This window comes from Shimia sp., assembly GCF_022448905.1.
In the GTDB taxonomy this organism is placed as follows: Bacteria; Pseudomonadota; Alphaproteobacteria; order Rhodobacterales; family Rhodobacteraceae; genus Shimia.
On the sequence record NZ_JAKVCW010000001.1, the window covers coordinates 106691 to 303995 of the forward strand.

General features: G+C 58.5%; 207 protein-coding genes, 3 tRNA genes and 1 pseudogene (1 of these 211 only partly in view). 113 read left to right on the forward strand and 98 right to left on the reverse strand.

All coding sequences use genetic code 11. From position 1 onward, the window contains the following. The 9 genes and pseudogenes from ccoN to ccoS all read left to right on the forward strand — a co-directional run. Window positions 1-338: pseudogene (ccoN, locus tag MK208_RS00630) on the forward strand (cytochrome-c oxidase, cbb3-type subunit I) (it extends 1264 nt beyond the left edge of the window). A gap of 15 nt (window positions 339-353) precedes the next feature. Continuing rightward, the gene (gene ccoO, locus MK208_RS00635) at window positions 354-1085 is read left to right on the forward strand and encodes a cytochrome-c oxidase, cbb3-type subunit II (protein WP_294112901.1); all 732 of its coding nucleotides are present in this window, start codon (window positions 354-356) and stop codon (window positions 1083-1085) included. Window positions 1086-1097: 12 nt separating this feature from the next. Continuing rightward, window positions 1098-1283, forward strand: a complete 186-nt coding sequence (locus tag MK208_RS00640) for a cbb3-type cytochrome c oxidase subunit 3 (protein ID WP_294112905.1) — start codon at window positions 1098-1100, stop codon at window positions 1281-1283. Further along, complete coding sequence (ccoP, locus tag MK208_RS00645) at window positions 1280-2146, forward strand: cytochrome-c oxidase, cbb3-type subunit III (RefSeq protein WP_294112907.1); 867 nt, start codon at window positions 1280-1282, stop codon at window positions 2144-2146. Before MK208_RS00640 ends, ccoP begins: the two co-directional genes overlap by 4 nt. A 308-nt stretch (window positions 2147-2454) precedes the next feature. Beyond that, window positions 2455-3450: an AraC family transcriptional regulator gene (locus MK208_RS00650; RefSeq protein WP_294112909.1), complete on the forward strand. Its 996-nt coding sequence runs from the start codon at window positions 2455-2457 to the stop codon at window positions 3448-3450. Window positions 3451-3570: 120 nt separating this feature from the next. After that, complete coding sequence (gene ccoG / locus MK208_RS00655; protein ID WP_294112910.1) at window positions 3571-5010, forward strand: cytochrome c oxidase accessory protein CcoG; 1440 nt, start codon at window positions 3571-3573, stop codon at window positions 5008-5010. Continuing rightward, window positions 5010-5471 (forward strand): FixH family protein, encoded by a 462-nt coding sequence (locus tag MK208_RS00660; protein WP_294112912.1) that lies wholly within the window; start codon window positions 5010-5012, stop codon window positions 5469-5471. Before ccoG ends, MK208_RS00660 begins: the two co-directional genes overlap by 1 nt. A gap of 3 nt (window positions 5472-5474) precedes the next feature. Beyond that, complete coding sequence (locus tag MK208_RS00665) at window positions 5475-7664, forward strand: heavy metal translocating P-type ATPase (RefSeq protein WP_294112913.1); 2190 nt, start codon at window positions 5475-5477, stop codon at window positions 7662-7664. Window position 7665: 1 nt separating this feature from the next. Continuing rightward, window positions 7666-7824 (forward strand): cbb3-type cytochrome oxidase assembly protein CcoS, encoded by a 159-nt coding sequence (gene ccoS / locus MK208_RS00670; RefSeq protein ID WP_294112915.1) that lies wholly within the window; start codon window positions 7666-7668, stop codon window positions 7822-7824. Window positions 7825-7903: 79 nt separating this feature from the next. On the opposite strand, the gene MK208_RS00675 is transcribed toward ccoS, so the two are convergent. Further along, on the reverse strand, window positions 7904-9232 hold the full coding sequence (locus MK208_RS00675; RefSeq protein WP_294112917.1) for a D-alanyl-D-alanine carboxypeptidase family protein: 1329 nt from the start codon (window positions 9230-9232) through the stop codon (window positions 7904-7906). 268 nt (window positions 9233-9500) lie between these two features. Further along, window positions 9501-10202, reverse strand: coding sequence for an HAD family hydrolase (locus MK208_RS00680; protein WP_294112918.1), 702 nt, complete (start codon window positions 10200-10202; stop codon window positions 9501-9503). Between the two features lie 87 nt (window positions 10203-10289). Between MK208_RS00680 and clpS the strand changes: the two genes are divergently transcribed. The 4 genes from clpS (at window position 10290) to hemF (ending at window position 13450) form a co-directional block, all read left to right on the forward strand. Further along, a complete protein-coding gene (gene clpS / locus MK208_RS00685; protein WP_294112920.1) occupies window positions 10290-10628 on the forward strand; it encodes an ATP-dependent Clp protease adapter ClpS in 339 nt (112 codons plus the stop codon). A gap of 27 nt (window positions 10629-10655) precedes the next feature. Beyond that, window positions 10656-11639, forward strand: coding sequence for a class I SAM-dependent methyltransferase (locus MK208_RS00690; RefSeq protein ID WP_294112922.1), 984 nt, complete (start codon window positions 10656-10658; stop codon window positions 11637-11639). Window positions 11640-11682: 43 nt separating this feature from the next. Then, window positions 11683-12483 (forward strand): SDR family oxidoreductase, encoded by an 801-nt coding sequence (locus MK208_RS00695; protein ID WP_294112924.1) that lies wholly within the window; start codon window positions 11683-11685, stop codon window positions 12481-12483. A 73-nt stretch (window positions 12484-12556) separates the two neighbouring features. Beyond that, complete coding sequence (hemF, locus tag MK208_RS00700) at window positions 12557-13450, forward strand: oxygen-dependent coproporphyrinogen oxidase (protein WP_294112925.1); 894 nt, start codon at window positions 12557-12559, stop codon at window positions 13448-13450. Window positions 13451-13460: 10 nt separating this feature from the next. Here the strand turns inward: hemF and MK208_RS00705 are convergent, their stop codons facing one another. Both MK208_RS00705 and hemC read right to left on the reverse strand, forming a co-directional pair. Next, window positions 13461-14027: a hypothetical protein gene (locus MK208_RS00705; protein ID WP_294112926.1), complete on the reverse strand. Its 567-nt coding sequence runs from the start codon at window positions 14025-14027 to the stop codon at window positions 13461-13463. 105 nt (window positions 14028-14132) lie between these two features. Continuing rightward, window positions 14133-15092, reverse strand: a complete 960-nt coding sequence (gene hemC / locus MK208_RS00710) for a hydroxymethylbilane synthase (RefSeq protein WP_294112928.1) — start codon at window positions 15090-15092, stop codon at window positions 14133-14135. 103 nt (window positions 15093-15195) lie between these two features. On the opposite strand from hemC, the gene hemE reads away from it, so the two are divergent. Beyond that, a complete protein-coding gene (hemE, locus tag MK208_RS00715) occupies window positions 15196-16227 on the forward strand; it encodes a uroporphyrinogen decarboxylase (RefSeq protein ID WP_294112930.1) in 1032 nt (343 codons plus the stop codon). Between the two features lie 156 nt (window positions 16228-16383). On the opposite strand, the gene MK208_RS00720 is transcribed toward hemE, so the two are convergent. The 6 genes from MK208_RS00720 to MK208_RS00745 form a co-directional block, all read right to left on the reverse strand. Then, entirely contained in the window at window positions 16384-17460 is a 1077-nt protein-coding gene (locus MK208_RS00720) for a CaiB/BaiF CoA-transferase family protein (protein ID WP_294113253.1), read from the reverse strand. A gap of 138 nt (window positions 17461-17598) precedes the next feature. Continuing rightward, window positions 17599-18426 (reverse strand): SDR family NAD(P)-dependent oxidoreductase, encoded by an 828-nt coding sequence (locus MK208_RS00725; RefSeq protein ID WP_294112932.1) that lies wholly within the window; start codon window positions 18424-18426, stop codon window positions 17599-17601. Between the two features lie 188 nt (window positions 18427-18614). After that, window positions 18615-19763, reverse strand: a complete 1149-nt coding sequence (locus tag MK208_RS00730) for an acyl-CoA dehydrogenase family protein (protein ID WP_294112934.1) — start codon at window positions 19761-19763, stop codon at window positions 18615-18617. Window positions 19764-19881: 118 nt separating this feature from the next. Then, window positions 19882-20301 carry a MaoC family dehydratase gene (locus MK208_RS00735; protein WP_294112936.1) on the reverse strand — a complete coding sequence of 140 codons (420 nt, stop codon included), beginning with the start codon at window positions 20299-20301 and terminating at the stop codon, window positions 19882-19884. Window positions 20302-20313: 12 nt separating this feature from the next. After that, window positions 20314-20781 carry a MaoC family dehydratase N-terminal domain-containing protein gene (locus MK208_RS00740; RefSeq protein ID WP_294112938.1) on the reverse strand — a complete coding sequence of 156 codons (468 nt, stop codon included), beginning with the start codon at window positions 20779-20781 and terminating at the stop codon, window positions 20314-20316. Between the two features lie 4 nt (window positions 20782-20785). Beyond that, window positions 20786-21970: a lipid-transfer protein gene (locus MK208_RS00745; protein ID WP_294112940.1), complete on the reverse strand. Its 1185-nt coding sequence runs from the start codon at window positions 21968-21970 to the stop codon at window positions 20786-20788. Window positions 21971-22061: 91 nt separating this feature from the next. On the opposite strand from MK208_RS00745, the gene MK208_RS00750 reads away from it, so the two are divergent. Then, window positions 22062-22970, forward strand: coding sequence for a LysR family transcriptional regulator (locus MK208_RS00750; protein WP_294112942.1), 909 nt, complete (start codon window positions 22062-22064; stop codon window positions 22968-22970). Window positions 22971-22973: 3 nt separating this feature from the next. On the opposite strand, the gene MK208_RS00755 is transcribed toward MK208_RS00750, so the two are convergent. Together MK208_RS00755 and MK208_RS00760 are read right to left on the reverse strand one after the other, a co-directional pair. Next, the gene (locus tag MK208_RS00755) at window positions 22974-25523 is read right to left on the reverse strand and encodes a PAS domain-containing hybrid sensor histidine kinase/response regulator (RefSeq protein ID WP_294112944.1); all 2550 of its coding nucleotides are present in this window, start codon (window positions 25521-25523) and stop codon (window positions 22974-22976) included. A 99-nt stretch (window positions 25524-25622) separates the two neighbouring features. After that, window positions 25623-26144: a molybdopterin-dependent oxidoreductase gene (locus tag MK208_RS00760; RefSeq protein WP_294112946.1), complete on the reverse strand. Its 522-nt coding sequence runs from the start codon at window positions 26142-26144 to the stop codon at window positions 25623-25625. 273 nt (window positions 26145-26417) lie between these two features. On the opposite strand from MK208_RS00760, the gene MK208_RS00765 reads away from it, so the two are divergent. The 3 genes from MK208_RS00765 to MK208_RS00775 all read left to right on the forward strand — a co-directional run bounded on the left by MK208_RS00765 (window position 26418) and on the right by MK208_RS00775 (window position 29363). Beyond that, on the forward strand, window positions 26418-27032 hold the full coding sequence (locus tag MK208_RS00765) for a response regulator transcription factor (RefSeq protein ID WP_294112948.1): 615 nt from the start codon (window positions 26418-26420) through the stop codon (window positions 27030-27032). 187 nt (window positions 27033-27219) lie between these two features. Next, window positions 27220-28164 (forward strand): lipid A-modifier LpxR family protein, encoded by a 945-nt coding sequence (locus tag MK208_RS00770; protein ID WP_294112950.1) that lies wholly within the window; start codon window positions 27220-27222, stop codon window positions 28162-28164. A 128-nt stretch (window positions 28165-28292) separates the two neighbouring features. Next, entirely contained in the window at window positions 28293-29363 is a 1071-nt protein-coding gene (locus tag MK208_RS00775) for a Hint domain-containing protein (RefSeq protein ID WP_294112952.1), read from the forward strand. A 54-nt stretch (window positions 29364-29417) separates the two neighbouring features. Here MK208_RS00775 and MK208_RS00780 read toward each other — a convergent pair whose 3' ends face one another. Beyond that, a complete protein-coding gene (locus tag MK208_RS00780; protein WP_294112954.1) occupies window positions 29418-29789 on the reverse strand; it encodes a VOC family protein in 372 nt (123 codons plus the stop codon). 51 nt (window positions 29790-29840) lie between these two features. Between MK208_RS00780 and MK208_RS00785 the strand changes: the two genes are divergently transcribed. Continuing rightward, complete coding sequence (locus MK208_RS00785; RefSeq protein ID WP_294112956.1) at window positions 29841-30374, forward strand: winged helix-turn-helix transcriptional regulator; 534 nt, start codon at window positions 29841-29843, stop codon at window positions 30372-30374. On the opposite strand, the gene MK208_RS00790 is transcribed toward MK208_RS00785, so the two are convergent. Continuing rightward, window positions 30346-31017: a hypothetical protein gene (locus MK208_RS00790; protein WP_294112958.1), complete on the reverse strand. Its 672-nt coding sequence runs from the start codon at window positions 31015-31017 to the stop codon at window positions 30346-30348. The genes MK208_RS00785 and MK208_RS00790 overlap by 29 nt on opposite strands. A 13-nt stretch (window positions 31018-31030) precedes the next feature. Between MK208_RS00790 and MK208_RS00795 the strand changes: the two genes are divergently transcribed. Beyond that, window positions 31031-31666: a hypothetical protein gene (locus MK208_RS00795; RefSeq protein ID WP_294112960.1), complete on the forward strand. Its 636-nt coding sequence runs from the start codon at window positions 31031-31033 to the stop codon at window positions 31664-31666. Between the two features lie 236 nt (window positions 31667-31902). Next, entirely contained in the window at window positions 31903-32523 is a 621-nt protein-coding gene (rpsD, locus tag MK208_RS00800) for a 30S ribosomal protein S4 (RefSeq protein ID WP_168591919.1), read from the forward strand. Between the two features lie 101 nt (window positions 32524-32624). On the opposite strand, the gene argE is transcribed toward rpsD, so the two are convergent. From argE to MK208_RS00815, 3 genes are read right to left on the reverse strand one after another with little or no spacing between them, the layout of a single operon-like run. Then, window positions 32625-33782, reverse strand: coding sequence for an acetylornithine deacetylase (gene argE / locus MK208_RS00805; protein ID WP_294112967.1), 1158 nt, complete (start codon window positions 33780-33782; stop codon window positions 32625-32627). A gap of 3 nt (window positions 33783-33785) precedes the next feature. After that, window positions 33786-34970 carry a M24 family metallopeptidase gene (locus tag MK208_RS00810; RefSeq protein WP_294112969.1) on the reverse strand — a complete coding sequence of 395 codons (1185 nt, stop codon included), beginning with the start codon at window positions 34968-34970 and terminating at the stop codon, window positions 33786-33788. Between the two features lie 20 nt (window positions 34971-34990). Further along, window positions 34991-36364 carry an aspartate aminotransferase family protein gene (locus MK208_RS00815; RefSeq protein WP_294112970.1) on the reverse strand — a complete coding sequence of 458 codons (1374 nt, stop codon included), beginning with the start codon at window positions 36362-36364 and terminating at the stop codon, window positions 34991-34993. Between the two features lie 421 nt (window positions 36365-36785). Here MK208_RS00815 and MK208_RS00820 point away from each other — a divergent pair, with 421 nt between their 5' ends. From MK208_RS00820 to MK208_RS00835, 4 genes are all read left to right on the forward strand, one after another. Beyond that, window positions 36786-37142: a hypothetical protein gene (locus tag MK208_RS00820; protein WP_294112972.1), complete on the forward strand. Its 357-nt coding sequence runs from the start codon at window positions 36786-36788 to the stop codon at window positions 37140-37142. A gap of 326 nt (window positions 37143-37468) precedes the next feature. Then, the gene (gene hisC / locus MK208_RS00825; RefSeq protein ID WP_294112975.1) at window positions 37469-38554 is read left to right on the forward strand and encodes a histidinol-phosphate transaminase; all 1086 of its coding nucleotides are present in this window, start codon (window positions 37469-37471) and stop codon (window positions 38552-38554) included. After that, window positions 38551-39474: a prephenate/arogenate dehydrogenase family protein gene (locus MK208_RS00830; RefSeq protein WP_294112977.1), complete on the forward strand. Its 924-nt coding sequence runs from the start codon at window positions 38551-38553 to the stop codon at window positions 39472-39474. The genes hisC and MK208_RS00830 overlap by 4 nt, the downstream gene beginning before the upstream one ends. Then, a complete protein-coding gene (locus MK208_RS00835; protein WP_294112979.1) occupies window positions 39471-40310 on the forward strand; it encodes an extensin family protein in 840 nt (279 codons plus the stop codon). Before MK208_RS00830 ends, MK208_RS00835 begins: the two co-directional genes overlap by 4 nt. Before the next feature lie 9 nt (window positions 40311-40319). Here the strand turns inward: MK208_RS00835 and MK208_RS00840 are convergent, their stop codons facing one another. Further along, a complete protein-coding gene (locus MK208_RS00840; RefSeq protein ID WP_294112980.1) occupies window positions 40320-41318 on the reverse strand; it encodes a DUF2125 domain-containing protein in 999 nt (332 codons plus the stop codon). 70 nt (window positions 41319-41388) lie between these two features. On the opposite strand from MK208_RS00840, the gene MK208_RS00845 reads away from it, so the two are divergent. The 3 genes from MK208_RS00845 (at window position 41389) to MK208_RS00855 (ending at window position 45460) form a co-directional block, all read left to right on the forward strand. Beyond that, window positions 41389-41913, forward strand: coding sequence for a gamma-glutamylcyclotransferase (locus MK208_RS00845; protein WP_294112981.1), 525 nt, complete (start codon window positions 41389-41391; stop codon window positions 41911-41913). Window positions 41914-42007: 94 nt separating this feature from the next. Beyond that, window positions 42008-43240 carry a biopolymer transporter ExbB gene (locus MK208_RS00850; protein WP_294112982.1) on the forward strand — a complete coding sequence of 411 codons (1233 nt, stop codon included), beginning with the start codon at window positions 42008-42010 and terminating at the stop codon, window positions 43238-43240. 3 nt (window positions 43241-43243) lie between these two features. Then, window positions 43244-45460, forward strand: a complete 2217-nt coding sequence (locus MK208_RS00855) for a peptidoglycan -binding protein (protein WP_294112983.1) — start codon at window positions 43244-43246, stop codon at window positions 45458-45460. A 5-nt stretch (window positions 45461-45465) separates the two neighbouring features. On the opposite strand, the gene MK208_RS00860 is transcribed toward MK208_RS00855, so the two are convergent. The 3 genes from MK208_RS00860 to gloB all read right to left on the reverse strand — a co-directional run bounded on the left by MK208_RS00860 (window position 45466) and on the right by gloB (window position 49746). Beyond that, a complete protein-coding gene (locus MK208_RS00860; protein WP_294112984.1) occupies window positions 45466-46428 on the reverse strand; it encodes a M23 family metallopeptidase in 963 nt (320 codons plus the stop codon). Next, a complete protein-coding gene (gene clpA, locus MK208_RS00865; protein WP_294112985.1) occupies window positions 46428-48755 on the reverse strand; it encodes an ATP-dependent Clp protease ATP-binding subunit ClpA in 2328 nt (775 codons plus the stop codon). The genes MK208_RS00860 and clpA overlap by 1 nt, the downstream gene beginning before the upstream one ends. A 223-nt stretch (window positions 48756-48978) precedes the next feature. Beyond that, window positions 48979-49746, reverse strand: a complete 768-nt coding sequence (gene gloB / locus MK208_RS00870; protein WP_294112986.1) for a hydroxyacylglutathione hydrolase — start codon at window positions 49744-49746, stop codon at window positions 48979-48981. Window positions 49747-49807: 61 nt separating this feature from the next. On the opposite strand from gloB, the gene MK208_RS00875 reads away from it, so the two are divergent. After that, window positions 49808-50554 carry a methyltransferase domain-containing protein gene (locus MK208_RS00875; RefSeq protein ID WP_294112987.1) on the forward strand — a complete coding sequence of 249 codons (747 nt, stop codon included), beginning with the start codon at window positions 49808-49810 and terminating at the stop codon, window positions 50552-50554. An 8-nt stretch (window positions 50555-50562) separates the two neighbouring features. Here MK208_RS00875 and MK208_RS00880 read toward each other — a convergent pair whose 3' ends face one another. Next, window positions 50563-52161 (reverse strand): hypothetical protein, encoded by a 1599-nt coding sequence (locus tag MK208_RS00880; RefSeq protein WP_294112988.1) that lies wholly within the window; start codon window positions 52159-52161, stop codon window positions 50563-50565. A 433-nt stretch (window positions 52162-52594) separates the two neighbouring features. Between MK208_RS00880 and MK208_RS00885 the strand changes: the two genes are divergently transcribed. The 6 genes from MK208_RS00885 to MK208_RS00910 all read left to right on the forward strand — a co-directional run bounded on the left by MK208_RS00885 (window position 52595) and on the right by MK208_RS00910 (window position 57993). Next, on the forward strand, window positions 52595-53155 hold the full coding sequence (locus tag MK208_RS00885; protein WP_294112989.1) for a F0F1 ATP synthase subunit delta: 561 nt from the start codon (window positions 52595-52597) through the stop codon (window positions 53153-53155). Next, complete coding sequence (atpA, locus tag MK208_RS00890) at window positions 53155-54693, forward strand: F0F1 ATP synthase subunit alpha (RefSeq protein ID WP_294112990.1); 1539 nt, start codon at window positions 53155-53157, stop codon at window positions 54691-54693. The genes MK208_RS00885 and atpA overlap by 1 nt, the downstream gene beginning before the upstream one ends. Window positions 54694-54705: 12 nt before the next feature. Further along, entirely contained in the window at window positions 54706-55578 is an 873-nt protein-coding gene (locus MK208_RS00895; RefSeq protein WP_294112991.1) for a F0F1 ATP synthase subunit gamma, read from the forward strand. 16 nt (window positions 55579-55594) lie between these two features. Beyond that, window positions 55595-57019 (forward strand): F0F1 ATP synthase subunit beta, encoded by a 1425-nt coding sequence (gene atpD / locus MK208_RS00900; RefSeq protein WP_168591619.1) that lies wholly within the window; start codon window positions 55595-55597, stop codon window positions 57017-57019. 110 nt (window positions 57020-57129) lie between these two features. Then, entirely contained in the window at window positions 57130-57525 is a 396-nt protein-coding gene (locus tag MK208_RS00905) for a F0F1 ATP synthase subunit epsilon (RefSeq protein WP_168591620.1), read from the forward strand. Window positions 57526-57639: 114 nt separating this feature from the next. Then, on the forward strand, window positions 57640-57993 hold the full coding sequence (locus tag MK208_RS00910; protein WP_294112992.1) for an H-type lectin domain-containing protein: 354 nt from the start codon (window positions 57640-57642) through the stop codon (window positions 57991-57993). An 87-nt stretch (window positions 57994-58080) separates the two neighbouring features. Here the strand turns inward: MK208_RS00910 and ugpC are convergent, their stop codons facing one another. After that, window positions 58081-59139 carry a sn-glycerol-3-phosphate ABC transporter ATP-binding protein UgpC gene (gene ugpC / locus MK208_RS00915; protein WP_294112993.1) on the reverse strand — a complete coding sequence of 353 codons (1059 nt, stop codon included), beginning with the start codon at window positions 59137-59139 and terminating at the stop codon, window positions 58081-58083. Further along, the gene (locus MK208_RS00920) at window positions 59136-59930 is read right to left on the reverse strand and encodes an IclR family transcriptional regulator (protein WP_294112994.1); all 795 of its coding nucleotides are present in this window, start codon (window positions 59928-59930) and stop codon (window positions 59136-59138) included. The genes ugpC and MK208_RS00920 overlap by 4 nt, the downstream gene beginning before the upstream one ends. A 159-nt stretch (window positions 59931-60089) precedes the next feature. Here MK208_RS00920 and MK208_RS00925 point away from each other — a divergent pair, with 159 nt between their 5' ends. The 12 genes from MK208_RS00925 to MK208_RS00980 all read left to right on the forward strand — a co-directional run bounded on the left by MK208_RS00925 (window position 60090) and on the right by MK208_RS00980 (window position 73543). After that, on the forward strand, window positions 60090-61334 hold the full coding sequence (locus MK208_RS00925) for an ABC transporter substrate-binding protein (RefSeq protein WP_294112995.1): 1245 nt from the start codon (window positions 60090-60092) through the stop codon (window positions 61332-61334). A gap of 98 nt (window positions 61335-61432) precedes the next feature. After that, complete coding sequence (locus MK208_RS00930) at window positions 61433-62359, forward strand: sugar ABC transporter permease (protein ID WP_168591625.1); 927 nt, start codon at window positions 61433-61435, stop codon at window positions 62357-62359. Window position 62360: 1 nt separating this feature from the next. Continuing rightward, window positions 62361-63209 (forward strand): carbohydrate ABC transporter permease, encoded by an 849-nt coding sequence (locus MK208_RS00935; protein ID WP_168591626.1) that lies wholly within the window; start codon window positions 62361-62363, stop codon window positions 63207-63209. Next, complete coding sequence (locus tag MK208_RS00940; RefSeq protein ID WP_294112997.1) at window positions 63206-65272, forward strand: alpha-galactosidase; 2067 nt, start codon at window positions 63206-63208, stop codon at window positions 65270-65272. Before MK208_RS00935 ends, MK208_RS00940 begins: the two co-directional genes overlap by 4 nt. Beyond that, window positions 65269-66978, forward strand: coding sequence for an IlvD/Edd family dehydratase (locus tag MK208_RS00945; protein WP_294112998.1), 1710 nt, complete (start codon window positions 65269-65271; stop codon window positions 66976-66978). The genes MK208_RS00940 and MK208_RS00945 overlap by 4 nt, the downstream gene beginning before the upstream one ends. Continuing rightward, window positions 66978-67739: an SDR family oxidoreductase gene (locus MK208_RS00950; protein WP_294112999.1), complete on the forward strand. Its 762-nt coding sequence runs from the start codon at window positions 66978-66980 to the stop codon at window positions 67737-67739. The genes MK208_RS00945 and MK208_RS00950 overlap by 1 nt, the downstream gene beginning before the upstream one ends. A 3-nt stretch (window positions 67740-67742) precedes the next feature. Continuing rightward, window positions 67743-68633 carry a 2-dehydro-3-deoxygalactonokinase gene (locus tag MK208_RS00955; RefSeq protein ID WP_294113000.1) on the forward strand — a complete coding sequence of 297 codons (891 nt, stop codon included), beginning with the start codon at window positions 67743-67745 and terminating at the stop codon, window positions 68631-68633. A 4-nt stretch (window positions 68634-68637) separates the two neighbouring features. Beyond that, window positions 68638-69243: a 2-dehydro-3-deoxy-6-phosphogalactonate aldolase gene (locus MK208_RS00960; RefSeq protein ID WP_294113002.1), complete on the forward strand. Its 606-nt coding sequence runs from the start codon at window positions 68638-68640 to the stop codon at window positions 69241-69243. Beyond that, entirely contained in the window at window positions 69240-70100 is an 861-nt protein-coding gene (locus tag MK208_RS00965) for an SMP-30/gluconolactonase/LRE family protein (protein WP_294113003.1), read from the forward strand. The genes MK208_RS00960 and MK208_RS00965 overlap by 4 nt, the downstream gene beginning before the upstream one ends. Continuing rightward, complete coding sequence (locus tag MK208_RS00970) at window positions 70097-72034, forward strand: beta-galactosidase (protein ID WP_294113005.1); 1938 nt, start codon at window positions 70097-70099, stop codon at window positions 72032-72034. The genes MK208_RS00965 and MK208_RS00970 overlap by 4 nt, the downstream gene beginning before the upstream one ends. A gap of 151 nt (window positions 72035-72185) precedes the next feature. Continuing rightward, window positions 72186-72647, forward strand: coding sequence for a MarR family transcriptional regulator (locus MK208_RS00975; RefSeq protein ID WP_294113006.1), 462 nt, complete (start codon window positions 72186-72188; stop codon window positions 72645-72647). After that, complete coding sequence (locus MK208_RS00980) at window positions 72647-73543, forward strand: alpha/beta hydrolase (protein ID WP_294113007.1); 897 nt, start codon at window positions 72647-72649, stop codon at window positions 73541-73543. The genes MK208_RS00975 and MK208_RS00980 overlap by 1 nt, the downstream gene beginning before the upstream one ends. 69 nt (window positions 73544-73612) lie before the next feature. Here the strand turns inward: MK208_RS00980 and MK208_RS00985 are convergent, their stop codons facing one another. Next, entirely contained in the window at window positions 73613-74527 is a 915-nt protein-coding gene (locus MK208_RS00985) for a manganese-dependent inorganic pyrophosphatase (protein WP_294113008.1), read from the reverse strand. Between the two features lie 119 nt (window positions 74528-74646). Next, window positions 74647-75657, reverse strand: coding sequence for a TraB/GumN family protein (locus tag MK208_RS00990; RefSeq protein ID WP_294113010.1), 1011 nt, complete (start codon window positions 75655-75657; stop codon window positions 74647-74649). Window positions 75658-75785: 128 nt separating this feature from the next. Here MK208_RS00990 and MK208_RS00995 point away from each other — a divergent pair, with 128 nt between their 5' ends. Together MK208_RS00995 and MK208_RS01000 are read left to right on the forward strand one after the other, a co-directional pair. Beyond that, entirely contained in the window at window positions 75786-76439 is a 654-nt protein-coding gene (locus MK208_RS00995) for a DUF2161 family putative PD-(D/E)XK-type phosphodiesterase (RefSeq protein ID WP_294113254.1), read from the forward strand. 173 nt (window positions 76440-76612) lie between these two features. Beyond that, on the forward strand, window positions 76613-77362 hold the full coding sequence (locus MK208_RS01000) for an NAD(P)H-dependent oxidoreductase (protein WP_294113011.1): 750 nt from the start codon (window positions 76613-76615) through the stop codon (window positions 77360-77362). Window positions 77363-77403: 41 nt separating this feature from the next. Here MK208_RS01000 and MK208_RS01005 read toward each other — a convergent pair whose 3' ends face one another. Further along, window positions 77404-77715, reverse strand: a complete 312-nt coding sequence (locus MK208_RS01005; protein WP_294113013.1) for a tail fiber protein — start codon at window positions 77713-77715, stop codon at window positions 77404-77406. A 251-nt stretch (window positions 77716-77966) separates the two neighbouring features. Here MK208_RS01005 and MK208_RS01010 point away from each other — a divergent pair, with 251 nt between their 5' ends. Together MK208_RS01010 and MK208_RS01015 are read left to right on the forward strand one after the other, a co-directional pair. Next, on the forward strand, window positions 77967-78530 hold the full coding sequence (locus MK208_RS01010) for a hypothetical protein (protein ID WP_294113015.1): 564 nt from the start codon (window positions 77967-77969) through the stop codon (window positions 78528-78530). 132 nt (window positions 78531-78662) lie between these two features. Continuing rightward, window positions 78663-78920, forward strand: a complete 258-nt coding sequence (locus MK208_RS01015) for a hypothetical protein (protein ID WP_294113020.1) — start codon at window positions 78663-78665, stop codon at window positions 78918-78920. Window positions 78921-79066: 146 nt separating this feature from the next. Here the strand turns inward: MK208_RS01015 and groL are convergent, their stop codons facing one another. Both groL and MK208_RS01025 read right to left on the reverse strand, forming a co-directional pair. Continuing rightward, window positions 79067-80710, reverse strand: a complete 1644-nt coding sequence (gene groL / locus MK208_RS01020) for a chaperonin GroEL (protein ID WP_294113022.1) — start codon at window positions 80708-80710, stop codon at window positions 79067-79069. Between the two features lie 38 nt (window positions 80711-80748). Beyond that, window positions 80749-81036, reverse strand: a complete 288-nt coding sequence (locus tag MK208_RS01025; RefSeq protein ID WP_294113024.1) for a co-chaperone GroES — start codon at window positions 81034-81036, stop codon at window positions 80749-80751. A 346-nt stretch (window positions 81037-81382) separates the two neighbouring features. Between MK208_RS01025 and MK208_RS01030 the strand changes: the two genes are divergently transcribed. The 5 genes from MK208_RS01030 (at window position 81383) to MK208_RS01050 (ending at window position 86989) form a co-directional block, all read left to right on the forward strand. After that, complete coding sequence (locus MK208_RS01030; protein WP_294113028.1) at window positions 81383-82885, forward strand: diguanylate cyclase; 1503 nt, start codon at window positions 81383-81385, stop codon at window positions 82883-82885. A 192-nt stretch (window positions 82886-83077) separates the two neighbouring features. After that, entirely contained in the window at window positions 83078-83962 is an 885-nt protein-coding gene (locus MK208_RS01035) for an alpha/beta hydrolase (RefSeq protein WP_294113029.1), read from the forward strand. Between the two features lie 239 nt (window positions 83963-84201). Continuing rightward, complete coding sequence (gene rsgA / locus MK208_RS01040; RefSeq protein ID WP_294113031.1) at window positions 84202-85293, forward strand: ribosome small subunit-dependent GTPase A; 1092 nt, start codon at window positions 84202-84204, stop codon at window positions 85291-85293. 121 nt (window positions 85294-85414) lie between these two features. Then, window positions 85415-85972, forward strand: coding sequence for a chalcone isomerase family protein (locus MK208_RS01045; RefSeq protein ID WP_294113033.1), 558 nt, complete (start codon window positions 85415-85417; stop codon window positions 85970-85972). Between the two features lie 183 nt (window positions 85973-86155). Continuing rightward, the gene (locus tag MK208_RS01050; RefSeq protein WP_294113036.1) at window positions 86156-86989 is read left to right on the forward strand and encodes a DMT family transporter; all 834 of its coding nucleotides are present in this window, start codon (window positions 86156-86158) and stop codon (window positions 86987-86989) included. Between the two features lie 95 nt (window positions 86990-87084). On the opposite strand, the gene MK208_RS01055 is transcribed toward MK208_RS01050, so the two are convergent. After that, window positions 87085-87552, reverse strand: coding sequence for an NUDIX hydrolase (locus MK208_RS01055; protein WP_294113038.1), 468 nt, complete (start codon window positions 87550-87552; stop codon window positions 87085-87087). Between the two features lie 61 nt (window positions 87553-87613). Between MK208_RS01055 and MK208_RS01060 the strand changes: the two genes are divergently transcribed. The 3 genes from MK208_RS01060 (at window position 87614) to MK208_RS01070 (ending at window position 90170) form a co-directional block, all read left to right on the forward strand. Then, window positions 87614-88498: an alpha/beta fold hydrolase gene (locus MK208_RS01060; RefSeq protein ID WP_294113040.1), complete on the forward strand. Its 885-nt coding sequence runs from the start codon at window positions 87614-87616 to the stop codon at window positions 88496-88498. Then, window positions 88495-89634: an alpha-D-ribose 1-methylphosphonate 5-triphosphate diphosphatase gene (locus MK208_RS01065; RefSeq protein ID WP_294113041.1), complete on the forward strand. Its 1140-nt coding sequence runs from the start codon at window positions 88495-88497 to the stop codon at window positions 89632-89634. Before MK208_RS01060 ends, MK208_RS01065 begins: the two co-directional genes overlap by 4 nt. A 71-nt stretch (window positions 89635-89705) precedes the next feature. After that, window positions 89706-90170 (forward strand): GNAT family protein, encoded by a 465-nt coding sequence (locus MK208_RS01070; RefSeq protein ID WP_294113042.1) that lies wholly within the window; start codon window positions 89706-89708, stop codon window positions 90168-90170. On the opposite strand, the gene MK208_RS01075 is transcribed toward MK208_RS01070, so the two are convergent. From MK208_RS01075 to lgt, 6 genes are all read right to left on the reverse strand, one after another. After that, window positions 90167-91240 carry a 5-(carboxyamino)imidazole ribonucleotide synthase gene (locus tag MK208_RS01075; protein WP_294113044.1) on the reverse strand — a complete coding sequence of 358 codons (1074 nt, stop codon included), beginning with the start codon at window positions 91238-91240 and terminating at the stop codon, window positions 90167-90169. The genes MK208_RS01070 and MK208_RS01075 overlap by 4 nt on opposite strands. Next, entirely contained in the window at window positions 91233-91724 is a 492-nt protein-coding gene (purE, locus tag MK208_RS01080) for a 5-(carboxyamino)imidazole ribonucleotide mutase (protein ID WP_294113046.1), read from the reverse strand. Before purE ends, MK208_RS01075 begins: the two co-directional genes overlap by 8 nt. Window positions 91725-91934: 210 nt before the next feature. Then, window positions 91935-92075 (reverse strand): hypothetical protein, encoded by a 141-nt coding sequence (locus MK208_RS01085; RefSeq protein WP_294113047.1) that lies wholly within the window; start codon window positions 92073-92075, stop codon window positions 91935-91937. A gap of 153 nt (window positions 92076-92228) precedes the next feature. After that, window positions 92229-92987, reverse strand: coding sequence for a peptidoglycan editing factor PgeF (gene pgeF, locus MK208_RS01090; protein ID WP_294113049.1), 759 nt, complete (start codon window positions 92985-92987; stop codon window positions 92229-92231). Beyond that, on the reverse strand, window positions 92984-94042 hold the full coding sequence (locus tag MK208_RS01095) for an SAM-dependent methyltransferase (RefSeq protein ID WP_294113052.1): 1059 nt from the start codon (window positions 94040-94042) through the stop codon (window positions 92984-92986). The genes pgeF and MK208_RS01095 overlap by 4 nt, the downstream gene beginning before the upstream one ends. Further along, a complete protein-coding gene (lgt, locus tag MK208_RS01100; RefSeq protein ID WP_294113054.1) occupies window positions 94039-94860 on the reverse strand; it encodes a prolipoprotein diacylglyceryl transferase in 822 nt (273 codons plus the stop codon). Before lgt ends, MK208_RS01095 begins: the two co-directional genes overlap by 4 nt. 185 nt (window positions 94861-95045) lie before the next feature. On the opposite strand from lgt, the gene MK208_RS01105 reads away from it, so the two are divergent. Then, window positions 95046-95291 carry an accessory factor UbiK family protein gene (locus tag MK208_RS01105; RefSeq protein ID WP_168591864.1) on the forward strand — a complete coding sequence of 82 codons (246 nt, stop codon included), beginning with the start codon at window positions 95046-95048 and terminating at the stop codon, window positions 95289-95291. A 71-nt stretch (window positions 95292-95362) separates the two neighbouring features. Here the strand turns inward: MK208_RS01105 and MK208_RS01110 are convergent, their stop codons facing one another. Beyond that, entirely contained in the window at window positions 95363-96196 is an 834-nt protein-coding gene (locus MK208_RS01110) for a PhzF family phenazine biosynthesis protein (RefSeq protein WP_294113058.1), read from the reverse strand. A 253-nt stretch (window positions 96197-96449) separates the two neighbouring features. Between MK208_RS01110 and MK208_RS01115 the strand changes: the two genes are divergently transcribed. Genes MK208_RS01115 through MK208_RS01130 form a run of 4 tightly spaced genes read left to right on the forward strand, consistent with a single transcriptional unit; the run spans window position 96450 to window position 99083 of the window. Continuing rightward, on the forward strand, window positions 96450-96950 hold the full coding sequence (locus tag MK208_RS01115; RefSeq protein ID WP_294113059.1) for a YbjN domain-containing protein: 501 nt from the start codon (window positions 96450-96452) through the stop codon (window positions 96948-96950). A gap of 33 nt (window positions 96951-96983) precedes the next feature. Beyond that, window positions 96984-97799: a pyrroline-5-carboxylate reductase gene (proC, locus tag MK208_RS01120; protein WP_294113061.1), complete on the forward strand. Its 816-nt coding sequence runs from the start codon at window positions 96984-96986 to the stop codon at window positions 97797-97799. Further along, the gene (locus MK208_RS01125; RefSeq protein ID WP_294113062.1) at window positions 97792-98133 is read left to right on the forward strand and encodes a tRNA-binding protein; all 342 of its coding nucleotides are present in this window, start codon (window positions 97792-97794) and stop codon (window positions 98131-98133) included. The genes proC and MK208_RS01125 overlap by 8 nt, the downstream gene beginning before the upstream one ends. Next, window positions 98130-99083: a D-glycerate dehydrogenase gene (locus MK208_RS01130; protein ID WP_294113064.1), complete on the forward strand. Its 954-nt coding sequence runs from the start codon at window positions 98130-98132 to the stop codon at window positions 99081-99083. Before MK208_RS01125 ends, MK208_RS01130 begins: the two co-directional genes overlap by 4 nt. Before the next feature lie 7 nt (window positions 99084-99090). On the opposite strand, the gene MK208_RS01135 is transcribed toward MK208_RS01130, so the two are convergent. Continuing rightward, complete coding sequence (locus tag MK208_RS01135) at window positions 99091-99681, reverse strand: thymidine kinase (protein ID WP_294113255.1); 591 nt, start codon at window positions 99679-99681, stop codon at window positions 99091-99093. Between the two features lie 420 nt (window positions 99682-100101). Between MK208_RS01135 and MK208_RS01140 the strand changes: the two genes are divergently transcribed. Together MK208_RS01140 and MK208_RS01145 are read left to right on the forward strand one after the other, a co-directional pair. Further along, window positions 100102-100560, forward strand: a complete 459-nt coding sequence (locus MK208_RS01140) for a hypothetical protein (protein WP_294113065.1) — start codon at window positions 100102-100104, stop codon at window positions 100558-100560. A gap of 3 nt (window positions 100561-100563) precedes the next feature. Then, the gene (locus MK208_RS01145) at window positions 100564-101439 is read left to right on the forward strand and encodes an autoinducer binding domain-containing protein (protein WP_294113066.1); all 876 of its coding nucleotides are present in this window, start codon (window positions 100564-100566) and stop codon (window positions 101437-101439) included. Window positions 101440-101806: 367 nt separating this feature from the next. Here MK208_RS01145 and MK208_RS01150 read toward each other — a convergent pair whose 3' ends face one another. Continuing rightward, the gene (locus MK208_RS01150) at window positions 101807-102928 is read right to left on the reverse strand and encodes a beta-ketoacyl-ACP synthase III (RefSeq protein ID WP_294113069.1); all 1122 of its coding nucleotides are present in this window, start codon (window positions 102926-102928) and stop codon (window positions 101807-101809) included. 187 nt (window positions 102929-103115) lie between these two features. Beyond that, window positions 103116-103661: a TetR/AcrR family transcriptional regulator gene (locus MK208_RS01155; RefSeq protein WP_294113071.1), complete on the reverse strand. Its 546-nt coding sequence runs from the start codon at window positions 103659-103661 to the stop codon at window positions 103116-103118. Window positions 103662-103822: 161 nt separating this feature from the next. Here MK208_RS01155 and MK208_RS01160 point away from each other — a divergent pair, with 161 nt between their 5' ends. Then, window positions 103823-104236: a hypothetical protein gene (locus tag MK208_RS01160; protein WP_294113074.1), complete on the forward strand. Its 414-nt coding sequence runs from the start codon at window positions 103823-103825 to the stop codon at window positions 104234-104236. Here MK208_RS01160 and truA read toward each other — a convergent pair. Next, complete coding sequence (gene truA, locus MK208_RS01165) at window positions 104233-104997, reverse strand: tRNA pseudouridine(38-40) synthase TruA (protein ID WP_294113076.1); 765 nt, start codon at window positions 104995-104997, stop codon at window positions 104233-104235. The genes MK208_RS01160 and truA overlap by 4 nt on opposite strands. A gap of 109 nt (window positions 104998-105106) precedes the next feature. Here truA and MK208_RS01170 point away from each other — a divergent pair, with 109 nt between their 5' ends. The 4 genes from MK208_RS01170 to MK208_RS01185 are packed head-to-tail and all read left to right on the forward strand — an operon-like array spanning window position 105107 to window position 108748. Further along, window positions 105107-106519, forward strand: a complete 1413-nt coding sequence (locus MK208_RS01170; RefSeq protein ID WP_294113078.1) for a YcjX family protein — start codon at window positions 105107-105109, stop codon at window positions 106517-106519. A gap of 8 nt (window positions 106520-106527) precedes the next feature. Then, window positions 106528-106971 carry a GNAT family N-acetyltransferase gene (locus tag MK208_RS01175; protein ID WP_294113080.1) on the forward strand — a complete coding sequence of 148 codons (444 nt, stop codon included), beginning with the start codon at window positions 106528-106530 and terminating at the stop codon, window positions 106969-106971. Next, window positions 106968-107972, forward strand: a complete 1005-nt coding sequence (locus MK208_RS01180) for a TIGR01620 family protein (protein ID WP_294113082.1) — start codon at window positions 106968-106970, stop codon at window positions 107970-107972. The genes MK208_RS01175 and MK208_RS01180 overlap by 4 nt, the downstream gene beginning before the upstream one ends. Before the next feature lie 59 nt (window positions 107973-108031). Further along, on the forward strand, window positions 108032-108748 hold the full coding sequence (locus MK208_RS01185) for a VIT1/CCC1 transporter family protein (protein WP_294113083.1): 717 nt from the start codon (window positions 108032-108034) through the stop codon (window positions 108746-108748). A 97-nt stretch (window positions 108749-108845) separates the two neighbouring features. Here the strand turns inward: MK208_RS01185 and MK208_RS01190 are convergent, their stop codons facing one another. Continuing rightward, window positions 108846-109253 (reverse strand): group III truncated hemoglobin, encoded by a 408-nt coding sequence (locus tag MK208_RS01190; protein ID WP_294113085.1) that lies wholly within the window; start codon window positions 109251-109253, stop codon window positions 108846-108848. A 314-nt stretch (window positions 109254-109567) separates the two neighbouring features. Here MK208_RS01190 and MK208_RS01195 point away from each other — a divergent pair, with 314 nt between their 5' ends. The 3 genes from MK208_RS01195 (at window position 109568) to MK208_RS01205 (ending at window position 113538) form a co-directional block, all read left to right on the forward strand. Further along, complete coding sequence (locus tag MK208_RS01195) at window positions 109568-109765, forward strand: hypothetical protein (protein ID WP_294113086.1); 198 nt, start codon at window positions 109568-109570, stop codon at window positions 109763-109765. Window positions 109766-110081: 316 nt separating this feature from the next. After that, a complete protein-coding gene (gene ileS / locus MK208_RS01200; RefSeq protein WP_294113087.1) occupies window positions 110082-113012 on the forward strand; it encodes an isoleucine--tRNA ligase in 2931 nt (976 codons plus the stop codon). A gap of 73 nt (window positions 113013-113085) precedes the next feature. After that, complete coding sequence (locus MK208_RS01205) at window positions 113086-113538, forward strand: methylated-DNA--[protein]-cysteine S-methyltransferase (RefSeq protein ID WP_294113090.1); 453 nt, start codon at window positions 113086-113088, stop codon at window positions 113536-113538. On the opposite strand, the gene MK208_RS01210 is transcribed toward MK208_RS01205, so the two are convergent. From MK208_RS01210 to MK208_RS01335, 26 genes are all read right to left on the reverse strand, one after another. Then, window positions 113539-114234, reverse strand: a complete 696-nt coding sequence (locus MK208_RS01210; protein WP_294113092.1) for a CDP-alcohol phosphatidyltransferase family protein — start codon at window positions 114232-114234, stop codon at window positions 113539-113541. A 63-nt stretch (window positions 114235-114297) separates the two neighbouring features. Then, a complete protein-coding gene (locus tag MK208_RS01215) occupies window positions 114298-115110 on the reverse strand; it encodes an NAD(P)-binding domain-containing protein (protein ID WP_294113095.1) in 813 nt (270 codons plus the stop codon). A 49-nt stretch (window positions 115111-115159) separates the two neighbouring features. Next, the gene (locus tag MK208_RS01220; protein WP_294113098.1) at window positions 115160-116572 is read right to left on the reverse strand and encodes a PepSY domain-containing protein; all 1413 of its coding nucleotides are present in this window, start codon (window positions 116570-116572) and stop codon (window positions 115160-115162) included. A 74-nt stretch (window positions 116573-116646) separates the two neighbouring features. Next, complete coding sequence (locus MK208_RS01225; protein ID WP_294113099.1) at window positions 116647-117012, reverse strand: DUF2946 family protein; 366 nt, start codon at window positions 117010-117012, stop codon at window positions 116647-116649. Window positions 117013-117015: 3 nt separating this feature from the next. Further along, window positions 117016-117669 (reverse strand): ribosome biogenesis GTP-binding protein YihA/YsxC, encoded by a 654-nt coding sequence (yihA, locus tag MK208_RS01230; protein ID WP_294113100.1) that lies wholly within the window; start codon window positions 117667-117669, stop codon window positions 117016-117018. Further along, entirely contained in the window at window positions 117669-118415 is a 747-nt protein-coding gene (locus MK208_RS01235; RefSeq protein WP_294113256.1) for an MOSC domain-containing protein, read from the reverse strand. Before MK208_RS01235 ends, yihA begins: the two co-directional genes overlap by 1 nt. After that, complete coding sequence (gene yidC / locus MK208_RS01240; protein ID WP_294113101.1) at window positions 118412-120229, reverse strand: membrane protein insertase YidC; 1818 nt, start codon at window positions 120227-120229, stop codon at window positions 118412-118414. The genes MK208_RS01235 and yidC overlap by 4 nt, the downstream gene beginning before the upstream one ends. 143 nt (window positions 120230-120372) lie before the next feature. Then, window positions 120373-121860: a bifunctional diguanylate cyclase/phosphodiesterase gene (locus tag MK208_RS01245; RefSeq protein ID WP_294113103.1), complete on the reverse strand. Its 1488-nt coding sequence runs from the start codon at window positions 121858-121860 to the stop codon at window positions 120373-120375. 124 nt (window positions 121861-121984) lie between these two features. Then, complete coding sequence (gene ttcA / locus MK208_RS01250; RefSeq protein ID WP_294113104.1) at window positions 121985-122854, reverse strand: tRNA 2-thiocytidine(32) synthetase TtcA; 870 nt, start codon at window positions 122852-122854, stop codon at window positions 121985-121987. A 348-nt stretch (window positions 122855-123202) separates the two neighbouring features. Further along, window positions 123203-123706: a hypothetical protein gene (locus MK208_RS01255; RefSeq protein WP_294113105.1), complete on the reverse strand. Its 504-nt coding sequence runs from the start codon at window positions 123704-123706 to the stop codon at window positions 123203-123205. Window positions 123707-123769: 63 nt separating this feature from the next. Then, window positions 123770-124042 (reverse strand): membrane protein insertion efficiency factor YidD, encoded by a 273-nt coding sequence (yidD, locus tag MK208_RS01260; protein WP_294113107.1) that lies wholly within the window; start codon window positions 124040-124042, stop codon window positions 123770-123772. A gap of 59 nt (window positions 124043-124101) precedes the next feature. After that, complete coding sequence (locus MK208_RS01265) at window positions 124102-125409, reverse strand: ATPase (RefSeq protein ID WP_294113108.1); 1308 nt, start codon at window positions 125407-125409, stop codon at window positions 124102-124104. A 115-nt stretch (window positions 125410-125524) separates the two neighbouring features. Further along, window positions 125525-126058 (reverse strand): prepilin peptidase, encoded by a 534-nt coding sequence (locus MK208_RS01270; protein WP_294113110.1) that lies wholly within the window; start codon window positions 126056-126058, stop codon window positions 125525-125527. A 9-nt stretch (window positions 126059-126067) separates the two neighbouring features. After that, window positions 126068-126916: a tetratricopeptide repeat protein gene (locus MK208_RS01275; protein ID WP_294113111.1), complete on the reverse strand. Its 849-nt coding sequence runs from the start codon at window positions 126914-126916 to the stop codon at window positions 126068-126070. A 32-nt stretch (window positions 126917-126948) separates the two neighbouring features. Continuing rightward, a complete protein-coding gene (locus tag MK208_RS01280) occupies window positions 126949-127512 on the reverse strand; it encodes a tetratricopeptide repeat protein (RefSeq protein WP_294113112.1) in 564 nt (187 codons plus the stop codon). Between the two features lie 27 nt (window positions 127513-127539). Further along, the gene (locus MK208_RS01285; RefSeq protein WP_294113114.1) at window positions 127540-128511 is read right to left on the reverse strand and encodes a type II secretion system F family protein; all 972 of its coding nucleotides are present in this window, start codon (window positions 128509-128511) and stop codon (window positions 127540-127542) included. Window positions 128512-128523: 12 nt separating this feature from the next. Further along, complete coding sequence (locus MK208_RS01290) at window positions 128524-129492, reverse strand: type II secretion system F family protein (protein ID WP_294113116.1); 969 nt, start codon at window positions 129490-129492, stop codon at window positions 128524-128526. Window positions 129493-129498: 6 nt separating this feature from the next. Continuing rightward, on the reverse strand, window positions 129499-130974 hold the full coding sequence (locus MK208_RS01295; RefSeq protein WP_294113117.1) for a CpaF family protein: 1476 nt from the start codon (window positions 130972-130974) through the stop codon (window positions 129499-129501). Between the two features lie 15 nt (window positions 130975-130989). After that, on the reverse strand, window positions 130990-132228 hold the full coding sequence (locus MK208_RS01300; RefSeq protein WP_294113119.1) for an AAA family ATPase: 1239 nt from the start codon (window positions 132226-132228) through the stop codon (window positions 130990-130992). A 287-nt stretch (window positions 132229-132515) separates the two neighbouring features. Continuing rightward, a complete protein-coding gene (locus MK208_RS01305) occupies window positions 132516-133169 on the reverse strand; it encodes an OmpA family protein (protein ID WP_294113122.1) in 654 nt (217 codons plus the stop codon). A gap of 14 nt (window positions 133170-133183) precedes the next feature. After that, window positions 133184-134584, reverse strand: coding sequence for a type II and III secretion system protein family protein (locus tag MK208_RS01310; protein ID WP_294113124.1), 1401 nt, complete (start codon window positions 134582-134584; stop codon window positions 133184-133186). Between the two features lie 243 nt (window positions 134585-134827). Continuing rightward, on the reverse strand, window positions 134828-135697 hold the full coding sequence (cpaB, locus tag MK208_RS01315; RefSeq protein WP_294113126.1) for a Flp pilus assembly protein CpaB: 870 nt from the start codon (window positions 135695-135697) through the stop codon (window positions 134828-134830). Window positions 135698-135896: 199 nt separating this feature from the next. Next, on the reverse strand, window positions 135897-136097 hold the full coding sequence (locus tag MK208_RS01320; RefSeq protein WP_294113128.1) for a hypothetical protein: 201 nt from the start codon (window positions 136095-136097) through the stop codon (window positions 135897-135899). A gap of 80 nt (window positions 136098-136177) precedes the next feature. Further along, the gene (locus MK208_RS01325; protein WP_294113129.1) at window positions 136178-136390 is read right to left on the reverse strand and encodes a hypothetical protein; all 213 of its coding nucleotides are present in this window, start codon (window positions 136388-136390) and stop codon (window positions 136178-136180) included. Window positions 136391-136470: 80 nt separating this feature from the next. Continuing rightward, on the reverse strand, window positions 136471-136683 hold the full coding sequence (locus MK208_RS01330) for a hypothetical protein (RefSeq protein ID WP_294113129.1): 213 nt from the start codon (window positions 136681-136683) through the stop codon (window positions 136471-136473). Between the two features lie 80 nt (window positions 136684-136763). Then, a complete protein-coding gene (locus MK208_RS01335) occupies window positions 136764-136976 on the reverse strand; it encodes a hypothetical protein (RefSeq protein WP_294113129.1) in 213 nt (70 codons plus the stop codon). Window positions 136977-137321: 345 nt separating this feature from the next. Here MK208_RS01335 and MK208_RS01340 point away from each other — a divergent pair, with 345 nt between their 5' ends. Continuing rightward, window positions 137322-138143, forward strand: coding sequence for a lytic transglycosylase domain-containing protein (locus tag MK208_RS01340; RefSeq protein ID WP_294113130.1), 822 nt, complete (start codon window positions 137322-137324; stop codon window positions 138141-138143). Between the two features lie 3 nt (window positions 138144-138146). Here MK208_RS01340 and MK208_RS01345 read toward each other — a convergent pair whose 3' ends face one another. Both MK208_RS01345 and MK208_RS01350 read right to left on the reverse strand, forming a co-directional pair. Beyond that, a complete protein-coding gene (locus MK208_RS01345; protein ID WP_294113131.1) occupies window positions 138147-139520 on the reverse strand; it encodes an L-serine ammonia-lyase in 1374 nt (457 codons plus the stop codon). A gap of 2 nt (window positions 139521-139522) precedes the next feature. After that, the gene (locus MK208_RS01350) at window positions 139523-140227 is read right to left on the reverse strand and encodes a glutathione S-transferase family protein (protein WP_294113133.1); all 705 of its coding nucleotides are present in this window, start codon (window positions 140225-140227) and stop codon (window positions 139523-139525) included. Window positions 140228-140446: 219 nt separating this feature from the next. Here MK208_RS01350 and rpiA point away from each other — a divergent pair, with 219 nt between their 5' ends. The 5 genes from rpiA to MK208_RS01375 all read left to right on the forward strand — a co-directional run bounded on the left by rpiA (window position 140447) and on the right by MK208_RS01375 (window position 144906). Beyond that, entirely contained in the window at window positions 140447-141235 is a 789-nt protein-coding gene (gene rpiA / locus MK208_RS01355) for a ribose-5-phosphate isomerase RpiA (protein ID WP_294113136.1), read from the forward strand. A 14-nt stretch (window positions 141236-141249) separates the two neighbouring features. After that, complete coding sequence (gene gor / locus MK208_RS01360) at window positions 141250-142605, forward strand: glutathione-disulfide reductase (RefSeq protein WP_294113138.1); 1356 nt, start codon at window positions 141250-141252, stop codon at window positions 142603-142605. Window positions 142606-142686: 81 nt separating this feature from the next. Continuing rightward, window positions 142687-143838, forward strand: a complete 1152-nt coding sequence (hflK, locus tag MK208_RS01365) for an FtsH protease activity modulator HflK (protein WP_294113139.1) — start codon at window positions 142687-142689, stop codon at window positions 143836-143838. Window position 143839: 1 nt separating this feature from the next. After that, window positions 143840-144709 (forward strand): protease modulator HflC, encoded by an 870-nt coding sequence (hflC, locus tag MK208_RS01370; RefSeq protein WP_294113140.1) that lies wholly within the window; start codon window positions 143840-143842, stop codon window positions 144707-144709. Continuing rightward, window positions 144709-144906: a DUF2065 family protein gene (locus MK208_RS01375; RefSeq protein ID WP_168591422.1), complete on the forward strand. Its 198-nt coding sequence runs from the start codon at window positions 144709-144711 to the stop codon at window positions 144904-144906. The genes hflC and MK208_RS01375 overlap by 1 nt, the downstream gene beginning before the upstream one ends. A 231-nt stretch (window positions 144907-145137) precedes the next feature. On the opposite strand, the gene MK208_RS01380 is transcribed toward MK208_RS01375, so the two are convergent. Next, window positions 145138-146310, reverse strand: a complete 1173-nt coding sequence (locus MK208_RS01380; RefSeq protein WP_294113142.1) for an acetyl-CoA C-acyltransferase — start codon at window positions 146308-146310, stop codon at window positions 145138-145140. Window positions 146311-146506: 196 nt separating this feature from the next. Between MK208_RS01380 and MK208_RS01385 the strand changes: the two genes are divergently transcribed. From MK208_RS01385 to MK208_RS01400, 4 genes are all read left to right on the forward strand, one after another. Continuing rightward, window positions 146507-146836 carry an STAS domain-containing protein gene (locus MK208_RS01385; protein WP_294113144.1) on the forward strand — a complete coding sequence of 110 codons (330 nt, stop codon included), beginning with the start codon at window positions 146507-146509 and terminating at the stop codon, window positions 146834-146836. A gap of 33 nt (window positions 146837-146869) precedes the next feature. Beyond that, entirely contained in the window at window positions 146870-147304 is a 435-nt protein-coding gene (locus MK208_RS01390; protein WP_294113146.1) for an ATP-binding protein, read from the forward strand. An 85-nt stretch (window positions 147305-147389) separates the two neighbouring features. Beyond that, window positions 147390-148967, forward strand: coding sequence for a gamma-glutamyltransferase (ggt, locus tag MK208_RS01395; RefSeq protein ID WP_294113148.1), 1578 nt, complete (start codon window positions 147390-147392; stop codon window positions 148965-148967). A gap of 3 nt (window positions 148968-148970) precedes the next feature. Beyond that, on the forward strand, window positions 148971-149357 hold the full coding sequence (locus MK208_RS01400; protein WP_294113150.1) for a rhodanese-like domain-containing protein: 387 nt from the start codon (window positions 148971-148973) through the stop codon (window positions 149355-149357). Between the two features lie 55 nt (window positions 149358-149412). Here MK208_RS01400 and hspQ read toward each other — a convergent pair whose 3' ends face one another. Next, window positions 149413-149739, reverse strand: coding sequence for a heat shock protein HspQ (hspQ, locus tag MK208_RS01405; protein ID WP_168591416.1), 327 nt, complete (start codon window positions 149737-149739; stop codon window positions 149413-149415). An 83-nt stretch (window positions 149740-149822) separates the two neighbouring features. On the opposite strand from hspQ, the gene MK208_RS01410 reads away from it, so the two are divergent. Beyond that, the gene (locus tag MK208_RS01410) at window positions 149823-150704 is read left to right on the forward strand and encodes an AEC family transporter (RefSeq protein WP_294113154.1); all 882 of its coding nucleotides are present in this window, start codon (window positions 149823-149825) and stop codon (window positions 150702-150704) included. A gap of 75 nt (window positions 150705-150779) precedes the next feature. Beyond that, window positions 150780-151367 carry a lytic transglycosylase gene (locus MK208_RS01415; RefSeq protein WP_294113157.1) on the forward strand — a complete coding sequence of 196 codons (588 nt, stop codon included), beginning with the start codon at window positions 150780-150782 and terminating at the stop codon, window positions 151365-151367. A gap of 58 nt (window positions 151368-151425) precedes the next feature. Here MK208_RS01415 and MK208_RS01420 read toward each other — a convergent pair whose 3' ends face one another. Then, the gene (locus MK208_RS01420) at window positions 151426-151740 is read right to left on the reverse strand and encodes a DnaJ family domain-containing protein (RefSeq protein ID WP_294113160.1); all 315 of its coding nucleotides are present in this window, start codon (window positions 151738-151740) and stop codon (window positions 151426-151428) included. Between the two features lie 196 nt (window positions 151741-151936). Between MK208_RS01420 and MK208_RS01425 the strand changes: the two genes are divergently transcribed. The 3 genes from MK208_RS01425 (at window position 151937) to MK208_RS01435 (ending at window position 154473) form a co-directional block, all read left to right on the forward strand. Then, a complete protein-coding gene (locus MK208_RS01425) occupies window positions 151937-152095 on the forward strand; it encodes a hemin uptake protein HemP (protein WP_168591412.1) in 159 nt (52 codons plus the stop codon). Continuing rightward, window positions 152092-152568, forward strand: coding sequence for a hypothetical protein (locus tag MK208_RS01430; RefSeq protein ID WP_294113162.1), 477 nt, complete (start codon window positions 152092-152094; stop codon window positions 152566-152568). Before MK208_RS01425 ends, MK208_RS01430 begins: the two co-directional genes overlap by 4 nt. Window positions 152569-153090: 522 nt before the next feature. Further along, entirely contained in the window at window positions 153091-154473 is a 1383-nt protein-coding gene (locus MK208_RS01435) for a Do family serine endopeptidase (RefSeq protein WP_294113257.1), read from the forward strand. A gap of 70 nt (window positions 154474-154543) precedes the next feature. Here the strand turns inward: MK208_RS01435 and MK208_RS01440 are convergent, their stop codons facing one another. Then, window positions 154544-155104 carry a peptidoglycan-binding domain-containing protein gene (locus MK208_RS01440; RefSeq protein ID WP_294113164.1) on the reverse strand — a complete coding sequence of 187 codons (561 nt, stop codon included), beginning with the start codon at window positions 155102-155104 and terminating at the stop codon, window positions 154544-154546. Window positions 155105-155162: 58 nt separating this feature from the next. After that, the gene (locus MK208_RS01445; RefSeq protein WP_294113258.1) at window positions 155163-155555 is read right to left on the reverse strand and encodes an OB-fold nucleic acid binding domain-containing protein; all 393 of its coding nucleotides are present in this window, start codon (window positions 155553-155555) and stop codon (window positions 155163-155165) included. A gap of 135 nt (window positions 155556-155690) precedes the next feature. Between MK208_RS01445 and MK208_RS01450 the strand changes: the two genes are divergently transcribed. Both MK208_RS01450 and MK208_RS01455 read left to right on the forward strand, forming a co-directional pair. Further along, window positions 155691-156014 carry a 2Fe-2S iron-sulfur cluster-binding protein gene (locus MK208_RS01450; RefSeq protein WP_294113167.1) on the forward strand — a complete coding sequence of 108 codons (324 nt, stop codon included), beginning with the start codon at window positions 155691-155693 and terminating at the stop codon, window positions 156012-156014. A gap of 44 nt (window positions 156015-156058) precedes the next feature. Further along, window positions 156059-156748, forward strand: coding sequence for a VCBS repeat-containing protein (locus MK208_RS01455; protein WP_294113170.1), 690 nt, complete (start codon window positions 156059-156061; stop codon window positions 156746-156748). Between the two features lie 72 nt (window positions 156749-156820). Here MK208_RS01455 and MK208_RS01460 read toward each other — a convergent pair whose 3' ends face one another. The 4 genes from MK208_RS01460 to purD form a co-directional block, all read right to left on the reverse strand. After that, window positions 156821-157432 carry a LuxR C-terminal-related transcriptional regulator gene (locus tag MK208_RS01460; RefSeq protein ID WP_294113173.1) on the reverse strand — a complete coding sequence of 204 codons (612 nt, stop codon included), beginning with the start codon at window positions 157430-157432 and terminating at the stop codon, window positions 156821-156823. A gap of 87 nt (window positions 157433-157519) precedes the next feature. Next, window positions 157520-158311: a Sua5/YciO/YrdC/YwlC family protein gene (locus MK208_RS01465; RefSeq protein ID WP_294113175.1), complete on the reverse strand. Its 792-nt coding sequence runs from the start codon at window positions 158309-158311 to the stop codon at window positions 157520-157522. 4 nt (window positions 158312-158315) lie between these two features. After that, on the reverse strand, window positions 158316-158948 hold the full coding sequence (leuD, locus tag MK208_RS01470) for a 3-isopropylmalate dehydratase small subunit (RefSeq protein WP_294113177.1): 633 nt from the start codon (window positions 158946-158948) through the stop codon (window positions 158316-158318). A gap of 207 nt (window positions 158949-159155) precedes the next feature. Continuing rightward, the gene (gene purD, locus MK208_RS01475; protein WP_294113178.1) at window positions 159156-160418 is read right to left on the reverse strand and encodes a phosphoribosylamine--glycine ligase; all 1263 of its coding nucleotides are present in this window, start codon (window positions 160416-160418) and stop codon (window positions 159156-159158) included. Window positions 160419-160501: 83 nt separating this feature from the next. On the opposite strand from purD, the gene xseA reads away from it, so the two are divergent. After that, window positions 160502-162037 (forward strand): exodeoxyribonuclease VII large subunit, encoded by a 1536-nt coding sequence (gene xseA / locus MK208_RS01480; protein ID WP_294113180.1) that lies wholly within the window; start codon window positions 160502-160504, stop codon window positions 162035-162037. Between the two features lie 9 nt (window positions 162038-162046). Here the strand turns inward: xseA and MK208_RS01485 are convergent, their stop codons facing one another. Both MK208_RS01485 and MK208_RS01490 read right to left on the reverse strand, forming a co-directional pair. After that, window positions 162047-162445: a hypothetical protein gene (locus MK208_RS01485; RefSeq protein ID WP_294113181.1), complete on the reverse strand. Its 399-nt coding sequence runs from the start codon at window positions 162443-162445 to the stop codon at window positions 162047-162049. A 38-nt stretch (window positions 162446-162483) separates the two neighbouring features. Then, complete coding sequence (locus MK208_RS01490; protein ID WP_294113184.1) at window positions 162484-163530, reverse strand: alkane 1-monooxygenase; 1047 nt, start codon at window positions 163528-163530, stop codon at window positions 162484-162486. Between the two features lie 218 nt (window positions 163531-163748). Here MK208_RS01490 and rpmG point away from each other — a divergent pair, with 218 nt between their 5' ends. Both rpmG and MK208_RS01500 read left to right on the forward strand, forming a co-directional pair. After that, window positions 163749-163916, forward strand: a complete 168-nt coding sequence (gene rpmG, locus MK208_RS01495) for a 50S ribosomal protein L33 (RefSeq protein ID WP_007814563.1) — start codon at window positions 163749-163751, stop codon at window positions 163914-163916. Window positions 163917-164030: 114 nt separating this feature from the next. Continuing rightward, a complete protein-coding gene (locus tag MK208_RS01500; RefSeq protein ID WP_294113187.1) occupies window positions 164031-164558 on the forward strand; it encodes a GNAT family N-acetyltransferase in 528 nt (175 codons plus the stop codon). 177 nt (window positions 164559-164735) lie between these two features. On the opposite strand, the gene MK208_RS01505 is transcribed toward MK208_RS01500, so the two are convergent. Together MK208_RS01505 and MK208_RS01510 are read right to left on the reverse strand one after the other, a co-directional pair. Further along, the gene (locus MK208_RS01505) at window positions 164736-165485 is read right to left on the reverse strand and encodes a Bax inhibitor-1/YccA family protein (RefSeq protein ID WP_294113189.1); all 750 of its coding nucleotides are present in this window, start codon (window positions 165483-165485) and stop codon (window positions 164736-164738) included. A gap of 141 nt (window positions 165486-165626) precedes the next feature. Further along, window positions 165627-165833: a DUF1127 domain-containing protein gene (locus MK208_RS01510; protein ID WP_294113192.1), complete on the reverse strand. Its 207-nt coding sequence runs from the start codon at window positions 165831-165833 to the stop codon at window positions 165627-165629. Between the two features lie 160 nt (window positions 165834-165993). Between MK208_RS01510 and MK208_RS01515 the strand changes: the two genes are divergently transcribed. Next, window positions 165994-166887, forward strand: a complete 894-nt coding sequence (locus MK208_RS01515) for a LysR family transcriptional regulator (protein WP_294113194.1) — start codon at window positions 165994-165996, stop codon at window positions 166885-166887. A 3-nt stretch (window positions 166888-166890) separates the two neighbouring features. Here the strand turns inward: MK208_RS01515 and MK208_RS01520 are convergent, their stop codons facing one another. Next, window positions 166891-167853 (reverse strand): NADPH:quinone oxidoreductase family protein, encoded by a 963-nt coding sequence (locus MK208_RS01520; RefSeq protein WP_294113196.1) that lies wholly within the window; start codon window positions 167851-167853, stop codon window positions 166891-166893. A 333-nt stretch (window positions 167854-168186) separates the two neighbouring features. Here MK208_RS01520 and MK208_RS01525 point away from each other — a divergent pair, with 333 nt between their 5' ends. The 3 genes from MK208_RS01525 (at window position 168187) to MK208_RS01535 (ending at window position 170889) form a co-directional block, all read left to right on the forward strand. Continuing rightward, entirely contained in the window at window positions 168187-168555 is a 369-nt protein-coding gene (locus MK208_RS01525) for a helix-turn-helix transcriptional regulator (RefSeq protein WP_168591397.1), read from the forward strand. Between the two features lie 57 nt (window positions 168556-168612). Next, window positions 168613-169404 (forward strand): histidinol-phosphatase, encoded by a 792-nt coding sequence (gene hisN / locus MK208_RS01530; protein ID WP_294113198.1) that lies wholly within the window; start codon window positions 168613-168615, stop codon window positions 169402-169404. A gap of 135 nt (window positions 169405-169539) precedes the next feature. Further along, a complete protein-coding gene (locus MK208_RS01535) occupies window positions 169540-170889 on the forward strand; it encodes an 8-oxoguanine deaminase (protein WP_294113200.1) in 1350 nt (449 codons plus the stop codon). A 112-nt stretch (window positions 170890-171001) separates the two neighbouring features. Here MK208_RS01535 and MK208_RS01540 read toward each other — a convergent pair. Both MK208_RS01540 and MK208_RS01545 read right to left on the reverse strand, forming a co-directional pair. Then, window positions 171002-171076 (reverse strand) — tRNA-Gly (locus MK208_RS01540). Between the two features lie 170 nt (window positions 171077-171246). Continuing rightward, window positions 171247-171321, reverse strand: a tRNA-Gly gene (locus tag MK208_RS01545). Window positions 171322-171450: 129 nt separating this feature from the next. Between MK208_RS01545 and MK208_RS01550 the strand changes: the two genes are divergently transcribed. Then, on the forward strand, window positions 171451-171825 hold the full coding sequence (locus MK208_RS01550; protein WP_294113202.1) for a hypothetical protein: 375 nt from the start codon (window positions 171451-171453) through the stop codon (window positions 171823-171825). 21 nt (window positions 171826-171846) lie between these two features. Continuing rightward, window positions 171847-172746 carry a YHYH protein gene (locus tag MK208_RS01555; protein WP_294113203.1) on the forward strand — a complete coding sequence of 300 codons (900 nt, stop codon included), beginning with the start codon at window positions 171847-171849 and terminating at the stop codon, window positions 172744-172746. 101 nt (window positions 172747-172847) lie between these two features. Here the strand turns inward: MK208_RS01555 and MK208_RS01560 are convergent, their stop codons facing one another. Beyond that, window positions 172848-173684, reverse strand: a complete 837-nt coding sequence (locus MK208_RS01560) for an isocitrate lyase/phosphoenolpyruvate mutase family protein (RefSeq protein WP_294113205.1) — start codon at window positions 173682-173684, stop codon at window positions 172848-172850. 222 nt (window positions 173685-173906) lie between these two features. On the opposite strand from MK208_RS01560, the gene ctaD reads away from it, so the two are divergent. The 4 genes from ctaD (at window position 173907) to MK208_RS01580 (ending at window position 177464) form a co-directional block, all read left to right on the forward strand. Continuing rightward, window positions 173907-175601 carry a cytochrome c oxidase subunit I gene (gene ctaD / locus MK208_RS01565; protein ID WP_294113206.1) on the forward strand — a complete coding sequence of 565 codons (1695 nt, stop codon included), beginning with the start codon at window positions 173907-173909 and terminating at the stop codon, window positions 175599-175601. Between the two features lie 86 nt (window positions 175602-175687). Continuing rightward, entirely contained in the window at window positions 175688-176314 is a 627-nt protein-coding gene (locus tag MK208_RS01570; protein ID WP_294113207.1) for a class I SAM-dependent methyltransferase, read from the forward strand. A 106-nt stretch (window positions 176315-176420) separates the two neighbouring features. Next, window positions 176421-176921: a DUF2244 domain-containing protein gene (locus tag MK208_RS01575; protein ID WP_294113210.1), complete on the forward strand. Its 501-nt coding sequence runs from the start codon at window positions 176421-176423 to the stop codon at window positions 176919-176921. Between the two features lie 234 nt (window positions 176922-177155). After that, complete coding sequence (locus MK208_RS01580; protein ID WP_294113212.1) at window positions 177156-177464, forward strand: EthD family reductase; 309 nt, start codon at window positions 177156-177158, stop codon at window positions 177462-177464. Window positions 177465-177481: 17 nt separating this feature from the next. Here the strand turns inward: MK208_RS01580 and MK208_RS01585 are convergent, their stop codons facing one another. Next, window positions 177482-178558, reverse strand: a complete 1077-nt coding sequence (locus tag MK208_RS01585; RefSeq protein ID WP_294113213.1) for an Mrp/NBP35 family ATP-binding protein — start codon at window positions 178556-178558, stop codon at window positions 177482-177484. A 246-nt stretch (window positions 178559-178804) separates the two neighbouring features. Between MK208_RS01585 and MK208_RS01590 the strand changes: the two genes are divergently transcribed. Further along, complete coding sequence (locus MK208_RS01590) at window positions 178805-179020, forward strand: DUF1127 domain-containing protein (RefSeq protein ID WP_294113214.1); 216 nt, start codon at window positions 178805-178807, stop codon at window positions 179018-179020. Window positions 179021-179501: 481 nt separating this feature from the next. On the opposite strand, the gene MK208_RS01595 is transcribed toward MK208_RS01590, so the two are convergent. Together MK208_RS01595 and MK208_RS01600 are read right to left on the reverse strand one after the other, a co-directional pair. After that, window positions 179502-180131, reverse strand: a complete 630-nt coding sequence (locus tag MK208_RS01595; protein ID WP_294113216.1) for a glutathione S-transferase — start codon at window positions 180129-180131, stop codon at window positions 179502-179504. Between the two features lie 78 nt (window positions 180132-180209). Then, window positions 180210-182651: a UvrD-helicase domain-containing protein gene (locus MK208_RS01600; RefSeq protein WP_294113218.1), complete on the reverse strand. Its 2442-nt coding sequence runs from the start codon at window positions 182649-182651 to the stop codon at window positions 180210-180212. 125 nt (window positions 182652-182776) lie between these two features. Here MK208_RS01600 and MK208_RS01605 point away from each other — a divergent pair, with 125 nt between their 5' ends. After that, on the forward strand, window positions 182777-183913 hold the full coding sequence (locus MK208_RS01605; RefSeq protein WP_294113219.1) for an alpha-hydroxy acid oxidase: 1137 nt from the start codon (window positions 182777-182779) through the stop codon (window positions 183911-183913). Window positions 183914-183917: 4 nt separating this feature from the next. Here MK208_RS01605 and MK208_RS01610 read toward each other — a convergent pair whose 3' ends face one another. After that, on the reverse strand, window positions 183918-184412 hold the full coding sequence (locus MK208_RS01610; protein WP_294113221.1) for a rhodanese-like domain-containing protein: 495 nt from the start codon (window positions 184410-184412) through the stop codon (window positions 183918-183920). An 18-nt stretch (window positions 184413-184430) separates the two neighbouring features. Here MK208_RS01610 and MK208_RS01615 point away from each other — a divergent pair, with 18 nt between their 5' ends. Next, window positions 184431-184613, forward strand: a complete 183-nt coding sequence (locus MK208_RS01615) for a hypothetical protein (RefSeq protein WP_294113223.1) — start codon at window positions 184431-184433, stop codon at window positions 184611-184613. Continuing rightward, entirely contained in the window at window positions 184606-188046 is a 3441-nt protein-coding gene (locus tag MK208_RS01620; protein WP_294113225.1) for a pyruvate carboxylase, read from the forward strand. The genes MK208_RS01615 and MK208_RS01620 overlap by 8 nt, the downstream gene beginning before the upstream one ends. Before the next feature lie 95 nt (window positions 188047-188141). On the opposite strand, the gene MK208_RS01625 is transcribed toward MK208_RS01620, so the two are convergent. From MK208_RS01625 to lipB, 4 genes are all read right to left on the reverse strand, one after another. Then, a complete protein-coding gene (locus MK208_RS01625) occupies window positions 188142-188573 on the reverse strand; it encodes a cytochrome C (protein ID WP_294113229.1) in 432 nt (143 codons plus the stop codon). An 85-nt stretch (window positions 188574-188658) separates the two neighbouring features. Further along, window positions 188659-189183, reverse strand: coding sequence for a pseudoazurin (locus MK208_RS01630; RefSeq protein WP_294113231.1), 525 nt, complete (start codon window positions 189181-189183; stop codon window positions 188659-188661). 158 nt (window positions 189184-189341) lie between these two features. Continuing rightward, window positions 189342-189647 (reverse strand): hypothetical protein, encoded by a 306-nt coding sequence (locus MK208_RS01635; RefSeq protein ID WP_294113233.1) that lies wholly within the window; start codon window positions 189645-189647, stop codon window positions 189342-189344. A gap of 312 nt (window positions 189648-189959) precedes the next feature. Beyond that, window positions 189960-190727 (reverse strand): lipoyl(octanoyl) transferase LipB, encoded by a 768-nt coding sequence (gene lipB / locus MK208_RS01640; RefSeq protein ID WP_294113234.1) that lies wholly within the window; start codon window positions 190725-190727, stop codon window positions 189960-189962. Between the two features lie 93 nt (window positions 190728-190820). Here lipB and MK208_RS01645 point away from each other — a divergent pair. Beyond that, window positions 190821-190907, forward strand: a tRNA-Leu gene (locus MK208_RS01645). 578 nt (window positions 190908-191485) lie between these two features. Here MK208_RS01645 and MK208_RS01650 read toward each other — a convergent pair. Both MK208_RS01650 and mobC read right to left on the reverse strand, forming a co-directional pair. Beyond that, window positions 191486-193657, reverse strand: coding sequence for a relaxase/mobilization nuclease domain-containing protein (locus MK208_RS01650; protein WP_294113236.1), 2172 nt, complete (start codon window positions 193655-193657; stop codon window positions 191486-191488). Window positions 193658-193663: 6 nt separating this feature from the next. Next, window positions 193664-194035: a plasmid mobilization relaxosome protein MobC gene (gene mobC, locus MK208_RS01655; RefSeq protein WP_294113238.1), complete on the reverse strand. Its 372-nt coding sequence runs from the start codon at window positions 194033-194035 to the stop codon at window positions 193664-193666. 183 nt (window positions 194036-194218) lie between these two features. On the opposite strand from mobC, the gene MK208_RS01660 reads away from it, so the two are divergent. Together MK208_RS01660 and MK208_RS01665 are read left to right on the forward strand one after the other, a co-directional pair. Further along, a complete protein-coding gene (locus tag MK208_RS01660; RefSeq protein WP_294113240.1) occupies window positions 194219-194377 on the forward strand; it encodes a hypothetical protein in 159 nt (52 codons plus the stop codon). After that, on the forward strand, window positions 194377-194565 hold the full coding sequence (locus tag MK208_RS01665) for a hypothetical protein (protein ID WP_294113242.1): 189 nt from the start codon (window positions 194377-194379) through the stop codon (window positions 194563-194565). Before MK208_RS01660 ends, MK208_RS01665 begins: the two co-directional genes overlap by 1 nt. On the opposite strand, the gene MK208_RS01670 is transcribed toward MK208_RS01665, so the two are convergent. Beyond that, window positions 194550-194936 (reverse strand): hypothetical protein, encoded by a 387-nt coding sequence (locus MK208_RS01670; protein ID WP_294113243.1) that lies wholly within the window; start codon window positions 194934-194936, stop codon window positions 194550-194552. The genes MK208_RS01665 and MK208_RS01670 overlap by 16 nt on opposite strands. 381 nt (window positions 194937-195317) lie before the next feature. On the opposite strand from MK208_RS01670, the gene MK208_RS01675 reads away from it, so the two are divergent. Both MK208_RS01675 and MK208_RS01680 read left to right on the forward strand, forming a co-directional pair. Next, window positions 195318-195935 carry a hypothetical protein gene (locus MK208_RS01675; RefSeq protein WP_294113245.1) on the forward strand — a complete coding sequence of 206 codons (618 nt, stop codon included), beginning with the start codon at window positions 195318-195320 and terminating at the stop codon, window positions 195933-195935. Between the two features lie 438 nt (window positions 195936-196373). Further along, window positions 196374-197141 (forward strand): hypothetical protein, encoded by a 768-nt coding sequence (locus MK208_RS01680; protein WP_294113247.1) that lies wholly within the window; start codon window positions 196374-196376, stop codon window positions 197139-197141. Window positions 197142-197305 lie beyond the last annotated feature (164 nt).

Here is a 197305-nt window from a genome sequence, read left to right on the forward strand (position 1 = left end):
TGGTGCCTGTGCTGTGGAAACGTGAGCGTCTGTACTCGCTGCAGCTTGTGAGCTGGCACTTCTGGCTCGCCACCATCGGCATCGTGCTCTACGCGGCGTCCATGTGGGTGACCGGTATCATGGAAGGCCTGATGTGGCGTGAAGTGGATGCCAACGGCTTCCTGGTGAACTCCTTTGCCGACACTGTGGCTGCGAAGAAACCGATGAACATCGTGCGTGGTCTGGGCGGGGTTCTGTTCCTCACCGGTTCCATCATCATGTGCTACAACCTGTGGATGACTGTACGTAAGGCACCGGCCAAAGAGGCCAACCTTTCCGTCGCAGTCCCGGCTGAATAAGGAGGGCCGGCAGCTATGGCTATTCTCGACAAACATAAGATCCTCGAGACCAACGCGACCCTCCTGCTTGTTTGCAGCTTCCTGGTCGTAACCATCGGTGGCATTGTACAAATCGCGCCTCTGTTCTGGCTCGAAAACACCATTGAGGATGTGGAGGGCATGCGCCCTTACACCCCTCTCGAACTCGCAGGTCGTGAGATCTATCTGCGCGAAGGCTGCTATGTCTGCCACAGCCAGATGATCCGTCCGATGCGCGACGAGGTGGAGCGCTACGGTCACTACTCGCTGGCAGCGGAGTCCAAATATGACCACCCGTTCCAGTGGGGCTCCAAGCGGACAGGTCCTGATCTGGCCCGTGTCGGTGGCCGCTACTCCGATGATTGGCATCTGGACCACATGCGTGACCCGCAGTCCGTGGTACCTGAGTCCATCATGCCGAAGTATGGCTTCCTCGAGAAGAAGAAGATCGATGGCAAATACATCGGTGACATCATGAAAGCGAACGCGATTGTGGGTGTGCCTTACACCGAAGACATGCTGGAAAATGCCCAGTCTGACTTCATGGCACAGGCCGATCCGGACAGCGACTATGATGGTCTTTTGGAGCGCTATGGCGAGGTTAACGTGAACGTGCGTAACTTCGACGGTCAGCCAGGTGTGTCCGAAATGGATGCGATGATCGCTTATCTTCAGATGCTGGGTACGTTGGTTGATTTCTCGACCTTCACGCCTGACGCGTCACGGTAAGGAGGAGAGATTATGGAAACCTATTCTTTCCTACGAGAGTTTGCGGACAGCTGGATGCTTTTGTTCCTGTTCTTGTTCTTTCTGGCAATTGTGCTGTGGGTGTTCCGCCCCGGTGCCACCAAGGAATACAAGGACACGGCCAGCATTCCGTTCCGTCATGAAGATAAACCCGCCACGGATGAGGAGGCGCGGACATGAGCAAACCATCGAAAAAGTTTGACGGCGATCCAAACACCACCGGTCACGTGTGGGACGGGATTGAGGAGTTTGACAATCCGATGCCGCGCTGGTGGCTGTGGGTGTTCTATGTCACTATCATCTGGGGCATCGGATACACCATTGCTTATCCGGCCTGGCCGGGCATCAAAGGCGCGACAACCGGTTTGCTGGGCTGGTCCACGCGGGCCAATGTGCAGGCGGATATTGACGCAGCGGCAGACAAGCTGGCGCCGATCAACGCCAAACTGGAAGCTGCGGAACTCACCCAGATCACCACTGATCCGGAGTTGGGGCCTTATGCGGTATCTGCTGGTTCCGCTGTTTTTAAAACTTGGTGCGCACAGTGTCACGGGTCCGGCGCAGCTGGCGCGATCGGCTATCCGAACTTGCTGGACAATGACTGGCTGTGGGGTGGCGACATCGAAAACATCTATCTGACGGTTCGTCACGGTATTCGTAACGAAGAAGACGACGATGCGCGCTATTCTGAGATGCCTGCCTTTGGGATCGATTACCTCGAAGACGAGCAGATTGATGCGGTTGTGAATTTCGTAATGTCGTTGTCAGGTGAGCCAAAGGATGCGTCTGTTGTCGCGGCGGGAGCAGAGGTCTTTGCGGACGAATGTTCTGCTTGCCACATGGAAGACGGCACGGGTGATCGCGAGCAGGGGGCACCAAACCTTGCGGATGCAATCTGGCTTTATGGTGGCGATTATGACTCCATCACGGAGACAGTGACCTACAGCCGCTACGGTGTGATGCCTTCCTGGGGCAACCGTCTGACCGAAGCGCAGGTGCGTGCGGTCTCCGCCTACGTGCATCAGCTAGGTGGCGGCGAGTAACTTCGCCCCCTTTTGGAAACACCGACCGCTCCGGAAAACCGGGGCGGTCTTTTTTTGTGCTTTTGTGCCGGAAAATTTTGCCAATTTGACCAAGATCAAGTTTTTGCCTGGCGCTCCTTGGTAGAACTTGTCTCAAGGGCAGCACGCCGCAACCGGAGCTGTCCATTGGGTGTCGATCTTTCCGTCCTGTTCGCGCGTTTCCTGGAAAGATTGGCACCCACAATTTCTTTCCGTACATGCAAATTGCGCCACTTGGTTGGCGAACTGCGCCAACTTGCCTATGTTTGGCTCCTAAGTTGGAGGCACAGATGCAAAAACAGGTTCGGTATCCGGTTCACAGATCCACGGCAGGTCTCTTGCGCTCCTGCGGTGTTTCTCCCGAACGGGTTTTGCGGCGTGCCGGGATGCCGGTGGATCTGTTTGAGACAGAGTCCAAAGGTGTGACGGCGCAGCAGTTTTTTTCCTTATGGGAAGCCATTTCTGACGAGATTGATGACCCCAAGGTGGTGATCGAAATGGCGAGAACCATGGCGCGCGGGCCTTTTATTCCTGCGGCCTTTGCGTTTTCCTGTAGTCCGAACATCGCCACAGGGCTGAAACGCAAGGCGGTGTTCAAGCCATTGGTGGCACCGATCAAGCTTTTGGTGACGGAAACAGAGCAGCATCTGGTTCTGGAAATTGACGTGGCAGAGCCGAATCTCGATGTGCCCAAGTGCATGGCGGCCTTTGAGATGGTCTATTTCCTTGAGATGGGGCGTACGTTTACGGGCGTGGATTTCCTGCCGGTAGAAGTGGGCGTGCCTGAGTTGATGGAAGATCAGGCGGTGTTTGACCGGCACTACGGGCGCAAGGCGGTGGTCACGCCGCTGCCACGACTGACCCTGACGCGCGAAGATGCCTATCGACCGCTTATTTCGGAAAACCCGCAGCTGTGGGCTGGGTTCGAGCGTGAGTTGACGCGGCAGCTGGCGGAGCATCAGCGCGCCTTGTCGATGGCGGCGCGGGTTCGCAATGCGTTGTTGGAGCTGTTGCCTGCGGGGCAGGCGTCAGTGGATGCGGTGAGTGACCGTCTTGTGACAAGCCGCCGCAGCCTGCAACGCCACCTCAGCAAAGAGGGGCAGACTTTCCAGTCTGTGCTGGATGACACGCGGTCGGATTTGTCCTTACATTACTTGCGTCAAGCTGACATGAGTGTTGAGGAAATCTCTTATTTGCTGGCGTATCGCGACCCGAATTCTTTCTACCGCGCGTTCCAGAATTGGACCGGTCGCACCCCTGCGCAAATGCGCGCAGAGCTACTCTGACGCAGGGAGGTTTTTTTACCTGGGGCGTAAAAGGTGAATCACAAATGTGAGATTTGACACAGGTCAATGTTCTGGCGTCCAATCACTGGGACAAGATCGAGTAATCTCCTCTCCTAACATGTGAGTGATTCCGTGAGCAAAAGTCCCGCACCGTCTCTGTACGCGGCACAAGAGCCAATCTTTCCGAAACGCGTTTACGGGCCGTTTCGCAATTTAAAATGGATTATCATGGCGGTCGCTTTGGGTATCTACTACCTGACGCCGCTTTTACGCTGGGACCGCGGCCCCAGCCTGCCGGATCAGGCTGTGCTGATCGACATGGCAAACCGACGGTTCTTCTTTTTCATGATCGAGATCTGGCCACATGAGTTTTACTTCGTGGCGGGCCTTTTGATTATGGCTGGCTTGGGGTTGTTCCTGTTCACGTCGGCCCTGGGCCGAGTGTGGTGCGGTTATGCCTGTCCGCAGACGGTTTGGACGGATTTGTTCATTCTGGTGGAACGCTGGATCGAGGGCGACCGCAACGCGCGTTTGCGCCTGCATCGCCAGAAGAAGCTGGATTTCCGCAAGGTGCGCCTGCGTGTGGCCAAATGGATCACCTGGCTGTTTATCGCGATGGCCACAGGTGGGGCCTGGGTGTTCTACTTTGCAGATGCGCCTACCTTGGCTGTCGATCTTGTGACTGGCAACGCGCATCCGGTGGCCTATACCACCATTGCCATTCTGACCTTCACCACCTTCTTCTTTGGTGGATTTGCGCGAGAGCAGATTTGCATCTACGCCTGTCCATGGCCGCGTATTCAGGCTGCGATGATGGATGAGGACACGCTCACCATTGGATATCGTGACTGGCGCGGGGAGCCTCGTGGTAAAGCGCGGAAGGGCGAACCTGCCGATGCTCATGGAGATTGTATCAACTGCATGGCGTGCGTGAATGTTTGCCCGATGGGGATTGATATTCGTGACGGCCAGCAGATGGAGTGCATCACCTGCGGTCTGTGCATCGATGCCTGTGACGACATTATGGATAAGATTGGCAAGCCGAGAGGATTGATCGACTATCTGGCGCTGTCGGATGAAGATCGAGAGCGCGCTGGCGAGCCGCCGCGTAGCGTGTGGAAGCACATCTTCCGGGCACGGACTATTATGTATACGTCTCTTTGGTCGCTGGTGGGAATCGGCCTTGTTGTGGCGCTGTTCTTGCGTTCTGACATCGAGGCCACCGTGGCGCCAGTGCGGAATCCGACCTTTGTGACCCTGTCAGACGGATCGATCCGCAACACATATGAGGTGCGCCTGCGCAACAAACACGGCGAAGACAGGATGTTCCGGATTTCAGTCAAAGGGGACCCAAGCCTGCGTGTGCAGCTTGAGGGCACCCCTTATGAGGCGGTAAATGTACCGGCAGACCAGATGCGCAACCAGCGGGTCTATGTGATTGCCCCGGCAGGATCGGCTCCGGCAGACGGCAGCCTGACCAACTTCCGCTTTTGGTTTGAGGACACCGGCAACGGTGACCGCGTACACAAAGACACTGTTTTTAATGGAAAGGGCCAGTGATGGCAGAGAAGAAATTCACCGGCAAACACTTCTTGATGATTTTTGTCGGGGCGTTTGGTGTGATCATTGCGGTCAACCTGTCCTTGGCCTGGAACGCGGTGGCGACTTTCCCTGGTTTGGAAGTGAAGAACTCTTACGTGGCCAGTCAAAGCTTTGATGAGCGTCGTAATGCACAAGAAGCCTTGGGTTGGGACGTAAGCGCACGAGCCAAGGGCGGGTTGTTGATCCTGTCGATCACCGATGAGAACGGCAAACCGGTGCAGGTGTCCAAATTGGATGCGGTACTGGGCCGGGCCACCCATGTGCAGGATGATCGCACCCCGGATTTTCAGTTTGACGGAAAAGCCTATGTGGCGCGTGAAGAGCTGGCGCCGGGGAACTGGAACATCCGTATGAACGCCACAGCGCTGGACGGCACGCCGTTTGAGCAACGCGTGATCCTGCGCGTGGAGCAGAGCTAAGCCATGACCGCGGCGATGCGCCCAAATATCTCGGCCTGTCCGGCCTGTGATGCGGCCCCGGCGGCAGAAGCGCTGGCGGAGCAGGCCATTCAGGAAGAGGCGCGCATCGCGTTGTCTGTGCCAAGCGTGCATTGTGCGGCGTGTATTTCGACCGTCGAGGGCGCGCTGGCAGCGCATCCGGGCGTGCATTCCGCGCGGGTGAACCTGACTTTGAAGCGCGCTTCTGTGGAAGCGGATCCTGAGGTGACCGCCGAAGCCTTGGCGAGCGTGCTGGAACAGGTCGGCTATGAGGCGCATAAGCTTGACGCCGGCACACTGAGCGCGACGCAGACAGACAAGGCGGGGCGTGACCTGCTGATGCGTTTGGCGGTGGCGGGATTTGCGTCGATGAACGTGATGTTGCTGTCGGTGTCGGTCTGGTCCGGCGCGGAGGCGGCGACGCGAGACATGTTCCACTGGATATCGGCGGCGATTGCCCTGCCAACCATCGCGTTCTCCGGCAAACCGTTTTTTGTACATGCCTGGAGCGCGTTGAAGCACAAGCGCCTGAACATGGACGTGCCGATTGTGTTGGCGATTGTGTTGGCGGTGGTCACCTCGCTATGGGAAACCACGTTGTCGGGTGAACATGCCTACTTTGATGCGGCTCTGACGTTGGTGTTTTTCTTGTTGGCTGGTCGCTATTTGGATCATCGCACACGGGCGGTGGCACGGTCGGCGGCAGAAGAACTGGCCGCATTGGAAGTGCCGCGAGTGGTTCGGATTGTTGACGGGCAGGACGAGACCGTCGCGGTGAAAGAACTCGCGGTTGGTGATCTGGTTCGGGTGAAGCCGGGCGGGCGTATGCCTGTAGATGGCGAGATTGTTGCGGGGCGCTCTGAACTGGATCGCTCTTTGCTCACAGGGGAAACGCTGCCGGTTTTTGCAGAACCGGGCCAAGCCGTGAGCGCGGGCGAAGTGAACCTGACGGGGCCTTTGGTGATCCGCGCCACAGCGGTTGGCGAACAGACCAGCCTGCATCGCATGGCCGACTTGGTGGCCGTGGCCGAGTCCGGGCGGTCCAATTACACATCCCTCGCTGACAAAGCGGCGAAGCTTTACGCGCCGGGCGTGCATATCCTGTCCGCGCTGAGTTTTCTGGGCTGGTATATGTTCACATTTGACATGCGCACCGCGCTCAACATCGCGGCGGCAGTCCTGATTATCACATGCCCCTGTGCGCTTGGTTTGGCCGTGCCTGCGGTGACAACAGCGGCCTCGGGGCGGTTGTTCCGCAAAGGCATGTTGATCAAACACAGCACCGCGTTGGAGCGGTTGGCGCAGGTGGATACGGTGGTGTTTGACAAAACCGGGACCCTGACAGCTGGCGCGCCTGAGTTGATCAATATTGATAGCTTTGACGAGGCCGACCTGTCCGTTGCATTGGCATTGTCGATGGCCTCGGCACATCCCCTGAGTACGGCTATATCCAAAGCAGCCCAAGCGGCAGGCGTGCGTCCTGCGCGGGTGAGTGAAATCGAAGAAGTGCCGGGGTATGGCACGCAAGGGCGGATCGACGGCCAGTTGGTGCGTTTGGGGCGGCCAACATGGGTTGGCGCAACGGCGGGCAATCAGACATCGGCATTCCTGAGCATAGGTGACCACGCGCCAGTGGCGTTCCTTTTTGCGGATGCGTTGCGGGATGGTGCCGAAGAGAGCGTGAAGGCGTTGCAGGCTGCGGGCAAAGAGGTGATCCTGATGTCCGGTGATACCACCGGCGCGGTGGAAAGCCTGGCCAACCGCCTGGGCATTGCCAAATGGGTGGCGGAAGCGCTGCCGGAAAACAAAGCCAAGCGCGTGCAGAGTTTGGCGGAAGACGGACGTTTTGTGCTGATGGTGGGCGATGGCCTCAATGACACTGCGGCCTTGGCCTCCGCACATGTGTCTATCTCGCCAGCTTCAGCATTGGATGCGGCGCGCGTGGCCTCTGATATTGTGCTTTTGGGCGGCGATCTGTCGCCGATCCCGGAAGCGGTGGACGTGGCCAAAAGCGCGATCAAACGTATCCGCGAGAACTTCCGCATCGCGACGGTTTACAACATTGTGGCGGTGCCGCTGGCGGTGGCCGGACTGGCCACGCCGTTGATTGCCGCGTTGGCGATGTCCACGTCTTCGATTACAGTATCCCTAAACGCCCTGCGCCTGAGAGGATGACATGCAAGTTCTGTCTTATTTGATCCCGATTTCACTGTTTCTGGGGGGCGTGGGCCTGGTTGGGTTTCTCTACACTGTGCGCTCCAATCAGTATGATGACCCCGAGGGCGATGCGCAGCGCATTCTGTCTGGGCAGTATGACGACAAGCCGAAGGTTTAGACGTTCGCTATAGCAGCAAAGAAAAAGACCGTCGCGGGAGGCTGCGACGGTCTTTTGGTTAGTCGGTGGTCGATTTGGATTAGCTTGGACCCAGCGTGTAGCAGGTGACTTGTCGTGCTTGCAGGCGGCGGCAGGCGAGGTCTGCGGTCTCTTTGGACATGCCGAGGAAGTTTGCCTCAAACCCGCGAGAGTTTTTCACCACTTTGCGCAGGCTGCCGTCTAACGTCGACATTTCGGACAGAGCTGTTTTCAGCAACATCTTTTCAGCGGCAAAGCGGCTGTTGTAGCGACCGACGTTGATGCCCCAATGGCGCCCGCCAGCAGTCGAGATGCGCGTGACGACCTTTGGCTGTGGCGGTGGTGTGGGTTCTTCCTTCAGGCTCACCAACGTCACACCCGTGTTGTCCTGAGCTTGTAGGAGGGCTGACTGGATGTCGTGTTCGATGACAGTGGCCTCGGCCACAACGGTGGCGTCTGCGGCAACTGTCGCCTCAGACATGGCGGCTGCAGCAACCACGGAAGGTTGTTCTTGTTTAGCTGCCGTTGGCCGCAGAACCGGGCGCAGGGACTTCTTCACTGCGGTGGCCACGCGGATGGTTTTGCCTACTGGCGCAGTCTTGCCCTGATACGCGGGGCGGCCGGGTTTGCGCAGGGCCACACGGCTGGCGGAGCGGTTGAAGCCCAGATCCAGCAATTCGGCCACTTTGGCGTTGCGGGTTGCGGTGGAGCGACCGCCAAATACGGTGGCAATCACACGTTTGTTGCCGCGCTCAGCAGAGGCCACGAGGTTGAAGCCGGCGGCGCGGGTGTAGCCGGTTTTGATGCCGTCTGCGCCACGATAGGCGTCGAGCAGGCGGCGGTTGGTGTTGTTTACAGACTTGATGCCCGCGTTTGTGGAGCGGCGCGAGAAGAGGTTGTAGTAGTCCGGATAGTCATAAAGCACGTGGCGACCCAAGGTGGTCATGTCCCGCGCAGTGGACATGTGGCCGGTTTCGGTCAGGCCGTGCATGTTTTTGAACGTCGTGTTGGTCATTCCAAGCGCCTTGGCGGTGCGATTCATGCGACGGGCAAAGGCGGCTTCGGAGCCTTCGATAGCCTCGCCAATCGCGGTCGCGGCATCGTTGGCGGATTTGATGGCAGCGGCGCGGATAAGATAGCGCAGGGCAATGCGCTGTCCCGCTTGCAGACCCAGCTTGGACGGCGGCTCGGCGGCGGCGTTCTTGGAGATTTTCACTTTGGTGTCGAGGCTGATCTCGCCGTTCTCCACCGCTTCCATGGCGATGTAGAGCGTCATCATCTTGGTCAGGGACGCCGGATGCAGGCGGGTGTCGGCGTTGCGACTGTGCAGGACTTTGCCGTCCCGTGCGTCAATCACCATTGCTGCGTAGGGTGCCGCGAAAGACACCATGGGGGTCATCACGGCACAGAATGCCAGTGTCGCCAAAAATAGCCCGAAACGGGCCGGCTGAATGCGCCGCGCCTTCATGTGAACTGCTCTTTTTCTGCCTCAGGTCGCCGGTTTTCCGGTCTGACCATTTTTAATTGCAAGAAGCGTAACACAGGGTCTGAAACGAATAAAGCTTGTGTTTCTGGCGAGTTGCATTGGGTGCTTAAGGCGGTTTCGCAGATGTTGTGGCTCCGTGCTTGTCAGCCGCTAGACCTGCCTTGTGAGGGCCTTAGCCAATCTCTTCTACCAGTGGCAAAACTTCAGACAGTGACGAAAGCGCCACAAATCGCGGGTTTTCTTTGGGCGTTTCTGCCTGCTCCAGCGCCCAGGCGGGGCCATTGGGCACATGCGCCGCCCAACTGCCAACCGATAGTGAGGGTACAATGTCGGATTTCATTGAGTCGCCCACCATTAACGCCCGATCGGGGCCGTCAGCATGGCGTTTGAAAGTGCGTGTATAAATGTCCGGCGTTTTATGGCTGACAATCTCGACCCACTCAAATAAATCGCCCAAACCTGACTGAGCCACCTTGCGCTCCTGATCGAGAAGATCGCCTTTGGTAATGAGCAGCAAGCGGTGAGATTTTGCCAATGTTTCAACCACTTCCCTGGCATGTGGCAGCAGGTTGATGGGATGTTGCAGCATCTCGCGACCGCAGGCCATGAGCTCAGCAATCACGTAGGCGGGCACGCGTTCCTCAGTCACCTCAATCGCGGTTTCGATCATCGACAGGACAAAGCCTTTGGTGCCAAAACCATAGTGCCCCACGTTGCGCCGCTCGGCTTCCAAGAGGCGTTCTTCGAGGTGATCTGGTTCGGTGAAATCCGCTAGTAGCTCGGCAAATTTGGCCTGGGTGAGACGAAAGAACCGTTCGGTGTGCCACAGCGTATCATCTGCATCAAAGGCAACTGTTGTGAGGGTCTTGGGCATGAAAAAGGTCCGATTGTTCCAGACCTCTTTTCTAAGACCAACTTCAGGCTATATAAACAGCAAACCACGAACCGGATTCTTGTGAATATGCCATTGCAGACGATGACCATGAGCATGGGTGACGACGACGGCGGCGATCTTGGCGTCGCGCTGGAGACCCGTACCCGCACCAAAAAGCCGCCGCTTTACAAGGTGATGCTGCTCAACGACGACTACACACCGATGGAGTTTGTGGTGCATGTGCTGGAACGGTTCTTCTCGATGACCCACGCGCAGGCGTTTGAGATCATGCTAACCGTGCATAAGAAAGGCGTGGCGGTTGTGGGTGTGTTCAGCCACGAGATTGCAGAAACCAAGGTCACGCAGGTGATGGATTTGGCGCAACGGCACCAGCATCCCTTGCAGTGTACGATGGAGAAGGAGTGATCGGGCGCGCCCGGATCACCGCTTGATATGTCCCATTCCCGATTGTCTTTGGCCGTAGAGGACTACGGCCTGTCTTTGCCGTCTGACGGACGGATTGCCGTGTTTGCGCCGCGAGTCGGCTATGATCTGAATGCGCTGCCGCGTACGCAGGTGCATGTGGTGCAGCACCTGAAGCCGGATTTTGATGCGTTTTCAGATGCGGGCTATGAGGCCGCTGTTGTGGAAGACGGCACGTACAAAGCGGCAGTTGTGGTTTTACCACGGGCCAAGGCCTTGGCGCGGGATTTGATTGCGCGTGCGACTGCCTGCGCTGATCTGGTGATTGTCGATGGTCAGAAGACCGATGGCGTTGACGGGCTTTATAAAGAATGCCGCAAACGCGCTGAGGTGCTTGGCAGCTTTGCCAAGTCTCACGGTCGGTTGTTCTGGTTTGAAGGCGGGGGCTTTGCGGATTGGCAGGCGGGTGCGCCCACCAAAGTGGCAGAGCGCTTTGTCACGCGGCCAGGGGTGTTTAGTGCGGATGGCATTGATCCGGCGTCCAAAATGCTGGCGGAAGCCTTGCCGACCAAACTGGGACGTGTGGTGGCCGACCTGGGCGCTGGATGGGGGTATCTGTCTAGCGAGATGGTGGCGCGACAAGCTTTTGACGTGCTGCATTTGGTTGAAGCCGATCACGTGGCTCTGGAATGCGCCAAGGAAAACCTGTCCGATCCTCGGGCGCAGTTTCACTGGGCCGATGCCACGAATTTCAAGCCAGGCCATCGGGTGGACACAGTGGTGATGAACCCGCCGTTTCACACCGGGCGCAAAGCGGAGCCAGCGTTGGGTGAGCGATTCATCCGGGCTGCGGCCAAGATGCTGGCCCCGTCCGGGCATTTGTGGATGGTGGCAAACCGGCATTTGCCGTATGAAGCTACGTTGCAGGATGCGTTCCAATCGGTCGAGGCCGTTGCCGGATACACCCGATTTAAGGTATTGCATGCTCAGCGACCAACTCGGACCCGTGGGTAAGGGTAGCCAGATTCGGTGCATGACAGCGTGATGGGGATCGTAGATGTCTTTCAATATTGCGGGTAAAACCGCCATTATCACGGGCTCGGCCAATGGTATTGGTTTGGCTGTAGGGCGGCATTTTGCAGAACATGGCGCCAATGTCATGTTTGCGGACATGGATGAAAAAAGCCTGTGTGCGGAGTTTGGTGAACGTCCTGATGAAGGCAATATTCGTTATTTTGCTGGCGATTTACGCGAAAAACTGACGATCAACAATCTGATCTCCGCCACCATTGATGCGTTCGATGAGATCGATATTCTCATCAACGGATGTCGGCAGGTGACCACCAGCGATCCACTAGATCCGGATGACACCTCTGTCGATTTGATGATCCAGCAGAACCTGATGACGTCGCTGCGGTTGAGCCAAATTGTGGCTAAGCGGATGATCAAACTGGCCGCTGGACGGGACGAGGGACCCGTGGGTTCCATTGTGAACTTGAGTTCGATTGCGGCGCAGCGGTCTCAGCCGGACTTATTGGGATATTCGATTGCCACGGCTGCATTGGATCAGATGACACGCGCGATGGCCGTTGCGTTGGCACCTGAGCGGATTCGGGTCAACGCGGTTGCGATTGGCTCAGTGATGTCTGCAAGTTTGCAAGAAGCCTTGAGGGACAATCGCGATTGCCGCAACGAGATTGAGCAACATACGCCACTGGGGCGGATTGCGGCTCCGGGCGAACTGGCGGATGCGGTTCAGTTTTTGGCCTCTGAGGCTTCAGGCTTTATGACCGGGCAGATTGTGACTGTGGATGGTGGTCGCTCGCTTCTGGATACGGTGAGCACCCCGGCGCACTAAACCGCGCTGTTCTGCCGCTGGCGTCTGTTGTGTGCCGATGATAGGCAATGCGGAACACAACGGAGGGGCAGGCATGTCTGATCAAATGGACACCGAAAAGCAACGCGCCAGCGCATGGTTTCGTGAGTTGCGAGATCAGATTGTGGCCGCTTTTGAAGGGCTGGAAGACAGTCATTCCGAAGGTCCGTTTGCAGATCAGGGCGCGGGCCAATTTGAGGTGAGTGAAACTAAGCGCAGCAGTGCCGATGGATCGGATGCTGGCGGTGGGTTGATGTCGGTGATGCGTGGCGGGCGTGTGTTTGAGAAAGTCGGCGTGAATGTGTCCACGGTCTACGGCGAGTTGGGAGAGCGTGCGCAGAATGCCATGGCCGCGCGCAAAGGCTTGCCTGGCATGAAAGAAGATCCGCGGTTTTGGGCCAGTGGAATTAGCCTTGTGGCGCATATGCAGAACCCACATTGCCCGGCGGTGCACATGAATACACGGATGTTCTGGACCCCACATGGTTGGTGGTTTGGCGGTGGCTCCGATTTGAACCCCTGTTTGGAATATGATGAGGACACAGCGCATTTTCACGGGGTGCAGAAGGCGCATTGTGATGCGCATGGTGAGGCGCATTACCCTCGGCTAAAGGCTTGGGCGGACGAGTATTTTTACATTCCGCATCGCAACCGCGCGCGTGGGGTTGGCGGCATCTTTCTGGATGATCACAACACCGGGGATTGGGAAACGGACTTTGCCTTCATCCGGGACATTGGCGAAGCCTTCCTGCCGGCCTTTGTGCCTCTGGTTGAGAAACGTCGGGTGGATGATTTTGGCGAAGCTGAGAAAGATGTCCAACTGGTGCATCGGGGGCTCTATGCCGAGTACAACCTTGTTTATGATCGTGGCACTAAGTTTGGTCTGGAAACGGGCCATGATGCCAATGCCGTGCTGATGAGCCTGCCACCGATGGCAAAATGGGTGTAACGGCAGCAGGTTAGCCCTGCTGCGCTTTGCGGATTTTGCTGCAAAGTAAGGCGTGGACCGCTTCGACTTCGGCGAGATCGCCGCGTAGGGCGGTGAGCTCTGCGCCGCCGGATTTCAGACGGATGCGCAGGGCGGCTTTGCCAGCCGCCATGTCGGTGCGCCGCACATAAATGCTCGTGATGTCGCGGAGCGGCAGTTTACGGGCGCCTTTTTGTTGATCCCGGCGGTTCAGGGCGCAGAGCACGATGGTGCGGGATTTACCGTCAAAGCGGATTTCGGCGCGGTGGCCTTTCATAGCAAAGCGGTAGGCCGCCATGCCGATCAGCGCAAAGGCAATGGACAGCAGGGACTTGGACATCATCGGATCGCCAACAAAATTGGCATCGGGGAAGGTCCATTGCACCAGCGCGCTGAGCACAAACATCACGCCAATGAAGCGTAGCAGAGCCTCTTTTATGGATGAATGACGGAACTCGCCAGCAGTTTCCCGGACGCAGTAGCCGGCGTGTGATGGCCGTGGCTGTAAAGTGTCCCAGTGATAATCGTCGATAGTGCCCAGTTGTCCCAACGCGTGCATGGCTTGGTCCTCTGATCCCTGTTGATGGGATCAGAGTGTCTTAAAAACATGGCCGAAACATGCCGGGAATGGCGCGGTTAAGGGGAAATTAACCGTAAATCGTTGTTAGCTGCGCCAGTCAAAGAAGCCCGGGCCGCCGCGCTCCAGAAGGTATTTGGCCATGCCTTCTCCAAGCGCCGCGCCGTCTTCAATTGGAGCCGTTTGATCATCGCGTAGGCTTTCAGAGCCGTCCGGACGCAGCACTTCACCACGCAGGCGAATGGTGTTGCCGTCAAGGTCCGCGAGGCCCGCGATGGGGGTTTCACAGGAGCCGTCCAGGGCCGCCAGGAAAGCACGTTCGGCATTGAGCCGTTGGCCGGTTGGCCCGTCGTGAATGGCCTCCAGCAGAGCGGCGGTGCTCATGTCATCCGCGCGACGCTCGATGCCAATGGCACCTTGTGCGATCGCGGGCAGCATGTCTTCCGGCTCGATGGCGGAAGCGGCCACATGGGACATGTCAAGGCGATTAAGGCCAGCCATGGCAAGGAAGGTGCAATCTGCGACTTTGTCTTCCAGCTTTTTCAGGCGGGTTTGCACGTTGCCGCGAAACTCTACAACGTTGAGATCTTTGCGGTAGTTCAGCAACTGGGCACGACGGCGCAGGCTGGAGGTGCCTACGGTGGCGCCTTCCGGCAGGTCTGCCAAAGACGCGTGGCTTGGGGAAACAAAAGCGTCGCGGGTGTCTTCGCGCGGCAAGTAAGTGTCGAGCCGCAGGCCGTCAGGTTGCAGGACCGGCATGTCTTTCATCGAGTGCACGGCAATGTCGATACCGCCAACCAACATGGCCTCTTCAATTTCCTTTGTGAACAGTCCTTTACCGCCAACTTCCTTGAGAGGTTTGTCTTTGGCAATCAACTGAGCATTGTCACCGGATGTGGTGATGACCACGATCTCGAAGGCTTCTTCTGGCAGATCAAACGCTGTCATCAGGCGGCGGCGGGTTTCATAGGCCTGCGCAAGCGCGAGCGGAGAGCCACGGGTGCCGATTTTCAGCGGAGAAGCGGGGGTTGGCAAAGTCACTGTCATGGCGCTTGGATAGCCGCGACAGGGTGTCCTGACAAGCGTTGTGGACTTGACATCTTGCCGCTGTTGCCAGACCACGTGTGCGCAACACTGGAAGGATGTAAGCATGGCCGAAAAGACGATCTTGCGGGCGCTGGCGGGCGAGACATTGGACACCCCTCCTATTTGGATGATGCGCCAAGCGGGTCGCTATTTGCCAGAGTATCGCGCCACTCGGGCGCAGGCTGGTGACTTTCTAAGTCTTTGTTATAACAGTAAATTGGCCGCAGAGGTGACGCTGCAGCCGATCCGGCGCTATGGCTTTGACGCGTCGATCCTGTTTGCCGATATCCTGTTGCTGCCGCAAGCTTTGGGCGCGGATTTGTGGTTTGTGACTGGCGAAGGACCACGGCTCTCCACCATTGAAACCCAAGCGGATTTTGACAAGCTTAATGCGCCGAGCGCGATCCATGAGACGTTGAACCCGGTCTATGAAACTGTGCGGATCCTGCGCCGGGAGTTGCCCAAAGAGACCACGTTGATTGGATTTGCCGGCGCGCCCTGGACCGTGGCGACCTATATGGTGGCGGGGCGGGGTACGCCTGATCAAGGACCGGCGCATCAGCTCAAGGATGAAAACCCGGACGTTTTTGATCAGATCATTGATATTCTGACGGAAGGCACCGTGGACTACCTGTCCAAGCAAATCGAGGCTGGTGCTGAGGTTGTGAAGCTGTTTGACAGCTGGGCCGGCTCGCTCAAAGGCGCAGATTTTGACCGCTATGCTCTTGAACCTGCAAGGAAAATCATTGCAGAGCTGAAGGCGCGCCATCCGGACGTGCCGGTGATTGCCTTCCCGCGTGGCGCCGGCGAACGCTATGTCGGGTTTGCCAAGGCAACAGGCGCGGATTGTGTGGCACTGGACGACGGGGTGACACCTGAATGGGCTGCCAAAAACGTACAGGTGGATGGCTGTGTTCAGGGGAATCTGAAGTCCAGCCATATGGTGACCGGCGGGCAGGATCTGGTGGATGAGACCCGCAAGATTGTCGCAGCCTTTGGCAAGGGGCCGCATATCTTTAACCTGGGCCACGGAATCACCCCGGACGCCGATCCGGAAAATGTACAGCTGATGATCGACACGGTGCGTGGCAATTAACCACTGATTTTGACGTTGGTATTCTGTCGGTATTGCGACTGTTTTGCGGAGGTGCGCCTTAAGCGCGCCTCTGTTGCGTTAAGGGACCTTGCGTTGCGGCTTGATAGGGTACAGGGGTGTCCCGGGGCGCAGCGTGCGGCGGGCTGCATGGGCCGGTTACATGCCGAGGCCTTTTAGAATTTCGGCTGTGTGTTCACCGCGCTTGGGAAGTGGTCTGATCTCATCCACGCGGCTGTCAAAGCGCGGGGCCGGGGCGGCTTGTAGGTTGCCATCACTGTGATGCCAGACGCGACGCGCCGACATATGCGGAGCCTTGGCGCTTTCCTCCGGGGAGAGCACCACCGCGACGCAGGCGTCAGACCCCGAAAACAGACCATCCCAATGCAGGCGCGGTTCGCGCACAAAGATGTCGGTCAGGCGGGCGGTGAGTTTGGGCCAGAGGGTCCGGTCGTGTTGCTTGGCAAATTCCGGGTCGTCAGCCAGTCCAAGTTTGTCAAGGAAGGCGGCGTAGAATTGTGGCTCCAGCGCTTGCACGGAGACATAGCCACCATCGGCGCAGACATAGCTGCGCGACCAATGTGGACCGTCGAGCAGGCTGTGGCCACGTTCCATGGAGAGGCCGCCGGCTTGGCGCAGGGCCATCAAGAGCGTCATCATGTGGGCGGAGCCGTCGACAATGGCAGCGTCGACAACCGTGCCTTGGCCAATTTCCTGCGCATTCAAGATGCCGGTCAGGATGCCGATCACCAGATACAGCGCGCCGCCGCCGATGTCGCCCACAAGGGTCGCAGGAGTGATCGGGGGGGAGCCGGGCTCAGAAGCGTACCAGAGCGCGCCGGATTGGGCGATATAGTTGAGGTCGTGACCGGCGGTTTCTGCGCGAGGCCCGGTTTGGCCCCAGCCGGTCATGCGGCCATAAACCAACCGTGGATTGGTGGCATGGCAGTCCGCCGGACCTAGGCCGAGCCGTTCCATCACCCCCGGACGGAAGCCTTCGATCAACGCATCTGCGGAGTCGATGAGTTTTTTGGCGACGACAAGGTCATCCGGGTCTTTGAGATCCAGAGCGATGGAGCGTTTGCCACGGTCAAGCACGGATTGGTCTGCGGTGATAGATCCGCCGCCTTTGCGGTGAATGGTGATCACGTCTGCGCCAAGATCGGCCAGATGCATGGCGGCAAAGGGGCCGGGGCCGAGGCCTTCGATTTCGATGATGCGGATGCCTTGCAGCATGGGCTTGGTCCTTTGGGTCATCGCAGATGCTCCATTGCGCCGGGGGCGCCACGACTCTGCAGGCCCATGAAGGCAGAGGTTTGTGTCAGAATTAACAATGCGCGGGCGCGCAGTTTGGTTTTCGGACCTGTCATGGGATTACAGACCGTTCAACCCGCCGCCAACGGTGAGGACTTGGGCGGAGACATAATTACTCTCGGGGCAGCACATCAGATAGACGCCGTCCGCCGCTTCTTCGGGCGTGCCGGGGCGGCCAAGGGGCACCATGGCTGCAAAGCCGCCTGCGACTTTGGTCGGGATGCCGATGCCCACGGTGTTGCCGTCTACGGTGATGGATTTCTTGTCGTCAGTGGCTTGGGTGAGGCGGGTTTCGATGTAACCAAAGGCGACACAGTTCACGTTGACTTTGTAGCGGCCCCATTCTTTGGCCAGAGATTTGGTCAGGCCAAGCACGGCGGACTTGGCGGAAGAGTAGTTGGCCTGACCAACATTCCCGCCGGTGCCCGCGATGGATGAGATGTTGACCACCTTGCGAAAGACTTCGCGGTCCTCTTCGGCTTCTTGCTTGGCGTGGCCCTTAATGAAGCCCGAGGCGGCACGCAGGATTTGGAAGGGCGCTTTCACGTGCACGTCCATCATCGCGTCAAACTGATCGTCGGTCATGTGGCCAATCAGGCTGTCCCAAGTGTAGCCGGCGTTGTTGACGATGATGTCGATGGCGTTCCATTTTTGCACGCCTGCGCCGATGAAGCGCTCGGCAAAGCCATTTTCCGTGACAGAGCCGACAACCGCGATGGCATTGTCACCCGCGGCGGTGATTTCCTCGACCACAGCTTGGGCCGGGGCCTCCTCAAGATCGTTGAGCACGATGTTGGCGCCCTCAGAGGCGAGTTTTAGAGCGACAGCGCGGCCGATGCCGTTGCCTGCGCCGGTGATGTAGGCGGTTTTTCCAGTGAGTTTGGTCATGCGGTATCCTTTAGCGTGTTTCCTCCGGATCGCTTGCGATCCGGTTCGCGCCCAGCCCCGCCCCCCAGGGCGGGCGCGAAACTGCGACATTTGATACCAATGCATCGTGGCGGTTTGTGTGCGCAGTTGGTTTTGCAACAGAGCCGCCCTCGGGGCTGGGCGCGAACCCCGCGGTGCGTGACTTGGCATCAGTCGATGTCCAGCGAGCGGGCGATCACTTCTTTCATGATCTCGTTGGTGCCGCCGTAGATCTTTTGCACGCGGGCGTCGGTGTAGAGTTCCGAAATCGGATATTCGGACATGTAGCCATAGCCGCCGTGCAACTGCAGACATTCGTCCACGATTTCGCATTGAGTCTGGGTGCCCCACCATTTTGCCATGGCGGCTTTTTCTGCGGTGAGTTGTTCTGCGTCGAGCTCGGCGAGGCAGGTGTCACAGAAGGACGCGAGCAGTTCAATTTTGGTGGCGCATTCAGCGAGTTTGAAGCGGGTGTTCTGAAAGTCCATCACCCGTTTGCCAAAGGCTTTGCGCTCCTTCACGTAGGCCAGAGTATGCTCAAGCGCGCATTGCGACGCGCCCAGAGCCATATAGCCAAGTATGAGACGCTCCCATGGCAGCTGTTTCATCAGTTGGATGAAGCCTTGGCCTTCCTCAGTGCCAATCAGGTTGGTGAGCGGCACGCGCACGTCGGTGAAGCTGAGTTCTGCGGTGTCGTTGCGCTTCATGCCCATCTTTTTGAGGCAACGGCCAACGGCGAAACCCTCGAGGCCTTCGGTTTCCACCACAATCAGGCTCACACCGCGGCCTTTGGCGGAGGGGTCGGTCTTGGCGACGAGCACGATCAGGTCGGCGGAGCCGCCGTTGGTGATAAAGGTTTTGGAGCCGTTGATCAGATATTCGTTGCCGTCGCGGATGGCGGTGGTTTTCACCGCTTGCAGGTCCGAGCCCGTGCCCGGTTCGGTCATCGCAATGGCGGCGACTTTGTCCCCTGAGGCGAGGTCTGGCAGCCAGCGGGCTTTCTGTTCCTCGGTGCCAAAGGCGGTGATGTAATGCGCAGCGATGTTGTGCACAGACACACCCCAGCCACTGTCACCGGCTTTGGTCTGCTCCAGGAAGGTCACGGCGTCGAAGTGGCGCGACAGGCCAAGGCCGCCGTGTTCCTCGGGGAAGGTGGCGCCGAGGATGCCGAGGTCTCCGGCTTTTCTCCAAAGGGACTTGGGAATGACGCCGGCTTCGGTCCAGGCATCTTTGTTTGGGGTGACCTCTTCGTCAAAGAAGCGTTTGACGGTGTCGGCGAAGGCGGTGTGGTCTTCGCTCATCCACATGTGATTGGGCATTGGGAGTCTCCTTGTCCCCAAAAAGGGCCGCGACTGGCCCGGGGTGGGTGCGGAACGCGCCCGCCCATGGGGCGGGTCGGGCGCGGCCCGAAGCGCGATGCGCTTCAGGCAAATTGAATTAAGGCGTGCCGCAGATTTTGGCTTCGCCGCGCAGGGTTTGGGTGCCGTCATCAATATGAGCGGCGAGCGCCACGGTGAGCAGCACGCGTCCGTGCTCTTCTTGGCGGTCCACAACGGTGCCTGAGCAGGTGATGGTGGCCCCAACGGGCGTGATCGCGGTGAATCGGGTTGAAAGGGCGCGCATGCGGTCTTGGCCGGCCCAGTTGGTGGCGAGGCGGCCGAGTTGCGCCATGGACAACATGCCGTGGGCAAAGACGTCATCCATGCCTGCGGTTTTGGCAAAGTCCAGGTCGATGTGGATCGGGTTGTGATCCCCGGAGGCGCCTGCATACAGCGCCAAGGTGGTGCGCGAGATCGGGCCGAAAGTCAGCCCCGGGAGTGTGTCGCCGACTTGGGCCGTGGTTGGTGTGATGGTCATGATGTCTCTCCCTCAGCCCAGACGGTGAATGATGCCGCGGGTGGCCTCAACCAAGAGACCGCGCGTGGCGTGGGTGATGCGGGTGGTGATGTGGGCGATTTCCAGTTTCCCACCTTTGGCGTCGGTGAAATCTGTCACCTCGTTTTCGACGGTCACCACGTCTCCGGCAAACATTGGGCCATGGTATGTGTAGGCCTCGGTGCCATGCAGCAGCACGCGCAGGTCGCCATTGATCAGCTCCAGGATGTCGGGCTGACCTTTGCGGCGGGCGATCTGGTCGGCAAAGGTGCCGACCACCACTGCGTATGTGGCAGGGGCGAGGATGTCGGGGTGGCCCGCGGCCTGCGCGGCGTCTGAATCGAAGTAGATCGGGTCTGTTTCGCCGATGGTTTCGGAGAAGAACGCCAGCGGGCCGCGCTCTAGGGTGACCTCGATGGGCGGGGTCACATGGCCTTTGGTGGATCGGTTGAAGATGCCCATGGGGTTATGCCGCCTGATAGAGGGTCACGACACAAGCGCCGCCGAGGCCGAGGTTGTGCTGGAGGGCTGTTTTTGCACCTTCCACTTGGCGAGCGTCTGCCGTTCCGCGCAATTGGTGGGTCAACTCGTAGCATTGGGCGAGGCCTGTGGCCCCAAGGGGATGTCCTTTTGACAGTAAGCCTCCGGAGGGGTTGGTGACAAATTTGCCGCCGTAGGTGTTGTCGCCGTCGGCAATGAATTTTTGGGCGGTGCCCTCGGGAGTGAGGCCTAGGCCTTCGTAAGTGATCAACTCGTTGTGGGCGAAGCAGTCGTGCAACTCGACCACATCGACGTCTTCTATGGAAATGCCCGAGGCCTCCTGCACCTGTTTGGCGGCCGCCGCCGTCATGTCGTAGCCGACAACTTGCATCATGTCTTGCGCCTCAAAGGTGGAGACATAATCGGTGGTCATGGCTTGCGCTTTGATTTTCACCGTCGCGTTCAGGCCGTGTTTGGCCGCAAAGCTCTCCGAACAGAGGATCGCGGCCGCGCCGCCGCAGGTGGGGGGGCAGGCCATCAGACGGGTCATCACACCGTCCCACATGACCGGGGCGGCCATAACCTCGGCCTCAGAGACTTCCTTGGCAAAAAGGGCCAGCGGGTTTCGGGTGGCGTGGCGCGAGGCTTTGGCGCGGATTTTGGCGAAATCAGCCAGTTCGGTGCCAAATTTCTCCATGTGCGATTTGCCCGCACCGCCGAAGTAACGCAGGGCGAGTGGGACTTCGGCGTGGCCGACAAGGGTGTCGCAGGCGGTGTCAAAGTCGTCAAATGGCGTGGGGCGATCAGTCCAGTGGGAGGTCAGCGCGCCCGGTTGCATTTGCTCAAAGCCCACAGCGAGCACACAGTCCGCCATGCCGCTCTCGATGGCTTGGCGCGCCATGTAGAGCGCGGTGGAGCCGGTGGAGCAGTTGTTGTTCACATTGATGATCGGGATGCCGGACATACCAACGTGATAAAGCGCTTTCTGGCCGCAGGTGCTGTCACCATAAACGTAGCCCGCGTAGGCCTGCTGCACGTCCTCATAGCTGAGGCCCGCGTCTTTGAGCGCGGCGCGCACGGCTGCGGCGCCCATTTGATCGTAGCTCTCTGATGCGCCCGGTTTGGCAAATTTGATCATGCCGACGCCGGCAACAATGGCCTCGTGACTCATGTGAAATCCTCCTCGCTTGGGCGGAAGTATCGGATTGACGAGGGTATCTGGCAAATTCAATATTCTCTCAAGCTATTCTTTGGAGGAATGGATGAATCTGACCAAGCTGCGCTATGTGGTGGCGGTGGACCGGCAAGGGGCGATTTCTGCAGCCGCGCGGGCGTTGAATGTCACACAATCGGCGGTGACCAAGGCGGTCGCGGACGTGGAGCAAGACGTGGGCGCGGCGTTGTTTGAAAGGCATGCGCGGGGGGTGACCGCCACGGCAGAGGGGCGGGCGTTTATTGATCGGGCGGCGCGGATTTTGGCGGATGTGGATCAGTTGGTTGCAGATGTCGATGAGGGCCGTCAGACGCGGGAGCAGGTGCTGCGGATTGGGGTGTCACCGAGTTCGATGGAAGGGCTGATGAGCCGGGCGATCTGGGCCTTGGTTGGGGCGCATCCGGAGGTGCGCATTCATTTGCGCGGGGCACCGTTTGAGACGGCGGTGCAGCTGTTTCGGCAGGGCGATCTGGATGCATTGATTGGCCCGTCGCGGCCCTTAATGGCGGAGGCCGGGGTGCGCTGTGATCCTTTGCCGCCGCTTAATGCGTTGTTTTTTGTGCGGCGGGGGCATCCGTTGGTGGGGCGCCCGGTGGCCAGCGAGGATTTGGCCGGGTTGCCATTGATTGTGCCAGAGCCAAGCGGGCCTTATGCGGAGCCGATCCAGCATTTGGTGCAGGCCGGGGAGGTCGATCCGATGCGGCGGCTGCACATTATGCCCAGTTTCACCATGGCCGCCGGGGTGATTGAACGCAGTGAGGCGGTGGGGGTTGTTGTGGACAGCTATGCCCAGAGTCGCCATTTCCGCAGCCGGTTTGAGATTCTGGATTTTCCGCAGCAGACCTCTTTGCCGATGGCGGTGGCCTATCGCAGCGGCGGGCAACGGGGGCGGGCGTTGGGCTGGTTCTTGAAAGCGGTGCAGGAGTTTCCGCCCACGCTGGGGGCGGAGATGCCCTAGGGGTTATTCGGCTGCGTCGGGCGCGTTCAGATCGGTGCGCGTGGCACGCCAGAGGGTTGGGATTTGGGTGACCAGCTCTTCAAACAGGCGTTTGTTGCCTTGTTTGGCGGCGGTGTCGGCCTGCGCTAGAATGTCGTGAAGCGCGTGGGCGCTAAAGATTGCGGCCGCGCCGGAGAGGTCATGGCAGCGTTTGGCGACATCCTGAACATCGCGGTAGGGCGCGGTGACGGCGGCCAGGAGGGCGTCGCCTTCCTCCAAAAACCGAGCTTGCAGTCGCTTGTAAGTGTCTTCCGGCAGGCCTGCGCGCGTGGGTGTCACGGGCGGGGAAGCCTGCGCCGAGGCGAAGTTGTCTTGCAACATTTGCTGTAGCGAAGCGCGGTCGATCGGCTTGGCCAGAAAGGCGCTCATGCCAGCGGCGAGGAAACGGTCGCGGTCTTCGGGAAGGATGTTGGCAGAGACGGCCACAATCGGCGTGTCCTTGTTGGGGCCGTCGCCAGCGCGAATTTGCTTTGTGGCCGCGAGGCCGTCCATGACCGGCATGGCAATGTCCATCAAGATCATGTCAAACTGTTTGACCTGGGCCAGTTGCACACCATCGGCGCCGTTGGAGGCCAGGGTGACCCAGTGGCCTTCGCGTTGCAGCAGTTCCTGTGCCAGCTCGCGGTTGATTTCATTGTCCTCGACCACAAGCATGTGCAGGTGCGCGAGTTCCGGTTCCGGTTCGCTGTCCTTTGGGGCGGGTGGCTGGCGGCCTTCCTCCATGGGCAGGCGTACCCAGAAGGTGCTGCCGACGTCAGGCGTGCTTTCGACGCCGATCTCACCGCCCAGAGCGGTGACGATGCGCCGCGCGATCCCAAGACCCAGACCCGTGCCTCCGGGGACGCGGCCCAGCGTCGGGTCGTTGGTGACAAAGTCGTCAAACACTTTGGGCAGGCGGTCTTCGGAGATGCCAATGCCAGTGTCGCTGACCCTGAGTTCTACGGCTGGATGGCCGTTGATGGCTTCGGGCAGGGCTTCGGCCTCGATGGTTATGGTGCCATTGTCGGTGAATTTGATGGCGTTGCCGACGAGGTTGAGTAGCACCTGTTCCAGGGCTGCGCGATCGGTGCGGACCCAGGCGCGGGCCGGGCCTTCCCAGCGCCAACTGAGCGTGGTGCCGTGGCGGTTGGCGGCGGAGAGTTGGCTGTCTACCAGTTCTTGCAGCAGCTTGGAGAGGTCGGTGCAGGCGATGGTGACGTCGAGCTTGCCGGCCTCAAAGCGGGTGATGTCGAGCACGGTGTCGACATGGCGCATCAATACGCGACCGGAGATTTCCATGTTGCGCACATAGCGGGTCTGGATTGGGCTAAGCGCGGTGTCGTTGAGCAGGCTGAGATTGCCAAGGATGCCGTTGAGCGGGGTGCGGATTTCGTGGCTCATCACGGCGAGGAATTCGGCCTTGGCACGCTCACCGGCCAGCGCGCGGTCGCGGGTTTCCAGCAGTTCTTTTTCTGCGGACACACGATCTGAGATGTCGTGCAGGAAACCGATGAGGATTTTCTCGTCGTTGTCCTCGGCCATTTCGATGGCGATTTCAATCGGGAAGATCGTGCCGTCGGCACGCTTGGCATCCATACGCACGCGGCCTTTGCCTGCGGCGTGGCGGTCCTGGCCGGTGAGAATGCGTTCCATGGCGCGATAGTGGGAATCGCGCAGGTCGGGTGGGGCGATCAGATCCTGAATGTTCTTGCCGCGGATGTCTTCGTAGCGGTAGCCAAAGATGGCCTCGGAGGCTTTGTTGAATTCGAGCACAGCGCCTGTGCTGTCGACCACCAGAACACCGTCCATGGAGGTGGTTAGAATGGTGCTCATTCGGCGGTTGGCTTGAGACACGGCGCGCTCTTTTTGGCGGGCGACGCGGTTTGCATAGAGCAGGTTGATCAGCAGGCCCACCACGGCGGTAATCAGCAGGAGGGCGATGGTGGCCAACCGATAGAGCGTGTTGGTGATGCGTTGGCGGGCGGCGTCGTTTTCTCTGGCGTAAAGCGAAATACCAGAGAGTGAGAGCGCGCGGGCATCGGATCTGAGGTGGGCGGATTGCACCGACAACAGAGGTAAAGCTTCCAGCAGTTCCTCGTCGGGGAGGTCGATCAGGTCCACAGCCTCGGACATGAAAGTGTTCACGCGTTTGAGGGCAGCGTCGAATTCCGGCATCACCGTGAGACGCAGATATGCGGGGGCAGTGGCCATGGTGCCGACGCGGCTGTAGAGAATGTCAAACCGCAGGCGCAGGCGATCCAGGTCTGGTTCCGGCGCCAGGCGCGCGGCTTCCAACGCGCCAGCAAAATCCCGGGTTTCCAGCTCGATCTGCGCGAGGGACCATTCCAGATCGTTGGACGCCAGCAGCTTGATGTTGCGCAGGTTAGTGAAAACTTGCGACGCGGTGACAAAGGCAAACACCAACAACACCGCGATGAGGGTTGTGAGTATGAGGCCCAGCACACTCAGGGGTCTGATTTGGCGCAGAGGCGTGTTGGTGCCCACGGCGAAGGCGGATGTGGGCAGGCGGCTCACGGAATCAAACCAAACACCTGACGTAACCGCACAAAGGCGGGGTGATCAGAGGGATAAAATGTGTCTGGTAGAGGTTGCGCAATTTTCATGCGCAAAACCTTATTCGACGACTTCGATCCTGTCGAGTTGCCAAACCGCGCGGGAATGGACCTGGGAGGTGCGGTATTTGGGATCGGAATCAAATGGGTAGATCACCCAGAGCGGGCCTTTGTCGCGACGGTGCATGGGCGCGCCGTTCATTTCATAGGCCAGGATTGGTGCCTCGGCTTCAAGCGAGTCGACCGGAATTTCAATGGTGTAGTCGTTGATGGCGGAAGCCCGCAGCGTGCTGCCGGAACTCCCCAGAGTTTCCAGCAGCGACGCTAGCGGTACACCCGTGAACATAAGAACCCCATCGGTCCATATGGTCGTGGTTGAAATGGAGGCTGCAGGTAATGCGCGCAGCATCTCCAAATCGTACTGAGCCGTGTCGTCGACGTTTGTGGCGTCGATCGTGCCCGACACGGTCAGGATGACATCGCCGGACGGAACGTCCATTGCGTCAGATGCCCAAACTGGGCCTGTGAGTGGTAGCAAAAGCCAAGCGGCAAGCGCGAAAACTGTTTGAGTGGTTTTACGCATGTCCTGCCGCCCCGTTATGCTTAACTTCTTTATAAGACCGAACACGTTTGACGCGCATCTGGTCAAGGGGATAAACGCCCTATACAAAAGGGTAGGTTTGCCGTTAGGTAAGGCAGAGTTTTTGTTTAAAATTTTCTGTATCTTCCCTAGGTGGGCGGGATGACAGAAGGCCCACTGGCTGCATCATTGGGTATAAGGCACTATTGGTTTTGTTTTGTTTGGCCCTGGTTGGGTGCGATTGTCGCGCTAATTTCCGGCCCCTGGAGGACCGTTTTGAAAATTCTAATCGCTGACGACCACGATTTGTTGTTGGACACTGTGACCGCCTTTGTCGATGCCACCGGTACCATGGGCTCCGTAGGCGTTTCCGATCTGGATCAGGCGATGCAAGCGCTCGATAGCAAGGGGCCGTTTGATCTGGTGCTGTTGGATTACAATATGCCGGGCATGCAGGGTGTCGAGGGGGTGAAGCGGGTACTGGCGCATACGTCCTCTCCACGCGTTGCGTTGATTTCCGGAGAGGCCAGCCGCGAGATTGTGCAAAAAGCCATGGCGGCCGGGGCTTCTGGCTTTGTGCCCAAAACCTTGCCAGCATCCTCTTTGGTGAATGCGATCAAGTTCATGGCGGCTGGGGAGCAGTTTATCCCGGCCGAGTTGATGCAAGCCACAGAAGCAGCGGAGCCGCATCCAATTGCCAAAAAGCTCACGCGCCGTGAGATGCAGGTGTTGGAAGGTCTGTCCGTGGGCAAGTCCAACAAGGAAATTGCCCGTGATCTTGACCTGTCCGAGCCGACCATCAAGCTGCACGTGAAAAACCTCTATCGCAAGATTGACGCGGGCAATCGCACGCAAGCGGCGCTGATCGCTAAAGAAGCCGGCCTGTTCTGACCGTATAATATGTCTGTTGTGCGAAAGGCTTGGCTCACGTGCTGCCAGACCTAAGTAGGGCTTTCTCATCCCTTAATGAATTAAGGACAATTTTTACGGCATTTACCATTATGTCAGTCTTTCGCTGACGCGGGTGACCTGTGCGCGCTATCAGATCCTAGCCGGGGGGCGTTATTGGGGACTGATTATGCTGCGTCGTATTGCTGCTTTGTTTTTTGTTGGGGTGCTTTCCGTTCAGGCTGTGGCAGCGGAAGACAGTGAGGTGTCCTTTACGCCTTTTGGCGAGCGGGAGTACCTGGGCTTTGGCAGTCTGTTTGTGAATGACTTCCTTGGCGACGGGTATGATCGTTGGCGGTCTGGTTCTTATGGTACAAGCCGGTTCTGGGGCTACGGTTGGAATGGCGAGCTGCCGCAGTCGGCCGGGGATTTGCTGGAGTTGCGGGTTGGCGGCGAGATCATGGCCCCAGCGTGCCTGAGTTCCCATATCCCACTGGATCGCCCCTGGGCCGGTGTGCTGACCGCGGGTCTGCACACGCAGTTTCAGCGGCATGGCACTGAGTTTGCTTTTGGTGGCGACGTTTTGATGATTGGCCCGCAGACCGGGCTGAATAGCCTGCAAAAGGCAATTCACGATGTGATTGGGATTGAAGGCCCGTCTGATGAGGTTCTGGCGCATCAGATCCCAAACCAGTGGCGGCTGCGCTTTGTCGGCGAAACTGGGCGCACGTTTGATCTTGGCGGCCAAACCAGCATGCGTCCTTTTGTAGAAGCCCGCGCAGGGGACGAAGATCTGGTACGTGCCGGTGTGGATTTCACCATTGGTCGGTTTGGTCGCGGGGAACTGGTGTCGCGAGATTGGGTAACGGGACACCGCTATCGTTCCGGTGCGCGTCAGGAAAAGGGGCTGAGTTTTGTGGTGGGCGCAGACATCGCAAAAGTGTTCAGCAGCATCTATTTGCCCGAAGACCGCGGCTATCGCCTGACCGATACACGCCGTCGTGTGCGGGCCGGATTGCATTGGCAGGGCAAGAACCATCACCTGTTTTATGGCCTCACGTATTTGAGCGAAGAGTTCGACATGCAGTACCAAGGACAACTTGTTGGCGCGGTGCGATTGGATATTCGCTTTTGAGGCGAGGTGAGGTGTTTTTTGCAACACACTGAGGCGCCTCGCTTTTTTTGAAACTTCCGGCTAGGCAGCTCGAGTCCGCTTTGTTAACCTGTCCGTAATAAAAAAACTACTAGGCAGGTAATCAGGCAATGAAAACGGGCTTTCGTGGCACGTTTGTCATCTCCTGGTCACAGACAGAAATAGATGGTCAGAAGGCCGCACCGTTGCAGGCGCTGGAAACAGGCGTGGTGTGGTCCTGGTCAAGGGACGCCGTCCGTGTGGACGGCCCCAATGGGTTATTGCGTCTGGACCGTGGGGAAGAAGGGGCAAACATCCGCAAGCGTGCGGCGCACATGGTGCGCAAGCTGGTTGGGGCGGCGGTGAATCATCAAACAAACATCCAGAGCCTGGATGCGGTCGATATTGAACTGCCCTTGATGGAGGGCGGTTTTGTGGTGACCGATGGGGCGGAGAGCTACACCGCAACGGTGATTGAAGTGGATGGCAGTGCGCCGCTGCTGATGTTTCTGGACGAGCTTCCGCCAAAGAACAAAGACTTATGGGTGGTGCATTCTGCGATGAGCACTTTGCAGCGGCCCAAATCAGTACAAGAGGGTAACGGAGTGATTTGTTTTACACCGGGCACGCGGATTGCGACTCCGCAGGGGCCACGGTTGATTGAAGAGTTGCGCGAAGGCGATCAGGTGCAGACGCGGGACAATGGCGCGCAGCAGATCCAGTGGATTGGATCGCGGCGTATGACCGGGGCGCGCCTGTTTGCGATGCCAAAGCTGCGGCCAATCCGTATTCGCCCCGGCGCGCTGGGCATCGAGCGGCCAGATCAGGAATTGCTGGTCAGCCCGGAGCATCGGATGCTGGTGCGCGGTCATACAGCGCGGGCGTTGTTTAACGAGAACGAGGTTCTGGTGGCGGCGCGCGATCTGGTGAATGGCAACAGCATCAGCGTGGACACGGCGCTAAAGGAGGTGACCTATGTGCACCTGCTGTTGCCGTGTCATGAGGTGATCTGGGCCAACGGGGTGGAGACAGAGAGCTTCCATCCGGCCAATGCGGCGTTGGACGCGCTGAAGGAAGAGGACCGGGCGCGGTTGTTTGCGCGTCAGCCGGAGTTGGCGCAGAACCCGCACAGCTATGGGCCGCACGCGCGGCGCAATCTGACCGCCAGCGAGGCGGCGATTTTGATGCACGACGCCGCGTAAGCGACATAGCGACCATGACAAAAAGAAACCCCGCCGGACTGGCGGGGTTTTTGCTTAGCTGGAGAGGTCTTCTGCCAACATGAAGGCATTGTCGTCTGGATCATAGAAGGTCGCCAGTTTGACCATTTCCGGGATTACTTGTGTGGGGCCGTCAAACTTCACGTCCGCCGCCTCAAGCGCGCTGCGGGCGGTGTCGATGTCGTCAACGCCAAACACCGGGACGCAATTGCCGGGTTTGGGCTCGGATTGCTCGCCCAAGCCAAGGATCACGCCCTCGGTTTTGGTGTCCAGCTCGCTCCAGCCGGCTTCGTCAATGTGGTAGCGCAATTCAAAGCCGAGCTTCTCTTTGAACCAGGTTGCGCTGGCGTGGCGATCACTCACAGAAATTGAGAGCGTGATGATGTTGGTCAATGCGGCGAGAGCCATGATGCGGTCCTTAGTGGTTGCTGATTTCACAAAATGTAGTTACTATACTTTATGGACATTAAGTTACTTGTCAAGATCACCTCTCGAGCCTGGGCGCTCGACATTCTGGCGCAGATGCATCGCGGCGTGCCGGGGCGGCAGGCGACGTTGATTGCCGCCACTGGGGCAGGGCGCACGGCCTTTGGGGCCAGTCTGGCGCATTTGATGGAGCTGGGGGTGGTGATGCGAAATCCCGGTCACGGGCATCCGCTGCGGCCGGAATTTGTTTTGACGGATCTGGGCGTTGTTGCGGCCGCTAAGGCAGATGAGATTCTGCGGGCGTCGCCGGAGAGCGATACCAAGCTGTTGCGCAAAAGCTGGACCGTGCCGGTGTTGGCGCTGGCGACGCGGCCGCAGCGGTTTTCAGGCTTCAAGGCGGGGTTGGGCGCGATCACAGATCGGGCGCTCTCCACCTCGTTGCAGAAGTTGGAGGCCCAGGAGTGGGTTGCGCGGGAGATTGATCTGTCGGAAAGGGTGCCTTTTCCGACCTATCAAGCGGTGAACGCCGGGGCGCGGATCAGTCAGGTGATTGGGTTGGCGGGGTAGGCTTAGGGCAAACGGTCATCGTTGTTTTGTTGAGATGAAAGTGGCTGTGGTGATAATACGGGTTCGTTGGGTCGAGTTTCTTGATGCCTTCAAAGAAGCGGTCAAAACCCATGCAGAATAGATTGTCTGTCATTGCGAACAGATACGTTAGTACCTCTGATTGCTGTTTTGAGGCTTCCGGGTAAACGTCACTGTAGATCTTCAAGATCTGCCTGCGTTCGGCTTCGGACGGATTCAGGCATTTCACAAAGTCCAGACGCGCTTGGGTGTGTGCAAGATTGTAGGGCGTGTGGTTCTCGGCTCTGTCGAATACGAACAAGTGGTTCACAAAGTCCGCTGTTGCCAGCGCGCCTATGAAGGGGCGATGCATGACGGCATTTTCGGCCATGTTTGTGCCGGGTTCGCGAAGCGCTTCCTTCTTGTAGTGGTCGAGATATAGCGGTGGATCAAAGGCGTTCAGCGTGGCCCATTCCGCTGGGCAGACCTGTTCGGCAAGTTGCGCGTATGTGGGATCAGCCGGGCGCATCAGGGCCAGGGCACCGGTGTAGGTCAGCAGGCAGGCAGCAATGGACAGAATAATGCGTTTCACAATCGTACCTTTCAATAGCAACCACCCAGGTAATTTATAGGTTTGCCAAGCCATTGATTTGGCGGAAATGTGGCAACTCTGGGGAGATAGGCTTGCCTTGAAATCAGCAAAGAGCTGTGTAACTTGCCCCATCAAAGTGGGAGTAATTGCTGTGATTAAGCATTTTCTGGCTATTGCGCTAGCTAGCTTGATGGGGACATCTGCCAATGCGCAGGACATCCGTTGGCAATCTGAAAAGATGACGCCAGGCGCCTATGTGTCGATAAACCAATCGCAGGGAGGAATGATCCATCACGTTTATACTGGCCGCAGAGGCAAGGCGTTTGTGTTGACCAGTTATCGTGGCGCAAAACCCGGCGGCACACCGGCGTTTGAAACACACTTGGACAAAGACGGGAATTATGTGCGCTGGGTACGGCCTGACGGCTTTGAAATCCGGTATCGACCACATGATTGCACCCGCACCCTTGGGCAATGCAGCTACAAAGAGATTCATTCAGACGGAACTCGGAAACAGCGCACTCGTGTGACAGAGGCCACCAAGAAAGGGTTAGCCTTCAAAGAATATGACGAAAACGGCACATTTCTTTTTGGTGGCAAAATGAATTTGGAAGAAGGCGGTTGGGCCGGAAACGGAGTGATTGACAGCGCCCAAGGAAAGCAAAGGTTTACACTTAAGAAGCGCGGTGTCCTCGCCAATTAAGTTGCCCTGAATACGTTGCCTTGTAGAGGGAAGCTAAAGCCGTAGCTGCCAAGCGAGCTGTAGCTGATGTTGTCATGGCATTGGGATTGTCCACTCCCCGCTTGACTCCCCCGGAATCCCCCGTATAAGCGCGGCTTCATTGGTGTTGGTGGCCCTCGCAAGAGGATGCCTGTCATGTCGGCAAAATCCGGCAAGAGGACAACGCCCTTCGAAACCTGAACGAAGGAGATCAGCAGATGACAAAAAGAACTGCTGCCAAGTACAAAATTGACCGCCGGATGGGCGAAAACATCTGGGGTCGTCCAAAATCCCCAGTGAACCGTCGTGACTATGGCCCAGGCCAGCACGGTCAGCGCCGCAAGGGCAAACTGTCTGACTTCGGTACGCAGCTGCGCGCCAAGCAGAAGCTGAAAGGTTACTACGGCGACCTGACCGAGAAACAGTTCCGTCGCATCTACGGCGAAGCTGAGCGTGTAAAAGGCGACACCGGTGAAAACCTGATCGGTCTGCTGGAGCGCCGTCTGGACGCTGTTGTTTACCGCGCCAAGTTTGTTCCAACCGTGTTTGCTGCACGTCAGTTTGTGAACCACGGCCACGTTCTGGTGAACGGCAAGCGCGTTAACATCGCGTCTTACCGCGTCAAAGAAGGCGACGTGATCGAAGTACGTGAGAAGTCCAAGCAGCTCGCAGTTCTGCTGGAAGCCGTTCAGCTGAACGAGCGCGACGTGCCTGACTACATCGACGCCGACCACAACAAAATGACCGCAACCTTCGTGCGCACCCCAGGCCTGTCCGACGTGCCATACCCGGTTGTTATGGAACCAAACCTGGTCGTGGAATTCTACGCGAAGAACTAATCTTCGCCGACCTAGGTTACAGAATACGGAAAGGGCCGCGAGAGTTTCGCGGCCCTTTTTGTTTGTTCAGATTTTGGAAGTTGCTGTAGCGCTGGGCGGGCTTAGCCTTTGGCCAGCGTGTCGCCGAGTTTTTCCAGTAGTTTCAGGCAATCGGACAACTGATCCAGCGCGATGAACTCGTCGGCCTTGTGGGCCTGCTCGATGGAGCCGGGGCCGCAGACCACCACATCCATGCCCATTGACTGAAACAGACCCGCTTCGGTGCCAAAGGGCACAAGGTCCGCGCCGTTGGCGCCGGTGAGTTCCATGAGCAGTTTGCGGGCTTCGTTATCGTCCTCCGGGATGAGGCCAGCGACCTCGCCCACCACCTCAGTGTCGATCTGCGCGTCGGGGTAGACCTTGCGCATTGTCGGCAGCAGCTCGTCTTCGCAATAGGCTTTTAAGGCCTCTTTCACAAAGGTGGCATCGCTGGCTTGCACGGGGCGCATTTCCCAATCCACCTGCGCCTTGGGGGCGATGACGTTGTGTACGCTGCCGCCGTGGATGGCGCCGACGTTCACGGTGGTCCAGGGCGGCTCAAAGCGGCTGGTTTCTGGCGCCATGGTGGTGAGCTTGGCTTTGAGCTCCAGCAGGCGGGAGACGTAGCGTGCAGCGTATTCCACCGCGTTCACGCCCAGATCAGGCGCGGAGCCGTGGCCTTCTAGGCCCTGAAAGCGGGTGCTGTATTCATGGCAGCCTTTGTGGCCTTCGATGATGCGCATGGAGGTCGGCTCGCCAATAATGGCGAGCCGGGGATTGATGTTGCGCTCTTTGAGGGCCTCGACCAGATGGCCTGCACCAATGCAGCCGGTTTCCTCGTCATAGGTGAAGGTAAGATGCACCGGCGTGTCGGTGACACGCTGGGCAAAGTGGGGCGCCATAGCGACGGTGGCGGCGATGAAGCCTTTCATGTCGCAGGTGCCGCGTCCGTAAAGACGCCCGTCGCGCTCTTCCATGACGAAGGGATCGGAGCTCCAGTCCTGATCGGTGACCGGCACCACGTCGCTGTGACCGGAGAGCACAATGCCGCCGTCGACTTCGGGGCCGAGGGTGGCAAAGAGGTTGGCTTTTTTGCCGGTTTCGTCGTGGAAGATCTCCACCTTGGCGCCGCAGTCTTTGAGACGTGCAGCGAGGTAGGAGATCATGTCGAGGTTGCTGTCGACCGAGACCGTCGGGAAGGCGATCAGGTCGGAGAGGATCTGTTTGGTGGTCTCCAGCATGGGTCAGCCTTTGACGATCAGCTTGCGCTCCAGATCACAGAGCGGCTCTGCGGCGCCCTCTTCGCGGATCAGGATGGTTTCGGTGGTCTCCAGCCCCCAGCTGTCCATCCAGAGGGCGGGCATGAAGTGGAAGACCATACCGGGTTGCAGCACGGTTTCGTCCTCGGTGCGTATTGAGGCGGTGCGCTCGCCCCAATCGGGCGGGTAGCTGAGGCCAATGGGGTAGCCCATGCGGCCGGAGCGTTCGATGCCGTGTTTGGCGAGCACATCCATAAAGGCATTGGCAATGTCGCAGGTGCGGTTGCCGGCGCGGGCGGCTTCGAGCCCGGCGGCGATGCCTTCGAGCTGGGCCTCTTCGGCGCGCAGCATGTCCTCGGACGGCGTGCCGAGGAAGACGGTGCGGCTGATCGGAGCGTGGTAGCGGCGGTAGCAGCCGGAGAGTTCAAAGAACGTGGCTTCGCCGGCGCGCATCGGGGTGCCGTCCCAGGTCAGGTGGGCGGCGGTGGCGTCCAGACCGGAGGGCGTGAGCGGCACGATGGCGGGGTAGTCGCCCCAATCGTCGCCAATGCCTTCGATGCCGGCTTTCATAATGTCGGCCACCAAATCGTTTTTGCGCACGCCGGGGGCGGCGCGGTCGATGGCGGTCAACATGACCTTTTCGGTGATTCGGGCGGCCTTGCAGATAAAGTCCACCTCGACATCAGATTTCACCAGGCGCTGCCAGTTCACCAGTGCGGTGGCGTCCACCAGCGTGGCCTCTGGCAGGTCTTCGGTGAGGACGGCATGGGCTTTGGCGGAGTAGTAGTAGTTCTCCATTTCCACGCCAATCCGCGCGGCCGTGAAGCCGCGCGTTTTGAGCTGTTCTGCGAGGTCCTGCATCGGATGCACGACCGGGGATTGCACAAAATGATCGCCGTACCCGAGGATATTGGCGTGATCCATCCAGCAGGTGCGGCGGCCGCCCATCATGTCCATGTAGCGGCCCCACCAGATGGGTTCGCCTTCCATGGTCACAATCACACCTTGGTGGACGTAAAACGACCAGCCATCATATCCGGTCAACCAGGCCTGGTTGGACGGATCGGTCACAAACAGCGCGTCCAGACCCGCATCCGCCATGGCGGCGCGGGTTTTGGCGAGGCGGCGTTCATATTCAGCGGTGCTGAAAGGGGCTTTGGATTGAGACATCTTGTGCTCCTTTTGGGGTCTTACGGCAGGACGGAAGCGACGGCGCGCACGGTGGCGGCGACCACCAAATCGGCTTCTTCGCGGGTCAGGCAGAATGGGGGGGCAAAGCCCAGAATGTCGCCTTGCGGCATGGCGCGGGCAATCACATTGTCCTGCTCCAGCAGTTTGGCGGCGATCTGAGGCCCAATCTTGTCGGCTGCGTCAAAGAAGGTGCGGCTGTCTTTGTCAGCGACAAATTCGACGGCACACATCATGCCTTCGCCACGGACGTCGCCCACGTTGGCGTGTGCGCCGAGGGCTTCAGACATGGTTTTGTTGAAGTAAGCGCCCACGGTGCCAGCATTTTCCACGAGGTTGAGCTCGTCGATCAGCTTGAGGTTGGCCACACCTGCGGCGGCGCCAATCGGGTGGGCGGAGTAGGTCCAGCCGTGGCCGATGGGGCCGTTTTCGTCGGTGCCTTTTTCCAGCACGGACCACATTTTTTCAGACACAATCGAGCCGGACAGTGGCGCGTAGGCGGAGGTCAGGCCTTTGGCGATGGTGATCAGGTCTGGTTTCAGACCGTAGTGGTCAGAACCAAACATCGAGCCAAGGCGGCCAAATCCGGTGACAACTTCATCTGCGACCAGCAGAATGTCGTGCTTGTCCAGAACGGCCTGGATAGCAGGCCAGTAACCTGCAGGGGGCGGCACAATGCCACCGGTGCCGAGAACCGGCTCGCCAATGAAGGCGGCAATGGTGTCAGCGCCTTCGCGGGCAATGGTTTCTTCCAGTGCGGCAACACAGTGGGCGACAAACTGCTCTTCAGATTGGCTCTGGTCTTCGCGGCGGAAGTAGTAAGGCGCCTCGGTGTGCACCACCTGTGCCAGCGGCAAGTCGAATTTCTTGTGGAACAGCTCCAGACCGGTCAGGGAGCCGGTCATCAGGCCGGAGCCGTGGTAGCCACGCCAGCGGGAGATGATCTTCTTTTTCTCGGGGCGACCCAGGATGTTGTTGTAGTACCAGATCAGTTTGATGTTGGTTTCATTGGCGTCCGAGCCGGAAAGGCCGAAATAGACCTTGGACATGTGGTCGGGGGCGCGGTCGAGCACCATTTTGGCCAAAGTGATGGAGGCTTCGGTGCCGTGACCCACGTAGGAGTGGTAGTAGGCCAGCTCTTTGGCTTGGTCCGAAATCGCATCGGCGATGTCGCTGCGGCCGTAGCCGACGTTGACGCAGTAGAGGCCGGCAAAGGCATCCAGCAGGCGGTTGCCGTCGCGGTCTTCGATGTGGCAGCCGGTGCCGCCGGTGATCACGCGATGAGGCACATTGCCCCGCGCAAATTCTGCCAGGTGGGTGGAGGGGTGGAAGAAGCTTTCACGATCCCATTGTTCAAGTTTGTCGTTGTGCAGCATGGCAAAACCCTCGTGCTTGTGGCGGCGCGCCGCCTAAAAGTTACATGAAGGGAGCCAAGTGCACGCGCGAGACCGGCTTGGATCTCTGATGAGCGAAGTGGCTCCGCTCACCCTGACAGCAGCGCGCAATGCCTTTATTGCCGGGGTTCGTGACTCGCTTTGAGCATATTTGATCAAACAAAAGCAATATGGATGTTGCGGGCGGTGGCGAAAAAATGCTGTTGCAGCCCCGTCCGTGGGCAAGGGGATTTGGTGGCAAATGTCCAGCGCTATTGGGTTAAGGAAGTCAGAATTTTATCAGCAATTTTAGCGGTTTGGTTGTCTGAACGTTAAAAAGATGGCAAGGTTTTTGAACCTCGCGCACGGCGGCTTTAGGGGGCGGCTCCGTTCACACGGGTAAGTGCAAGAAGGAGACATCGCTATGGTAGAGGCGGTAGGCATATTAGGAGAGACCACGGGGTGGTCTGGATTGAGCGCAACGCAGAACGCGATGTTGCACGCAGCGCTGGCGAAATACGCCGGGCAGCCGGTGCAGGAGCCCAAAGCGGCCCCAAAATCAGAGAAAGTAGAGCCGGTGAAGGAAACTTCACGTAGCCAGCTGCAAGGTCATGAGCCGCAAGGGCAAAAGACGTTGGACAGCGCTGTGATGAGTGCAATCCGCTCAGCAGTGGCAAGTCATCAGGCGTCCGGCGGTGACAACTTTGTGCAAGTTCTGCGCAGTAAGTTGGATGCGGCGGGCATTGATAGCTCCAAATCTGTGGTGGATTACTACGCATAAGACAGATGCCTTGGGGACCTGCTATGTTGGTCTGACGAGGGCAAAGTCGCAGTGCGCCTAACGCGCGCTGGAGGAGCGCAGCCATGTGGGCTGCGTGGTGCGAGGTGTTGCCTCGTGCCCTGAGAGATATTGAGTAAGAAGAAGCGGAGGCGTGCCGGGCATGCCGCCGACGGTGCGCTTGGGGGAAGGGTGGACATTTTGTCTACGTGACGCCCGTTTGCAACAGCCTGAGGGGATTTGTTGAGGCAATTCCCCGCGTCACCGGCTTCCTGTCTTTCCAAGCCTCGGGTGCCTCGCTAAACAGCAGGCAACGAGGGAGTAACGTGATGTCACGAATAGAGCCGCAGCCCGGTGTCATGGATATTGAGTTGTATGTGGGCGGCAGCGCGTCAGTGGACGGCGTCAAAGACGTTGTGAAACTGTCGTCAAATGAAAACCCGATGGGATGCAGTGAGGCAGTGACCGACATGCATGCCAAGACCGGGTTGAACCTGCATCGCTATCCCAACACTGACCACGCCGAGCTGCGCGCCGCGATTGCCGAGGTTCACGGGTTGGACGCCAACCGCATTATCTGTGGCGTGGGCAGCGATGAGGTGTTGCAGTTCATCACCCAAGCCTATGCCGGTGTGGGTGACGAGATTGTGTATCCCGAGCACGGCTTCTCGATGTATCCGATCCTGGCCAAGATGGTGGGCGCGACGCCGGTTGTGGCAAAAGAGCGCGAGCGGGTTGTAGATGTGGATGCCTTGCTGGCGGCCTGCACTGAAAAAACCAAGATTGTGTTTCTGGCCAACCCGGCCAATCCAACCGGCACAATGATTGGCGGCAATGATCTGGCACGTTTGGCCGATGGTTTGCCTGAGGGCTGTATTCTTGTGCATGATGGTGCCTACACAGAATATGTGCAGGGGTTTGACGGGGGCGCGAGCCTGGTGGAAGCGCGGGACAACGTGGTGATGACGCGGACCTTCTCCAAGATCTATGGTCTTGGCGGGTTGCGTGTGGGCTGGGGCTATGCGCCTCAGGCGATCATCGATGTTTTGAACCGGGTGCGGCAGCCGTTTAACCTGAATGACATCCAGATGAAGCTGGCCATGGCTGCTGTGCGCGATCAGGAATGGGTCGCGAAGTGCCGGGCGGACAACACACGTTTGCGGGCCTGGCTGGCTGAGGCGCTGATGGAGCACGGCGTGCCGTCTGACACCTCTTGCACCAACTTCATTCTGGCGCGGTTTGCCGATCAGGCCGAAGCGGAAGCTTGTGATGACTACCTGAAATCCCAAGGGCTGATTGTGCGGCGTGTGGCGGGCTATGGCCTGCCAAATTGCCTGCGGATCACTGTGGGAGATGAGCCAAGCTGCCGCCGGGTGGCGCATGCGATTGGCCAGTTCAAGGACGGCGCGCGATGAGCACACCGGTTTACAACCGCGTAGCCCTGATCGGGTTGGGGCTGATTGCCTCCTCGATGTTCTGGGCGACGAAACGTGGTGGACTGGCCGGTGAAGTGACCGGGTTTGCTAAGTCTGAGGCCTCGCGGGAAACGGCGCGGCGCATTGGCCTGTGTGATCGGGTCTGTGACAGCGCGGCAGAGGCTGTGGCGGATGCAGACCTTGTGGTGCTCTGTGTGCCGGTGGGCGCGATGGGGCCGGTGGCCAAGGAGATTGCGCCACATCTGAAAGCAGGCGCGACCGTCACCGATGTGGGCTCCGTGAAGCGCGATGTAATTGAGGCGGTTGCCCCGCATTTGCCAGACGGCGTGCATTTTGTACCGGCGCACCCTTTGGCGGGGACAGAGCATTCCGGGCCGGAGAGCGGGTTTGCCGAGCTGTTTGACAACCGTTGGTGTCTGTTGGTGCCGGTGGAAGGAAGTGATGCGGAGGCGGTGGCACAGCTCCGAGCGCTCTGGGAAGGCATGGGCGCCAATGTGGATGAGATGGATGCGGATCACCACGATCTGGTGCTGGCTGTGACCAGCCACACGCCGCACCTGATTGCCTACACGATGGTTGGTGTGGCCGATGATCTGCGTCGCGTGACGGATAGCGAAGTGATCAAATACTCGGCGGCGGGCTTTCGGGATTTCACCCGGATTGCGGCATCTGACCCGACCATGTGGCGAGACGTGTTTCTGACCAACAAAGACGCGACGCTGGAGATTTTGGGGCGCTTCACCGAAGAGCTGTTTGCGTTGCAACGGGCGATCCGCACCGGCGATGGGGACCATCTGCATCAGTATTTTACCCGCACGCGGGAAATTCGCCGTGGCATCATTGAAGCGGGCCAGGATACGGCCGCGCCGAACTTTGGCCGTGAGGCGCCCAAGACGTGAAGCGGGCGGCGGCATATCTGGCGCTGATCGCAACCTTTGGCACCGGAGCGTTGAGTGCGGTGCAAGCCAATGCGCCAGAACGCAGTTTGCGGCCTGTTTTGCGGGTTGTGTATCCGGTGGCTTTGCCAAGCTTTGCGCCGGATCGATCCTTGCGACCTAGGCTGCGGCCCGGTTCCAATGCGGCGACGGTAACCCGCGTGGCGGCTGTTGCTCCCGCTGCGGCGGCGACCGCGGCGGCCATCGAGATGGCCGATCCGGAGCCGGTGCGCGTGACGCGGGCAGAGCGCAAGGCGCGCAAAGCTGCGGGCATTGGCAAAGTGTGTCGCAACAAGCGCCTGATTGGCAAAGAAGTGCCGCCGGTGCCCGGTAAGCTGCGCGGCTGTGGCATTAAAAAGGGCGCGATCAAGCTTTATGAAGTTGACGGTGTGAAGCTGTCGACGCCGGCGGTGATGACCTGTGACACGGCGAAGGCGCTGGAGAAATGGGTTGGTAAGGGGCTCAAGAAATCCGTGCGCAGTTTTGGCGGTGGGGCGAAAGAGATCAAGGTGGCGGCGGGGTATTCCTGTCGCACGCGTAACAATCGTCCCGGTGCGAAAATAAGCGAGCATGGTAAAGGCAAAGCGATTGATATCTCTGCCATCCGGCTCAAAAATGGTGAGAGCATTTCGGTTTTGAAAGACTGGAACAACGGCAAGAAGGGCCGCATCCTGAAAAAGATGCACAAGCAGGCCTGTGGGCCGTTTGGCACGGTGCTTGGCCCCAATGCGGACCGCTATCACAAAGACCACTTCCACTTTGACACCGCGAAACATCGCGGCGGGCCGTACTGCCGGTAAAATCCTCGCTTAGCGCAGGAAAATGCGCGGGGCCGGGCCGATGGGCAGCGGGCCGAGCTTAGTGGCGCCGTTTGCGAATGTGAGTGGAATGTCGAGTTCGTTGGCATTGCCAGACAGTTGGGCGACGAAGCCTAGGGCCTGCTCAATCGTATCAATTACCGACGCCGGAATTTGGCCGGAGTGGCGGGCGACGTTGAGAATATCGCGCCAGTTGACGGCGCGAATGGTGACTTCGCCAGTTGGAAAGCCAGAAGTGTCGATGGTGACCTGACCCGCAGCGTGCAGTTGTAGGTCGCCCCAGATGACTTCCGCCAATGTGAGATCAAGCGCTGTTGGTTGGGGCCGGGACTGTTCAATGGCCGTGCGATCCCATGGGCGGTCAAAGCTGGCAGTCAGATCAGCGCGGAAGCTGGAGAAATTGCGCGGCAGCTCGATGCCGTCGGGCAGGGCAAACCCAGCCGGTGGCGTGAGCGCGTCGGCCTTGAAAGCCAAGCGGTAAGTACTGGCGTCATTTTCGTCGCGGTGCATGGCGAGGTTCACCGCGCTGGCCGCCATTTGCCAATCGGCGCTGGAGGTGATGCCAAGGCTTTCAATGGCGACATTGGTGCGGTTGAGCGTGAGATCGGTGCCGGGATCAAGCACAAGCGAGGCGCGCATGTCGCCGGTGGTCACAGTAAGCTTTTCGCCAGGAATGGCGAGGGTTTGGCGGTCTGGCCAGACCGCAATCACATGGTGGGGGCGGTATGTGAGCGCGTGCATGTTGAAAAATGGCGCCTCCCAGGCGACGCCGGTTTGCGGATCCGCCAGCGTGAGGTTTTCAAAGGTGCTGTCCAATCGGCTGGGGAAGCCTGAGACGGAAAGATCATCATATTCCGCGACCCAGCCTTCGGCGCGACGGTCTTCGAACCAGTCTGGCAATGCAGACGAGAGCGCCATGTAACCAAACAGCCAGAAGCCGGACCAGCCAAGCGCGGCCAGAACGATCAGTCGAAACAGCAATTTCATCATGGCTTGGGCCTTTCTCACAGAGTCGGTTTGGTGTTTAACGGCGCAAAGCCAGCAGGACCAGAGGCAGACTATGTGGGTATTTGGATACGGATCGCTTTTGTGGAACCCCGGATTTGAGGTGGCAGAACAGGCGGTGGCGCGGTTGGACGGCTGGCACCGGAGTTTCTGTATGCGTTCGATCCACCATCGCGGCACGGTCGAGGCGCCGGGGTTGGTTTTGGCCTTGGATGCTGAAGTGGGCGCACACTGTCAGGGGCTGGCGCTGAAAGTCGCCGAGGGGCATGAGGCGCGCACATTGGATTACTTGCGTGAGCGGGAGTTGGTGAGTTCAGCCTATCTGGAAGAAACCTTGCCGCTGACGCTGCGCGACGGGCGTGATGTGGAGGCGGTGACCTATGTGATTGACCCTGACCACGTGCAGTATTGTCACCTGTCACTGGACGAGCAGGCGCGGATTATTTCCACCGCCGTGGGCGGGCGCGGGCCAAACACGGAATACCTGCACAATACGGCCAGCCATCTTTTTGAACTGGGCATAGAAGATGCGGATCTGAAATGGCTGTCCCAAGAAGTGCGCAGATTGACCACAGCGTAAACGCCGCCACGGCAGGCGCGGTGAAATTCCTTGGCAGCGCAGGGACATGGCAGTAGGGTGAGCACAGAAAAACAAAGCGTCAGGACCCATCTGAATGGATCAGCCGGACCGTACCGTCGAGCCGAAATTCTCTAAGCCCACCTTCCAGATTCTGCAGATGCTGGTCGTCTTGGGGCTTGTTACTGCTGTAGGCTATGTGGCCTTGCCGCAGGTCTTGCCTGTGTTCACCGCAAACCCAGAGTTGAATGGCTTTATCTTCTTTGTGTTTGTGCTTGGTGTGGCAGCGACCTTTGGGCAGGTGTTGTCGCTCTTCCGATCTGTGCGTTGGATCGAAGGCTTTGCAGGGTTGCGCGAAGGCCATGACGCCAACTCACCGCCGACTCTTTTGGCGCCGCTGGCGAGCCTGCTGCGTGAGCGCGGGGCGCATGGGCAGATTTCGTCGACATCGGCGAGTTCGATTTTGGATTCTGTGGCCACACGTGTGGACGAAGGCCGCGAGATCACGCGCTACATTGTCAACCTGCTGATTTTCCTTGGCCTTCTGGGCACCTTCTACGGGCTGGCGACCACTGTTCCAGCGGTGGTGGACACAATTAAGAGCCTGGATTTGGGCTCCGGCGAGTCCAGCATCGACGTGGTGAGTCGCCTGATGGACGGCTTGGAAAGCCAGTTGGGCGGCATGGGTGTGGCCTTTGCATCGTCCCTGTTGGGTTTGGCCGGATCGCTGGTGGTGGGCTTGTTGGAGCTGTTTGCGAGCCATGGGCAGAACCGGTTTTACCGCGAGTTGGAAGAATGGCTGAGCTCGATCACACGGGTGGGTTTCTCCACCGGCGAAGGTGAAGGCGGCGACATTTCGGTGCTGGGCGCTGCGTTTGAGCATATGTCCGGACAGTTGGAACAGTTGCGCCAGACCATGGTGGCTGGAGGGACAGCGCAGGGTAGTGGTGACACGGCAGCCTTGTCGGAAGCGATGCATCGGATGGCCGATCGGCTGGACGCGCAAGACACGGCGACGCAGGCACTGTTGCGCATTGCCGAGGGGCAGGAGCGTTTGATTGCGCAGCTGTCCGATGGTGGCGGTCTGGACGGGGGCATGGATGCGGAGAGCCGGATGCGGCTGCGCTCCATCGACGTGCAGATGCTGCGCATTCTGGAAGAGATTTCTGCCGGTCGTCAGGAAAGCATGACCGAGCTGCGCACCGAGTTGAACGGAATTGCCCGTGCATTGCGCCGGATTGGCAAAGCGGCGGAGGGCGAAAGCTCTGGCCCCGTCACCAAGGTGCAGTTGAAACGGCCACCGGCGCCCAAAGGCGGCAAGGAGGGCTAAGCCATGGCCCTGTCCCGACGCACAGGACAACGGTTCCAAGCCAGCATCTGGCCCGGGTTTGTGGACGCCATGACCGGGCTATTGCTGGTTCTGATGTTTGTGCTGACGATCTTTATGATCGTGCAGTTTGTGCTGTCAGAAACCATCACCGAGAAAGACACCGAGCTAAACGCGCTGCAATCCGAGGTCGCGGCCTTAGCGGATGCCCTGGGATTGGAGCGCACGCGCACGCGGGAGTTGGAAACCGAGATTGGCGGGCTGACGGCCACCTTGGGGGATCGCGACACGCAGCTGCGCGAGCAAGACGCGCTAATCTCGGCCTTAACGGCGACACGGGATGCGCAGGCGGCGGCCTTGGATGCGGCGCGAGCGCAGATCACCAGCTTTGAGGCGCAGGTGGCGACTTTGTTGGCGCAGCGGGATGACGCGCGGGCCGATATTGCAGCGCTCGAAGGCGAACGCGACACGCTGATCGATGAGCGCGAGGCGTTGAACTTGGCGTTGGCGCAAGCGCGTAGCGAGATTGATGCGGGCGCGGAGGCGGCTCGTTTGGCGGCGGCAGAAGCTGACGCGATGCAGGCGTTGATTGACAGCTTGCAGACTGAGGTGGCCGACGGGAAGTTGCAGATTGATGCGCTGGCGGCCGAGGCCGATCAGTTGGAGAGCGCGTTGACCGCGGAAGAGCAGCGGCGTTTGTTGGAGGCGGCGGCGGCAGAAGAACTGCGCAAGCGGCTTGAGAACGCAGATGCGGAGCTGACGGCGATGACATTGGCGCTTGAGGCGCAGCGCAAAGAGGCCGAGGACACGCTAACCTTGTTGGCGGCGGCAGAGGCGGCGCGCGATGATCTGGACCTAAAGCTAGCGGCGGCCTTGGTCGAAGGGCAGAACGTGGATGCGGATTTGGCGGATACCGTGCTGAAACTGGCGACGGTGGAGACCGAGCTTGAGACCCGTGAAGGCGAGCTCGCTTCGGTGAAGGCAGAGCTGGCGGCGGCGCTCTTGGGGCTTGAGGAAAACCGGCGCACGGTGAGTGAGTTGCAAAGCCAGTTGGTGGCCGAAGTCGCCGCGCGGGCGACGGCTGAGGCACAGGTTGGTGAGCGGCGGTCTGATTTGCAGGAACTTGAGGCGCAGTTGACGGAGGCTTTGGCGGCCAAGTTGGCGGCCGAAACCGAAGGGGCCGAGGCGGCGGCGAAGGCGGACGGTCTGGCGTTGCAGGTGGCCGATTTGGAAGAACAGCTTGCGGCGGCGGTTGCGGCGCAGGTTGAGGCGGCAGAGGGCGGCTCGTCCTTGCGGGAGCGGCTGGCCACGGCGCTTGCGGCAAAGCTCGCGGCGGAGCAGAAGCTGCGTGACACGCTGAATGTGGAAGAAGAGCTGGCCAAAGCGCTGGCGGCGCAGAAGGCGGCGGAGAACGCGCAGGCAGAGGCGTTGACAGAAGCGGAGCGACGGGACGCGTTGCTGGCTGAGGCGAATAAGGCGCTGTCGGAAGAAGAGGCCAAATCGGCCGAGAGCCTGCGCCAGATTGCGGCGCTGAACCAGCAAATCGCAGCGTTGCGCAATCAGTTGGGGCAGTTGCAGACCATTCTGGACGACTATGCGGAACGTGATGCGGCGTCGCAGGTGCAGTTGGAGGCGCTGGGATCAGATCTGAACGCGGCCCTTGCGCGCGCGGCGGCGGAAGAGCGTAAGCGGCGGCTTTTGGAAGAGGCGGAGCGTATCCGGCTGGAGCAGGAGAAGATCGCGTTGGAGAACCAGACCAAGGATCTGGAGCAGTATCGGTCTGAGTTCTTTGGGCAGCTGCGCAGCCTGCTGGGCGCGCAGGAAGGGGTGCGCATTGTCGGCGACCGCTTTGTGTTCTCCTCCGAAGTGCTGTTCCCGCCCGGCGGGGCGGAGCTGTCGTTTGAAGGCCAGGCGGAGGTTGCCAAGGTGGCGGGCATCTTGCAGAGCGTGATTGACGATATTCCGAGCAACATCGATTGGATTTTGCGGGTGGATGGCCACACGGATGACGTGCCGATTTACGGTGGGGCCTTTGCGGATAACTGGGAGTTGAGCCAAGCGCGGGCGTTGTCCGTGGTGCGCTACATGATCGACGTACTGGGTCTGCCACCGGCGCGGCTTTCGGCCAATGGGTTTGGGCAGTACCAGCCGGTTGATCCCGCCGACACGGCAGAGGCACGGGCGCGCAACCGCCGGATCGAGCTGAAGTTCACTGAGAAATAATCGCTTTATTCGACCGTCAGGGTAATGGCCTGATGGTCGAGCTGTGCGCCGTCGCGGGTGATGGTGACCTCGCCATGGTAGATACCTTTGGGCCAGCCGCCCATGGGCGTGCGCTTGCCGCCGGCGCGGAAATACTGCGCCTGGGATTTTTCCATAACCGTGATGTGCTCAAACACTTTGCCTTGCGGGCCGGTGATCGTGAGCCGCATCTCATCTTTGGGCAGGCTGCCAAAGGCGTAGCCAAACAAGACCAAGGCCTTGGCTTGTGCTGGCATGCGGTTCCGCCCTGCCATACCGGATTTCACGGAGGCAAACTTGGGAACGCCGACCTCAAAGCCCACGCGGATCAACCCGCCGCCAACATAGGAGATGTCATCTTCCCAAAGTGTTTCGTAGTTTTCGCCGCAAACGCCCAAGCGGTCCGGCGCAAAAGGGTCAACAACGCGGTTGCCGTCGCGGATGGAGATGTGCAGGTGCGGGAATTGCGTGCGGCCAGAGAGCCCGATTTGGCCAAGCACCTGTCCACGGGCGATTGTGTCGCCTTGGGAGACTATCACGGAGCCCTGTTTCATATGGCAGTACTGGCTGACCCAGCCGTTGCCATGGTCAATAGAGACGCCATTGCCACAGTCTTTGCCGTTGAGTTTGGGGATGTCTTCGGTGGCGATGACCTTATCGACCATGCCGTCCCGCGTGCCCAGCACCACGCCATCCGCGGCTGCGAGCACATTGACACCGTCGTCCATGGCGTCAGTAGAGGGCAGGGCAAAGTCGGTGCCTTTGTGGCCATCATATGCCAGCGGGCCGCAGGTGTGGTCGAAATAGCCGTCGCCTTCGTTGTGGTCGACGTAGTTCTGAATAAAGCAGGTTTCGCCGAGTTCGCAGTCCACGGGCATCGAAAACGTTGGCGCGCCCGCAGCCGGGAAAGCTGCGAGCGCGCCGATCAGTGCAAGACTGTTTTTGAGCATCAGTCCGCCGTCAGAAGCGGTGGCTTGTCGCCGGTGATGCGTGGGTTGTCAGGGCCAGCCAGATCCAGCTCCAGATTGCCGTTTTTGACCTTCACCTTGACCACGCCACCTTTGGCAAGCTTGCCAAACAGCAGCTCTTCGGCCAGCGGCTTTTTGATGTGCTCCTGGATCACGCGGCCTAGCGGGCGGGCGCCCATCTTGTCGTCATAGCCTTTGTCGGCGAGCCACTGTGCGGCCTTTGGGGTCAGCTCGATGGTCACATTGCGATCCATCAGCTGTGCTTCAAGTTGCAGCACAAACTTCTCGACCACGCGCAGGATGACCTCTTTGGGCAGAGGCGCAAAGGAGATCACCGCGTCCAGACGGTTGCGGAATTCCGGCGTGAACGTGCGCTCGATCGCGGCGGTGTCTTCACCTTCGCGGCGGTCACGGCCAAAGCCAATCGCTGCTTTCGCTTGCTCAGACGCACCGGCGTTGGAGGTCATGATCAGAACCACGTTACGGAAGCTCACGGTACGGCCGTTGTGATCGGTCAGCTCACCGTTGTCCATCACTTGCAACAAGATGTTGTAGACGTCGGGGTGGGCTTTTTCCATCTCGTCAAGCAGCAGCACACAGTGCGGATGCTGGTCCACGCCGTCGGTGAGCAGGCCGCCTTGGTCAAAGCCGACGTAGCCGGGAGGTGCGCCAATCAGGCGGGAGACCGCGTGCTTCTCCATGTACTCAGACATGTCAAAGCGCAGCAGCTCCACACCCAGCGTGTCCGCCAGCTGTTTGGCGACTTCGGTTTTACCCACACCAGTTGGACCGGCGAAGAGGTAGTTGCCGATGGGTTTCTCAGGCTCGCGCAAACCGGCACGGGCCAGTTTGATGGCGGAGCTGAGCGACTCGATGGCGTCGTCCTGACCAAACACCACGCGCTTGAGGGATTTTTCCAGATCCTTGAGCACTTCGGCGTCGTCCTTGGAGACGCTTTTTGGTGGGATGCGCGCGATTTTGGCCACAACAGCCTCAATCTCTTTCACGCCAATGGTCTTGCGACGCTTGGAGGCGGCCACGAGATGCTGCGCGGCGCCGGCTTCGTCGATCACGTCGATGGCCTTGTCCGGCAGCTTGCGGTCGTTGATGTAGCGTGCGGAAAGCTCCACAGCGGTTTTGATCGCATCGGCAGTGTATTTCACGCTGTGATGCTCTTCAAAATACTCTTTCAGACCTTTGAGGATCTTGATGCTGTCCGGCACGGTCGGCTCGTTCACGTCGATTTTCTGGAAACGACGGGAGAGAGCGCGGTCTTTCTCAAAGTGCTGACGGAATTCTTTGTAAGTGGTGGAGCCCATGGTGCGCAGCTTGCCGCCCTGCAAGGCAGGTTTCAGCAAGTTGGACGCGTCCATTGCGCCGCCAGAGGTGGCGCCAGCGCCAATCACGGTGTGAATTTCGTCGATGAATAGTACGGCGTCCGGGTGATCTTCCAGCTCGGTCACGACTGCCTTGAGACGCTCCTCAAAGTCGCCGCGATAGCGGGTGCCCGCGAGCAGCGCGCCCATATCGAGGGAATAAATCGTGGTTTGGCTCAGAACCTCAGGGATTTCGCCCTGAACAATCTTGCGGGCCAGACCTTCGGCGATGGCGGTTTTGCCCACGCCCGGATCACCCACCAAAAGCGGGTTGTTCTTGCGGCGGCGGCAGAGGACTTGGATACAGCGCTCGACCTCGTGGTCGCGACCGATCAGTGGGTCCACGTCGCCTTTGTTGGCTTTCACGTTCAGATCGACGCAGTACTTGGCTAGTGCGCTTTCTTTGCCATCGCCACCGTCGGCGGTGCCTTCGATGCGCTGTTCTTGCTCATCGTCCGCGCCGCTCACAGGGCGGGTTTCGCCAAAGGCCGGGTCTTTCGCCACGCCATGCGCGATGAAGTTCACCGCGTCATACCGGGTCATGTCCTGCTCTTGCAGGAAGTAGGCGGCGTTGGATTCCCGTTCTGCAAAGATCGCAACCAGCACGTTGGCACCGGTCACTTCGGTGCGGCCAGAGCTTTGAACGTGGATCGCGGCGCGTTGAATCACGCGCTGGAACGCAGCCGTTGGCACGGCCTCGGAGCCTTCGATGTCGGTGACCAGATTGGACAGGTCATCGTCAATGAAGTCCTCGAGATCCTTGCGCAATTCGTCGATGTTCACGCCACAAGCCTGCATCACGCGCAGGGCATCGGGCTCATCCAGCAGCGACAGGAGCAAGTGCTCCAGCGTGGCAAACTCATGCTTGCGCTGGTTGGCCTGCGCGAGCGCGGCGTGAATGGCTTGTTCTAGTGAGTTCGAAAATGACGGCACGGTGTGACTGCTCCCTCCGGGTTTCGATGAAGGCGGGTGGGCCTGCCTTCACATTAGGGTCTTATGGTTAAAGTTTGGTCGATTGACGGCGGTCTTCAAGGACTTTCTGCAAAATTTGATACAGATTTCGCTCTATTCAGCCTCTGGTTGGGTCACTCTCTCGTGAGCCGCCGTCCCGATGGGCAAGTGTGTAAAGGGGTTACGCCTACCTGAAGGTGTCGGATCAAAAGTTGTCTTTGCGTTTGCGGACTTCGGTAAAGACGTCCACGGGCGCAGCGCCTTCCATGCCGAGGGCCTTTTGCAGGGCGGGATCTGCACTGCGCAGGAAAGGGTTGGTTTGTTTTTCCAAACCCAGGTTGGACGGCACGGTGGCGATGCCTTTGGCGCGCATGTCGGTGGTATCGGAAATGCGTTGCGCCACGGCTGCGTTGTCTTCCCCGAGGGATGCGGCAAAGGCGCCGTTGGACGCGGTGTATTCGTGGCCGGAGCAAACGGTGGTGGCGTCAGGCAGGGCGGCAAGTTTGCTGAGACTGGCAAACATTTGCGCCGGGCTGCCTTCAAACAGGCGACCACAGCCCATGGCCATCAGGCTGTCACCGGTAAAGACGGCGGCGGTGTCGGGGAAGTGGAAGGCAATGTGGCCCACGGTATGGCCGGACACGTCAAGGATGGAGACGGTTTCGTCGGCAAAGTCGAAGGTTTCACCCTCACTGACAGCCAAATCGAGGGCGGGCAGGCGGTGTGCATCTGCTTTGGCGCCAATCACTTTGGCCGGGTGCGCATCAAGGATGTCGGGCAGGCCGTCGACATGATCCCAATGGTGGTGGGTCAACAAGACGTGGCTGAGCGTCCAGCCACGCGCCTTGAGTTCGTCCAGAATGGGCCCGGGCTCAGGCGCGTCGACAAGGGCGGTGGCGCCGGAGGCGGCATCATGGATGAGAAACGCGTAGTTGTCGGACAGGCATGGAATGGTGACAATCTGATGGGGCATGGAAATCCGCCTCTGCATTGTTATGTTAGCTCTAGATTTGCTGATCGGGGAGCCGGGTGCAATGCATCTTGATGTGCAGGATCTTCGAAATTTCTACTACCGTAGCACCTTGGGGCGCGCGGCTCAGAAAGCTGTGCGCGATGAGATCCTGGAGCTTTGGCCTGTTGCTGAAGCTAAAGGGCAAACCGTGGCCGGGTTTGGCTTTGCCGTACCGCTGTTGCGGCCATATTTGCCGGAAGCACGGCGGGTGATTGGTCTGATGCCGGGGCCGCAGGGTGTGATGCCTTGGCCCGCAGGGATGGCGAATGTGTCAGTGCTCTGTGAGGAAACGCTTTGGCCGCTGGACACCGGGCGTGTGGATCGGCTTGTGCTGATGCACGGGCTGGAAACCAGCGAGCGACCAAGTGATGTGTTGACTGAGGCGCATCGGGTGCTTGGGCCCGGGGGGCGTGCGCTGTTTGTGGTACCGCATCGTACTGGCATGTGGTCCAGCAGTGACAAAACGCCTTTTGGCTTCGGACGTCCGTATTCTGCGGGGCAGTTGGAAACGCAGCTGCGCCAGCACGGATTTATGCCGGAGCGTCATCGCGCAACCCTTTATCAACCGCCGAGCCACAAGAGGTTCTGGCGTAAGACCGGTGCACTTTGGGAAAGCATCGGCAAAACCGTGTCGCCGGTGATGGCGGGCGGGGTGCTGATTGTGGAAGCGAGCAAGCGTGTGCACGCGCCAACGGGACCGGGCGTGTCGGCGCGCGTGAAGAAACCACTGAGCGTGTTGAATCCCAAACCGGAGGTGGCTCCGGCTTAAGGCAAGACTTATGCGGCGCGAAGGATTTCCAGTCGCGGATCTTCCTCGGCGATGCCAACACCGGTGTCAAAATCCTCTTCCATGATCTTGAGCACACAGACGTTGCCGACAAAGATCTCGGAATAGGCCACCTCAAAGCCGTTGCTGTAGGTGTGGTTCACCACATCCACGTCACCTTCCATATCCGCTGGGATGTTGATGGTCAGGTGGTTGCCGGTAAGCTGTTTGAGCACTGCAGGACCTTGCTCCATGGCGTTTTCATGCAGGTTCAGCACCAATGTGTCGTTGCCCTCACCGCCTTCAACATAGTGGCCCATGCCAAAGGTGATGGTGTCGTCACCCTCGCCGCCAATCAGCGCGGTGTCATTGTTTTGCACGAGATCCACGGTCAGCACGTCATCGCCTTCACCGCCAAACAGCTGCGTGACGCCGTCATTGGCTTCAGTGACCTCGATGCTGTCGTTGCCTTCCCCGCCGTAGATCAGGTGGGAGCCATCGGTGATTTCAACGCTGTCATCGCCGTCTTTCAGAACTGTGGCGGAATTTTCGCTGAGCGTTAGGTCGTCAGCGTCATCGGTGCCTTCTGTAGGTGTCAGGCCAAAGACGCGGTGGGCGTCAGCGTCGCCGGTGTCCGTTTCATTGTGCTGGCTGTCCGGATCAAACATGCTGGTGAGTTGCACATCGCTGGTTTCAAATTCCGTCAACCCTTCCAGACGGACGGTGCGGGTTTCGACGTTGTCTTCGTTGAGCGGGTTGGTCCAGCTGAAGTGTACATCGACATAGCCGCCGTCCGGATCCTCGGTGGTGGTGACTTCTGGTGTTGGCAATTCGTCCACGTCGTCAAAGCTTGACTTGGCGCCGATGTCGAGCAGCAGCATGTCTTCGTCCGGGTCAAAATCCGTGATGGTGGCGATGATCTGGTTGTCCTCTTCATCTCCGTCGCGGATGGCTGTCGCGCCGTCGATGTCAAAGGCGTAGACGTCTGCGCCTTCGCCGCCGGTCAGGATGTGGGACACGGTTTCTTCTGGCAGGCCAGACAAGGGTTTCATGATGAAGGTGTCGTCGCCGTCACCTCCGTCTGCGGTTGCCGCGCCGTCGTCGGCTGAGTTGTTGTGCTTCAGGAAGAAGGTGTCATCCCCGTCACCGCCAAAGCCAGAGGCCGCGTCGGAGATATACATGTAGTCTTCGCCGTCGCCGCCAAAGCCCTCGGCCTCACCGCCCAGGGTGAAGACGTCGTTGCCTTCGCCGCCGAGGATCATGCCGTCGCCAAATGATTTCAGGGTGTCGTCGCCTGCGCCAGCGTCGATGTTTTCTTCGCCGTGGGCGTAAAGCGTGTCGCCGTTCTCAGTCCCAAAGAGGTTCGGGCCGTCCAGTTGCGCCTCGTCATCGGAGAGCTCAGGGTCTTCCAGCGCTTCCGCTTCGCCGGTTTCCGGGGGGCCCAGCATCTCCACAAGATTGGCGGCCTGCTGTGCTTCGGATTGCATCTCGTCGGTTTCGGAATCGGTGTTGTCCCGGACCGGATCTTCCCCCACCTCTTCTTCGCCTACGTCGACAAAAGCGGTGGCTGCGCCGAGGCCCAGCAACGACAGTAGAATTAATGGTCCCATGATGTCCCCACACTTAGAATCAGGTCCTAGACCCCCACCGCTTCATAAGGGCCGATGAGCATTGAGAATGTGTTGACGAGGGGCGGTTTGAACCGGGGAAAGCGGGGGGTGGTGGGCTTGAAGTAGGAAAAATTGTCTCTACGTCAGGTTTTTGTCAGGTTCATTTTGCAGCCGGGATTCGAGAAAAACGGATGTTTGGGAAACACTTTTTGACCCAGAGTTAACAGGCAAAGGGTCGCACTTTGCTCAAAGCCTTGAAAAACAGGGCTTTCGTGTAATTGGCGATTACATCAAACATTGTTGCTAGCTGAGCAAGCCTCTGCTACACCCGCGACGGATTTTAACGCCTCGTTAGTCCCGAGGTAATGAAACGTCCTTGCGCGATGCATACAATTGTATGCCGAACGTGAGGCCAGCAAGCGGAAGGGTGGACGTGTCCGAACCAGCTTCGATCTCCTCCGGCATTGCAGAACGCTATGCCGCCGCGGTCTTTGAGATCGCACAAGAGAACAATGCGCTGAGCGAATTGGAAACCAGCATCGACGGTCTGGGCGCGGCACTTGCCGACAGCGCCGAGCTTGTTGATCTGATCAATTCGCCGCTGATCAGCCGCGAAGAGCAAGGTGCTGCGATCTCCGCAGTGGCAAAGAAAATGGGTGTGCAGGACGTTCTCGTGAACGTGCTGGGCCTGATGGCTGAAAAACGCCGCCTGTTTGTTCTGCCACAGCTGATCGAGCAACTGCAGGCAATGATTGCCGAGAACAAAGGCGAAGTGACCGCGGATGTCACCACCGCCAAAGCTTTGACCAAAACCCAGAGCGAAAAGCTGGCAAAAACGCTGGCAGCACGCGTGGGCAAAGATGTCAAAATCAACGCGACCGTCGACGAGAGCCTCGTGGGCGGTCTTGTAGTTAAAGTGGGCTCGAAGATGATCGACACGTCGATCCGCTCCAAGCTTGCTTCCCTCCAGAATGCAATGAAAGAGGTCGGATAATGGGTATCCAAGCAGCCGAAATCTCTGCGATCCTTAAGGAGCAGATTAAAAACTTTGGCCAAGAGGCCGAAGTGGCCGAAGTCGGCCGTGTGCTTTCCGTCGGTGACGGTATTGCGCGCGTCTACGGTCTGGACAACGTTCAAGCCGGTGAGATGGTTGAATTCCCTGGTGGTATTCAAGGCATGGCGCTGAACCTTGAGAACGACAACGTTGGTGTCGTTATCTTCGGTTCTGACCGTGACATCAAAGAAGGCGACACTGTTAAGCGCACCAACTCCATCGTGGACGTGCCAATCGGTGAAGGCCTGCTGGGCCGCGTTGTTGATGGTCTGGGCAACCCGCTGGACGGCAAGGGTCCAATCAAAGCGGAAAAGCGCGGCGTTGCAGACGTCAAAGCGCCTGGCATTATCCCACGTAAATCCGTTCACGAGCCAATGGCGACCGGCCTGAAGTCCGTTGACGCGATGATCCCAATCGGCCGTGGCCAGCGTGAGCTGATCATTGGTGACCGTCAGACTGGTAAGTCTGCTGTGGCTCTCGACGCGATCCTGAACCAGAAGTCTTACAACGAAGCCGCCGGCGACGACGAAAGCAAGAAACTGTACTGTGTATACGTTGCAGTTGGTCAGAAGCGCTCCACCGTTGCGCAGCTGGTGAAGAAGTTGGAAGAGTCTGGCGCAATGGAATACTCCATTGTTGTTGCAGCGACCGCTTCCGAACCTGCGCCTCTGCAGTTCCTGGCGCCTTACGCCGCGACCGCGATGGCAGAATACTTCCGTGACAACGGCAAGCACGCGCTGATCATCTATGATGACCTGTCCAAGCAAGCTGTTGCTTACCGTCAGATGTCCCTGCTGCTGCGCCGCCCACCAGGCCGTGAAGCGTACCCAGGTGACGTTTTCTACCTGCACTCCCGTCTGCTTGAGCGTTCCGCGAAGCTGAACGAGGATTTCGGTGCTGGCTCGCTGACCGCGCTGCCAATCATTGAAACTCAGGGTGGCGACGTTTCCGCGTTTATTCCAACCAACGTGATCTCCATCACCGACGGTCAGATCTTCCTGGAAACCGAACTGTTCTACCAAGGTATCCGTCCTGCTGTGAACACCGGTCTGTCGGTATCCCGTGTGGGTTCCTCGGCGCAAACCAAAGCGATGTCTTCGGTTGCGGGTCCGGTTAAGCTGTCTCTGGCTCAGTACCGCGAAATGGCTGCGTTTGCGCAGTTTGGTTCCGACCTTGACGCCGCAACCCAGCAGCTGCTGAACCGTGGTGCACGTCTGACCGAGCTGATGAAACAGCCGCAGTACTCCCCGCTGACCAACGCGGAAATCGTCTGCGTGATCTTCGCAGGTGTGAACGGCTACCTCGACAAAATCGAGCTGAGCGACGTTGCACGCTTCGAAGAAGGTCTGTTGAACTTCCTGCGCAGCCAGAAGGCCGACCTGTTGGCATGGATCACCGACGAAGATCCTAAGATCAAAGGTGACGCCGCAGACAAAGTGAAAGCCGCGCTGGACGAATTCGCAGCTGACTTTTCATAAGGGGTTCGGACAATGCCTAGTCTGAAGGACCTAAAAAACCGGATCGAGAGTGTGAAAAACACTCGTAAGATCACAAAAGCCATGCAGATGGTTGCCGCGGCGAAACTTCGCCGCGCGCAGGAAGCTGCTGAGCAGTCGCGCCCATATACAGAACGGTTTAACGCCGTTCTGTCCGGGCTCGCGGCCTCGGTTGGCGGCTCCGAATCTGCACCGAAGCTGCTTGCAGGCACCGGAAGCGATCAGACCCACCTGTTGGTGGTGATGACCGCGGAACGTGGTCTGTGTGGCGGTTTCAACGCAAACATCGCTAAGTTGGCACGTGCGAAGGCTGAGGAACTGAAAGCCGCGGGCAAAACCGTCAAGGTTCTGACCGTTGGCAAGAAGGGCCGTGACGCCATCAAACGTGATTTGGGTGATGACTTTGTAGGCCACGTTGACCTGACTGAGGTTAAGCGCGTGGGTTACGATGACGCTCAGGGCATTGCCCGCGACATTCTCGTACGCTTTGACGCGGGTGAGTTTGACGTGGCCACGATCTTCTACGCGAAGTTCGTGAACGTTGTGAGCCAGATCCCAACCGAACAGCAAATCATCCCGGCCTCTTTCGAAGAGCAAGCGGATGGCGCAAGCACTCTGTATGACTACGAGCCCAGCGAAGAGGCCATTCTGGCTGACCTGCTGCCGCGCGGTGTCGCGACACAGATCTTTGCAGCGCTGCTGGAAAACGGTGCCTCTGAGCAGGGCGCGCGGATGTCCGCAATGGACAACGCTACCCGCAACGCAGGCGACATGATCGACAAGCTGACCATCGAGTTTAACCGCTCGCGTCAGGCTGTGATCACCAACGAGCTTATTGAAATCATCTCGGGCGCTGAAGCGCTCTAAGAACCGGAGACGAAACATGGCAAACGCAAAAGGTAAGGTGACTCAGGTCATCGGCGCTGTTGTCGACGTGCAGTTCGACGACTCTCTGCCGGAGATCCTGAACGCACTGAACACCGAAAACAATGGTAAGAAACTGGTTCTGGAAGTTGCCCAGCACCTTGGTGAAAACACCGTTCGTACCATCGCAATGGACGCGACCGAAGGTCTGGTTCGTGGCGCCGCAGTGGAAGACACTGGCGCTCCGATCTCGATCCCGGTTGGTAACGCGACCCTCGGTCGTATTTTGAACGTGGTTGGTGAGCCAATCGACGAAAAAGGCCCAGTGGAAACGGACGAAACCCGTGCCATCCACCAGCCAGCGCCTGAGTTCGCTGAGCAGGCGACTGAGTCTGAAATCCTGGTGACCGGTATTAAGGTTATCGACCTTCTCGCGCCTTACTCCAAAGGTGGTAAGATTGGTCTGTTCGGCGGCGCCGGCGTGGGTAAAACCGTTCTGATCATGGAACTGATCAACAACATCGCAAAAGTGCACTCCGGTTACTCGGTGTTCGCGGGTGTTGGCGAGCGGACCCGTGAAGGTAACGACCTGTACTGGGAAATGATCGAATCCAACGTTATTAAGCCAGACAACCTCGAAGAGTCCCAAGTGGCTCTGGTTTACGGCCAGATGAACGAGCCTCCCGGTGCGCGTGCCCGTGTTGCTCTGACCGGTCTGACCCTGGCGGAACAGTTCCGTGACCAATCCGGTACCGACGTTCTGTTCTTCGTGGACAACATCTTCCGCTTTACCCAAGCGGGTTCCGAGGTGTCCGCGCTTCTGGGTCGTATCCCATCCGCGGTGGGCTACCAGCCAACCCTGGCAACCGACATGGGCGCGATGCAGGAACGCATTACATCCACAAAGTCCGGTTCGATCACCTCGATCCAGGCTGTGTATGTTCCAGCGGACGACCTTACCGACCCTGCACCAGCAACCACCTTTGCGCACTTGGATGCGACCACGGTTCTGAACCGTGCGATCTCCGAGCTGGGCATCTACCCAGCGGTTGACCCACTGGACTCCTCTTCCCGTCTGATGGACCCATCGGTTGTGGGCGAAGAGCACTATCAGGTGGCCTTTGACGTTCAGGGTATCCTCCAGCGCTACAAGTCGCTGCAGGACATCATCGCCATCCTCGGCATGGACGAACTGTCGGAAGAAGATAAGCTGACCGTTGCGCGGGCGCGTAAGATCCAGCGTTTCCTCTCTCAGCCGTTTGACGTTGCGAAGGTCTTCACCGGTTCTGACGGTGTTCAGGTGCCTCTGGAAGACACCATCGCGTCGTTCAAAGCCGTTGTGGCTGGCGAATACGACCACCTGCCTGAAGCAGCCTTCTACATGGTTGGCGGCATCGAGGAAGTGATCGCAAAAGCCGAAAAGATGGCTGCTGAAGCGGCTTAAGCGTTGTCGATTTGAAATGACTCGCCTGGCGCAAACTGAAATCACAGATTTCAACGCGCCAGGCGAGACAGTCACTTTCAATAAATCGAAACGCTAGTAGGAGGCCCGAAATGGCAAACGTGATGCAATTTGATCTGGTTAGCCCTGAACGTAGCTTGGCTTCGTTTGAGGCAACCGCCGTGAAGATCCCTGGTGCGGAAGGTGACTTGACCGCCATGCCAGGCCACTCTCCGCTGCTGACCTCGCTGCGCCCTGGCGTGGTGCGTGTTCAGACCGCAGACGGTGAGAAGGATTTTGTTGTGACCCGCGGTTTCGCGGACATCACAGCAGACTCGATCTCGGTGATCGCAGAGCATGCGCACAAAGGCGAAGACGTGACCAAAGCAGATCTTGAGGACGTCATTGCTGACGCCCGCAAAGCTGCAGCGGAAGCGCCTGAAGAGCACAAGGACGGCGCAGAGAAATTTGTCGCAGACCTTGAGCAGCTGATGCACGACATGGTCTGATCCCACACGGATCACACAGATTAAGAGGCCCCGCCGACACAGGCGGGGCCTTTTGCTTTGATCAGGCCGAAAAGGCCTTGAAAGCGACGTATTTGGATTACAGATTGGCCGACGATGAAACGGATACGAAATAATTACGTCGGAGTGGATCAAGGGGATGAAGCCCTGTTTTCTGACTTTGAGACCGATGGCGAGATGTGGACCGGTAACGGGACTCGGGAACGTCGCAAGCTCATTAAGTTTTCTGCCAAATACCGCGTCCCCCCGACCGTCCAGGTGAGCCTGTCGCTGTGGGATATGGACCCGCAGGCAAATATCCGGGCTGAAGTGGTGGCCGAAGAAGTGACCAACCTCGGATTCCATTTGGTGTTTCGCACCTGGGGCGACAGCCGCGTGGCACGCGTGCGCATGTCCTGGTTGGCGATTGGCGAACTGGCCTTTGCTGATGACTGGGTGATCGAGGACTGATCTCGGCCCAACCTTCTGGAAAAGAGAACGCCCTGCCGGAGGAAAGCAGGGCGTTTTGTGTTTGATCTGGCGTGAGTGGTGGGAGGATCAGCGCAAACGCAATCCGGTGTCAGGATCAAACAGATAGAGACGTTTGGTCGGAATTGAGAGGCCCACGGTTTCGCCTTCGGAGCTGCGGGAGTCGCCGCGTTCTTCGACGATCAGGCGCGTGCCATCTTGCGCAGCGAGGTAGCAGTAGGACACGCCGCCAAGCGCTTCGGTTAGGTCGATGGTCAACGCGTCAGACTTGTGGTCCAGTTCGATATGTTCCGGGCGTGCGCCAACGGTGACTTTCGAGAGGCCTGCCGGCAGGGCGATCGGGCTGTCCTGTGGCGTGGAGAAGGCTGGGTGCACCAGCTTTCCGTCTAGCACGTCACATACCAGGAAATTCATGGACGGGGAGCCGATGAAACCGGCGACAAAGCGGTTGTCAGGGTCGCGGTAGAGGTCAAGCGGGGCGCCCACTTGTTCAACACGACCGTCCCGCAGCACCACAATTTTATCGGCCATGGTCATGGCTTCGACTTGATCGTGGGTCACATAGATCATGGTGGCACCAATTTCCTGGTGCAGGCGGGCGATTTCGACACGCATGTCGACACGCAATTCGGCGTCGAGGTTGGAAAGCGGTTCATCGAATAAGAAGACCTCGGGGCCACGGACAATGGCACGGCCAATAGCAACACGTTGACGTTGGCCCCCGGAGAGCGCTTTGGGTTTGCGCTTGAGGTACTGGTCAAGCTTCAGAATCGAAGAGGCTTTTTGCACCTTCTCTTCGATTTCCGCTTTGGGGTGGCCGTTCATCCGCAGGCCGAAGCCCATGTTTTCGGCAACCGTCATGTGCGGGTAGAGCGCGTAGGTCTGAAACACCATGGCCACGCCGCGTTTGGCGGGGTCCATGTGCGTCACGTCGCGCTGGCCAATATTGATCTGGCCGTCGGTGGTCTCTTCAAGGCCAGCAATCATGCGCAGCAGGGTGGACTTTCCGCAGCCCGATGGGCCGACAAACACGCAGAATTCGCCGTCTTCGATTTCCAGATCAATGCCATGAATGACCTGCGTTTCGCCGTATTTCTTGATGGCACCTTGAAGGGTTACACCCGTCATGTCGTCTCTACCTTTTGTTGTCGCGTTTCCGGGAAGCGCCAGGCTTCCGCTTCTTCGCCAATGCGTTTTGCGGTTTCCAAAACACGGGGGGCGAGGGTTTCGAGTTGGTCCAGGGATGTGCGGCTGGTTGGGCCCGTCACAGACAGCGCGCCGAGCATGCGGCCACCGTTGGATAGAATTGGCACAGCAATACAGACAATGCCGGGTTCATGTTCTTCGCGGTCAAAGGCGTAGCCGCGTGCGCGGATGGCGGCGAGTTCTTCCCTTAGGCTCTCCGGCGAATCCAAAGTGCTGGGTGTGAAGCGGTGAAAACTTTGCTGGGCGATAGCGCGGTCCAGGACATCGCCTTCGACATAGGCCAGCATGGCTTTGCCCACGCCGGTGCAATAGGCAGGGCCAACTTTGCCCGCTTGAGAGTACATCTCCACCGGCTTGGCTGCGTTGCGTTTGTCCACATAGAGGACCTGAGAGGCATCCAGTTGGGCAAGGTGCACGGTTTCGCCGGTTTCGGCCGACAATTGATCCAAATAGGGGCGCGCAATAGGCGCTAAAGAACTGGTGGTCCAGGCGGCGTGGGCCAGCCGCACCAGCCGCATGCCCATGGCGTATGTCTGGCGGTCTGGCTCATAGGACAGCATGCCTTGATTGGTTAGGGTTTGCAGGAATCGATAGAGCGTCGCCTTGGGATAAGGACTTTTTTCCTGCAATTCGCCAAAGCGTACCGGCCGCTCAAAAGCAGCAACTTGTTCAAGCACATCAAGGGCTTTGCCGACCGTTCCGTCACCAGACATGTGGTTTTTGTCTCCTCCATAGATTCCTGCAGTCGTTAGGAATCTGTTGACAACCTAGCCGACTCTGTGTGTAGATTTCAATATGTAAAACATGGTTTCAAATAATGGAACCGCAAATTGCATAATTTTGGAGACAGGGAGGAACAAATGCTTTCCAAAATGAAAACTACTGCCACCGCCGCTGCGGTTGCTTCTGCGTTTGCTGTACCGGCGTCTGCGGAACTTTCAGGCGACCTGACAATTTTCCTGGACACATCGAACCCGGCGCCGCGCGCGACGATGGAAGCGATGATTGACCGCTTTAAAGCGCAGCATCCGGGCCTGAACGTTGAAACCACGGTGATCGACCGTGAAGCTTACAAAACCCAGATCCGCAACTTCCTGACCGCAAACGCGCCAGACGTTGCCACTTGGTACGCCGCCAATCGGATGCGCCCTTATGTAGAGGCCGGTCTGTTTGAGGACGTGTCTGACCTCTACGCGGAACCAGAGATTGCCGAAGGTTTGGCCTCCACCAAAGGTGCGCTGACCATCGACGATAAGCAGTGGGGCGTGGCCTATACTTACTACCAGTGGGGCGTGTACTACCGCAAAGACATCTTCGCAGAACTGGGTCTGTCTGAGCCAACCAACTGGGAAGAAGAAAAAGCCAACTGCGGCAAGATCGTTGCCTCCGGCCGGGCTTGCTACACCATCGGTACCAAGTACCTGTGGACTGCTGGCGGTTGGTTTGACTACCTGAACATGCGCACCAACGGCTTTGATTTCCACATGGATCTGGCCGCAGGCAACGTGTCCTGGGAAGACGACCGTGTGAAGCAGACTTTCATGAACTGGAAAGAGCTGATCGACATGGGCGGCTTTATTGCTGACCACCAGACCTACAGCTGGCAGGAAGCGCTGCCGTTCATGGTGAACGGTGAAGCGGCCTCTTACCTGATGGGTAACTTTGCCGTGGCACCGCTGCGCGAAGCGGGTCTGACCGATGATCAACTGGACTTCTATCAGTTCCCAGTCATCAACCCAGATGTTGAACTGTCTGAAGACGCGCCGACCGACACCTTCCACATCCCTGCAAACGCGAAGAACAAAGAAGCCGCACGCGAGTTCCTGCGCTTCGCCACTTCGCCTGAAGAGCAGACCATCATCAACAACGGTAAAAACCTGGGTCAGCTGCCTGTAAACGCTGCCTCTTCCGTGGATGATGATAAGTTCTTGCAGCAGGGCTTCCAGATGCTGTCCTCCAACTCCACCGGCGGTGTGGCTCAGTTCTGGGACCGCGATGCGCCGGCAGAAATGGCGAAAGTGTCCATGGAAGGCTTCCAGGAGTTCATGGTCAAGCCAGACCAGTTGGACAAGATCCTGGCGAAGCTGGAGCGTGCGCGCGGCCGTATCTACAAGTGATGACCCTGTGTCAGGACATCTACGTGTCCTGACATGTCATCTTTTCGGCGAGGCGGGGGTATCCTCCGCCTTTCCACCCTCAATTATCGGGTTCACTTATGACCGTATCTTCAGACATTCCTGAAACCGAAAGCTGGTTCCACCGCAACCAACAGCGCATTGCGCCGTGGTTGTTCCTGGCGCCAGGCATCCTGTTCTTTGCGGTCTATGTGATCGCGCCGGTGTTTCAGTCTTTCAATCTCTCGCTTTATGAGTGGGATGGGTTGGGCGAAAAGACCTATGTGGGGATGCGTAACTACGAAGATCTCTATTGGGAGTATGTGGATCGAGACGCCTTTTTTACGTCGTTGAAAAACAACGTGCTGTGGCTGTTTCTCTACCTGCTCGCCATTCCCGCTGGCCTGTTCATTGCGCTGTTTCTGAACCAGACTGTGCGTGGCATCCGCATTTACAAGTCTCTGTTTTTCTTCCCCTTTGTGATCTCACAAGTTGTGGTTGGCCTGGTGTTTACCTGGTTTTATGACCCGACCTTTGGCCTGCTGAACACCATGCTGGGCTGGGTCGGCATGGGGCCGATCAATGTCTTGGGCAATGAAAACCTTGTGACCTATGGCATCGTTGCCGCTGGCCTGTGGCCACAGACGGCCTATTGCATGATCCTCTACCTCACCGGATTGAACGCAGTTGATCCAGAGCAGATCGAGGCCGGGCGTTTGGATGGGGCCAAAGGCTGGTCGATGTTGTGGAACATCATCCTGCCGCAGCTGCGTCCAGCGACGTTTATCGCCTTTGTGGTGACCATCATTGGCGCGCTGCGCTCGTTTGACCTGATCTCCATCATGACGCAGGGCGGCCCGTTCGGCAGCTCGCGCGTGCTGGCCTACTATATGTTCGAAGTGGCTCTGTCGGAATATGGCTTCCGCATGGGCTATGGCGCAGCCATCGCGGTGGTGCTGTTCCTGATTATGCTGTGCTTCATCACCTACTTCCTGTGGTCGATGTATCGCGAAGAGAAGGGGCACTGAGATGTTTCCGAAACCGATCGAAAAGCAATCCCAGGCCGCGCAGGTCGCGTACAAATCTTTGCTTCCGGTGGCCTTGGCGTTCTGGCTGGCACCCTTGCTGGCCGTGGCGCTGTTTTCCGTAAAGCCGGATGCCGATTTCACCTCAGGCAACTACTGGGGGCTGCCGTCTAGCTTTGAGGGCGCGGCCAACTACGGTCAGGTGTTCTTCAACTCGGATATGCCACGTTACTTGCTCAACTCGTTTATGATCACGGTGCCAACAGTGATTGGGGCGGTGGCGCTCAGCGCGATGACAGGCTTTGCACTTGGCATCTATAAGTTCCGCGCCAACCTGTGGATTTTCTTCATGTTTGTCGCGGGCAATTTTGTGCCGTTCCAAATTCTGATGGTGCCGGTGCGCGACCTGACACTTGAGATGGGGCTTTACAACACCAAGACCGGCCTCGTGCTGTTCCATGTGGCGTTCCAGACCGGATTTTGCACCTTGTTCATGCGCAACTTTATCCGAGCGCTGCCGTTTGAGCTGATCGAGGCGGCGCGGGTTGAAGGCGTAAGCGAATGGCGCATCTTTTGGTACGTGGTGCTGCCGCTAATGAAGCCAGCTTTGGCCGCATTGTCTGTGCTGATCTTCACCTTCATCTGGAATGACTACTTCTGGGCGGTGGTGTTGACCCAAGGCATCGAGAGTCAGCCAGTAACCGCAGGGATCACCTCGTTTAACGCACAGTTCCGGGCGGCGTATCACTTAATGAGCGCGGGCTCGATTGTGGCGGCTCTGCCACCGGTGGCGATGTTCTTCCTGATGCAGAAGCACTTTATTGCTGGTCTGACGCTCGGAGCCGTGAAGTGACGCAAGACACACAAACCTGGCGCATTGATGCGCCGGGTCAGACCTTGGTTCTGGCCTCAGATGGAGGCGTGCCCAGCGCGCTCTACTGGGGGGCAGCTTTGCCAGTAGGGCAAGACCTCACGGAAATTGGCCTGATCGCCGCGCGGGATGTGACCGGCGGGATGATAGACCGCTTGCCAGATGTGTCGCTGTGCCCGGAAGCGGGACAGAGCTTTCAGGGACAGGCGGGGGTGGTGGCCTATCGTGACGGTCAGCCGCTGTATCCTCGGTTCTCGCTGGTTGAGACGGATGGCGCACGGTTTGTGTGTCGTGATGAGGCGCTTGGGCTGACGATCACCTTTGCGTTTGCCATTGAAGGCGACGTGATTGCGGCACGCACAACGCTGGAGTCTGAAGCGGAGATCTCCGTGCATCATCTGGCTGCGCCGGTGATGCCGGGACCGCAATATGGCGAAGAGATTTTGGATTTCTCTGGGCGATGGATCGGCGAGTTTCAAATGGAGCATGCGCCGTGGCGAGCGGGCATTCATATGCGCGAAGCGCGTGGTGGCCGCTCTGGGCATGAGCATCCTCCGATTGCTTACTTTCCAGAACATGGGGCACAAAACACCGCAGGTACGGTATTCGCCATGCACTATGGCTGGTCCGGCGGGCATGTGATGTATGCTGAAGAACTGCCGGATGGACGTCGGCAGATTCAGTTTGGTCATGCCACTGGGACCCGCGCCAGCGGGCAGGTTTTTGAAACGGCAAAACTGTATTTGTCTGTTTCAGAGAGCGGGCTAAATGGCTGTGCAACCGCGTTCCAGCGGCATTTGCGCGATCACGTGGTGACCTGGCCGCATCCAGAGCGGCCACGGCCGGTGCACTACAATTGCTGGGAAGCAGTGTATTTTGACCATGATGTCGAGGTTCTGAAGGACATTGCAGAGCGGGCCGCAAAACTGGGTGCGGAACGGTTTGTTCTGGACGACGGCTGGTTTGGCAAGCGCGATGACGACACCAGCTCGCTGGGCGATTGGGATATTGATCCGCGCAAATGGCCGGATGGTCTGACGCCGATCATCGATCACGTGAAATCGCTGGGCATGGTTTTTGGTCTCTGGTTTGAGCCGGAGATGGTCAATATGGACAGCGACCTGGCGCGCGCGCATCCGGAATGGGTTTTGGGGCCAGTGGATCAGGTTGAAGGTAGGCAACAGCGGGTATTGGATGTCAGTAATTCAGAGGTGCGTGACTATCTCTACGATAAGATTGCTGCCGTGCTGTCCGCACATGACATCGACTACATCAAATGGGATCACAACCGATTGCTGCCGGTCGCAGATGCAGCGCAAGCGGACGGTGTCTACGCGCTAATGGGACAGTTGCGGGCCGATTTTCCAGAGGTTGAGATCGAGAGCTGCGCCTCCGGTGGGGGACGCATTGATGCCGGTATTTTGGAGCACACGCAGCGGGTCTGGTTGAGTGACAGCAATGACGCGCTTGAGCGGTTGCGGATTCAGCATGATGCGGCTCTGATGCTGCCGATGGCGATCACCGGCAGCCACGTGGGGCCACGCCATTGCCACACGTCGGGGCGGGTGCATGACATCCGTTTCCGTGCTTGGGTCGCGGCGCAGCGGCACATGGGATTTGAAATGGATCCGCGCGAGTTGACTGAGGAAGAAGCAAAGGTGCTGTCGCGCGTTACGGCCTGGTGGAAAAGCAATCGCGACTGGCGGCAAACAGCGGACATACTGCGCCTGGACGTTGCGGATCCAAGCGTTATTGCTGAGCAGCAGCTATCCCAAGACAAACAGCGGTTTGTGGTGTTTGCGGGCAAAGCATCGACCGGCACACAAATCATGCCGCGCCCCTTACGGCTTACCGGTTTGGAGCCGGATGCCACATATGAAATTGAGCTGATCAATCGGGATGAGGCGCATCATTTGTCGCGCCGCGAGATGCCGTTGAAAGACGGACCCGTGACCTTGAGCGGTCAGCTATTGATGCAACACGGTCTCATATTGCCTTGGTCCTTTCCGGATCGGATGTGGGTGATCGAAGGAAAGAAAAAATGAGCAAGAAGCGTCGTTCCCAGCATTGGTATGGCAAGCTAGACAAGGACGGGTTTATCCACCGCAGTTGGATGAAGAACCAGGGGTTTCCGGATCACGCGTTTGATGGGCGTCCGATCATCGGCATCTGCAACACCTGGTCTGAGCTGACGCCGTGTAACTCCGGTCTGCGGACCTTGGCGGAAGGTGTGAAACGCGGTGTTTGGGAGGCTGGCGGCTTCCCAGTGGAGTTCCCTGTGATGTCGCTGGGCGAAACCCAGATGAAACCCACGGCGATGCTGTTTCGCAACTTGCTGGCGATGGATGTAGAAGAGAGCATCCGCGCCTATGGTATCGATGGCGTTGTGTTGCTGGGCGGCTGTGACAAAACCACGCCGGGTCAGTTGATGGGCGCAGCGTCGGTCGACTTGCCAACTATCGTGGTGAGTTCCGGTCCAATGCTGAACGGCAAGTTCAAAGGCAAGGACATTGGCTCTGGCACGGATGTTTGGAAGTTCTCTGAAGAGGTGCGCGCGGGGGAGATGACCCTGCAAGACTTTATGAACGCCGAAAGTGGGATGAGCCGCAGCGCGGGGGTGTGCATGACAATGGGCACCGCGTCGACTATGGCCTCACTGGTCGAGGCGATGGGCATGGCGCTGCCAACCAACGCGGCACTGCCTGCGGTGGATGCGCGGCGGATGGCTTTGGCGCACCTGACCGGCAAACGGATTGTGGAGATGGTGGACGAGGATCTGAAGCCGTCCGACATCCTGACCAAAGAGGCGTTTGAGAACGCCATTCTGGCCAATGCCGCTGTGGGTGGGTCCACCAATGCGGTGGTGCACCTGCTGGCGCTGGCCGGACGTGTGGGTGTCGATCTGACACTCAAAGATTTTGAGATTGGCTCCGAGATTCCGCTGCTGGTGAACTGCATGCCGTCGGGCAAGTATCTGATGGAAGATTTCTGCTACGCCGGTGGCGTGCCTGCTGTGCTGAGCCAGTTGAAAGAGCATGTGCGCCCAGCGAACACCGTATTGGGCAAGGACATTGCGGCCCATCACGATGGCGCGGAAATCTACAACGACGACGTCATTCGCCCGCTAGACAACCCGGTGAAACCGGCGGCAGGCCTGCGGGTGTTGCGCGGCAACCTTGCCCCCAATGGGGCGATTGTGAAGCCGTCTGCGGCTACTGATCATCTGCTGGAGCATGAGGGCGAGGCTTATGTTTTTGAGAACATCGAGGATCTGAAAGCTAACATCGATAAACCGGACCTGCCGGTGACCGCCGATACCATTCTGGTGCTCAAAGGTTGTGGCCCCAAAGGCTATCCGGGCATGCCAGAGGTCGGCAATATGCCGATCCCGGGCAAGTTGGTGAAAGAAGGTGTGCGCGACATGATCCGCGTGTCGGATGCGCGGATGTCTGGCACGGCTTATGGCACGGTGATCCTGCACGTGAGCCCGGAGGCACAGGCCGGAGGCACTCTGGCGCTGGTGAAAACCGGGGACCGGATCAAGGTGTCTGCCTCGGGCGGCGTGCTGGAGTTGCTGGTGGATGAGGCGGAGCTTGAGGCGCGTCGCGTGGCTTGGGAACCGGATCCGGAACATTACACTCGCGGTTATGCGAAACTTTACTACGACCATGTGTTGCAGGCCGATAAGGGGGCCGATTTGGATTTCCTTGTGGGCAAAGACACGCGGCTTGTCACACGGGAGAGCCACTGATGACCAGTACAATTTTTCCTGATCTGAAAGGTAAATCCGTCTACATCACCGGCGGGGCCAGCGGCATCGGCGCAGCCTTGACGGATGGGTTCATGGCGCAGGGGGCGAAGGTGGCGATCATCGGGCGCTCAGCGGCAGACGACTTCATCGCGGAGATGGAGACAAAACACGGCGCGACACCTCTGTTTATGCAGGGGGACATCTCCGACATACCGCGCCTGCGGGAAACCATTCAGCAAGCGGTTGGGGAGCATGGCGGCTTGGATGTGTTGGTGAACAATGCCGCTAACGACCAACGCCACACGCTCGATGAGGTGGACGAAGAGTTCTATGACTGGATGCAGGCGGTGAACCAGAAGGCCTATTTCTTTGCTTGTCAGGAAGCGGCACGACAGATGGATGGCAGTGGCTCGATCATCAACTTCAGTTCGATCAGCTACATCATGGGCAACGCTGGCTATCCGATCTATACCAGCGCCAATGCGGCGATCACTGGCATGACACGCTCACTGGCACGGGAGTTGGGGCCAAAGGGCATCCGCGTGAATGCGCTGGCGCCGGGCTGGGTATTGACGCAAAAGCAGCTTGATATGTGGGCAGACCCAGATGCACTGGCGGCGCATATGGAGCGGCAGTGCTTGAAAGAGCATTTGACGCCGGAAGATATGATTGACCCCACGCTCTATTTGGCGTCAAACGCCAGCCGAATGATGACGGGGCAGTGCATGGCCGTTGACGGCGGCGTTGTGGTATCGGGATAAGATATGTCTGTGCAAGCACAATGGATTGCGGTGGATTGGGGCACGTCAAAGCTGCGCGCCTATGCCATGGAGGGCGAGAGGCTGTTAGCCACGGCGCAGTCGGACAAGGGCATGGCGAAGTTACACGCTGGCGGGTTCGAAGCGGCTTTGATGGAGTTGGTCGAAGGCTGGCTTGGCGACGGTCCGACAGATGTGATTGCGTGTGGAATGGTGGGCGCGCGTCAAGGCTGGGTTGAAGCGCCTTACACGGCTGTGCCTGCGCCCGCGCTGGCGCCACAGCCAGTGCTTGTGCCTGACACGGATGCGCGGTTGCGCGTGCATGTGGTGCCCGGTTTGAAACAGCCAAAGCCCGCGGATGTGATGCGGGGAGAAGAGACGCAGATTGCGGGGTTCCTATCGCGCAACGCGAACTGGGATGGCGTCTTGTGCCTGCCAGGCACGCACACCAAGTGGGCGCATGTCAGCGCCGATGAGGTGGTGAGTTTCCGAACTTTCATGACGGGCGAGCTGTTTTCGCTTCTGAGCAAGCATTCTGTGCTGCAGCACTCGGTTGGTGAGGGCTGGGACGCGGAGGCTTTTGCGGCGGGCATGGATGTGACTCTGTCGCGGCCGGAAAACCTCGCCTCGGAACTGTTTGGCATTCGCGCCAGTGATCTACTGAATGCGACGCCTTCTGCGGCGGCGCGGTCCCGCTTGTCGGGACTGCTGTTGGGGGCGGAACTCGCGGCATCGCGACCGTATTGGCTGGGACAACAGATTGCGGTGATCGGAGAGCAGCAGCTGTCCGACGTTTATGCAGAGGCCCTGAAGGCCCAGGGCGGTTGGGTGACCGTTGTGGACTGTCAGGACATGACACTTGCGGGGCTGTCGGCCGCGCGCAACCTTTTGGGATAACAACATGAATCGGTCGATTATTGCCATCTTGCGTGGGGTGACCTCGGGCGAGATTGAAGCCATGGCGGACGCCATCATTGCAGCGGGTATCGATAAGATCGAGGTGCCGCTGAACTCGCCTGATCCATTGGCGAGCATTGAACTTTTGGCGAAAGGGTTTGGGGATCGGGCGCTCGTAGGGGCAGGCACGGTGCTCGATGTTGCGCAAGTGGATGCGGTCGCGAGTGTTGGCGGGAAGCTGATCGTTTCGCCTAACTGCGATACCGAGGTGATTGCACACACGGCCAAACTGGGACTGGAAAGCTGGCCGGGCGTGTTTACTCCGACGGAGGCGTTTGCGGCTTTGAAAGCAGGCGCGACTGGTCTGAAGCTATTCCCCGGTAATATGGCCGGACCAAGTGGCTTGCAGGCCGTTCGAGCGGTGTTGCCCAAAGACAGCAAGGTGTATGCTGTGGGCGGTGCTGGTCCTGAGAACTTTGGCGAATGGATTGCCGCTGGTGCAGATGGCTTTGGCATCGGCTCCGCGATTTACAAAGCCAGTATGAGCGTGGAGGATGTGCGTCAACGGGCAGAGGCCATTGTGGCCGCCTATGACGAGGCATTTGCATGAGCACAATTTTTGATGATCGACCGTGTGCGTTGGGCGAGGGGCCGCTGTGGCATCCGGAGCGCAAGCAGCTCTTTTGGTTCGATATTGTCGGCACACGGATGCTGAGCCAGAAGGACGGCGAAGCGCGTGAGTGGCTGTTTGACGAGCATGTCTCGGCGGCCGGTTGGGTGGATCGTGACACGTTGATCCTGGCGTCTGAAACCGGCCTTTGGAAATTCTACCTCGAAACCGAAGAGCAGGAGTATCTGTGCTCTTTAGAGGCGGACAATCCGGTGACACGCTCCAATGACGGACGCGCGGACCCATGGGGCGGTTTCTGGATTGGGACCATGGGGAAAAATGCGGAACCCAAAGCTGGTGCGATCTATCGTTACTTTGATGGTGAGTTGCGAAAGCTTGTCCCCGATGTGACGATCAGCAATGCGATCTGTTTTGATAAGGCACGTGGATGCGCCTACTACACTGATACCGTGACCAAGTTGGTGATGCGCCAGGCTGTGGATGCGGAGAGCGGTTGGCCAGTTGGCAAGGCGGAGGTCTATCTTGATCTCAACGCAGACGGCCTAAACCCGGACGGCGCGGTTGTAGATGCCGTGGGTAACGTCTGGATCGCGCAATGGGGCGCGGCCCGCGTGGCGGCCTATGATCCGGACGGAAACTTCCTCAAGGCGGTCGCGGTTGGGGGGCAACACAGCAGCTGTCCAGCCTTCGGTGGGGATGACCTGACCACGCTTTTGGTGACCTCCGCCCGCGAAGGCATTGATGAAAAGACATTGGCAGAGGCGCCGGAGAACGGCATGGTCTTTGCCATAGACAACGTCGCCCAAGGGGTGGCGGAACCACGGGTGATTTTATGAAGCAAGAACTGGGCGTTTGTTATTATCCGGAGCACTGGCCGGAAGACATGTGGGCCAAAGACGCGGCGGATATGGTCGCGGCCGGCATCCGCTGGGTGCGGATTGGCGAGTTTGCCTGGAGCCGTATGGAGGCTGTACCGGGGCAGTTGACGCTGGAGTGGCTGGATCGTGCGATTGAGACGCTGGGTGCGGCTGGATTGAAAGTCGTTCTGGGCACACCAACAGCTACGCCTCCGCGCTGGATGGTCGACAAACATCCCGACATGCTGGCGGTGGACGAAAATGGCGCGCCACGAAAATTTGGCTCGCGTCGGCACTATTGCTTCAGCCACCAAGGCTATCGTGAGGAATGCGCGCGGATCACGCGCATTGTGGCGGAGCGCTATGGCAAGAACTCGCATGTGGCCGCGTGGCAGACCGACAATGAATATGGCTGTCACGACACCACAATCAGCTATTCTGAACCGGCCAAACAGGCGTTTCAGGGCTGGTGTCAGGAACGCTATGGCACGGTGGAGGCGCTCAATGAGGCCTGGGGCAATGTGTTCTGGTCGATGGATTATGCGTCCTTTGATCAGATCGACTTGCCGAACCTGACCGTGACCGAACCAAACCCGGCACATGTGTTGGCGTTCCGTCGATTCTCCAGTGATCAGGTTGTGGCGTTTAACAAGGTGCAGGCGGACATTTTGAAAGCGCACAGTGAGGCGCCGCTGATCCACAACTACATGGGCCGCATTCTGGAGTTTGACCACTTTGACGTGGGCGAAGACCTCGATATTGCGAGCTGGGACAGCTACCCGATTGGGTTCCTGTCGGATCGTCTGGAAGCGTCGGACGAACACAAGGCGCGGTTCTTGCGGCAGGGTGATCCCGACATGCAGGCGTTCCACCATGATCTCTACCGCGCGGTTGGCAAAGGCCGTTGGTGGGTCATGGAGCAGCAGCCCGGCCCCGTAAACTGGGCGCCGTTTAACCCGGCACCATTGCCCGGCATGGTGGCCTTGTGGGCGCTGGAAGCCTTTGCCCATGGCGCAGAGGTGGTGAGCTATTTCCGCTGGCGGCAGGCCCCGTTTGCGCAAGAGCAGATGCACGCGGGGCTGCAGGCGCCGGATGGTGTCGATGCGCCCGGCATGGACGAGGCACGGGCTGTGGCCGGTGTGCTAGAGATGCTCAAGGAGCAAGACACGCAACAGGCAGATGTGGCGCTGGTGTTTGACTATGCCTCTGACTGGGCCTGGAAAACGCAGCCGCAAGGCGCAGGGTTTGACTATTTCCGACTGGTGTTCTCCGCCTATCGCGGGTTGCGGCGGGCGGGGCTGTCTGTGGACATCGTGAGCGCGGCGCATCGGGATTTTACGGGCTACAAAGCGGTGTTTGCGCCGGGCCTCGCGACGTTGGACCCGGCTCTGGTTTTGGCGATTTCCGAGGCGGACGCGCTGGCCGTGATGGGGCCAAGGACCGGAGCTATCACCGAAGAGTTCATGATCCCGGCCAAAGGTCGCCCGGGTGTGCCCAACCTGGATGTGCGGGTTGATCTTATCGAGAGCCTACCGCCACAGGCTGGCATGGATGTGTCCGGCGGCGGCAAAGTGGAGCATTGGCACGAGCGCTTGTCCGGCGCGGCCGAGGTTTTGTTGAAAACCCAAGATGGTGCGGCTGTGATGATGGCGCAGGATCACCGCTGGTATCTGGGCAGTTTCCCGGATGAGGCATTGTGGGATCGTGTTGTGTCCATGGCTTGTAAGCAGGCTGGTGTTGCGATGTCACCGATGCAGGACGGCGTGCGGCGTCGTCGGTTTGGCTCCTACGAGTTTGTGGTCAACTACAACAGCTTCTCAGCCAGTGTTTCTGGCCATCGCGTGCCAGCATGTGGCGTGCTGGTGTTTGAAGGCAATACGCCGGTCGTGGCCTGTGATCTGAGTTCCAGTTAACGGGAAGTCGGCACAGGTGACTTGAAGCGGGCGGGCGAGGGCAGCGCCCGTTTTGCTTTTCAGCCTCCCGTAACGTCATGCTGCGCGGGGATTGATTGCATGAAAAGTTCGTATACGAATTATAAAGAGGAAATTCGGATACGAACCAATCATGGCAAAACCACCCAAAATATTCCTGCTGATGAACCGCGCCCATGCGGCCATCACCCGTGCGTCGGAACGAAAGACGCAGGCGCTTGCGGATTTGTCGATGCCGCAGCACGGCGTGCTGGTGCTGCTGTCCAAGCAGGATGGTCAAACCGTCACGCAGCTCGCAAAATCCTTGTCGATGCGTAAATCCAGCCTGAGCGGATTGATTGACCGCATGGTGGAGCGTGGCTTTGTACGGCGTGCGCGTCAAGACGCAGACGGGCGCGTGGTGAGAATTTACCTGGAACCGGCTGCAGAAAGCTTAGTGCAACGTACGGTGCCCTTTGTGCAGCACGTAAATGGGCTTTTGTTGACGCCATTTGATGCAGCGGAGCAGGAGGTCATTGGCCGGTTTCTGACCCATTTGGCGGAGAACGCCGAAGATGTGATTGATCAAGCAGAATGGCGCGAGGGACCAGAGTGATGTTGGACCAAGGTGAAGTGATTGTTGAAGATATCAAATTTCGCGCAGAGGATGGCTGGGAGCTGGCGGGTACGGTCTATCGTGGAGCCGCGCCACAAATTGCCGTTCTGATCTCCGCCGGCACAGGCTTTCCAAGGCGGTTTTATCGCCACGTAGCGGCCTATTTGGCGGAACGCGGCGCGGTGGTCCTGACCTATGATTTTAGAGGTATCGGCGAGTCCGGGGCAGAAAACCTCGCAGTCAGTGGGATCGATTATCCGGACTGGGGACGGCTGGATATGACTGCGGCACTGGACCATCTACAGAGCCTCGTGCCGGAACTTCCGGTGACAACATTGGGCCACAGCATTGGTGGACAGTTTGTCGGCTTTATGCAGAACCATCACAAGGCAATGCGCCACGCCTTTGTCGCGGTGGGCAGCGGGCATTGGGGCGTGCATAAGCTGCGCAACATTCCGTTGGAGCTATTTTTTTGGTGGGGCTACGGAGCCTATTGCCTTGCGTGGCATGGGTATATTCCGGCGGGCGGCCTGTGGGGCGGAGAAGCCCTGCCGCCGAATGTGTTCCGCACCTGGCGGCGGTGGAGTGCGCGGCGTGGCTATCTGCTTCCGGACCTGGCCGACGGGCGCTATCCGCATCACTTTGACGATCCGTGCAGCCCTATCAGTGCTTGGGTGTTGAGTGATGATCCGATTGCCACCGAAACCGCCTGTGGCGACACGCTGAGCCACTATAGCCAAGCCGAGAAGCACTTGGTGGTGCGGACACCAGAGCAATTGGGCACCAAGAAGGTGGGGCATGACGGCGCGTTTCGCAAAGGGCGGGAAGCGCTTTGGGCGGAACTGTGGGACTGGCTGGCGGAAGGGCAACTGCCGAACGAGGCAGTATCTCAGTAAGTGTCTTCAGCACAACAAAAAAAGCCGGCTCCCGAAGGAACCGGCCTTTGAATTTGCATCAGAGCAGGATCAGACCTTCAGGTTTGGAATGATCTGTTTTTTGCGGCTCACGACGCCTGGCAGCACAACGCTGTCGCCGGACGCTTCCACGTCGAAGGACTTGGCGGCAACGCCCTTCACCAGATCGTTTGGCACCAGCAGGGTCGACTCTTCGTTGAGGATGTCGACAACAAAGAGCAGCACCTGATCCACGCCGTCCTCGGACGCTACGGTGGTCATGGTCTCCATCAGGGATGCCTTGCGGTCCAGTACGGTGGCGGGGCTGGTGGTTTCCAGCACGGACACGCGAAACTTGGTGCCGTCGACTTCGTATTCCTTGGAGTCCATGCGCAGCAGCTCTGCGTCGGAGAAGGAAGACACGTCGGATTTTGCGGCAAACATTTCAGCCGCATAGGATGGAATGTCGATGCCCAGATCGGCGGCCAGTTTCTCGGCCACGGCTTTGTCGTGGTCGGTGGTGGTTGGGCTGCGGAACTCCAGCGTGTCAGACAGGATGCAAGTCAGCATGGTGCCTTTGATCCAGTCTGGCATCTCGATGTCGCCGATCAGGTCGTGCATGATGGTCGCGGTGCAGGCCACCGGACGGATGGTGATGTCGATTGGGCCTTTGGTTTCCAGACCGCCCACCAGCTTGTGGTGGTCGATAATCGCCTGCACGTCAGCGCCGTTGATGTTGGCAGGCAGCTCGGCCGGGTTGTTGGTGTCCACGATCACAACCGCTGCGTCGTCCGCCACGTCTTCGATGATCGCTGGCTTTGGCAGGTCCCAGCGGTTCAACAGCCATGCGGCTTCGGTGTTGGGTTCGCCCAACAGTTTTGCTTCGGCCGGGGTGCCTTTCACTTCGTTCAGATACCAGGCCCAGATGATTGGGGAGCCGGTGGAATCAGTGTCAGGGGATTTGTGGCCAAAAACTTGAGTGGTCATGTCGCGACGTCCTTAGAAACAAAGAAAAACGGTGAAGTTGCGCGCCTTATAGAAGGGCGCGTTGCGTTTGTCACCAGCGGCTTTGACCCTGCGACTTCGCGGCGCGGCGGGGTGTTGATTTAGGGCGCTTTCAGAGGCATGCGGGTGAGGGTAAAGCCAGCGTTTTGCAGCAGATTGAGCACGCCTTGGTCCCCCGGCAAGTGCATGGCGCCCACGGCCACGAGAGACGGGGTTTCCGCCAGTTCTTTGGTCAATACTTCGGCCCAGGCCGTGTTGCGGGCGATGATCAGGTCATCTTCGGCCTGTTTCAGCAGGGCTGCGAGGCGGGCTTTGTCTTCGTCCTCGCCCGCGTTTTTGAAGGTTTCTGCGGTGTTGAACTCCCAGATAAGCTGAATGGTTTCATCCAGATACATGGCAATCACCGAGCCAATCAGATCAGGCGCGGCTAGGTCCGTGTTGAGAGACAGGCTCCAGCGCAGGTCGTCCATCTGTTTCTCAAGCGGATCGGAGGCCAGCATGGTGAGCAGGCCGTCAATGCTGTCGAGCGATGCGGCAGGCAGGTTGTTGGTTTGCGCCATGGCCGCGATTTGTTGGTCGAGGCCTTTTTTGCCTGATTTTACAACATCAAAGGCACAGGGTGGCAGCATGAGGGTCATGCCGAGGAACCAGGGTTGGTAGCGGGCCGCGAGGAAGGGCGGCATGCCGCGTTCTTCCAACTGCACCACCACGCGGTCCCAGAGATCTGGACCGAGGCGGTCAATCAAGGATGGGCCGGATTGGATCAGATAGCTGTCGGGATTTTCTGTCAGGTGACGCTGAAAACGGAGTTGGTCCTCGTCAGTGAGTTCGAGAAAAACCATTTCAGGCGGTGGGGATAGCTCTTCCAAGCGCGCGACCATGGCGGCGTGTTCCGGCAAGTGAACATGGAAGGTGCCGATCAAATGGCTGACCACGCCGTCTTTCTCTGCGCGCCAGAGCAGGCCCTCAGAAAAGGGGACTTCTGCGGCATTGGCTTCCAGCGCTTGGCGTTCGCTTTCGGGCAAGGATGGGTAAACGTTTGGCCCCGCGCAATTGGCCGCAGCGATGCTGGAAAAGCTGATTAGAAACAATAGGGTGGTCAGGAAACGCATCGGGGCCTCGCAGGTGACATTTGCGCCAAGGTAGCAGGGCAATTGGAAGGCTCAAGGGCGAATGCCTAAGGCGTAGCAAATGATGTGGGCAACGCACCGGTTTGGCGTTACCAAAGGGCATGGGCAAGATGGCAGAAACCGATCTTTATGCGCCGGTGAAGGCGTGGCTTGAGGCGCGGGGCTTTGAGGTGAAAGCCGAAGTTGGCGCGGCGGATGTGGTGGCGGTGAAAGCCGGCGAAGAGCCTGTCATCATTGAGTTAAAGACCTCTTTCTCCCTCGTGTTGCTGCAACAGGCGGTGGCGCGTCAGGCGGTGACGGACGCGGTTTATGTGGCTGTGCCGCGTTGGAAAGGGCGCGCGGGGTGGAAGGCGTTTTCCGGCAATATCGGCCTGTGCAAACGGCTGAGGCTTGGGGTGCTGTCAGTGCGACCCAAAGATGGCGCGGTGGAGGTGCATTGCGACCCGGTGCCATTTCAGCCGCGCAAGTCGAAGGTGCGTAAGGCGCGGCTTTTGAAAGCTTTTTCCCGTCTTGAAGGCGATCCGAACACTGGCGGGATGCGCGGGGAGAAGGTCACGGTGTACCGGCAGGACGCCGAGAAATGTGCGGTATTTCTCAATGAAAATGGCGCGTCCAGAGGGCGCGACGTGGCGCAGGGAACCGGCGTGGAAAAGGCCACGACGATGATGCGCGACAACCACTATGGCTGGTTTGAGAAGGTCGACAAAGGCGTCTACATGCTGAACGAGGCCGGGGTGACGGCCTTGGCGCAGGGTGGGGATTAACCGAGTCGTTTCGGGACAAAAACCACGTCGGTATTTTGTCGGTATCACGACTGTTTTGCGGAGGTGCGTTTTTGGGCGTAGAGAGGCGGCTTTGAGTGTTCATGCACCGCGCGGTGTTGCGCATATTGGCGCAACGGGTGTAGGCGGATTGGGACCACTTTGAAGGACAGCCCATGACCACCACACTCATCGTTTTGGCCCACCCCAGCCGACTGTCTTTTACCGGTGCCTGGGCGGAGGCCTCGGCAGCCGCTTGCGCAGCGGCGGGGCATGAGGTGCTGTGGAGTGATCTTTCCGCGCATCAGTTTGAGGCCGTCGAAGGGCCGCGCCATTTTGGGCAGCCTGAGGCCGGGTCGTTTGATCCGCTCAAAGCGCATGAGGCGGCGGTGGCCGCGGGCAGGGTGCCGGTGGATATGGTGGCAGAGGCGGAAAAGATCCGGCAGGCCGATCAGATCATCTTTCACTTCCCGCTGTGGTGGTTTGCGCCGCCCGCCGTTTTGAAAGGCTGGTTTGACCGCGCGCTGGTGCATGGTGATTTGCACACGGTGGAGGAGCGGTTTGACAGGGGGCGCTGTCGCGGCAAGCGGGCGCTGTTTTGTGTGACCACCGGAGCAAGCGCGGCTGAGTGTGGACCGGGGGGCAAAGAGGGGGATGTGCGCCTGCTGTTGTGGCCGTCGGCCTATACGCTGCGGTATCTGGGGTTTGACGTTTATGAGCCTGAGGTCGTGCATGGTGTGCACGGGTATTTTGAGGGTGCTGAGGAAGCGGCATTGCAGGCGCGGCTGGCGGGCGTGCTGGATGGGCAGGCGGGACTTGTGGCAGGCTTGGACGAGCGGGCGCTGATGCGGTTTAACGCGGATAGTGATTTTGATGAGACCGGGCGGTTGAAAGCCGGGGCAGAGCGTTTTTCGGCGTTTATTTGAGCGGCAGTGAGATGCCCCCCGGGCCACCTCACTGCGCTAGGTTAGTTGCGGGAAGGGAAGATGCCGACTTCTGCAACGCAGTAGAGAATGCCTTCAGGCGCATACTTCATCAGATCAGGCATGCCGAAAGTGGTGCGGCCGTCGCCGCCGTGGATGGTGCCGTACAGGCTGAACAGCGCCTGGTTCTCGACAATGGGGTAGAGGTCTCCATTGGCTTTCACAAAGCCGCGTGGGCAGAAGGTGCCGCCAAACATCATGATTTCGCCGATGAAGTCTTCGGTGCCTGCGGAAGCGGGACCGGCGGACCCGAGTGTTGCAGCGATTGTGGCGGCGAGAGCGAGGTGTTTGAACATGATGGGCCTTTGAACTGGTTTGAATGTGCAGAGCTTAGCGTGAGGGAACGGAGTTGTGGAAATTGTTTGGTGTGAAAGTAGGGGTACCCCGGGGGGGGAGACGGTGGAGCGTTTACTAAAGGTCAATGGCCAGTATTGAGCCAAGCCGAATTTGTTGACAGGCGCCTCTCAACAAAATAGGCAGGTCTCCTGCGAAATCCTTCGCCGGGGCAAAGTCAGGTCTTTGCCGTATGTGGCGAAAGGACTAAGACATGGCACGTCGGCGCGAGTTCCAAGGGGTATGCAATAGCTTCCTTGGCTTTTTTGTAAGCAGAAATAAAGATTTGGATGGGTATTGGGCCTTGGGTCAATACCAATATTCAGTACGTAAGTCGGCGTCCCGCAGCTTGTGGTTTGATTTTTGTGCACCCTTTGACATCAGCGATACGTCGCGTTTTGCACGAGCGCAACGGGCCTATCAGCTTGTGTTTAAGAGTCAGTTGGTGGCGCGCAAAACGCCGGCGGATTGGTGCGCGCGAGGCGGTGTTGCGGTCACCTCTGTGTCGGTGCGAGAGCTTTTGTGTGTGGTGCGCGTGACAGATGATTTGGGGCGGACTTACCGGATGGCATCCCGGGAGTTTGTTCTGCCGCATGATCCGTACAACGAGTTGCGCCGCTGCGCCTCCGGGCGCAACGACTGGTGGCCGCATAGGGATGCCGCCTTGGATGAGCACCGAGATCCGCCGGGCTACCGGCCAAGTGCACCACAGGGTGGTGCAAACGGATATATGAGGTTGCGTGGATGGAGCAGCTTGACGGGGCTGGTTAGAAAGTAGGGCAGCGCCAGGCCGCGGGTGGGGGTAAAGCCCCCGCCCATGGGGGCGGTCGGGGGCTGCCCGGCGGAGCCGGGCGGTGTAATTGCGGATTGTTGTGGACAGCCGTTTTCGATGTGGGCTTAGTCTTCCGGCATGGCGTTCAGCATCCTCACACTCGACACAGGCAATCTCTCGTTGGAATTTGCAGAAAGCGATATTCCGCGATTGCAGGCAGAAATTCAGAACTCTTTTGGCGACCTGATTTCAATGCCGCACATCATGCACGATGACGTGACCTTCGGTGGGCTGAAGTTCCTGTTCTACAACGAATGGGATGATCCTTGCCTGATTTCCCAATGCCACGAGGGCGCGGCGGTTCTAAAACAGTTGGCGGACAAGCTCAGGAGCTGAGGCCGCGCGGTCGATAGGCGTGCTGTTGTTTGTAAAGAAAAGAGCCGCCCGGAGGCGACCCTTTAAACTTGTCTGGCGGAGGCTTTCGTGACCTTGGCACGGAGGCCAAGGCACTGTCGCATCACAATCCCTGACGGGAGTTGTGATTACATCATGCCGCCCATGCCGCCCATGCCGCCCATGTCAGGCATTGCAGGCGCACCGCCGTCTTTGGCTGGCTTGTCAGCAACCATCGCTTCGGTGGTGATCAGCAGGCCTGCAACAGAGGCTGCGTCTTCCAGAGCGGTGCGGGTTACTTTGGCTGGGTCGATCACACCGAAGGAGAACATGTCGCCATATTCTTCGGTTTGAGCGTTGAAGCCGAAGGAAGTGTCAGCAGATTCACGGATCTTGCCCGCAACAACTGCACCGTCGACACCGGCGTTCTCAGCGATCTGACGCAGAGGCGCTTCGATGGCTTTCTTCACGATGGTGATACCGGCGTTCTGGTCAGCGTTTGCGCCTTCCAGACCTTCCAGAGCTTTACCAGCCTGAACCAGAGCAACACCACCACCGACGATCACGCCTTCCTGTACGGCCGCGCGGGTCGCGTTCAGGGCGTCATCAACGCGGTCTTTGCGCTCTTTCACTTCCACTTCGGTCATGCCGCCAACGCGGATCACAGCAACACCGCCTGCCAGTTTGGCAACGCGCTCTTGCAGCTTCTCACGGTCGTAGTCGGAAGAGGTTTCTTCGATCTGAGTGCGGATCTGAGCCACACGTGCTTCGATTTCGGCTTTCTCGCCTGCACCGTCAACGATGGTGGTTTCGTCTTTGGTGATCTCGATTTTCTTGGCGGTGCCGAGCATGTCCATGGTGACGTTCTCGAGCTTCATGCCCAGATCTTCAGAGATAACCTGACCACCGGTCAGGATCGCGATGTCCTGCAGCATGGCTTTGCGGCGATCGCCGAAGCCAGGTGCCTTAACAGCAGCAATTTTCAGGCCGCCGCGCAGTTTGTTCACAACCAGAGTTGCCAGCGCTTCGCCTTCAACATCTTCAGCGATGATCAGCAGAGGCTTCTGGGACTGGATCACCTGCTCGAGCAGTGGAACCATGGACTGCAGGGAAGACAGTTTCTTCTCGTGCAGCAGCACCATGCAGTCGTCCAGATCAGCGATCATTTTGTCTGCGTTGGTCACGAAGTAAGGGGAGAGGTAGCCGCGGTCGAACTGCATGCCCTCAACAACATCGGTCTCGGTTTCCAGACCTTTGTTTTCCTCAACGGTGATCACGCCCTCGTTGCCAACCTTCTGCATCGCGTCTGCGATCTGCTGGCCGATGTCGGCTTCGCCGTTGGCGGAGATGGTGCCAACCTGTGCAACTTCGTCGGAGTCTTTTACTTCGCGGGACGAGGCTACGATGCCTTCAACAACTTTGGCAGTTGCCAGGTCGATGCCGCGCTTCAGGTCCATTGGGTTCAGGCCAGCTGCAACCTGCTTCAGGCCTTCTTTAACAATCGCCTGCGCCAGAACGGTCGCGGTGGTGGTGCCGTCGCCGGCTTCGTCGTTGGTGCGGGAAGCAACTTCCTTCACCATCTGTGCGCCCATGTTCTCGAACTTGTCTTCCAGCTCGATCTCTTTGGCCACGGACACACCGTCTTTGGTGATGCGTGGTGCGCCGAAGGATTTCTCCAGAACAACGTTACGGCCTTTTGGGCCCAGGGTCACTTTCACCGCGTCTGCGAGAACGTTTACGCCGCGCAGCATTGCGTTGCGGGCATCGGTGTCAAATTTGACGTCTTTTGCCATCTTATTGGCTCCTAAATTCGTAAATGTCGGTCAGACGATTAGGCAAGAATGCCCATGATGTCGGATTCTTTCATGATCAGCAGCTCTTCACCGTCCACGGTGATCTCGGTGCCGGACCATTTGCCGAACAGGACTTTGTCGCCTGCTTTGACGTCGAGCTCGACGCGCTTGCCAGCGTCGTCACGCAGGCCTGCGCCTACGGATACTACTTCGCCTTCGGCTGGTTTTTCTTTGGCGCTGTCTGGAATGATCAGACCGCCAGCAGTCTTCTCGTCGCTTTCAACGCGGCGTACGAGCACGCGGTCATGCAAAGGTGTAAAAGCCATGACTAGGTTTCCCTAACTAGAGTTGTCTCCCTGACTCCCTCAGCGGAGCCGTTATCACTCCCTGTCGGCGAGTGCTAACGGCGAAAGAGTTAGGGAGAGTGCGAAGGGGAGTCAACGGCGTTGCGCGAGATTTTTTGTGAAGAAGTGGCCTCTTCTAAGTGGTGGCGCGCAATATGGGACGGTTCGAAAGACTGTGCGCGGAAAACACGACATGTCGTCGTGCCGCATTGGCAACACCAAATGTTAACGCCTTTGTCGCAGTTTGTGGTCTGTGCGCACCGAAACAGGGCTGGGGTTTTGAGTGCGTAACCGGCGTAGGGGTACGCCAAGGCTTTGAGGTGAGTGGATGAAAGACGGCTTCGAAAAAGGTGTCGGGGATAACGTATATGCGCGACTGGCGAGCGAATACTGTGCCGACAGCATTGTGATAACGGACCCAAGTGGGTGCACAGAATGGGTCAATGAGGCCTTCACCCGCACAACCGGGTACACGCTGAAAGATGCAAAGGGCGAGTTGCCCTGCCAGTTGTTGAAAGGGACAGAGACCTGTCGGGCGACCATGCAGGAGATTCAGCAGGCCCGGAAGGATCGCCAACAGTTTCGCACTGAGATTCTTCAGTACACCAAAGACGGTCGTCCCTTTTGGTTTGAGTTGCGCATAAACCCTGTCTTTGACGCGGATGGGCGGCACACACATTTTGTTGAGACCGAACGAGATATCACGGAACGCAAAGAGCTTGAGATCAGTAGCGCCGCGGTCATCAACGCGGAGGTGCAGCGTGAGGTTGAACGCAAACTGGTCGCACAGACCAGTGAGTGGCTTTACTCAGCGAAGTCGCTGCCCGAGCTGCTGCGGGTTGTGGAAGCCTCTATGCGTCAGATTTTCCCTGAGGCAGATGGTGAGTTGTACGTATACTCCAATTCGCGCGACACCTTGGATTTGATCGCACATTGGGGACACGCAAAACCAGAACACCTACACATCGCGCCAGACAGCTGCTGGGGCTTGCGCCGTGGCAGGCCCTATGTCTACGGCTCCGCGGACATTCAGTTTGCCTGTGATCACAACCAAAACGATGAACATCCGAGCTTTTGTTTGCCGATTATGGCGCATGGCGAAACCATCGGTCTGTTGCATTTGTGCTTTCGAAACATGCGTATTGCCGATGTCGACAAGATTGAACTGGAGGGGTTTCTAACTGGCAGACGTGATTTGGCGCTGGTCTGCGCTGAACAGATCAGTTTGTCTGTTGCCAATGTGCAGTTGCGCCAGGAACTGCAAGATCAATCCACGCGAGATCCGCTCACCTCGCTTTGGAACCGTCGATGGTTTCTTGAAGCGGCTCTGCGTGAGTTCAATCGCGCACGTCGTGACAATGCATCGGTCTCCATTATTTCATTGGATGTCGACCATTTCAAAAAGTTCAACGATCATCATGGGCATGATGCGGGAGACATTGTGCTCCGGGAAGTGGGCGAAGTCATGAAGCGCACTTTTCCGGACGATTGCTATCCGTGTCGCATTGGCGGGGAAGAGTTTGTCGTTCTTTGTCCCGGGCACTCAACAGACGCAGCCGCCGACCTAGCGGAAGAGTTCCGTGCCGCGATCTCTGAACATCGCGTGCCATATGGTCGTGAAATATTGCCGCGCATCACGATTTCGGGGGGCATTGCCACGTTCCCGGATGCGGGCAGCGAAGTGATCACCCTACTGCGGGCTGCGGATGAATGTTTGTATTTGGCCAAGGAACAGGGCCGAAATCAGATTGTTCTCCCCGAATCCATTGCAGATAGTCTTGAAAAGGCGAAGGAAGGGGCGGCCAGCAAACGGGCAAGTAAATCCAAGTAGAGCCAGAGGTGCGTGCACATCCATAGGACAGCCGGATTGTGCTATCAGACTTGCCCGGAACGCATGAAAGGGCGCTGGTTTGACCAGCGCGCCGTGTCGAATGCCTTGTTCACCGGTCACGGGGCGCCGCCGGTGATTTACATTGCGTGCGGGTCAAGTAGTGTTTGCGTGCATTGTGATAAGGGGCGCGACATGCAGATCACCGCTAATGGCATTCAGATTGAGGTGCAGACCTATGGGTCTGAGGATGGCGTGCCGTTGGTGCTCATTCGCGGGCTGGGGTCGCAACTGATCCATTGGCCTGTGGAGTTTTTCGAAGGGCTTGCAAGGGCGGGCTTTCGGGTGGTGCTGTTTGACAACCGCGATGTCGGCTTGTCGCAGCGCTGTGCGAAAGCCGGCGTGGCCAGCGATGCGGATGAGATCACGGCGGCGGCTTTAGCCGGGGCACCGACGCCTGCGGCCTACCGGCTAAACGATATGGCGAAGGACGTGGTGGGTGTGATGGATGCGCTGGGCCTTGAGAAGGCGCATGTGTTTGGCATGTCCATGGGCGGCGCGATTACGCAGCTTCTGTGTATGGATCATGCGGAGCGCCTGTTGAGTGGAACCATCGTGATGGCCACCGCGCGGCCGTTTGCGGAGCGGGGCGGGAACGCAGAATGGCTGGCGACCTTGTTGGCGCGGCATGTGGATCGGGAGACCTATATCAAGAGTTGCATTGCCGAGTATATCAATTGGGGCAGCCCGGCCTTTCCGATGACCCAACAAGAGGTCGCGGCGCAGGCGGCGCAGGCTTATGATCGGGCCTTTGATCCCGAAGGCATCAACCGGCAGGTGCTGGCCGTCATAGCATCCACGGATCGGCGGCAAGACCTGACACAGGTGGCGCTGCCGTGTCAGGTCATTCACGGCGAAGAAGATACGTTGATCCCGCCGGAAGCAGGGGCGGAGATTGCGGGATTAATCCCGAACTGTGACCACCATCTGATCGAGGGCATGGGGCATGTGATCACGCCAAAGCAAGCGCCGATGCTGATTGAGATGATGCAGGATTTCATCACCCGCCGGGCGTCCTAAGCGGGCGGGTTGTTGCGCAGCTGAGGGCGGACTATATCCATCCCAGCTTTGATGGAGGTTTTATGGGCCAGAAACTGGATGCCTGATCATGGCGGGTGGCACGATGCCCACCCGGTGCACAACAGAGACAGTGAGACCGGCGCCTTGGCGCAGGGCTGTGCGTTTGTGCCTTTCCCATTTTCTGATACCTTGCGGTGTGGCCAGATGTGGCGCGACCGCTCCATGAGAGACTCTCAACAATGACACGGGACTATTCCCAATTTTTACCAACCAGCGGTGCGGCCAAAGCGGACCCGCCAAAGCGGTCACCGTTGGATATTCTGGGCTGGCAATCGTTTTTTGCCCAGCAAACCGATCTGGACATTCTGGAAGCCACACCGCCGGTGCGGGTGGTGGAAGTGCATCGCAATGGCTTGCGGGTGCGCGGCGATGGCATTGATGCCTTGGTGCCGCCGGGGCCGGAAGCCACGGTGGGCGATTGGCTGCTTTATAATACCGAGCTACCAAGCCACAGCGAAGTGCTGGACCGCAAAAGCCTGTTTAAGCGCCGCGCCGCCGGGCATGACCGCAGCATTCAGATGATTGCCGCCAATGTGGACACGGCCTTTGTGGTCACCAGTTGCAACAACGACTTCAACGTGGCGCGGCTCGAGCGGTTTCTGGCGCTGGCCTTTGAGGCCGATGTGACGCCGGTGATTGTGTTGACCAAAGCGGATCTGTGTGAGGACACCGCGCCGTTTGTCGAGCAGGCGCAGGCGATTTCCGACCGCGTGCCGGTGGTGCTTTTGAATGCCAAAAGCGAGGAACCGGCGGCGAAGCTGGCGGACTGGAGCAAGCCGGGGCAGACGATTGCCTTTCTCGGCACCTCTGGTGTGGGCAAATCCACGCTGGTGAATGCACTGTTTGGCACGGAGCAAGCCGAAACCGGCGCGATCCGCGAGGATGACAGCCGGGGGCGGCACACCACGACCAGCCGGCAGTTGCATTTCACGGACACGGGACTGGCCATTCTGGACACGCCAGGTATGCGGGAGTTGCAACTTGCCGACGCGGGTGACGGCTTGGCGGATCTGTTTGCCGATGTGGTCGAGTTAGCGACGCAGTGCAAGTTCCGTGACTGTGCCCATGAAAGTGAGCCGGGCTGTGCGGTGCGGGCGGCAATTGACGCTGGCACGCTTGATCCGGAGCGGTTGGAGCGCTGGCGCAAGCTGGAAGCGGAAGAGCGGCACAACACCGCTTCGCTGGCGGAAAAGCGGGCCTATGACAAGAACTTCGGCAAGATGATCAAAACCGTGACCAAGGCGCACAAAGGGCGCAAGGGGCGGCGCTAGGCGCCCATCACAGGCTTGTGAACGTTCAGGAACGGCGTGCGGAGTGATCTGCGCGCCGTTTTGCTGCGTAACCCTTTGCAAACCAGCCTGACAAGCGACGGGAGGCGCAAGGCGGATGCACATGCGATTGCCACTTCGGGAACGTGTATTGATGGCGCTTTTGAGCGGCGCGGTGATGCTGGGCTGGGCGGCAGACGCCTCCGCCAATTCCGCGACCCCAGCGCCGGAGGTGCGCAGCCTTCTGGGGCAGCCACAGGAACTTGGCACGGGACAGTTCCGGTGGCTGGGCTTCAAGGTCTATGACGCGCAGATGTTTGCACCGCAAGGACAGGGGTTTGACCGCAACGGGTCTTATGCGTTGGAGATTGAGTACGCCCGCAAGATCAAGCGTAAGATCCTGCTCAAAGCCAGCATGGATGAAATGGCGCGGATTGAAGGCAAGAAATCCGACCATGGGCAAATCCAGCAGAAATTGACCTCTTGCTACCGTGATATTCAGCCGGGTGACCGGATTGTGGCCTCGCCCAATGGCGGCAATGCGTTGAAGTTCTGGGTCAATGGTAAGAGCACCTGCACGTTGCGGCACAATGGTATTCGGGATCGCTACATGGCGATCTGGTTAAGCGACAAGGCGCGGGATCGCGGCTTTGCGCAACAAGTTTTGGCCAGTCAAAAATAGCGCAGCTTTCCGGCTCCCCCAAACCCCCGCACTGTGGTTCGCTTTCCATGGTGCCCGGAAAATGGGTGCTGTTTCCCTGATTGGCCTTCCGTCCCCGCCTTAGAGTTTGGTCCTTCTGTGGCGGGGCAAGCGTGTGACCCGGCTTGCTTGCTCCGCCGGGTCACACGTGTCACCTAGGGCCTCATGAAATTGTTTCTTCTGACCGCTGTGACGATGACGGCTTTTGCCGCGAACTCTGTGCTCAACCGCGCTGCTGTGAGTGGCGCCGGCATGGAGGCGGTGGATTTTGGCGTGGTGCGTCTTGTCAGCGGGGCGCTGGCCTTGGCGGTGCTGGTGGCTGGGCAAAAGCGTGGCTTTGCGCTGGGCGGCGTGGGGCGCGGTGTCGCTGTGGCGGGGTTGCTGGCCTATATCTTTGGCTTTTCTCTGGCGTATCGCGGTCTGGATGCCGGTTTGGGCGCTTTGGTGCTGTTTGGCGTGGTGCAGATCACCATGTTTGGCGGCGCGGTGGTGACGCGTGAAGCGGTGCCAATGACACGCTGGTTGGGCGCAGGTTTGGCGCTGGGCGGGTTGGTCTGGCTTTTGGCGCCGACCGGTGGCCCCGCGATTTCGGCGGCGCATGTGGCGATGATGGCGGGCGCGGGGCTTGGCTGGGGCATCTATTCGCTGCAAGGGCGCAAAGAGGTGGACGCGACGCAGGCCACGGCGATGAATTTCATTTTGGCGGCCCCGGTGGCTTTGGCGCTGGGCGCTGTTCTGGGCATGGATATGGAAATGCCTGCGGCGGGCGTGGTGCTGGCCGTGGTGGCTGGCGTGGTGACCTCGGGGCTGGGCTATGCGCTCTGGTATGCGATTTTGCCAGGCTTGGGCGCAAGTCGCGCGGCGGTGGCGCAATTGTCGGTGCCGGTGATCGCTATGGCCGGCGGTATGGCGTTTTTGAACGAGCCACTGACATTGCGCTTTGTGGGCGCGGCGGTGCTGGTGATTGGCGGTGTGCTGGTGTCGATGCGTAAGGCATGAGGCATTCTGCCGGGGCGCGCAGCGGCTCGGCCTGCGCCTGCCTGCCCCCTTGGCAGGCGCATTCGCGCCCACCCAGGCAGGCACTGGCCTACGTTTCAGAACTTCAACAACGGTTCCAGCGCGTCGTAGTGCACGCCATCACCCCAAGCCACATCCGGGAGGCTGAGCGGGCGGTAGGAGATCTGGTCCATTTCTGCGCGAGAAAAGAAGCGGCGTTTGGAGACGATGTTTTCCGGGTCCTGCCAGCTTTCGTCGAGTGAACCACCTGTAATGGTGCAGCGGAAGAACAAGTCTACTTGATGAAAATCGCTCTCCGCATCGTGGAACTCGTTGATCAGGCAGGGCGCGCCAACGGAGACCGAGAGACCACATTCCTCATGCACTTCGCGGATCAGATTGTCGGCCAGGCTGCTGTGTTTTTCGACACCGCCGCCGGGCGCACACCAGAGTGCGCCTTTGTGATCGGGGTAGGCGTTGACCAGCAAGAGGCGGTCCTCGTGCAGGATCACGGCGCGGGCGGCGAGGCGCAATGGGTGCGACTTTGGTGGGCGAAGGGTTGCCATTGGGGCGCTTTCCGTAAGGTTTTTGCTTTTGTAGGCCCCGCTTAGGGCCTATCTCAAGTCTATGGTTCGATTTTTGAAAATGGCGGCGGTGCTGGCTTTGGGGCTGGGCACGCAGAGTTTGGCAGAGCAGAAAACGGCGGAGGCAGAGGCCGCGCCGCAGGAATGTGTGATCCTGCTGCACGGATTGGCCCGTTCTGAGAGCTCCTTTGTTCTGATGGAGCTGGCGCTGGAGCGCTATGGCTACAAAGTGGTGCGGCTGGGCTATCCCTCCACCGAGAAAGAAATCGAAGCGCTGGCGGATATGACCTTGCCCAAGGCGGTGGCGCAATGTGGTTGGAAGAAAGTGCATTTTGTCACCCACTCGATGGGCGGTATTCTGACCCGCGTGTGGTTTGAAAACCACCGTCCGCCGGAGCTTGGCCGCGTGGTGATGTTGGGGCCGCCCAACAAGGGCTCTGAACTGGTGGATGAGTTCAGCTATCTAGAACCGTTTGTCTGGCTCAATGGCCCGGCGGGGATGCAGCTTGGCACGGATGGGCTGCCCGCCAACCTGCCGCCGGTGGATTTTGAGCTGGGTGTGATTGCCGGTGACAAGTCGCTCAACCCCTATTACAGCAGCCTGATTGCCGGGCCGGATGACGGCAAGGTTTCGGTGGAGAGCACCGAGGTGGAGGGCATGGCGGACCACATTGTGCTGCCGGTGACCCATACGTTTATGATGAACAATCCGATGGTGATTGTGCAGGTGCGCGAGTTTTTGGAAAACGGTGCCTTTGACCATGATCTGGAGTGGGGCGATGCGGATGCCACCCTGCGGGAATTGCAGCGGATTGTGGATGTGGATGGCGATCCGGAAGCCGAGAAAGAAGACGATCTTTGGGACCGGATCTGGAGTGAAATTGTCGGGCCGAGCGCTTCGGGTCAAAGCGGAGCGGAGAACCAATGACGGACCTGCTGCTGCACGGCGCAGAGGTGCTGCGCCCGGAGGGGTTTGTACAAGAGCCGCTTGGGATTGTGTCTGGCACGATCGGGGAGGCGGAGGGCGCGCGGCAAGTGGATCTGCGCGGGTATCAGATTTTGCCGGGCATCGTTGATTTGCATGGCGACGGGTTTGAGCGGCATTTGGCGCCGCGCCGTGGCGCGATGAAAAACCTTGGCGATGGGTTGGTGTCGGTGGATGCCGAACTGGCGGCCAATGGGATCACCACAGCGGTGTTGGCGCAATTCTGGAGCTGGGAAGGTGGGATGCGCTCGCCAGATTTTGCGCGGCGGTTTTTGGAGGCATTGTCGGCCACAGAAGGGCTGCGCACGGAGATGTTGGTGCAGCTGCGGTTTGAGAGCCATCTGTTGGAAGACTACACCGCGTTTGAGGCGGCGGTGACGGAGTTCGACGTGCCTTATGTGGTGTTCAACGATCACCTGCCGCATGCGGCCTTGGCCAAGCGAAAGAAACCGCCGCGCTTGACTGGGCAAGCGCTCAAAAGTGGGCGCAGTCCGGAGGCCCATCTGGCGCTGTTGCAGGCGTTGCATGCGGTGACGGAGTCGGTGCCGGAAGTCGTGGCGCGGCTGGCGGCGCGGTTAGCGGAGACAGGCGTGAAGCTGGGCAGTCATGATGACGACAGTGCTGCGACGCGGGAGACTTGGCGCGGATGTGGACTGTCGATCAGCGAGTTTCCAGAGACCATGGAGGCGGCGGAGGCGGCCAAAGAAGCAGGTGATCCGGTGGTGATGGGGGCGCCCAATGTGGTGCGTGGCGGCAGCCATTCCGGCAAAGTCTCGGCGGCGGAGATGGTTGCGGCGGGCCTGGTGGATGGCTTGGCGTCTGACTACCACTATCCCGCGCCCCGACAGGCGGTGCTGCGGCTGGTGGAGGATGGTGTCTGTGAGTTTGCCGAGGCTTGGGCCTTGGTGTCGGCCAAGCCTGCAGAGGTGTTGGGACTGAAAGATCGCGGCACGTTGGAAGCCGGCAAACGCGCGGATCTGGTGATTGTGGACGCGGAGAGTGGCCGGATTGGGGCCACGTTGGTGGGCGGACAGGTGAGCTTTATGGCCGGCGAAGTGGCCGCGCGGTTTATGGGATAGAGGGGCTTTGCCCCGTCACCGCGGGGCGGTGACTCCCCAGGATACTTTTTTGAATGAGAAGGTGCAGACCCGTGCAATATTTTGAGTTTGGGGATTTGCAGGCGGTTCCGCGGGAGGTTTTGGTGGCGCAGATGGCGGATGCGCGGGTGGCGGAGCATTTGCCGCTTTTGGATGGCGTGTTTGACGTGGAAGGCTTTTTGAAGGCCAAGGCGCAGCGCTGGGCGCAGGATGGGCTGGGCCATTGGGCGATTTGGCAAGGGGATGTCTTTCGCGGCTGGGGCGGCTTTGAGAAAGAGGGGGACGTCTGGGACTTTGGGCTGGTTCTTGTGCCTGCGGCCTTTGGGCAAGGATTGGCGATCACGCGGCAAGCGCTTGAATTTGCGCGGGGGGATGCACGAATTGAAACGGTGCAGTTTTTGTTGGCCCCAACCCGACGGTCGGTGAAAGCTTTGGCGCGGATGGGCGCAAAGGAGGAGGGGGAGGTCCGCTATGGCGGGCAGACCTTCCGCCGGTTTTTGCTGGATGTAACCAGTTAGTCGCCGCGTTTGATGCGGTTGACGTGGCCCATTTTGCGGCCCGCTTTGGTTTCCGCTTTGCCATAGAGATGTACGGCGGTGTCGCGCTCTTGCAGCAGCGCGGGCAGTTGGTCCATGTCGTCACCAATCAGGTTTTCCATGACCACATCGCTATGCCGTTGGCCATCGCCCAGCGGCAGGCCGGTGACAGCGCGGATGTGTTGCTCAAACTGATCCACCGCGCAGCCGTTTTGGGTCCAGTGGCCGGAGTTGTGCACCCGCGGGGCGACTTCGTTCACGATGAGGCCGTCTTTGGTAACAAAAAGCTCCACGCCCATGACGCCGACATACTCCAGTTTGTTCAGGATGTTGGCGGCGAGCAGGACGGCGTCCATGCGTTGACCGGCCGACAAGCGGGCAGGCACAGTCGTGGTGGCAAGGATGCCGTCTTTGTGCACGTTTTCACCGGGATCAAAACAGGCAACCTGACCGTCCAGACCGCGCGCGGCAATCACGCTGACCTCGTGGGAGAAGTCGACAAAGCCTTCCAGAAGGGCAGGCGCGCCAGCCATATCAGCCAGCGCGGTGTCTGCATCGTCTGCGGTTTTGAGGCGGGCTTGGCCCTTGCCGTCATAGCCAAAGCGGCGGGTTTTTAAAATCGACGGCGCGCCGATCTCGGCAACGGCTTTGGTCATGTCGTCGGCGTCGGTGACGTCTGCAAATGGCGCGGTTTTCAGGCCGAGCTCCTGCAGAAAGGTTTTTTCCGTCAGGCGGTCTTGCGACACCCGCAGCGCTTCGCGGTTGGGGCGAATAGGCTTCTGGCTTTCCAGAATGTCCAGTGCGGCGGTGGGGATGTTTTCAAACTCATATGTGATGACATCCACAGAAGCCGCAAAAGCCCGCAGGGCGTCGGCGTCCTCATAAGACGCGGTGGTGACGGCATTGGCCACTTCACCCGCAGGCGGGGTGGTGCCGGGCTCAAAGATGTGGGTTTTGTAGCCCAGACGGGAGGCCGCAACCGACAACATGCGGCCAAGCTGGCCACCGCCAAGGATGCCAATGGTCGATCCGGGAACGAGCGGCTTAGTCATCTTGTGGCTCATCCGGGATCGAGGCGGAGAGGGCGTCGCGCCAGGCGTCGAGACGTTCGGCCAGGTCAGCGTCTTGCAGCGCCAGAATGCCGGCGGCCATCAGGCCCGCATTGGCGGCACCAGCGGCACCAATGGCCATGGTGGCAACTGGGAAGCCCTTGGGCATTTGCACGATGGAATAGAGGCTGTCGACACCGGACAGTGCGCGGGTTTGCACCGGCACGCCCACAACAGGCACGCGGGTTTTGGAGGCCATCATGCCGGGCAGGTGCGCAGCGCCACCAGCGCCTGCGATGATCACCTGTAGGCCACGACCAGCGGCTTCCTTGCCGTAAGACCAGAGGCGATCTGGGGTGCGGTGGGCGGAGACAATCTTCTTTTCGTAAGAAATGCCCAGCTCTTCCAGAATGGTGGCTGCTTCTTTCATCGTGGGCCAGTCAGACTGGCTGCCCATGATGATGCCGACTTGAGGTGTGTCCGTCATATGCGCCTCTGAGATCAGAATTTGGCTCGCGTTATAGACGGTTCAGGAATTTAAGCAATGCGGCGGGTTGGGGTTGCGAAAATGTGGGTGTTTCGAGGTGTGTGGCGCGCGCTGGTGCTCAAAAATTGCACATGCAGCCGGCGGTAAAAACGCAAAAGCACCTTGCCAAATTGCAAGATGCTTTGCGGAAATACGAGGTAAGGCGGGTGCTTAAGCTGCTTGCTTCAGCGTCACGCCCTTGCGCTTGGCGATGAAAGCGGCGCGGCGTGTGCCACGGGCCCATGGCATTTGTGGCGCGTCTTTTTGGGATGCTGCAACTACGGACTTAACGAAGCGGCTCTGGGTTTTCATGTCTGCTCTCCTTGGCATGTCTTGGTCTCTTGTGGACCATTGTTTCCAACTTGAGATCAGTCTCGTGTTGAAATGGGGCAGAGATGCGGCAGGATTGGTCAGATTTGAGGAAAATAGAGAGACAAATCTGCGGTATTCGCAGAAACTATTTATTTACAAACAGATAGAGGCAATCAGGCGACCGTAGTCGGCCTCTTTGGCGTGGGTTGTGCGCCGGTACGAGAAGAATCTGTGCGGGTCAGAATAGGTGCAATGGCGAGTCCATTCGGCTTTGCCAATGTTTGCAGCATGTAAACGATGCAGGCCGTAGGCGGGCAAGTCGAAGAGTTTGCGGTCGCCATCGCCCTCTTTGAAGAATCGGCTGTTGGTTGCGTCTTCGGTGAGGAAGGCATCGAGGAACTCCGGGCCAACTTCGTAGGCCTCTTGGCTGATGCAGGGGCCGATGACGGCGTGGGTGTTGGCGCGAGAGGCGCCGAGGGCTTCCATGGCGTCCAGTGTGGCGTCGAGCACGCCATCAAGCGCGCCGCGCCATCCGGCGTGGGCGGCGCCAATCACACCGGCGTTGGCGTCGGAAAACAGCACCGGCTGGCAATCAGCGGTGAGAATCGACAGGGCCAGACCCGGTGTGGCGGTGACAATCGCGTCGGCGCGCGGGCGTTCGCCTTCGATCGGTGCGGCGATTGTGGCCACATCCGCGGAGTGCACTTGGTGCACGGAGGCAAGGTGGGACAGCTCCACATCCATGGCGCTGGCGACACGCTGACGGTTGATGGTGACAATCTCGGACTGATCGGAGCTGCCGATGCCACAGTTCAATCCGGCAAAGACGCCGGACGAGGCGCCGCCGCGACGGGTGAAGAACCCGTGGCGCACGGGGGCAAGCAAGTCTGAGGTCAGTATCTCAAGCGTCATAGGGTGCATCCTGGTGGAGGGGTGCCGTGTTCCGGGAAGAGCGCGAGCACTTTGAACAGGTTTCCCATTTCCTCGGGGTGCGTCAAGCGGCGATGGGCGGCGATGTGGGATTGCAGGGCGTCGCCCGTGAGGCGGGAGGCCAAGGCCTGGGCGCGGGGGGTGATGCCAAGGGTTTCGAGAAACACGCCTTGCGGCGTGAGCTTGCTGTGGGCGCAGGGGGCGGCCTGGGCAAGAGCCTCAAAATCGACATGCGCGGTGATGTCGGCTTCGCCGGGAGTGGCGAGCGGGTTGGCGTATTCGTGACCTTGCAGGGCCTGTAGGGTGTCGCCTTTTGAGCGCCAGTCGCCGTAGTCGATTAGCAGCGCCGCCCCGCCATGATCACGAATGCGGGCGCCAATTTCATTGGCGACGGAAAAGGCCGGGACGCAGGTTTCGACGATCATGTCTTGTGTCGTGTCCGCAAGGCGGTGTTCGAGCGCTGGCTGCGGTAATTCCGGCCCAAAGGCAAAGCAGAGCTTGCCGTCGCGCATTGCGATCAGGCGCTCATGCCAACCGGTGGGGCCGCGTTGGAATTGGCGGATGGGTAGCGCGTCGAAGAATTCGTTGGCCACAAGAAAGAGCGGCTGCTGTGGCAGGGTGTCCACGGTGTCGTGGTGCGTGAGGTCGGCGGCGATGATCTCGCGTTGTTTGGCGCGCAGGGTGGGCGAGGCTTCGACAAGGTGGATCTGTGCAGCGGCGTGAAAGCCGGGCACCGCGCGGGTGGCGCGCAGGATGTCGGCCATAAGCGTGCCGCGCCCGGGGCCAAGTTCGGCAAGTGTGAAGGGCGCAGGGGCGCCTTGATCGAGCCACGCCTGCGCGAGGGCAAGACCAATGAGCTCGCCAAACATCTGGCTGATCTCTGGCGCGGTGGTGAAATCACCCTCAGCCCCCAGCGGATCACGTGTGGTGTAGTAGCCTAGCGTGGGATGCAGCAGGGCTTCGCTCATGAAGTCGGCCACGGTCATCGGTCCGTGGGCCTCGATGCGCGCCAGCAAGTGTTGGGTCAGATCGCTCATGGCTGGCGTTTGGCGCGCAGGATCAGGTAGGCGCCAAGGGCGATCATTGGCAGAGACAAGAGTTGGCCCATGGTGAAACCGTAGCCGCCAAATTGTAGCGCGAGGCCCAATGGGTTGCCTTCAGAAATGAACTGCGCGTCCGGCTGGCGGAAGAATTCGACAATGAAACGCGCAAGGCCATAGCCCACAAAGAAGGTGCCGGTGATGGTGCCGGGGGCTTTCAATGCGCCACGACGGTAAGCGAGGTAGAGCATGACCACCCCGAGGATCAGGCCTTCCATCAGGGCTTCATACAGCTGTGATGGGTGGCGGGCACAAAGCGCGGCGAGTTGGCCGCAGTCTTGTGCGGCATGGCCGGGGAAGATCACACCCCACGGCAGGTCAGTTGGGAGGCCCCAAAGCTCGGCGTTGATGAAGTTGGCGATGCGGCCCAAGAACAAGCCGATTGGGACGCCAAGTGCCATGGCATCGCCAACTTGTAATTTGATCAGGTCATGTTTCTGACAATAGAGCCAGCCCGCCACGATGACGCCCAACATGCCGCCGTGAAACGACATGCCGCCATCCCAGATGCGGATGATGTCGCCGGGATTGGCGAGGTAGAAGGCGGGTTTGTAAAACAGCACATATCCCAACCGGCCCCCGGCGATCACGCCAAGAATAACCCAGGTGAGCAGGTCTTCGATCTGGCGGGCGGTGATGGGGGCGGTGTCTTTTGGCCACAATGCAGGGCGGTTCACGGTGGCCACCACAATGCGCCAGCCGATCAGGATACCAACGATGTAGGCCAGCGCGTACCAGCGCAGGGCAAATTCCATGCCAAACAGGGAGATGGAGAAGATTTCAGGGGAGATATTAGGGAACTGAATGGGACTGCTCCGTCGCTGTCTGGGCCGCGTGTGGTTGCGCCACAAGTGGCCTTGCCGTTGCGACAAAGTCAACCTTGTGTCTGAGCGGGTTGATGCCCATATAGGCAGTCAGGATCAGATAAGCGGAGAGTGCGATGCAAACCCGGAACAAATTCATGGACGACATGTCTCAGTTGATGACCAACGCCATGGGTGTTGCTCAGGGCGCCAAGGACGAGGCCGACAACGCGATGAAGTCGTTGATGGACCGTTGGCTGGCGGATCGGGATTTTGTCACCCGCGAAGAGTTTGATGCGGTGCGCGCCATGGCGCAGAAAGCCCGCGAAGAGAACGAAGCCCTGAAGGCGCGGATTGAGGCGCTGGAAGGCAAGGCGGGTTAAATCACGCTGATAGGATGACGTGAGAAAGGCTGACCGTTGGGTTGGCCTTTTTTAGTTTTGGGGCGCAGGGATTAGAGCGTCAGGGTGCCGGTGATGCCGGCTTGCACAGCGCCGCCGACCCAGATGTCCGCGCCATCTTGCAGCACATGCACGCGGCCTTTGCGGCCCAGTAGCGTGCCTTGCGCGGCGATGTAGTCACCAGTTGCGATGCCGTCCGCCAGTAGCCACTGGGCAATGCCCGCGTTGAGGCTGCCCGTCACCGGATCTTCAAAGCCACCCGCCGAGAAAGCACGGACCTCGAAATCAAATCCGTGTCCGGCTTCCCCAACTGGCGCGACCAAGCCGATACGCATGCCTTTCAGGGCGGCGTAGTCCGGTTTGGCTTGCAACAGGGTCTGACGGTCTTTGAGCAGGAGCGCGGCCCAGCCAGGGCCATTGTCGACCCAAGCGCCAGCGTCCACTTCTGCGTCCTGTAAACCGAGAGCGGCTGCGATGCGGTTGATCATGTCGGCGTCCAGCGGCCCACTGCGTCGCAAAGGTGGGGCGCAGAAGAACAGCCGGTCGTTGTTGCGGCGGATGTGGATCAACCCCGCGCCGCATTGTTGCACCACGTCTTCGCCCTGAGGTTGGCCGCCTTGGGACAGCCAGACGTGACAGGCGCCCAAAGTCGGGTGGCCGGCAAATGGCAGCTCTTGCAAAGGGGTGAAAATCCGCACGCGGTAGTCGGCCCCGTCGTCGGTGGGATGCAGCAGGAAACAGGTCTCGCTGAGATTGGTCCAATGGGCCAGCTGCGCCATCTGGCTTTGGTCCAGACGCTCGGCATCGGCCACCACAGCGAGCGGGTTGCCGTAACCGGTTTGCTCGGAAAACACATCCACTTGGGCGAAGGGAAAAACGTTGGTCATGACAAAATCATAGGATTGGGGGAGAGGAGAGCAAGTCTCTCCTTGGGCCTGCGACCAAAGGACGAAGACTTGTGCTTAACACAGTTTAATCCACAACTTATTGCGTTATCCACAGATATTTTGCTTTACACACTCAACCTGACGCAGCACCATATCTTGTAAGGGCGGTGAAGTTATCCACAGGTCCTAGAGCAGGCACCAAGCGTTAGGGAGCTGCCACTCCCTCGGCGCGATACAAAAACGAGGTGGCGCCATGGCATTATCTGAGCAGTTTCTCGAAGAAGACTTGCATCCGATCGACATCGTCGAGCACATCGCCGAAGTGCGACACTGGAATTTCGAGCGCATCGCAGATGATCAAATTGCGATGGAGGTGGAAGGCCAGTGGAAGACCTATTCCATAACGCTGGCCTGGTCCGCCTATGACGAAACGCTGAAACTGGTGTGTTCCTATGAAGCAGAGCCGCCAGAGGACAAGCTGCCCGCGCTGTATGAGACGCTCAACGCAGTGAATGACGAGTGCTGGGCCGGGGCTTTTACATACTGGCATAAGCAGCAGCTGATGATTTTCCGCTATGGCCTGGTGCTGAGCGGCGGGCAGATGGCGAGCCCGGAGCAGATCGACACGTTGATCCGTGGCGCGTTGCAGAATGCGGAGCGGTTTTACCCGGCGTTCCAGCTTGTGGTCTGGGGGGACAGAAGTGTGAAAGATGCAATGCAAGTTGCCATTGCAGAGGCCTACGGCCGGGCGTAACACTTGCCCCCAAAAGGATCAGAGGGGGCAATCATGAACATCAACGACGTGGCCAAACGGGGCCTGGTTCTGCTGGGGTGCGGCAAGATGGGATCGGCCATGCTGCAGGGCTGGCTGGCGGATGGATTGCCCGCAAGCAGCGTTTGGGTGCAGGACCCGTTTCCAAGCGATTGGGTGCAGAGCAGCGGCGTGCATGTGAACGCGGATTTGCCTGCGGCGCCGGCGATTGTGATTATCGCGGTGAAACCTCAAATGATGGCGGACGCGCTGCCGGTTCTGGCGGCGATGGGTAACGGCGAGACATTGTTTGTGTCGGTCGCGGCGGGTGTTTTCATCGCCACCTATGAGCAGATTTTGGGCGACCAGACGCCGATTGTGCGCGCCATGCCCAACACGCCAGCAGCGGTGAGCAAGGGCATCACCGCGATTGTCGGCAACGGCCCGGCGGGTGTCGCTGGACTGGACGCCTCCGAAGGCTTGTTGAAGGCCGTTGGGCAGGTGGTGCGGCTTGAGAACGAAGGCCAGATGGATGCGGTCACGGGGTTGAGCGGATCAGGGCCAGCGTATGTGTTTCACATGATCGAATGTATGGCTGCGGCGGGCGAGGCGCAGGGGTTGTCGCCAGAGTTGTCCATGGCGCTGGCCAAAGCCACGGTCGCGGGCGCAGGTGCGCTGGCTGAAACGGCAGAGGAGACGCCGGATCAGCTGCGGGTGAACGTGACCAGCCCCAATGGCACCACGCAGGCGGGCCTGGAGGTGCTGATGGACACATCCGATGGCCTGCCGCCGTTGATGATCAAAACCGTGGGCGCCGCCGCAGAGCGCAGCCGGGAGCTGGGCAATGGCTGATCAAATCGATTTTGACGACTTTCTGAAAGTCGACGTGCGCGTGGGCACTGTGGTGCAGGCGGAGCCTTACCCAGAGGCGCGCAAACCTGCGATCAAACTTTGGATTGATTTTGGCGAGGAGTTGGGCACGCGCAAGACGTCTGCGCAGATCACCGCGCATTACGACCCAGATATTTTGCTGGGCAAGCAGGTTCTGGCCGTGGTGAATTTCCCGCCGCGTCAAATCGGAAAATTTATGTCCGAGGTGCTGGTGCTGGGCCTGCCGGATTACGCCGGTGACATCACATTGATAGGCCCGGACGGGCCGGTCCCAAATGGAGGACGCCTACATTGAAAAGCCTTTTGATCACTCGCCCTTTGCCCGATGCGGTTCTGGAAAAAGCCCGCGGAACCTTCCAGACCACGGTGCGGCTCAACAATATGCCGATGCAAAGTGACGAGCTGCGCGACGCATTGCGCAACTTCGACATGGTGCTGCCGTCGCTGGGAGATGCGTTTGATGCGCCGGTGTTTGCGGATGTCGGAACGCCACGCTGCAAACTGCTGGCGAATTTCGGCGTGGGGTACAATCACATCGATGTGGAGGCGGCCGCCAAAGCCAATGTCTTGGTGAGCAACACGCCGGGCGCGGTGACCGATGCGACGGCGGATGTGGCGATGACTCTGATCCTGATGAGCGCGCGGCGTGCAGGCGAAGGCGAGCGGTTGGTGCGCAGTGGCCAATGGAAAGGCTGGCACCCCACACAGATGTTGGGGCTGCATGTGAGTGGCAAAACCGTGGGCATTGCGGGCATGGGCCGCATTGGCCAGGCGATTGCGCAGCGCTGCCACTATGGCTTTGGCATGGCGGTGAAATACTGGAACCGCTCGGAGAAAGACCTGCCATTCGAAGCAGAGCGGGTTGAAGATTTGGCGGCGTTGGCAGCGCAAGTGGATTTTGTGGTGGCGGCGGTGCCGGGCGGTGCGGAAACACAGCATCTGTTCAACGCAGAGGTCTTTGGCGCGATGCAGAGCCATGCGCATTTCATCAACATCTCTCGTGGGGAAGTGGTGAAAGAAAGCGCCTTGGTGGCCGCGTTGCAAAACAACGAAATTGGTGGCGCCGGTCTGGATGTGTATGAATTTGAGCCGCGCGTGCCGGATGCGTTGCGCAAGCTCGACAACGTCACGCTGTTGCCGCATCTCGGCACGGCAGCCTTGGAAATTCGCACCCAGATGGGCCTAATGGCGGTGGACAACCTGCTGGCCTATGAACAGGGCGAGACACCACCCAATCTGGTGTAATCAGGCGCTAGTCTTCGGCGGTGTCGCCCATGGCGGCGCGCCAATGGCGGCGGCAGAGGGACACGTAGCTCTCATTGCCGCCGATTTGCACCTGAGCCCCTTCCTGCAACACATTGCCGTGCTCATCCTGGCGCACGACCATGGTGGCTTTCTTGCCGCAATGACAAATGGTGCGGACCTCGCGCATTTCGTCTGCCAGCGCCAGAAGTGCGGCGGAGCCTGGGAAGAGTTTGCCCTGAAAATCTACCCGCAGCCCGTAGCACATCACCGGCACCTTCAGGTCGTCCACCGCGCGGGCCAGTTGCCAGACCTGCTCCTCGCTCAGGAATTGCGCCTCATCAATGAAGACGCAGGCCAAGGGTCCGGCGGCCAGACGTTTCTTGAGCACCTCGATCAGGTTGGTGGCGGAATCAAAGGTGTCGGCCTTGTCGGAAATGCCGATGCGGGAGGCGATGCGGCCTTCACCGGCGCGGTGATCTAGCTGCGCGGTAAGCAGGTAAGTCTGCATGCCGCGTTCGCGGTAGTTGTGGGACGCCTGCAGCAGCACGGTGGATTTGCCGGCGTTCATCGTGGAGTAGTTGAAGTAGAGCTTGGCCATGGCGGCGTGATAGGCCGCATTGGTGGCTAGGATCAAGAACACGTTGCGCAGATTGATGTGGAAAATTTGAGGCGTCGTATTGGTGTCGCGTTGCGCGCGTTTTAAATGTGAAACGCGACCCGTCACATCGTGGCATTGCCATGGGGATGATGAGGCCGGGTCGCGTGGCCTTAATGGCCAACGGTATGTGGGTGACAGACCACGCACCGTTTTCCTTGGGTCCGGCCCACCCGCCGGAAAACTAATACTTTCGGATCAATATCCGATTCACTCACAGTCGGATGTAATGCATCCGGTCTTTCTCAAATGCCAAATTCGGGTTAAGCGATGTATGGGAAAAGACTGGCCGCTTTCCCCTTAGAGGCGTCAGACCGCGTTTCTGAGGGGAGGTCTAAAGAGTAAACGGTTTGGGGAAGACATATGAGCGTGGTGGATAGCTACTTAAAGAAACACTCCGAGGCCCTGGTAAAAGACGTTGGAATCGAGGCGGCCTGTGAGCTGACCGGGAAATCCAAAGCCACGCTGGGCCGGTATTATTCCAGCCACGACGAACATGCGGATCGGTTTATGCCAATTGATGCGGTGGCGGCGCTGGAAGAGGCGGCGTCTTATCCGCATGTGACGGCTGCTCTGGCGGAGTTGAAAGGCAACTCGCTGAGCCATGACAAGCGGCGGCGCAATTCTGACGACAAAGGTGGGGTCAACTCTGACGTGATCGCGCTGAGCCAGCGGTTTGCGATGTTGATGGCGGAATATAACCAATCCATCGAGGACGGCATCATCACCGTGACCGAAGCCAAGCGGCTGTTGCGGGAGACCGTGGCGCTGCAGCAGGTGCTTGTGGATATGAAACTGCACCTCGAAGAGGAATCCGTTTAAGCGATGCGCGACCCCGCCGGGCGCCGTCCGCTTCTACAAGCGGAGCGTCACATTCCGGACTTGTTGCAAGGGTTTCTGGTGGATCTGGAAACCACGCAAAGCTCGGCGGAGGTCTGGACGCTGATTGTCGAGGTGGGGCGGACGCTGAATCTGCCTTTCATCGATTTTATCAGCGCGAGCAATTTTGAGGACTGGAAGAAGACGCTGTTCATCCGCACGTCTTATGACAGCACCTGGCTCAACACTTTCAACAAAGATCCGGATGTGGCCAAGTGGAGCTACTTCCGGATGCACGCGCTGCACCACCTGACGCCAATTGCGGTGGGGGTGGAGTTTCTCGATGAATACCACCACATGCCGCAAGCCCGCCATGAGGTGCTGGAAGAAGCCGCGCGGCGCGGGATGCGTGCAGGGTTTTCCATCCCGTTACGCTCACACGCGCCCCCTCAGGCAGCGTTGATCACTTTTTGCGGCGATCACAGCCAGCGGGAGATGAAGCACATCATCCAGACTCATGGCTGGGTGTTGCAGGCGGTGGCGATGATGGGGCATCAGACCTATCTGGCTCATTTTGCGGCGGAATTTACGGAACGGAACAAGATCTCCGACAAACAGCGGGAGTTGTTGGAGATGATTGGCGGCGGCCTGCAGGACAAGGTGATTGCCGAGCGGTTGGGGGTGTCCGTGTCTGCAGTGCGCCAGCGGATGAACAACATTCTGAGCAAGACTGGCCTGTCCAATCGGGCAGATCTGGCGGCGCTGGCGATGAGTGCCGGGCTGGTGGAAGATCCGTTGCACCGGATGAGTGACGATGATGGCAGTATCCTTGTGGAAATGGGGGTGCCCACCACCACAAAGGCGCGGTATTGGCACCGATAGGCGGCGCAATGCAACGAAATAGGGTGGCCCAAATCCTCGGACCACCCCTCGTCATAAAAAGACCTATAGGGAAAAATGTGCACGGGTGTGCATATAAACCTCCGCACGGGACAGCGCAGAGCGGAAGGGGATCAGTAGACTATCACTTCACGAACCCCTTGTCTCAGAATGCCTGGGGAAGCATCACGGCGAGACAACGGCTCCCTCCAAGGACCATGCTAGCGCAAATTGGTCTTACTGTCTCTTGTTCACAACTCGGCAACCATTGCTACCACACCTACCAATTGTGATAGGTTTTGTCGCTCAGGCTGTTAAAAATAGCAGTCTGCGCACCGTAGTATACCGAAGATTTCGAATCGTTGGCGTGTTACTGGCGCTTCACAAGCACCGAGCCAACGGAATAGCCCGCGCCAAAGGAGCAGATCACGCCATGGTCACCGGGCTCTAAGTCAGCCGAATACTTCGAGAAAGCGATGATCGAGCCGGCGGAGGAGGTGTTGGCGTAATCTTGCAGAATGTTGGGCTGCTCATCACCTTCCGGCGTGCGGCCCAAGACCTTTTTGCCAATAAAATCGTTCATCGACTTGTTGGCCTGATGCAGCCAGAGACGACGTAGGTTGTCTGGTGCCACGCCTTCGGCCTCGATATGTGCCAGCATATGGGCAGACACCATTGGAACCACCTCTTTGAAGACCTTGCGGCCGTTTTGCATAAACTGCATGTCGCGGCGGTCCACCACGCCATCTAGGCGGGAGCGGCGCAAGAAGCCGTTGTTGTTGCGGATGTTGTTGGAGAACTGTGTGGCGCAGCGGGTCGAGATGATCTCGAAATAGGCGCCTTTGGCGTCCTCGGAGCGTTCGATCACGGTGGCAGTGCAAACGTCGCCAAAGATGAAGTGGCAGTCGCGGTCGCGCCATTCCAGGTGGCCGGAGCAGATTTCCGGGTTCACGACGATGGCTTTGCGCACGGAGCCGGAGCGGATCATATCCGCGGCGGCTTGCAGGCCAAAGGTGGCGGAAGAACAGGCCACGTTCATGTCAAAGGCAAAGCCGCCCGCGCCCAGTTCTTTCTGTATTTCAATCGCGACAGCCGGATAGGCGCGCTCCATGTTGGAGGCGGCACAGATCACCAGATCGATCTCGGACGCGTCCACGCCAGCCTGCGCCAGGGCTTTGCCACAGGCATCCAGGGCCATTTCGGTCATTACGCCCGGTTCATCGTCGCTGCGTTGGCGCAGCAGCGGGTGCATCACGTCAGGATTCAGCACGCCTTCCTTGTCCAGCACATGACGTTGCTCGATGCCGGAAGCTTTGAAAATGAACTCACTGGAGGAATGTTGCAGCGGCGCCATCTCGCCGGCGGCAATGGCCTTGGCGTTTTGGGCGTTCATCTTGTCAGCATAGGCATTAAAGGCCTCCACAAGCTCGTCATTGGTGATGATCTGCTCTGGGGTGAAAACACCGGTGCCGGTGATGGCAGGCTGAAACATACTGGGCCTCACTAAGTTCTGGTGGGGCGCAGCTAGGCGTTATTTGCACCAAAAGGTCAAGAGTTTCCCCTGGGGCAGGTTGGGCATCGGCCTTGTTTTGCTGATTGGCGGAAGGAAGAGGGGGCCAGCCCCCGCGCTTGCGGTGGCAAGCGCTCCCCCGGGATATTTGGGGAAGGAGAAGGCGGGGTTAAGGCAACGCCTTGCGGATCTGATCCGCGAGACGGGCTTTGAGGGTGGTGGGAGCCGTGGCTGCGCGGGTTTCGATGTGGTCGCGCACAATCGCAAAAGCGCCGCCGATGCAGAAGGTCACGGTTGTGGCCGTTGCGGTAATGCCCTTCGCGGTGAGTTCGTGAGCCAGCAAAGCTTCGAGGGCTTTGGTGAAGCGGGAAAACAGCACGAGGTCAGACTGGCTGCGCGACACACGCATGAAGAAGCCGGGGTTTCCCAGGATGTGGTCCACCATCCAATCTGTGGTGACAAAAGTGCCGGACGCGGTGGTGTTGGTTTCTGCCAATGGCCGCAGGTCGCCCAGAACCGTGGAGAAGCCAAAGTCGAGCAGGTCGAGCTTGGTGTCAAAATGCGCATAAAACGATGAGCGTGCCACGTCGCCGCGCGCGCAGATCATCTTGATGGTGATGTCGTCCCAGCTGTGGCTCTGCAACAGGCCTTGCAGCGCGGTCCACAGGGCGTTTTGAGTGCGGGCAATACGGCGATCTGGCGATTTTTCGGACACGGTTGGCTCTTGGTGTTGGAAAACGGTCAGCTTGTGCGTGGCGTGTCGTTCTTTGAGAGAAAACAACGGGCTAGTGGCGGGTGTGAGCTCGATACAGAAGCCTGCGCGTGCACGCCACCGGAATGTGGGGCCGCGACGGGAACAATACAGGAGAAAAAGCGATGACACCCGAGCGTTATGTGACCTTGCAGAAGGGCGTATGTATCTACGATGTTTTGGCGCTGTTGCCGTTTGCGCTGCCGTTTGTGAATGTGCAGCATTTGGCAACCATGGGGCAGGTCAACGGGCTGCTCGGCGGGGATGTCTGGCCGGTGTTTGATCCGATCCAGTTGATGATGGTGCAGCTGCTCGGCGTGATAGGCACCGGATGGACGGTGTGGCGCTGGCGCAATGTCTCACGTGAGATTGGGGTGTTTGAAGGCGGCTTGCGCCTGTGGGTGACGGCAACGCTTTTGTGGGCGTTTGCGCAGGTGGGGCAGCCGCTGTTGTTGGTGTTTGCCGGGATCGACGTGGTGTTTGGTGCTGCGCTTTTGATGGGGCTTCGACTACGGGAAATCCAACCGACAACCGTTTAGAACGGCGCGTCAGGATAGGTGACGCCCGCCAGATACAGGCCTTGGGGCGGGCAGACCGGGCCGCAGGCGGCGCGGTCGCGGGCGGTGAGCGCGGCGGTCACGTCGTCTGGCGTCCAGGCCCCCGCGCCCACGCGCTCGAGTGTGCCGACAAAGCTGCGCACCTGATTGTGCAGGAAAGAGCGGGCGCGGACGTGGAAATGGATTTCCGGGCCGCCGATGGTGTCGACATGCTCGATGCGGAGTTCATCCAGGGTTTTCTGCGGGCTGGCAGCCTGACAGATCGAGCTGCGGAAGGTGGTGAAGTCGTGGTTGCCGATCAGACGATCTGCCCCGGCCTGCATGGCCTCAGCGGCCAGATCATGTTTGACCTGCCAGACCAGCCCGGCTTGATGGGTGGCCGGGGCCCGGCGCATCAGGATACGGAAGAGATAACGCCGTTCTGTGGCGGAAAAGCGGGCGTGCCAATCATCTGACACTTTGGCGCAGTTGGTGATCGCCACCGGGGCCGGTTTGAGTTGGAAGTTCAGTGCTTCCGAGAGGCGGAACGGGTCCCAGTCTTTTTCCATGTCGCAATGGGCCACTTGTGCCAGCCCATGCACGCCCGCATCGGTGCGGCCAGCGGCGGCGATGGTGTGCTCGCGCGGTTCAAGTTTCGCCAAAGCATCTTCAATAGCGCCTTGCACAGAAGGCTGGTCCGCCTGCCTTTGCCAGCCGGCAAAAGGGGTTCCGTGGTATTCAACTTGCAAGGCGTATCTGGGCATGGCGCGTGCGATAGCCGATTGGGCGGGGAAATTGAAGCCTTTCTGCCCACTGGAAATGGCCTTGGGGCACGCTTAGGTTGGGGGCGAACCATGTAAAGGGGCCAAAAGCTTGGTCATTTCCACACTTGCGGACGGGGTGGCCCGTCAGATTGAAGCGGCTTCAGATGCTGTCACAGGCGTGTTTGAGCCGGTGGTGCGGCTGGGTGTGACTGGATTGGCGCGCTCTGGCAAGACGGTGTTTATCACCTCGCTGGTGGCGAATTTGCTCGATCGCGGACGTATGCCGCAGCTGGTGGCCAATGCCGAAGGGCGCATTGAAGCCGCATTTTTGCAGCCACAGCCAGATGATTTGGTGCCGAGATTTGATTTTGAAACCCATCTGGCGGCGATGACAGGGCAAACACCCCAGTGGCCGGAGAGCACGAGGGCGATCAGCGAGTTGCGAGTTTCGTTGCGGGTGCGACCCAATGGGCTGTTGTCCGGCTTTCAAGGCGCGCGGACGGTGCATCTGGATATTGTCGATTATCCGGGGGAGTGGCTGCTGGACCTTGGCCTGATGGACAAGAGCTTTGCGCAGTGGAGTGCGGAGGTTTTGGAGCGTCTCCAAGGGCGTAATGAAGCGGCGGAATATCTCGGGCTGGTGTCGGCAATGGATGGCGGCGCTGATTTGGATGAGCCGAAGGCGCAGGCTTTGGCGGCGGCCTTCACGGAGTATCTGCACGCGGCGCGCGGTGCTGGCTATTCGGATTGTACACCGGGGCGGTTCTTGCTGCCCGGAGATTTGGCCGGATCACCTGTGTTGACCTTTGCGCCGATGGCGGCGGCAGAGAAACCGGGGCGGCGCTCGATGTGGCGCACGTTTGAGAAGCGGTTTGAGGCCTATAAGGCGCAGGTGGTGAAGCCGTTCTTTCGCGATCATTTCGCGCGCATTGACCGGCAGGTTGTACTGGTCGACGTGCTGGGCGCGATCCACGCCGGGCCGCGTGCAGTCGAAGATATGCGGGGAGGGTTGGCAGACACGCTGGCGGCGTTTCGGCCTGGAAGAAATGCGTTTCTGACACGGCTGCTGATGGGTAAACGGGTGGAGAAAATCCTGTTTGCGGCGACCAAGGCGGACCATTTGCATCACAGCCAGCACCCGCAGCTGACCAATATCATGCAGGCATTGACCCGCGAGGCGGCGGACCGAGCACAGTTTGCAGGGGCCAAGACAGAAGCGCTGTCTTTGGCGTCGTTGCGGGCTACGGTGGAGGAAACGGTGACGCACGAGGGGCGCAAATTGGATTGTGTGCGCGGGCGCCTGTTGGAAGATGGGCGGCAGGCAGCGTTTTATCCTGGCGCCTTGCCGCAGGACGCCAGCGCCTTGCTCACCCCGGCCAAGGCGGGGGCGGAGCGTTGGTTGGAACAAGACTATCAGGTGATGAAATTTGCGCCTGCTGCCAACACGTTGCGTCCCGGTGACGGCCCGCCGCATATCCGCATGGATCGCGCGGCGCAGTTTTTGATTGGGGATGTGTTGTGAGTGGTGTGATGCGTAAAGCAGAGCCGGGGGATGCCGCAGCTATGGCGGTAGTTCTGCAAGGCTGGCTGGTAGACACGCCTTGGATGCCGGTGTTGCATACCTTGGCCGACACGGAAGCGTTTTGCGGGCATTTAACCAAGGCAACGGATTGTTGGGTGGCTGTGGATGCCGAGCAAGTGTTGGGGTTTGTGGCGCGGGGCAAGGATTGGGTCACGGCATTGTATTTGGCACCAGACGCGCGGGGGCGTGGGATCGGGGCGACGTTGTTGGCGCAGGCCAAGGCGGGGCGCGATGCACTCCAGCTATGGTGTTTTCAGAGCAACGCGGGCGCGCGTCGGTTTTATGAGCGTCACGGTTTTGTGGCGGAAGAGTTCACGGATGGCGCGGGTAATGATGAGAAATTGCCGGACGTCCGATATGTGTGGCGCAGTGGGCAGGAGATCAGCCAATGACCAACGGGCCGGTTTTGATCGAGCTTGAGGACCAAGCAGCACCAGAGGTGGCCGATGCCGCGCCGGTGCCAGAGGTGCATGCGCCAGCGCCCAGCGGGCAGGCGATGCAGGTGGCGGCGCAATTGGCGGCGCGCAAGCCCAGCCGGTTGACGCGGTGGTTCTGGGCGCTGGTGGGGATGTTCTTGAGCGCGGCTGTGTCTATGGCTGCTTGGGACTTTGCCACGGGGCTGGTGGCGCGCAACACGTACCTCGGTTGGGCGATTATGGTGATCGGTGGGGCGGCGCTTTTGCTGGCGGTGTTGATCATCCTGAAAGAGCTGGCCGGTCTGGCGCGGCTTAAGCGCGTGGATGGCCTGAAGGCCCGCGCAGATGCGGCGACGCAGAGCCACGAGATGGGGCAGGCACGCGACATAGTGGACGCGTTGCTGCGGTTTTATCGCGGGCGCGAGGATTTGGCCTGGGGGCGTGACAGCCTGACGAAACAGCGCAATGAAGTGCTGGACGCAGATGCTTTGATGGACTTGGCAGAGCGCGAATTGATGCTGCCGCTGGACAAGGCGGCGCAGTTGGAAGTGGAGGCAGCCGCACGCCAAGTTGCGGCGGTGACCGCTTTGGTGCCGTTGGCCCTGGCGGATGTGGTGGCGGCGTTGACCTCCAACGTCCGCATGATCCGGCGGATTGCGGAGATTTATGGCGGGCGCTCAGGCACGTTGGGCAGTTGGCGGCTGTTCCGGGCTGTGATGACCCATTTGGTGGCCACCGGCGCGGTGGCGGCGGGTGATGATCTGATCGGGACCATTGCCGGTGGCGGCGCCTTGGCAAAGCTGAGCCGGCGTTTTGGTGAGGGCATCGTGAACGGGGCTTTGACGGCCCGTGTGGGCGTGGCCGCCATGGAAGTGTGTCGCCCTTTGCCGTTTGGAGAGGGACGTCGGCCTTCTGTCGCGGGCTTGGTGAAACGCGCGCTGACCGGGCTTTTCACAAAGAGTAACGGCGCAGTGTGACGCCCCGGTCATTTGATCGGGGTAAAGACGGCAGCCTATGGGCGTGTTAGCCTTCTGGCATGAGCCAAACCCACGGGCATAGCCAACAAGAGATTGAAGACCGGATTGCCAACCCGCCAGGGCGGGGGCTTTTGCGGGATGTGGTCTATGGTGGGATTGATGGGTCGGTCACAACCTTTGCCATTGTGGCGGGGGTGGCTGGGGCAGGTCTGTCCCCCTTTGTGATTGTCGCGCTGGGCATTGCCAATGTGCTCGCAGATGGGTTTTCCATGGCAGCGGGCAACTTTCTGGGCACCAAAGCAGAGCTGGATGACGCTAAGCGTTTGCGGGCTGTGGAGAAGAGGCATCTGACGGAGCATCCGCGCGGGGAGCGGCGGGAGATCCGGGAGATTTTGCGTCTGAAAGGGCTGGACGGAGAGGTTCTGGAGGCGGCAACGGATGCGATTGTGGCCAATGAGGAGGCCGCTGTTCAGCTGATGTTGGAAGGGGAGTACGGCCTAGCAGGCTTTGACCCGCATCCGCACCGCGCGGCGATTGCGACGTTTCTGGCCTTCTTGGTGGCCGGGCTGATCCCTCTGCTGCCATTTCTGTTTGGCGTGCCGGAGGCGTTTCGGGTGTCTGCCGTGCTGACCTGTGCCACCTTCTTTGGCATCGGTGCGATGAAGGCCAAGTGGTCACTCGATCCCTGGTGGCGGTCTGGATTGGAGACCTTGGCGATTGGCGGCGTGGCAGCGGCGATTGCTTACGGCGTGGGCAGCTTGTTTAACGTGGGGTGACAGTGCTGAGAGCGCGCATGACCCTGGGTGGGGACCGCAGGCGCCCTCCCGCTGGAAGGGTCGGGCGCGTCCCGTGCTTGCAGCACGTGACCCTTGGTCACCGTAAAATCGGCACGCCGCCGGGGCCTTTCATCTTTTCGACCACACCGGCGCGCAGGCTGCGGCCAATGCGATGGGCCAGCGCCGACCAGGCCACGGCCTGATCCTCGCGCAGCTCCTCGCGCAGGGTCAGATCAAACAACGCAAGCCACGTCTCAAACATGCCGGGGCGCACATTGCCGGCGTCGCGGTGCACTTTCAGAGGATTCGCGCTGTAAGAGCGTTCATGCAGAATCGCATTGGCCCAGAAATCGACAATCTTGGCTTCATGCTTGGGCCAGTCATCGACGTGCACGGCAAAAACTGGCCCCAATCCGGGGTGCTGCCGGATGAGTTCATAAAATGCACCTACAACGCGAGCGATGTCGTCACGGGTCACATCAAATTTCGGGGGCAAGGTGGCCATGCGCCAAACTCCTTTTTTTCTTAGGTAATTTTCAATGGGAGAAGTTGCAACTGCAAGGCGCTCGCAACTGCAGCAATTTGAGAGATTTTGTCGGGTTTCTTATAAGCAAAAAAGTCAGGATTGGTTGTTGAGTAAATCACTCAAGTAATTGAAAATAAACAATAAAATACTTGCAGGATGATTTGAGTGGTCCTATATCTAAGTCATCAAAGAGACACGGGGATACCTTGCTTCCCCAAAGCCGCCAGATCAGCGACGCAGCCAGCCAAACGCCAGCCACGCAGCCAGATCGGCACGCCAAAATGGAGAGAGCCATGACTGACAAAGCTTGCAACGTATGCGCGTTTTTTGACAACGAAGCTGTGAAGCAGACTTCTGCAAAAGAAACCGGTGGTCTGTGCCGCTTCAATGCGCCGACCTTCCTCACTGAAGAGGAGATGCACGGTGACGCACATTGGCCGGTTGTAAAGAACAACGACTGGTGTGGCAGCTTCGAAGGCCAAGCCGCTTAAGACATCAGATCAGCAAGCCAGATCCAGCCACGCAGCCAGCCCAATGCCAGCCACGTCGCAAGGTCCAGCCAGCCAATCTGTGAAGACGAAAGAGGGTGCGCGTTGCGTGCCCTCTTTTGCGTTGCGGGCTGAGGCGACTATGGCTTTACCCTGCGCGTGCTGCGGCCTATAAGGCGGCTATGACGCAGATATTCGCAATTATTATTCGAATTATCAGCCCGGCGCTCTAACTGTTCGAGCCGCCGGGACAAGGCGTATGGAAGACCGCGCCGACCCTAGACCATTCCAGATACGACGCCTGAAAAGGACCGGACACATGTGTGCCGAAACACCTGACTACAAAGATACGCTGAACCTCCCCAAAACCGACTTCCCGATGCGCGCTGGCCTGCCCAAGCGTGAGCCTGCGTGGCTGGAACGTTGGGAGAAGATCGGCGTCTATGACCGTCTGCGCGAGAAAGAAGGCCGGGAGCCGTTTATCCTGCATGACGGCCCGCCCTATGCCAACGGTCACCTGCACATCGGCCACGCGCTGAACAAAACCATTAAAGACATGATCGTGCGCTCCCATCAGATGATGGGCAAAGACGCGCGGTATGTGCCGGGTTGGGACTGTCACGGCCTGCCGATCGAGTGGAAGATCGAGGAGCAGTACCGCAAGAAGGGCAAAGACAAAGACGCCGTGGATGTGGTGGAGTTCCGTCAGGAATGCCGCAAGTTTGCCGAGGGCTGGATCGACATCCAGCGTGAGGAGTTCAAACGTCTGGGCATCACCGGCAACTGGCCTGATCCTTACATCACCATGGACTATCACGCTGAGGCTGTGATCGCCGATGAGTTCATGAAGTTCCTGATGAACGGCACGCTCTATCAAGGCTCCAAACCTGTGATGTGGTCGCCGGTGGAGAAAACCGCGCTGGCCGAGGCCGAGGTGGAATACCACGACAAAGAGAGCTTCACGATCTGGGTGAAGTTCAAAGTGGCGGAGCCTGCCGATCACAAGCTGGCCGGTGCTTATGTGGTGATCTGGACCACAACGCCTTGGACGATCCCGTCCAACAAAGCGGTCGTGTTTGGTCAGGACATTGCCTATGGCCTCTATGAAGTGACCGGCACGCCTGAGGAAAGCTGGGCCAATGTTGGTGACCGCTTTGTGCTGGCGGACAATCTTGCGGGCGATGTGATGCAGCGCGCGCGTCTGGACGAGAGCATGTGGAAACGCGTCGGTGACGTGCCGGTGAGCGATCTTGAAGGTGTTGGCTTGGCGCACCCGCTGAATGGCGCCGAGGGTGGCGAAGGCGAATGGGACGATCTGCGTGATTTCCGCGCGGCACCGTTTGTGACCGACACCGAAGGCACCGGCTTTGTGCACTGTGCGCCGTCCCACGGTATGGAGGAATTTGAACTCTACCGTGACCTCGGCATGCTGGAGCAGATGATCACCTATAACGTCATGGACGACGGCGGCTTCCGCGCCGACCTGCCGTTCTTTGGCAGCACCTACATCCTGAACCGCAAAGGCAAGGAAGGCGACGCCAACAAGAAGATCATCGACAAGCTGGTCGAAGTGGGCGGTCTGCTGGCGCGGGGCAAGATCAAGCACAGCTATCCGCATTCTTGGCGCTCCAAAGCCCCGATCATCTATCGCAACACGCCGCAGTGGTTTGCCTCTGTGGATCGTAAGCTGGATGACGGCATGGGCGAGATGGGCGACAGCATCCGCGAACGCGCGCTGCGCTCCATCGATGAGCTGGTGAAATGGACCCCGCAAAAGGGTCGCAACCGCCTGTTCTCGATGATCGAAGACCGCCCGGATTGGGTGCTGTCCCGTCAGCGCGCCTGGGGTGTGCCGCTGACCTGCTTTGTCAAAAAGGGCGCTCTGCCAACCGACGAAGGCTTCCTGCTGCGCGATCCCGAGGTGAACGCGCGCGTGAAGGCGGCCTTTGAGGAAGAAGGTGCGGATTGCTGGTACCTGGACGGCGCCAAAGAGCGCTTCCTGGGTGACAAGTACAACGCGGATGAGTGGGAGCAGGTGTTTGACGTGCTCGACGTGTGGTTTGACTCCGGTTCGACCCACGCCTTTGTGCTGCGCGACCGTGAAGACGGCGTGGCCGACGGCATTGCGGATGTCTACATGGAAGGCACCGACCAGCACCGTGGCTGGTTCCACAGCTCGCTTCTGCAGGCCTGTGGCACCAAGGGCCGCGCGCCTTACCGCAATGTGGTGACACACGGGTTCACGCTGGACGAGAAGGGCAACAAGATGTCCAAATCGCTCGGCAACACCATTGTGCCCGAGAAAGTTGTGCAGCAGTACGGCGCAGATATCCTGCGTTTGTGGGTGGCTCAGACTGATTACACTGCCGATCAGCGGATTGGTCCGGAAATCCTGAAAGGCGTGGCGGACAGCTATCGCCGTCTGCGCAACACCATGCGCTTCATGATGGGCTCGCTCAGCGACTTCACTGAGGCGGATCGCGTGGATCCGGCGGATATGCCGGAACTGGAGCGTTGGGTGTTGCACCGTCTGGCGGAGCTGGATCATCAGGTGCGCAAGGGCTATGCGGAGTTCAACTTCCAGGGCGTTGTCTCTGCGGTGTTCAACTTTGCCACTGTGGAGCTGTCATCCTTCTATTTCGATATCCGCAAGGATGCGCTCTATTGTGACGGCAACACGCTGCGCCGTCGCTCTGCGCGCACGGTGCTGGACATTCTGTTCCATCGCCTGACCACCTGGCTGTCGCCGGTGCTGGTGTTCACCATGGAAGAGGTCTGGCTCGAGCGGTTCCCAGGGGACGACAGTTCCGTACATCTCGTGGACTTCCCGGATACGCCGGCGGATTGGATTGACGAGCCACTGGCCGCGAAATGGGCCAAGGTGCGCGAAGTGCGCCGCGTGGTAACTGCTGCGCTGGAAATCCAGCGGACCAACAAGGTGATTGGGGCGTCGCTTGAGGCCGCACCGGTTGTGCACGTGCGCGAAACGGATGTGGTTGAAGCGCTCAAAACCGTTGAGTTTGCCGATGTCTGCATCACGTCCGACATCTCGGTGACCAACGATCCAATGCCAGCCGAAGCCTTCCGCATGCCGGAAGTCGAAGGTGTGGGCGTGGTCTTTGAGAAAGCGCAGGGGCAGAAATGTCAGCGCAGCTGGAAGATCCTGCCAGATGTGGGTCAGCACAAGTATCCGGGCGTTTGCAAACGCTGTAGCGATGCTCTGGAAGAGATGGGCTACCCACTGAGCTAATTTGCGCTCCAAATGATGCGCATTCTGAGGCGTCCCGCTTGCGGGGCGCCTTTTGCTTGGGCAGTGTGGCGTCATGTTGAGATTGACCGTAGACACCCCAACCGGCCCCATGACGCTCACCGAAAAGGACGGCGCCATTGTGCGGGCTGAATGGGAGAGTGGCGGGGCGGATGACACGCCGTTGTTGCGCAAAGCTGCCGCGCAATTGGTGGCCTATTTTGACGATCCAGCACAGGGGTTTGATCTGCCGTTGAAGGTGGAGGCGTCAGAGTTTCAGCAGCGGGTGTGTGAGGCTATGTTGGCGATTCCGCTTGGGGAGACCCGCACCTATGGCGATCTGTCCAAAGACCTCGGCGTGCCTGCACAGGCCATCGGGCAGGGCTGTGGCGGCAATCCAATCCCGGTGATTATTCCCTGCCACCGTGTGCTCGGCGCAAACGGGTTGGGCGGGTTTTCCGGTCTAGGTGGCGTGGAGACGAAGGTCTGGCTGCTCAAACATGAGCGGGCCGGTGGTTTGTTGATCTGATCAGAGCGTTTCGCGGTACAGCAGCTGTTGCGCGGCACCGGCGACGGTGAGGTAAACGGATGTGGCCACCAGCCCCCAATGCGCCCAGCTTTCCGGGTGGAAATCGACCCAGGCAGCCCAGCCGGCAAAGAAGGTCCAGGCCAGCGCCATCGGGAAGGTGAGCCAGCGCCAGCGCTCTGTGCGGGTGGGATGCACAAATTTGATCGGCAGGAACATGGCCACGGCCAGCACGGAGACCAACGCGAGGCTGACCCAGAAGTTTGGCTCCACCGCAAAGATCACAATCACCACCATATTCCAGCATCCGGGAAAGCCGGAGAAGGAATTATCCCTGGTTTTCATGCGCGTATCCGCAAAATAGAGCGCGGAGGCAAAGGTGATGATGATGATTGCAAACCAGCCGGTCCAGCCATCCATCAACCCGGATTTAAAGAGTGCATAGGCCGGGATGAAGACATAGGTCAGGTAGTCGATGATCAGGTCGAGCAAGACACCGTCAAACTCTGGCGCGTTTTTCTTCACATGGTAGTGACGCGCCAGCGGGCCGTCGATGCCGTCGACAATGAAGGCCACCACCAACCAAAGGAACATCAGGCTCCATTTGCCATCCACGGCGGCCAGCATGGCCAACATGGCAAAGACCGCACCAGTGGCGGTGAACAGGTGGACGGCGAGGGCAAGGGCGCGAATACTCATAGAGGTGTCTTGCCGGAATTGCGTGCAGAGTGCAACGGCTGTGCGGCCTGGCGTCTCGGATGGTTAACCGCGGGCTTTGAGCACAAAGATCGCTTGGCGCACGGTTTCCGGCAGGATGGTGTCGGCCCCGTCTGGCGCGGCGTCGAGTGCCGAGCCTACGTCTTTGGTCAGTATGCCAATGGTGTTGTCCTCTTCCCAGCCATCACGAGCAAATTCGATGGTGTTGAAACCTGAGGCGAGCCAGTTCTGGCCTGAAGATGTGTGGATCAGGTTCAAGAGCGCGTCTTCGTCTATGCCCGCTTGGTCGGCCCAATCGAGCACAAGGCGCGTCATGGCTGTGTTGGAGGCGGCGAGCAGGTTGTTGAGCACCTTGGCCTGCATGCCTGCGCCATAGTCGCCCATGTGATGAAAATGCGCGCCCATGGCGTCAAACAGGGGCTGATGTTGGTGCAAAGCCTCAGTGTCGCCGCCCAGCATGAAGGACAGCCGCGCTTCTTCAGCCGCAATCGCAGCGCCGGACATCGGGGCGTCGATCAGGGTGATGTGGCTTGGCACACGCTCGCGCAGGGCGCGGACGTATTTGGGCGACAGGGTGGAGGAGACAATCACCGTTTGCAGGTTCGGCGCAGTCTCGATCAGGTTTTGCGCGCCAAACAGCACGTCATCGGTTTGGTCTATGTCGCGCACCACAGTGACTAGGATGTGCAGGTCTTTTCGGAAGTCTTCGAGGGAGCGCAGGGCCGGAGCGAGGGCGCCGAAGTCGGATGCGGGCCGGACATCAAATCCAAAGGCGTCAAAGCCCGCTGCGCGCAGTGCGGCCAGCATTGGGCCTCCCATGCGGCCACATCCTGCGATGCCTATTCCTGTGAGCTGCATGCTTGGTCCTCAAAATGCCCCGCCCACCGCTGCGGGCGGGGCGGATAGGTTATGACAAGGCGCGTTTCAGCGCGGGAATGTTGCTCACGACTAGCACGTCAAAGGCCAGCACGGCCAGCAGGGTCACACCAACCAAAGGGAACGCCAAAGAGACCAGCGCCGCGATCAGCAAAACGCCTTTGAAAAGCGGCATTTCTTTTGGTGCAGGCGGCGCAGCCAGGCGCAAGGCCTTGGACGGGCGGCGCTTGAGCCACATGACCACACCGGAGACACAGACAAAGATGACCATCAGGCAGAACATGGTGTTCAGGAGCAGGTTCCACAATCCCATTAGGCCCATGTGCAAGGGGATGCCCACCGCCATGGATTTGCCCGCAACCGAGTAGTCGGCATAGCGCGCCTCGGCGAGGATTTTGCCGGTGTATTGGTCCACGTGAATGGTGGCGTCTACGGTAGGTGTGGTGCTGTCACCGCTCATGCTGTCTTGGTTGATGGTCCAGACGCCGGTTTCTTCGCGCGGGTAGGCCACGCGAAAGCGCCCCTCAAGGCCCAAGTCGCGGCCCAACGCCACAAGGCTGTTGATGTCCACAGGCGCGCCTTCGGCTGTGCCGGTAACGCCGACATCAGAGCCAGAGGCGGGCATCGGGGTTTGCTCCAACGCCCAGGGCACATCGTTTTGGTTGCCGTGGTTCATGCTGGCGTGGGTGCTGTCTGACAGTGGGACGTCGCTCCACTTTTCTGCAGGGAAGGTGGACCAGGCCTGCACATATTTGCCACCCCAGATGCCAGCCCAAGCAAGGCCGGAGATCAGGAAGACCACCAACAGGGCGGAAATCCAGAAACCGGTGACCGCGTGCAGGCTTTTCCACAAGGCGCGACCGCGCGCTTTCAGGTTTGGAATGAGCACCGATGTGTCGCCACCACGTGGCCACCAGAGGTAGAGGCCGGTCAGAACCAGCACGAGGCCAAGGCCCGCGGCGATCTCAATCAGCCGATCGCCGGTGTCGCCAAGCAACAGGGAGCCGTGGATGTTGTCAGCGAGATCATACCACCCCGCACGACGGTCCCAGTTGCCCAGCACAGCGCCGGTGTAAGGATCAACGGCGACCATCTGGTGGGTGTCGCCGGTGTTGATGCGAAACACAGTGGCAAGCGCATCGGATTTCGGGCCGATGTATTCGACCACTGTGCCGGGCACCGCGGATGTGGCGGCGGCGGCTTGGTCGGAGACGGCCAACGCGGTGCCTTGGGGGGCGACCGCGATCTTTTCGCCGTCGCGGCCGTCAAACTGGGTGATGAACATCATCATCATGCCGGTCACGGCAAGCATGATCATAAAAGGCACCACGTAAAGCGCGGCATAGAAGTGCCAGCGCCAGGCGGCGAAATAGAGTTTTTGAGAGAGAGACGTTGCGCTGGATTGCTCTGCGCGCACGTCGGCAAATTGGCTGTCCTTGGCCATGAGGGAACATCTCCTGAAGGGCCGCGCTTGGGTCCCCAAGCCGGCTTGATTTGTGTTTGATTTTTACAGGGAACTCAGGAGAGTGCGGGCGGACCGCGGGCATCATAGCGGCGGTGGAACCCGGCGCTGTTGTGGGTAAAGTCCCGATGCTGCCAACGGTTGGTCAGGGACGCTTTGAGCGGCAGCGGGAAAGGGCCGTCCATCACCGGGACGACATCGGCCACCACGGAGAAAGCACAAGGGCTGCGCTTGTCCTCGGTCTGCTCATGCAACGGCACCGGCGCCCCGGTGTCGTCCACAAGCATTTCAACCATTTCGTCACCGGTACAGATGACAAGCACCATATGGCCGTCTGCAAACGTCTTAGGCATCCATCCCGTGGGGATGAGTGCGGAGGCCATCACGGCCACCAATAGCACCAAGGACGTCAGCAGGCGCATGGGTTATTCAAGACCGGCAATAATGGAGCGCAGTGTGGCGATGCCGTCGCCTTTTTCCGAACTGGTCAGCACAATCTCGGGGAACGCCGCCGGGTGTTTTGCCAATTTTTCGCGCACCTGTTTGAAGACTTTCTCGCGGTCTTTGACTTTCACCTTGTCGGCTTTGGTCATCACCACCTGAAACGTCAGCGCGGAGCTGTCCATCAAGGACATGATTTCTTCGTCGACATCTTTGATGCCATGCCGCGTGTCAATTAGCACAAAAGCGCGGCGCAAGTTGGCGCGACCAGACAGGTATTGCTTCAGCAGGCGCTGCCATTTCTCCACCACCGCAAGCGGCGCGTTGGCATAACCATAGCCCGGCAGGTCGACGAGATAGTGGCTGTCGGTCAGCGTGAAGAAGTTGATTTCCTGCGTGCGGCCCGGCGTGTTGGACGCACGCGCTAGGCGGCTGCGATTGGTCAGCGCGTTGATCAGCGTGGATTTGCCCACATTGGAACGCCCCGCAAAACAGACCTCAACACGGTCCCCCGCAGGCAGGCCATCCATGGCGACCACACCTTTGAGGAAGTCGGATTTGGAGCCGTCAAACAGCTTGCGGCCCCGTTCCAGTGCCAAAGGCTCCGGGTCTTCGGCAAATGGGAAAGGAAGTTGCATCAGAGCACCTCTGCTGTGTCGCCGACGGCAATGTCGCCGGATTTGGTCACCACACCGTAGACGCCAAAGTCCTGATGACCAAAGGCTTCGTTCAAAACGCCCAGTGTGTCCGCATCGCGCACGCCTGTGTCGGTGTTGACGGTGGTCGCTTTGCAGCGCGTGATGCGCTCGCGCACCTCAATTTCGGTGCCACCGATGCGCAGCGTTTTGCCAATCCAGTCAAACTCTTCCCATGGCGCAAATCCATCGAGCCAGATGTTACCACGCCAGCGTTCCGTGGCGAGCTTGCGGCCCAAGCGGCCTTCGATCGCGCGGTGGCTGGCGGTGGTGTGGATGGCGATGGACGGGAAGGGGCTGTCGGTCATGCCAAATTCACCGGCAGGCACCAGTTTGGCACTGGCGGCGCGGTCTTTGGGCATGATCGGACGCACCCAATCAATCAGCTTGTCGCCTTGGGTTTCCGGATCAAAGGTCAGCTCCCAGAGGTCTGGGTGCTGCAGGGTGATCTTGCCGGTGGCTTCGTCGACCTTGGCGGTTATGGCTTGCAACGAAGGTGCCCCAGCGGCGCGGGAAAAATTCACGCAACGGGCCCATTCGCCCCCATCGGTTTTGGCGCGTTCATGGGCCACGGCGTAGCGGCGATCCCAGGGGAAGGTTTGCCCCTCCACCAAAGAGACATGACCCACGGACTCGCGTCCGTGGGCCTTGATCGGGTGTCGCCAGAGTGCGGAGACGGTTCCCATTATTTGGCGTCCTCCTCAGGCTTCGACTTCTTGAAGCTTGATTGGATGTTGCCAAACACATCCGGTTTGTAGCCGTGCTGGCGCATGATGCCGTACTGCTGGATGAAGGTGATCACGTTGTTGGTGATCCAGTAGATCACAAGACCGGAGGCAAAGCTGCCGAGCATGAACATGAAGACCCATGGCATCCAGGCAAAGATCATCTTCTGCGTTGGATCGGTGGGCGCCGGGTTCAGCTTCTGCTGCAGCCACATGGAGATACCCAACAGGATTGGCAGAATGCCCAAGGAGAAGATCTCGAAGAAGCCCAGTTCCGGCACGCCGTAAGGCAGGATGCCAAACAGGTTGAAGATTGAGCTTGGGTCTGGCGCGGACAAGTCGGTGATCCAGCCAAACCAGGGCGCATGCCGCAGTTCTTTGGTCACAAAGATCACTTTGTAGAGCGAGAAGAAGATTGGGATCTGGATCAGGATCGGCAGACAGCCCGCCGCCGGATTGACCTTTTCCTTCTTATACAGCTCCATCATGGCCTGCTGCATCTTCTGACGGTCGTCGCCCGCTTGCTCTTTCAGCTTCTCCATTTGAGGCTGAAGTTCTTTCATCTTCGCCATGGAGGCATAAGATTTATAGGCCAGCGGGAAGACGATGATTTTCAGAACAACAGTCAGCGCGATGATCGCCCAGCCCATGTTGCCGATGAAGCCATAGAGCCACATCAGGAGCCACATGATCGGCTTCGTGAGGAAGGAGAACCAGCCCCAGTCGATGGACTCCAGCAGGCCTTCAACACCTTCTTCGTTCTGGTAGTTGCGGATTTTGCCCCAGTCTTTGGAGCCCGCAAACAGACGGGAGTTGGCGGTTGCGGTCTGACCTTCAGCCACCTGCATGGTCGGCATCACCGCTTCGGTCTGGTAGATGTCGCGAGACTGGTCGTATTTTGCCACGGATTTGAAGGGCTTGCCTTGCTCCGGGATCAATGTGGCCATCCAGTAGTGGTCGGTGAAACCGATCCAACCGTTGGCCTCGACCTGTGTCACCTCGGCAGGCGCACCTTCGCGTTGATCAAAGGTGTAGTCGGTCATGCCGTCATAGTCGGTTTCGGTCAGCTCGCCGTCGGCCATAGAGATCAGGCCTTCGTGCAGGATGAAGAAGTTTTTCAGGTCATCCGGCTGACCATAACGCGCCAGCACACCATAAGGCGCCAGAGAGACGGTGCCTGCACCGGTGTTTTCGACGGTCTGCTCCACGGAGAACATGTAGTCTTTGTCCACCGAAATGGTGCGGCGGAAGATCAGGCCTGCGCCATTGTCCCATTTCAGCGTGATTGGAGTCTCAACGGTCAGCGTGTCGCCGCTTTCGATGTCCCAGAGGGTATTAGAGCCTGGCACCTGGTCCAGAGACAGACCTGCGCCCGGGGCCCAGCCATAGAGCGCGTAGTAGGCATGTGGCTCACCGTTGGGCGACAGGAAGGTGACGATGGGAGAATCTTCGTCCTGGGTTTCGCGGTAGTCGTTGAGCTTTAGATCATCCAGACGGCCACCCAGCAAAGAGACAGAGCCGGACAGGCGCGCGGTATCGATCTCAACGCGTGGGGCATCGGCCACTTCGGTGGGCTCGACAGAGGTGGCGGCACCGGAGTCAGCCGCGGCAGTCGCGGGGGCCGTCGACGGGGTGACCGCATCGGTGCCCTCGACAACGGCGGTTGGAGCGTTGGGGTCCTGGGTCGCCTCAGGGGGGGGAAACAGGAGGAACCAAATCAGGATGACGCCAAAGCTGAGCGCCGTCGCGAGGATGAGGTTCTTGTTCTGATCGTCCATTGCCGCAAGCCATCTGTCGTTAAAAGGATGGGGAGGTTCAACAGAGGTGGCGACCAAAGGTCAAGGGGATTCGACCCAATTTGCCCGAAAGGCAGCGGTTCGTTGCGTGTGGGGAGGGGGACGCGCCAAGGGCGACGCGGTGGTCAGCTTGGTTTGTTGCCGATCTGAAGCGCGGGGCCGATCTTTTCCTGATGCTCGGTCATCCACTTGATGGTCTCGTAAAACGGCATTGGGCGGGCAATGCCGTAACCCTGCACATGGGAACAGCCAAGCTGCGCCAGCATCGCGTGTTCAGCTGGATTTTCAACACCTTCGGCCAGCGTTTCGAGCCCAAGACGCTCCGCCATGGTGACAATCGCGGCGATCATACGTTGCTGATCGGGGTCTTTGTCGATGTTGGTTACAAAGGAGCGGTCGATTTTGATGCGTTTTACCGGCAGGCGGCGGATCGAGGAGATGGACGCGTGGCCGGTGCCAAAATCGTCTAAGTCAATTTCGCAACCCATTGCGCTGATCGCTTCGACGTTGCGGACGACCATGTCGTCCGGCGTGCCCGCCACAACACTTTCAAGCACTTCGATGCCGAGGCGTTTTGCGTCCAGCTCGGTGCGGTCCAGCTCCCATTGGATACGTTCCACCAGAGTGGGGCTGCGAAGCTCCTCCCCGGCAAAGTTCACACCAACCATGGGGACGGTGAAACCGGCGTCGTCCCATGCGCGAATGGCATCAAGGGATTGACGCAACATCAGGTCTGCCAATTGGCCCATCTGGCCGGTTTGATGCAGCACGTCGAGGAACTGGATTGGGGCGAGAATGCCGCGTTCAGGATGTTCCCAGCGGGCCAAAGCCTCAAAGCCGGTGACAAGGCCTGTGTCGGTGGACACTTGTGGTTGAAACCAAGCGCGAATTTGGTCGCGTTGCAGGGTGCGCGCCGCTTCGCTTTGGGTTTTGCGGCGCGATATCACTTTGCGGCCCATATCAGTGGAATAGGCGCGGATGTTGCTGTCGCCGGTCAGCTGTGCCTCACACATCGCCATATCAGCGGCCTGGATCATGGCAGTGGCGGAGGGGCGGTTCAGGCGGGCGGACAGACAGAAGCCAATGGAACAACTGACATAGATAGACGCCATTTGCAGCGGCATAGGCTCTTCAACGGCGGTCTGGAAACGCGTCGCCATCTGAATGCCACTTTCGACATCAAAGTAGGCAATCGGCTCCAAGGCAACGGAGAACGACGCGTCACCGGAGCGAGACACCAGATCACCGGATCGCAGCGCGTTTTTCAAGCGCTCGGCGACATAGCGCAGCACCTCTTCCGCGGCTTGATCACCGTGATTTTCCCGCAGGCGGGCAAAGTTGTCGATCTTGATGGAGAAGCAGGCAGTGGTGCGCCCGTCCTCTTCCAGCGAGGACATCTTCTCCTGCATCTGGCGCTCAAACCCAGCAGGGGTGAGCAGGCCGGTCAGGCCGTCGACTTCGCTCTTCTTGCGCCGTTTGGCAGCCGTGAAAGGTGAAAACATCAGGAACGGCAGTGGCAGCAGGAAAGCGCAGACCAAAAGCCCCAGCTCGCCAAAGGCAAACCATGCCGCCAAGGTCACCACAGGAAACAGCAGAGGGACAACCCGACGCACAGAGGACTCCCGGGTCCAATAAGCCCGAAATGAAGCCAGGAATGTGTCCAGTCGCGACTGCATATGAGGTGTCCTATGACGCATAAAACTTGGTTTAGTGTCAGCGATTCTCTTAAGTGATCAGTTAACGTAGCTTAGGGATCGTATCCGAATTTGGTTCAAATTTTACTGATTCTCGAATTAAACCGGCAAAATCGAACAGGTTGGGATCCATCATGTGGCTTGGGCGGATGTTGGTCAGCGCCTTGAACATTACCTGACGGCGGCCTGGGCTGTTGGCTTCCCACTGATCTAGAATCTGCTTAACTTGTTGACGTTGCAGGCCATCTTGGGAGCCGCAAAGATCACAAGGGATGATCGGGTAGTTCATCGCCTTGGCAAATTTCTCGCAATCCTCCTCGGCCACATGCGCCAGCGGGCGGTAGACAAACAAATCGCCTTCTTCGTTAACAAGCTTGGGCGGCATGGTTGCCAGACGACCGCCGTGAAACAGGTTCATGAAGAAGGTTTCGAGGATGTCATCGCGGTGGTGACCCAACACAACCGCGCTGCAGCCCTCTTCTCGGGCGATCCGGTAGAGGTTGCCGCGGCGCAGGCGCGAACAGAGCGCGCAATAGGTGCGACCGGCTGGAACCTTGTCTTTCACAATCGAGTAGGTGTCTTGATATTCGATGCGGTGTTCGACCTGCATCTTTTCCAGAAAGGCGGGCAGGACGGTGGCCGGGAAGTTGGGCTGTCCCTGATCCAGGTTGCAGGCCAAAAGCTCAACCGGCAGCAGGCCGCGCCATTTCAATTCGTGCAGCACCGCGAGCAGGGTATAGGAATCCTTACCGCCGGAGAGGCACACAAGCCACTTCGCGCCGCGTTCGATCATGCCGTATTGTTCAATTGCCTCGCGTGTCTGACGCACGATTCGTTTGCGCAACTTCTTGAAATTGGCCGAAGAAGGCGCGTCCTGGAACAGCGGGTGGATATCATTGAGGTCGTCTAACATGCCGTGCCTTAAGCGAGGGGTCTTCCAGGGTCAATCTATCCCCAAGGATATCCACAGGTTGGCCGCGGACCACAAGCGTAGTTAAGGAAAACCCGACCCGTGTGATTTCGGGCACAGGGCGTTTGCATAGGATTGGGGACGGGATGTACGACGAAACGAACGCGCCAAACCCCAAGTTTTATGGGGGTTTACGGCATGTGTCGGGCGGTTGGGAAGTGACCGGCTGTGTTTAGATCACGGAACTGTGAACGCCTGGCGGTGTGGCGGAAATGGAAACACTGCGTTTCCGTGCTTCCTGGGTGCCTATCCGGGCGCGGTTTGGGCGCGCCCGGGAGGCGAAAGGGGGGCTTACTGAAGCTGCTCTTCGTTACACTTCTTGGCCAGATCGAGCGCCTTGGCGGTGCCAGCCAGATCGACGATGAAGGAGTATTCCTTTTCCGGGAACACGGTCATCGTGGGCGCGCGGCGGATGGCCTCATACACTTCCGGATCCTCGGTCAGCACATAGCCGCCGCTGTAGCCTTTGGTGATGTTGCCACGCATGCCAGTGGCCTCTCCAACGTAGAGGTTTTCACCAATTAGCAGCGCCACATCTTGTTTCACGTCGGTGCGGATGTTGGTCTCCGCTTTGGTGAAGATGCCGATGTAGCCAATGGCGCGGTCCTCGGTCAGACCCATCTGAATGACGTTGTCCAAGCCGTCTTTGGTTTCCACCAGGCAGGTGCCTTTTTCGGTGTCGATGTGCACGTTCCAGCCGTCCACAGAGCCATAGCCGACAAATTTGTCAGCCAGTACAGCGGTGCTGGTTAGGGTCAAGGCGGCCGTTGTGGCCAGGATGTGAGAAAGGCGCATGGGAAATCTCCTGAAAGGACAATTGAATGCGCACAGGCTAGCACTCTCTTGGGTGGTGTCCAGTCAGGTTTCGCGGTTTTGCGTACCCCCGGATGCGCCATTTTTGTCGCCACAACAGGGCGGAACCGGATCGTAGCCGCTGCTGCCAAAGGGATGGCAGCGACCAAGTCGGCGCAGGGTCAGCCAGCTGCCCTTGATCGCGCCATGTTTCTCCAGTGCTTCCAGCGCGTAGGCTGAACAGGTGGGCTGATACCGGCAGTTGAAGCCAACCCAAGGGCTAAACACCAAACGGTAGAACCGGACGGGCAGGGCGGCGATATGGGCAAGCGGTGACATGGGAACTATGTAGGCCATATAGCGCGCGTAAAAAAGGCCGCGTCATGCGGCCTTTTGGATCACTTCACGATGTGCTCGTCTTTCACGAACATATTGGCCCAGGCGCGATCAATCAGGTCAGGGCGCATTTGATAGGGGATGCCCTCAAATTCGCAGATCGAGATGATCTGGTCGATCAGGAACACCGGCTGGTAATTGGCGTAGGTGTTGTCTATTGTCGGGTATTTGGTTTTGAGCAGGTGAATGAGAGATGTCTCATCCAGCGGCAGCCCCTTTTTCTTGGCCACAAGGGCAAAGATTTTCAGGAAGTTCTCCTGGCTTGGGCCGTCAATTTTGATCTTGTAGAAGATACGACGCAGGGCCGCTTGGTCAAAGATCTCATTGGGGTGGAAGTTGGTGGAGAAGATCACCAGTGTGTCAAAGGGCACTTCGAACTTCTCACCGGATTGCAGCGCGAGAATGTCTTTGCTCTCTTCCAAAGGCACAATCCAACGGTTGACCAGCGCCTGTGGCGGTTCCTCCTGACGCCCCAAATCGTCCACGATGAAGATGCCGCCGGTGGACTTGAGCTGCAACGGCGCCTGATAGGTGCGCGCCGTTGGGTTGTAGACCAAGTCGAGCATGTTGAGCGACAGCTCACCACCAGTGATCACGGTGGGGCGGTCACATTTCACATAGCGGCTGTCAAACCGCGCGGTGCGGCGCAGGCTGTTTTCGTCTTGCTCGTCACCTTCGGCGGCGGAGTGCACAATCGGGTCATAGACGGTGATCACCTGACCGGCGTATTCGATGGCGTGAGGCACATAAACCTTGTCACCCATCGCGTCGCGAATGCCGTTAGAAATCGAAGACTTACCGTTGCCGGGCGGACCATACATCAGGATTGAGCGGCCAGAGCCCACGGCGGGTCCCAACTGGTCCAGCAGGTCCGGCGGCAGTATCAGGTGCCCCATCGCACCGGTGAGTTGGTCGCGCGTGATCTGAATGTTGCGGATCGACTGGCGTTTGACCTGTTCGCGGTACACATCCAGCGGCACCGGCATGGCACCAAAATACTCGGATTGTGCCAAGGCGTCCTGTGCGCGGCCTTTGCCGGCATCGGTCAGTTGATACCCCATCTCGTCGCCGGAGTTGGCGTTCAGCGTGCCGGTTGCCTCCAGCAGGCGCTGCTCGCGGGCCATGTCGACCAGCTCTTGCGTTACTGCGCGGGGTAGACAGATGGCTTTGGAAATGTCGCCGACCATGTCCACGTTTTTGCGGAACATGGTTTTCAGGAGGATGTCCCGCATCATCACCACGGGAAGCTTCATATCCTCGATCCGTTTTGGCGGCGGCGGGGCCATCACGTTGGTGGTCTGCATGTTCATCGACGCAACACTCCTGATTGAGGGCCGCAAAGCCCTCGGTCTGTTTCCATCCCATAGACAATCAAAAGGTGGCGTTTTTGGGGCCGCATCGGGCCGGCATCGTGAAGGATGCGATTTATTGGCCGTGCAGAACGCCCAGGATTAGGTAGGTGCAGAGCGCCAGGCCAATGCCGGTGCCCATCGGCAAGGTCATCTGATCTCCCTTGCCTACATTCACACCGCTCTCAGAGGCCTTGAGCTTCCAGGCGGCCCAGTCCGGCGCCAGCTTGCGCAAGGGCGTGACGCGGATGATCAGCGTGGCCAATGTCGCAACAATGATCGATCCAAAGGTGATCATCAGCATGTAGCTGGCGTCGCCTTTGTCGACGTAAAGCGCGGCCACAGCCGCCATTTTCACGTCCCCAGCACCCACTTGCCGCGCCATCCACATCAGAAGCAGTACCGCAAACACCACGCCATAATTAGCAAAGCGCCAGACAAACTCCATGATTGGCAATGTGGCAAGCCCGACCACCACAAAGATCGCAAACAAGGCCCAGACGGACAGGTTGCTGATCCGCTTGTGCTTCATGTCCACCCAGAAGATGAACACGCAAAGCGGCAGCGCCGGGAGCAATGCCCAGAGCGCAAATGTGCTGGAGACCTGCATCAAGAAACCTTAGCCGTTTTCAAGCGCATCCAGGGCGCGCACCGCGGCCTCAAAGTGTTGCGGATGGGTTTCCACCGCCTCACGCAGCAGCACTTTGCCGGTTTGGGTATCGCCCTGCTTAACCGCAGACAGCGCCAGTGTGTGCAGCAGCTGCGCGCGTTCGGTTTGCACCATCGGGATCACCGGCAGGGTGTACTGGCGTTGCGCGCCACGTGCCAAAACCATGTTGTTTTTGGCGGTGAACAGCGTGCTGTCCTGACGCACGGCTTCACCAAACAGACGCTCCGCTTCGGCATAGTCGCCACGGGTCAGTTTGGAATAGCCCCAGTTGTTCATCACACCAGCCGGGCGGGTGGTCAGGCCAACGGCGATTTCATAGAAGCTGTCGGCGCGGTTCCACTCTTTGTTGCTATCCGCAATCATGGCCTCAAGGCGGTAGCGCTTAAAGGTCTCATGGGTGGGCGGAATGCTGTCCAACGTCTTTTCGGCGTCATCCCAAAGACCAGCGCGGATTTGCGCATCCGCCAGATCAACACGATCGTTGGCAGTGCTGTCTTTGTGTTTGGTCACCTGTTTCCAGGCTGGCACAGCTTCGGTGAACCGCTTCGCGCGCACGTAAGACACGGCGAGACCGCGTTGAAGATCCAGGCGATCTGGATTGTCTTTCAGCGTGCGCTTAAAATAGGCGATGCCTTCGTTGGGATCGGCCACAGTCAACATCACGTCAGACAGGTTGGCTTCGTCTACGGCGTTCACGTCCTGAATGGCGCGTTCAACGCTTTCGTCACCTTTATCGGAACAGGCTGTCAACGCGACAAGCCCGGCCACACAAATTGTCCCCAAAACAGGATGGCGCATTGTTTGCGTCCTTTGCTGCTCTTGCTCTCAATTTATGGCGTCTGACGGATCACGTAGTCGCTGCTACCCCGCCGCACCAATTTATATTCTTGTTGGTTTTCGTCACCATAGACCGGTTGATTCGAATTTGCGAGTGCTATGCGCAAATTATCCCGGATTGCGTCACTTTCGCCATTGTCCAGAGCATAGGCGCGGCGCAGAATCTGTTCGGCTTCGGCATATTTTCCCTGTTCCATAAGCGTAATGCCGAGGTTGTTCCAAGTTTCCGGATGGCTGTCGTCCGCCTTGAGCGCCTCGCGCAACAGGTCTTCGGCTTGTCCCAAGCGTCCCATCACCAGATTGGCCGTGCCCACGGCAGCCAGAACGTCCGGTGTGCGTCCTTGTTCCAGCCCCGCGCGCACAAAGGCATCCATCGCCAGATCATATTCGCCGGCGTCCATAAGGCGCCAGCCCACCACCAAGCCATCTACAGCCTCGCCTTTGGGGTCGACCGCAGGTGCGTAAGGGCTGTCGCTGGATGCGCCAAAGCCGCCCGTGTCACAGGCGGCTATAGCAAAGCTTAGTATCAACAGGGCGCTGGCCCGGAAGTGTGTCATTTGGGGCGCTTTTTTGCTCGTTTTGCCTCACTGGCCGAGCTGCGTGATCCCAATCACAGACGGGCTGACCAAGATGATCAACAGCGGCGGCACAGTGAGCATCATTGTGGCCAATGTCATCTTTGTTGGCAACTTGTTTGCCGCCTCTTCAGCTCGCATCACCCGTTTGTCACGCATCTCCCCGGCATAGACCCGCAGGGCTTCGGCGATGGAGGTACCAAAGGTCGCGGATTGGATAAGCACGGTCACAAAAGAGGACACGTCCTGTACGCCGCAGCGTTCCCCCATGTCAGACAGAACCTGGGACTTATCCTTACCGGCTTTCATTTCATGTGCCACAATTTCGAACTCTTGTGCCAGCGCCGGATAAGAGGCGCGCAACTCGCCTGCGACGCGGACAATCGATTGGTCGAGCGATTGCCCGGCTTCCACGCAGACCAGCATCATGTCGAGGCTGTCAGGGAAGCCGGCGGTGATCTCTTCTTTGCGCTCGGCAACCCGGCGGGTGACCCAATATTTGGGCAGGAAGTAACCTGCGCCGCCAGGGCCAAGGGTCCAAAACAGCATGTCTGACGTTGTGGATTGGTCGGTTTGCTTCACCAAAATGAAATATGTGACCCCAAGGATCAAACCACCAATGCCCAGGACCATCTGCGCAAGGTGGTAGGCCCGAACCGCATCACGCGATGGATAACCCGCCTGCATCAGTTTCAGGCGCACAGAGCTGAGTTCCGCTTCACTTTGTGGTTCCAGAAAGGCCTTATACTTGTCGAGCTTGGCATTGGCCGCTTTGCGGCGAAGGCGCTCGTCCTTGGTGGTGCGTGAGGATGTCTTTTCTTGGGATTTCTTAAGTTTGGCAATTGGGTCGTCTTGGCGCGCCATCATGCCAGTCACGATTAGAAGCGTGAAGAAAACGCCAAGGACCAGCACCGCGATCATTGGACCGCGGGGTCCCAGCATGTCGGTCAACATCATGTTCAGGGCTTCCAGAATGGTCATAGCAGGATCTCCTTACACTTTGATGTTGGTCAGGATTTTCATGACGATGAGGTTCAACCCCAAGAACACGCCCACGGCGATACAGCCTGGAATGTAGAGCCAGTGGTCTTTGACTTCGTCATAATAGTTCGGGTCCATCACGTTGATTGCGATCAAGGCCATAACAGGAAAACCGGACAGGAATTTGCCGGACCATTTTGCCTCAGCCGTAATGGCTTTTACGCGGCGGAACAGGCGGAAGCGGGCGCGGATCACCTTGGACAGACCGGCGAGGATCTCGGCGAGGTTACCCCCGGATTGCTGCTGGATGGTCACCGCCACCGATAGAAAGCGCAGATCCTGCATGTCCAGGCGTTCAGCCATGTCTTTCAGCGCTTCACCCAAATCGCGGCCGTAGGCAGCTTCATCGGCGATCACGCCAAACTCGGTGGCCAGCGGGTCCTCGATTTCCTTGGACACAATCTGGATCGCGGAGGAGAACGGGTGGCCCACACGCAGCGAGCGCACCATCAGTTCAATCGCGTCCGGCAGTTGCTCTTCGATCATGGAGATGCGCTTGCCCGCTTTCATCGAGACCCAAGTATACACCCCGCCAACACCCATCATCACGGCAATCGCAGCGCGGGTGATGACGCCGGTTTGTGTGCCAACAGTGAGGCCCATAAAGGCAAAAACAGACACCGCAACCATCATGAGGATCAGCTGCATGGGCGAGAATGCGATCGCGGCCTTCTGCGCCTTTTCCGCCAGCACGGAATACAGGGGAATGCCGCGGTTTTCCGCGTGCTGCTTCATCTCTTTGCGGAGCTGCTCCAGCACCTCTTCACGCTTGGCGCCTTTGTCCAGCATCTCAAGCCGGCGGTTTACACGGCTGTTGAGGCTGATGGATTTGCCAAAAACGGTCAGGTAAACGCCTTCGACCAACACGAAGACGCCCACAAAAATGAGGCCATAGACAATAAGTTCGGGCGAAAATGGCATGTCTGATTACCCCGCAGACGGTTCGTAAATTTCAGGCGGCAGATCGTAGCCCCAGAGACGGAAGCGCTCGGAATAGTGCGAGCGCACGCCGGTGGCTGTGAAATGGCCAATAATCTTGTTTTCCGGCGTCAGGCCGGTGCGCTGGAAGCGGAAAATTTCCTGCATAGAGATCACGTCCCCCTCCATGCCGGTGATCTCGGTGATTGAGGTCATGCGACGCGAGCCGTCCTGAAGACGCGAGGCTTGCACGATCAGGTTCACCGCCGAAGAAATCTGCGATCGCACCGCCTTCAGCGGCATCTCAATCCCGGCCATGGCGATCATGTTTTCCAGACGGGAAATACCGTCGCGTGCGTTGTTGGCGTGAATTGTGGTCATCGAGCCGTCGTGGCCGGTGTTCATCGCCTGCAGCATGTCGATCACTTCTTCGCCACGCGTCTCCCCCACGATGATGCGGTCAGGGCGCATCCGCAGTGCGTTTTTCAGACAGTCGCGCGGGGAGACTTCGCCTTTGCCTTCCACGTTGGGCGGGCGGCTTTCCATCCGGCCCACATGGGTCTGTTGCAGTTGAAGTTCCGCGGTATCCTCAATCGTCAGGATACGTTCGGCGTTATCAATGAAAGAACTCAGCGCGTTGAGCGTGGTGGTTTTACCGGAGCCAGTACCGCCGGACACAATCACGTTCAGGCGGGTGGACACCGCCGCCTGCAGATAGGCGGCCATCTCTTCAGAGAAGGCGCCAAAGCGCACCAGGTCATCAATGCCCAGCTTGTCTTTCTTGAACTTACGAATGGACACCAACGAGCCATCCACCGCAATCGGGGAGACCATGGCGTTGAAGCGCGAGCCATCCGCCAGGCGGGCGTCCACATAGGGGTTGGACTCATCCACACGACGCCCCACCGCCGACACAATCTTGTCGATGATGCGCAGCAGGTGTTTTTCGTCTTTGAACACAATGTCGGTAAGCTCAAGCTTACCGGCGCGTTCCACAAAAATCTGCTTCGGGCCGTTCACCAGAATATCGTTCACGGTCTCATCTTGCAGCAGGGTTTCCAGCGGACCAAGGCCGGTGACCTCGTCATACAGCTCCTGAAACACCGTGGTGCGCTCTTCACGATTGAGCACAATCGCTTTTTCTTGAAGCACTTCGGTGGCAATGGCGGTGATTTCAGCCCGCAGCTCGCGCTCAGACGCCTTGTCCAATGCAGCCAGGTTCAGGTTGTCCAGAAGTTCGCGGTGCAGTTCCAGCTTGATTTCGCCAAGGCGTTCCTTGCGGCGACGCTCTTTGTCACCAGCGGCAACGACGCCTGCCGCCTTCTCAGCCACAGGGCGGCGCATCACTTTTTTTGCTGCCGAAGTTGCGCTGGGGGCAGCAGCTGGCGCAGGAGCCGGTGCGGCTTTTTTCGCTTCGGCTTTCGCGGCTTTTTCAGCAACTGCGGGACCGGGTTTGGCGTCAGATTTTTTGTAACGAGAAAACATGGCGACGGTCCTTTGTTACGCGGCTTTTTCGCTGGCTTGATCCAGCGCGTGCAGGCTGGCGGCGAGCTTGGCAATTTCCTTGCGGAGCGGGTTTTTGGCGGCGCTGATCGCCAGCGGCTGACCATGATCAGACGATTGCGCAACCTGCTTGCCGCCATCAGGCATGTTCAAATCAATCGAGATGCCGAGGCTTTCCGCCAGACGTTTCACCCGGCTTTTGCCCGCCAGATCGGTGAACTTTGGCGCGCGGTTCATCACGTAGCGCAGCTTTTCAAAAGGCAGATCTTCCGCTTGCAGAGCCCGCTTAAGACGCATGGCGTTCTGGGCCGAGCGCATGTCGATTTCCATCGTCGCAAAGTAGACATGGGCCGCCTGCAGCACGACTTCGGACCACTGCACCAGCGTCGACGGCATGTCGACAATCACATAGTCATAGTGTTTTCGCGCCATCTCCAACATGCGGTCGATGTCCTCGGGGCCGACAAGATCCAGCGGGATGATCTCCGCCGGAGCGGTCAAAACATGCAGCTTTTCTTCGTAGGTTTGCAGCGCTTGGCCAAAGCTATCGCTGTCCATGCTTTCGGTATCGGTCAAAAGCTCAAACACCGCGTCAGGCCGAGGCAGATCAAGATAGGTCGACATGGTGCCAAACTGCAGGTCGAGATCAAGCAAGCATACGCTTGGTGGCTCGCTTCCTGTGGTTGCAAGTTCCCAGCCAAGGTTGGTGGCCAGAGTGGTTGCGCCGGTGCCGCCGGCGATACCGTGCACCGCGATTAAGACGCCTTCGTGGGACACATCGGATGCGGCGAGTTTCACTTGGGAGGACGCTGGAATTTCTGCGGCCTTGGCCGCCGCGCGGATCTTTTCGATCGCGGCTTGGAGTTCGCCAGGTGGAAGCGGGTAGGGGATAAACTCGTCAGCGCCATGGCGCAGCAAGGTGTGCAACGAGGCCGGGGTCACGTCTTCTGCAATCAGAAGGGTGCGAATGTTGCGGTTGCGTGCTTCGGTGATGATGTCCGTCAGCTCATCCAGAGAATCCTCGTCCATGTCGTCCATGGCAATGGCAATGAATTCCAGATGTTCCGCCTCGGGTTGCGCCATGAATGGCACAGCGTCCTCAAAGCCGAGGTCGCCCCATTGTTCTCCCAGGGCTTCTTCCATATCCACAATCAGAAGTTCAAAATTCTGCACATCCCGGCAAATGGTACATGCCAGGATTGGATTTTGATCGGTTTGCAGCGCTTCGCTACTCATCTTCAGCCTCAAGTCCTCTGGCGCAATATGCGCCTGTTATGGTGCAGAGGTGCCCACCTCTCTTTGGCAGTTGCCTGACAATCACCCCGATTGCTGGCCATCCGACTCGCGCCAGACACAGTTTGCCTCGGGAACGAAGATCACTCTGAACTTGGGCAACATTGGGGCTAAAAAACCGAAATTGTGCGGTATTGTGCGACGATCCCGACAAATGCGGCGGATCGTTTCCGGAACACAAAAAAGCCGACCCAAAGGCCGGCTTTCTCTAGTTGGTTGATTTTGCTTTGCTATTCGCCGCCGCTTGAAATGGACAAGCCGCTGATGTTGGTTGGTGGCACGGCGCTGGCTACGTATTCACGGTAGATGACCGAGGCGTACCGTCCATCCAGGATATTCGGGTGATTTGAAACAAATCCGGTGACTTCAGTGACCGTGCGGCGATTACGGCGTTCGCGGTTTTGGGTCACGACCAAGGGTTGGGTTTTGCCCAGAGACACAACGGCTTCTAGGCGGTCGCGCCCAATGCCTTGGCTGGACAAGTAAGAGACCACCGCACGCGCGCGGCGCATCCCAAGAGATTTGTTATAGGCGTTGCTGCCCACGGCATCGGTGTGTCCATACACTTTGAAGCGCACTTCTGGGAACTCACGGATCCACGCCGCTTGCTGGCGCAAAATGGTCCGGGCGTTTTCATCCAGAACCGCGCTGTCAAAGTCGAAGTTCACCATCGCGGGCACTTCTTCAGCAAATCGGGTGGCCAAACTCAGGACGTATGATTTGTCTCCGTTTTGGATGCCGATGTTGTTGGCGGTGGCTTCACCGAAAGTGCCACTGTCCACAACGGACCCGGACTCACGAACCCAGGAGGGCAGGGCGCTGCTGTCCCCGTCAGAACAGGCGGAGATCAGCAAGAGCGCAAGTGCGGCGAGTTTTTTGATCATGTCTCAGCCTTTCCTTAGTCCATCACGTAGCCGTAGGAGCCGGTGAAGTCCTGCTTTGCAACTTCGCCCGCTGCGCCGCGTTGTTTTTTCGCGCCGCTGGTGGTGTGGCCAAACAGGAAGAGCTCCTGTTCGGTTGGGGGTTTGATCCGGTCGGTTGGCAGAGCCAACGCTTCGCCACGGGTTGGTGTCACCAGATGTGCGGTCACAATCACAACCAGTTCCGATTGTGAGCGCTCGTAGTCGGCGCTGCGAAATAGGGCGCCCAATACTGGCACGTCACCAAGCCATGGAAGCTGCGCGTTGTTGTCCATGAAGTTGTCTTGCAGCAGGCCCGCAATGGCAAAGCTTTCGCCGTCGCGCATTTCCACTGTTGTGGACGCTTCACGCCGGCTAAAGGCCGCAATGCTGACTGTGCCATCATTATAGCCATTTGCCGTATCCAGTGCGGAAACCGCAGTGGCCAGTTCCAAATTGATCAAGTCGCCATCGACCACGCGCGGTACAAAGTTGAGTTCGACACCGAAAGGTTTGAACTCCACGGACAGTTCGCCACCGTCTTGTGCAACCGGAATTGGGTATTCACCGCCGGCGAGGAACTTCGCTTCTTGGCCGGACAACGCGGAGAGGTTCGGTTCGGCCAACGTCCGTACCATGCCTTTGCTCTCAAGCGCTTGGATCATCAGATTGATCTCAAAAGCACCGGCGTTCAGGTTGAACAACCCAGCGCCGCGCGTGCCCGGATTGAGCGGCCGGGTCCCTGTTTCCGCATCGGGCACCTGGTTGAAGAAACCGGTCTGAATGAGGTTGCCATTTCCGCTGATTTGGAAATCGGTCGACAGTGCCTTGGAAACGCTGCGCTGCATTTCTGCAAAACGCACTTTGAGCATGACCTGCTGCACGCCGCCTACGACCATCAGGTTGGAAACCCGCTCGGGCGCGTAACGCTCCGCCAGATCCAGCGCGCGTTGCAGGCGCTGTGGCGAAGAGACTGTGCCTGACATGACGATACCGTCATTGGCAGACCGCACGTCGATTGTCTCGTTTGGCAAAATTTGCTTCAGGCGCTCTTTAAACTCCGACAGATCCGGAGCCACGCGCACATCTACGTTTGTGATCAGTTTGCCGGTGGCATCTAGCAATGTCAGCGTGGTCAGACCAGGTGATTTGCCAAGCACATAGATTGTGCGATCAGACAACGATGAGATGTCGGCAATTGCCGGGTTAGCAATTGACAGCTCTGCGAAGGGAACGTCGCTTTCCACCACAACGGCGCGGTTCATCGGCACGCTGAGCGAAGAGGATGTTCCGCTTCGCACCACACGCAGAGATTCCGCAAAGGACGGGGTCGCCATCATTGGCATAACCCCAACGGCGACGCCTAGCAGGGCCGCCCCAAAAAGTCTTTTCAGTGTCATTGTGACCTGCCTCTCGATCACGCCTCGGTTCGCGGGTCTTTTGCCCACATTTTTGTCCACTCTGCGCCAAGTGGCGAAATATTGCAAGAATCAATGGTTTCGCGCGGTTTGTTGAGGTGTTCTTCTGTGGGGCCTGTGCCACAGAGGAAAGCATGGGAATGGCCGCCAGCGCAATAAACAAAGGCGCCCAAGGTTGTGGGCGCCTTCGAAAAAGTGGTGTTATTTGGGTCGTTAAAACCCGCGTTAATTGGTGCAAGGGATTGGAATTTCGATCACCTGTCCACCTTTGCGGTTTTTGATCGTGCAAACCTTGGGCTGCTGCACTTGAACGATCTGCTGCACTACTGGCGCGTCTTCCTTCTCTTCGATTCCCAGCAACATGCGCTGGTCAACCTCAAAGACCTCGGCAACGGTATTGTCATTGGCGCCCACCAGCGAGAGGGACAGACGACCGGAGCTTTGTGCTTGGGTTAACGCTGGCACCTGATCGGTTGTGGCTGCAACAGTAACGGTACGCGCGACACGCGCTTCCGCTTGTTCCTCATTCACGGATTGGTCCACGGCGACCAGCTTCACATTGGGCTGGATCAGCTTGGTGAATTCTCCGCGGTTGGTTTCGTCACGTTCGATACGGCCGGTCCAGTAGATGTCGACAAGGTCGCCGGGGCGAATGTGTCCGGATACCCCGCTGGCAACGTCAACTTTGATAGTAAACGCGCGTTCGCCGTTCTTGAGGCGCGAAGTGATGCCGGCCTCTTCGCCAGGTTCGGTGAGCTTCGCTGCGAGAAGGATTTCGCCTTTTTCCATCGAGCGCAAAATCACCCGCTGCCGGTTGTTGCCGTCTGGGAACAGCACGTCAGCGTCCGTGAACATGCCTTCGGGCATGGCCGCTTTGGGCCACTGCACGCGGCGCACGTCCTTAAGCGCGAGTTTCTCGCCGAATTTCATGGGGCGCGCGACAATAAAGCCGTCGACCAGCTCGACGGTCGGGTTTTCGGTCTTTTGCTGCGCCAGAGCGTTTTCATAGCCCTTGATGTAATTCTGCGCCATGTAGACTGCGAATCCCGCGATCCCCAATCCAAAAAGCAAAACGGCTGCAAATATAGCACGCATGGGTTCCACCTCGTGTTGTGATCCCGGCGCAAGAGGCGCAGCGGGAATGGTTCAATGACAGTGTGAGTGGCAAATGTGGCAAATTCTGGGAGCCACGACGCAGCTTTCAGGGCAATTGCTGACACTTTTGATGCCCACAAATGCGAACAGGCGACCCATTCTGGGCGCCTGCGCAACGTCTCGATTGTGAAGCGTGTGCTTACTGTGTGGCAAACGGCGCCGTCGTGGCGTCTGCGCCAGTAATGGTGACAGCGGCAGCGGTCACAGGGGTCGCGGTTGCGGATTCAATGGCCGCAAAAACAACAACCGCCAGCCCTACGATACCTGCGGTCAGAACAACCCAGTCCACAGTCACTGCGCCAGCTTCGTCTTTGCGGAAGTTTTTGATGAACTTGATCATTGGAATTCTCCAGAAATAGATGTGTCAGACGTGTGGGGAGGGCCCGTGCGGGCAATCCCCATTCATATCGTCAGGAAGGCTTAGTTAGAGCCGCCGGTTGTTGCGATCGCGGAAGTTGTCGCGTCGGCACCGTTCAGAGCCACAGCAGCTTCAGTGGTCAGACCGGAAGTTGTGGATTCGATGGCGGTGAATGCTGCAACGGCCAGGCCTACAACGGCTGCGGTCAGAACAACCCAGTCAACAGTTACTGCGCCAGCTTCGTCTTTGCGGAAGTTTTTGATGAACTTGATCATTGGAATTCTCCAGAAATAGATGTGTCAGACGTGTGGGGAGGGCCCGTGCGGGCAATCCCCATTCATATCGTCAGGAAGGCTTAGTTAGAGCCGCCGGTTGTTGCGATCGCGGAAGTTGTCGCGTCGGCACCGTTCAGAGCCACAGCAGCTTCAGTGGTCAGACCGGAAGTTGTGGATTCGATGGCGGTGAATGCTGCAACGGCCAGGCCTACAACGGCTGCGGTCAGAACAACCCAGTCAACAGTTACTGCGCCAGCTTCGTCTTTGCGGAAGTTTTTGATGAACTTGATCATTGGAATTCTCCAGAAATAGATGTGTCAGACGTGTGGGGAGGGCCCGTGCGGGCAATCCCCATTCATATCGTCAGGAAGGCTTAGTTAGAGCCGCCGGTTGTTGCGATCGCGGAAGTTGTCGCGTCGGCACCGTTCAGAGCCACAGCAGCTTCAGTGGTCAGACCGGAAGTTGTGGATTCGATGGCGGTGAATGCTGCAACGGCCAGGCCTACAACGGCTGCGGTCAGAACAACCCAGTCAACAGTTACTGCGCCAGCTTCGTCTTTGCGGAAGTTTTTGATGAACTTGATCATGATGTGTCCCTCCAAAGGATCATATTTACGTAACCACCGTGTCGTGCGTTGTTGGCGTGTCTCTCTCTTGCCTGCCCGACTTGGTATGACAGCAATATCCCCCTCGAATGGGGCGGGAATTGGGCGCAAGTGGTTCGATTTTGGATCAAATACATATTGTTTGGATTTTGCGTTTAGATGATTGTTTTTGCTAAATAAAAAACTTCATTTTTTGTTAACCAGGGCTGCCAATGTGAGGTGAATGCGGCCGAATCGAGAGACTTGGGCAGCAATGAGGCAGCAAAACTGGCCTGAGGGCCCAAAATCTGCGAAGCTGGCGCAAAATGACCCGAGCAGGCGATCATCATGTTGGTAAAAAAGTGTGTGTTGGCAGCGGCCCTGTCCGCATTGGTGGGGGTAAGTGCCCCTGAGACGGCGTTTGCCGAAGGCCCTAAACCATTTCCGGACTTCTCTGCCAAGCGCGTGAAGCCGCCACAACCGGGGCAGGGCAAGCGTATCACTGTGCAGATCGCCCCAGTCGTGGTTCCAGAGGCGCAGTCGTCTGAGGACGCAGGGGAAGTCTCGCCGGGGGCTGGCGCCGGTGCGATGGCCTGGTTCTGGGAGGAAATTTCGCCCAAACTGGATGACACCAGCCCTGGCCGTTTGGAAGGCGCGCTCAATAAGGTGTCCAAACCGCCGGAAGGCAAAGCGGTGCCGACACCCCGTCTGACCACGTTACAGTCTATCGTGCAAGGCCACGGCATCGACATCCTACGCAGCACCATTGGCACGCGGGTGTCGCCGGCTTTGGTCTTGGCCGTGATTGCGGTCGAATCCGGTGGTAAGGCCGACGCGGTGAGCGGCGCAGGGGCGGAAGGCCTGATGCAGTTGATGCCGGACACCGCCGCGCGCTTTGGCGTCGAGGATAGTTTTGTCGGCGCAGACAACATTGCCGGCGGGGCCAAGTTCCTGGATTTCCTGATGGACAAGTTTGAGGGCGACCCGATCCTGGTGCTGGCTGGTTATAACGCAGGCGAGAACAGCATTACCGAACACGCCGGCGTGCCGCCCTATGCCGAAACCCGGGCCTATGTGCCAAAAGTGCTGGCCGCCTTTCAGGTGGCACGCGCACTGTGCATGACACCGCCGGAACTGATTTCCGACGGCTGCGTGTTTGCACAGCGCTGAGTGTCAGCAGTTTGGCACATTAACCGCAAGACCGCCCAGCGAGGTCTCTTTGTACTTCTCGTGCATATCCGCCCCGGTCTGGCGCATGGTTTCAATCACCGCATCCAGCGGCACAAAATGCTGCCCGTCACCGCGTAGGGCAAGTGAGGCCGCAGACACAGCTTTGATCGCGCCCAGCCCGTTGCGCTCGATGCAAGGCACCTGAACCAGACCTTTGACCGGATCACAGGTCATGCCGAGGTGATGCTCTAGCGCGATCTCCGCCGCATTCTCCACCTGCTCCGGCGTGCCGCCCATAACGGCACAAAGCCCAGCTGCGGCCATAGCAGACGCAGAGCCGACCTCAGCCTGGCATCCCGCTTCCGCACCAGAAATCGACGCGTTGAATTTCACCAGCCCGCCGATGGCAGCGGCTGTGAGCAGAAATTCGTCAATCCGTGAAGCTGTCGCGCCGGGCACATGATCCAGCCAATAGCGGATCACCGCAGGCATCACACCTGCTGCGCCATTGGTTGGGGCTGTGACCACCTGTCCACCTGCGGCGTTTTCCTCGTTCACCGCCATAGCGTAGGCGCTCATCCAGTCATTGATGGTGTGCGGCGCATTCAGGTTCATGCCGCGTTCGGCCTGCAAGGCATCGTGGATTGCCTTGGCCCGACGACGCACATTGAGCCCCCCCGGCAAAGTGCCATCTGTAGTCAGTCCGCGATCAATGCAGTCATTCATCACCTGCCAGATACGGGCGCACCCCTTGGTCAAGCTGTCGTGGCAGCCTCGCGCCACCTCGTTGGACTTCTTCATCTCGGCAATGGTCTTGCCGGAATGCTCGGCCATCTCCAGCATTTCGACCGCGGATTTGAACGGGTAGGGCACAGGCGCGCCCTCATCCGTGGCTTTGCCTTCGGTCAGTTCTTTTTCCGTCAGAACAAACCCGCCGCCAATGGAGTAATACGTCTCCTGCAGGATCACGTCGCCCTGGGCATCAGTAGCCATCAGAATCATGCCATTGGCGTGGCCGGGTAGGTTGGGGCCAAAATCAAACTTCAGATCTTCACGTGGATTGAACTTCAGCACAGGCAAGCCGTCCGGCTGGACCGTCTCTGTCTCCCGAATATGGTCCAGCGCCGCTTCGGCCTTTTCATGGTCGTAGCTGTCCGGCAGGAACCCAGCGAGGCCAAGAATGGTCGCCCGATCGGTGGCATGTCCGACGCCCGTGAAGGCAAGGGAGCCATGCAGAGAGCCTTTCAGGCCATGAAACTCAAATGGCGAGGCACGCATCACATCTAAAAACTGCGCGGCTGCCACCATTGGGCCCATAGTGTGGGACGACGACGGGCCAACGCCCACTTTGAACATATCAAAGACAGAGAGAAACATGGCTAGAGTACCGATCCTTCATGAGGCATTGGTGGCTGTGGGTTAGTGAAAGGCGTTGCCGTCATACCTTCTGCGCGGCACATGGCTATGACGCTTGGGCGGGTTTCCAGGCGACTGACCAGCTGTTTCAAACCGGGATAGGCGCCTAGCTCAAACCACTCAGTTTGCCCCTTGGGGTAAAGCGCCAGCCAGCGCACAATGGCTGCCAGGTAGAAATCCAGAACGGAAGGCACCTCCGCATTGAACCAGCTGTGCCCGGCTTGGGCCTCCTGTTCAAAAAGATCCAGTCCCTGCCGCACATGCTGTCGCGCGCCAGTGACCAGTGCAGGAAACGCCTCAGGTGCATCCGGCATGTACTGACGCGGATAAAAGATCATCCGAAAATTGGCGTGCAGCGTGTTTGACAAGTAAAACAGCCATTTGAGAAAAGCTGCCCGCTCCGGCGCCTGAGGCGTCGGAGCCAAAGCCCCATGGCGGTCTGCTAGCCACAATAAAATGGCGGCAGTCTCAAAAATCACACCATCCGGTGTCTCAAGGGCCGGAATCTTTCCCGCGGGATTGATGGCACGAAACGCAGGCTTGTTGTGCGCATCCGCGCGCCGATCGACTAGCGCGGTTGCATACGGCAGGCGCAAGTCTTCCAGCACCATACGAATGATGATCGAAGCGTTGTCTGGCGCATAGTGAAGGCGATAGCGGTCTGTCATGGCGGATATGTAACGTGGGTGTGGCAAGGTGGACGGCGCAAAAACGACGTTTCCGATAGGAAACACGCGCGGGCGGGAGGGTCAACCACAGTCAAAGTGGTTTTCGCGCTCCCTTTTGCAACCAAACCCCGCCAACATAGCGCATTTTCCGATATTCCCCTCTCGCGCCTGACGGGCTTCTTTCTTATAAAGTCCCAAAGCATGCAGGGAGTTGCCGCAATGACCGGAGAGTTGTCGCCCATCGACAAGGCCAAATTTGTCGCCGCCAAACGCGCCACCGACTATGTCGAAGATGGCATGCGCGTGGGGTTGGGCACCGGCTCGACCGCCGCATGGCTGGTGCGCTGCCTGGGTGAAATGGTGCGGGACCAAGGTCTGCGCATCAAGGGCGTACCGACCTCTACCCGTACTGCCGAACTGGCGCGTGAAGTGGGCATCGAAGTGATCAGCCTGGATGAGGCCAAATGGCTCGACGTGACCATTGATGGCGCAGACGAATTTGACGCGGACCTGAACCTGATCAAAGGCGGTGGCGGTGCGCTTTTGCAAGAGAAGATCGTGGCCACCGCGTCGGATCAAATGGTTGTGATTGCCGATGTCGGCAAAGAGGTCGAAACGCTGGGCGCTTTCCCTCTGCCGGTGGAGGTGGTGCCCTTTGGCTGGCAGACCACGCAGGCGTTGATTGAAGAAACCCTTGTGAGCATGGACGTCTTGGGCCGCACCAGCACGCTGCGCATGAACGGCGATGCGCCGTTTGTGACCGACGAAGGCAACCACATCCTCGATCTGCACCTCAACCGCATTGGCGACGCCCGCCAACTCGCACTTGTGATCAACCAGATGCCGGGTGTGGTTGAAAACGGTCTCTTCATCGATATTTGTGATGCGGTGGTTGTGGGCTATGGCGATGGCCGCGTGGAAGTGCGCGACATCAACGCGGGCACAATCGAAGAGGCGATGCTCGACTTCGCAGAAACAGACAATCTGTTCACCGATCTGGTGGACTAACAATAAGGCACATCATGTCCTTTGATTATGATCTCTTTGTCATCGGCGGTGGCTCCGGTGGCGTACGGGCTGCGCGCGTTGCAGCAGCCGAAGGTGTAAAAGTCGCGCTGGCGGAAGAAGACCGCTATGGCGGCACCTGTGTGATCCGGGGTTGTGTGCCCAAGAAGCTGATGGTCTTTGCGTCTGAGTACGCGGGCATGGTGGAAGATGCACAGGCGTATGGCTGGGATATCAAGCCGGGCGCGTTTGATTGGGATGCCTTCAAGAGCAAGCTGCATGCTGAGCTGGACCGGCTCGAAGGTATCTATCGCAACTTGCTGAAAAACAGCGGTGTCGAAAGCTTTGATCAGCGCGCCAAGATGGTGGATGCACATACGGTTGAGTTGGCCGACGGCACACAGAAGACCGCGAAGCACATTCTGTTGGCGATGGGTGGACGCCCGGTCTGGCCGGACCTGCCAGGGGCCGAACTGGGCATCAGTTCCAATGAAATCTTCCACCTCGACAAACTGCCCGAGAGCATTCTGATTGTAGGCGGCGGCTACATCGCGTCTGAGTTTGCGGGCATCATGAACGGCCTTGGGGTAAAAACCACGCAGTTCTATCGGGGTGCGCAAATCCTGCGCGGCTTTGACGATGAAGCTCGCGGCTTGGTGGCCGAAGAGATGAAGCAGCGCGGCGTCGATCTGCACTGTGGCACCAACATTCTTGAGATGCGCAAAGAAGGCGACAAGATTTGGGTGAAAGCCACCAACGGCGAAGAGCGCCTGTTTGATCAGGTGATGTTTGCCACCGGCCGTGCACCCAACACCGAGAACATGGGTCTTGAAGAGATTGGCGTGAAGCTCGGTCGCAAAGGCGAAGTGGTTGTGGATGACTGCAGCCAGACCGGCGTGCCGTCTGTATACGCTGTGGGTGACGTCACCGACCGCGTGAACCTCACCCCTGTGGCGATCCGCGAGGGCATGGCCTTTGTTGAAACCGTGTTCAAAGGCAATCCAACACCTGTGGACCACGATTTGATCCCGACAGCGATCTTCACGCAGCCAGAAATGGGCACTGTGGGGCTTTCGGAAGAGGAAGCCGCAGAGCAAGAGCCAATTGAGGTTTACGCCACCAGCTTTAAACCCATGCAGCAGGCCTTTGCCGGTCGTGCGGAGCGTGTGCTGATGAAGCTGATTGTCAGCAAGGCCACCCGCAAAGTGCTGGGCTGTCACATCGTCGCGCCCGGCGCGGGAGAGATGATCCAGCTGGCGGGCATTGCCGTAAAAATGGGCGCCACCAAAGAAGACTTCGACCGGACCGTGGCGGTGCACCCGACCATGTCCGAAGAACTGGTCACTATGAAAGCCCCTGTCCGCAGCCTATAGGCTGCACATGGGTTGATTTTTCTGGCGCAACCCTCAGGTTTAGGGGAGCGCCAAAGACGATATAGAGAGGGAAGATCCCGAATGGCAGGAAACAGCGGCGGCCCCTGGGGAGGGGGCGGCAACAACCAAGGCGGAGGCAACCAAGGTGGGGGCAACCGTGGCAACAACAACGGTGGCGGCCGACGTCCCCCTGAGGGCGATGGCCCGCAGATTCCCGACATTGATGACCTGATGAAAAAAGGTCAGGACCAGTTGAAGGTTCTGATGGGTGGTCGCGGTGGTCAGGGCGGCGGCCAAAATGGCAGCGGCCAAGGCGGGGCCGGTGGCCCGGGTATCAGCAAGGGTATGCTGCTGATTGGTGCAGCCGCGGCAGTTGTCGTTTGGGGTGCGGCCAGCTTTTACCGCGTGCAGAACTTTGAACAATCCGTCGAGCTGTTCCTTGGGGAATACTACAGTACCGGCACCGAAGGCCTGAACTTTGCACCGTGGCCATTTGTCACCAAAGAAGTTCTGCCTGTCACCCGCGAACAGACCGAAGACATGGGCGGCGCGCGCCGTGGCGAAGATGGCCTGATGCTGACCGGCGACGAAAACGTGGTGGATGTCGATTACCAGGTGGTGTGGAACATCGCGGACCCGGCCAAATACCTGTTTAACCTGGCCGATCCGCCCCAGACCATTCGCGCAGTGTCGGAATCGGCCATGCGTGAGATCATCGCGCAATCCGAACTTGCGCCGATCCTCAACCGGGATCGTGGCGTGATTGCGGACCGTCTGCAGGAACTCATTCAGGACACGCTCGACAGCTACGACAGTGGTGTGAACATCGTGCGTGTGAACTTTGACCGTGCTGACCCGCCGTCCAGTGTGATTGACGCTTTCCGTGACGTTCAGGCCGCCGCGCAGGAGCGTGACCGACTGCAAAACGTTGCGGACGCCTACGCCAACCGCGTTCTAGCGGAAGCCCGTGGTGAAGCCGCGCAGGTTCTGGAAGAAGCCGAAGGCTACCGGGCGCAGGTCGTGAACGAAGCACAGGGTGAGGCATCTCGCTTTACCGCCGTTCTGGAAGAATACGCCAAGGCACCGGAAGTAACCCGCAAGCGTCTCTATCTGGAAACTATGGAAGAGGTTCTGGGTGACATCGACAAGGTGATCATCGACGAACAAGGCGATGGGGGCTCCGGTGTGGTGCCGTATCTGCCGCTGAACGAACTGCGTAAGGGGAGCAACTGATATGAAAAAGACCACGTATCTTTTGCCGATCCTGGTAATCGCGATTGCGGCAATTATGTCTTCGATCTTCATTGTGGACGAACGCGAGAAAGCCCTTGTTCTTCGGTTTGGTCGGGTTGTGGCCATCAAGGAAGATCCTGGACTGGCGTTCAAAGTGCCGCTCTTTGATGAAGTTGTGCGCTACGATGACCGCATCCTGTCCATCGACGTTGGACCAATCGAGGTCACGCCAGCCGATGATCGTCGTCTCGTTGTTGACGCCTTTGCACGTTACCGGATTGCTGATGTGGTCCAATTCCGTCAGGCCGTTGGTAACGGCGGTGAGGTTGTGGCCGGGCAGCGGCTTGACCGTATCCTGACAGCGGAGACCCGTGAGGTGCTCGGTACCGTGTCGTCCAAGGACATCCTGTCCACCGACCGTGCGGCGCTGATGCTGCGCATCCGCAACGCCGCTATCACTCAAGCGCGTGCGCTGGGTTTGGAGGTTGTCGACGTGCGTCTGAAGGCCACTGACCTGCCACCACAAAACTTGGAAGCCACCTTTGAGCGGATGCGGGCCGAGCGGGAGCGTGAAGCGACTGATGAACGCGCCCGTGGTAACGAGGCGGCGCAGCGTGTGCGTGCGCAAGCAGACCGTACTGTTGTGGAGCTTGTCTCCGAGGCGCGTCGCGAGGCGGAGATCACCCGCGGTGAAGCGGACGCAGAGCGCAACGCGATCTTTGCGGAAGCCTTTGGCGAAGACCCCGAGTTCTTTGAATTCTACCGGTCTCTGAACGCCTACCGGATGGCACTCAAGGGGGACAACTCCTCCATCGTGATGTCCCCGGACAGCGATTTCTTCAACTACTTCCGTGACGTGCAAGGTCGCTGATGGTTGAAACCGCACTTCTGGCTCTTGGGCTGGTATTGGTTTTGGAGGGGCTGGTGTACGCACTGGCCCCTTCTATTGTTGAGGAGTTGCTGGAGATGCTGCGCAGCTTCAGCGAGGGGCAGCGCCGCACCATGGGCCTGATGGCCGTGGCACTTGGCGTGCTGGTGGTCTGGATCGCCAAATCACTCGGTGCGTGACTTCGCCCGGAGTCAAGGCCGCTGGCCGCCGGGCAGCGCCCGACCGCCCCCCATGGGCGGGCGCTTCTGAGCCCGCTCACCATATGGCGCTCGGATACTGCGCTGCGGCACGATTGCCATACTGTCAGGGCATCGCGCCCACCCGCGGACGGGCGCTGCCCAGTCGTACCGCCAAACAAAAACGCCGCGAGACCCTCTCGCGGCGTTTTGCGTTTCTGTTATTGTCAGCGCTTAGACGCGTTCAATCGCAATGGCGGTGCCTTCCCCACCACCAATACAGATCGCTGCCACACCGCGCTTCAACCCCCGTTTTTCCAGTGCGTTCAGCAAGGTGACCATGATGCGGGCGCCAGACGCGCCAATCGGGTGACCCAGAGCACAGGCGCCGCCGTTCACATTCACGATGTCGCGGCTCAGGCCCATTTCATGCATGAAGGCCATCGGCACCACGGCAAAGGCTTCATTGACCTCCCAGAGATCCACGTCTTCCTTTTTCCAGCCAATCTTCTCCAACAGCTTCTGCGCCGCTGGTACAGGCGCCGTGGTGAACAGGCCGGGCGCTTGTGCATGGCTGGCATGGCCAACAATCTCCGCACGCACCTTCAGGCGCTGTGCTTCTGCGGCCTCTGCTGAGGCCACAACCAGAGCGGCCGCACCGTCGGAAATCGACGAGCTGTTGGCTGGCGTCACGGTGCCGTCTTTGCGGAAAGCGGGCTTCAGCTGTGGGATCTTTTCTGGGCGTGCGTTGCCGGGCTGTTCGTCTTCGGCAATCTCCACCTCACCTTTGCGGGTCTGCAGCGTCACCGCGGCAATCTCGCCTTCAAACGCGCCAGACTTCTGCGCTTCCAAAGCGTTGGACAGGGATTTGAGGGCATACTCGTCCTGCGCCTCGCGGGTGAACTGAAAGCTCTCGGCGCAGTCTTCGGCAAAGGTGCCCATTAGGCGGCCCTTGTCATAGGCATCTTCCAAGCCGTCAAGGAACATGTGGTCCACCACCTGCTGATGACCAATCCGTGCGCCGCCGCGCATTTTGGGCAGCACATAGGGCGCGTTGGTCATGCTTTCCATGCCGCCGGCGATCATCACGTCCCGATCACCTAGCGCCACGCTGTCAAACGCCATCATTGCCGCTTTCATGCCAGAGCCGCACATTTTGTTAAGGGTTGTGGCAGGCACCTCTTCGCCAAGGCCGCCTTTGAACCCGGCCTGACGCGCCGGCGCCTGACCCTGACCCGCTGGCAAAACGCAGCCCATTAACACTTCGTCGGCAGTGGTGGCACCCGCATCTGCCAGCGCCGCTCGAATCGCGGTGCCGCCAAGCTCTGCGGCCTCGACACCGTCAAAAGCGCCCTGAAATCCGCCCATTGGCGTGCGGGCCGCCCCTGCAATCACTACTTTTTTCATGGTTTTTGCTCCTCCGCAGTCCCATCAAATCCAATTGCCCTTGGCCTTGCCTGAAAATCTTTGCAAGGATGTTACAGGGCTCTTTGCGCCAATTGTAACCCCGGCGCAATTCCGTAGATCCACGGGATTTGCTCATACATTGGTAACCATTGGGGCCTAGACTTGTGCCAAGGACGAAAGGTGAAGGAGACGTCATATGAATCTGTCGAGTAAGGCAGAGGGTGATGCCCTTGTGGTATCTGTTCACGAGTCGCGCATTGATGCGTCCGTGGCCATCCAATTCAAAGATCGCATGCGTGAAGAAACCGACACGGCTGATGGCCGGGTTGTCCTGAACCTGTCCGAAGTGGACTTCATCGACTCCAGCGGGCTGGGCGCCATTGTCGCGGCCATGAAGCAACTGGGCGGTAAGAACCCCCTGGAATTGGCGGGCCTTAACGAAAATGTGGATAAAGTTTTCCGTTTGACCCGTATGGACACTGTGTTCCGTATTCATAATTCTTTGGACGACGCATTTGTCGTTTGACCCTTTGATCTGATGTTAGGGACACACCCCAGATTGATTAAACCAAAGGCTGATATCCACATCGAGCTGAAGGGCACCCCCACGGAGGTGCGCAATGCGCTCGAGACTCTGCGTCACAAGCTGACGGCACAGGAGTTTGCGGCCTGCAACGCGGGTGTGCTTGAAATTGTGCTGGCCGAGGTGCTGAACAATGTGGTGGAGCATGCGCTGGCCGGGCGCAGTGACGGACAGATTGTGATCGCCTGCAACTACGCGGACCAATGCTGGTTTGTCGAAGTGCGCGACAACGGCGCCGAAATGCCGGACAGCCAACTGCCGGACGGGACTATGCCCGATCTGGATCGTGACCTTCTGGACATGCCCGAAGGCGGCTTTGGCTGGGGGCTGGTACGCTCGCTGGCACAAGACATTGGCTATCAACGCCACTCCACAGGACACAACGAGCTTAGCTTCCGCGTCCCCGACTGATCGGCAATCCTGGGCCTAACGTGGTCCAACTGGTTGCATCACACGTATCTCCCGATAAACTTCACATGTGAATTAGGGAGACGTCATGCGAGATTTTCATTTTCCGGGCCGGTCACCAGTTATGGCGACCAATGGCATGTGCGCCACCTCGACGCCTCTGGCAGCGCAGGTGGCCGTAGATATTCTGCGCCAGGGTGGCAACGCCATGGATGCGGCCATCGCTGGCTCTGTCCTGCTGGGCATTTGTGAACCGGCCTCCACCGGCATTGGTGGCGATTGTTTCACCCTTGTGTCTCCCGCAGGCAGCGAAGAGGTTTTTGCCTTCAACGGCTCCGGTCGTGCCCCGTCCGCTGCGGATGCCGCTGATCTGCGCGCGCGTGGTTTGGATGCGGTGCCGCTGTTCGGCGTTGAAGCTGTGACGGTGCCAGGCGCTATCGATGGCTTCTGCACACTGTCTGAGAAATACGGCAAGCTCGGCATCGCTGACAGCCTGGCTCCGGTGATCCACTACGCCGAAGAAGGTATTCCCGTCGGGCCGCGCTCCGCCTTTGACTGGCACCAGACCCAAAGCAATTTGCAAGGCCACGGACGGCGGCACTATCTGCGCGATGGCAAGCCGCTGAACAAAGGCGACATCTTCCGCGCACCGGGCCAGGCCGAAGTGCTGCGCCGTGTGGCCGCGCAGGGCCGCGACGCCTTCTATACCGGCGAGATCGCCGAAGACATGGTGACCACCCTGCGCGCCATGGGCGGCGTACACACCATGGAAGACTTTGCAGCCACCGCCGGGAACGATGCCACGCCGATCGGCGGCACCTACAAGGGCGCCGAGCTGCTCGAGCATCCGCCAAACGGGCAAGGCGCCACCGCGATCCTCTTGCTCAACATCCTGAAGCATTTTGACATTGCGTCGATGGACCCCTTTGGTGTGGAGCGCACGCATATCGAAGCTGAGGCCGCCAAACTGGCTTATGACGCGCGCGACCGCCTGATTGCCGATCCGGATCACACCACGCGCACGGCGCATATGCTGGCACAGGAAACCGCAGACAAACTCGCCGCATTGATTGATCCTAAACGTGCCATGGCCGCGCCCGCACCGCTGACCGAGGCCGTGCACAAAGATACGGTCTACCTGTCGGTGGTGGACAAAGACGGCATGGCGGTGTCGATGATTTATTCGATCTTCCACGCCTTTGGCTCGGGCATTGCGTCGGATAAGTTTGGCATCCTGATGCAGAACCGCGGTGGTGGCTTCACGCTGCAGGAAGGGCATCCCAATGAGCTCAAAGGCGGCAAACGCCCGATGCACACCATCATCCCCGGCATGATCCGCCGCGAAGGCCGCGTGGAAATGCCCTTTGGCGTGATGGGCGGCCACTATCAGCCCAACGGCCACGCGCGGGTGCTGTCCAATATGGAAGACTTTGACATGGACCCACAAACCGCGCTGGACTCCCCACGCTCCTTTGTCGAGGACGGCGAGTTGAAGCTGGAACGCGGCTACAGCGACAGCGTTAAACAAGAACTCGCGGACATGGGCCACAAGGTTGTGGTGCCCGACATGCCCATCGGCGGCGCGCAGGCGATCCGTATTCACAAAAACGGCGTGCTCGAAGGCGCCTCTGACCCGCGCAAAGACGGCGCAGCGATAGGATACTAAGCCATGCCCATTACCCCAATCAAAGAGCTGGTCGACGCCGCCAAGGCAGAGATCACCAGCCTGAGCCAGGAAGAGGCCGAAGCCAAAGTGGCCGCTGGTGAGGCGTTGTTTGTCGACATTCGAGACCCGCGTGAGTTGGAGCGCGAGGGCCGCATCACCGGGGCGTTCCACGCCCCGCGCGGTATGTTGGAGTTCTGGATTGCCCCCGACAGCCCATATCACAAAGAGGCGCTGGCCACGGACAAAACCCTGATCCTGTTCTGTGCGAGCGCGTGGCGCTCTGCCCTATCTGTGAAGGCGTTACAGGACATGGGCGTGGAGAATATCGCGGAAATGGAAGGCGGGTTCTCGACGTGGAAAAAGCGCGGCGCGCCCATCGAGACCGCCTAAAAGCAAAAACGCCGGGCCCTTGCAACCCGGCGTTTCCATCCCTTCTGGATGTGCGCTAGTTCAGCGCGTAATGCAGTGGATAGGCCCCATCTTCAAAAGGCCCAAACATATCGTCCAAATCAGGGTGGCTCACCGGTTCGCCGGAATAGTCAGCGATCAGATTTTGCTCAGACACATAGGCCACATAGTAGCTCTGGTCGTTTTCCGCCAGCAGATGATAAAACGGCTGATCCTTCACAGGACGGCTGTCCTCTGGAATTGCCTCATACCATTCTTCGGTGTTGGCGAACTCAGGGTCTACGTCAAACACCACACCCCGGAACGGGTGTTTGCGGTGACGGACAACTTGACCGAGGTAATATTTTGCGCGTGTTCTAAGCATGTATTGCAGCCCCTACATCCCAAAGATAGACGCTGCAAGGGGGCTTTGTCCAACTTTAGCCGAATTTTAGCAGGAAACAGTCTGTGAACTTAATCTTAACAGTTCTGGAAATTGTCGCGCCGGTCTTTCTGGTCGCGGGGGTGGGTTTTGCCTGGGTGAAAGCGGGGTTTGAATACCGCATTCAGTTTGTCACGCGCCTTGCCATGACACTGGCAGTGCCCTGTCTGATCTTCACCGCGCTGATGAAAACCGAGGCCAATTTGGGCGACTTGGCGAAGCTCACTTTGGCAGGCACCGTAACTTATATTGTGGTGGGTGCCATTGGCTGGGCGCTGCTCAAGGCCACCGGCCTGAGCCTGCGGACGTATTTGGCACCGATCATCTTCGGCAACACCGGCAACCTTGGCATCCCGCTGGCGCTGTTTGCTTTTGGCCAGCCTGGGTTGGAGGCCGCTGTGGTCATGCTCGCGGTGTCGGCGATCCTGTCCTTCACCTGGGGCATTTGGATTGTCGCGGGCGAAGGCGCCTTTGGCAAAATGATCAAAGAGCCGATGATCTGGGCCACGCTGCTAGGCGCACTGTTTCTGGTGATGGACTGGGAAACACCGCAATTTTTGACCAACACGCTGGATCTGATTGGTCAGATGGCGATCCCGATGATGCTGATCACATTGGGGGTTGCCGTGGCGCGGCTGACACCTGGGCGAGTCGTGACCGCGATCTGGCTTTCGGTGGTGAAGCTGCTGATCTGCGCCGCCATTGGGTGGGGCATTGGCCTTGCCTTTGGGCTCACAGGCACGCTCTTTGGCGTGCTGGTGTTGCAAATGGCGATGCCGGTGGCGGTCACTGCCTATCTCTTGGCGGAGAAATACGAGGCGGACAGCAACGCGGTGGCCGGTTACGTCGTGGTCTCTACGCTGGTCTCTGTGATTGGTTTGCCGATTCTGCTGACTCTTCTGCTCTAATTCCGGCATTGTGATTTACCCTCTGCAGGAAAATCCGCTAAAGTGGCAAAAAAACAAAGAATGAGCGAGAGGCAAATGAGCAGAGTTCTCTTCGCGCTGATGGTTGTGCTTGTTGTTGCGTCCTGCGGCAAGAAGGATACCTCTGCGCCCCGAAATTTGGATAACGCCTGTGCGATCCTGAAAGAAAAGCCGCATTTCCGTCGGGCGTTTGTCTCCACCAAACGCAAATGGGGCGTGCCGGTGTCGGTGCAGATGGCCGTGCTCTATCAGGAAAGCAAATTCATCGGCGACGCCCGCACCCCACATAAATACGCGCTGGGCATTCTGCCGATGGGCCGTCAAAGCAGCGCCTATGGCTATGCGCAGGCACTCGATGGCACCTGGGATCAGTACCGCCGCGAGACACGCAACCGCAGCGCCAAGCGTGACAACATCAAAGACGCGAGTGATTTTATGGGCTGGTACTTCCACGAATCCCGCGACCGCAATGGCGTCTCTTTGAGCGATGCGCGCGCGCAGTACCTCAACTACCACGAAGGCCACACCGGCTACGCGCGTGGGAACTACCGCAACAAACCTTGGTTGGTGAAGGTTGCAGACGACGTGGCGAGTCGCGCCGCAATGTATCAATCCCAACTCAAGAGCTGCTCGCGTTTGCGCTAAAACGCTCACCTTGCTGTGAATGGATTGTGAGGCGCTCCCTGTGGGGGCGCCTTTTGCGTCAGCCGTATTTGTTTACAGCTTCCACTTCCAACGCCAATTTTAGTTGGAGCTCGCTTAGAATCTTCATCTGCGCCTTGCGCTCGGCCGCGTCAGTCAGCGTTTTGAGCTTGGCCATCTCCTCGGAAATCTGCTGCTTCAACACCACGGCCTGCGGCTTGGCCTGACGCTCTTTCATCAAATGGGATAGCACCGCGTCCTTGGGTTGATGTAGATGTTTCAGAGGCTTGCCGGCGCCCGGTAGGTCCTTGAATTCGTCATTGCGGTCTGCTTGTTGCAAAGCCATCTCAATTGCCGGGTTGAGCGGATGGGTCACGAGGAATCGCCTTTCTTGTGCTGCGCATTCCTCATATGGGGTCTCGGCAAATTCGGTGCACCTAGGGGCGGCAATTTACCCTTATTTTAAGAGGAAAAAATCCTCGCTTGACAATCCCGACTAAAACAATCAGAAATAGCGCATCAGCCACCCAAATGGGGAGCCAACACATTGACTAGGACCAACGGAGAGTCCCATGACCCTGCAAATGCAAGCTCCCGAAATGGCAAACGCGCTGCCCGTCCATGACGCCAACCAACTGACTGGCGACAACGGTCTGGCTCATATCCGCCTGAACGACCAGCTTTATACGCTGCGCATCACCCGCGCTGGCAAACTGATCCTGACAAAATGAGCGGCGCCCTGCATAGAGGGGCGCAGCGCGTAGGTCTGCTCGAAGACCTCGGCGATGTGGAGCGTTTGGCCGTTCGTTGGCTGCGCTCCTGGGGGCGTGATCCGGTGGGGATTGCGCATTTGGAATCCACGCTGACCGTTGGCTTGGGTCCGGATCAAGCGCGTAACATCAAAGGTGTTTTTGAAGACCTGATGGAAGTTGGTCGCCAGTATGGCCGCCGCGCGCTATGTCGCCATGGATGTCATTGTCGCTGCCTTGGTGCAGATGAAGCGGTTTTTGCTCATTTGATTGAGGCCGGGGCCAACGGGGATCAGGAAGACGCGGCGCTTCTGGCTTCTCTCGTGGTTCGCCCTGATATGGCGATGTGCTTTGCCGGTTTGGCGGCAGAGTTTGGAATGGCGCTGAGCAAAGTGGCCCGTGCAGCGCCTGCACGTCCACAATTTTCGACACCGGTTTCGGCCACGGTGCATTAAGCTCAGGCCCTATCAATGTCACACCTCTGGTTTGGCAGATTTTTGGGCTGACAAGGCGCGGAGCTGCAGGAACTCTGGGTGAGTTTTCAAGCTCCGCAAGGCCGTCAGGCGAAAAATCCGCCAAATCCTTCGGACATCCAGCACGCTTCGCCTCAGCGGGTCAATTCGCTTGCAAAGAGGCCCACTCCGTGCGGCGCGCACCGGCCCTCTGAGGCTGTGCGTGCTGGATGACAGAGGCGAGACATTGACAGGGACTGAGCTTAACCACTGTGGCCAGACCGTGGCTGTGCATTCACTTTTTTCACAGATCACTCACAAGCATGTTAGGCGGCGCGACGCGCATGTGGTTGCCATTGCTGCGTGAAATGCCCACACTTCTCCGCATACGCCGGGAGCAACTCGGCAGGTTTCAAGTACACCAAAGGAGAACCCAAAGTGTTTTCTGACACCCTTACGTACCCCGACACCCAACAGCGCAGCTGGCGCATCGCCGGGCTCGCGTTTCTATCTATTCTGTTTGTCATGGCGCAGACGCTGATTGCGCAAGCACGCCCTGACAGCTTTGCTGATTTGGCGGATGAGATCAGCCCTGCTGTTGTGAACATCACCACCTCAACCGTTGTGGCTGGCCGCACCGGTGGCCCGCAAGGCATTGTGCCCGAAGGGTCCCCGTTTGAGGATTTCTTCCGCGAGTTCCAGGACCGTCAAGGCGATCAGGGCGACCGTCCTCGTCGCACCTCGGCGTTGGGCTCCGGTTTCGTGATTACCGCTGATGGCTTTGTGGTCACCAACAACCACGTCATAGAAGGCGCTGATGAAATCCTCGTTGAATTCTTTGAAGGCGGCGAGCTGCCTGCAAAGGTTATCGGCACCGACAAAAACACAGACATCGCCTTGTTGAAGGTCGAATCCGACGAGCCGCTTGATTTTGTGGAGTTTGGCGACAGCGATACCGCCCGCGTGGGCGATTGGGTCATGGCCATGGGCAACCCGCTGGGCCAGGGCTTCTCGGTCTCTGCTGGCATCGTCTCCCAACGCGGTCGTGCTTTGTCCGGCGCTTATGACGACTACATTCAGACCGACGCCGCCATCAACCGCGGCAACTCCGGTGGCCCGCTGTTCAACATGGACGGCGAAGTGATTGGCGTGAACACCGCGATCCTGTCCCCGAACGGTGGTTCCATCGGCATCGGCTTCTCCATGGCCTCCAATGTGGTCACCAAGGTGGTCGATCAACTGAAAGAATTTGGCGAAACCCGCCGCGGTTGGCTGGGTGTGCGTATTCAGGATGTGACCGAAGACATGGTGGACGCTGTGGACGGTCTGAAATCCGCCGCAGGCGCGATGGTCACCGATGTGCCAGAAGGCCCTGCCTTGGAAGGCGGCATGCTGGCGGGGGACGTGATCCTGACCTTTGACGGCGCCAAAGTGGCCGACGTGCGTGGTCTGGTCCGCGCGGTGGGCAACACCAATGTTGGCAAAACCGTCGATGTGGTTGTGTTGCGCGATGGCGGTGAGGTGACGCTGGCCATCACCCTTGGTCGCCGGGAAGAGGCTGAAGGCGCTGTGCCAGCGAGCCAACCTGCGCCCTCCAGCGATCCGGTTGAGAAAGAAATCCTCGGCCTGACCGTCACCGTGTTGACCGACGACATGCGCGAAGAGCTTGGCGTGGCGGAAGGCACCGATGGTCTGGTGGTGAGCGCGGTGGACGAGATGTCCAAAGCCTATGAAAAAGGCCTGCGGGCGGGGGATGTGTTGACCGAAGCGGGCCAGCAGAAGCTGACCTCAATTGCCGATCTGGAAGACCGCATCGAAGAAGCCAAAGAAGCGGGCCGCAAGTCCCTGTTGCTTCTGGTACGCCGCGCCGGAGAGCCCCGCTTTGTGGCGCTTAACATCGAAGAGTAAGCGCGGGTACATATCATAACAAAGAAGGGCGCCCGCTGCGGCGCCCTTTTTCATGTCCTCTTGCGTGGGGTCACGCCTCGCGCGGCACCGCCACCAAGCCAAGCCGCCGCGCGCTTTCCAGGGACAGGATGGCACTGTCGAGCCCTTCGGCGCTTTGATAGCGGCGAATGGCGGCGCGGGTGCGGGCATCGCGCTCTGCGGTGATGCTGCCGTAAAACAGCCCGCGTACTTTCAAAGCCCGCTGCAGAGAGGCGGTGAACTCTTCGGTCCAGACTTCGGCACAGGGGGTTTCAAACCACAATTCCCGTCGCTCCTGCACAATGCGCTGCTGTGTTTCGGTGCGGAAAATCCCTGGCGCGATCACAGTGCCATCTGCCAGCACTTCGGGCGGCTGCACCATGACCTGCTCGCTCACAGTTTCCACCACGGCTGGCGTCACATGACGGCCCCAACAGCTGCCCGGCCGCGCATTGGGCGGCGCTCCGGCATCTTCGGCGCGGATAATTTCAGGCTCGTTAAAAGCAGCGATATAAGGCGCGGTGGTGATTTGCTCTTCGCACGCCGTCAGGCTCCCCAACGCCAAAAGCGCCGTGGCGGCCAGAACCGATCGTGCGGCAAAATCTGCGGGCATGCTCGCGCCTCATGTGTTTTGCCCTGTCATACCGCGTTTTGCGCCGCAGCGAAACGCGTCATTTGCTTGAAGGGGCTGGCGGTGTGACCAAACTGTCCAAAAGCGGCGAGAGATCCTCGATCCGCTCGGCAATCACATGGGTGACATTGTTCTCCCGCTGAATGCGCCCGGTGACCCTGAGCAGTCGCCCGGCAATCACCGCGCGGCGGAAATGCTCATAAAGGCTGCGCCAGACAATTACATTTATCACGCCGGTCTCATCCTCCAGCGTGACAAAGATCACGCCTTTGGCGGTGCCGGGCCGTTGGCGCAGAATCACCAGCCCGGCCACGGTGATCCGCGCGCCATTGGGGGGCTCCGTCAGGCGACTGGCCACCAAAGCCGCCGGGGGGCGCGGCCATGCGTGATGCGGGGCCATGCCTGGAGGCCACGTGGGGGTCGGGGATCTCATAATCTGCATGGGAACAAATATAGAACATTTAAAAATTGTCGCAAGGGGAGGGAGCGCTTGTCGCAAATGGGGGTGGAAGCGGCGCAGGCCCTGACCTAACTAGAGATGCGAACAGTTTCACCAAAGGAGCCAGACATGGCCAAAATCACCTATGTCGAGCATAACGGTACCGAACATGTTGTTGAGGTCGCCAATGGCTTGACTGTTATGGAAGGCGCGCGCGACAACAATGTCCCCGGCATCGAAGCCGATTGCGGTGGCGCCTGTGCCTGCTCGACCTGCCACGTCTATGTGGACCCAGCTTGGGTCGAGAAAGTCCCGGCCAAAGACGACATGGAAGAAGACATGCTGGACTTTGCTTATGAGCCTGATCCCGCGACCTCGCGCCTGACCTGTCAGATCAAGGTCACCGACGCGTTGGACGGTCTGGTTGTCAAACTGCCAGAAAAGCAAATCTGATGGCGTTGGCGCGGCGTCTCTTGTCACACCGGCTGCGCCGCGCAATGCTCGCGGTCGGTTTGGGTCTGATGGCCGCGCCTGTGATGGCGGAGATCGCCTCCGCCCGATACACAGACGAAACCTCCCGATATGCCCATGGCGTGCTAGGCGATGCCATCGAGTACGGCACGCTAGAGCTGACGTTGAAAGACGGTAAGCGTCTCGCACTCACACTCCCCCAAGACCGCGTCTTTGAAGACATCGCACCGCGTCTGATGGATATGGACGGCGATGGCGTACCAGAAGTGATTGTGGTTGAAAGCAGTCAAACCGGCGGTGCCCGCCTGGCCATCTACGACGAAACTGGCCTGCGTGCCGCCACGCCCCACATCGGTCAACGCAACCGCTGGCTCGCGCCCATCGGGGCCGCAGATCTTGACGGCGACGGCCACATAGAAGTGGCCTATATCGATCGGCCCCATCTGGCCAAAACCCTGCGCGTCTGGCGGTTTAAAGACAATCAGCTGACCCAAGTCGCGTCACAGGCTGGCCTGACCAACCACCGCATCGGCGAAGACTTCATCTCCGGTGGTATCCGCGATTGCGGCGACGATCCAGAGATGATCACGGTCAACGCCAATTGGTCCGAGGTCATGGCCACGCGCTTTGACGGCAAAGCCCTGTCGCCCCGCGCCCTTGGCGGCTTCAAAAACCAGACATCCCTAAAGCACGCGCTGGACTGCAAAGCGCCTTAGCCTTCTCATTCCAAAAATATCTCGGGGTGAATTGAGCGCACAGCGCTCAAGAGGGGCTGGCCCCTCACGCCACTACCGCACGGTCCCGTCGCTGGCCGAATAAATATGCCGCGTGCCAATCGCGCCCAATGACTGGAAAAGGCTCGCGGTATTAGACACACCAAACTTCTTCAAAAGCTTGCCGCGATGCACCTCGACCGTGCGGTTGCTCATGCCCAACTGGATCGCAATCTCCTTGCTGGTCATGCCTTCGGCGAGCAGTGAAAACACCTCGCGCTCGCGGCGGGTCAACGCCTGATATGGCCGGGTGTCAGAAATATCAGCAAAGCTCCACACCGCGCGTTGCAACGGGTCTTCCGGTGTAAACGTATGCCCGCGCACGCGGCACCAGAACATCTCTCCGCCACGCCGCATCATCACCCGCTCGTCCCAATAAAAATTGCCCTCACGCAGCTCCTGCACACCGCGGTTGCGAATATTGCTGAACTCTTCCTGTGTGGGGTAGAGGATGGCAAAGGTGCTGTCTTTGAGGGCTGCGCGCTCATAGCGGAACATCTCGGCAAAGGTGTCGTTACAATCGCGGATCACCCGGTTTTCGGTGACCACAATGCCCACCGGCGCAAAGCTGAACGCCAGTTCCACAAAATCGCCCGTGGCAAAGGCCTCTTCCACCGAAATGGTCATGTCATCTCCCCCAATTCAGGCGGAGAATAGGGCGCAGCACTTGCCGGTGCAACGCCCCTTGATCGCATCTCCAAAGGTTGTCGATGCTTAGTAGTAATGCCCGTGGCGGTAGTCCCAGCTGATAAAGTGCTCCGACATCAGCTCCATGATCTCGGTACAGGCCAAACCCTTGCGGATCAGCACCGGCCCGGGACTCACATCGCGGTTGCCATTTTGCAGCGGCACCAAGGCGCCTTTGGCATCCACAACAGAGACCATCACGCCCTGCTCATAACGGGTTTTCTCATCGGCATCCGGTTGAATGGACGCCACATAGTCGTTGGCTTCAATGATCATATCCACCTCGGCTTCGATCTGCTCGCCAATGCCTTCCACCAAACCACGATTGCCTTTGCCTGATGGGTTGGCCGAAGAGGCGAAGACCAGTTTTCCGTGCTCTTCCCACAGCGTGCGCACGGTGTTTTCAGAGGGCGTGCCAAACTTGATTACAAAGCAGCTGGTGCCGCGACCGTCCATCATCAACGCATCAGAGCCATCATCGGGAATATGGGTGCGGGCGCCGTCTTTCCATGGCAGGATGCAGCCCAGAAGGATGTCTTTGTCCCAGTGTGATTGATAAAACGCTTCAATTTCGTCGTTGAGATCCGCCAGCGCACGCAGCTGGTCCATCGAGCCGCAGAGCACCACGCCTGGCTTGTTGCGTTTGCGGTTCTTGGCGGAAAATTTGCGCTCCAAACCAGCGGCGTCACTTGTCATCACGATGTAGCCCACTTTGGTTGGGCTCACGATACAACCGCCGGGCTGCACCAGCCGGTCAACGGCCTCTGTTTGAACGCCGCCGTTCCAGCGGATGTGCTTGTCGCTGAGAGTATCTTTCATGGGTCTACCTTGTGTTGGTTGGAAGGGGGGTATGCAGCCAGGGAAACCGCGTTTCTGCAGCGGCTTCATAGGCTTCGATCTGCTCGATTTTTTCGAGCGTCAGGCCAATTTCATCCAACCCGTTCAGCAGGTTGTGTCGCCGGGTCGGATCTACATCAAAGGCAAACTCTGTGCCGTCTGAGGCGGTGATGGTTTGAGCGTCGAGATCCACGGTCATGCGCGCGTTTGCACCGCGTTCCGCGTCTTGCATCAAGACATCGACCTCGGCCTGCGGCAGGGTGATTGGCAACATGCCGTTCTTGAAACAATTGTTGAAAAAGATGTCGGCAAAGCTGGTGGAGATCATGCAGCGGATGCCAAAGTCATTGAGCGCCCAAGGCGCATGTTCCCGACTGGATCCACAGCCAAAGTTGTCACCAGCGATTAGGATTTTGGCGTCGCGATAAGCGGGTTTGTTGAGAATAAAATCCGCAATCTCACTGCCGTCAGGGCGAAAGCGGATTTCCTCAAACAGATGTTTGCCAAGACCAGAGCGGTTGATGGTTTTGAGGTATTGCTTGGGCAGGATCATATCGGTGTCGATATTGATCAGCGGCATAGGGGCCGCGAAGCCACAGATTTTGTTTAAGGCTTCCATGCAGAGCCAACTCCATAGACAGGGGATTCAGTGGGCTGAATGCTGTCCTGGTGCCTGTCTGGGCTCTAGGTGGCGCGCTTACTTGCAGAGGCTTTTAGCGGGTCTCGCGCGGCAAGCCAAGCCGCATGTTGCACTGCAATTGCTAGCGCTTACAAAAAAAAGGCGCTGCCCCCTGGAGGTGCAGCGCCATTCTATCTGGGGAGTACCTTAAAGCGCGCGCCAGCCGATGTCGCGGCGGAAGAACCCGCCGGGCCAGTCAATCGCATCGACCATGGCATAAGCCCGATCGCGCGCTTCCTGCAGGCTTGCGCCCCGCGCGGTCACGTTCAGCACACGCCCACCGGACGCGGTGATTTTCCCGTTTTTTTCGGTGGTGCCTGCGTGAAACACCATGTTCTTGCTGTCGGCCGCGATGGCATCCAGCCCGCCAATCACCGAGCCTTTCTCATAAGACCCGGGATAGCCATTGGCCGCCATCACCACGGTGATTGCATGATCATCGGCCCAGTTCACCTGCGCCTCATGCAGCCGCTCTTCGGCCGCCGCATGCATCAGATCCATCGCCTGCGCGCCCAGACGCATCATCAGCACCTGACACTCCGGATCGCCAAAACGCACGTTGTATTCCACCAGACGCGGCTGGCCGTCTTTGATCATCAGACCCACATAAAGCACACCCTGATAAGGGGTGCCGCGCTTCGCCATCTCGTCAATGGTCGGCTGCACAATCTCATCCAGCGCCTTCTGGGCAATCTCATCAGACAGCACCGGCGCTGGGGAATAGGCGCCCATGCCACCGGTGTTCAGCCCTGTGTCGCCTTCGCCCACACGTTTGTGATCCTGCGCCGTGCCGACGGGCAGGGCGGTCTTGCCGTCACAGAGGATGAAGAAAGAGGCCTCTTCGCCCTCCATGAATTCTTCGACCACCACTTCGGCGCCTGCGCCACCAAAAGCCCCGCCAAACATGTCGTCCACCGCATCCAGCGCGGTTTGCAGGTCCATCGCAACAATCACGCCTTTGCCTGCCGCAAGTCCATCGGCCTTCACCACAATCGGCGCGCCTTGCTCGCGGATGTAGGCTTTGGCGGCTTCGGCATCGGTGAAGTGTCCGTAGCCTGCGGTCGGCGCATTGGCTGCGTCACAAATCTCTTTGGTGAAGCTCTTGGAGGCTTCCAGCTTCGCCGCCGCTTGGCTTGGGCCAAACACCAGCACACCCGCCTCGCGCAAACGATCCGCTACGCCTGCTGCCAAAGGCGCTTCCGGGCCAACAATCACAAAATCAATCGCATTGGCTGCCACAAAGGTCACAACCTCGCCGCCATCCTCGATGTCAAAGCTGGCGCATTCCGCGATCTGCGCGATGCCCGCATTGCCCGGTGCCACAATAAGCTTGTCGCATTTCGGGTTCTGCATCACTGCCCATGCCAGTGCGTGCTCACGTCCACCGCTGCCGAGAATAAGAATGTTCATGTTGCCGCCTTCCGCTTGGCCTCCGCTTTGCGGCGTTCTAAGGTGGCTTGGCACAGGAAACAAGGGAACTGAGCAGCGCACCCATGTCCGATCTGATCGACGACCCAAGAGAGGGCGAAAACGCCCCGGAATTCAGCGTCACCGAACTCTCCGGTGCGATCAAACGCATGATCGAGGGCGAGTTCTCCCATGTGCGCATCAAAGGCGAGATTGGCCGGGTGTCTTTTCCGCGCTCGGGCCACGTCTATCTGGACCTAAAAGATGACCGCTCGGTGATTGCCGGCGTAATGTGGAAAGGTGTTGCGGCGCGGGTTTCCACCCGTCCGGAAGAAGGCATGGAAGTGGTCGCCACCGGGCGGCTGACGACCTTCCCAGGCCAATCCAAATACCAACTGGTGATCGAAGACCTGAAGCCGGCAGGCGTCGGCGCGCTGATGGCGATGCTGGAAAAACGCAAAGCCATGTTGCAGGCCGAAGGGCTGTTTGCCCAAGAACGCAAAAAGCCGTTGCCATACCTGCCGGAAATCATCGGTGTTGTGACCTCGCCCAGCGGGGCCGTGATCCGCGATATTCTGCACCGGCTGCGGGATCGCTTCCCGCGCAAAGTGCTGATCTGGCCTGTCGCCGTGCAAGGTGAGCAATGTGCGCCACAAGTGGCCAACGCCATTGAAGGTTTCAACAAACTCACCCCCGGTGGTGCCATGCCGCGCCCAGATCTGATCATTGTCGCCCGAGGCGGTGGCAGCATCGAAGACCTCTGGGGCTTCAACGAAGAAGTGGTGGCCCGCGCCGCGGCTGCCTCTGACATCCCGCTGATCTCTGCAGTGGGTCACGAGACGGATACAACGCTGATCGACTTTGTCTCTGACAAACGCGCGCCAACCCCAACGGCTGCTGCGGAATTAGCCGTACCGGTGCGGCTCGACATGTTGGCCTGGGTCGAAGAACAGGGCGCGCGCCTCACTCGAGGGCTGGAGCAAGGCCTACGCCAACGCGACCAACGCCTGCGTGATCTCGCCCGCGCCTTGCCGCGTGCCGACACGTTGCTGCAAACCCCGCGACAGCGCTTGGACACCGCCGCCGATGCACTGCCCCGCGCGTTGCAATCCGGTATCCAGACGCGCCGCGTGACTCTGGCGGAGAAATCTGGCGGATTAAGCGACAAAACCCTGCTGCGCATGATCGAAATTCGACGGCAGCAGTTGGGCCGCTACGGCGACCGCTTGTCTGTGGATGCGCTGTCCCGCGACATCTCCCGCCAAAAAGACAAAGTCAGCGACCTGTCGCGTCGTCTGTCCGATGCAGGCACCCGTCAGGTGCAAACGCTCAAAGACCGGCTGGCCTCATTGGACCGCATGCGGGAAACGCTGAGTTACACCGCGACGTTGCAACGCGGCTACGCCGTGGTGCGCGGAGACGGCCAGTTGGTGAAAACATCTGTCGAGGCCAGCGCCGCCAGCGCTTTGGAAATTGAATTTGCCGATGGCCGCCTGTCCGTAGGGGCAGGGGGCGCAGCTGCCCCCTCTGTACCGCCGCAGCCAGCACCGGAAAAGCCCAAGCTCGCGCCAAAACCCAAAGCGAAGAAAACGCCGCCACCAGAGCAGGGCAGCCTGTTCTAACGCAGTGGCTTAAACGCCAACATCTGGCCCAAGACAGAGCATCTCTTCGGAGCTGTCCTCAATCTCATACAGCAGCCGCCCGTCCGGCTCGTTTTCGAATTTGGCGCTCAAGCCCCGCCCGTCTTCATAAAAACTCCAGCATTGCGGGCCGGGTGTGTCCTCATAGACAAAACAGATCTGCCCGGCGTCCTCGTACCAATAGCCGTCCTTGCACTGGCCGCTGCCATCCAGAAACGCCCACCGCACCCGCCGGTCTGACAAATACTCTTCCACGCCATAGCGCCGCCCGTCCGCCTCGTAAAACAAGGTCTTGCCAGACACATAGGCTTCAAATTCCGCTGCCGACATGGCGTCCTGCGCCGCCGCCGCGCTGCTTAACAGCGCCAAAACAATGCTCACATACTTCATGGTGCCACGCTGCCCTAGGCGCGGGTGTCAATCCAGTCTCATTGCTGTGATGCGCGCAGTTTTGCCGCCCTTAACTTTTCAACGCGCGGGTCCATCACCCGCCGCCATTGCCGTGGCCAAAGCGCCAGAATGGCCATCAACGGCAATGACTGCGGCAGGGTGGGCATGGTCGACTTGTCCAGTTTCAAGGCCGGGTAGTCCCGCGTGGGCACCATATGATGGTCCGAATGACGCGGCGCATTGAGCATCAGCGCGGAGGTATAAAGCTGCGGCGCGTTCCAGCTGTGCTGTGGCCCCACCGGTTCCGGCTTGCCGTTTTCGCGAACCTGGCGATGCAACCCGTAGTGCTGCACATAGTCTGACAGCAGAAGCTGCATGCTGCCGTAACTCGCCAGCGCCACATAGGCCAACACACCGCCCACCCCGGCCAACCTTGCCGCCACGGCAATGCAAAGCACCGCGCCGCCGACATAGATCACATAGGGATGCAGCAGCGACTTGCGGCTTCCAGCCCGCGCGCGCATCGCATTCTCTGCCTGCCATCCGGCCACAAATGAGCCAATCCAGGCCCGTGGCCAGAAATGATAGAAGTGCTCGCTATCTTGGGGGCTGTTGGGGTCTTTGTCGGTCGCCACCCAGATGTGATGCACTTTGGGATGGGCGGAGGTGTGGTGCCCAAACAGCAGGGAGATGTAGACCCACATGCCCAGCTTGCGTGGAAACCTTGCCGATTTGTGGATCAACTCATGGGCGTTGGCATTGCTGACCTGTCCAAAGAACAGTCCAAACGCCAGAAAACAGCAGATTTTGGCGCCAAGGCTGATCCCTGTAGCCCCCGCCAAAGCCATCACGGCCAATATCATCAATGGGAAATGCACCAGACCCAACACCAGCGACAGCCGCATACCGCTGGGACACTCGCCATCCTCACCGGTTTTCGCCGCTGCGCCCTGCACCAGCCGGTCCATCACATGGATCAGCCCGCTCATATAGGCCAGCGCCGCCACCGACCACAGACCACCCAACAGCCCGCCAAGCGCCAACAGCACCACGGGAATCGTTGTCGCGATCCAGAACCAAGCCAAGTGTTTTCCCTTTCAAAGAGCCCATGCACTTTGTATCCGGACAAAATTACTCCTTCGTTTCCGCGCTGCAAAGCGGTGAGGTGGGGATATTTTCAAAGGATTGCACTTTTCTTGAGGAATCCCGCGCCAACCCCATTGACTCGGCCCCAGCCATCATTAAAAGGCGGGCTTCAAGAGATTTACACGGGGTATCTGTGCCCCGGCGCAGGAGAAGCACAATGGCGAAGCCGACGACAATCAAGATCCGTCTGAACTCGACCGCGGGCACGGGCCATTTCTACGTGACCAAGAAAAACGCACGTACCATGACCGAAAAGATGGTCGTCCGCAAATACGACCCGGTGGTGCGCAAGCATGTCGAGTACAAAGAAGGCAAGATCAAGTAAGATCACTTTCTGAGACACATGCAAAAGCCGCGCCAAACCAAGGCGCGGCTTTTTGCTTTTCTGGGAAACCGCGCCTGAAAAAAAACAATAAGTTTTCTTCAGGAGGGTTCCCAAATGCCCCATCCATTTTTTATCCGCCCCGCCAAGCCCGATGATGCAGCTGCATTGTCTGATCTCTATGCACGGTCCTTTCCGGACCTGTTGCCTGAAGATTATGAGGAGGCTGTGCTGGATGTAGCGCTCCCGCTGTTTACCAAAGCGCAGCCAGCGTTGCTGTCATGCGGCACCTATTTTGTTGCGGAATGTGTGGAAACCGATGACATCATTGGGGCCGGGGGCTGGACTGATCTTAGCCCTTCACATGGCATCACAGGGACTCACCTCGGTCATGTGCGGCACGTGGCGACGCGGTCGGATTGGCTGCGTCGTGGCGTGGCACGGTCGTTGATCGACGTGTCTCTGGCCTCTGCGGAAGCCCACGGGATGAGGGAGATGAGCTGCATGAGCTCGATCACTGCACGTGATTTCTACGCCTCTATGGGCTTTGAGGAAACCACTGAAGTCGAGCTCACATTGGCTCCAGGTGTGCACTTCCCCGCCATCCAAATGCGCCGCAGCCTCTGCGCGCCGGAGTATGCCTAAAGGATTGCCCGCGCACGAACCGAGGGGCGGGAAGCGAAGCGCCCGCCCCGTGGGGGCGGTTCGGGCGCTGCCAAAGCTTACTTTGGCATTGTGTGATAGCCTTCCATTGAAGTTATAAGCGGACACAAAAAAGGCCGGTCACAGTGACCGGCCTTCTCGTTTGCTATCCTGCAAGGATCACTCGCGGTTGCCGAGGAACTGCAGCAGGAACATGAACAGGTTGATGAAGTCCAGATACAGGGTCAAAGCGCCCATGATCGCGGATTTCGCCAGCCACTCGCCGTCACCCATGTGGGCGTGCTGAATGTAGTCGTTCTTGATCTTCTGGGTGTCATACGCGGTCAGACCGGCAAAGATCAGAACACCAATTGCGGAGATCGCAAAGGCCATTGCGGACGACGCGAGGAAGATGTTCACAATCGATGCCACGATCAGGCCGATCAGACCCATCATCAGGAAGGTGCCCATGCCGGACAGGTTCTTCTTGGTGGTGTAGCCATAGAGCGACAGGCCCGCAAAGGCGATCGCGGTGATCAGGAAGGTCTGGATGATCGACTCACCGGTGAACACCAGGAAAATAGAGCTGATCGATGCGCCCATCAGCGCCGCAAAGGTGTAGAAGAACAGCTGAGCGCCAGCGGCGGACAGGCGGTTGATCGCCATGCCAAAGCCAAAGACCATCGCCAGCGGAGCAAACATCACAACCCATTTAAAGTTGGAGAGGTACAAGGTCTCCCCCAAAGTGGACAGACCAGTTGGGGACGATGGATCAACAGCCAGACCGGACAGGGCCCAAGCGGCGGCAAAGGTGATCAACATGCCCACGGACATGTTGCCATAGACCTTGTTCATGTGGGCGCGCAGGCCCTCGTCAATCTGAGCCGCGCTGGCAGATGCCGTGCCGCGGATCGTGTCAAATTCAGCCATCAAAGCCTCCGAGTTAACTTTATTGCCCCCAGAACCAGACGTTCAGAGGGTTTCAATAGGGAATATCGGTGAGGGAGGGCGTGAATTCAAGGATTTCCGCCGCCCAAAGCGGCGAAAATCCGCATCAATGTTAACGTTTGTTCAGCCGCGCCAATGCGCCGGCACATCCCAGACGGAGCGTTTCAATTCAAACTCTACATCCGCCTTGCTCAGGCCCATGTCTTGCAGCGCAGCGGCGTCGAGTTGTGCCAGTTGGCGGCGCTGACGGGATACGGCAAAGGCTTTTACAACGCCGGCAAAGGACAGTTTGGAACCACGAGGGGCGGAGGAAGTGGTGATGAAGGCCATGGGGTCGCTCCTTTCCTTGTTTGCGATTGATCTTCGGGTCTGCATCAAATTACTTGATGTATGTGGCGGTCTATGTGTATTTTGAAAGCGAATGTTTATGACGAGCTTCATCACAGATCGTGATGATAGATCAGAAACCTAAATCAATTGAGGGACAGCCATGCGCAATCTTGATGTAACCACGCTGCGAAGCTTTGTTGCCGTCGCCGATATGGGCGGCGTAACCAAGGCCGCAGGCTTTCTGCATCTCACCCAGTCGGCTGTGTCTATGCAGCTCAAACGGCTTGAGGAACTCATTGGCGTGGACCTGCTCGACCGCTCCGGGCGCGGCATCGCGCTGACCCCTGCTGGCGAGCAGATGCTGGGCTATGCCCGTCGCATGGTCACCCTCAACGACGAAATCATGCGCCGCCTGAGCCACGATGAGTTTGAAGGCGCGGTGACACTTGGTGTGCCGCATGACATCGTCTACCCGACCATTCCCCGCGTGATGCAGCAATTTGCGGCCGCATTTCCAAGGGTGAAAGTCAATCTGTGTTCGTCTTTTACGGTTGAGCTGAAGCAGCAATTCGAAAAGGGCGAAATCGACTTGATCCTCACGACCGAGCGCAACACGCCGGAAAACTCGGAAGGCCTCTGCACCTTGCCATTGGTTTGGATAGGCGCACCGGGTGGAGCAAGCTGGCGCCGCCGGCCGATTCCCTTCGCCTCTGGTCGCCAATGCCTGTTCCGGCCCACTGCGATTGGTCTCTTGGACAAAGCTGGCATCGAATGGGACAGCTCGGTTGAAACGGAATCCGACCGCACCGTAGAGGCCACTATTGCCGCCGATCTGGGGGTTGGGGCGATGATTCAAGGCACAGAACCCCGTCATCTTGAGGTGATCGATCACGGCGGCGCCTTGCCCGACCTTGGTGAGCAGCACATCAATATGTATGGCGCAGAGCAGGCCAAGGGCGACATGGTCGCCCATCTGGCCGAGTTGATCCGCAAAAGCTTCCAGCCGATGCACACGCCGCTGGAAAGCCCGCCCCGCCTTGGCGTGGTTGGCTAGGCTTTACTCAACCGTCACAACAACCTTGCCGGTGGATTTGCGGCTGCGCAGGAGCTCATAGGCCTCTGCCGCCTGTTCCAGCGGCAGGACATTGCTGACATGCGGCTTTAGCTTGCCTTCGCCGTACCAGCCAAACAGCGTGCGCATGCTGCCGGTCAACACCTCTGGCTTGAATGACAAGTACCCGCCCCAATAGAGGCCAATCACCGTCAGGTTTTTCACCAGCAGGTGGTTGGCTGGAATTTGCGGCACCTCTCCGCTGGCAAAGCCCAAGGGCAAAAGCCGCGCCTCCGGGTTGCAGGCGCGGAAGGCCGCTTTGAACTGATCGCCGCCCACAGGGTCATAGACGACATCGGCCCCGCCAAGGGCTTTCACTTCGGTGCGAATGTCCGCGTCCGTCGCGTCAATCAAGTGATCCGCGCCCGCCGCCTTGGCCACTTCCAGCTTGTTCGCACCACGGGCGCAGGCAATCACATTGGCCCCCATGATCTTGCCCAGCTCCACCGCCGTGAGGCCCACACCGCCTGCGGCACCCAGCACAAGGAGGTTTTCGCCGGGCTGCAATTTGGCGCGATGGTCCAGCGCCACATGGCTGGTGCCGTAGGCCACAGGGAAGGCCGCCGCATCTTCAAAGCTCATGCCCTTGGGCATTGGCACGGCGCTTTCTGCGGGATACACGCCAAACTCGGCCAAGCCACCGCTGCCGCCAAACACCAGCACATCCGAGCCAACTGCAGGCCCATCGGTGTCCGGTCCCAGCGCATCCACCACGCCCGCCACTTCCATGCCCAGCGTAAATGGCACCGGCGGTGTGGCCTGATAGGTGCCCTTGATCATCAGCAAATCGCCAAAATTCAGTGCGCAGGCTTTGATCTTCACCCGGATCTCCCCGGGGCCAGGTTCGGGTGTGGCAATATCTACAAGGGTAGGGGCGGTGTCATGGGATGTTACTTGAAAGGCGCGCATCTTAATCTCCTGATCTCAGGTTCGAATACACAAGCGTCCGCGATCAAGTCAAAGCTGATCCCTTGAAAACAGAGGATTGCGACACGACGTCACCCTCTGGCTGAACATTTGATGGCGCGGGAAGTGCTTAACATGACAATCTCCGATTGAATGAGCCACACTATCCAGAAGGGTTAGGACACATTCTTTCCCTTGATTATAAGGCGAAAACTGCTATGGTGAATTATCGCGAAAGGGATGCGCGATAACTTCACTAAACGAATTGGTGACGCTGCTGGTGGACTGCTTGGTCCTTGGCTGCGGCCCGATATTTAATTCGGAAGGAGACGTGTGATGACACATCCAGTGGACGTGCATGTTGGCAAGAAAATCCGCCAACGCCGGTGGCTGACGGGGATGACGCAGCAACAACTGGCCGAGCAAGTCGGGATCAAGTTTCAACAGATTCAAAAGTATGAAACCGGTGCCAACCGTGTCAGCGCCTCTCGGCTTTGGGACATTTCCGACGCTCTGGACGTGCCGGTCAGCTTCTTCTTTGAAGGTCTCGAAAGCGACAGCGATGGCGCAAGCTCCGGCAGCGTGCCTGCCGACATCATGGCCGACAAAGAAGCGCTGGATCTGATCCGCAGCTACTATGCCATTCCGGAAAACCAGCGCCGGCGCCTGTTTGAATTGGCCCGCGTCTTGTCTGACGTCGCTTGAGTCCATTCCCGCTCTGGTCTAGCCATGGCGCGAACGCCAGAGCGGAGACTGTGACCGATGACACCAGAACAGAACGACCTTATCGCTGTGGCGGACGCCATGGCTGATGCGGCCCGCGCGGCCATTCTTCCCCACTTTCGCAGCACGGCGCTCACCGCAGACAATAAACTGTCTGAGGGGTTTGACCCTGTGACGGTGGCAGATCGCGCCGCGGAGGAAGCAATGCGCGCAGTATTGGCAGAGCGCCGCCCTAAGGACGGCATTTTTGGCGAAGAGTTTGGCAAATCTGAGGGCAGCAGCGGCCTGACCTGGGTCTTGGACCCCATCGATGGTACCCGCGCGTTTATCTCTGGCACGCCAACCTGGGGTGTATTGATCGCGCTGTCGGATGACACTGGCCCGATCTACGGCGTCGTGGATCAACCCTATATTGGCGAGCGCTTCAAAGGTGGCTTTGGCGTCGCTGAAGCCCACGGACCGCAGGGCACTATGCTGCTCAAAACCCGCGACACAGCCACTCTGGCGGAGGCGGTGATCTTCACAACCTTCCCCGAAGTTGGCACTGAGGCGGAGCGCGCAGTCTTTGAGCGAGTCGCATCTCAAACCAAGCTCACCCGATACGGCATGGATTGCTACGCCTATGCCCTTTTGGCCGCAGGTCAGATCGATCTGGTGATCGAAGCGGGTCTTAACGCCTATGACATTCAGGCGCCCATCGCGGTGATCGAGGCGGCTGGCGGCATTGTCACCAATTGGCAGGGCGGCCCCGCGCATAACGGTGGACAGGTTGTGGCTGCGGCCAACAAAGAGCTGCACGCACAGGCTTTGGCGCTCTTGCAGCAGGCGTAAAACGCACCACCCTTGATTGCGGCCCCGCCGCTTCGCTATGATGGGCGGGCACAGCGAGTCCTTTGCCCGCATTCTGTCGCTGTGCCTCATATCGCTACCGAATCGGGCCCGACTTTAGGCCCAAGGAATGCGCATATGGCTCAAGCCGCTGAAACCCTGATCAAATCCGCTCAGACTGTTCTGACCATGGATGACGATCGCCGCGAACTGGCGACGCATGACATCCGCATCAAGGATGGTGTGATTGCCGAGATTGGCGAGAACCTCACAACCGATGGCGAGACCGTTTTTGCTGACGGCTGCGTGGTCACGCCTGGCTTGGTGAACACGCATCACCACCTTTACCAAACCTTGACCCGGGCTGTGCCAGGCGGACAGGACGCCCTGCTGTTTGGCTGGCTGCAACGGCTTTATCCGATCTGGTCACGTTTTGGGTCAGAAGAGATGAACATCTCAGCCCAGATTGGCCTTGCCGAACTGGCGCTCTCTGGCTGCACCCTGACCTCGGATCACCTCTATCTCTATCCAAATGGATCGCGCCTGGATGACACCATCGAGGCTGCCAAGGAGGTTGGGATGCGTTTCCATCCCACCCGTGGCGCCATGAGCATTGGCGAAAGCGACGGCGGCCTGCCCCCGGATTCGCTGGTCGAAAAAGAAGACGCCATCCTCAAAGACGCCATTCGTCTAATCGACACCCACCACGACGCCCGCGACGGCAGCATGGTGCGCGTCGGCGTGGCCCCTTGTTCGCCGTTTTCCGTGTCTCGCGAGTTGATGCGCGACGCGGCCATCTTGGCGCGCGACAAAGGTGTGATGCTGCACACCCATTTGGCGGAAAACGACGAAGACATTGCCTACTCGCTGGAAAACTTCGGCTGCCGCCCTGGCCAATACGCTGAAGAGCTTGGCTGGGTAGGCGAGGACGTTTGGCACGCCCATTGCGTGAAGCTGGATGAAAGCGAAATCGCGCTTTTTGCCCGCACCAAAACCGGCGTCGCCCATTGCCCTTGTTCCAACTGCCGCCTGGGCAGTGGCATCGCGCCCGTGCGCGCCATGCGCGACGCCAAAGTGCCTGTGGGCCTTGGTGTAGACGGCTCTGCCTCCAACGACGCGGGCAATCTGGTGGCCGAAGCCCGCCAGGCGATGTTGTTGCAGCGAGTCGCTCTGGGCGCGGACGCCATGTCCCCCCGCGAAGCGCTGGAAATTGCCACGCGAGGCGGGGCAGAGGTGCTGGGCCGTCATGATTGCGGCCAGATCGCTGTCGGTAAGCGCGCCGACATTGCGATTTGGGATGTCACCGGCGTGCACAGCGCGGGCAGCTGGGATCAGGCGGCGATTCTTCTGGCAGGTCCAACCACCGTGCGCGATCTTTTTGTCGAAGGCCGGCAGATCGTGCGCGATGGCCATATGACCAGCATCAACTTGGCTTCGGTGATTCAGCGGCAGAATGCTTTGGCCACGCGGCTCGCGGAAAGCCTCTGAGCGAATACACCGGCGGGCGCACCTTTGCGTCCGTCACCTTAAGTCATTCAAATCATGCGGAAAAAACAAAAGGCGCCGGGAAACCCTGGCGCCTTTTTGCGTTAGATCCAAATGGAGCGGGCGAGGCGATTCGAACGCCCGACCCTAACCTTGGCAAGGTTATGCTCTACCCCTGAGCTACGCCCGCACCGTTTGGATGGCCGTGATTTAGCGCTCCCCACGGGGGACCGCAACCCCCAATTCGAAAGAAATTCACACAATCCGCAGAAAGTTTTTAAGTACCTGAAAAGTGGTCCAGAAACGCGAAAAGGCGCGGATAAATCCGCGCCTTCATCACTCTCTCCGCGTGGGAGATATTGGAGCGGGCGAGGCGATTCGAACGCCCGACCCTAACCTTGGCAAGGTTATGCTCTACCCCTGAGCTACGCCCGCTTCCTTGGGTGAGGCGTGAAATATAAAGAGTCTCGGCGGGCTGCAAGTGGAAAATGTCGCCTTGCCGAAAAAAATGTGATTTTTGATTTTTCACCGACGGAACCCTCAATAAGGCACGTAGTAGCTTCCATGACAGACACCACACAGACACTCAGCCGCCGCAGCTTTCTGGCCATGCTTTTGTTGGCCCCGGCCGGGGCTTTGGCGCACGCCGGACATGGCATGAGCCACCTGACGGTCACATCCACCGTGACCCGCCGCCGCAGGCGTCGTCTGGATCTGGTGCTGACATTCTACAACGCTGGCACCGAGCCCATGACGCTGGAAGGCATCTCGGTCGACGTCGCCAAACTCTCAGGACAAAAGCTGCCCTTCACCGTGCCTGCCGGCGGGCTGGAGGAGCAAAAGCTGACCCTGCGGTTTGACGATGCGGTGCCCGGCATTTTCACCATGCTGTTGGATTTTGGCGCGGACGGGCAGGGGCCTGTGACTGTCATGCCGTAGGGGATTTCTGGAGGGAACCACATGACTTTGTTGGAAAACGTGAAGCTCGGCGTTCTGGCCGTGGCTATTGTTATGGGCGCCGCGGCAAGCAGCGATGCCCAGGGGCGTCCGCCAATGCGGCAACACACCGCCACCGAGTCCGAACCGCTTAGTCTGGTGAAGGCCACCAAGACCGCAGGCCGCAACAAGGTGAGCATCTCCCAAAAGGGCTCCAAGCGGGTGATTACCGCCAATGGCATCCCCGCCCATAAGGTGGGCCGGTTCCCCAACAGCGGCAACCCCAATCGCATCAAGGCTCAGTCCTATACCTTTACTATGCCGCTCACACCGCAGAAGACCGTGCTCAGCACGCAAAGCCGCATGAGTATCTTCGGTGTAGGCGTCAACGGCGTGCCATTTGATCCCGGCGCGGCCGAGTTCTGGCGCGGCAACCCGCGCTCCGGCTGGCAGTATGAAGCGCTCGGTGGCGCGGTGCCGCTCGGCTTGGATGCCAACTACGCTCATGTGCAGCCCACCGGGGCGTATCACTATCACGGCTTGCCGGTTGGGCTGATGCAGCAACTTGGTTGGTCGCGCCAGGCGGAATCGCCGCTGATCGGTTTTGCGGCGGACGGCTTCCCGATCTACGCCATCACCGCCACAGTGAATGGCCGCGTCACGCAAATGACCAGTTCCTATCGTCTTAAATCCGGCAACCGCACCGGCAACGGCCCCACCGGCCGTAACGATGGCACCTTTGTCCAAGACTACAGATATGTCGCCGGGGCAGGGACGTTGGATGAATGCAACGGCGCATTTGTGAAAACCGCAGATTACCCGCAAGGCACCTACGCCTATTTTCTCACCGACAGTTTTCCTGTGATCCCGCGCTGCCACAAGGGCACGCCGGACCCCAGCTTTCAAAAACGTCGCCCAAGATAAGTCGCCGCTGATTTTCGAAGGGTGACAACCCGGTGTGTGTTCCTGCACTGCACCCTTTGGAAGCCCCTGAAACGCCCGCACCCCCAATGCGGGCGTTTCTTTTACACGCGCGGTGTTGGCTGTGCCCGCATGAGCCCCATCAACTCCGCCCCCGGCATCGCCTTGTCGGCATAGGCAAAGGCCCCGTCCTGCAACACCGCGCGCATCGCCTGCTGCACCGCGCCATACGCCAACCGGGCCAGGGACCCGCCCACGCTGATCCGCGCCACACCAACCTCTGACAATTCCTGCACCGTATAAAATGGCGCCCGCAGCCCCATCACCACATTCACCGGTTTGCTCACCTCGGCGCACACAGTCCGGATTGCGTCCAGGTCCGGCAGGCCCGGCGCATAAAGCACATCGGCCCCCGCCGCCTCAAACGCCTGCAGCCGTGCAATTGTGTCTTTTAAGTCAGGCCGTCCGTGCAAATAGTTCTCCGCCCGTGCTGTCAGCACAAACTGATGGGCCTTTGCCGCCTCCGCCGCGGCGGCAATGCGCTCCACCGCCAGTCCCATATCCATCACGCCCGCGTCCTCACCGCCGGTGGCATCTTCAATCGAGCCGCCAACCAGCCCAACCTCCGCCGCCATGACTATGGTCTTGGCGCAGGTTTCCGGGGCCAGGCCAAAACCGTCCTCCAGATCGGCGGACACCGGCAGGTCTGTGGCCGCCACAATCTCCGCCGCGTTGGAGAGAATCGCCGCCCGCGTCATGCTTGCTGCCCCGTCGCGGAGGCCTTGGGTCACGGCAGCCCCTGCACTGGTGGTCGCCAATGCCGCGAAACCTTCGGCCGCCAACACCCGCGCACTTCCCGCATCCCAAGGATTTGGCATCACAAAAGCCTTGTTTCCCTGATGCAGGTCCAAAAAAGCGGTGTATTTCTGATCTCTACGCATGTGCTGATTCCCAAGTGGTTCTCACCACCGTAGCGTGAAAACAGAACAAAATTGGAACAAATCGCCGTACCTTGCGCATTTTCCTCGCCTGCCTGCGACAATTTTTTTTGATCTAGGTCAATTACGGAGATTGCGACCACGCGCTCAGCACCCTAAAACGACCGGGAACCAGGCGTCGGCGGGATTCCGCACGCCCAGATACAATTCAACAGGAGGCAACGCATGGCAGACGCAGCCATTCAAGGCCACGACCATCATGACGAGCGCGGATTTTTCACTCGCTGGTTCATGTCGACCAACCACAAGGACATTGGCATCCTTTATCTGATCGTATCGGCACTGGCCGGTCTGATCTCCGTATTCTTCACCGTGCTGATGCGCATGGAGCTGATGGACCCGGGTGTGCAATACATGTGTCTGGAAGGCGCACGCTTCTTTGGCGGCGGTGATGGCCCCTGTACGCCAAACGGCCACCTTTGGAACGTTCTGATCACCTACCACGGCGTCCTGATGATGTTCTTCGTGGTGATCCCTGCGCTGTTCGGCGGCTTCGGCAACTACTTCATGCCGCTGCAGATCGGTGCGCCGGATATGGCGTTCCCACGTATGAACAACCTGTCCTTCTGGCTCTACGTGGCCGGTACCCTGCTGGGTGTCGCCTCAATGTTTGCACCAGGCGGTGGTCCGGCAATGGCAGATGGCAGCCAACAGCTTGGCTCTGGTGTCGGCTGGGTCCTGTACCCACCGCTCTCCACCATTGAGGACGGCATGTCGATGGACCTCGCGATCTTTGCGGTGCACGTCTCCGGTGCCTCTTCGATCCTGGGTGCAATCAACATCATCACCACCTTCCTGAACATGCGTGCCCCTGGCATGACCCTGTTCAAAGTGCCTCTGTTTGCCTGGTCCATCTTTGTGACCGCGTGGCTGATCCTCCTGGCTCTGCCCGTTCTGGCCGGCGCCATCACCATGCTGCTGACCGACCGTAACTTCGGCACCACCTTCTTTGATCCAGCTGGCGGCGGCGACCCGATCCTGTATCAGCACATCCTGTGGTTCTTCGGCCACCCGGAAGTGTACATCGTGATCCTGCCAGGCTTCGGCATCATCTCTCACGTGATTGCGACCTTCGCGCGCAAGCCGGTCTTTGGCTACCTGCCAATGGTCTGGGCGATCATCGCGATTGGTGCTCTGGGCTTCGTTGTGTGGGCGCACCACATGTACACCGTGGGTATGAGCCTTACTCAGCAGTCCTACTTTATGCTGGCCACCATGGTCATCGCGGTGCCAACCGGGGTAAAAATCTTTAGCTGGATCGCCACCATGTGGGGCGGCTCCATCGAGTTCAAAACCCCGATGCTCTGGGCCTTCGGCTTCCTCTTCCTCTTCACCATGGGCGGCGTGACCGGCATCGTTCTGTCGCAAGCCTCTGTGGACCGCTACTACCACGACACCTACTACGTGGTTGCGCACTTCCACTATGTTATGTCGCTGGGTGCGGTATTCGCCATCTTCGCCGGTATCTACTTCTACTTCGGCAAGATGACCGGTCGTCACTACCCTGAGTGGGCGGGCAAGCTGCACTTCTGGCTGTTCTTCATCGGCGCGAACCTGACCTTCTTCCCACAGCACTTCTTGGGGCGTCAGGGCATGCCACGTCGTTACATCGACTATCCGGAAGCCTTTGCATATTGGAACAAGATCAGCTCCTACGGCGCGTTCATTTCCTTCGCATCCTTCCTGTTCTTCTTCGGTGTGATCATCTACTCGATGTTCCGCGGCGCGAAAGTGACCGAGAACAACTACTGGAACGAGTACGCCGACACTCTGGAATGGACCCTGCCAAGCCCACCCCCAGAGCACACCTTCGAGATCCTGCCAAAGCAGGAAGACTGGGACAAAGGCCACTCTCACTAAGGTGAGGCCTCTCAGGTAGAAGATCAAAGAGGCCCCGGCGCAGCGATGCTCCGGGGCCTTTTCTTATGAGGCGAGGGCCCTTGCGGATGTCAGACACGGATTTGGAAACGATCAAGGCCGGGATGGCTGGCGTCTACGAGCGCAACGCCGCCGTCTGGGACGAGGGTCGCGATACGTCTTTGCGGGAAAAAGACTGGCTCTCCCGCTGGCTCGAGGGCCTGACAGTCCCCTCCAATATCCTTGACCTCGGTTGCGGCGCAGGTCGGCCGCTGAGCAGCCATCTGGTTGGGCTTGGGCATGAGGTTGTCGGCGTCGACGCCAGCGCCGCCATGATTGCCCGTGCGCAGGCCAATGTTCCAGACGCCACATTCCAGGTCGCTGACATGCGCCACCTTGATTTAGGCCAGACCTTTGACGCCATCCTCAGCTGGGACGCCTTCTTTCACCTCAGCCCCGCAGAACAACGGACAACCCTGCCACTGATTCTAAACCACCTCAGACCCGGCGGCCACCTTCTGCTGACCGTGGGCGATGACGAAGGTGAGGTCACTGGCACCGTGGCGGGAGAGCCTGTCTATCACGGCAGCCTGTCTCCCGCCGAATACCTCGACATCCTGCAAACCGCCGGCTTTGCCGAGATCACCTACACTCCCAATGACCCCACTGTACTAGGCCGCTACGTTCTTTTAGCCCGCGGCAAAGACGCGACATGACCCACAAAAACCAACGCGCCCCATTCTCCTTCCCCAAATATCCCAGGGTGAATTGCGCGCCCGCGCGCAAGAGGGGCTGGCCCCTGCCTGACGCAAGGCTGACCTGATGCCCCACCGCTGGACACTCCAAACCAACCCAGACCAGCCCGTCCTGACCCTCTGGCCGCACCGCTCTCTGCCACGCCGGGGCTTTGCCGCGATGATTCTCTTTGCCTTCACCATGGGCACCATCCCGCTCTACGGCCTTTTGGGGTCTGTGGCGCTTTGGGGCATTCTGCCGTTCATTCTGGTGATGGTCGGCGGCCTCTGGTGGGGGCTGGAGCGCTCTTACAAAGACGGCGAGATCCTCGAAGAGCTCACTTTGGCCGACGACATCCTGCATCTGCGCCACTCCCCCGCGCGCGGCGCCGCCAAAGAGTGGGAGTGCAACATCTACTGGACCCGTGCCGAGCTGCATGCTTTTGGCGGCCCTGTCCCCAACTACGTGACCCTCACAGGCAATGGCCGTATCGTGGAGATCGGAAGCTTTCTTAGCGAAGACGAGCGCAAACAGCTCTACGTCGAACTGGACGACTTTCTGAGGGCAAACGCCACGCCGTCAAATTAAGCCTGTTGCGCAACAGCGCCGTTGCGCGGGCGCGGCCTTCATATTTGCGGCGAATCTCCGGGTGACGTGAACGTCAAAAAACGCACCGTTGAAAAACAGTCGGGATACCGACGTAATACCGACGTAATTTTTGGGCGCGCCCCGCTGCGGTGCAGCAGGTTAACAGCCCGATTTTGCGCCCGGTTTTTTGTCTGCTAGGCTGATTTTCACACCGCCAGAGTTGGGGAGGACATCATGGCTGTAACCTTACAAGTGCTGTATCCGGTGGGCGACGGCACCACCTTTGACCACGCCTATTACGCCACCACCCACATGGGGTTGGTCGGCGAACACATGGGCGCACATATCTCCGCTGCAAAGGCTTCCAAAGGGCTGGCAGGCGGTCCGGACACCCCGGCGCCGTTTCACGCGATTGCGACAATTACCTCTGCAGATCAAGAGGCTATGGGCGCCGCCATGAAAGCCGCAGGGCCGGTCATGGCCGATATCCCCAACTTCACCAATGTGCAGCCGCAGATCCTGATAGGCGAGATCTACGGCTGAGGAAAAGGGGAGGGGGCTTAGGCCATCCCGCCCCGCACAAGCCCATTGGCAATCTGCGCATAGGCCTGTGCCATGTCGCTGTCACCGGCGGCAATCGGCGTGCCACCATCGCCCGCAAGCCGCGTGTCCAGATCAATTGGCAGCGCGCCGAGCAGCGGTACACCCAGCTTCTCAGCCTCCGCCGCAACCCCGCCGTGCCCAAAGATATGCGCCTCGTGTCCGCACTTCGGACAGTGGAAAAGGCTCATGTTTTCAATGAGTCCCAGCACCGGCGTCTTTAATTGATCAAACATACCAAGCGCCTTGCGCGCGTCCAGCAAGGCCACATCCTGCGGTGTGCTCACCACGATGGCACCGGTCAGCTCCGTCTTCTGACACAGCGTCAGCTGCACGTCCCCGGTACCGGGGGGCAGGTCAACGATGAGCACATCCAGATCGCCCCACTGCACTTGCGTCAGCATCTGTTGCAGCGCGCCCATCAACATCGGCCCGCGCCAGACCACAGGCTTGTCTTCCTCCAGCATGAACCCCAACGACATCACGGTGACCCCATGGGCCTCAAGCGGAATAATGGTTTTACCGTCAGGACTTGCCGGACGTTTGTTGACCCCCATCATGCGCGGCTGACTTGGGCCGTAGATGTCAGCATCCAGCAAACCCACCTTGCGGCCTTGTTTTGCGAGTGCCACGGCGAGGTTGGAGGACACGGTCGATTTGCCCACGCCGCCTTTGCCGGACCCCACCGCAAGAATGCGATCCACGCCCGCCACTTTCATGGGGCCAGCTTGAGGTTTGGGGTGTCCGCCAATCTTTAGGCTGGGGGCCGCCGGTTTTGGGGCAGGCGCGCTGTCATGCGCCGTCAGGGCCACTTGCACCGAGTCGACCCCGTCCATCTGCGCAACGGCCGCTTCCGCCATTTTACGCAACGGCTCCATGAGTCGTGCTATATCAGGATTTGGCGCTTCGATCACAAACTGCACATTTTTGTCGCGAATGCTCAAAGCGCGCACAAAATCGCGGGAGATCAAATCGCCCCCGTCCGGGAGGGAAATTTTTTGCAAAACCGCTTGCACTTCTTCTTTGCTGACGGACATGCGCGACTCCTATGCTGCGCGTGCACAATAAAGGCACTTCTAGAATGTAGATTTAGGAATGGGTTTACATTTCTTCAACCAATTCCGCACCTTGGTTAATTTTTCTACAGTTTACCTTGACGTAACGTCTGCTATTCGCTGAGCGCATGGCTGCTTTGTCAAGGCAGCTATTGTGCAGATGCAGCATCCGCCTATATCACCATCACAACAGCGAACAGACACTCTAGCAGACTGAGAGAAATGACAATGGCATATGTAGTAAGCACATCTTCTGTGACCGCACCTAAAGCCTCTGGCCTTTCGGTCCTTTTCGCAAACGCAGCAGAACGCTTCCGTCAGTACCGCGTGTACCGCGCGACCTACAACGAGCTGAACCAGCTTTCTGACCGCGAACTGGCCGACCTGGGTCTGAGCCGCTCCATGATCCGCCGCTTGGCGATCGAAGCAAGCCGCGAGGCATAAGAATTCGGAAGGCCACTCCTCCCTCAGGCCTTCCACTACTGCGACGATGCCTCTCCTCCTCCCTGGTGTCGTCGTAGCGAACATAGGACCAGAACGGTCCACCGAGCTCAAGCTGCTCCTCTCCTCCTCCCTGGAGCGCTTGAACATAGCGACGGCACCTCTCCTCCTCCCTGGTGTCGTCGCACCAAATTCGGGCCCACAGGCCCAACGGTATCAAGAGCCCTCTCTCATCCTCCCTGAGGGCGCTTGTAACTAGAGCGACGGTGCCTCTCCTCCTCCCTGGCACCGTCGCACTCGAAATTCGATCCCGTCGCGGGGTCACCGGTATCGAGACGCTCTCTCCTCCTCCCTGAGCGTTTTGTGTGAAGCGCGGCGACATCTCTCCTCCTCCCTGATGTCGCCGCTGCCTTCTCTCTCCAAATTCTTGATGCACAACAAAAAAGACGCTCCGAAGAGCGCCTTTTCTCGTGTTTGCCTTGCCTTACGCTTGTGCGCTGGGGCGGGCCGCAATCTTGGCAAGCCAAGCCTGCGTCGCTGTGTTTTCATCTGGCGGTGTCATCTTTACGATCCGCGCAAAATCGCAGAACACATAACCGGTGATGTCCGCCATTGTGAAGCTGTCACCAGCCAGCCAGGGGCTGTCCTGAAGGCGTTGTTCCAATGTGGCGTAGAACAATTGCAGGCGCTTTGCGCCTCGTTCCGCCAACTCAGGGATTTGGTCATAGTTGACTGCCCCAGGCAGTGCGCGGCCTTTGAGGGCAGGGGAGGCATTGCGCAGCGTTTCGGCAATCGACATGCCGCCATGAAACTCACAGATCGCATTCCACATCAGCACCGCGCCTTTTTCATCCGGCGTTGTGCCCATCAGCGGCGGCTCGGGGTGCATCGCCTCAAGGTAGCCCGCAATCGCGATGTTCTCGGTCAGGTTCAGTCCTTCGTCCGTCGTCAGTACAGGTACGGTACCGTGTTGATTCAGCGCCAGAAACTCCGGTGCGCGGTGGCCATCATTGCGCAAATCCACTTGCCGCGTTTCAATCTCCAACCCTTTTTCGGCAATAAACATCCGTGCCCGCCGCGGGCTGGGCGCTGTGGCGCAATCGTAGAAAATCATGAGGTCCTCCTGTCTGGACCTCACCTCAACGCAGGGTGGCGTTTGCTGTCAACCGCGCGGCGGATCACAAACGTGGGGTCAAAACGGAATGTCATCCGGTGCACTGACAAAGCGGGCGACCACTTTCTTTTCACCAGCCTTTTCAAAATCTACTGTCAGCTTGTCGCCTTCAATGTCCGTCACGGCACCATAGCCGAACTTCTGGTGGAACACCCGGTCACCCACCATGAAGCTGCTGACGGCGGTGAGATCAATCGCGGCCGCTTTGCTCTCTTTGGGCTGGCTGGTGCCGTATTGCCCTGCACGGGATTGCAGTCGTTTCCAGCCCGGAGAGTTGTAACCGTCTGCGTTCATAGCAGATTTTTCCAATCCTGACTGGCCAAAGCTGCCGCCGGCAGCCCGTGAGCCGCCGCTGTGTCCATAGAGACCAGGCGGGGTCAATACCTCGACGTTTTCTTCAGAAAGCTCATCAATGAAACGACTCGGCATCTGGCTTTGCCATTGACCAAACACACGCCGGTTGCCCGCAAAGGATATGGTGCAGAGTTCTTCGGCCCTAGTGATTCCCACATAGGCCAGCCGTCGCTCTTCCTCGAGGCCTTTGGGGCCGGTCTCGTCCATGCTGCGTTGAGACGGGAACAGCCCGTCTTCCCACCCCGGCAGGAACACAGCCGGGAACTCCAAGCCCTTGGCCGCGTGCAGCGTCATGATCGAAATCTTCTGCTCCGCATCCTCGCTTTCGTTGTCCATGATCAGGCTGACGTGTTCAAGGAAACCTTGCAGATTGTCGAACCCTTCCAAAGCTTTGACCAGTTCTTTCAGGTTTTCCAGCCGCCCCGGTGCCTCTGGCGTTTTGTCGTTCTGCCACATGGCCGTGTAACCGGCCTCATCCAGAATCACCTGCGCCAGTTCCACGTGGTTCAGCTCTGCGTGGCCTTCCTGAAACCGCATGGCCGTCTGAGTAGTGCCATCATCAATAACATCGTCATCATCCAGTGGCACCTCAACCACAGGTGCGGTGCCTTGCTTGCGCCAGCGGTCCAAACCATCCAGTAGAATTCCAAGCTCTTTGGCGCCTTTGCCGCCAATGCCCTTTTCCTCAACTAGGATTCGCGCGCCTTCTACGAGGCTCACGCCGTTGGCCCGCGCGCAAGTCTGGATTTTCTGCTGCGCCACATTGCCCAGACCACGTTTAGGGGTGTTCACAATGCGCTCAAACGCCAGATCATCTTCTGGGCTGACCACCAAGCGGAAGTAGGCCATGGCGTCGCGAATTTCCAAGCGCTCATAGAATCGCGGCCCGCCAATCACGCGGTAAGGCAGGCCGATGGTGAGGAAGCGATCTTCAAAGGCGCGCATTTGATGTGAGGCACGGACCAAAATCGCCATATCTTCCAGCGACTTGGGATCACTGCCGCGGGTGCCGCGCTGCATCGCTTCGACTTCTTCCCCAACCCAGCGGGCTTCTTCGTCGCCGTCCCAATGACCAATAAGGCGCACCTTCTCGCCCATGTCGGCCTCGGTCCACAGCTCTTTGCCCAGCCGGTTTTCATTGCCGCGAATAACGTTGGATGCTGCTGCCAGAATATTGCCCGTGGAGCGGTAATTCTGCTCCAGCCGCACCACATGCGCGCCGGGGAAATCCTTTTCAAACCGCAGGATGTTGCCCACTTCCGCTCCGCGCCAGCCGTAGATCGACTGATCGTCGTCGCCCACACAACAGATGTTTTTGTGCGAGGACGCCAACAGCCGCAGCCACAAATACTGCGCCACGTTGGTATCCTGATACTCATCTACAAGGATGTAGCGGAACCAACGCTGATAGTTGGACAGCACATCCGGGTGGTCTTGGAAGATTGTGACCGTATGCAAAAGCAGGTCACCAAAATCCACCGCGTTGAGTTCTTTCAGCCGGGTTTGATACTGCGCATAGAGCTGCCCGCCCATATGGTTATAGGCCCCGGCGTCAGCAGCAGGCAGTTTTTCCGGTGTCAGCGCGCGGTTCTTCCAGCCGTCGATCAAAGACGCCAACTGCCGCGCAGGCCAGCGTTTGTCGTCGATGTTGGCGGCCGCGACCAATTGCTTGAGCAGGCGCAGTTGGTCATCAGTGTCGAGAATCGTGAAGTTGGATTTGAGCCCAACCAGCTCCGCATGACGGCGCAGCAGTTTCACACAGATCGCGTGGAAGGTTCCCAGCCAGGGCATGCCTTCAATCTGATGCCCCAACATATTGCCGACGCGGTTTTTCATTTCCTTGGCGGCTTTATTGGTGAAGGTCACCGCCAGAATCTCGTTTGGCCGGGCGCGATTGGTGTTGAGCAAATGCACAATCCGCGCCGTCAAAGCCTTGGTTTTGCCGGTGCCTGCGCCGGCCAGCATCAAAACCGGGCCATCCAGCGTTTCCACGGCCTCACGCTGCGCGGGGTTGAGTTCGTCAAGATACGGCATCGGGCGCGGCGCCATTGCACGTGCCGACAGGGAAGCCCCTTCGAAGGCGTCAAATTCGTCAAAACTGCTCATGGACGTTACCCTATCGCAAACCTTGGACAGGCAAAAGCCTGTTCTTCTTATGTTCCATTGATGGTTGAACGTCCAAAAAGCAAGTCGCGCTGGACTTTTTTTGTGCGGCATATGACGGTCGGCAAATGGATTTGCACGCCCGATACCCCGCCTTAAGTGACCTGCGCACCCGCGCCCAAAAGCGCATTCCCAAATTTGTTTGGGAGTATCTGGACAGTGCCACAGGCCAGGAGCGCACCAAGGCGCGTAACCGGCAGAAACTGGATGAGATCCTGTTTGAACCGTCCATTTTGCATGGTGAACAGACACCAGATGTCACGTCATCTTTCTTGGGGCAAGTCTATGACGTTCCAGTCGGAATTGCGCCGGTGGGCATGTCGGGGCTGATCTGGCCGGGGGCGGAGCAGACGCTGGCGCAGGCGGCGGTGTCCGCCAATATGCCTTACACGCTCAGCACGGTTGCAACGCAAACACCGGAAGACCTTGCGCCTCATATTGGGCAAAACGGGTGGTTTCAGCTCTATCCGCCACGCGATGAAGGTATCCGCAAGGACCTTTTGAAACGCGTGAAATCGGCTGGGTTCACCACCTTGGTGCTAACGGTCGATGTGCCCACAGCCAGTCGCCGAGAGCGGCAAGTGCGGTCTGGTCTGACGACACCGCCGAAGCTCACGCCGCGCCTTCTGACGCAGGTGGCATTGCGGCCAGCCTGGGCCTTGGCGACCGCGCGGTCGGGTATGCCGCGTATGAAGCTGATCGATGATTATGCAGGACAAGTTTCCGGATTAAGTTCCACTGCCCATGCGGGCTACCTGCTGCGTACCTCCCCGGATTGGAACTATGTTCAATGGCTGCGGGACAATTGGGACGGCGCCTTGATTGTCAAAGGCGCGCTGCGCAGCGAGGACTGTGCGAGGCTTGAGGCCATGGGCGTCGATGCGCTGTGGTTGTCTAATCACGCAGGCCGTCAGTTTGATGCAGCGCCGGCTCCCATTGAAGTTTTGCCCAAAATCCGCGCCGCCACTGCCCTGCCCTTGATGGTCGATAGCGGTTTTGAAACCGGCCTTGATATCCTGCGGGCGCTGGCTTTGGGGGCGAATTTTGTGATGATGGGCCGCCCGTTCCACTACGCGCTTGCCGCCCTGGGCAGCGAAGGCCCCGCACATCTTGTGGACATTCTCAAGCAGGATCTAAAAGCCAACATGGGGCAGCTTGGCTTGGAAAACCTGACAGAGGTGCCAAACAAGCTGCGCCCCTTCTAAGCGGTTATTTGGCGGTCAGGTCCTTAGGCATCGCCTCAAACGCGGTTTGAGCACTGACTGTTGGCAGGCCTGATGGAATCCATCCCTTGCCGCGCGGGCCGCCCAACATGCCTTCGGTCACGTCCAACGTCCCATCAATGCCATTTTGCGCAAACAGGCCCATCAGTCGTCCGCTGCGGTTGCCACTTCGACAAATCACCGCGACCCGGTGGTTGGGGTTGCGCTCCAGAACCGCCATGATCCAGCGGCCAAAGTCTGGCTCGCGCATGTCCAGTAGCCAAGCGCCTTCTGCCACACCGCTCTCTTGCCATTCTTGCGGCGTGCGCACGTCAATCAGGATCAGCTCGCCAGATTGCATGCGGGTGTACGCCTCTTCCGCGGTGAGCGTATCGGAGTTCGCGAGCACGCCAACGGGGATAAAAGAGAGGACACCAAGGGTAAAAGAGAAGCGACGACGGGTCAGCATTTTTACATTCCATGTTTTGATTGTTACGCACATGGCGTGAGGTTTTGCGCAATGCAACTGCGCAAAACCGCCGTTCACGGTAGTTTTATTCCGTTCGGAAACAACTCAAGTACAAAATGTAACGGAAATATTTCAGAATCAGGGTCAGTGGGTATTGCGCTGCGGTGCGGCATGCTTGTAGCAATTCGTCCAAACACCGACAGTGCCAAAGAGGGGACGCCTGCCGATGCCTGAATTTTCCAAAATCCTAGTCGCCAACCGTGGCGAGATTGCGATCCGCGTGATGCGGGCCGCAAACGAGATGGGTAAGAAGACCGTGGCGGTCTTTGCAGAGGAAGACAAACTTGGTCTTCATCGCTTCAAAGCGGACGAGGCCTACCGCATCGGTGAAGGAATGGGCCCGGTTGCTGCCTATCTGAGCATTGATGAGATCATTCGCGTGGCCAAAGAGTGCGGCGCAGATGCGATCCACCCGGGTTATGGACTGTTGTCTGAGAACCCGGATTTTGTCGACGCCTGCGCGGCAAACGGCATCACCTTTATTGGCCCAAAAGCGGCAACGATGCGCGCGCTCGGCGACAAAGCGTCCGCCCGCAAGGTGGCAATCGAGGCTGGTGTGCCGGTCATCCCGGCAACCGAAGTGCTGGGCGACGATATGGACGCCATCAAGAAAGAAGCGGCCGAAATCGGCTACCCGCTAATGCTCAAAGCCTCGTGGGGCGGCGGCGGTCGTGGCATGCGCCCGATCTTTGGCGAGGATGAGCTCGAAGAGAAGGTGCTCGAAGGCCGTCGCGAAGCCGAAGCCGCTTTTGGCAATGGCGAAGGCTATCTGGAGAAGATGATTACCCGCGCGCGTCACGTGGAGGTGCAGATCCTCGGAGACACCAAAGGCAACATCTACCATCTCTATGAGCGGGATTGTTCGGTTCAGCGCCGCAACCAGAAAGTGGTGGAACGTGCGCCTGCGCCCTATCTGTCTGAAGCACAGCGTGAAGAAATCTGTGAACTGGGCCGTAAAATCTGTGCCCACGTGAATTATGAGTGTGCCGGCACCGTTGAGTTCCTGATGGATATGGAGAGCGGCAAGTTCTACTTTATCGAAGTGAACCCGCGCGTGCAGGTAGAGCACACCGTTACCGAAGAGGTGACGGGTATCGACATCGTTCAGGCACAGATCTTGATTGCTGAAGGCAAATCTCTGGCAGAAGCCACTGGCAAGTCCAGCCAGTACGACATCCGCCTTAACGGTCATGCACTGCAAACCCGGGTAACCACAGAAGATCCACAAAACAACTTCATCCCGGATTACGGCCGCATCACGGCGTATCGTTCGGCAACGGGCATGGGCATCCGTCTGGACGGCGGCACGGCTTACGCTGGCGGTGTGATCACGCGCTACTACGACTCGCTGCTGACCAAAGTGACCGCTTGGGCGCCAACCCCAGAAAAGGCGATTGCCCGTATGGATCGCGCTCTGCGTGAATTCCGTGTGCGTGGTGTGTCCACCAACATTGCGTTTGTGGAAAACCTGCTCAAGCATCCGACCTTCCTCAACAATCAATACACCACCAAGTTTATTGATGAGACCGAGGAGCTGTTTAACTTCGAGAAGCGTCGCGACCGGGGCACCAAGGTTCTCACCTACATCGCGGACATCTCCGTGAACGGCCACCCGGAAACGACAGATCGTCCGGCGCCCGCCGCCGATCTGAAAGCGCCGGTGCCACCTGCCAAACATGGTGCGATCAAGCCCGGTACGCGCAACCTGTTGGAAGAGCAGGGCGCACAGGCTGTGGCCGATTGGATGAAGGAGCAGAAGAAACTACTTCTGACCGACACAACCATGCGCGACGGTCACCAATCCTTGCTGGCGACCCGCATGCGCTCCATCGACATGATCAAGGTGGCACCGTCGTACGCCGCAAACCTGTCTGATCTGTTCTCTGTGGAATGCTGGGGTGGCGCGACTTTTGATGTGGCCTACCGCTTCTTGCAGGAATGTCCGTGGCAGCGCCTGCGTGATCTGCGCGCCGCCATGCCGAACGTCATGACGCAGATGCTGCTGCGCGCGTCCAACGGCGTCGGCTACACCAACTATCCGGACAATGTGGTCCAGGCCTTTGTGAAACAAGCCGCTGAAACCGGTGTGGATGTGTTCCGCGTGTTTGACAGCCTGAACTGGGTTGAGAACATGCGCGTTGCGATGGATGCGGTTGTTGAGAGCGGCAAGGTCTGTGAAGGCACCATCTGCTACACTGGCGATATTCTTGATCCGAACCGCGCCAAATATGACGTGAACTACTATGTCTCTATGGCCAAGGAGCTTGAGGCCGCCGGTGCACATGTACTGGGCCTGAAAGATATGGCGGGTCTGCTGAAGCCAGCGTCTGCACGTGTCTTGGTCAAGGCGCTGAAAGAAGAGGTTGGCCTACCAATCCACTTCCACACACATGACACCTCCGGCATTGCGGGGGCGACCATTCTGGCAGCTGCGGATGCTGGCGTGGATGCTGTGGATGCAGCCATGGACGCCTTCTCTGGCGGTACGTCGCAGCCGTGCCTCGGCTCCATTGTAGAGGCCACACGTAACACCGACCGCGACACTGGCTTGGACATCAAGTCCGTGCGTGAAGTGAGTGATTACTGGGAAGGTGTGCGGGCGCAATACACCGCTTTTGAAAGCGGTCTCGCTGCGCCGGCGTCTGAGGTCTATCTGCACGAGATGCCCGGTGGTCAGTTTACCAACCTCAAGGCGCAGGCCCGCAGCCTTGGTCTGGAAGAGCGTTGGCATGAGGTGGCGCAGACCTACGCGGATGTGAACCAGATGTTTGGGGATATCGTGAAGGTGACGCCGTCGTCGAAAGTTGTGGGCGACATGGCGCTAATGATGGTGTCCCAGGGGCTGAGCCGCGAAGAGGTCGAAGATCCAAAGACCGATCTGGCCTTCCCTGACTCCGTGGTCGACATGATGCGCGGCAATCTGGGCCAGCCACATGGTGGCTTCCCGTCTGCGATCATCGACAAGGTGCTCAAAGGCGAAAAGCCAAATCTGGAACGTCCGGGCAAACACCTCAAGCCCATCGATCTGGAAGAAACCCGCGCCGAAGTCTCTGCCCAACTTGAGGGCTTTGAAATCGACGACGAGGATCTGAACGGCTACCTGATGTATCCCAAAGTCTTCCTCGACTACATGGGCCGTCACCGTCAATATGGTCCGGTGCGTGCTCTGCCGACCAAGACGTTCTTCTACGGCATGGAGCCGGGCGAAGAGATCACTGCAGAGATCGACCCAGGCAAGACGCTTGAAATCCGCCTGCAGGCGATTGGTGAAACTGACGAGAACGGCGAAGTCAAAGTCTTCTTCGAACTCAACGGTCAGCCGCGTGTGATCCGTGTGCCAAACCGATTGGTGAAGTCTGCGACTGCGGCTCGCCCGAAGGCTGAAGTTGGCAACCCTAACCACATTGGTGCGCCGATGCCGGGCGTGGTCGCCTCTGTGGCGGTTGCCGCTGGTGCCGAAGTCAAAGAAGGCGATCTGCTACTGACCATCGAAGCCATGAAAATGGAAACCGGCATCCACGCAGAGCGTGATGCAGTTGTGAAGGCTGTGCATACAACGCCGGGCGGTCAGATCGACGCGAAGGATTTGCTGATCGAGCTGGAATAACCCTGTCGCGCCTGTCAAGGGCGTGCCGTTTTCTAAATGAAAAGCCCCACGCAGTTTGCGCTGCATGGGGCTCTTTTTTGTCTGCGGTGAACGTTTTACTCGGACTTCTCTTCCGTTTCCATCGCTGGAGACAGAGATGCGAGATATGCGAACACGTCTTCGCCGCCCTTCTTCAACTTGAAGGACATTTTGGACTTGGTGGCGTAACCGTTGTCTTTCAACCAAGCTTTGGGATCCGTTACGTAGGCCACCAACATTTCTTCGGTCCAAACCACGCCAGCCTCTTTGGCTTCCAGCAGGCCTGCGCCGTATTTAAAATCTTCTGCGGCCACACCGCGACCAACGATGCCGTATAGGTTCGGGCCAGTTTTGCCACCTTTGTACAACACGTCGCCATCTGGGTTCACAACAGAGTGGCAAGCCTTGCATTTTTTGAAGCCTTTTTCGCCAGCTTCAACATCGCCCTCGGCATGAGCAACTGTACCCAATGCTATCAATAGGGACGAGGCTACGAACAATTTTTTCATGAGGATCTACCTAGCTAATGGTTTTGGCTGGGGATCACTCTAGTCCAACATCTATCTCTGTACGAGAGATAAGCTGTCGCAGGGCTTAGCTGCCCTGTTCCGTTGCCAGCATGGCATCGGCACGTTCAAAAATGTCTTTGTAGACCTTTTTGGCCTTGCCTTTTTGTTTGGCGATTGCTGCTTTGGCTTCCTCATAGTTGGAAGACGGATCTCCAACCAAGATCAGACCAACCATGCCCATATTTCTGTGCGGCTGGCAGAAGTAGCCGTAAGTGCCTTCCGCCGTGACAACATATTCGAAGTCTTTCGAGATTTTTGACTTAAACGCGTCTGCGCCTTCAGGCAGCATGAGTTTGTCAGAAACTGCGTTGTGGCTTTTGTCGGATGAAATAAACCGTATGGTGTCGCCTGGGTTTGCACGCAGAAGATCAGGTACAAACACCATCTTCTTTTTTTTGTCATTTGGGTCCGCGTTGTACATCAAAACTTCGTGTACTTGTGGTTCTGCTGCAGCTTCAGGTGCTTCATCTGCAAATGCTGGGGCCGCAAAGGTAGCTGCCAGAATTGTGCTGACTGCAAGCTTTAAATACATGCGCCGAGAGTGTTTCATGAATCGCTCCTAGTTATCTTACAGTATTAACCTACTGTTTTAATCAGGAATGAAACAGTTGAGATTGTGGGGTAAGCCACTGTGTCGCAGGGAGGCGTTTTTGACAGCGGTACGAGTTGGAGCCGAACTAGAAAACAGCGCGCTCCGATAGCAGCCTATCAAAATCTTAAGCGAAGCTTCAAAGCCGCCTTAGGGCGTTTTCCCAAGTTGGCGCGTCCCTGAAATAATTCCAAGTTTAACGCAACACCGCGATCCAGCTGTTGTTCAACACCGACGCCGACAACCCCTGAGGTTGTTGCGAGGCGGTGGGCGGTTTCCTCGGCAGGGGTGAATAGACCGTATACCCTCGAGCCAAGCATTTCCAACCGAACGCGGTCTTTTTGCACGGTAATACTTGGTTGATTTCCCAAAGCGTTCTTGGGGCTGCTTTTCCTTACGCCGGGAGTTGTGCTGCGAAAACTCAAGCGCTCTGACAAGCTAAACAAAGTTCGGGTGTCAGATGCGCGGCCCAATCCTGTCAAAACGGATGTGTCCAGTCTGGTCGCTGCCTGTTGGGCGAAGGCGTTGCTCGAAAAAAGGAGCATCGCAACGCAAACGGGAAAAAGAATTGCTCGCGATTGTGACATGACGCACTACCTTTAGGTTAGGCACCGTGCTTGGCGTGGACATCACGCCAAAAGTGGGCAGCTACAGCAGGTACCTTGCTCTAAGTTTACGTCAAAGAAGGTTAACAACCTGTTGTCCGGGCTGGTTAAGCAAGATGTACATAGCCAGAGTTACAGCTGCGTATCCCCAAAAGTCTCATGAAACTGACGTTTGAGTGCCACATCCACATCGGCCATCGTGACGGGTAAGCCGAGATCAACAAGGGACGTCACACCATGCTCGGTGATGCCGCAGGGTACAATGCCATCAAAATGGCTGAGGTCCGGCTCGACGTTGATCGAAATGCCATGAAAGCTCACCCATTTTTTGAGGCGGATTCCGATGGCGGCAATTTTGTCTTCGGCTTTGTCGCCGTTAGCCTGCAACGGTTTGTCGTCGCGGGCAATCCAGACGCCCACGCGGCCGTCCCGAATTTCCCCTTTCAAACTGAAGTCAGCCAACGTGGCGATCACCCAGGTTTCGAGGTTTTTGACAAAAGCGCGAATGTCTTTGCCGCGTTTGTTGAGGTCGAGCATGACGTAGACAACCCGCTGTCCCGGTCCATGGTAGGTGTATTGCCCGCCGCGTTTTGCCTCAAAGACCGGAAACCGGTCCGGGTCTGTTAGGTCTTCCAGTTTGGCGGACGTGCCTGAGGTGTAAAGAGGAGGGTGCTCCAGTAGCCATATACACTCTTCAGCTTCGCCTTTGGCAATGGCTTCAGCCCGCGCCTCCATAAACGACAGCGCTTCGTCGTACTTGATCAGCGTATCGGAGTGAATCCATTCCACCATTTTGAGCCTCGCCTCGCTTTTAGGTCTTTGGTGACCTAAGCGTCTCCTGCGGCGCGTGCAATCTTTCTGCTGGGGTTTGCTTTGTTTTGCGCTGTATTTTGTCGCCAACGGAGCGGTGATGAAAAAATCCTGCCCGTCGTCACTTTTCGCTTCACATCCCCAATCAGCGGCGGTATTAGCCCCACACCCACCAGGGCAAGTGCGGTCGTGGCGGAATTGGTAGACGCGCAGCGTTGAGGTCGCTGTTCCTTAACCGGAGTGGAAGTTCGAGTCTTCTCGACCGCACCATTGTCAAGCTGAAAGAGCAAGTTTTGTTGGGTTTTCGCAACTTGCTCTTTTGTTGGCCCCTACGTCAGCCCCTATTTTGGTTTTGGTTGTTTTGTCGGCTTTCGATCCAGTTTTGGATCTCTGAAATCTTAACGACGGACCTTCCACTGCCGCGATAAATGTTCACCTGGCCGAGTTTTTCGGCTCGATAAACTGTGTCGCGGGAGATTGAAAACCAGCGGTTCACATCGACAAGTGGTACATAGATTGGATGCGGCGGCTTTTGTTCGGGTGGTAGCCAGTGAATGGCTGCTGGATTCGAGAGAAGGTTTTCGGGTTCTAATACGGACATATGTTTGCCTCAAGGTATGGGAATTGGTGTATCGACGTTTCCTCTCTTGGTGCGACAGTGTGCCGGCGTCTGCCATCTGCATATAACGCATCTGATGTTCGTCAAGAAATTTGTTCGGGAAAATGTCATTTTGAAATCATAGGTTTAGTTGATCGGGCCTAGTGTAAATCTATGCGATTTCAGATGATTTTTCGATGATGGTTATTCGTGACGAGGTGTTTCACCAGTCGCACCGCGTCCAAGCTGACTAAGGCGCTGGGGCGGGGAATGGATTGGTTAGACGGGCTTGCTCTTTGCGTTTGCGCTCTTCGGCCAGCTGGCGCTCGCGCTCGATGCGCTGACGCACTTCCGACATCAAGAATTTGGTGCCGGTCGTGGCGGTCAGCGGGTCATCAAGCGTGTTCAGCCTCACGAATGGGCTGCGGCCGTTGTCAGCTGTCACGTCGCGATTGGTCATGCCGGCGAGCCTGCTGCCTTCGGTGGAAGTCACGATAGCTGTGCCGCCAAAGCGCTTCTGCATCATCTCGGCCGCGGTTGTCAGCTCTTTGGCTGTGACTGGTTCGTCACCGATGCGCACCCAGCCGCTGAGTTTGTCGTCTGACTCGCGCAGTGTGACGGCGAGACTTACGCCGGCGTCGCGTAGTTTTGCCAACTCCACTGGTGTCAGATCCTTCATGAGCACAAGGGGTTCCACTTTGGTGCTGCCATCCGCCATCTCGCGGAGGGCAGGGCGAATGTGGATGTTGGCACCGCGCGCGTTGTGCTTCGCGAGCTTGTTCTGCCCGTCCAAGATCTGCTGCCGGTTCATCGTCGCGGTGTAGCTCTGGCCGTTCCTTGAGATGGTCACGTTGTATCTGTGACAGTCCATGGCATCGAGCTGCTTTGTGATCTGCTTGTCGCGGACAACGTGCCGGCCTGTCCCATATTGCGCAGTGATGCGCTCATATGTGCGTCCATAGTTGTACTGCGGCCTGTAGAGCTGCTGCTGAGACTTTGGCGGCACGTATGCGCTGTAAGCTGTGCTGGCTTTCAGTGCAGCTGCGTTGATGCGCGCCATCTGTGCAGACCACAGCTTCAAGAAGCGCGATGCAGCGTCCGGGTCATTGTCCCAATCGACGTTGATCGCATCCAGGACAAGAGCAGCAGCTGCCGTGCCGGCAGAAGAGTTGGTTACAGAACGCCCACTGCTCGGGCGAGCCACAGAACTGTCAGTGTTGGCACGAGGCTGGACAGCAGTATCAGGCTTGTCAGCAGTATCAGCGGGAGCTTCGGAGGCTTTGTTTTGAACAAGATCTCCGTCAGCTCTTTCTTCACTTGTTGAACTTCGCGCTTCAGGTTCTCCGCTGCCAAATCCGCTTTGTTCGCTGATTTGGTCGCCTTCTCTAGCTGCGCTGCGGTCTCCTGGTTCTGCTGCGTCAAAGTCTTCGATGACTTCGAAATCGTCGCGTTCATCTGTGATGTCGCTGACTTTGTTTCTGCGGTTTGCATTTGCAAGGCTTCGATGATCGGAAGAGCTGCCAAGGCGAGCTGCTCCGGCATCTCGTGCAGGTCGCTCGTTAGCTGTTTCTGCGTTTCGATCAATCTGGCGTTGTCTGCTGCGCTCGGCTGCATGCTCAAGCGCTTCGCGGTCGCGGCTCGGCTCATAGGCGAGTCCTTTCTTCAGTAGATTGCGGTAAGAATATGAGCGCCCAAGGGTTTCGCTCGTGAAAATGGCGCCGTCGTCTTTGACGACGTATGAGAAGCCTTTCAGTCCGCCGGCGCCGTCAAATGCCGGCCGGACGTCGATGTCTTGATCTTCGAGCAGCTCGATAAATTCACTTGCAGTTGTTGCTTCTTCGAGCGCTTGGTCGAGCAGATTTGTCATCTGAAAGCGGTCAACTTGTTGTCCGTCCTCGATCATATTGATCTCTTGCAGAGTGATCGCGCGCTTATGTGTAAGCGCGTTTTCGGGTTCAAGAAGATGAGAGGCTTCGACTTTGACAAGATCAAAGCGGTCTTCGATCTCGCGGATCAGCTTCTCTGACTTCTGGAAGTCGTTGCTGTCTGAGACAACGCCGCCGTTCAGAGTTACACGTGAACAGGCGAGGTGAATGTGGTCGCCGTGCGACACAATTGCATATGCTTCGAAACCCATGCCTTCGGCCCAGTGCTTTCCGATTTCAGAAAGCTCCTGGTCAGACAGCTCGCGCTCGTTCTCTGGGAAGCTGATGCTCTGATGCACAACGTTCTTCTTGAGCCGTGGCCTCAGGTCAGTGACAGCTTTGAATTCGGCGGTCAGCTGATCCTTGGATCTGCTGCTCATCGTGCCGCCAATCACATCTGCCCGCGGGCGTTCTTCGCCTGATTGATCGTGAGATCCGAGCAAGTAGCCGACCAGGCCGCCCATCGCTGAGCCTTTTATGACGTTGCCGATTGCCACGGCAGATCACTTGCCGGTCAGCAGGCCCACGCGAACTTCGGTCAAGAGTTCGCATGTCTGCTCGATGATATCTTGGATGTGATCGGGCGCGACAGATTTGCCGGCGTTCAGATGATGCGCAATCTGATTCAGATTTGCAGCCAGGGGAGCAAGCTCGATCCAGGCTTCGCGATTGATCGCCGGCACAGTGTCGGGATTGCGGACTTTGCGACCAAAGATCTGCGCGCGAATGAAGTCACCAAGGTTTCCGGCGCCGGCACGACTTTCGAGATCTGACTTCTCAGATTGAGTCAGCCGAATGCAAATCTGATCAGCTCGCGGATCTTCAGATTTTGGTCTGCCGCCGCGGCGCCGGCTAGTCGAATTCGTGCTCGTCATGTTGTGTTCCCCGCCCGGTGGGCAAGCGTTTTTGCATCGCAAAAACATGGCTTGCTCAAAAATATGATTTCATTTTCAGATGTATGTGAGGCCTGGAATTGCAATTTTTCAGCTGGATTTAACTTTGGGGGCCTGTCTGCTGCACACCTTTTGAATGCCACAAAAGCAAAAGGAGATGGCAGAATGAAGGACGAGCAAATTGCAGTGCAAATGCGTGTCTATTTTGAGGATCAGGCTAAGATTCAGAAGCTTATTTTGAAGCACCTGCTTGCAGTCCAGGCGCAGCAGGGTGCGATTTTGAAGGTGATGACCGAGGCCGCCGAAGAAATGGGGTCTATGTGATGCTTAAGTTGTTTATCGCAGCCGTTGGCGTCAACCGGCTGAACAAGCGGACGCTTGAAAATGCACTGAGGATGCAGAACCAGCGTCGGCGCCCAAAGCTAACTGGGGCGGCAATGCGCGGACTGATGATGGCATACGCGATGCGCCAGAAAGCAAATCGCACGATTTCGTTTTACAACGGCAAGTGATCGTCAAAGTCGATTTCGGGGATCTCGACTCCGTGATCGGCGAGCAATTTGTCTACATTGATGGGGGGCGCTTCTAGCGCCCTCTCTTTGTCGGTGGCCTGGGCGCCGGCGATGTGTTGGCGGACCACGTCCGGTGGACACTTCATCAGGCGGCCAAGCGCTTCGACCCAGCTCTTTTTTCCTGGGAAGTAGCCCACGCGCATCGCGGAGATGACGGCCTGTTCATAGGACGTGGGATACTGACCGGATCGATTGAGGGCGCTTCTGGCTTTCATCAGCTCGCGGCGGCGTTGGGTACCAGCTCTCAGGGCTTCGTCGAAGGCGACCCGGCGGTTGATTTCGTCAATGTCTTTTTGCGTGAATTTTCTCATTCCAGTTATTTGGATTCGGGAGGTATTGCCTTGGTTAATGGACCTACCCATCCGTTTTACATGGACGCATGGGGCGCGGAGTAACACGCAACAAAATTTCGCGGAATTTTTTTTTATTCTTTTTCTTAGCTTGTACTTGTCGTCCTCTAAGTAGGCTTTTCTGGTCGAACTAGCCCAACTTTTCCGATCTATCCTTCTGTTGGAAGAATAGCTTCAACAAAGTTGTCTCAAGGCCGCTAAGTAACTTAATTTCTTGAGTTTTCATTGGCTCGTCCGGGCCGTGCGGAAGGCTTGAATTTGCATGAAACCACTTCAATGTAGCTAGTTATGAGCCGGGTGTTCCGGCGACATTTCAAGGTTTGAAAGATGGAAGGGTTAAAAATGGCCAAAAAATTCGTAGTCACAAGCGCGAAATTTTTAAGGAAAATTCGGGAGATTGAGGAGAAAGAAGCTGCGCTAGAAAAAAGGCTATTGGAAATTCAGAATTGCCGGTGGGCTGAAATCAAGTTCGATGACGAAAAAACTTGTGATGAGCATAGTCGTCGAGAAGCGCTGGAGGGCGAGATAGTCGCAATAAAGGTTCAGAAAGAGGAGATCGAACAGACATTATTAGGTCCACTTCGGACGCATTTGTCGAAGGTAAATGGCAAAGCAAATGCACACGTACTTAGAGCAAATGACATCGTGGAAGTTGCGGAACAAGGCGAGCGGATTCTGGAAGATAGGGGGGTGTCTAAGAAAAACAGGATCGGGACAGAAATTGAGTTTCGCAGAGCAGGGAAGAAAGCAAACGCGACTTACGCTCGAAAAGCTGGTCCACAAAATACAACGTTTATTAGACTGGTTCGGGTTGCCGACGGCTGGCGACTTGTCGAAGCCGTTCGCCAGATTGTGTGGTGCAATCAGAAGGAACACAGAGAGTATTTTGTCTCTTCGAATGCCAAAGATGACATTGTACGGAAGGCACTGGACGCATTTTCGCTCCATCGAAGTGTCTGATGTTGGCGTTTTGGGATCAAGTCACCCGTCTGAAGGCTGGGTTTTGGACCACAGAGTGGATCGGCATTTAGCTGCGTAGTACGGCCCTTACAATTAGAGCTCGGGTCACTTTCGTTGTCGGACCGAAAGCGGACGTGACCGGTCTGCATGGCCTGAGAGCCGCATTTCTCTGTGGTTGCGAAGTCAGAGTTCCGACCTGGCTAAAGGCGACCATTCAGGCCTTGTCAGATTGGAAACCAACTCCTGCGCCAAGGACCAAGGTCGGCAATGCGCAGGAAGCGGACTTTGCAGAGTGCTGTGAACGGCCCGCAGCGGACATTGGTGACGTTGTCAAGCGCGGTAGTGCAGCTTGCCCAAGGTCTACATTGATCGTCTGGTCGCACTTCTGGTTCAGCGGAGCCTGTTGTGTGATAAGACCTGACTGACTACACTTTTCCTATGGCATACTTCTACCTAGACGATAGCAAGCATCACAAACATGGATTTTCCATCGCAGCCTTCGCGATCTGTGACGTTGAACCTCATGACGAACTAGAAGTAATTTTTGCGGAAAATGGGTTCGATCTAGCAACCTACGAGTACAAATCATCTACAACGATGCGCGATAATCCGGATCTGCAGCGCTTGCGCGACGCCTTGAGGAATTTTGTAAGGTCCAAATGTCAGATCGCCGTCTGCGTTGTTGATGGAGACAAGCAGATCGGTCCGGCTTCCCTCCAACTCTTGAAGAAGGCGATCTTGCACCCACAACTTAGGGGTCAACGCCATCAGGTTTTCTTTGATGAAGGTCTCTTCTCTTCGGAAAGTAAAGGAAAGCGTGTAGCTTCAGACGTCAGTGGCCTCGACGACTGTACGATTCGATTTGAACAAGACTCACTGCTCGTATCAGGCATTCAATTGGCCGATTTAATAGCTCACACTTGCGGAACGATGCTTCTTGATGAGCTAGGAAAACTCAACAAAATCGTCAACGTGCCAAACTCTGGATATGACGACGATCTGGAAATTGATCTTGGTTTCGAGATGTGGGCAGGCATACGCTACGCATTCTTAAGCGTAGCCAACGGCGCAGACATCGATGATGAAGACTTTGCAGTAGTGCAGGTGGAACCACACGGCTTATACATTGATCCAAGTGCATCCTGCGAGGTTGCGGCGGCCGCCCTGAAGAAATTCGGTTCGATATATCTTGGTTGCATTCACTGAGCAAAATGCATCACTGAACAAATTTTCTGCTACACAGTCGGCAACAACAAAAAAGGCGGAGTCTACGTTGAAAACCACTATGGGCCAGCAGCTGAATCAGTTCATACCCTGTGTCCGTCGTCAAAGTTTTTGGAACCAAAAGCGGCGTGAACTAAGAGAGTGTT

Excerpts from the sequence above, each read along its gene's own strand:
- hemC (WP_294112928.1), bottom strand. The coding sequence starts at position 15,092 with ATGACAGTGACTTTGCCAACCCCCGCTTCTCCGCTGAAAATCGGCACC.
- MK208_RS01025 (WP_294113024.1), bottom strand. The coding sequence starts at position 81,036 with ATGGCTTTTACACCTTTGCATGACCGCGTGCTCGTACGCCGCGTTGAA.
- MK208_RS00745 (WP_294112940.1), bottom strand. The coding sequence starts at position 21,970 with ATGAGTCACGAGGCCATTGTTGCCGGCGTCGGCATGATCAAATTTGCC.
- MK208_RS00775 (WP_294112952.1), top strand. The coding sequence starts at position 28,293 with ATGAAAACGGGCTTTCGTGGCACGTTTGTCATCTCCTGGTCACAGACA.
- MK208_RS01150 (WP_294113069.1), bottom strand. The coding sequence starts at position 102,928 with ATGTTTCAGCCTGCCATCACCGGCACCGGTGTTTTCACCCCAGAGCAG.
- ileS (WP_294113087.1), top strand. The coding sequence starts at position 110,082 with ATGTGTGCCGAAACACCTGACTACAAAGATACGCTGAACCTCCCCAAA.
- MK208_RS00665 (WP_294112913.1), top strand. The coding sequence starts at position 5,475 with ATGACCGCGGCGATGCGCCCAAATATCTCGGCCTGTCCGGCCTGTGAT.
- argE (WP_294112967.1), bottom strand. The coding sequence starts at position 33,782 with ATGCTGGAGACCACCAAACAGATCCTCTCCGACCTGATCGCCTTCCCG.
- MK208_RS01180 (WP_294113082.1), top strand. The coding sequence starts at position 106,968 with ATGACCAACGGGCCGGTTTTGATCGAGCTTGAGGACCAAGCAGCACCA.
- MK208_RS01000 (WP_294113011.1), top strand. The coding sequence starts at position 76,613 with ATGACCACCACACTCATCGTTTTGGCCCACCCCAGCCGACTGTCTTTT.
- clpS (WP_294112920.1), top strand. The coding sequence starts at position 10,290 with ATGCCATTGCAGACGATGACCATGAGCATGGGTGACGACGACGGCGGC.
- MK208_RS00795 (WP_294112960.1), top strand. The coding sequence starts at position 31,031 with ATGTGGCAACTCTGGGGAGATAGGCTTGCCTTGAAATCAGCAAAGAGC.
- MK208_RS00820 (WP_294112972.1), top strand. The coding sequence starts at position 36,786 with ATGGTAGAGGCGGTAGGCATATTAGGAGAGACCACGGGGTGGTCTGGA.
- MK208_RS00995 (WP_294113254.1), top strand. The coding sequence starts at position 75,786 with ATGGCAGAAACCGATCTTTATGCGCCGGTGAAGGCGTGGCTTGAGGCG.
- leuD (WP_294113177.1), bottom strand. The coding sequence starts at position 158,948 with ATGGAAGCCTTAAACAAAATCTGTGGCTTCGCGGCCCCTATGCCGCTG.
- MK208_RS00955 (WP_294113000.1), top strand. The coding sequence starts at position 67,743 with ATGTCTGTGCAAGCACAATGGATTGCGGTGGATTGGGGCACGTCAAAG.
- MK208_RS01255 (WP_294113105.1), bottom strand. The coding sequence starts at position 123,706 with ATGCGCCTTTCTCACATCCTGGCCACAACGGCCGCCTTGACCCTAACC.
- hisC (WP_294112975.1), top strand. The coding sequence starts at position 37,469 with ATGTCACGAATAGAGCCGCAGCCCGGTGTCATGGATATTGAGTTGTAT.
- MK208_RS01305 (WP_294113122.1), bottom strand. The coding sequence starts at position 133,169 with ATGATCAAAAAACTCGCCGCACTTGCGCTCTTGCTGATCTCCGCCTGT.
- MK208_RS01555 (WP_294113203.1), top strand. The coding sequence starts at position 171,847 with ATGACTTTGTTGGAAAACGTGAAGCTCGGCGTTCTGGCCGTGGCTATT.
- MK208_RS01115 (WP_294113059.1), top strand. The coding sequence starts at position 96,450 with ATGGCATTATCTGAGCAGTTTCTCGAAGAAGACTTGCATCCGATCGAC.
- MK208_RS01010 (WP_294113015.1), top strand. The coding sequence starts at position 77,967 with ATGGCACGTCGGCGCGAGTTCCAAGGGGTATGCAATAGCTTCCTTGGC.
- MK208_RS01620 (WP_294113225.1), top strand. The coding sequence starts at position 184,606 with ATGCCTGAATTTTCCAAAATCCTAGTCGCCAACCGTGGCGAGATTGCG.
- ugpC (WP_294112993.1), bottom strand. The coding sequence starts at position 59,139 with ATGACGGGTGTAACCCTTCAAGGTGCCATCAAGAAATACGGCGAAACG.
- MK208_RS01450 (WP_294113167.1), top strand. The coding sequence starts at position 155,691 with ATGGCCAAAATCACCTATGTCGAGCATAACGGTACCGAACATGTTGTT.
- MK208_RS01435 (WP_294113257.1), top strand. The coding sequence starts at position 153,091 with ATGGCGCAGACGCTGATTGCGCAAGCACGCCCTGACAGCTTTGCTGAT.
- MK208_RS01510 (WP_294113192.1), bottom strand. The coding sequence starts at position 165,833 with ATGGCCTTCATCACCACTTCCTCCGCCCCTCGTGGTTCCAAACTGTCC.
- MK208_RS00895 (WP_294112991.1), top strand. The coding sequence starts at position 54,706 with ATGCCTAGTCTGAAGGACCTAAAAAACCGGATCGAGAGTGTGAAAAAC.
- MK208_RS00935 (WP_168591626.1), top strand. The coding sequence starts at position 62,361 with ATGTTTCCGAAACCGATCGAAAAGCAATCCCAGGCCGCGCAGGTCGCG.
- MK208_RS01580 (WP_294113212.1), top strand. The coding sequence starts at position 177,156 with ATGGCTGTAACCTTACAAGTGCTGTATCCGGTGGGCGACGGCACCACC.
- ggt (WP_294113148.1), top strand. The coding sequence starts at position 147,390 with ATGCGAGATTTTCATTTTCCGGGCCGGTCACCAGTTATGGCGACCAAT.
- MK208_RS01630 (WP_294113231.1), bottom strand. The coding sequence starts at position 189,183 with ATGAAACACTCTCGGCGCATGTATTTAAAGCTTGCAGTCAGCACAATT.
- MK208_RS00705 (WP_294112926.1), bottom strand. The coding sequence starts at position 14,027 with ATGCACGCGTTGGGACAACTGGGCACTATCGACGATTATCACTGGGAC.
- MK208_RS00975 (WP_294113006.1), top strand. The coding sequence starts at position 72,186 with ATGGCAAAACCACCCAAAATATTCCTGCTGATGAACCGCGCCCATGCG.
- MK208_RS01535 (WP_294113200.1), top strand. The coding sequence starts at position 169,540 with ATGGCTCAAGCCGCTGAAACCCTGATCAAATCCGCTCAGACTGTTCTG.
- ccoP (WP_294112907.1), top strand. The coding sequence starts at position 1,280 with ATGAGCAAACCATCGAAAAAGTTTGACGGCGATCCAAACACCACCGGT.
- MK208_RS01570 (WP_294113207.1), top strand. The coding sequence starts at position 175,688 with ATGTCAGACACGGATTTGGAAACGATCAAGGCCGGGATGGCTGGCGTC.
- MK208_RS00725 (WP_294112932.1), bottom strand. The coding sequence starts at position 18,426 with ATGACCAAACTCACTGGAAAAACCGCCTACATCACCGGCGCAGGCAAC.
- truA (WP_294113076.1), bottom strand. The coding sequence starts at position 104,997 with ATGCCCAGATACGCCTTGCAAGTTGAATACCACGGAACCCCTTTTGCC.
- MK208_RS01290 (WP_294113116.1), bottom strand. The coding sequence starts at position 129,492 with ATGCCATTTTCGCCCGAACTTATTGTCTATGGCCTCATTTTTGTGGGC.
- MK208_RS01415 (WP_294113157.1), top strand. The coding sequence starts at position 150,780 with ATGAGCAGAGTTCTCTTCGCGCTGATGGTTGTGCTTGTTGTTGCGTCC.
- gloB (WP_294112986.1), bottom strand. The coding sequence starts at position 49,746 with ATGCCCCATCAGATTGTCACCATTCCATGCCTGTCCGACAACTACGCG.
- MK208_RS01195 (WP_294113086.1), top strand. The coding sequence starts at position 109,568 with ATGACTGACAAAGCTTGCAACGTATGCGCGTTTTTTGACAACGAAGCT.
- MK208_RS00675 (WP_294112917.1), bottom strand. The coding sequence starts at position 9,232 with ATGGTGTCTTTCGCGGCACCCTACGCAGCAATGGTGATTGACGCACGG.
- MK208_RS00810 (WP_294112969.1), bottom strand. The coding sequence starts at position 34,970 with ATGTCTCAATCCAAAGCCCCTTTCAGCACCGCTGAATATGAACGCCGC.
- MK208_RS00740 (WP_294112938.1), bottom strand. The coding sequence starts at position 20,781 with ATGGGCATCTTCAACCGATCCACCAAAGGCCATGTGACCCCGCCCATC.
- MK208_RS01455 (WP_294113170.1), top strand. The coding sequence starts at position 156,059 with ATGCTCGCGGTCGGTTTGGGTCTGATGGCCGCGCCTGTGATGGCGGAG.
- MK208_RS00850 (WP_294112982.1), top strand. The coding sequence starts at position 42,008 with ATGGATCAGCCGGACCGTACCGTCGAGCCGAAATTCTCTAAGCCCACC.
- MK208_RS00855 (WP_294112983.1), top strand. The coding sequence starts at position 43,244 with ATGGCCCTGTCCCGACGCACAGGACAACGGTTCCAAGCCAGCATCTGG.
- MK208_RS01215 (WP_294113095.1), bottom strand. The coding sequence starts at position 115,110 with ATGCAGCTCACAGGAATAGGCATCGCAGGATGTGGCCGCATGGGAGGC.
- MK208_RS00930 (WP_168591625.1), top strand. The coding sequence starts at position 61,433 with ATGACCGTATCTTCAGACATTCCTGAAACCGAAAGCTGGTTCCACCGC.
- MK208_RS01585 (WP_294113213.1), bottom strand. The coding sequence starts at position 178,558 with ATGTCCGTCAGCAAAGAAGAAGTGCAAGCGGTTTTGCAAAAAATTTCC.
- MK208_RS01375 (WP_168591422.1), top strand. The coding sequence starts at position 144,709 with ATGGTTGAAACCGCACTTCTGGCTCTTGGGCTGGTATTGGTTTTGGAG.
- MK208_RS01520 (WP_294113196.1), bottom strand. The coding sequence starts at position 167,853 with ATGCGCGCCTTTCAAGTAACATCCCATGACACCGCCCCTACCCTTGTA.
- MK208_RS00780 (WP_294112954.1), bottom strand. The coding sequence starts at position 29,789 with ATGGCTCTCGCCGCATTGACCAACATCATCACGCTCTCAATTTCTGTG.
- yidC (WP_294113101.1), bottom strand. The coding sequence starts at position 120,229 with ATGGACGATCAGAACAAGAACCTCATCCTCGCGACGGCGCTCAGCTTT.
- MK208_RS01310 (WP_294113124.1), bottom strand. The coding sequence starts at position 134,584 with ATGACACTGAAAAGACTTTTTGGGGCGGCCCTGCTAGGCGTCGCCGTT.
- MK208_RS00640 (WP_294112905.1), top strand. The coding sequence starts at position 1,098 with ATGGAAACCTATTCTTTCCTACGAGAGTTTGCGGACAGCTGGATGCTT.
- yihA (WP_294113100.1), bottom strand. The coding sequence starts at position 117,669 with ATGCAACTTCCTTTCCCATTTGCCGAAGACCCGGAGCCTTTGGCACTG.
- ccoO (WP_294112901.1), top strand. The coding sequence starts at position 354 with ATGGCTATTCTCGACAAACATAAGATCCTCGAGACCAACGCGACCCTC.
- MK208_RS01340 (WP_294113130.1), top strand. The coding sequence starts at position 137,322 with ATGTTGGTAAAAAAGTGTGTGTTGGCAGCGGCCCTGTCCGCATTGGTG.
- ctaD (WP_294113206.1), top strand. The coding sequence starts at position 173,907 with ATGGCAGACGCAGCCATTCAAGGCCACGACCATCATGACGAGCGCGGA.
- ttcA (WP_294113104.1), bottom strand. The coding sequence starts at position 122,854 with ATGTTAGACGACCTCAATGATATCCACCCGCTGTTCCAGGACGCGCCT.
- MK208_RS00750 (WP_294112942.1), top strand. The coding sequence starts at position 22,062 with ATGAATCTGACCAAGCTGCGCTATGTGGTGGCGGTGGACCGGCAAGGG.
- MK208_RS01145 (WP_294113066.1), top strand. The coding sequence starts at position 100,564 with ATGCGCGACCCCGCCGGGCGCCGTCCGCTTCTACAAGCGGAGCGTCAC.
- MK208_RS01220 (WP_294113098.1), bottom strand. The coding sequence starts at position 116,572 with ATGGCCAAGGACAGCCAATTTGCCGACGTGCGCGCAGAGCAATCCAGC.
- MK208_RS00965 (WP_294113003.1), top strand. The coding sequence starts at position 69,240 with ATGAGCACAATTTTTGATGATCGACCGTGTGCGTTGGGCGAGGGGCCG.
- MK208_RS00680 (WP_294112918.1), bottom strand. The coding sequence starts at position 10,202 with ATGCCCAAGACCCTCACAACAGTTGCCTTTGATGCAGATGATACGCTG.
- MK208_RS01675 (WP_294113245.1), top strand. The coding sequence starts at position 195,318 with ATGGCCAAAAAATTCGTAGTCACAAGCGCGAAATTTTTAAGGAAAATT.
- MK208_RS00985 (WP_294113008.1), bottom strand. The coding sequence starts at position 74,527 with ATGACCACTCAAGTTTTTGGCCACAAATCCCCTGACACTGATTCCACC.
- hemE (WP_294112930.1), top strand. The coding sequence starts at position 15,196 with ATGGCCGAAAAGACGATCTTGCGGGCGCTGGCGGGCGAGACATTGGAC.
- MK208_RS01460 (WP_294113173.1), bottom strand. The coding sequence starts at position 157,432 with ATGACCATTTCGGTGGAAGAGGCCTTTGCCACGGGCGATTTTGTGGAA.
- MK208_RS00730 (WP_294112934.1), bottom strand. The coding sequence starts at position 19,763 with ATGCCCAATCACATGTGGATGAGCGAAGACCACACCGCCTTCGCCGAC.
- MK208_RS01600 (WP_294113218.1), bottom strand. The coding sequence starts at position 182,651 with ATGAGCAGTTTTGACGAATTTGACGCCTTCGAAGGGGCTTCCCTGTCG.
- MK208_RS01005 (WP_294113013.1), bottom strand. The coding sequence starts at position 77,715 with ATGTTCAAACACCTCGCTCTCGCCGCCACAATCGCTGCAACACTCGGG.
- MK208_RS01400 (WP_294113150.1), top strand. The coding sequence starts at position 148,971 with ATGCCCATTACCCCAATCAAAGAGCTGGTCGACGCCGCCAAGGCAGAG.
- MK208_RS01440 (WP_294113164.1), bottom strand. The coding sequence starts at position 155,104 with ATGCCCGCAGATTTTGCCGCACGATCGGTTCTGGCCGCCACGGCGCTT.
- MK208_RS01505 (WP_294113189.1), bottom strand. The coding sequence starts at position 165,485 with ATGGCTGAATTTGACACGATCCGCGGCACGGCATCTGCCAGCGCGGCT.
- MK208_RS01430 (WP_294113162.1), top strand. The coding sequence starts at position 152,092 with ATGAGCGGCGCCCTGCATAGAGGGGCGCAGCGCGTAGGTCTGCTCGAA.
- MK208_RS01210 (WP_294113092.1), bottom strand. The coding sequence starts at position 114,234 with ATGAGTATTCGCGCCCTTGCCCTCGCCGTCCACCTGTTCACCGCCACT.
- MK208_RS00880 (WP_294112988.1), bottom strand. The coding sequence starts at position 52,161 with ATGGGACCATTAATTCTACTGTCGTTGCTGGGCCTCGGCGCAGCCACC.
- MK208_RS01560 (WP_294113205.1), bottom strand. The coding sequence starts at position 173,684 with ATGCGTAGAGATCAGAAATACACCGCTTTTTTGGACCTGCATCAGGGA.
- rsgA (WP_294113031.1), top strand. The coding sequence starts at position 84,202 with ATGACACGGGACTATTCCCAATTTTTACCAACCAGCGGTGCGGCCAAA.
- MK208_RS00815 (WP_294112970.1), bottom strand. The coding sequence starts at position 36,364 with ATGCTGCACAACGACAAACTTGAACAATGGGATCGTGAAAGCTTCTTC.
- MK208_RS00980 (WP_294113007.1), top strand. The coding sequence starts at position 72,647 with ATGTTGGACCAAGGTGAAGTGATTGTTGAAGATATCAAATTTCGCGCA.
- MK208_RS01065 (WP_294113041.1), top strand. The coding sequence starts at position 88,495 with ATGACGGACCTGCTGCTGCACGGCGCAGAGGTGCTGCGCCCGGAGGGG.
- MK208_RS01285 (WP_294113114.1), bottom strand. The coding sequence starts at position 128,511 with ATGACCATTCTGGAAGCCCTGAACATGATGTTGACCGACATGCTGGGA.
- MK208_RS01325 (WP_294113129.1), bottom strand. The coding sequence starts at position 136,390 with ATGATCAAGTTCATCAAAAACTTCCGCAAAGACGAAGCTGGCGCAGTA.
- MK208_RS00720 (WP_294113253.1), bottom strand. The coding sequence starts at position 17,460 with ATGCTGCAAGGCATCCGCATCATCGAAATCGAAGGCCTCGGCCCCGGC.
- MK208_RS01055 (WP_294113038.1), bottom strand. The coding sequence starts at position 87,552 with ATGGCAACCCTTCGCCCACCAAAGTCGCACCCATTGCGCCTCGCCGCC.
- MK208_RS01525 (WP_168591397.1), top strand. The coding sequence starts at position 168,187 with ATGACACATCCAGTGGACGTGCATGTTGGCAAGAAAATCCGCCAACGC.
- MK208_RS01335 (WP_294113129.1), bottom strand. The coding sequence starts at position 136,976 with ATGATCAAGTTCATCAAAAACTTCCGCAAAGACGAAGCTGGCGCAGTA.
- MK208_RS01015 (WP_294113020.1), top strand. The coding sequence starts at position 78,663 with ATGGCGTTCAGCATCCTCACACTCGACACAGGCAATCTCTCGTTGGAA.
- MK208_RS01075 (WP_294113044.1), bottom strand. The coding sequence starts at position 91,240 with ATGACTAAGCCGCTCGTTCCCGGATCGACCATTGGCATCCTTGGCGGT.
- MK208_RS01615 (WP_294113223.1), top strand. The coding sequence starts at position 184,431 with ATGCAACTGCGCAAAACCGCCGTTCACGGTAGTTTTATTCCGTTCGGA.
- MK208_RS00990 (WP_294113010.1), bottom strand. The coding sequence starts at position 75,657 with ATGCGTTTCCTGACCACCCTATTGTTTCTAATCAGCTTTTCCAGCATC.
- MK208_RS00970 (WP_294113005.1), top strand. The coding sequence starts at position 70,097 with ATGAAGCAAGAACTGGGCGTTTGTTATTATCCGGAGCACTGGCCGGAA.
- MK208_RS01160 (WP_294113074.1), top strand. The coding sequence starts at position 103,823 with ATGACACCCGAGCGTTATGTGACCTTGCAGAAGGGCGTATGTATCTAC.
- atpA (WP_294112990.1), top strand. The coding sequence starts at position 53,155 with ATGGGTATCCAAGCAGCCGAAATCTCTGCGATCCTTAAGGAGCAGATT.
- MK208_RS00905 (WP_168591620.1), top strand. The coding sequence starts at position 57,130 with ATGGCAAACGTGATGCAATTTGATCTGGTTAGCCCTGAACGTAGCTTG.
- MK208_RS00650 (WP_294112909.1), top strand. The coding sequence starts at position 2,455 with ATGCAAAAACAGGTTCGGTATCCGGTTCACAGATCCACGGCAGGTCTC.
- MK208_RS01060 (WP_294113040.1), top strand. The coding sequence starts at position 87,614 with ATGGTTCGATTTTTGAAAATGGCGGCGGTGCTGGCTTTGGGGCTGGGC.
- lgt (WP_294113054.1), bottom strand. The coding sequence starts at position 94,860 with ATGGAATTTGCCCTGCGCTGGTACGCGCTGGCCTACATCGTTGGTATC.
- hemF (WP_294112925.1), top strand. The coding sequence starts at position 12,557 with ATGTCTGATCAAATGGACACCGAAAAGCAACGCGCCAGCGCATGGTTT.
- MK208_RS01380 (WP_294113142.1), bottom strand. The coding sequence starts at position 146,310 with ATGAAAAAAGTAGTGATTGCAGGGGCGGCCCGCACGCCAATGGGCGGA.
- MK208_RS01085 (WP_294113047.1), bottom strand. The coding sequence starts at position 92,075 with ATGAAAACCCAGAGCCGCTTCGTTAAGTCCGTAGTTGCAGCATCCCAA.
- proC (WP_294113061.1), top strand. The coding sequence starts at position 96,984 with ATGAACATCAACGACGTGGCCAAACGGGGCCTGGTTCTGCTGGGGTGC.
- MK208_RS01665 (WP_294113242.1), top strand. The coding sequence starts at position 194,377 with ATGCTTAAGTTGTTTATCGCAGCCGTTGGCGTCAACCGGCTGAACAAG.
- MK208_RS01500 (WP_294113187.1), top strand. The coding sequence starts at position 164,031 with ATGCCCCATCCATTTTTTATCCGCCCCGCCAAGCCCGATGATGCAGCT.
- MK208_RS01175 (WP_294113080.1), top strand. The coding sequence starts at position 106,528 with ATGCGTAAAGCAGAGCCGGGGGATGCCGCAGCTATGGCGGTAGTTCTG.
- MK208_RS00910 (WP_294112992.1), top strand. The coding sequence starts at position 57,640 with ATGAAACGGATACGAAATAATTACGTCGGAGTGGATCAAGGGGATGAA.
- MK208_RS01275 (WP_294113111.1), bottom strand. The coding sequence starts at position 126,916 with ATGCGCCATCCTGTTTTGGGGACAATTTGTGTGGCCGGGCTTGTCGCG.
- atpD (WP_168591619.1), top strand. The coding sequence starts at position 55,595 with ATGGCAAACGCAAAAGGTAAGGTGACTCAGGTCATCGGCGCTGTTGTC.
- MK208_RS01605 (WP_294113219.1), top strand. The coding sequence starts at position 182,777 with ATGGATTTGCACGCCCGATACCCCGCCTTAAGTGACCTGCGCACCCGC.
- MK208_RS00660 (WP_294112912.1), top strand. The coding sequence starts at position 5,010 with ATGGCAGAGAAGAAATTCACCGGCAAACACTTCTTGATGATTTTTGTC.
- MK208_RS01595 (WP_294113216.1), bottom strand. The coding sequence starts at position 180,131 with ATGATTTTCTACGATTGCGCCACAGCGCCCAGCCCGCGGCGGGCACGG.
- MK208_RS00840 (WP_294112980.1), bottom strand. The coding sequence starts at position 41,318 with ATGATGAAATTGCTGTTTCGACTGATCGTTCTGGCCGCGCTTGGCTGG.
- MK208_RS01590 (WP_294113214.1), top strand. The coding sequence starts at position 178,805 with ATGGCATATGTAGTAAGCACATCTTCTGTGACCGCACCTAAAGCCTCT.
- ccoS (WP_294112915.1), top strand. The coding sequence starts at position 7,666 with ATGCAAGTTCTGTCTTATTTGATCCCGATTTCACTGTTTCTGGGGGGC.
- MK208_RS00950 (WP_294112999.1), top strand. The coding sequence starts at position 66,978 with ATGACCAGTACAATTTTTCCTGATCTGAAAGGTAAATCCGTCTACATC.
- mobC (WP_294113238.1), bottom strand. The coding sequence starts at position 194,035 with ATGACGAGCACGAATTCGACTAGCCGGCGCCGCGGCGGCAGACCAAAA.
- MK208_RS00695 (WP_294112924.1), top strand. The coding sequence starts at position 11,683 with ATGTCTTTCAATATTGCGGGTAAAACCGCCATTATCACGGGCTCGGCC.
- pgeF (WP_294113049.1), bottom strand. The coding sequence starts at position 92,987 with ATGACGCTTGAGATACTGACCTCAGACTTGCTTGCCCCCGTGCGCCAC.
- MK208_RS01515 (WP_294113194.1), top strand. The coding sequence starts at position 165,994 with ATGCGCAATCTTGATGTAACCACGCTGCGAAGCTTTGTTGCCGTCGCC.
- MK208_RS00735 (WP_294112936.1), bottom strand. The coding sequence starts at position 20,301 with ATGACCATCACACCAACCACGGCCCAAGTCGGCGACACACTCCCGGGG.
- MK208_RS01445 (WP_294113258.1), bottom strand. The coding sequence starts at position 155,555 with ATGAGATCCCCGACCCCCACGTGGCCTCCAGGCATGGCCCCGCATCAC.
- MK208_RS01190 (WP_294113085.1), bottom strand. The coding sequence starts at position 109,253 with ATGGCCACCTTGCCCCCGAAATTTGATGTGACCCGTGACGACATCGCT.
- MK208_RS00830 (WP_294112977.1), top strand. The coding sequence starts at position 38,551 with ATGAGCACACCGGTTTACAACCGCGTAGCCCTGATCGGGTTGGGGCTG.
- hspQ (WP_168591416.1), bottom strand. The coding sequence starts at position 149,739 with ATGCTTAGAACACGCGCAAAATATTACCTCGGTCAAGTTGTCCGTCAC.
- MK208_RS01140 (WP_294113065.1), top strand. The coding sequence starts at position 100,102 with ATGAGCGTGGTGGATAGCTACTTAAAGAAACACTCCGAGGCCCTGGTA.
- MK208_RS01280 (WP_294113112.1), bottom strand. The coding sequence starts at position 127,512 with ATGACACACTTCCGGGCCAGCGCCCTGTTGATACTAAGCTTTGCTATA.
- MK208_RS00845 (WP_294112981.1), top strand. The coding sequence starts at position 41,389 with ATGTGGGTATTTGGATACGGATCGCTTTTGTGGAACCCCGGATTTGAG.
- MK208_RS00770 (WP_294112950.1), top strand. The coding sequence starts at position 27,220 with ATGCTGCGTCGTATTGCTGCTTTGTTTTTTGTTGGGGTGCTTTCCGTT.
- MK208_RS01045 (WP_294113033.1), top strand. The coding sequence starts at position 85,415 with ATGCGATTGCCACTTCGGGAACGTGTATTGATGGCGCTTTTGAGCGGC.
- purD (WP_294113178.1), bottom strand. The coding sequence starts at position 160,418 with ATGAACATTCTTATTCTCGGCAGCGGTGGACGTGAGCACGCACTGGCA.
- MK208_RS01265 (WP_294113108.1), bottom strand. The coding sequence starts at position 125,409 with ATGAACATGCAGACCACCAACGTGATGGCCCCGCCGCCGCCAAAACGG.
- MK208_RS00925 (WP_294112995.1), top strand. The coding sequence starts at position 60,090 with ATGAAAACTACTGCCACCGCCGCTGCGGTTGCTTCTGCGTTTGCTGTA.
- MK208_RS00875 (WP_294112987.1), top strand. The coding sequence starts at position 49,808 with ATGCATCTTGATGTGCAGGATCTTCGAAATTTCTACTACCGTAGCACC.
- MK208_RS01465 (WP_294113175.1), bottom strand. The coding sequence starts at position 158,311 with ATGAAAGATACTCTCAGCGACAAGCACATCCGCTGGAACGGCGGCGTT.
- rpmG (WP_007814563.1), top strand. The coding sequence starts at position 163,749 with ATGGCGAAGCCGACGACAATCAAGATCCGTCTGAACTCGACCGCGGGC.
- hisN (WP_294113198.1), top strand. The coding sequence starts at position 168,613 with ATGACACCAGAACAGAACGACCTTATCGCTGTGGCGGACGCCATGGCT.
- MK208_RS01680 (WP_294113247.1), top strand. The coding sequence starts at position 196,374 with ATGGCATACTTCTACCTAGACGATAGCAAGCATCACAAACATGGATTT.
- MK208_RS01660 (WP_294113240.1), top strand. The coding sequence starts at position 194,219 with ATGAAGGACGAGCAAATTGCAGTGCAAATGCGTGTCTATTTTGAGGAT.
- MK208_RS01185 (WP_294113083.1), top strand. The coding sequence starts at position 108,032 with ATGAGCCAAACCCACGGGCATAGCCAACAAGAGATTGAAGACCGGATT.
- purE (WP_294113046.1), bottom strand. The coding sequence starts at position 91,724 with ATGACGGACACACCTCAAGTCGGCATCATCATGGGCAGCCAGTCTGAC.
- MK208_RS00920 (WP_294112994.1), bottom strand. The coding sequence starts at position 59,930 with ATGTCTGGTGACGGAACGGTCGGCAAAGCCCTTGATGTGCTTGAACAA.
- rpiA (WP_294113136.1), top strand. The coding sequence starts at position 140,447 with ATGACCGGAGAGTTGTCGCCCATCGACAAGGCCAAATTTGTCGCCGCC.
- rpsD (WP_168591919.1), top strand. The coding sequence starts at position 31,903 with ATGACAAAAAGAACTGCTGCCAAGTACAAAATTGACCGCCGGATGGGC.
- MK208_RS01610 (WP_294113221.1), bottom strand. The coding sequence starts at position 184,412 with ATGTGCGTAACAATCAAAACATGGAATGTAAAAATGCTGACCCGTCGT.
- MK208_RS00760 (WP_294112946.1), bottom strand. The coding sequence starts at position 26,144 with ATGCGTAAAACCACTCAAACAGTTTTCGCGCTTGCCGCTTGGCTTTTG.
- MK208_RS01575 (WP_294113210.1), top strand. The coding sequence starts at position 176,421 with ATGCCCCACCGCTGGACACTCCAAACCAACCCAGACCAGCCCGTCCTG.
- MK208_RS01485 (WP_294113181.1), bottom strand. The coding sequence starts at position 162,445 with ATGAAGTATGTGAGCATTGTTTTGGCGCTGTTAAGCAGCGCGGCGGCG.
- cpaB (WP_294113126.1), bottom strand. The coding sequence starts at position 135,697 with ATGCGTGCTATATTTGCAGCCGTTTTGCTTTTTGGATTGGGGATCGCG.
- MK208_RS01110 (WP_294113058.1), bottom strand. The coding sequence starts at position 96,196 with ATGACCAACGTTTTTCCCTTCGCCCAAGTGGATGTGTTTTCCGAGCAA.
- MK208_RS01225 (WP_294113099.1), bottom strand. The coding sequence starts at position 117,012 with ATGCGCCTGCTGACGTCCTTGGTGCTATTGGTGGCCGTGATGGCCTCC.
- gor (WP_294113138.1), top strand. The coding sequence starts at position 141,250 with ATGTCCTTTGATTATGATCTCTTTGTCATCGGCGGTGGCTCCGGTGGC.
- yidD (WP_294113107.1), bottom strand. The coding sequence starts at position 124,042 with ATGTCACCGCTTGCCCATATCGCCGCCCTGCCCGTCCGGTTCTACCGT.
- MK208_RS01125 (WP_294113062.1), top strand. The coding sequence starts at position 97,792 with ATGGCTGATCAAATCGATTTTGACGACTTTCTGAAAGTCGACGTGCGC.
- MK208_RS01095 (WP_294113052.1), bottom strand. The coding sequence starts at position 94,042 with ATGAGCGATCTGACCCAACACTTGCTGGCGCGCATCGAGGCCCACGGA.
- MK208_RS01270 (WP_294113110.1), bottom strand. The coding sequence starts at position 126,058 with ATGCAGGTCTCCAGCACATTTGCGCTCTGGGCATTGCTCCCGGCGCTG.
- MK208_RS01670 (WP_294113243.1), bottom strand. The coding sequence starts at position 194,936 with ATGAGAAAATTCACGCAAAAAGACATTGACGAAATCAACCGCCGGGTC.
- MK208_RS00960 (WP_294113002.1), top strand. The coding sequence starts at position 68,638 with ATGAATCGGTCGATTATTGCCATCTTGCGTGGGGTGACCTCGGGCGAG.
- MK208_RS00945 (WP_294112998.1), top strand. The coding sequence starts at position 65,269 with ATGAGCAAGAAGCGTCGTTCCCAGCATTGGTATGGCAAGCTAGACAAG.
- MK208_RS01105 (WP_168591864.1), top strand. The coding sequence starts at position 95,046 with ATGCAAACCCGGAACAAATTCATGGACGACATGTCTCAGTTGATGACC.
- MK208_RS01300 (WP_294113119.1), bottom strand. The coding sequence starts at position 132,228 with ATGAGTAGCGAAGCGCTGCAAACCGATCAAAATCCAATCCTGGCATGT.
- MK208_RS01425 (WP_168591412.1), top strand. The coding sequence starts at position 151,937 with ATGACCCTGCAAATGCAAGCTCCCGAAATGGCAAACGCGCTGCCCGTC.
- hflC (WP_294113140.1), top strand. The coding sequence starts at position 143,840 with ATGAAAAAGACCACGTATCTTTTGCCGATCCTGGTAATCGCGATTGCG.
- hflK (WP_294113139.1), top strand. The coding sequence starts at position 142,687 with ATGGCAGGAAACAGCGGCGGCCCCTGGGGAGGGGGCGGCAACAACCAA.
- MK208_RS00690 (WP_294112922.1), top strand. The coding sequence starts at position 10,656 with ATGTCCCATTCCCGATTGTCTTTGGCCGTAGAGGACTACGGCCTGTCT.
- MK208_RS00785 (WP_294112956.1), top strand. The coding sequence starts at position 29,841 with ATGGACATTAAGTTACTTGTCAAGATCACCTCTCGAGCCTGGGCGCTC.
- MK208_RS01345 (WP_294113131.1), bottom strand. The coding sequence starts at position 139,520 with ATGTTTCTCTCTGTCTTTGATATGTTCAAAGTGGGCGTTGGCCCGTCG.
- MK208_RS01385 (WP_294113144.1), top strand. The coding sequence starts at position 146,507 with ATGAATCTGTCGAGTAAGGCAGAGGGTGATGCCCTTGTGGTATCTGTT.
- MK208_RS01030 (WP_294113028.1), top strand. The coding sequence starts at position 81,383 with ATGAAAGACGGCTTCGAAAAAGGTGTCGGGGATAACGTATATGCGCGA.
- MK208_RS00790 (WP_294112958.1), bottom strand. The coding sequence starts at position 31,017 with ATGGCTTGGCAAACCTATAAATTACCTGGGTGGTTGCTATTGAAAGGT.
- MK208_RS01320 (WP_294113128.1), bottom strand. The coding sequence starts at position 136,097 with ATGATCAAGTTCATCAAAAACTTCCGCAAAGACGAAGCTGGCGCAGTG.
- MK208_RS01135 (WP_294113255.1), bottom strand. The coding sequence starts at position 99,681 with ATGGCCAAGCTCTACTTCAACTACTCCACGATGAACGCCGGCAAATCC.
- MK208_RS00860 (WP_294112984.1), bottom strand. The coding sequence starts at position 46,428 with ATGCTCAAAAACAGTCTTGCACTGATCGGCGCGCTCGCAGCTTTCCCG.
- xseA (WP_294113180.1), top strand. The coding sequence starts at position 160,502 with ATGTCCGATCTGATCGACGACCCAAGAGAGGGCGAAAACGCCCCGGAA.
- MK208_RS01625 (WP_294113229.1), bottom strand. The coding sequence starts at position 188,573 with ATGAAAAAATTGTTCGTAGCCTCGTCCCTATTGATAGCATTGGGTACA.
- groL (WP_294113022.1), bottom strand. The coding sequence starts at position 80,710 with ATGGCAAAAGACGTCAAATTTGACACCGATGCCCGCAACGCAATGCTG.
- MK208_RS01295 (WP_294113117.1), bottom strand. The coding sequence starts at position 130,974 with ATGTTTTCTCGTTACAAAAAATCTGACGCCAAACCCGGTCCCGCAGTT.
- MK208_RS01050 (WP_294113036.1), top strand. The coding sequence starts at position 86,156 with ATGAAATTGTTTCTTCTGACCGCTGTGACGATGACGGCTTTTGCCGCG.
- MK208_RS01330 (WP_294113129.1), bottom strand. The coding sequence starts at position 136,683 with ATGATCAAGTTCATCAAAAACTTCCGCAAAGACGAAGCTGGCGCAGTA.
- MK208_RS01205 (WP_294113090.1), top strand. The coding sequence starts at position 113,086 with ATGTTGAGATTGACCGTAGACACCCCAACCGGCCCCATGACGCTCACC.
- MK208_RS01550 (WP_294113202.1), top strand. The coding sequence starts at position 171,451 with ATGACAGACACCACACAGACACTCAGCCGCCGCAGCTTTCTGGCCATG.
- MK208_RS01035 (WP_294113029.1), top strand. The coding sequence starts at position 83,078 with ATGCAGATCACCGCTAATGGCATTCAGATTGAGGTGCAGACCTATGGG.
- MK208_RS01350 (WP_294113133.1), bottom strand. The coding sequence starts at position 140,227 with ATGACAGACCGCTATCGCCTTCACTATGCGCCAGACAACGCTTCGATC.